We start from the raw sequence: 199,793 nt of genomic DNA, 5'->3' as shown, positions 1-199,793 counted from the left end.
CATGCCGCCAGCGTTCAATCTGAGCCAGGATCAAACTCTTCAGTTCAAACCTGTTACTGTTTTTCGGTCCAGTTAAGGACCGGTCGCTCACTCAACGTACTGACGAATGATCATCCTGTCCGAAGACAGGAAAACCTTCCTTTAATACTAGTGTGAGACTTGATACTTTCGCTTATGCCAGATCCCGAAGAACCTGGCTCGCGTCGCGCATCAAGCGCCCACACTTATCGGCTGTTAATTTTTAAAGATCGATTACGCATTCACTACCGTCACAGCACCAACTTCAACCACCCGGTACCGCTTCGTTCTGCGTCGCTGCATCAGCAGCAGAGAAACGAGATTATGAAGAACTTTCGCTACGCCGTCAACAGGTTTCTTTAACTTTCTCAACCCGCTCACTTCGCGCAAAGCCTTGCCACTGCTGGCTCTCCCGCTCCCCGTGCCCCGCTGTCCGGAGCACGAAAGAGCGAGATTCTAGCGAGCCGGACCGTGCCTTGCAAGCGGTATCTGGAATTTATTTCAAGGCGCCTTTTCTATGCGTCCCGACTCCTCGACAGCCGGTACTTCCGCGTCGGATGCAAGTGCGCGCGCGGCCGAGGCGCCGATCGTCCAATCGTGCAGCACGGTATAGGCAACAGCCAGCAACGTCGGCCCAATGAAAACACCAAGGAAGCCGAAAGCAAACGCACCGCCCAGGATACCCAGCATCACCAGGATCAGCGGCATATCGCTACTCTTGCCGATCAGGATCGGCTTGATGACGTTGTCGGACATGCCAACGACCAACACGCCCCACACAACCAGAAATATTGCCCAACCCGTTGCACCGCCGTGATACAGCCAGACCGCCGCAGGCAACCAGACGACAACCGGGCCACCCGGCACAACTGACAGGAAGAACGTCGCAAGCCCAAGCAGCGCCGGCGCAGGGACGCCCGCAATCCAGCAACCGAAACCGGCAAGAATGCCTTGCACAAGCGCCGTACCGAGAATTCCGTAGACCACGCCCTTCACCGTGCTGCCCGCCAGCGTGAGCAGGTAGTCAGCACGTTCGCCGGCGATGCGCCGCATGCCAGCCCTCAGCCAAGCCGCAGCGCCCTCCCCTCCGGTATAAAAGAAAAACGCAAGCACGATACTCAGCGCCAACAATCCCAGACCGTGCGTAACGGCGATCGCAGCCGCCAGAATCCACTTGCCTGCCGGCGCCGCAAGTGCCCGCATTTGCGCGATCAGTTCAGAGTTGCTACTCGTTACATTCGTCCAAAAGGTCTCGATGTTCGAGCCAACCAGCGGGATTCGCCCAACCCACGAGGGCAGATCCGGCAAGCCAGCCTCAAAGAGCCGCTGCACCAACGCGACGATGTCGTGAACATGCGCGCCGAAAGCAAAGCCCGCATAAACGAACGGGCCAAGCACCACAACCAGAATGATGAGGACGATCAACGTCGCGGCCAGCTTCCGCCGCCCCCCGACTGCCGCAGTGAGCCGCCGGTACAGGCCCCACGAGCTATAACTGAGGATGGCGCCCCACAGCAGCGCGGTCGTAAAAGGCGCAAGCACCAGCAGGGAACCACCCACCAATATGATCAACGCGAACACTGCGGCGAGACGTTCAATCAGTTGGTCCGATTTCACTATGAATCTCCTGTTGTGCCAGGCCAAAGCGACGAATAGGCCTACTTTTGTCAGGCGCCCACTGAAGGCAGTCAGTATAGAAGCCAGTCACGCCCCCCGGGCATGTCTTATATCATCTGGCCAGGACGCCAAGCAACGTGTCTGACGACGCCCGCAACAGGCTTCTTGCTGATGCGGAAATGTCCCGATCCATCCGGCATAGTCAGCCAAATAATATGGCGGCATAGAAAAGACTAGAATATAAGGTTCTGTGCTCTCCCAATTTTCGGATTTATGCGCTCGCGAATCGCCAAACGTCTCCCCCCCGATGCCGACAAGCTTGTCGGTCTTTCGCTCGCGCTTTTCGCGTCGGGCAGCCGCACCGAGGACCGCTTCTGGGAAGCGAAGCTCGACGCGCTGCTGGCCAAGATCGTCCGCAACGCCAACCAGACAACGCTGGACGCCGCGCTCGATCATCTGCAGCAAAATCATCCTGATGCATATGGCGCACTCGCCGACATGGCGGAAACGCACAGCGAGTCGTTCATCATCGACCATGAAGGCGTTCCTTATGAAGCGCTGCTGATTGCCGCGCCGGTGCTGGCCTGGACACGCTACATGATTCCTTCCGGCCCGCTTAAAGCGGACGCGGCCGACGCGCTGCGGGCACACCTGCAGGCGCACGTGCTCGCGGCCAATACGCGTGTCGCCATGGTGCCGTTCCTTTACAGCATCGATCAACTGCCGCGTCACCACGTCGAAACCTGGCGTATTGCCCAGCAACTTGCTCAGGCAGCAATGGCCGGCGGCAACGTCAAACTCAATTTTGGCGAACTGCCGGAAACGTCGCCAATCCTGGCCGACCCGCGCTTTCTGCTAGCTGTAGTCGCGGCGCCAGTAGGCGAGCCGTCGTTTCGCTGGCAGGAAGAAGAGAACGGCAGCCGGATCGAGCGCGGCCAATGCCTCGAACAATGGGCAACACAAGGCGGCGCTAATCTGTCGCTGGTGCTGCCCGGATGTGAGTTCGAGTGTCTGCTGCCGGATGCCTACTATTCAGCCTGCCGCGACGCCGACGAAAGCGTGCGCCCTCATACGGTACGTACCGCCGTGCGTTATCTGTTCGACACGATCGGTACGGCGCCACAGGAATTGCGCGCGGTTGTCGCGGGCTTCGGCGAACGCCGTATCGACGAATACCGCGTCGGCTTCACGCGCCGAGGCAGCAACGATGTGATCTACGGAGTCGTGTGGCCACTTTACGGCCGCGAGAACGGCGAGCCCGGCATCGACGAAGAACCGCAAGAGACGGCTGCGTCAGACGACCCGCTCGAAGAAATCGTCGCATTGCTCAAGGAAACCGGCGTGACAGACGTGCGCCGCCACGCGGGCCGCTTCGAGCCGGAATATTGCGATGACTGCGGTGTCCCGCTCTACGCGGACCCGCTCGGCGAAATCGTCCACGCCGAAATGCCGGAAGACGCAGAGCCCGCGCAACCGCATTTCCACTGACCCAACTGGTGTCGGCGTCATTGCGCCGCACCTTCGACATTACGAAGCCCCGCCACTCGCGGGGCTTTTTTACGTCATTCCTCCTATGCCTTTTGGACAGGCCGTCAAATCGAAGGGAATTTGTCATCATAGTGCCGGTGGCGCATCGTCCTGCTCCCGGCACCCTCGCCGGCCCGCACGCATCGCGCCACCTCGCCCGATTCATCTGGAGACATGGCATGCGATTCTCAATACTCAACTCAGACGCGGAACGACGCGATGGACTCAAAGCACTGCTGCGGCAAATCGACCGGCTGGCGCGCTTTAACGAAGCACAGGATTGGCGTCAGATTGAACGTACGCTCAAGCGCCTGCGGCCCGACCTGCTCGTGATCGACTGGCAGGACTGGATGTCGGTTGACGATACCCGTCACCTGCTCAGCCATTACCCGGACCTGCGCATTGCAGTGCTGACCGACGAGGCCTCTCCAACTGCCGTGCGAGATCTAATGGACGAAGGTGTGCTCGGCGTAGTTCCGCGCGAAACCGACCCGTGCCTGATCGTGCGCGCTTTCGAGATGGTTCTTCTGGGCGGTCACTACGTGCCGCCGGGTGCGTTGGCCCTCAACCCTCCGCTACCGCCGGATATCGCCATCCGGCCGTTCGACGAGAAGAGTCCGCCACCGCGCCGGACCAAACTTTCCGGAGGCCTGTCGCCCCGCCAGGAGCAGATCATGCGTTGCGTCCACATGGGTAGCACCAACAAGATGATCGCGCGCACGCTCGGCATCAGTGAAGGCACCGTCAAGATCCATTTGACCAGCATTTTCCAGCAACTCGGAGCACCTAATCGCGCCGCCGCGGTCGCGCTCTACAACGGCTGGCTGTCGGCCCATTTGCAAGTACTGCGCAACGATGGCGAAAGCACGGCTCGTCCGGTAATGGGGCAAGCCGGCGTGGTCCCATTGCGGCGCCGCACACTGCGGCGCTTCCAGTATCCGTTGCCCGCGAACGACACGGCCGACACGCTGCCAATGGCAGCTGAGCCAGGCACGCCTTACGACGAGGCGCCCGTTGGGCCGACGGCAGAATCGGTTGCACAAGGTTCGGCATAACGTCAGCCGGCGCTCGCACCAGAATCGGAATGCACCCCTTCTGGCAGCGTTCGCGCCGGCTGGCATGGAATCCGCTCACACCTTTTCTCGTCCAACGAGTAATATGAGATACATGGGTTTCCTCTACACACCGCTTCCGTTCTGGGTCGCTGTCGGTGGCTGGATCGCCACTGCGATAGTGGTCGCGCTCGCGCTGTGGAAAAATCCTTTCAAACGACTTCAGGACGGCACACTCCAGCATGTCTGGCTCGCGATCATCGTCGCGGTGTCGGTGCTGTGGGCAAGCAATGCGTGGCTCGACGACGGCACCGTCATGCATCTGCTCGGCGCCACACTGGTCGTCACGTTATTCGACTGGGCGCTGGCGCTGATCGCCATGGCGATAGTCACCGGTCTCGCCGCCGTCGTCTTCGACGCCCCGTGGCAAGGCATCGCGCTAACTTTCCTCGTGTTCGGTGCGCTGCCTGTCGGCATCTCGACCTTGATCCAGCGCGCCAGCATCGCCTGGCTGCCGCGTAACCTCTTCATGTTTATCTTCGGCCAAGGTTTTGTCTCACCCGCCATTGCCGTGTCGCTCACGGCGGCCGCGGCACTCGGTGTTCACATCGCGCTCGCCGACGGTTCGATGACCGTAGTGCCAGCCGGCTACGCGTTCAGCGTGCTTCTGCTAGCCTCCGGCGAGGCCTGGTTCACGGGCATGTCGACAGCACTGATCGCGGTCTACCGCCCCGCGTGGGTTACCACATATGATGTGCGTCGATACCGATTGGGCGGGCCACGCACCTGACACGGGCGCGGCATCGAGCACGTATCTGCGGCAATCCGTCATCTCGGCACATACAGCGCCTGAGTCCACGCACCACGACAGGACAAAATATTTGTGTCAGGATTGAACTCATCCCTCCCGCCGGGCATCTTACGTGCCTCATGTCTCATTAGCGTCTAACGAACTAGATGGATCGCACCAACGTACCGCGCCGATTGCTGCGGCTGGTCGGCCGGTTAGCAACATTTGCAGCGGGTCTCTCGCTCATTTGCACTGCTCCCGCATACGCCGATCAACTCGAACAGCACAACGATCTCGTCAACAAATTTGTCAATGACATGCATGCAGACCCGCTCGTCGCGGACTGTGCTGCTCACGGCAATTTTGTTGCAAGTACATCAACCGCCTTCGACCATGTCGAATTTCCACCCAGCTCATTCGACAGCGCGCATGCGTCGGTCACGCCCTGGAACGATTCATTCGACGAGGGCAAGCAGCGCGTCAAGGTGGACAACATCGTTACCGTCGAAGGCCTCGGAATCCGTCAGAGCGGCGACGGGGACCCAGCCGATCTCAAGTTCCGCTGCGGCTACGTAGGCCCCCAGATGCTGGCGTTCAGCTGGAACGATCCGGTGCCACCGGCCCGCGCGCATAGCTCCGGCTCTGCGGGATCGCGAACGTCCTCAGGCAAGCACAAGAGCGTGACGAGCAAGCACTCCGCGAGCGGTAAAACTACGAAGAAAGCGACCGGAAAATCCTCGACGGCTAGCTCGGGAAAATCTTCGCGAGCGACTTCCAGCAAGTCTTCGAGCAAATCGACCGCGAAGAAGTCCACGGCGAAACAGACTCAATAACGGGCTTGATCCGCGGCCATTTCAACTGACCCGCGCCGCCGCGGGTCATGCGGCGCCTCCAGAAGCAAACGGGGCACACACTTCAGAGTGTGTGCCCCGTTTTTATATACAACGACAGGTCAGGCAAACGTCTCCACGTGCCGCAAAATCGCTTGCAGCATGGCGGCGCCCAGCGACGCACTACGTTCGCCGTTCCAACCCACCCGCTCGTCCGGCAGATTGGCGTTGTCCTTGAACGGCATCTCCAAGGTCAACGACAAACAACCGAATTCGTTACCGATGTACTTGGAAGCCAGCTTGAGCGCGTCCTCACGATACTTGCTCGCGGCGTAGCCGTACTTGTCCTGAAAATCCGGACTCGCATGCTTGAATGCTTCGATGAAGGCTTTCTGCTCCTCGGCCTGCCGCTCGGTGAAACCCGGCAGCATTTCGGAGCCGGCCACAAACACATACGGCAGCGCCTCGTCGCCGTGGATATCGAAAAAGAGGTCACAACCGGTTGCGTGAATCGCATCACGCACCACCAGCACCTCCGGACTACGCACGGCGTCCGGCTCCATCCATTCGCGGTTCAGGTTCGCGCCCGTCGCATTGGTGCGCAGGTTGCCGTGCACGCTGCCGTCCGGATTCATGTTCGGCACGATGTAGAACACCGCGTGATCGTAGAGCTTGCGCGCCACTGGATCGCCTGCCCAATCGCCCCAACCCGCGAGACGCTTGATGAGACCTTCAATAAACCATTCGGCCATCGTCTCGCCAGGATGCTGGCGCGCGATCAGCCAGATTTTCTTTTTGGGCGTATCGCCCGTTTGCGGTGTGCCCAGCGTCAGCAGAGACATCGGCCGGCCTTCCACGGTCCTGCCCAGCTCCGTCAGCGAGGCCTGCGGCATCTGCTGGACCGCGCCGAGAAACTCCGAGTGACGTTCTTCGCTATACGGCTCGAAATACGCGTAGTAGATGCGGTCGAAATCCGGCGTGTGGTCGATCGTCAACACACGGCCGTCGTAGGAAGTCGGCACGCGGAACCAGTTCACCCGGTCATAGCTTGCCACCGCCTGGTAGTCGCGCCAGCCTTCGGCAAACGCGCACGCCGCGGCATTTTCGAAGGTCATCACGCAGCGCTCGCCGGCCGCGCCGGACAGACGGAAATAAAACCACTGTGCGAATTCGGCGTGACTGTCGGACCGCACGCGCAGACGGATATTGCCCGCGTCTTCGCATGCCAGCACTTCGATCGCACCCGCGTCGAAGTTGCTCGTAATCGATAACGTCATGATGTTCTTCCCTGCTTGTGTGCGCCGCAATCGCTTAATCAGCGATACGGCGACGGAATACGAAAGTGGAATCGTTCGAGGCCTCGGCGTTGAACGTGTACCCTTCGGAGTCGAAGTCTTTCAACTGCTCGGGCTTGTCGAGACGGTTTTCGACCGCGTAGCGCGCCATCAGACCGCGTGCGCGCTTTGCGTGGAAACTGATGATCTTGTAGCGGCCGCCCTTCCAGTCTTCGAACACCGGCGTGACAATCGGCGCTTCCAGAAGCTGGGGCTTGACCGACTTGAAGTACTCACCGGAAGCACAGTTGACCAGCACGCGCGACGCGGCAGCTTTCTTCTTCAGTTGCACGTTCAAAGCCTGCGTGATCCGTTCGCCCCAGAACGCGTACAGATCCTTGCCGCGCGTATTGGCAAACCGCGTGCCCATTTCCAGCCGGTACGGTTGCAGCAAATCAAGCGGGCGCAGCAATCCGTACAGGCCGGAAAGCACGCGTACGTGATTCTGCGCGTAGTCCAGATCGGCCGACGACAACGTCCTGGCGTTGAAACCTTCATACACATCGCCGTTGAACGCGAGCACCGCCTGCTTGGCGTTGTGCGTGCCAAAGCTGGGCGACCATTCTGCGTAACGCTGAAAATTGAGGTGCGCGAGCTGATCGGAAATGCTCATCAACGAGCCGATTTGCTGCGGCGACAAAAGGCGCAGTCCGCCGATCAATTCGGCCGCATCGTCGACGAAATCGGGGATCGTGTGCTTTTTGACATGCGGAGGGGTTTCGTAGTCGAGCGATTTCGCCGGCGACAGAACGATTATCATAGAGGCCTTGCAGGCACGCCGTGCCTGGCGGTCAAAGACGAAAGCCAGATTGTAACGAATGCCCGGTTCCCATGCCTCACACGGCGCTTTGCGCGTCGTCCTCGATTCCAATGTCTGGATCGATATTCTCGTGTTCGACGATCCGCACACGCGGCCCATCCGTGCCGCGCTCGAAAGTGGCGCGCTCGCCGCGCTGATCGATGCACGCTGCCTCGCCGAACTCACCTACGTGCTCGACTATCCGCAATTCGTGCATCGCAATGTCGACAAGGCGGCGGCGCTTGCCGTCGTCACACGCCTCGCGCAGTTGGTCGAACCCGCCGCACCCGCGGAAGATGCCAGGCCGTTGCCCAAATGCAAAGACCGCGACGACCAGAAATTCCTCGAACTCGCGCACGCCGCGCAGGCCGATTGGCTGGTATCGAAAGACCGCGCGGTATTGAAACTCGCCAAGCGGATTGCGCGCGATTTCGGTTTCCAGATTGCACAACCGGCGCCGTTCGTCAGCTCCTGGATGGCAGACGGGCCAGCGCCCGCATGACCCTGGCCGGATGGCCGGCATCGGGACGACCGCGCGCACGTTGCGCCGCGATTCCCTACAATCAGGCTTCGTCCTTTTGAACGACGCCCCCTGTCAATTCGCCAACTCACTCGACCACGCTCCGGACAGCGCCATGAATGCACCGCACGACACGCCCATGAGTCCCTCGTTTCCGTCTCGCCTGCCGGACGTCGGCACGACAATTTTCACCGTAATGAGCGCGCTCGCCGCCGAAAAAGGCGCGGTGAACCTCGGCCAGGGCTTTCCCGACTTTGGCTGCGATCCCCGCATTGTCGACGCGGTCACGAACGCAATGCGTGACGGCCACAACCAATACCCGCCGATGGCGGGCGCAGCGCCACTGCGTCAGGCGATTTCGGACAAGATCGCGAACCTGTACGGCCGCCGCTACGACGCCGCCAGCGAGATCACCGTGACGGCGGGCGCCACGCAGGCGCTGCTGACCGCGATTCTCTGCACCGTGCATCCGGGCGACGAGGTGATCGTGGTGGAGCCGACCTACGACAGCTATCTGCCGTCGATCGAACTGGCCGGCGGCAAACCGGTATTCGTCACGCTCGAGGCGCCCGACTACGCAATCCCGTTCGACAAGCTCGCCGCCGCGATCACGCCAAAAACGCGGCTCCTGCTGATCAACACGCCGCACAATCCGACCGGTACGGTCTGGCGTGCTGAAGACATGCGCAAGCTCGAAGAAATCGTGCGCGGTACCAACGTGCTGATCCTGTCGGACGAAGTGTACGAACACATGGTGTACGACGGCGCACCGCACGAAAGCGTCGCGCGCTATCCGGAACTGGCGCAGCGCAGTTTCGTGGTGTCGAGCTTCGGCAAGACCTATCACGTCACCGGCTGGAAAGTCGGCTATGTAGCCGCGCCCGCCGCGCTCACAGCCGAATTCCGCAAAGTGCACCAGTTCAACGTCTTCACGGTCAACACGCCGATGCAGGTCGGTCTCGCGGAATATATGAACGATCCGGCCCCGTATCTGGATCTGCCCGCGTTCTATCAGAAGAAACGCGACTTCTTCCGCGCCGGTCTCGCACATTCACGCTTCAAGCTGCTGCCTTGCACGGGCACGTACTTTCAGTGCGTCGATTATTCGGCGATCAGCGACTTGCCCGAAGCCGAATTCGCACAATGGCTGACCGGCGAGATCGGAGTCGCGGCGATTCCGGTGTCGGCGTTCTATCACGAGGCCCATGAATCGGGCGTGGTGCGCTTCTGCTTCGCCAAGCAGGAAGCCACACTCGCCATGGCGCTCGAACGGCTGGCGCGGCTCTAGGACGCCCCGCGCGATGCTGCGAACGAACCCACGTTCCTCGCCATCGCGCGCAGCGGCCCACGCGTGCGCGGCACGCCCGGGTTCATTTCACCCGCGACCGCAAAGCCGCCACGCCTCAGGCCGGACGCGAGGCCGCGATATACGCCTTACGGTCGTCTGTCACGCGCTGCGCGGCCGGCCGGGCGTTAATCGCCTTCACATAGCTTTTCCAGTCCACGCCGGCGTCGAGCAGGAAGTCGCGGCCGTAGATGGTCTGCGTCGCCATGCCGACGAGCGGCAAGCTCACAAAACCTGCCATGTCGGCGACACTGAAATGCTCGCCGCGCAAATACGGCCCGAATTTAGCGATCCGCTTGAAGCCGGCGATGTGATGCGCGAGCAGCTTCTCGACACGCGCCTTGGTCGCGTCAGTCACGGTGCCACCGAAGAACGCTTCTTTGTAGAGATTGCGCGCGGTCAGTTCGAGATGCACATCCACGAACATGATCAACTCGCGCTCCTTGGCCGCTTCCCACGGATCAGTGGAGAAAATTGCCTTGTCGGGAAAGCGCGCGGCCAGATACTCGACTATGGCTTGCGATTCGCAAAGATCGCCGTGTTCGGTCTGGATGTAAGGCACCTTGCCGAGCGGCGAATGCTCAAGCAGCGCCTCTGCCTGGCTCGGCAGCACCAACACTTCCTCGAACGGAATGCCGTGTTCGAGAAGCACGAACTTCACCTTGTTGTAATAGTTAGAGAGCGCGAAACCGCACAGCTTGATCATCGGGTGTCTCCTTTCTTCGGGTTGTTTGAGACCGCTCGTCAACATCAAAGCAGCGGCCTTCGATCAATCATCCAGTAAATTGCACGATCGTGCTATTCTAAAATAACCATGGAGTCGACCATCACAATGACCTCTCGTCATTTCAGTATCGAGACTATCGGCATTGTCGGAACCGGTGCAATGGGCCGTGGCATTGCCCAGATTGCCGCACTGGCGGGCCTCACCGTGCGTCTTTACGACACGAATCCCGCCGCGATCGGCGCCGCGCGCGACTACCTTGCCGAGACTTTCGCCAAACTGACCGCCAAAGGCAAGCTCGATCAGGCCCGTTCGCTCGCCGCGCTAGCAAACGTGAGCGGTGCGCAGGTGATTGGCGATCTGGCCGATTGCGATCTGGTCGTCGAGGCGATCGTCGAAAAGCTCGATGTGAAGCAGGCCCTCTTTCGCGAGCTCGAGACGGTGGTGAGCGGCCGTTGCGTGCTGGCGTCGAATACCTCGTCGTTGTCAATTACGGCCATAGCGGCAGGCTGCACGAATCCGTCGCGGGTGGCCGGTTATCACTTCTTCAATCCGGTTCCGTTGATGAAGATCGTCGAAGTAATCGACGGCCTGCGCAGCGATCCCGCCGTCGGCGATGCGCTGATGGATCTCACGCGACGCATGGGCCACACGCCGGTGCGCGCGAAGGACATGCCCGGCTTCATTGTCAATCACGCGGGTCGCGGCATGAACACCGAGGGCCTGCGCATAGCGGGTGAAGGCGTTGCGAGCTTCGCCGACATCGACCGCATCATGCGCGAACAGGCAGGTTTTCGCCTCGGGCCGTTCGAACTGCTGGACCTGACCGCGCTCGACGTATCGCATCCGGTGATGGAATCGATCTATCACCAGTTCTATGAAGAACCGCGCTTCACCCCCTCGCCGATCACAGGCACGCGGCTCGCGGGCGGACTGATCGGCCGCAAGACCGGCGAAGGCTTTTACCGCTATGAAGACGGCAAGCAGCAAGTGCCCGCGGAAGCGTCCGCGCCGACCGAACTGCCGCAAAGCGTGTGGGTCAGCAAGCGCTATCCGCAAGCGCATGAGGCCGTCGTGCAACTCATCGTCAAGACCGGCGTCAAGCTCGACGATGGCGCTACACCCGCAGCGGATTCGCTGATCGTCGTAACGCCGTTCGGTCATGACGCGACCACGGCCGCCGTCGACGAAGCACTCGATGCAACGCGCGTCGTCGCCATCGACACCCTATTCCCGCTGGCCGCCGCACAGCGCCGCACGCTGATGACGACGCCCGCCACCAGCCGCGCAGCACGCGAGACCGCGCACGCACTATTTGCCGCCGACGGCATTCCCGTCACCGTGATCCGCGACTCGACCGGCTTCGTCGCGCAACGCGTCGTGGCGACCATCGTCAACATCGGCTGCGACATTGCGCAAAAACAGATCGCGACGCCGGACGATATCGACCTCGCCGTGACGCTAGGCCTCGGTTACCCGCGCGGGCCGCTCGCACTCGGCGATGCACTCGGCGCGAAAACGATCCTCACCATCTTGCGCAATATCTTCAGCGTGCTCGGCGAGCCGCGCTATCGTCCTTCGCCCTGGCTTGCACGGCGCGCACAACTTGGCCTGTCGCTAACGCAACGCGACGCTGCCGACACTCAAACGGAGACCCAACAATGAGCGCCGAACTGCTGACCTCGCGCCCGACCGAAAGCGAATCGACGCTGGTCCTCACGCTGTCGAACCCCGGCGCACGCAATGCGCTGCATCCGGACATGTACGCCGCGGGCATCGAAGCGCTCGAGTCGGTGGAACGCGATCCTTCCATTCGCGCGGTCGTGATTACCGGCGCGGACAATTTCTTTTGTGCCGGCGGCAATCTGAATCGCTTGCTGGAAAACCGCGCGAAAGATCCTTCGGTGCAGGCGGAAAGTATCGATCTGCTCGGCGAATGGATTTCGGCGCTGCGTCTTTCGTCGAAACCGGTGATCGCGGCCGTTGATGGCGCCGCTGCCGGCGCGGGGTTTTCGCTAGCGCTTGCGTGCGATCTGATCGTCGCCGCGGAAGACGCCAAATTCGTCATGTCGTATGCGCGCGTGGGCCTCACGCCGGATGGTGGCGGTTCATGGTTTCTCGCACAAGCATTACCGCGTCAACTGGCGACCGAGGTGCTGATCGAAGGCAAACCGATCGGCGCCACGCGCCTGCACGATCTCGGCGTCGTCAACAAACTGGCGAGGACCGGCGCAGTGCGCGACACCGCGGTCGCCTGGGCTGACGAGCTCGGCAAGATTTCGCCGAATTCGGTAGCGCGCATCAAGGGGCTCATCAGCGCGGCCGGTGCTCAGCCGCTCGCTGAACATCTGGTTGCCGAACGCGACGGCTTCGTCGCATCCCTGCATCATCGTGACGGGCTCGAAGGGATTTCCGCGTTCCTCGAAAAACGCGCTCCAATCTACAAGTGAACATAAGTGAACGAAGGGACGATGCCTGACTACCAACTCCCCAAGCGCCGCCGCATCTTCCTGATGCGTCACGGCGACGTGACCTACTTCGACGACTCCGGCCGCGCGATCGACCCAGAAACCGTGCCATTGAACGCGAACGGCCGCGAGCAGGCGAGCGCGGCAGGCCGCGTGTTTGCCGGGCAGCAGATCCGGTTCGATCGGGTCATCGTGAGCGGTTTGCCGCGCACGGTCGAGACCGCGCAACGTGTGCTGGCCGAAACTGGCCAGCAGATCGACCTCGACATCGAACCTGCGTGGCAGGAAATTCGCGGTGGCAAACTCAGCAACATTCCGCCACAGGATATCGAAGCAGCATTTCTAGGCGTGTTCGACGGGATCGTGCCGGAAAGCACTCGCTTTCTCGACGGCGAAACCATTGGCGCGTTGTTCGACCGCGTGTTGCCGGCGGTGGCGGCGTTGCGCGAGGACACGTCGTGGGACACCGTGCTGCTGGTGCTGCATGGCGGCGTGAATCGCGCAATTCTGTCACACGCACTCACCGCCGGCGGCCGTACTTTCTTCGGTCATCTGGCGCAGGCCACCGGTTGCATCAATGCGCTCGACGTCGGCGCCGAGCCGCGCGACTGGGTGCTGCGCACGATCAACTATTCACCGCCGTCGCCGCTCTATCGCGACGTTCGCAATACCACGATGGAAATGCTCTACGCACAATTCATTCAATACACGCGTAGCTGAACCCGAACTGGAGGAGACAGATGGTGCAAGCCACACAGACCGGCGAACCAGAACACAAACCGGATTACTCGGCCTTCGAGGGCACGCGCCCGGTCAACGAGCGGCAACGCTTCGACAACGAGGCGCTCGCTGCATGGCTAGCGCAGCATGTCGACGGATTTTCCGGACCGCTCACGTTGGAGCAATTCGCCGGCGGCCAGTCAAATCCCACCTTCAAACTCGTCACGCCGTCGCGCTCGTATGTGATGCGTGCCAAGCCTGGGCCAGCCGCTAAGTTGCTGCCCTCGGCGCACGCCGTGGAACGCGAATACCGCGTCATGCACGCGCTTGCCGACACCGACGTGCCGGTCGCGACCATGCTCGCCTTGTGCGAGGACGAAAGCGTGATCGGCCGGGCGTTCTACGTGATGGAGTTCGTCGAAGGCCGCGTGTTGTGGGACCAGTCCCTGCCCGGCATGACACCCGCGGAGCGCGCGGCGATTTACGACGAAATGAATCGCGTGATCGCCGCGCTGCATAGCGTCGACGTCACGGCAATCGGTCTTGCCGACTACGGCAAACCGGGCAACTACTTCGCACGCCAGATCGGCCGCTGGAGCAAGCAGTACGTCGCATCCGAAACGGAACCGATCGACGCCATGCAGCGCCTGATCGAATGGCTGCCGCAGCATATGCCGGCGGAAACGAATGATCGCGCCTCGGTGGTGCATGGCGACTATCGGCTCGACAATCTGATCTTCCATCCCACCGAACCGCGCGTACTGGCCGTACTCGACTGGGAACTGTCGACGCTCGGGGACCCGCTCGCCGACTTCGCGTACCACTGCATGGCGTGGCACGTCGATCCGGCGCAGTTTCGCGGCATTGCGGGCCTCGATTGGGCAGCACTCGGCATTCCCGACGAAGCGCAGTACGTCGAGCGCTATTGCAAGCGCACGGGCTTCGCGATCCACGGCGACTGGAATTTCTATCTGGCGTACAACATGTTCCGCATCGCCGCGATCCTTCAAGGGATCATGAAACGCGTGGTCGACGGTACGGCAGCCAGTGCCCAGGCGCTCGATGCCGGCCGTCGCGCGAAGCCGATGGCCGAGCTCGCCTGGCGCTACGCACAGAAGGTACGTTAAGCAGATCGGCGCACCAGCAAGGTTGCGCTCCCGAACCAACGTCATTCGTCATCCGCGAGGTCATACATGAATTTCGACTACACCCCGAAGGTTCAGGCGCTGCGCGAGAAACTGCTCGGCTTCTTCGACGAGCACATCTATCCGAACGAGCAGGCGTTTTACGCCGAGATTGCACGTAATCGTCAGAACGGCAATGCATGGCTGCCGACCGAGCTGATCGAGCAACTGAAAACGAAGGCGCGCGACGCCGGCTTGTGGAACCTGTTCCTGCCCGAATCGGTACGCGGGGCCGGTCTGACGAATCTTGAGTACGCGCCGCTATGCGAGATCATGGGCCGTGTGCCCTGGGCGCCGGAAGTGTTCAACTGCAACGCGCCCGACACCGGCAACATGGAAACGATCGAGCGCTACGGCAGCGACGACAACAAGCGCGAGTGGCTCGAACCGCTGCTGCAAGGACACATCCGTTCGGCGTTCCTGATGACCGAGCCGGAGGTGGCGTCGTCGGACGCGACCAATATCCAGACGAGCATCGTGCGCGATGGCGACTCCTACGTGATCAACGGCCACAAGTGGTGGTCGTCCGGTGCGGGGGATCCGCGCTGCAAGATCTACATCGTGATGGGCAAGACCGACCCTGAGGCGCCGCGCCATGCGCAGCAGTCGATGATTCTGGTCCCCGCCGATGCGACCGGCATCACCGTGCATCGCCCTCTTACCGTGTTCGGCTACGACGACGCGCCGCACGGCCACATGGAAATCACGCTCGACAATGTGCGCGTGCCGGCCACCAACATGCTGCTCGGCGAAGGACGTGGCTTCGAAATCGCTCAAGGGCGTCTCGGACCGGGACGCATCCACCACTGCATGCGTTTGATCGGCCTCGCCGAGCGCGCGCTCGAACTCATGGCGAAACGCTCGATGCAACGCGTCGCTTTCGGCAAGCCGGTTGCAGCACAAGGCGTCACACAGGAACGCCTCGCCGAAGCGCGTTGCATGATCGAACAGGCGCGTCTGCTGACGCTGAAGACCGCGTACATGATGGACACGGTCGGCAACAAGGGCGCGCGCGGCGAGATTGCCATGATCAAGGTGGTCGCGCCGAATATGGCATGCCAGGTGATCGACTGGGCGATCCAGGCGCACGGCGGCGGCGGCGTCAGCGACGATTTCCCGTTGGCGTATGCGTATGCATCCGCGCGGACGCTACGCTTCGCCGACGGCCCCGACGAAGTGCACCGCAACGCGATCGCCAAGCTCGAACTGGCGCGCTATATGGATGCGGGTGCCGCGGCTCGTGTAGCAACGCCGATTACACGGGTTTGAGTGTTCGATCGTTTGAGAGGGTGTTCGAGGTTGGCTTCGCGGCGGCTGATCGCGCCGCGAAGTCGAGCCTTGGCTCCTGGCGGCGCGGCGAGCAGCATTGCTCGATCTGTGCTCTAATTTTTGTCAATTGCGGCGCCCATTGCGGCGCCGCTTTCACGAAACGAAGGAGCCAGGATGATCGACGTCTATAGCTGGGCAACCCCGAACGGCCATAAGGTTCACATCATGCTCGAGGAAACGGGCCTCGCGTACACGGTGCACGGCATCGATATCGGTGCGGGCGACCAGTTCAACCCCGAATTTCTTGCCATCAGCCCGAACAACAAGATTCCCGCAATCGTCGATTCGGAAGGTCCTAAAGACGCTGGTGGCAAGCCGTTCGCACTGTTTGAATCGGGCGCGATTCTGATTTACCTCGCGGAGAAAACCGGCAAGTTTCTGCCGACCGATCCGGCCGCGCGCTATGCGACGCTGCAATGGCTGATGTTTCAGATGGGTGGCCTCGGCCCGATGCTCGGGCAAACACATCATTTCCGCATTTATGCCCCGGAATCGCTCGAGTATGCGATCAACCGCTACACGAACGAAGCGCGGCGTCTGTACGGCGTGATGAACACGCAACTCGGCAAGACGCAATATCTGGCCGGCACCGACTACACGATCGCCGACATCGCCGCATTTCCGTGGACGCGCTCGTGGCAGAACCAGGGTATCGAACTGGATACGTTTCCGAATGTGAAGCGATGGCACGAAGAAATTGCCGCACGCCCGGCAGTGATACGTGGCGTCGAAGTGCTGGCGTCGGCCCGCAAGCCGCTCATGGACGACAAAGCTAAAGAGATGCTGTTCGGTGCAACGCAGTACGCCAAGCGGTAGCCGTGCCGTCGATCCGTCGCATTGGCGCACGTTTACGTCGACAAGTCCGGCAACCGCGGCTTTGCCATCCATAGAAGCGTCGACATAAAAAAGCGCGAGACGGCATCGCTGCCGCTCGCGCTTTTTTCCAACCAGTCAGCTATGAACGCTTAGAAGTAGTGCCGCGTGATGAACTCGGCGACACATACCGGTCGCTCACTGCCCTGCCGCTCCAGCGTCACGTTCCATTCAACCTGCACACCGGCGTTGTCGACCTCGGTGACGGATTCCACCGCAAACCGCGCGCGCAACTGCGAACCGACCGGCACCGGAGACGTGAACCGCACGCGATTCAATCCGTAGTTGACGCCCATGCGCTGCTCGAGCGCCACTGTCTTGCCGAGCAATGCCGGAATCAACGACAGCGTCATGAACCCATGCGCGACCGGACCACCGAACGGCGACTCGCGCCGCGCCCGCTCGGGGTCGACGTGAATCCATTGATGATCGCCAGTGGCTTCGGCGAAACGATCGACGCTTGCCTGATCGACCGTCAGCCACGCGCTAACGAGTGGTTCGGCGCCAACCAGCGCACGCAACGCCCCTGCATCGCCAAAGGTTGCGGCGACTGCCGCATCGCCCGTCATGACACGGCTCCGGGATTGCGCAGTCCGAACATTCCCTTGGAGCGCACCGTGATCACCGTTTCGCCATGCTGATTGATGCCTTGCCACTCCGTCGAAACGAGGCCGCGATCCGGCTTACTCGCCGAAACGCGCTTGTCGAGTACAGCGTTCATCATCGTGATCGTGTCGCCGACGCGCACCGGCTTCAACCAGCGAATCTCGTCGATACCGGGTGAGCCCATCGACGTGGAACCCGCGAGCGCGTTGCGCACCAGCATGCCCATCATGACCGAACAGGTGTGCCATCCGCTTGCAACCAATCCGCGAAACGGCGACTCTGCGGCTGCAGCTTCGTCCAGGTGAAACGGTTGCGGATCGAACTTCTCCGCGAACTCGACAATCTCTTCACGCGTGAACGTATGCTTGCCGATTTCGGTAGTCGTGCCGACTACCATGTCCTCGAAACTCCGACCCATCGTCAAACCTCCTATCCGCTTCGACCGGCTGATCAGGCTTCGGCGGTGACAAAGCCGGGCAGCGCGGCGAACCGCGCGAGATGGTGATCAACATCACCCAACGTGGTTTCGATGATAGCAAGACGTTTGAACAGATGCGCCGCGGCGACTTCGTTCGTGACGCCCATGCCGCCGTGCAATTGGACCGCCTGCTGACCGACAAAACGAGCGGCCTGACCGACGCGCACCTTCGCTGCGGAGACCGCACGGCGACGTTCGTCGGCGTCTACGCTCGTGTAACGCATAGCCGCCAGATAAGTGATCGAACGCGCCTGCTCGGCATGAATCAACATCTCGACCATGCGATGCTGTAACGCCTGAAAACGCGCGATCGGCTGACCGAACTGCTGGCGCGTTTTGGTGTACTCCGCCGTTGCATGGTTCAGTGCGTCGAGTGCGCCGACCGCTTCCGCACAGAGCAATAGCGTGCCGTAGTCTGCGATGTGCTCAAGCGCCGCGGCACCTGCGTGTTTGCCGGCGAGCCGGCGTGCCGGCGTGCCATCGAACCTCAGTGTCGCGGCACGCTGGCCGTCGATTGTGCGGTAGTCGGTGACCTTGACGCCGGCTGCATCGCGGGCGACGACAAAGAGCGCGATCTCGCCGTTCAGCCGAGCCGGCACGATCCAGTAGTCGGCTTGCGCGCCGTGCAGCACAACCGATTTCGTGCCGGTCAACGTCTGCTGATCGCCCTGACCGTTCACAGCGGTCTCGACCTCGAACAGGTCGTAGCGCGCATGCGGCTCGTGAAATGCCACGGCGAGCTTGATCTCGCCCTGCGCCGCGCGTTCGAGCAGCGCTGCGTCTTCGCCGTGCGCGGTGCCCGCGAGCCGTAGCGCTTCGACACCCACCGCGGTCGCCCAGTACGGCTCGATCACCAAAGCTCGGCCGAGCTCCTGCATGACAACCAGCATGTCGATCGGGCTGCCGTTGAAGCCGCCCTGCGCTTCCGGCACCGGCAATGCGGTCAGACCCAATTCGGTAAAGGCTGCCCAGTGCCCATCCGACACACCGGTTTCCGATTGCACGATCGCCTGGCGCGCTTCGAACCCATAGCTCTTGTCCAGATAGCGGCGCAGTGCGTCAGCAAATTGCTGTTGTTCGTCGTTGAAAGTGAAGTCCATGCGCCGCTCCTCAAAGTCCCAGAATCATCTGCGCGATGATGTTCTTTTGAATTTCGTTCGAGCCGCCGTAAATCGACGTCTTGCGGAAGTTGAAGTAGTACGCGGCCAGCGGCGCGGCGTTATCGTCACCGGCGAGGCTATGTTCGCGTTCGCCTTCGAGGAATGGCACGTCGAACGGTGCGGCGAGCGGTCCAATTGCTTCGACCATCAGTTCGGTCAGCGCCTGCTGCACTTCCGTGCCCTTGATCTTGAGCATGGAGGCTTCCGGTCCCGGCCCGCGTCCCCCCGTTTCATTAGCGACGACGCGTTGCACGGTGACTTCGAGCGCCATCAGCTCGATCTCAAGGTTCGCGACTTTCGCGGCGAACACCGGATCTTGCAGCAACGGTTTGCCGTTCTTCTTCTGCTCCAGCGCGAGGCGCTTCAGGAATACGAGTTCGCGCTTCGATTGCCCGACCCGGGCAATACCGGTGCGCTCGTGCCCTAGCAGGTACTTCGCGTAGGTCCAGCCACGATTCTCTTCGCCGACCAGATTGTCGAGCGGCACTTTCACGTCTTCGAAAAAGACTTCGTTGACTTCGTGATCTTCGTCGAGCGTGATGATCGGGCGCACGGTGATACCGGGCGTTTTCATGTCGATCAGCAGGAACGAGATGCCCTCCTGCTTTTTCGCGCCGCTGTCGGTGCGCACGAGGCAGAACATCATGTCGGCGTACTGGCCCAGCGTGGTCCAGGTTTTCTGACCGTTGACCACATAGTGATCGCCAACGCGCTCGGCACGCGTGCGCAGCGAGGCCAGGTCGGAACCGGAACCCGGCTCGGAGTAACCCTGACACCACCAGTCCGTGCCGTCGAGAATGCGCGGCAGATAGTGGCGCTTCTGCGCCTCATTGCCGTACTTCATCAGCACGGGCGCGACCATCGAGACGCCGAACGGCAGCACGGACGGCGCGCCGATACGCGCACACTCTTCGTCCCAGATATGCCGTTGGGTCGCGTCCCAGCCTGGACCGCCGTATTCTTTCGGCCACGCGACAACCGACCAGCCGCGCGTGCCGAGCAGCTTGTGCCAGCTTGCGAAGTCTTCGCGGCCCAGACGCTTGTGGTTGAGAACTTTATCGCTCAGCTCGCGAGGCAGATTCGCTTCGAGCCAGGCACGGATGTCGGCGCGGAACGCGTCGTCAGCGGGGGAATAGTCTAGATTCATGCGTAGTGTCTCCTGGCCGCAACCGCCCGCTGCCAGTGAGCCACTGCGCTATTGCAGCGGTTCCTTCAAGGCAGCCGGGACCGGCAGCGGCATCACTTCGATGCCTTCTTCGACCAAGGCTTTCGCGTCTTCCGGTGTCGTAACACCGCGAATATTGCGTGCGGGCGCTTCGTTGTAGTGAATGCGCCGTGCTTCCTCAGCGAAGCGGTCGCCCACGTTCTCAGTCTTTTCCAGTACCTCGCGCAATGCGCGCATCACGCGTGCCTGCATGTCCCCCTCGCCTGCAGGGACTTTCGTGTCAGTCGCGCCCGACAAATTCAGGCGGGGCGCCGACGGCAAACGGCTCACTTCGTTCGCACCGCAAATCGGGCATTCAACAAGCTTGCGGGACTGCTGCGACTCGAAGTCATCAGCCGAAGCGAACCAGCCTTCGAACCGATGGCCATGCGGACACTGTAAATCGAGGACCTTCATGTGGAATCAGGGCTTGCGTGCCAGTTTAGCGCAAAATGGAAATTTGTGAACGGTCGTTCGTAAATTTTTACGGACGGCGCGTTGACGCCAGGCGTCGCTGAGAAATCGAACGCGGTGGGCGATTTTAACGCTTTGCGCACCGAGCTGCCGAAGGTGGCTCAGCCGGCGAGCGGCACACCGAAAACCCGCAGATAAAAGGCGCACTGATCGCATGGCGCTCATGGGTTCGTGCTTGCCGCCGCGCGCCTCTCAAGCCACAAGGAATTCGAGTCGGCGGTTAAGCCGCGGCTCGAGTTGGAGCGCCTCTTTGGCGAGGTTGATCTGCTTGGCCGATTTCGCGACATCGAATACATCCGCCTTGATGTCATACCCCCCGCGCGCGGTCAGCCAGCCAAGGATGTCCGACAGATGCCATACCGACGCGCTGCCCTCGTGAACCGGCGGCGGAAAGTCGATTGCGTGGCTAAGCATCAGCTTACGCATATTTTGCCGTGACACGCCCGCGACCTCCGCGACATCTGTGAGGCCGACGAAATCCGGCCCCGCCTCGACAAGGCGCGCGGACGGCACTGCCTGCTTGATATCTTTGAGTGCGCTGACAAGCGCCTCGAATGCCGACGCGCCTTCGCGAGCAAAAACCAGTGCAATGCGCCCCGGTTGCCCCACGCCGATAGTTGCGTCGTCGCATCCGGCTTCGCCCAGGCGCTCGACGATCTCGTCAAGATCGCAATCTTCTTCTGCGAGCCGGTACTTCAAGGTGAACACATATTCCATAAGCTACTCCTGCCTTGATTCAGCCTCGGGCTTTTTGCCCGTTCGAACACTTTTACTACCGGCGCGTCGTGCAGTTGTCCACGATGCGCCTGAGGTGCTTTGCGTGATTGCCGGGGTTCTTCGGCGTACTCCACACACTCGAAATACAAAACTCGCCACAACGACATTCCGCGTCGTTGTACGGACAGAACATCTTTCCCCAAGCGTGACCTTTGCCACCGCCCTGAATTCGCCAGCCGTTTCTTTCCGCGTAAGCCAGTGCGGCCTCGACCTCTTTTTTGGAATGGACTCCACGAACCATCTATACCCTCCAATTTAGTGCGTGCGCGATGGGTTGTCAAGTGACAACCCATCGCGCACGCGACCGCAATAGAATCCATTTCATACCATTCGTCATTCGAATCAAGTGCGATAACAAACTCCATTGCCAGGTGTCGATACTAGAGCGGCAACTGCTGTGGGGCGAGACTGTCGGATGGCATAGGACAGGAAGCTGTTTTTCAGACACGATGCAACGCATTGAGTCGATTTCGTGCCCACAATGGCAAAGCCCCTGCCGGTCATAGACCAACAGGGGCTTTTGGAAATTCTCCAGTCGGCGCGCGACTCGCGCCCGTTCTGCGTTCCGAACTGAGCGCGCTATTGCGGCTCGGCCATCGGCCAGACACCTGACAAGACCTTCTCCAGCCAGAACGTGCCGATGATGGTTTTCACGTCCGTCACCTTACCCGTGCGTACCCATTCCAACATATCGGTGACGCTGGCGGTGAAGAGTTCGAGAAATTCGCCGTCGTCGAGTTTCCGCTCGCCGGCAGTCAGCCCACGCGCCAGGTAAATATCGATGAATTCGGTCGAGTAGGAAATGATGGGATGAATGCGCGTCAAATAAACATATTCGCGCGCCGTATAGCCGGTCTCTTCCTGCAGCTCACGCTTCGCGCAGGCCAGCGCACCTTCGTTCGGATCGAGTTTGCCCGCCGGATACTCGACCATGACCTTGCCCATCGGATAGCGGTACTGGCTTTCCAGCAACACGCGACCGTCGTCGAACAACGGAATCACCATCACGGCGCCCGGATGCTGAACGTACTCGCGCGTGGCCTGCTTACCGTCGGGCAAGCGGACCGTATCGCACTTGAGCGTCAGGAACGGCCCTTGGTGGATCGTTTTGCTCTCGAGACAGGTCTCGGTGAGCGTGTCGTCGTGATCGGGAAGTTCAGCCATATGCGACCTCAGGACAGCTTGGTGCGCGACGGCGAGACGCCGTCAGCGACGTTTGACGAGATACTGGAAGGTAAAGCCGGGGAACGCGAACACGATAAACAACGCGAACGTGATCGCGTAGAACTGCCACCCCTGTTCGAAGCGATTACCCGCGCGTGCTTCCAGCAGAAAACCGAGCGCGCCGACCGCGAAGTACAGCACGATCAATTCGGCAATCCGGATCCAGGCGCTCTTCTTCGCCGCTTTCAACGGCACCGCGGCGAAGAGACGCTGATTCAGGAATGGCAGGTTGGCGCCGACCAGCGCCAACAACACGATAAACCAACCCGCTGCCGACATCAGAGCAGCAGCGTGTGCTGGATAGCCTGCAGGCAGGCCTTCAACAGCGGATCCGGCACGATACCGAGCACCAGCACGGCAACACCATTGAGTGCAAGCAAAGCACGCGTGCTGGTGTCAGCGACGATCGGCGACTTGTCTTGCGGTTCGTCGAAGTACATCAGCTTAACGATACGCAGGTAGTAGAACGCACCGAACAGCGACGTGATCACAGCCAACACGGTCAGCCACGTCAAACCAGCGTTCATCGTAGCCTGCAGCACAGCGAGCTTGGCGTAGAAGCCGACCGCAGGCGGGATGCCGGCGAGCGAGAACATCATCACCATCATCACGAACGCGAACACCGGACTACGTTGGTTCAGGCCCTTGAAGTCGTCGAGCGTATCAGCTTCGAAATCGCGGCGCGCCAGCAGCATGATGACCCCGAAGGTGCCCAGCGTCGTGATCAGGTAGACGATGCTGTAGAACATGGCCGAGCCGTACGCGTTAGCCGCGCCGGTCGTCTTCTGATCCACCACGCCTGCCAGCAGGCCCAGCAGCACGAAGCCCATGTTCGAGATCGCCGAGTACGCGAGCATGCGCTTGACGTTGCGTTGCACGATACCGGTGATGTTGCCGACGATCATCGACAGCGCAGCCAGGATCACCAGCATTTGCTGCCATTCGACCGCGAGCGGCAGCAGACCCATCACGAGGAAGCGCAGACCCCACGCGAACGCCGCGACCTTCGGACCACCGCCGACCATCAGCGTCATCGCCGTCGGTGCGCCTTGATAAACGTCCGGCACCCACATATGGAACGGTACCGCGCCCATCTTGAACGCCACACCGGCCACGATGAAAATCACGCCGAACAGCAGCACGCTAGGATCGTAGTGGCTCGTGCCGATTGCCTTGAACACTTCGTTCAGGTCGAGCGAGCCGGTCGCGCCGTACAGCATCGAGATGCCGTACAGCAGGAAACCCGAAGCCATCGCACCGAGCACGTAGTACTTCATTGCCGCTTCGTTCGACTGGGCGGCTTCACGACGCAGCGCGATCGCCGCATACAGCGACAGCGACATCAGTTCCAGACCGAGGTACAGCGTCAGGAAGTTGTTGCCGGAGATCATCACCAGTTGACCGAGCAGCGAGAACATACCCAGCAGGAAGAAATCACCGCGGAACAGATCGCGATCTTCGAGGTACTTGCGCGAATAAACGATCGACACGGCATAGCCGAGCGTCACCACCGCTTTCATCACGTTGGCGAACGAATCCACCACATACATGTGCCCGAAGAAATAATGCACTTGCGGGTCGAAAGCGTTCAGCGCGAACCAGACGCCGGCGATCAGCGTCGAGAACAGTGCGATGAAATACGTGGTGCGGCGACCGGCCTGGCCGACGAACGTATCGTTGAGCCACGCGACGACAACGGCGAGCATCAACAGCGCGTCGGGCAACAGGGCAGTCATAGGGGCGTTTTGCATGATCTTTAAATTCCTCCGCTCTGCATTACTGTGGCAACGGCAGTTTGGACTGCGCGACGTGGGAGAGGAGGTTTTCCACGGATACGTGCATCACATCGGTAAAGGGCTTCGGATACAGGCCCATGAACAGCGTCAGTGCGGCGAGCACTGCCAGCATGAAAAATTCGCGACGGTTGATGTCGACGAGGCTCTTCACGTGATCGTTGGCAACCGCGCCGAAGTACACGCGCTTGTACATCCACAACGTGTAGGCCGCACCGAGAATCAGCGTGACAGCCGCACCGCCCGCGATCCAGAAGTTGTACTGGACAGCAGCCAGAATCACCATGAATTCGCCGACGAAACCGGAAGTACCCGGCAAGCCGCAATTGGCCATCGAGAACAGCATGACCAGCGCCGCGAACTTCGGCATCGTGTTGACGACACCGCCGTAGTCGGCGATCTGGCGCGAGTGCATCCGGTCGTACAACACACCGATACACAGGAACATTGCGCCCGACACAAAACCGTGCGAGATCATCTGCACGATTGCGCCTTCAACGCCGAGCTGGTTGAAGATGAAGAAACCGAGCGTCACGAAACCCATGTGCGCAATCGACGAATACGCGACCAGCTTCTTCATGTCGGCCTGCACCATCGCGACCAGACCGATGTAGATCACCGCGATCAGCGACAGCGTGACGACGACCGGTGCGAGGAAGTGGCTTGCGTCCGGCGCGATCGGCAGCGAGAAGCGCACGAAACCGTAGGCGCCCAGCTTCAGCATGATCGCGGCCAGCACGACCGAACCACCGGTCGGCGCTTCCACGTGGGCGTCAGGCAACCACGTGTGAACCGGCCACATCGGCACCTTCACGGCGAAGGCCATGAAGAACGCTATAAATAACAATATCTGCGGGGTCATGCCGATCTGCGCGTTCTGCCAGGTAGCCAGATCGAACGTGCCAGTCTGGATGTACAGGTACAGCAGCGCGACCAGCATCAGCAGCGAACCCATCAGCGTGTACAGGAAGAACTTGAACGCCGCGTACACGCGGTTCGCCCCACCCCACACGCCGATGATGATGTACATCGGAATCAGCGTCGCTTCGAAGAACACGTAGAACAGCATGCCGTCCGCTGCACTGAACACGCCGACCATGATGCCGGACAGGATCAGGAACGAAGCGAGGTACTGGGCCACGTTCTTCGTGATCACTTCCCAAGCGGAGATCACGACGATCACCGTAATCAATGCGGTCAACACGACGAACCACATCGAGATGCCGTCGACACCCAGGTGATACGTGATGTTGAAGCGCTCGATCCAGTTCGCCTTTTCGACGAACTGCAGATCGGCGGTGCTCGAATCAAAACCGGTAATCAGCGGGATCGTCACGATGAAGCTGACGACCGAGCCAATCAGCGCAACCCAACGCGCCGGAGCCGGGTTCCGGTCGGAACCAATGGCCAGAACCAGAAGACCTACGAGGATCGGTAACCAGATCGCGATACTGAGAATCGGATAAGCGTGCATTAGTGTCCCTCGCCTTATTTGCCGCCGAGCGTTACAAACAGGGTCAGGAGCCCCAACATGCCGATAATCATGGCGAACGCGTAGTGGTAGATGTAGCCGGATTGGAGGAAGCGGATCACGCCGGCAAACCAGCCGATAAAGCGTGCGCTGCCGTTGACGATACCGTCGATGACCACGACGTCGCCTTCCTTCCAGAGACCACGGCCAATTGCCACGGCGCCCCGCGCGAACACGACTTCGTTGATCTTGTCCATGTAGTACTTGTTGTCGAGCAGCGTGTAGATCGGACCGAACGCGCGCTTGATGACAGCCGGCAGATCAGGACGAACCAGGTACAGGAACCACGCCGTCACCACACCCGCGAGCGCCAGCCAGACCGGCAGACCCGAGACGGAATGCAGACCCATCGACGCCCAACCCTGGAATTCTTCAGCCATCTCATGCAGCGCCGGATGGTTTTCGCCGATGAAGATCACCTTGTCGAACGCCACGCCGTGCTGGAAGAAATCACCGAACAGCATCGGGCCGACACCGATCGCGCCGATCACCACCGACGGAATCGCGAGCAGCACCAGCGGTAACCAAACCACCCACGGCGTTTCGTGCGGCTCGTGTGCGTGGTCGTCGTGACCGTGGCCGTGTGCGTCATGGCCGTGCCCGTCATGCGCATGCGCGGCGGCTTCGATGCCCATCGGCGATTCCGGATGTTTCGGATCGCGGAAGCGCTCCTTGCCGTGGAACACCAGGAAATACATACGGAACGAATACAGCGCGGTGACGAACACGCTCGCCACGACCGCGAAGTATGCGAAACCCGACCCCGGCAGATGCGACAGCTTCACCGCGTCGATGATCGAGTCTTTCGAGTAGAAACCCGCGAAGAACGGCGTACCGATCAGTGCCAGCGAACCGACCAGCGATGTGATCCAGGTGATCGGCATGTACTTGCGCAGGCCGCCCATGTTGCGGATGTCCTGATCGTGGTGCATGCCGATAATCACGGAACCCGCGCCGAGGAACAGCAGCGCCTTGAAGAACGCGTGCGTCATCAGGTGGAAGATGGCGACCGAGTAAGCCGATGCACCGAGTGCGACCGTCATGTAACCGAGCTGCGACAGCGTCGAGTAAGCCACCACGCGCTTGATGTCGTTCTGGACGATCCCGAGGAAGCCCATGAACAGCGCCGTGATCGCGCCGATCACCATCACGAAAGACAGCGCCGTATCCGACAGTTCGAACAGCGGCGACATGCGTGCGACCATGAAGATACCGGCCGTCACCATGGTTGCCGCGTGAATCAGTGCGGAGATCGGGGTCGGACCTTCCATCGAATCCGGCAGCCAGACGTGCAGTGGGAACTGCGCCGACTTACCCATCGCGCCGATGAAGAGGCAGATGCAGGCGACCGTCAGCAGACCCCAGTCCGTGCCCGGGAAGCTCAAAGCCGCGAGTTCGGTGCGCTTCGCAAACACGTCGCCGTAGTTCATCGAACCGGCGAACGCGAACAGCAAGCCGATGCCGAGCAGGAACCCGAAGTCGCCGATGCGGTTCACGATGAACGCCTTCATGTTCGCGTAGATCGCGCTCTCACGGGTGAAGTAAAAGCCGATCAGCAGATACGACACCAGACCCACCGCTTCCCAGCCGAAGAACAGCTGCAGGAAGTTGTTGCTCATCACGAGCATCAGCATCGAGAACGTGAACAGCGCGATGTACGAGAAGAAGCGCTGGTAGCCGTCGTCGTCGGCCATGTAGCCGATCGTGTAGATGTGCACCATGAGCGACACGAAGGTCACCACGCACATCATCATCGCCGTCAGCGAGTCGACCAGGAAGCCAACCTCGAACGTCGTCTTGCCAATTTTCATCCATTCGTAGACCGTCGCGTTGAAGCTTGCGCCGTCCATCACCTGGAAGAAGACAATGGCCGAAAGGACGAACGAGATCGCGACGCCGAGAATCGTGACCGAGTGCGCACCGGCTCGCCCTACCGCTTTCCCAAACAGCCCCGCAATCAGGGAGCCGGCCAGCGGTGCCAGCGGGATCGCCAGCAGCAGGTTTTCATTGAGTGTCGTTGACATAACCGCTTTACCTGAAATTAACCTTTGAGCTGATCGAGGTCCTCGACATTGATCGTGTCGAGGCTACGGAACAGGGTCACCAGAATTGCGAGGCCGATCGCTGCTTCAGCTGCTGCAACCGTCAGCACGAAGAAGACGAAGATCTGGCCATGCACGTCGCCGAGGTAATGCGAGAACGCGACGAAATTGGTGTTCACCGCCAGCAGCATCAGTTCGATCGCCATCAGGATGATGATGACGTTGCGACGGTTCAGGAAAATACCGACGACGCTGATCGCAAACAGGATGGCGCCGAGGACAAGGTAATGAGCAAGGGTCAACATGATTTTTATCTCCTGTCCGCTCAGCTGTTTTTAGCGGGTGCCGAGTCGGCCGCCGCTGCTGCCGCTGCGGCGGCTTCTTCCGCCGCGACAGTTGCCGCGGTCTTTTCAGACGCCATCTTCACGATGCGCACACGGTCCTGAGCACGCACTTTGACCTGCTCACTGACGTTCTGGCGCTTGCTATCTTTCTTGTGACTCGTGGTCAGCGCGATCGCCGCGATGATCGCCACCAGCAGCACAAGGCCGGCGACTTCGAACGCGAAGATGTAGTCGGTGTAGATGATCTTGCCGATCACGCGGGTGTTCGACCAGCCGGCCATGCCGTTCGCCGCAGCCGTGGTGTCGCGCAGCGCCGTGGCAGTCGCACCGTAGCCGTGCCACAGGATCAGCGCGGTCTCGATCACGATGATCGCGCCCACCAGCGTGGCCATCGGCACGAAGCGTTTGAAGTCTTTGCGCAGCACGTCGATATTGATGTCCAGCATCATCACGACGAACAGGAACAGCACCATCACCGCGCCGACATACACCAGCACCAGCAGAATCGCGAGGAACTCGGCCTCCAGCAGCATCCAGATCGCGGCTGCGTTGAAGAACGCCAGCACCAGAAACAGTGCGGACGAAACCGGGTTGCGCGAGGTGATCACCTTCAGCCCTGAAACCACCAGGAGTAGCGCGAAGATGTAGAACAGTACGGTCGTGAATTCCATGATTACCGGTTCATCGTTAGGCCATCGTCAGGCATTGTTCTTTGGCACGTGTGGCGGGGAAAAGCGGCCGGAACCGCCAGAAAACCGCACAGGTGCGCCGTGCCGCGGCGTTCAGGCCGCGGCGCTCGGCCCGACAACAGGCCGTATTACTTCTGCATTTACTGCTTCAACTGAAGCGCTTCAACGATACGGTGCGTCAGCCGCCTTGTTCGCAGCGATCTCCGCTTCGTAGCGATCGCCCACGGCCAGCAGCATGTCCTTCGTGAAATACAGGTCGCCGCGCTTTTCGCCGTGATATTCGAGAATGTGCGTCTCGACGATCGAATCGACCGGGCAGCTCTCTTCGCAGAAACCGCAGAAGATGCACTTGGTCAGGTCGATGTCGTAACGCGTCGTGCGGCGTGTGTTGTCCGCACGGGTTTCCGATTCGATCGTAATGGCGAGTGCCGGGCACACCGCTTCGCACAGCTTGCAGGCGATGCAGCGCTCTTCACCGTTTTCATAGCGGCGCAGCGCATGCAAGCCACGGAAACGCGGCGAGATCGGGGTCTTCTCTTCCGGGAACTGCACCGTGATCTTGCGCTGGAACGTATAACGTCCGGTCAGCGCAAGGCCTTTGAGCAGCTCCGTCAGGAAGAAGGTCTTGAAAAAGTTTTGGATTGCGGTCATGGGTTCATCCGCCCTTTATTTCCAGATATTCAACGGCGACATGATCCAGAAGCCGACCACGATGAGCCACACCACGCAAACCGGAATGAAAATTTTCCAGCCCAGACGCATGATCTGGTCATAGCGATAGCGCGGGAACGTGGCACGCGCCCAGATGAATACCGACAACAGGAAGAAAACCTTCAGCACCAGCCAGAAGATACCCGGGATAAACGACAGGAAGCCGAACGGTGCGCTCCAGCCGCCGAGGAACAGTGTTGCAGCCAATGCCGAGATCACGATCATGTTGATGTACTCGGCGAGGAAGAACAGCGCGAACGCCATCCCCGAGTAATCGATCATGTGGCCCGCGACGATTTCCGACTCACCTTCCACCACGTCGAACGGGTGACGGTTCGTTTCGGCGATGCCCGAGATGAAGTACACGACGAACATCGGCAGGAGCGGCAGCCAGTTCCACGACAGGAAGTTCAAGCCGCAGCCGGCGAAGATGCCGCGCTCCTGCGACGTCACGATGTCCGACAGATTCAGGCTGCCCGAAGTCATCAGCACGACGACGAGGGCGAAGCCCATTGAAATTTCGTACGAGACCATTTGAGCGGCCGCGCGCATCGCACCGAGGAACGCGTACTTCGAGTTCGACGCCCAGCCGGCCAGAATCACGCCGTACACGCCGACTGACGAAATCGCGATCGCGTACAGGAGACCCGCGTTGATGTCGCCGAGCACCGCGCCAGCCTGAAACGGAATCACCGCCCAGACCGCGAAGGCCGGCACCACCACCATGATCGGCGCGATCATGTAGATCCAGCGGCTTGCCTGAGCCGGCTGAATCACTTCTTTCAGCAACAGCTTCAGCACGTCGGCGATCGGTTGCAGCAAACCTGCGGGGCCGACGCGGTTCGGGCCGAGACGCACGTGCATCCAGCCGATCAGCTTACGCTCCCACAGAATCAGGTAAGCCACGCACAGCAGGATCACGACGGCCACCACCAGGATGCGCACCAGTGCCCACACCGTGGGCCATGCCACACCGAGAAGCTGGGTGCCGCCCGAGTTGATCGTATCGAACAAGCTCATTTACGCCTTCTCCACCAGCAGTTCACCGAACAGGCTGCCCAGCGCTGCACCGGCAGGCGTAGCCGCCGATACGCGGACGACCGTCTCCGCAAGATTCGCGTCGCGCACAGCCGGCAACTGCACCGACTGCTCGCCCTGGCGCACGCGCACTGCGTCGCCTTCCTTCAAACCCAGTTTGTCGAACAGCGCGGCCGGCAGACCGACCGAGTTCGCTGCGCGCGCCGCTGCCGTCAGGTGCAGCGACTCAGCGCGACGCACCAGCGCGTCGGCGTGGTAAATCGGCACGTCGGCGATACGCTCGAATTTGCCTTCCGCTGCCTTTGCGGCCTTGCCACGTGCAACCGCGACATCCGTCTTGTTCGACAGGCGCGACTTGATCTCGCCGTCGCCGAGGGCCGCTGTACGCACTTCTTCCGAGGTGTCGAATTCGAAACCCGGCACGCCCAGCAGGCTGCCCAACACACGCAAGACCTTCCATGCCGGACGCGTGTCGCCGAGCGGGCGCACGACGCCGTTGAACGTCTGCACGGTACCTTCGGCATTGACGAACGTGCCGGCCGTTTCCGTGAACGGTGCGATCGGCAGCAGGACGTCAGCGTATTCAGCGCCCATCTGGAAAGGCGACATCACGACAACCATTTCAGCCTGCTTCAGCGCGGCCAAAGCCTGCGCCGGATTGGCCGTGTCGAATTCCGGCTCGACGTTCAGCAGCACATAACCCTTGCGCGGCTGCTCGAACACTTCGCGAGCGTTCAAACCGCCCTCACCCGGCAATGCGTTCACGAGATGCGCGCCGACCGTGTTGGCGCCTTCCGTGAGGAAACCCAGCGTGGCGCCGGTCGCTTCTGCGATCCATTGCGCCGCGGCGTGAATCCCGGCGAAGTCCGGATGACGGACCGCACCATTGCCGAGCAACACCACACGGTGTTCGCCGGTGACGAGCGACTTCGCTAGCTGTTTGTCGGTGTCCGTCGGCTGCGTGCCGGCGAAGGCCTCCGGCAGTGCCGCGCCGTTTGCTTCCGACACCGCGCCGGCGATGCCGGCCAGTGCGTCGAGCCATGCCGACGGTGCCGCAACCACGCGCCGCGCTTGCGGAATCAGCGCGTCGTCGTTAGTGGCTTGCACGAGCGTGAGCTTCGTACCGCTCTTGGCGGCTTGACGCAGACGCGCGGCGAACAGCGGATGATCGCGGCGCAGATCCGAACCGATCACGAGCGCCGAATCCACGTTCGACAGATCGGCGATAGTCGTGCCGAGCCAAGGTGCACCGTTGACCGGTGCGGAGAAATCCGCCTGACGCAGACGGAAGTCGACGTTAGGCGTACCGACCGCCTGGGCCAACTGCTTCAACAGGAACAGTTCTTCGACGGTGCTGTGGGCGCTGCCAAGCGCAGCCAGCGCGTTCGCGCCATGGTCGCCCTTGATGCCCTTCAGACCCTTGACCACATATTCCAGCGCGGATTGCCAGTCGGTCTCGACCCACTTGCCGCCTTGCTTGAGCATCGGCTGCGTGAGACGTTCCGGGCTATTCAGACCTTCGTACGAGAAGCGGTCCTTGTCCGAAATCCAGCATTCGTTGATGGATTCGTTTTCGAACGGCAGAACACGCATCACGCGATTGTTCTTCACTTGCACCACAAGGTTCGCGCCGACGGAATCATGCGGGCTCACCGACTTGCGGCGCGACAGTTCCCACGTGCGGGCGCTGTAGCGGAACGGCTTGCTGGTCAGCGCGCCGACCGGGCACAGATCGATCATGTTGCCCGACAGTTCGGAGTCGACCGTCTTGCCGACGAACGACGTGATCTCCGAATGCTCGCCGCGGCCCAGCATGCCGAGTTCCATCACGCCGGCGACTTCCTGGCCGAAGCGGACGCAACGCGTGCAGTGGATGCAACGCGACATTTCTTCCATCGAGATCAGCGGGCCGACGTTCTTGTGGAACACCACGCGCTTTTCTTCGCTATAACGCGACGACGACTTGCCGTAGCCCACGGCCAGATCCTGCAACTGACACTCGCCGCCCTGATCGCAGATCGGGCAATCCAGCGGGTGGTTGATCAGCAGGAATTCCATCACGGCTTGCTGGCCCTTCACCGCCTTCTCGGACTTCGTGCGCACGATCATGCCCGCCGACACCGGCGTGGCGCATGCGGGCACGGCCTTCGGCATCTTTTCGACATCGACCAGACACATCCGGCAGTTGGCCGCAATCGACAGCTTCTTGTGATAGCAGAAGTGAGGAATGTACGTGTCGACCTGTTGCGCAGCCTGGATCACCATGCTGCCTTCAGGCACCTCTACTTTCTTGCCGTCTATTTCAAGTTCAACCATGATGGTCAATCTTCCTTAACCTGTTACCGCTCAATCGTTCGCCCTGTTCATCGCCCGTTTCAGGCGATGAATCCCGCGGATGATATGTTCTGGTGCGCTATTCAGCGTACTCAGGCAGCCACTGTTTCCGACGCCGCTGCCGCACCGGCGTGACCGCCGACGAGGCAATGCTTGTGCGCCACGTGATATTCGAATTCGTCCCAGTAGTGCTTGAGCATGCCGCGAACCGGCATGGCCGCTGCATCGCCGAGCGCGCAAATCGTGCGGCCCATGATGTTTTCAGCAACCGAATTCAGCAGATCCAGATCTTCCGGACGGCCGAGCCCGTGTTCGATACGATGCACGACGCGATACAGCCAGCCAGTGCCTTCGCGGCACGGCGTGCACTGACCGCACGACTCTTCGTAATAGAAATACGACAGACGCAACAGCGAACGCACCATGCAACGCGTTTCGTCCATCACGATGACCGCGCCGGAACCGAGCATCGAGCCAGCCTTGGCGATCGCGTCGTAGTCCATGTCGGTCTGCATCATCATTTCGCCGGGAATCACCGGTGCTGACGAGCCGCCGGGAATCACTGCCTTGATCTTCTTGCCGCCGCGCATACCGCCAGCCAGCTCCATCAGCGTCGCGAACGGTGTGCCGAGGGGAATTTCATAGTTACCCGGACGCTCAACGTCGCCTGCAACCGAGAAAATCTTCGTGCCGCCGTTGTTCGGCTTGCCGATTTCGAGGTAATTCTGCGGACCAATCGCGAGCAGGAACGGCACTGCAGCGAACGTCTCGGTGTTGTTGATCGTGGTCGGCTTGCCATAGACGCCGAAGCTCGCCGGGAACGGCGGCTTGAAACGCGGCTGGCCTTTCTTGCCTTCGAGCGATTCGAGCAGCGCGGTTTCTTCGCCGCAAATGTAGGCGCCGTAGCCGTGGTGCGCATGCAGCTCGAACGAGAAGCCCGAACCCATGATGTTGTCGCCGAGGAACCCGGCGCGACGGGCTTCTTCCAACGCTTCTTCAAAGCGCTTGTAGACTTCCCAGATTTCGCCGTGGATATAGTTGTAGCCGACCGTGATGCCCATCGCGTATGCGCCGATGGCCATGCCTTCAATCAGCGAATGCGGATTGAAACGCAGGATGTCGCGGTCTTTGAACGTACCCGGTTCGCCTTCGTCCGAATTGCAGACGAGGTATTTCTGCCCCGGAAACTGACGCGGCATGAAGCTCCACTTCAGGCCGGTCGGGAAGCCCGCACCGCCGCGGCCGCGCAGACCCGACGCCTTGACGTCGGCGATCACCTGCTCGGGCGGAATCTTTTCTTCCAGAATCCGGCGCAGCTGGGCGTAACCGCCGCGCGCCACATAGTCTTCGAGATGCCAGTTGTCGCCGTTCAGGCCGGCGAGAATCAGCGGTTTGATGTGACGATCGTGTAAAGACGTCATTTCGAAAGTTCCTCGAGCAGCTGGTCGATCTTCGCGCGGCTCATGAAGCTGCACATGCGATGGTTGTTCACCAGCATCACCGGTGCATCGCCGCACGAGCCCATGCACTCACCTTCTTTCAAGGTGAACTTGCCGTCAGCCGTGGTTTCGCCGAAGTCGATGCCGAGCTTCTGCTTCAGATATTCAGAGGCGCTGTCGGAGCCGCCGTCCGGGCCAAGCTGGCACGGCAGGTTCGTGCAGAGCGTGATCTTGTACTTGCCGACCGGCGAGGTCTCGTACATCGTGTAGAAGGTAGCCACCTCCTGCACGGCGACCGCCGGCATGCCGAGATAGTCCGCGACGAACTGCATGAGTTCGGGCGACAGCCAGCCATGCTCTTCCTGAGCAGTAGCCAGCGCCGACATCACGGCGGACTGTTTCTGATCGGCGGGATACTTCGCGATCGCACGATCGATTTCTTTCAGGCCTTCAGCTGAGATCATTTTCAGACACGACTCTTTCAATTCCTACCGAACGAAAACCCGTCGCGCGTTGCATGTTGCGACAGACCCGGCGTTCCTTTGCTTGACGCGCGCTTCGGTGCAATCTGAAGACGCGCGCCGATGAATACGTCCTAGCGATCGACTTCGCCGAACACGATGTCCTGCGTACCGATGATCGTCACGGCGTCGGCGATCATGTGACCGCGCGCCATTTCATCGAGCGTGGACAGGTGCGCATAGCCCGGCGCCCGAATCTTCAGGCGATACGGCTTGTTCGCACCGTCCGAGATCAGGTAGATACCGAACTCGCCCTTCGGATGTTCGACCGCGGCGTATGCCTCGCCTTCCGGCACATGGAAGCCTTCCGTGAAAAGCTTGAAGTGGTGAATCAGATCTTCCATGTTCGACTTCATACCGACCCGCGACGGCGGCGCAACCTTGTGATTGTCGACCATCACCGGACCCGGATTCTTACGCAACCACTCAATGCACTGTTTCACAATGCGCGTGGACTGCCGCATTTCTTCGACGCGAACCAGATATCGGTCATAACAGTCGCCATTAACGCCGACCGGAATGTCGAAATCCATCTTGTCGTAAACTTCGTACGGCTGCTTCTTGCGCAAATCCCACTCGATACCCGAGCCGCGCAACATCGCGCCGGTCATCCCGAGGTTCAGCGCGCGCTCCGGGGTAACCACGCCGATACCGACCAGACGTTGCTTCCAGATCCGGTTGTCGGTGAGCAGCGTTTCGTATTCGTCGACGCACTTCGGGAAGCGCGTGAAGAAATCGTCGATGAAGTCGAGCAGCGAACCCTGGCGGTTCTCATTCATCTTCGACAATGCCTTCGCATTGCGAATCTTCGACGCCTTGTATTGCGGCATTGCGTCAGGCAGATCCCGGTACACGCCACCCGGACGATAGTAAGCCGCGTGCATCCGTGCGCCGGACACCGCTTCGTACACGTCCATCAGGTCTTCGCGTTCGCGGAACGCGTACAGGAACACCGCCATCGCGCCGACGTCGAGCGCGTGTGCGCCAATCCACATCAGGTGATTCAGCACTCGCGTGACTTCGTCGAACATCACGCGGATGTACTGCGCGCGAATCGGCACTTCGATGCCGAGCAGCTTTTCGATCGCCATCACGTAGCCGTGCTCGTTGACCATCATCGACACGTAGTCGAGACGGTCCATATACGGCACGGACTGGATGAAGGTTTTGGTTTCCGCGAGCTTTTCGGTCGCGCGATGCAGCAGACCGATGTGCGGATCGGCGCGCTGGATGACTTCGCCGTCGAGTTCGAGCACGAGGCGCAGCACACCGTGCGCAGCCGGATGCTGAGGGCCGAAGTTGAGCGTGTAGTTCTTGATCTCTGCCATGGCGTTCTCTTAGTGTTTCAGACCGCCATAGCGATCCTCGCGGATCACGCGCGGCGTGATTTCCCGCGGCTCGATCGTCACAGGCTGATAGACGACGCGCTTCTCTTCCGGGTCGTAACGCATTTCGACGTAGCCGGAAACAGGGAAATCTTTACGGAACGGGTGACCAATGAAACCGTAGTCGGTCAGGATGCGGCGCAGGTCCGGGTGACCCTCGAAGACGATGCCGTACAGGTCGAATGCTTCGCGCTCGTACCAGTTGGCCGAACTCCAGATATCGACGACTGACGCGACGATCGGCACTTCGTCGTCCGGCGCGAACACACGCAGACGCAGACGCCAGTTGTTCTGCACCGACAACAAATGCAGAACGGCTGCGAAACGCGGACCGTCATATGCGCCATCGCCGTAGGTTTGATAGTCGACTCCGCACAGATCCATCAACTGCTCGAAACCGAGCGTGCGGTCGTCGCGCAGACGCGTTGCCACATTGATGTAGTCGCTCGCCTTCACGACGATCGTCAACTCACCGATTGCCTCGGTGGTGCTCAACAGGAGGCCGCCAAAGGCCGCCTCGAGGTTCGCTTTCAGGGTCTCGAGTTTGCTTGCCATATTGTGGGGGAGGCGTTGGCCTTATTGACGGGCGATTGTGTTGGTGCGACGGATCTTGGCCTGCAACTGGATCACGCCGTACACCAGCGCTTCCGCCGTAGGCGGGCAACCCGGCACGTAGACGTCGACCGGCACAATCCGATCGCAGCCGCGCACGACCGAATAGGAATAGTGGTAGTAGCCGCCGCCGTTCGCGCACGAGCCCATCGAAATGACCCAGCGCGGCTCGGCCATCTGATCGTAGACCTTGCGCAGAGCCGGCGCCATCTTGTTGCACAGCGTGCCGGCGACGATCATCACGTCCGACTGACGCGGACTCGGACGAAACACCACGCCGAAACGGTCAAGGTCATAACGGGCAGCGCCCGCATGCATCATCTCGACCGCGCAGCACGCGAGACCGAACGTCATCGGCCACAACGAGCCAGTGCGCGTCCAGTTGATCAGTTTGTCTGCCGTAGTGGTGACAAACCCTTCCTTCAAGACCCCTTCGATACTCATTTGCTTTCCACTCCAGACGGGGTGGCAAGCCATGGCCACCCTCGCAAACCGGCGATTAATCCATCATTCCCAGTCGAGGCCGCCCTTCTTCCAGATATAGGCGAAGCCCAACAGGAATTCGAGCAGGAAAATCATCATTGCCATGAAGCCGGGCCAGCCGATGTCGCGCAGGGCCACACCCCACGGGAACAGGAACGCGGTTTCAAGGTCGAAAATGATGAAGAGAATGGCGACGAGGTAGTAACGCACATCGAACTTCATGCGCGCATCTTCGAATGCTTCGAAGCCGCACTCGTATGGTGCGTTTTTCTCGGTATCGGGCTTGTTGGGACCGAGGATCTTGCCGATGCTGACCAGTGCTACGCCTAAACCGGTGCCCACAATGAGGAACAACAAGACGGGGAAATAGGCTGCGAGGTTCAAGACTATCCTCTATCGGTTGGTTCTGAATGCCGCCAAGAGCATAGCACTCCTGACGCGAAATCACTTCGACAATGCACATGCCGCAAGCCCAACGCAAGCCGCGCGTTAGAAGTGAAAATGCCAGCCGAAGCGAAGCAAGCGGCTGGCATTTAGATAACATTTGGTGCCGACGGCGAGACTCGAACTCGCACAGCTTTCGCCACTACCCCCTCAAGATAGCGTGTCTACCAATTTCACCACGTCGGCACTAATTGCAATCCGGGAAAACAACTTATAAAACCCGCGAATCGCTTCAAGACTTAGATTGTAACTGGTCTAAACAGATTGTTCAACGCACAAAAGCACTTTGAACGAAAAATTTATTTCGGCACATCCGTAGCCGGGACGGATGCGGCCGACGCCGGCAATACTGCCGAGCCGCCAGCCGGTGCGGCCGCAGCGGAGGCCGCGACCGGTGCTGTCACAGCCGCGCCCAGCAAGCCTGCGGACGGTTTTGCGCGATACGCGCCGAGGTATGTCAGCGTCAATGTCGTTACAAAAAACACGGCTGCGAGGACGGCCGTGGTACGCGACAAAAAGTTGGCTGAACCGGTCGCGCCGAACAGGCTGCCCGATGCGCCACTACCGAAAGCAGCGCCCATATCGGCGCCTTTGCCGTGTTGCAGCAAGACAAGGCCGATGACCCCGAGTGCCGACAACAGCTGAACGACGATAATCAATGTTTTCAAATACAGCATCACACTCACCTGAGTCTTTATTTAACCGCGCCACACAAAGTGTGCCGCGCGGGATTGGGTCATCCTCGCCGAGGCGCCCTGCTTAACCGGCGACGCTTGTCGCAGCCGCCGCTTTGCAGATCGCCAGGAAATCCTGGTCTTTCAACGACGCGCCGCCGATCAGGCCACCGTCGATATCCGGCTGGCGGAACAATTCTTCCGCGTTCTCCGGCTTCACACTGCCGCCGTACAGCACCGGCACATCCGCCACCACCGCGCCCTTTGCCGCCAGGCGCGAACGCAGGAACGCATGCACAGCCTGCGCCTGTTCCGACGTAGCGCTCTTGCCGGTGCCGATCGCCCAGACCGGCTCATACGCGACAACGATGCGCGCCGCATCCGCCACCGACAGCTTCGCCAGCACTTCATCCAGTTGCGCGCCGACCACCTGCTCCGTGGAACCTGCTTCGCGCTCTTCGAGCGTTTCGCCGACACACACGATCGGGGTCAAACCCGCTTCCAGCGCACGCTGCGCCTTCACTGCAACCAACTCCGCGCTTTCACGATGGTAAGCGCGGCGCTCCGAGTGCCCGACGATCGCAAGCGTGGCGCCGAAATCCACCACCATCGGCGCGGCCACTTCGCCGGTATAGGCGCCATGCGTGAACGCGGAGACGTCTTGCACGCCCCACACGACCTTGCTGCCTTCCAGCAACGATTGAGTCTGCGCGAGATAAGGGCACGGCACACAAACGCCGACGCGCACATCGGCCGGCAATTCGCCCGCGCCTTGCGCCACGGCCTGCAACAGCGTTGCGTTCTCGGCGAGGCGCCCGTGCATCTTCCAGTTACCGACTACCAGCTTGGCTCGTTGTTTCGACATCGTCTCGTCGTCTCACATCTTGTATTGGCGGCGGACTTCGTTTGCGCTTACAGCCCGCCTTCGGATTCATGCGGCGTGCGCAAAACGCGCAATTTTACTGCGTGGGGGGGATCGGGTCAAACTGACCTGTCAAGCTGACCGCGTCAAGCGTCCTGACCCCAAGTCAGCACGATCTTGCCGACATGCGTGCTGCTTTCCATCAACTCGTGCGCTTCAGCGGCCCGGGCGGCCGGAAATACACGGTGCACCACCGGCTTGATTCGGCCATCCTCGAGGTGCGGCCACACACGCTCTTTCAATTGCGCGGCGATCTTCGCCTTGAACTCGATTGGCCGCGGACGCAACGTCGAACCCGTCACCGTCAAACGGCGGCGCAGCACTTCGTTCAGATTCAACTCCGCTTTCGCGCCGCCCAGCAAGGCGATCAGCACGATGCGGCCACCGTCGGCCAGCGCGGTCAGTTCACGAGGCACATAGCTGCCCGCCACCATGTCGAGAATCACGTCGGCACCGCGATCGTTCGTCAGCGACTTGATGACCTCGACGAAATCCTCAGTCCTGTAGTTGATCGCACGCTCCGCGCCGAGCGCTTCGCACGCGCGGCACTTTTCGTCCGATCCGGCCGTCGCGAACACGCGAAAACCCAGCGCATGTGCGATCTGGATCGCTGTCACGCCGATCCCGCTCGAGCCGCCCTGCACCAGCAGCGTCTCGTTCGGCGCACCTTCGCCCTTGCCGAGTTGCGCACGGTCGAACACATTGCTCCACACCGTGAAGAATGTTTCCGGCAGCGAAGCCGCCTCCACATCCGACAAGCCGGCGGGCACCGGCAAGCACTGCAACAGCGGCGCGGTCGCATATTCCGCGTAACCACCGCCTGCAAGCAACGCACACACGCGGTCGCCCACTTTCAGACCGAACGGATTGTTCTTCTCGTCGACGGTGCCGCCGACGATCTCACCCGCCACCTCCAGCCCCGGGAGGTCCGAAGCACCCGGCGGCGGCGCGTACCCCCCTTTGCGCTGGAAGACGTCCGGACGGTTGATACCCGATGCCGCCACCTTGATCAGCACCTCGCCCGCTTTTGGCTGAGGCATGGGCCGCTCGGCCAGCTTGAGGACTTCCGGCGCACCGAATTCGGTGATTTCGATCGCTTTCATCTGCGTCAGCTCCAAGATTGGATTGCGTTGCCCACCAGCGGAAATCGTCTGAACCTCGACGAAACGCTTCATGCAAACAGAGTACCTGTTTGCGCCGGTTTGCACCTGGTTGCAACGCGATCCACCCTGCACCCTTCATGAAAAACGGCCGGCACGCATTCGCGCTGCCGGCCGTCGTTCTGCTACCGCATTACTGCTGCGGCGTCGGTTCGCCTTGCGGCGCGCCGTTCGGGGCGTCGTTCAGCAACGCCTTGGCCGACAAACGCACGCGGCCCTTTTCGTCCGTCTGGATGACCTTGACCTTCACTTGCTGGCCATCCTTCAGGTAGTCGTTGATGTCCTTGATACGCTCGTTGGCGATCTCGGAGATGTGCAGCAGACCGTCCTTGCCCGGCAGGATGTTCACGATCGCGCCGAAATCGAGCAGCTTGAGCACGGTGCCTTCGTAGACCTGGCCCACTTCGACTTCCAGCGTGATGTTCTCGATACGCTTCTTCGCTTCGGCCATCCCTTCGCTGCTCGTGCTGGCGATGGTGACGACACCGTCGTCCGAAATATCGATCGTCGTGCCCGTTTCTTCGGTCAGCGCGCGGATCACCGAACCACCCTTGCCGATCACGTCGCGGATCTTTTCCGGATTGATCTTGATGGTGATCATGCGCGGTGCGTAGTCCGACAGCACCGTGTTCGCGCCCGACACAGCCGAGGTCATCTTGCCGAGGATGTGCATACGGCCTTCCTTCGCTTGCGCGAGGGCGACCTGCATGATTTCCTTCGTGATGCCCTGGATCTTGATGTCCATCTGGAGCGCGGTCACGCCTTGCTCGGTACCCGCCACCTTGAAGTCCATGTCGCCGAGGTGATCTTCGTCGCCGAGGATGTCGGTCAGCACGGCAAACTTGTTGCCTTCCAGGATCAGGCCCATCGCGATGCCGGCGACGTGCGCCTTCATCGGTACGCCGGCGTCCATCAGTGCGAGGCAGCCACCGCACACCGAAGCCATCGACGACGAACCGTTCGATTCGGTGATTTCCGACACGACGCGAATCGAGTAGCCGAATTCGTCGGCGCTCGGCAGGCACGCAGCCAGCGCGCGCTTGGCCAGACGGCCGTGACCGATTTCACGGCGCTTCGGCGAACCGACGCGGCCCGTTTCGCCGGTCGCGAACGGAGGCATGTTGTAGTGGAGCATGAAGCGTTCGCGGTACTCGCCTTCGAGCGCGTCGATGTTCTGCTCGTCGCCCTTGGTGCCCAGCGTTGCGACCACCATGGCTTGCGTTTCGCCGCGCGTGAACAAGGCTGAGCCGTGCGTACGCGGCAGCACGCCGGTACGGATTTCGATCGGGCGCACGGTGCGCGTGTCGCGGCCGTCAATACGCGGTTCGCCGTTCAGGATCTGCGTACGGACGATCTTCGCTTCGATGTCGAACAGCACGTTGCCGACTGTTGCCTTGTCGGCCGCCACCGCGCCGCCTGCCGCTGCGTCTTGTTCCAGCTTGGCCGACGTCGCTGCGTAGACTTCCTTCAGCTTGGCCGAACGTGCCTGCTTGTCGCGAATCTGGTAAGCGGCGAGCAGATCGGCTTGCGCCAGTTCCGTCACACGTGCGATCAGCGGCTCGTTCTTCGCTGCCGGTTGCCAGTCCCATTCCGGCTTGCCGCCTTCGCGGACCAGCTCATGGATCGCGTCGATCGCGATCTGCATTTGCTCGTGACCGAACACCACACCGCCGAGCATCACTTCTTCGCTCAGTTGCTGCGCTTCCGATTCCACCATCAGCACCGCGCGTTCCGTACCGGCGACGATCAGGTCGAGCGCCGATTCCTTCATTTGCGGACGCGTCGGGTTCAACACGTATTCGTTGTTGATGTAGGCCACGCGTGCTGCGCCGACCGGGCCGTTGAACGGCAGGCCGGACACGGCGAGCGCCGCCGACGCGCCGATCAGCGCGGGAATGTCAGCGGGGATTTCCGGGTTCAGCGACAGGACGTGAATCACGACCTGGACTTCGTTGTAGAAGCCTTCCGGGAACAGCGGGCGCAGCGGACGGTCGATCAGGCGCGAGATCAGCGTTTCGCCTTCCGACGGACGGCCTTCACGGCGGAAGAAACCACCGGGGATCTTGCCCGCAGCGTAGGTTTTTTCGAGGTAATCGACGGTCAGCGGGAAGAAGTCCTGGCCCGGCTTGGCGGTCTTGGCGCCGACCACGGTAGCCAGCACAACCGTGTCTTCAACGTCGACGAGCACCGCACCGCTTGCCTGACGAGCGATTTCGCCCGTTTCGAGACGGACGTTGTGTTGTCCCCACTTAAATTCTTTAACGATCTTATTGAACATAGTCATTGCTTTTCCTCATCGTTATGCCGCGCGATCCAGAAGCGGCGCGGCAACGCCAGGACCGGCGCCACATGGGAAGAGTAGTGTTATGCCATTCCAGAGAAGCACGCCCCACGTTATGTGCGCGCGAACCGCTGGAATGACACAAAGCTCTGCCCCTGGGGCCCGGCCGTCTTTCTCTTTTTTGCTGCTTTTTTGCTGCTTTTTTGCTACTTTTTTTACTGCTGTTTTCCTGCTAGCCGCCGCATGAACCGTCACGCTACCGCAGCCGGCAGGCGGTGCACATCACATGAAGCGCACCGTGCAAAAACAAAATGCCTGTATCAGTGGAACTGACACAGGCATCTTGCTGAACGACTGGCCGATTACTTACGCAGACCCAGCTTCTCGATCAGTGCGCGGTAACGATCCGCGTCCTTACCCTTCAGGTAGTCGAGCAGCTTACGACGGCGGCTCACCATGCGCAGCAGACCGCGGCGGCTGTGGTGATCCTTCGTGTGTGCCTTGAAGTGAACGGTCAGTTCGTTGATGCGGGTCGTGAGCAGCGCGACCTGAACTTCGGGGGAGCCGGTGTCGTTAGCTGCGCGTGCGAATTGCGCAACGACTTCGGACTTCTTGCTTGTTTCAACTGCGGACATGTCGATTTCCTTGAGAACTAGACAGGCGGTCACGGAAGAAAGGCCGTGCCGTGGGTTACCCGTGAGTGCCTTCGCATTACTTCGCATTAGTTGCAAACTAGAAACATGCGATATGCCTCACAACGGGACGCGTATTGTAGCACAGCCCAATCCGGCCGAGAACCCTGCTGTACCGGGCGGAACCGTGCGCGGCTCAGGGCTGGCTCGAACCGGTTTTACGGCCGTTTCATCTTGCACACGGTCGTCGGCACGGTGCGCTCGGGCGGCAATGCCAGCACCGTGCGGAAACCGTAGCCAGAACCTTCGTTGTCGAACTTGACGCCAGGCGTGCCGGCCTTGTCCATCTCCATTACGTAAAGGGGCTGGATTAGCTGATGGTCCCCGGCCCGCATCCACGAGGCGTGAAAGCCGTTGTCGAACTTGATCCCCTCCATAGCCCGGGCGACAGCAGCCGGGTCGGCACTGCCGGCGCGATTCATCGCCGCGGCGAGGGTTTCGATCATCAACGGCATGCGCAGCACCGGGTAGTCGTCCTGGGCCGCGGGGAAACGGGCGCGAAAGGCTGCATACCACGCGTCGGAGGCCGCACCGCCGGCGTTCGGGTGCCAGTCTGCTACCGCGATCACGTGCTTGACGCCGGCATCGCCCAACGCGGCCGGCGCGCCAAGACTATTGCCGTAGAACGTGTAGAACCGGGTGTCCAGCCCCTGCTCCCGCGCCGCTTTGACGAGCAGTGTCAGATCGTTGCCCCAGTTGCCGGTGATAACCGCGTCCGCGCCGCTCGCGCGGATCTTCGCGATGTACGGTGCGAAGTCCTTCACGCGGCCGATCGGATGAAATTCGTCACCGACGACCGTGATATCCGGCCGCTTCGCGGCCAGCGTCGAACGAGCGAGGCTGCTGACATCGTGGCCGAAGCTGTAGTCCTGGTTCAGCAGATAGACTTTCTTCACCGCCTTGTCGCGCTGAATCACGTCAGCCAGTGCATCCATGCGCATGCCCGCGTGCGCGTCGAAGCGGAAGTGCCAGAAACTGCAATTGGCGTTGGTCAGGGCGGGATCGTCGGCGGAATAGTTGAGAAACAACTCGCGGTTGCCCGGCTCGCGGCTGTTCTGTTTATCGATCGCGCCGATCAACGCGGCCGCCACGGCCGAACTGTTGCCCTGCATGACGTACCCGATATGCCGGTCCGCGGCAGCGCGCAGTTGCACCAACGCCTCTTCAGTACTGCCCTTGCTGTCAAGCACGACCAGTTCGAGCGGATGTGCGCCGTCGGCGAGCTTCACGCCGCCTTGCGCGTTCACCTGTTCGACGCCGAATCGCAGATTGCGCTCCACCGCCGCGCCCGCGTTCGCGAATGGGCCGGACATGCCTTCGATCAGCGCCAGCTGGATCGGCGTACCCGTGGGCTGATTGGCGGACTTGCTTGCAGGACCAGACGCCGCGTCTGCCGCGACGTGAACCGCCGCGGCCATCGAAATCGCCCCCAGCGCGACGACTGCCGCTGCCGCCGCCCGTTGCCACTTTGCCATTGTCATTGCCCCGCTTGATCCATCGAAGCGCGGATCATAGGGCGTTCCAGACGGAATAAGCAAGCCGGCGGATTCGTTACCGTGCATCGAGAGATGCCTCGCACGAAGCGCAAATCTTTTGTGGCCGCCCGTGTCAAAATAAAGCGTCTCGATGATAAAAACCGCTACTCAAATGCCATCGGAGGAATTCATGTTCAACCGCCACCTATCCACGGCGGCCTCGATCGAAGCGCCGCCCGCAGCACGCCTGCGCCGCGCCGCGCTCGCCTGCCTGAGCGCGCTCACACTCACGGTGACGCTCGCCGGCTGCGTGCAGCCCTGGCAGCAATACAGCCAAGGCGCGGACGAATCGACCATCGTCGCCCGGCTCGGCGCGCCGCGTGAAACCTACGACCTGCCCAACGGTGGCAAGCGGCTGATGTGGCCGACCCAGCCGATGGGCGAAACCACCACGGCCGCCGACATCGACGCATCCGGCAAGATCGTCACCGTGCGCCAGGTGCTTCAGCCCAACGAGTTCTACCGGGCGGAAATCGGCAAGTGGACGAAGAGCGACGTGCTGGTGAACTTCGGCCGCCCTGTCGAAACGTCGTACTTCCCATTGATGAAGCGCGAGGTCTGGACGTATCGCTACCTGGAAGACAACGTCTGGTACATGATGTACAGCTTTTATTTCGACGATCAGGGCATTGTGCGGCTCACGCAGAAAACGCCTGATCCGCTGCATGATCCGGATCGCCGCAGTCTGTTCTGAGCGTCTGCTCGAACCCATAGCGCATCGATCTGCGAAGCCGCCTCTTCAGGCGGCTTTTTTTTATTTATTACGCATGCCGGCGAATTTTATTTCGCGCACAGCGATTTATTTTTTGATAGAAAGCTTTTCGTAAGCATTGATTCGACGTTGCCCGCATTCGATGCGCTGTCCGCGCACCGCCGGGATTCAGCTACGAATCGAGTCGCCCTACTTACGGAACCGCTATCGATGAACCGTCCGAAACGCCTGCTGGTCGCCAACGTCGCATGGGCGCACGAAACCGCCGCGCGCAACCCCGAATTTTTCCGCGATCTGGTGCGCGGCCAGAATCCGCATGTGCTGTGGGTCGGCTGCTCGGACAGCCGTGTGCCCGCCGAAACCATCACGCATTGCGAGCCAGGCGATCTGTTCGTTCACCGCAACATCGCGAACCTCTTTCATCCCGACGACGACAACTCCGCGAGCGTCCTCGAATACGCGGTGCGGGTGCTAAAGGTGGGGCACGTGATTGTCTGCGGCCACTATGGCTGCGGCGGTGTGCGCGCCGCGCTGCTGCCGCCGGAACCGACGCTGCCGCACGTGAATCGCCGGATCGCGCCTTTATGCGCGCTAGCAAAGGCGCATGGCAACGAGCTCGATAGCCATGCGAGCGAGCGTGAGCGTGTCGATCGTCTCGCGGAATTGAACGTGCTCGAACAGGTGCGCCTGTTACGCGCAAGTCCGATCGTGCAGGGCGCCGACCCCGCACCGCTCGTTCACGGCTGGATCTTTGCGCTCGAAGACGGCCGCATCAAGGTACTCACATCCGGCTACGAAACCGACGACGCCATGACCTGCACGACAGCCGCTCATAGCGCCGCCTAGGGCGTAGCTTCTATCGGGAACCGGTCGCGGTCCGGTCTTCTTGCGCACACGCAACTCCTAACACTACTGCTTCGACTCCATGAACCTTCGAGCTTTTCTTTCCACGTTTCAGCGCGATCTGTTTGCCGGCACGGTCGTGTTTCTGGTGGCGTTGCCGCTGTGTCTTGGCATCGCTAACGCATCGGGCGTCGAGCCGTTTGCCGGGCTTGTGTCGGGCATCGTCGGCGGTCTCGTCGTGGCTGTGCTGAGCGGCTCGCGCCTGAGCGTCAGCGGGCCGGCGGCGGGCCTCGTCGTTATCGTCGTCGACGGGATCGCGCAACTCGGCAGTTTCTCCGCGTTCCTGCTGGCCGTGCTGCTGTCCGGCGCGATTCAGTTCGGCTTCGGCATGCTGAAGGCCGGCAGATTTGCGGCCTATGTGCCTTCGCCAGTGATCAAAGGCATGCTTGCGGCAATCGGCGTGCTGTTGATCGTCAAACAATTCCCGCTTGCACTTGGGCTGGTCGCCTCGCGGGCATCGGCCGGGTCGCAAGCAGCCGCCCAGGTGGCCGGCAGCGTAACCACTCCGTTCGGCTCGATATCGCTTGCGGCCTGCGTGATTACGCTGCTCTCGCTGGCGATTCTGGTGGGCTGGGAAACGCGTGCGTTGCGCCGCTTTATGCTCGTGCGCCTCGTACCCGCGCCGCTCGCCGTGGTTCTGCTGGGGATCGGCGCGACGCTGCTGCTCAGCTTGCTCGCCCCGTCGTTCGCTCCGCCTGCCGAGCATCGCGTCGCGCTGCCGTCGCTCGAATCATTCGCCGCATTGCAACTCGCCCTCGAAGGGGCCGACTTCGGCCCGCATTTCGCGCAATTGGTCAATCCCGATGTCTGGCGCGTAGCCATCACACTGGCGATTGTCGCAAGTCTCGAAACGCTGTTGAGCCTCGAAGCAGTCGAACAGATCGACCCCGCGCGACGCTCAGCGCCACCGGATCGCGAACTGAAGGCGCAGGGCGTGGGCAATCTGATCGCCGGCGCGATCGGTGGCCTGCCGATCACCTCGGTCATTGTGCGCAGTTCCGCCAATGTCCACGCGGGCGCGCAGAGCCGGCTCTCCGCGATCATTCATGGCGTGTTGCTGCTGATGAGCGTGTTCGCGCTCACCCGTGTCATCAACCTGATTCCGCTTGCCTGCCTCGCGGCCATTCTTATCTTCACCGGCGTGAAGCTCGCCAAGCCCTCGTTGTTCGTTGCGCTCGCCAGGCAAGGCTTCGCGCCGTTTGCGCCGTTCATCGTCACGCTGGCCGGCGTGCTCGCCACCGATCTGCTCGTCGGCATCGTGCTCGGCATTCTGTGCAGCGTGTTGCTCGCACTGTATGCGAACCTGCGCAGCCCGATCGTGCTTGCGCAACATGGCGATCACTATCTGCTGTCCTTTCGCAAGGACGTGTCGTTTCTCGGCAAGGTGCCGCTCAAGCACTATCTGCAGCAGATTCCCGACGGCGCGACCTTGATCGTCGACGCAACCCGCGCCGACTTTGTCGATCACGATGTGCGCGAACTGCTGGACGCGTTTGTCGCCAATGCGCCGCGCCGTGAGATCGCGGTTGAAGTGCGGCATCAAGTGCAGGCACAGGCCCGTGCGGCGCGCGGGTGGTCGTTGCGGCGTGCGGCGACGAAATAGCCAGGGCGAGTGCCGCGCATAAGCTGTGTGTGGCCAATGCCGGAGAACCTGTGCACATGAAAGGCACAGGGCGCGTAAAAGCTAGCGGCCGCGAAGCCCGAAGCCTCGATGCTGGGGCACTTATCAGTGCCGCGCTACAAACAAAAAGGAAGCGCCGCAAAAAACACGAAGCCCCGTACCCTTCACGGCACGGGGCTTCGAGACATACGGTCAGCGGGCCCGCCAGCAGCGCCCTGCCTCCGTCACTCCGAGCGCTGCGGATTCAACTTATCGAAGTTCGAATGCAGCTTGTTCAGCGCCGAAATATAGGCCTTCGCGGAAGCCGCGACGATATCCGGATCGGTGCCCACGCCGTTCACGATGCGCCCACTCCTCGACAGTCGCACGGTCACTTCGCCTTGCGCCTGCGTACCGGTTGTGATGGCGTTCACCGAATACAGCAGCAATTCCGAACCGCTCCCCACTTCCGTTTCAATCGCATTGAGCGTGGCGTCCACCGGACCGTTGCCGCGTGCTTCCCCGGTCACTTCCTTGCCTTCGACCGAGAACACGATCTTCGCGTGCGGCTGCTCGCCGGTTTCCGAATGCTGCGACAGCGACAGGAACTTGTAGTGCTCCTTCTCCTGCGCCTCAGCCGATTCCTCAGTAACGATTGCGATGATGTCTTCGTCGAAGATTTCCGACTTGCGATCGGCCAGTTCCTTGAAGCGCGCGAACGCGGTATTCAACTCGCCTTCGCTATCGAGCGCGATACCCAGCTCCTGCAAACGCTGCTTGAACGCATTACGGCCCGACAGCTTGCCAAGCACGATCTTGTTCGCGCTCCAGCCCACATCTTCCGCGCGCATGATTTCGTACGTGTCGCGCGCTTTCAGCACGCCGTCCTGGTGAATACCGGACGCGTGCGCGAACGCGTTCGCGCCGACCACCGCCTTGTTCGGCTGCACGACAAAACCGGTGATCTGCGACACCAGCTTCGAAGCCGGCACGATCTGCGTTGTATCGAGCCCGACATCGAGGCCGAAGTAATCCTTGCGGGTCTTCACCGCCATCACGATTTCTTCGAGCGACGTATTACCCGCGCGCTCACCGAGACCGTTGATCGTGCACTCCACCTGACGCGCGCCGCCAATCTGCACGCCGGCCAGCGAGTTCGCCACGGCCATGCCGAGGTCGTTATGGCAGTGCACCGAGAACACGGCCTTGTGCGAGTTCGGAATACGCTCACGCAGCGTTTTGACGAGCTGGCCGTACAACTCCGGCACGCCGTAGCCGACCGTATCTGCGATGTTGATGGTCGTTGCGCCTTCGGCGATCACCGCTTCCAGCACACGGCACAGGAAATCCAAGTCCGAGCGGCTGCCGTCTTCCGGCGAAAACTCGACGTCGTCCGTGAATTTGCGGGCGAAACGCACCGCCAGCTTCGCCTGTTCGAACACCTGATCCGGTGTCATGCGCAGCTTCTTTTCCATATGCAGCGGCGACGTTGCGATGAACGTGTGGATGCGGAAATGATCGGCCGGCTTGAGTGCGTCAGCAGCGCGTTGAATGTCTTTGTCGTTGGCACGGGCCAGCGAGCAGATCGTGCTGTCCTTGATCAGGCCGGCGATCGTGTGGATCGAATCGAAGTCGCCATTCGAGCTGGCCGCGAAGCCCGCTTCGATCACGTCCACCTTCATCCGTTCGAGTTGCTTCGCGATACGGATTTTTTCTTCTTTCGTCATCGACGCGCCGGGCGATTGTTCGCCGTCGCGCAACGTGGTGTCGAATATGATCAGTTTGTCGGCCATGTCGGGTCTCCTGGGGAGTCGTTCAATTGCGGGGATCGGATATTGGAATTCGGGTGTTTGCGCCACCGCTGGCGACGCTAAACCATAGACGAGGCAGACGGAGGGCGGAAACGGCAGCGATCAGCGCGGTAGACGCGCCAGCACTAGCGCGCCGAGCGGCGCACCGCCTTGTTGAGGTTCGTGTTACTCAATCGGGAGCGTGAACGCATTCATCGAACGACTATAGCGGCATTCCCGCCATCGTGCAATTGGCGTCAGACCTGCCTGCCGCGCGCCACGGGACGGGCTTAAGAACGAAAAACGGCAGCCTGGGAAGGCTGCCGTTTTCTCACGCCACGTCCGTCCACCGAAAGTGCGCTTTACCTGTCCCGCTCCACTGACCGAGCTGGATTCGCCCTGCCCCGCACGGCCTGATAGCCCCAGAACACATAGCCCGACAGACCGTACAGCACGAACAGGCCGAACAGCATCAGCGGCGGATCGGACGACACCAGCACGAACGCCACCACCACCAGCAGAATCACGCCGAACGGCACGCGGTGCCGCACGTCGAGCGCCTTGCCGCTGTAGAACGGCGCGTTCGACACCATCGTCACACCAGCGTAGATGGTCAGCACGAAGGCGACCCACGGCAGCCACACCAGCTTGAGCGGCACGCGGTTATCGGTGGCGAGCCACACGAAACCGGCGATCAGCGCCGCGGCCGCCGGGCTCGGCATGCCCTGGAAGAAACGCTTGTCGACCACGCCGATGTTCGTGTTGAAGCGGGCAAGACGCAACGCCGCCCCCGAACAATAGACGAACGCCGCGAGCCAGCCCCAGCGGCCGAGATCCTTCAGAATCCACTCGTACATCACCAGCGCCGGCGCCACACCGAACGACACCATGTCCGAGAGGCTGTCGAACTGTTCGCCGAACGCGCTTTGCGTATGCGTCATACGGGCGACCCGGCCGTCCATGCCGTCCAGCACCATCGCCACGAAAATCGCGATCGCCGCGACCTCGAAGCGCACGTTCATCGCCTGCACCACCGCGAAGAAGCCACAGAAGAGCGCTGCGGTGGTGAACGCGTTCGGCAGCAGATAAATGCCGCGTTTTCTCAGGAACTGCTGACGCTGCGCGCGCCGGCTGTCGACTGCCACCGACTCCGCCACGATCGGCTTGTTACGGCGGAACGGACGCGGGAGCTGCCCGCTGTTGCGGGGTCGACGCGGTTTGAATGCGGCCATTCGGAAAACCTCCTTGGTGCCGCTTTATAGTTCAGCGAGGATCGTGGACGACGCGGAAACCTTCTCGCCGATCGACACACGCGGACGGCTGCCCACCGGCAGATACACGTCGACACGCGAGCCAAACCGGATAAATCCGTAGCGCTGGCCACGCGTGAGCGGCTCGCCCGCCCGTACGTAGCAAAGAATACGCCGTGCAATCAGACCGGCGATCTGCACCGAGGTCACCGTCTGGCCGCCGGCCATCTCGATCACCACCGCGTTGCGCTCGTTTTCGAGCGAAGCCTTATCCACAGCGGCGTTCAGATACGCACCCGGGAAATATTCGACCTTGGAGATCGCGCCATCCACCGGCGAGCGTTGCGAGTGGACATTGAAAACGTTCATGAACACGCTGATCTTCAGCGCTTCACGGTTGGCATACGGATCATGCGCTGTCTCGACCGCGACGATACGGCCGTCGGCCGGACACAGTACGGCGTTCGCCTGAGTCGGAATCGGGCGTGCCGGATCGCGGAAAAACTGCACGACGAAGATCAGGATCAGCCAGAACAGCCATGCAAAGCCGAATCCCGCGAAGGCATGAACCAGTAATGCAATGACGGCCGCGATGGCGATGAACGGCCAGCCTTCTCGCGCGATAATCGGATGAGGGTAATTCATGGATGGCTTCTGTATTTTTGTAAAACCGTAGGATAGCAAAAGCCGCCCAGGGTTCAGCACCCTTGGACGGCTTTTTGCATTACCGGCTGCTGCGACGATGCGCCGCGCCGGTCAGAGGCGGTAAGGCTGGCCTCTTAGTTCTTCGACTGGTCGACCAGCTTGTTCGCAGCGATCCACGGCATCATCGAACGCAGTTTGGCACCGACCGTTTCGATCTGGTGCTCGGCCGTCAGACGGCGGCGCGATTGCAGCGTCGGTGCGCCGGCCTTGTTTTCGATGATGAAGCTCTTTGCGTACTCGCCGGTCTGAATGTCCGTCAGCACAGCCTTCATCGCCTTCTTCGTTTCAGCCGTCACGATACGCGGACCCGTCACGTATTCGCCATATTCGGCGTTGTTCGAGATCGAGTAGTTCATGTTCGCGATGCCGCCTTCGTAGATCAGGTCGACGATCAGCTTCAGTTCGTGCAAGCACTCGAAATACGCCATTTCCGGCGCGTAGCCTGCTTCCACCAGCGTTTCGAAGCCTGCCTTGATCAGGTCGACCGTACCACCGCACAGCACGGCTTGTTCGCCGAACAGGTCGGTTTCCGTTTCTTCGCGGAAGTTCGTTTCGATGATGCCGGCACGGCCGCCGCCGTTCGCTGCTGCATACGACAAGGCGATGTCACGAGCTGCGCCCGACTTGTCTTGCGCAACGGCGATCAGGTGGGGCACGCCGCCACCTTGCGAGTACGTACCGCGAACCGTGTGGCCCGGGGCCTTCGGCGCGATCATGATCACGTCCAGATCCGCGCGCGGGATCACTTGACCGTAGTGCACGTTGAAACCGTGTGCGAAGGCGAGCGCAGCGCCTTGCTTGATGTTGGCGTGCACTTCCTTAGCGTAGACGTCAGCGATCTGCTCGTCCGGCAGCAACATCATGACGACGTCTGCGCCCTTGACGGCTTCCGCCACTTCCTTGACTTGCAGGCCGGCGTTCTCAGCCTTGCTCCACGATGCGCCGCCCTTGCGCAGACCGACCGTCACCTTCACGCCGCTTTCGCTCAGGTTCAGCGCGTGAGCATGGCCTTGCGAACCATAGCCGATGATGGTGACTTGCTTGCCCTTGATGAGGGAGAGGTCGGCGTCCTTGTCGTAGAAAACTTTCATGTCGGTTCCTTGGCTAAATTCGGTGAAATCAGTGAAATACAAATACTGCGAATGGTGTGTTGCTTGGCCGGGTTCTTGAAGGCACTGCCCGGCTTCGATCGAGACGGTTGCTAACTGCAACCCAGCGCGCGCGTCAAACCTTCAGAATGCGCTCGCCGCGGCCGATGCCCGAACTGCCCGTACGGACGGTTTCGAGAATCGCAGTCGCGTCGATCCCTTCGATGAAGGCATCGAGCTTGTCGCTCGCGCCCGTCAGTTCGATCGTGTAGGTCTTTTCGGTGACGTCGATGATCCGGCCGCGGAAAATATCCGACATCCGTTTCATCTCCTCACGTTCCTTGCCGACCGCCCTCACCTTGATCAACATCAGCTCGCGTTCGATGTGGGCGCCCTCGGTAAGGTCGACCACTTTCACCACCTCGATCAGGCGGTTCAGATGCTTCGTGATCTGTTCGATCACGTCGTCCGAGCCAATGGAGACGATGGTCATGCGCGACAGCGAACGGTCTTCGGTCGGAGCCACCGTCAAGGTTTCAATGTTGTAGCCGCGTGCGGAGAACAGACCCACCACGCGTGATAACGCGCCCGGTTCGTTTTCCAGCAGGACAGAAATAATGTGTCTCATGTTTCGCTTCTTCCAGATGTTTTGTCGATGTATGCGAGCGGGTCCGCGCCGCTTCGTCCGCCTTCGCCCTTTGTGGAGGCGCGCATGACGAAGCCGGCGCTGCGTTTAACTCAACGCGCCGTCGTTATAGATCTTCCGAACCCATGAGCATCTCTGTGATGCCCTTGCCGGCCTGGACCATCGGCCAGACGTTTTCGGTCGGATCGGTCTGGAAATCGAGAAACACCGTGCGATCTTTCAGGCGCAGCGCTTCCTTCAGCGCCGGTTCCACATCGGCCGTGCGTTCGATACGCATGCCGACGTGGCCGTACGCTTCGGCGAGCTTCACGAAATCCGGCAGCGCATCCATGTACGAATGCGAATAGCGCTTGCTGTATTCGATCTGCTGCCACTGGCGCACCATGCCCAGATAGCGGTTGTTCAGCGAAATGATCTTCACCGGAGTCTCGTACTGCTTGCAGGTCGAGAGTTCCTGGATACACATCTGGATCGAGCCTTCGCCCGTGATACAGAGCACGTCATCGTCCGGGTGCGCCATCTTCACGCCCATCGCCGCCGGCAGGCCGAAGCCCATCGTGCCGAGACCACCGGAATTGATCCAGCGGCGCGGCTTGTTGAAGCGATAGAACTGCGCCGCCCACATCTGGTGCTGGCCGACGTCGGAACACACGAAGGCATTGCCGTCGGTCAGTTCCCACGCCTTTTCCACCACGTATTGCGGCTTGATGATGTCGCTCTGGCGGTCGAACTTCAGGCAGTCTTTGGCGCGCCAGGCTTCGATGTCCTTCCACCAGTCGGCGAGCGCTGCGGTGTCGGGACCATGCTCGGCCGTTTGCAGCTGCTCGATCAGTTCCTTCAGCACTTCCTTCACGTCGCCGACAATTGGAATGTCGACCTTGACGCGCTTGGAGATGGAGGAAGGATCGATGTCGATATGGATGATCTTGCGCGGACGCGACGCGAAGTGCGCCGGGTCGCCGATCACACGGTCGTCGAAACGCGCGCCGATCGCGATCAGCACGTCGCAGTGCTGCATCGCCATGTTGGCTTCGTACGTGCCGTGCATGCCGAGCATGCCGAGGAATTTCTTGTCGCTCGCGCGGTAGCCGCCCAGGCCCATCAACGTATTGGTGACGGGATAGCCAAGCAGATCGGCAAACTGGTTCAGCTCACGCGATGCATCCGCGAGGATGATGCCGCCGCCGGTGTAGATGTACGGACGCTTGGCCGACAGCAACAAGGCCACGGCCTTGCGAATCTGGCCGGAGTGACCTTTCGTGACCGGGTTGTACGAGCGCAGCGAAACGGTCTTGAGCGGTTCGTACTGGCACGGCGTCTTCGACACGTCTTTCGGAATGTCGATCAGCACCGGGCCGGGACGGCCGGTACGGGCGATGTAGAAAGCTTTCTTGACGGTAGCGGCGAGGTCGCGCACGTCCTTCACGAGGAAGTTGTGCTTCACGCAGGGACGCGTGATGCCGACCGTATCGCACTCCTGGAACGCATCCTGACCGATCGCAGCAGTCGGCACCTGGCCGCTGATGATCACCATCGGGATCGAATCCATATAGGCCGTGGCGATACCGGTCACCGCATTGGTCACGCCGGGGCCGGAGGTCACGAGGCACACACCCACTTTGCCGGTGGAACGCGCATAGGCGTCGGCGGCGTGGACTGCGGCTTGTTCGTGGCGCACGAGGACGTGCTGGAATTTGTCCTGCTTGTACAGCTCGTCGTAAATGTAGAGTACCGAGCCGCCGGGATAGCCCCAGACAAACTCGACGTCTTCGTCGGCCAGTGCCTTCATGAGCACGGTGGCGCCGATAGAGTCAGCTTCGGGATGGGGGGTCGTATCCGACGTGGAGAATTCCGCGCTGGGCATATTCATTTATTCACCTTTCGAATTTTCGGCAAAAAATTGATCGGGTGCTCTCTGCCGGGCTTGTGGCTCGGGTTCAAGCGGCGCGTCCAGTTGACAGGTGAGCTTCTTGGGCCACACCTCAATTGAGACAAGTCACTTATGTTGCGAACCAGCGAAGATATCTGCAGATGTCCGCGCGGTCAAGCAAATATTGCCATGGCGCCCAGCCCCTGAATCTCGCCGGCCACCCAAAAGTGACCGAAACATTGTTATATAGATGCAAGATAGGCCGGGTTTCGCCCCAGCGACGCGAAAGTTTGTTAGCATCCGCGAGTTTTACGACATTTCTCGACCGACTACGCGCACGCACGCTGCGCCGACCCCCAAACGGATGGCATCAGACAAGGAACTCGCCGATTTTCTGGCGGGCGTCGAAAGGCGCGCATTCAAGCAGACGGTCTACGCCGTGCGGGACGACGACGCCTCGCTCGATATCGTGCAGGACGCGATGATCAAGCTCGCCGAAAAATATGGCGACCGTCCTCCCGCCGAACTTCCGCTCCTATTTCAGCGTATTCTCCAGAATGCGATGCACGACTATTTCCGTCGTGCCAAAGTGCGCAACACTTGGGTTAGTCTGTTTTCTTCGCTCGGCAACGCCGATGACGACGAATTCGACCCCCTCGAAACGTTCGAGGCACAACAAGGTTCAGCGGGCTCTGAGAGCAACGAACAGAAACTCGAACGCGAACAAGTCTTACAGTTAATCGACGACGAGATCCAAAAGTTACCTGCACGTCAACGGGAGGCGTTTCTCATGCGTTATTGGGAAGATATGGATGTCGCCGAGACTGCCGCCGCGATGGGCTGCTCCGAAGGCAGTGTGAAAACGCACTGCTCGCGGGCCACCCACACGCTGGCGCAAGCGCTCAAGGCTAAAGGAATTACGCTATGAGCTCCCTAGAAACCAAAGAACTCGAGTTCGCCCGCCAGGTGCGCCGCGCGCTCGACGAAAACGCCGCCAGCATACCGCCCGCCACCGTCGACCGGCTCGCCGTGGCGCGCCGCGCCGCGCTTGCTCGCAAGAAGCCCGAAACCGTGAGCGCGTCAGTGTTCGTGCCCGCTTTTGCCGGTGCCGGCATGCCGGCCGGTATGCCGCAAGTCGAGATGCCGCAGCGCCGCCGTTCGCCGCTGCGCCGCTTTGCGCTCGCCTGGCCGCTCGTCGCGCTGGTCGTCAGCCTCGTGGGCATCGCCTACTGGGAAGACCAGCAACGCACGGCCGAACTCGCCGATATCGATGCCGCCATGCTAAGCGACGACCTGCCGCTCAATGCGTATCTCGACCACGGCTTCAACGCGTACCTATCGCGCGCCCACTGAGCGGGAGATCCTTCGGGTGAGTTACAAGCGCGGCTTGGCCGTTGTTTTCGGATGCGCGATCGCGGCCCTGGTGTCGTTTGCCGCGACGTATCCGCGCTTTTATCCGAACTCGCCGACCGCCAGCGCGCCTGCCGCAGGCGGCAACGCGACCGCCAAGGCGCCGGCGCCCACCCTCACCGTCGATCTGTCGGGCCTGTCCAGTAGCAATAGCCCAATGGCATGGTCGCGTCTGAGCCCGGCCGAGCACGTTGCGCTCGCGCCTTTCGCAAGCCTATGGGATTCCTTCAGCGACGAACGCAAGCGGAAATGGATCAAAATCGCGTCGCGTTATCCGAAGTTATCGCCTGATGCGCAAAAGCGCCTGCATGACCGAATGGCCGAATGGGTGCGTATGACCCCCGACCAGCGGCGCGTGGCACGCGAAAACTACCAGGTGTCGAAGGAATTGCCGCGCGAGGCCCGTCAGAATGCGTGGAAGGCTTATCAGCAATTGCCGGAAGAGCAGAAGGAACGGCTCGCCGCGAGCGAGCGTAAGCGGCGGCCGAGCGTAGTGAGCGCGCCGCCGTCCGGCAAGACCGAGATCAAGGGCCTGGACCGTCTGGTCAATGCCCGGGAGCACGGCGCGAGCAGTGCCGCAGCGGCCAGTGCCGCATCTTTGCCGAGCCCGGCCGTCGCGCCCGCGATTCCGGCTGCTGGCAGCTTCGTGCCTGCCACCCCGGTGCCGGTTTCGCCGTCCGAGGCGCCGTCGATTTTCAACGGCTCCTGAGCGCAGCCCGACCGTGTCCCAGCCACTCGCCACCTCGACACTGCCTGCCGATCCATCGGACACCACACCCACCGTCCGCCGGCGCCTCGCCGCGCTGCTCTACGAAGCCGTGATCCTGTTCGGCGTCGTGTTCATCGCGGGCTATCTGTTCAGCACGTTGACGCAGCAGCGCAACGGCCTCACCCATCACAACCTGCTCGCAGCGTGGATCGGCCTCGTGGTCGGTCTCTATTTCGTCTGGTTCTGGACCCACAGCGGCCAGACGCTGCCGATGAAAACGTGGCGCCTGCGCGTCGTCGGCGCCAACGGCGCGCCGCTGTCCACGGGCCGCGCGATCGTTCGTTACGTATTGGCCTGGCTGTGGTTTTTGCCACCGCTCGCGCTGCATCCGTTGCTCGGCCTCGCCGTGCCGCAGACGCTGGTGGTCGCCGCAATCTGGTTCGTGCTGTGGGCCGCCACGGGCCGCTTCGATCCGCAGCGTCAATTCCTCCACGACCGTCTCGCCGGTACGCGCGTCATTAGCGTCACGCGCTGAGCGAACTGGCCGCGCTGCAATTCACGCCACCGCGCCCGCGCTCCGCTCACGCCTGACTGCGGTTAGCTCTCGCCACCGCCCTTCTCCGCAGCCCGCCGCTCCTCAGCGCCGCCTCCCGGTTTCGACACAGTAATAAGAACTTCTCGTGACTGTCACGGCACGGTCACGCGCGACTGGCGCAATACGGGCACCGCAACTCGACGCGTGAGCCATGGACCCCAAAACGTCCGCGACTTCCCTGTTCCGCCAGACCGGCCCGAGCGTCGACCCTGTCGCGTTCCGCCCGGAACCCAACCCTAGCCACGGCATGCCGTTGCCTGTGCCGTCGCTGCCACTCGACGCGAACGCCGGCCATCACGACGATGAGCACGCCGAACCGCATCGCTATCGCACCATCTGGCTATCCGACATCCATCTCGGCTCCAGCGGTTGTCAGGCGCCGTATCTGCTCGACTTCCTGAGGCACAACGAGTCGGAATACCTGTACCTCGTGGGCGACATCATCGACGGCTGGCAGTTGAAAAAAGGCTGGTACTGGCCGCAGGCGCACAACGACGTCGTGCAGAAGGTGTTGCGCAAAGCGCGCAAAGGCACCCAGGTCATCTACGTCCCGGGCAATCACGACGAAGCCGCGCGTCAGTTCTGCGACCTCGCGTTCGGCGACATCCACGTACGCGGCGAAGCGTTCCACACGACGCTCGCCGGCAAGCGCCTATGGATCGTGCACGGCGATCTGTTCGACGGCGTGATCCAGCATGCGAAGTGGCTCGCCTATCTCGGCGACACGCTCTACACGATGATCCTGATCCTGAATCGCTGGTTCAACCGGATCCGCAGCCGGCTCGGCTTTCCGTACTGGTCGCTGTCGCAATACCTGAAGCACCAGGTGAAGAACGCGGTGAACTTCATCTCGTCGTTCGAGCGCGTGATGACGGACGAAGCGCGCCGCCGCGGTTGCGACGGCGTAGTCTGCGGGCACATTCACAAAGCAGAAATCCGCGACATCGACGGCGTGCTGTATTGCAACGACGGCGATTGGGTCGAAAGCCTGTCGGCACTCGTCGAGACGTATGAAGGCGAACTCAAGGTGATCTACTGGACCGTGATGCGCGCACCGGAAGTCGGCGTGCAAAAGGCCCGGGCGACCGCGTAGTCCCTCTCCACTTCTATTGGGCCGAAACCGATGAAGATCATGATCGTCACCGACGCATGGGAACCGCAGGTCAATGGCGTCGTGCGCACGCTGAAAAACACCACGCGCGAGCTCACCGCCCTCGGCCACCACGTCGACTTGCTGACGCCGCTCGAGTTCAAGACGATTCCCTGCCCGACCTATCCTGAGATTCGCCTGTCGCTGCTGCCGGGCCGCAAGCTGCGTCAGCGCATTGACGATTTCGCGCCCGACGCGCTGCACATCGCTACCGAAGGTCCGCTCGGCATGGCCGCGCGGGCGTATGCGATCAAGCACAAGCTGCCGTTCACGACCGCTTATCACACGCGCTTTCCCGAATACGTGCAGGCACGTTTCGGTATTCCGCTCGCGCTCACCTACAAGTTTCTGCACTGGTTCCACAAAGCGTCGCTGGCCGTGATGGCGCCCACGCCGGTGGTCAAGGCCGACCTCGAAAAATTCGGCTTCACCAACGTGGTGCTGTGGACCCGCGGCGTCGATCTCGACATCTTTCACCAGATGGACTCGAAGGTCCTCAACACCGCGCGGCCGATCTTTCTGTACGTGGGGCGCGTAGCGGTCGAAAAGAACGTCGAGGCGTTTCTCAAGCTCGACCTGCCCGGCTCGAAGTGGGTCGCGGGCGAAGGCCCGGCACTCGCCGAATTGAAGTCGCGCTATCCGCAAGCGAATTACCTGGGTGTGCTGACGCAAGCCGAATTGGCCAAGGTCTACGCCGCCGCCGACGTATTCGTCTTCCCGAGCCGCACCGATACCTTCGGGCTCGTGCTGCTCGAAGCGCTGGCCTGCGGCACGCCGGTCGCGGCGTATCCGGTGACCGGCCCGATCGACGTGCTCGGCGACGGCGGCGCGGGCGCCATGCATGAGGACTTGCGCGAGGCCTGCCTCGAAGCGCTGAAAATCGAACGCAGCCATGCACGCGCGTGGGCTGAACGCTTCTCGTGGGCGGCGGCGTCCGAGCAGTTCGCGGCCCATCTGAAACCGCTGCCGCGCACCTCGTACAGCGAGGAAAGCGCCGCCGCGTGACGCGACGCGCCGAGCCGCTTATGCGAACCCGAAACTCCACTGCGGCACGCGCTTCGAACGGCGCGTTGCGCGCTGTCGATGCCGGCGCCGACCCCGTCGGCGTCGAGCCGTTCGACGACGTGAGCGAGCACGGCACGCCGGATCATGTCCATCACGCGAATGGTTTTCACGGCGTGAGTGGCATGAGTGGCGTGAGCGGCGCGAGCCTCGAAAGCCCCGGGAACGAGCCGCACAACGAACCGCTCAGCCCCGACGATCCGCTCGCCCCGCTCCCCTTCAATCCGTACAAAGGTAATCGCGGCGTGACCCGGGCGTGGCACGCGATGAAAAATTCGCTTGCCGGGTTTCGTGTGGCAATCCGCGAGGAAAGCGCGTTTCGTCAGGAACTCACGCTCGCCGCGATCCTGATTCCGTGCGGCGTGCTGGTGCCGGTCGATCCCGTGTCGCGCGTATTGCTGCTCGGCTCGGTACTGCTGGTGCTGATCGTGGAATTGCTGAACTCGAGCCTCGAGGCGGCCATCGACAGGATTTCGCTCGAGCGCCATGAGCTGTCGCGCCGTGCCAAGGATCTTGGCAGCGCGGCGGTCATGGTCGCGCTCGGCATGTGTCTGATGACGTGGGGACTGATCGTCGGGCCGCTCGTCGTGCGTTGGGTCAAAGCGTGGCTGGGAGCGTGAGGACGAACCCCGCCCGCGCACCCTGTCGGGCGCCCCAAAAAATGAAAACCCTGAGTATCCGCTTGGTATAAGAACGGTCGGTTTATAATCGTTCGATAGTCTCGCAGGCCTGTCGCGCAGCGGCAGGTTTGAGGGGCGCTCAATATACCAACCGCGTCCGGGTGGATCACGCTAGAGCGGCACGCCGCCACGCGCCCAGCCCGGCGTAACCAGGGCCGGACGACATGGAAGCCAAACCTCCCCGCCGCACCCGCGAACGGATTCTCGAACTGTCGTTGAAACTGTTCAACGAAATCGGCGAGCCGAACGTCACCACGACGACGATCGCCGAGGAAATGGAAATCAGTCCAGGCAACCTGTACTACCACTTCCGCAACAAAGACGACATCATCAACAGCATCTTCAGCCAGTTCGAGCAGGAGATCGAAAAGCGTCTGCGTTTCCCCGACGACCACCGCGCGACGATCGACGAGATGTGGTCGTATCTGCAGTACATGGTCGATTTCATGTGGCGGTATCGCTTTCTGTATCGCGACCTGAACGATCTGCTGGCGCGTAACCGCACACTGGAGACACATTTCAAGCAGATCATCAGCCATAAGGTGCGCTTTGCGAGCCAGTTCTGCGAGCAACTCGTGGCGGACGGTGAAATGGTCGCGACGCCCGAAGAACTGCACGTGATCGCCACCAACGTCGGCGTGATCGGCACTTACTGGCTGTCGTACCAGTTCGTGATGAACCCGCGTAAATACAACGAGCAGGAAACGATTCGCGTGGAACTGCATCAGGTGAGCGTGCAGATCGTGTCGCTGATGGCGCCTTATCTGCGCGGCCGCTCGCGGCAGATTTTCGACGACCTCGTCTCAGGCAAGCTGCCCAAGCGCGAGTTCTACGACTACCTGCCGCCTAAGGAAGGCGCCGCGCCCCGCAACGAACCGAAGGACGTTTGAGCATGAAGTCGGTGTGTGTGTATTGCGGCTCCTCCGACGGAGCCAGACCGCTGTACGCCGATGCCGCGCGCGCCTTCGGCCGCGCGCTGGTGCAGGCCGATCTCGCGCTGGTCTATGGCGGCGGCAAGGTCGGCCTGATGGGCGTGATCGCCGACACGGTGATGGCCGAAGGCGGCCGCGCGATCGGCGTGATTCCCGAATTGCTGGTCAACAAGGAAGTCGGCCATAACGGCTTGACCGAGTTGCATGTGGTGCCCGACATGCATCATCGCAAGAAGATGATGGCCGACCTGTCCGACGCGTTCGTCGCGATGCCGGGCGGCGCGGGCACGCTCGAAGAGCTGTTCGAGGTCTATACGTGGGCGCAACTCGGCTATCACCAGAAGCCTGTGGCACTGCTGAATATCGACGGCTTCTACGATCCGTTGATCGCGCTGCTCAAGCACACGGTGGAAGAAGGCTTCATGCGGCAGACCTATTTCGACATCCTGCAAAGGGATGCCGATCCCGTCGCGCTGATCGACAAGCTGCAACGCTATCGGCCGCCTGTCAGCGACAAGTGGGCCGTCAAACGCGACGCCGTTTGAGCGCCGCCGGCTGCGCCTGTTCGACCCGCTGAACGAACACCGGCCGCACACTCCCGCGGCCCCACCCGAACCATGAGGTTGCGATGACGAAAACCGTTCTGATCACCGGTGGCAGCCGCGGCATTGGCCGCGCAACCGCGCGCTTGCTGGGCGCGCGCGGCTGGTCGGTCGGCGTGAACTACGTGCGCAATCTCGCAGCCGCGCAGGAAACCGTTGCCGAAGTGGAGCGCGCCGGTGGCCACGCGTTGCCGATTGCCGGCGACGTCGCCAGCGAAGCCGACGTGATCGCGATGTTCGACGCGCTCCAGCAGAAGTTCGGCCGGCTCGATGCACTCGTCAACAATGCCGGAATCGTCGCGCCGTCGAGCCAGCTTGCGGATATGGACCTCGCGCGTCTGAAGCGCATGTTCGACGTAAACGTGCTCGGCGCCTACCTGTGCGCGCGCGAAGCCGCGCGCCGGATGTCGACAACCCGCGGCGGCGCGGGGGGCGTGATCGTGAACATCTCGTCGGCGGCTTCGCGTTTGGGTTCGCCGAACGAATACGTCGACTATGCCGGCTCGAAAGGCGCCGTCGACACCATGACGGTCGGCCTCGCGAAGGAACTCGGCCCACAGGGTGTGCGCGTGAACGCGGTGCGTCCCGGCCTCATCGATACTGAAATCCACGCCAGCGGCGGCAAGCCTGAGCGCGCCGCCCAGCTCGGCGCGTCCACGCCGCTGGGCCGCCCCGGCAGCGCCGGCGAAGTCGCCGAGTCGATCGTCTGGTTATTGAGCGATGCCGCCTCATACGTCACAGGCGCGCTGCTCGACGTCACAGGCGGACGCTGAGCGCCCCTTCTCCTGTTTGCGCGGCCAGCGGTTTCCCGCGGGCGCCTTCTCCATCCCAACGCCCCATTCCCGTCAAATTGACGAGGAATCGACTCAATCCGTTCGGGCGACCGCAATATTCCCCGCTTTTTCCGTAATCGACCGTAATAAACCGGGACTACAATCTCAGCGTTCCCATGCAACCGCATGCGACGCACAGCAAAAACATAAGCCCGCGGCCCACGTCGTCGCGCAGGGCGACCAGAGATTCTCATGTACGAAAACCCATCCGCGCCCTGGCCCACGGGGAACGTCGCGGTAGCGACGCCAGCGCCGGCCTGTCCAGCCGATAGTGCGGCCGCCACGCGCCCGGGCTCGGCACGCGCTGCAGAATCCGGCGCGGCCCTGCCAGACGCCCACGCTGCCGCAGCCGAAGGCTCGGCGCCCGCAAGGCCTGCCGGCCCTGCCGCCCCTTCGGAGCCCACCGCTCAGGCACCCGCTTCGCGTGGCGCCCGGCACTTGCGCGCCCTCGCGGCTTCCCGCCCGCTAAGGTGGCTCGTCGCGCTGGCCATCCTGTGTGCGTGGCTCCTGCCCGGCACCTTGGGCCATGACCCATGGAAGCAGGACGAGACCTACACGTTCGGCATCATCCAGCACATGCTCGATACCGGCGATCTGGTCATACCGACCAACGCCGGTCAGCCATTTGTGGAGAAGCCGCCGATCTACGACTGGTTCGCCGCCGGGCTCGCGTGGATGTTCGGCCGCTATCTGCCTTTACATGACGCCGCACGCCTCGCGAGCGCGCTCTTCGCCGGCCTGACCGTTTACTACACGGCGCGCGTCGCCCGCCGCGCGGTGAGCGCGTCGAGCTGGTTCGATATCCGCGTGATCGGCACGTTGGCGCTGTACGCGAGCACGCTCGTCGTCATCAAGCACGTGCACGACATGATGACCGACGTCGCGCTGATGGCCGGCGCCGCGCTCGGTTTCTGCGGACTGTTCGAACTGGTGCTGGTGCATCTGCGCGACGAAGCGCGCCTCCTGCCGGTCGACGCACGCCGTCGGCGCCACGCGATTCTGAGCGGCGCGGCGATGTTCGGCGCGGGCGTGGGCGTATCGTTGCTGGCCAAGGGCCTGTTCGTGCCGCTCGTGTTCGGCGCGACCACTGTTGCAGTACTGGTGCTATATCCCGCCTGCCGCACTCGCAGCTTCGCAGGAGCACTCGGCATCGCCGCGCTGGTCTGTTCGCCCTTCGCGCTGATCTGGCCGATCTGTTTCTATCTGCGCTCCGAAACGCTCTTCAAGGTCTGGCTGTGGGACAACAACATCGGCCGATTCCTCGGTTTTTCGGTAGCGGAACTCGGCTCTGAAAACGAAAACCGTCTGTTCGTGCTGCGCACCGTGCTCAGTGTGGGCTTCCCCATGGTGCCGCTTGCGCTGGCCGCACTCGCCAGCGGAGCGTGGCGCCGCTGGCGCGATCCGCGCGTGGCTCTGCCGGTGATTTTCGCGGGCACGGGTTTCGCCGTCCTGCAAACGTCGGCAACGGTTCGCGAACTGTACATTCTGCCGTTCATTGCCCCGCTCGCCCTGGTGGCAATGCAATGCATCGAAAAACTGCCACGGCGTCTGCACGCAAGCTGGGACATGGCGAGCCGCGTGCTGTTCGGCAGCGTTGCCGCGCTCGCGTGGATCATCTGGTCGATCATGAGCGGGCCGGCCAACACGCATGCGTCGCTGCACCGGCTCGGCCGCTGGTTGCCGCTCGACTGGGTGTTGCCCGTCAAGCCTGGGCTGATCGCGGCCGCCGTGCTGATGACGCTTGGCTGGCTGTGGCTGCTGCCCATTTTCAAGTTCACCGGAAAATGGCGCGGCGCGCTGAGCTGGTGCGCCGGCGCAATTCTCGCGTGGGGACTGGTGAGTACGCTGTTGCTGCCGTGGCTCGACTACGCGAAGAGTTACCGCTCGGTGTTCGAAAATCTCGTCGCCAGCATGAAAATGGAGTGGAACGACGGTGATTGCATGGCCAGCACGGACCTCGGCGAATCCGAAGCGCCGATGCTGTACTACTACACCGGCATCGAGCATCGACCGACCGCGAACACCGCCACGACCGAGTGCACATGGCTGATCGAAGAGACCCGCCGCGACAATGCAGGCGCTCCGGGAGGCGATTGGCGGCTGTTCTGGACAGGCGCGCGTCCGGGCGACAACAACGAGCTGTTGCGAGTCTTCGTGCGAACGCCGTCGACGCCCGCGCACGGCAAGTAGCACGTCACGGCACATGGTGCCTGACCTGCGCTTGCGCGTTGCCCTAACGCCTAGAACGACGAACCGCGTTCTTTCAGGAAAGCCGTTTCTTCATCGGTCGACTTGCGCCCCAGCAGCGCATTGCGATGTGGAAAGCGTCCGAACCGCTCCACGATTCTGGCGTGCCTGAGCGCGGATGAGTAGTAGGACGCACCGCCTGGTTCGGCCTTCAGCTGTTTGAACAGGCGCAACGATTCGTGCTGGCTGGCAAGCGTTTCGTCGTGTTCGAACGGCAGATACGCGAACGCGCGGTGATGCGCGCCCGGCAATGCGCGATCGGCACCGCTTGCGATCATCCGTTGCGCGATGCGCAGCGCCTGATGATCGGCCGCGAAGGCGCGCGGTGTATTCCGGTAGCAATTGCGCGAAAACTGATCCAGCACAATGATCAGCGCCAACGCGCCGAGCGGTGTTTCTGTCCAGCTGTCGAGTAACCCTTCGCGCGCCGCGTCGATCAGTGCCCCGAAGCGTTCCAGCAGCATCGCATCGAAGGCTTGATCGCGGGAGAACCAGAGCTTGCGGGCCTGGCCGAAGATGGGTGTATCCGGAGCGCCAAACCAGCAGTCGAGGACTGCGCGCGCCTCGGCCGCTTCCGGCCCCGCGGCCCCATCAACCATTGCGGTTGCGCATCCAGTCCGCGGTCTCGAAGAACGACGTCAGCAATCGTTCCCTCAACGGCTCGGAAAGCCCGACGTCTTCCATCGCCCAGGCCATGCAGCGAAGCCACTGATCCCGCTCGCTGGACGCAATCGGAAACGGCATGTGCCTCGCCCGCAGCCTGGGATGGCCGAACCGGCTGATGTAATGATCGGGTCCCCCCATCCACCCGCACAAAAACCAGAAGAACTTGTCGCGCGAGCCATCGAGCGATTCCGGATGCAACGCCCGGATTCCGGCGAATTCCGGTTCGAGATCCATCAGGTCATAAAACCGGTCGACCAGTTCGCGCACGCGCGCTTCACCGCCCACCAGTTCGAAGGCCGTCGGCTCTGCGGCGGACACTTCGTCGTTAAGATCGCTCATAGCCAATCACAAAAACCAGAAGAGAAAAATCACGCGTCCCGCAGCGATTGCAACGCGGGCCGCGCCAGTACATGCCGCAAGCTGAGCCAGCCGCCCACGCCCGCGCAGGCAATCCCGGCCGCGATACCCGCGGGCAACAGCCACGGATCGAAGCTCAGATAAAACTCGAACACGCGCGTTGCCAGCACCCAGCCAATCACTTGCGCACCGATCGCCGCCATCAATCCCGCCAGCGCTCCCACCGCCACAAACTCGGCAATCTGCACCGCCCGCACCTGGCGATGCGACGCACCCAGCGCGCGCAGCAGCGCGGATTCTCGCATACGCTCGTCACGCGTGCCGGCCAGCGCCGCGTAGAGCACCAGCACGCCGGCCGCGAGCGTGAATGCGAACAGGAACTGCACCGCGCCGATCACCTGCTGCAGGACACGCTGCACCTGCGCCAGAATCGGACCGGTGTCGATTGCCGTGAGGTTCGGATAGGTGGCGATCAGCCCGTCGATGGTCGACTGTTTTTCCGGCGGCAAATGGAAACTGGTAATGAACGTCGCCGGGAAATCCTGCAAGGCGGCCGGCGGCATCAGCACGAAAAAGTTGACCTTGAACGAGCCCCAGTCGAGCTTGCGCACACTCGTCACCGGCGCGTCGACCTGCAATCCCGTCACGTCGAAGCGCAGCGTATCGCCAGGCTTCACGTTGATCAGCTTCGCCAGCCCCTGCTCGATTGAAATCTGCGGCGTCTTCGTGTCGCCATACCATGTGCCGGCAGAGAGACGGTTGTCGTCGGGCAGCTCGGTTGTGTACGACAGATTGAATTCGCGGTCGACGAGACGCCTCGCATCCTCGCCCTTGAACGAATCCGGATTGACCGGCTTGCCGTTGATCGCAATCAGCCGGCCGCGCACCATCGGCGCGAGCACCGTGCCGGGCACGCCGTGCGTGCCCAGATACTGCGTGACGACTTCGCGCTGATCGGGCTGGATGTCGATGATGAATTCGTTCGGCGCATCGGGCGGCGTCGATTTGCGCCAGCCGGCCACGAGATCGTTGCGTGTCATTGCAATCAGCAACAGACACATCAGACCGATGCCGAGCGCGGTGATCTGCAACGCGCTTGCGCCGCTGCGCCGCTCCAGCGACGCCAGCGCGTAACGCCAGCCGATTCCCGCATTCACGCGCTCGCTGCGCACGGCGCGCGACGCGCCCCACAACGCCAGCCGCGCGATGCACGCGAACACCAGCATGCCGCCGGCAAAGCCGCCCGCGACGATGCCGCCGAGCTTCAACTCGCCGGCTGCGACGATCAGGAGCGCGGCGAACAACACGATGCCGAGCGCATAGGCGGCCCACGCGGTGCGCCCCGCTTCGCCCCATTCGCGACGCAGCACGCGCACCGGCGGCACACGCGTCAACGGCAACAGAGGCGGCAACGCGAAACCGAGCAACAGCACGAGACCGGCCGCGATGCCTTCGAGCGCCGGCCAGACGGTTGGGTACGGCAAAGCGACATCGATCAGACTGCCGAGCCACGTCAGCAACGCCAGATGACCCAGGTAGCCGAGCGCCACGCCGAGCGCGCCGCCGATCAAACCCAGCCCGATGAATTCAAGCGTGAACAGCGCGCGCAGCGTGGTCTGGCTGACCCCAAGGCAGCGCATCGCCGCGCAGCCGTCCAGATGCCGGCGCATATACCGATGCGCGGCCATTGCGATCGCCACCGCCGCGAGCAACGCGGTAAGCAGCGAGACGAGTGTGAGGAAGTGACTCGCGCGGTCGAGCGTCTGGCGCACCTGCGGCTGGCCGTCCTGCAACGACTCGAGCGCGACGCCGCGCATCTTGCCGCCGTCCACCTTGTCATGCGCGAATTGCGCGAAGCGCGCCACCGATTCATCCGGGCCCGCCACCAGCAACCGGTACGTCACGCGGCTGCCGAAGGTAATGAGGCCGGTCGACTGGACATCGTCGGCACGCAACATCAGGCGCGGCGAAAAATTGACGAACGAAAAACCACGATCGAGTTCACGGGTGATGACCGCGCCGATCGTGAAGTTGCGCGACCCGACCTTCACGGCGTCGCCGACGTGCAGCTTCAATGCGTCGAGGAGCGCCTGATCGACCCATGCCGTACCCGGCGCCGGAATCGAATCGGTGGGATGGTCCGCCGCGCCCGGCGCCGCAGCGATCCGCAATGCGCCACGCAGCGGATAACCCGGCGACACCGCCTTGATGGCGGCCAGCCGCGAGACCGGCTGCGCTCCGGTCGAATTGATCATGCTGGGGAAGATCGCTGTGCTGGCGGTATTCAGACCGAGCGCGCCCGCTTGCTGCGCGAATTGCGGATCGACCGGATGATCGGCGCGCACGATGAAATCGGCGGCGATCATGCGCCGCGCATCACGTTCGAGCCCTTGATGCAGGCGATCAGCCAGAAAGCCGACACTCGACAACGCCGCGACGGCCAGCACCAGCGCCAGCAGCAGCATTGTCAGTTCGCCCGCGCGCCAGTCGCGCGCCGTCATACGAATGGACTGGCGCAGCACATCCGCGCCGCCCAACCGGCGCGTTGGCTGTGAAGCCGCCCGCGCCGTCACACCTCTTACCGTATCGCTCAATCGTGCCGACTCCTGGCAAACCGCGACACCATGTGCGTCGCCATCCCGCGAAAACCGCCCTGCACCCCGCGCCACAGCCGTGGCAACGCCCAGCCGGCCAGCACCAGGAAGCCCACCATCAATACCAGGAACACAAGCGGCACGAACAGCGCGAGGAGCATGCCGCCGAACACGAGACCGTCTTCAGCGGTCGAGGTCACGACATTCGACACCGGTTCCGGCGACAGATTGATCAGCGCGCGTGTGCCCGCTTTCGCCAGATGCGCGGTGCCCGCCAGCGTACCGCCCGCGAGTGCCGCGACCGTCAGCAGCGCGGGATCGGCATGGCCGAGCGCGCCGGCCGCCAATACCGCGCCGGCGGGAATGCGAATAAAGGTATGGACCGCGTCCCATAGGGAATCGAACGCGGGAATTTTGTCGGCGAGAAATTCGGTGACCGTCAACACGCCGGCGACACCGATTACCCACGGCGAGGACAGAGCGGACAGCGTATCGGGGAGATGAATCAAGCCAAGGCGCGCGAACACGCCGGCCAGCAGGACTGTCAGATAGAGGCGCAGACCGCTGCCCCATGAGAGGCCCGCAGCGAGCGAAAGTGATTCAAGCATGGCCGCCTCCAGGCGCGCTGTGCGTGCCGGGCGCTTCGACGGGCAAAGGAAAGGGAAGCGCCGCACCGAAGTCGTCAGACCCGCGCCAAGCCGGCCGCGCCAAATGGGCCGCGGACAATTTCAGGTTGGATTCAGTCTCATTATAGCCACGTTAATTCGCAGAACGCAGAGCGGCGAATAAATGGCGGGCTTTAATGGCGGATGGTTAGCGCCCGATTCGAGCGCATGCGGACACGATAATCTGACTGGACAACACGGGCTCAATGCCCCGACGACAGCTTCAACCCGATCAATCCGATCACGATCAGCGCCGCGCTCGCCACCCGCGCGGCCGTCAGTGCCTCGCCCATCATGACAATGCCGAAGATAAAGGCGCCGACCGCGCCGATCCCCGTCCACACGGCGTAGGCCGTGCCGAGCGGCAACTGGCGCATCGCCATCGCGAGCAGGATAAAGCTGCCGAGCGCAGTCACCAAAGTGAATACGGACGGCCAGAGCCGGGTGAAGCCTTCGGAGGTTTTGAGACCGGCCGCCCATGCGACTTCAAGCAAACCGGCAATCAGCAGAAGAATCCAGGACATGAGACAGCTCCATGGTCAGATGGGGCCGTCCCCGTTTGTAGCAGTGCGCAAGGTCGTCCTTACGAACTGTAATTATACCAAAATAGCGCGCCGCCTTGCTGCGGCGACCCGCCGCAAGGGCGCGGCGGACGCCTCGGGCAGGCTCAAACCGCGCCCACCAGCCGGTATCCGACGCCCGTTTCCGTGACGATATGTTCCGGCTGCGCCGGATCGCGCTCCAGTTTCCCGCGCAGATGCGCCATGTAGATACGCAGATAGTGATGGCTCTCCACATGCGACGGCCCCCACACGTCGCGCAGCAATTGCCGGTGCGTCAGCACGCGGCCCGCGTGGCGCACGAGGGTTGCAAGCAGACGGTATTCGATCGGCGTGAGATGGACAGCGGCGCCGTCGCGGCTCACCTGACGCAAGGCCAGATCGACCGTCACCGCGCCGAAGCGCACCAGCGGCGATTCGTTCGCGCCGCCCTGATTGCGACGCCGCATATGCGCGCGGATCCGCGCCAGCAATTCGGAGACGCCAAATGGCTTGGTGAGGTAATCGTCCGCGCCGGCATCGAGTGCGGCAACTTTCTCGGTTTCCTGGGTGCGCGCCGACAGCACGATGACCGGCAATTCACTCCAGCCACGCAGTTCGCGAATCACGTCGAGACCGTCGGTGTCGGGCAGGCCGAGATCGACGATGACGAGATCGGGCTTGCGCGTCGCGGCCTCGACGAGACCTTGCTTGCCGGTCTCGGCGTCGTGCACGACGATGCCCTCGCCTTCCAGCGCCGTTCGCACGAAGCGGCGAATCTGCTTTTCGTCTTCAATCAGAACGACGGTGATGCTCGGGTCACTCATGGGTCGGTTTGGAAAGCGGGTTAGGAGTTGAATCGAGGTCGGGCAAAGCGTCGGCGCCTTCGTCTTCCAGGGCATCCGGGGCTTCGGGCGGCGTTTCCACCGGCAGCGTGAACCAGAAGCGCGCGCCTTCGACGCGGCCGTCCGCGGCCACCCGATTGAGCGCGCCGATTGTACCGCCGTGCGCTTCCACGATCGCGCGGCAGATTGCAAGGCCGAGGCCGATGCCCGGTTTGGCCGACTCCTTCTCGCCACGCGTGAATTTCTCGAACACACGCGCTTCCATGCCGGCTGGCAGACCCGGCCCGTTATCGTCGACCGCGACGCGTACGAAGGACTTGCCATCCGCGTCGAGACGTTGCGCGCCGATCGTCAACGGCGTATCCGGCGGTGTGTACTTGGCGGCGTTTTCAAACAGATTCGAGAAGAGCCGCTCCATCAGCACGGCATCGAGGTGCAGCAGCGGCAAATCCGCGGGCAGCTTCACCTGCACCGGATGATTCGCCAGCACGCGTTTGCATGCCCGCAGTGCGGCGCCCACCGTTTCTTCGAGAAGCGTCCACTGCTGGTTCAGTTGCAGGCTTCCTGCCTGCAAGCGCGCCATGTCGAGCAGATTGGTGACGATGCCCGTCATGCGCAGCGCTTCTTCGTGGATCGCTTCGACCAGATCGTCGCCCGGTTGCGCACCGGGATGCGCTTCACGCGATTGCGCGAGCATCGACGAAAAGCCGACGATCGTTGTCAACGGCGTGCGCAGATCGTGCGAAATTGCCGACAGCAACGAATTGCGCAAACGCTCCGATTCCATACTGACAAGCGCATCGCGCGCAATGTCGACATAGTGCACGCGCTCCAGCGCCAGCGCAATTTGCGCGGCGAAGGCGTCGAGCATGCGTTGCTGCTCGGGTACGTCCAGTTCGCGCTCGTCGCGCATCACGACCGCTAGCACGCCGCGCGTACGCATCGGCGCCTTGAGCGGCAGGTACAGCGCGGCCGCGGCCGGCAGCGTATCGGTGCCGTGCCCGGCCGGCTTCTGCTGATCGTAGACCCATTGACCGACGTCGATATCGAGCATCTCGCCTTCGAGCGTGATCGTCGCGTCAGGGTCTTCGATCTTCTGCTTCACCTGATCGACGCTGTCCGGCAACAGGATCGCCACGCGCGCGCCGAACACTTCGCTCACATGCCGGCTGCCGATGCCGACGATCTGCTCGGTGGCGAGCGCCGCCGCCAGCTCGCGCGCCATGGCGTACATCGCGCCGGTGCGCTGCTCGCGGCGCCGCGCCACGCTCGCCTCGCGGCGCAGGCTCGAGGTGAGATGGCTGATGACGAGCGAGGTCAGCAGCATGCCGAAGAAGGTCAGCACATACTGCGTATCGGACACCGACAGCGACATGCGCGGCGGCACGAAGAAAAAATCGAACGCCGCCACGCTCATGAACGACAGCACGACGCCCGGCCCACGCCCCAGCTTCACGGCCGTGAAGATCACGCCGAGCAGGTACAGCATGACGAGGTTGGTCAGATCGATATGATCGATCAACTGGCTTGAAAGCAGTGTAATGGCCGCGCAAATCGCCAGCGCGAAACCATAGGCACGCGGCGGTGAGCGGCGTTCGCGCGCCGCGCTCAGCGCCTCGCGCCACGCGTTCGCGGTCGTGTTAAGAAAGCGGCGTTGCTCACCGCCGTCACGTTCCGACGACGCGCGAATCAGCGTGAGATCGAGATCGCCCGCGCGTTCGGCAATCTGTTCGCCGAGCGGCCGGCGCAGCCGGCGCTTGAGACCGGTGCGCGCCGAAGCGCCGGCCACCAGCTTGGAAACGTTGCGAGCCTGCGCGTAGCCGATCAGCGCGGCAACCGCATCGGTGCTCGCCAGCGTCGCGGTTTCGGCGCCGAGTTCGGCGGCGAGCTTCAAGGCGTTCAGCGTGCGTTCGCGGCGCGCGTCGGGCAAGCGCTGCAGCGCGGGCGTCTCCACATAGACGGCGATCCAGTCGGCCTTCAGGCTGGCGGCGAGACGTGCCGCCGCGCGCACCAGCATCGGCGCTTCGGGGCCCGGGCCTACGCACACCAATAAGCGCTCACGTGCCTGCCAGATCCGCTCGATCGAACGATCGGCGCGATATTCCCGCATCTGCGCATCGACTCGGTCCGCGGTGCGGCGCAATGCGAGCTCGCGCAGCGCGATCAGATTGCCCTTGCGAAAGAAGTTGCGCACCGCTCGCTCGGCCTGCTGCGGCAAATACACCTTGCCGTCACGCATCCGGTCGAGCAGTTCTTCGGCGGGCAGGTCAACCAGCGTGACTTCGTCGGCGCGATCGAACACGCGGTCGGGCACCGTCTCCCAGACGCGGATGCCGGTGATCTGGCCGACCACGTCGTTCAGGCTTTCGAGGTGCTGGACGTTGACCGTGGTGTAGACGTCAATACCCGCGTCGAGCAGTTCGTAGACGTCCTGCCAGCGCTTCAGATGCCGCGCGCCCTGCACGTTCGAATGCGCGAGTTCGTCGACGAGAATCAATTGCGGCTTGCGGGCGAGCGCGGCGTCGAGATCGAACTCGCCAAGCTTGCGGCCGCGATACTCGATCACCGCGAGCGGCAGTACGTCGAGGCCTTCGAGCAGCGCAGCGGTTTCGCTGCGGCCATGCGTTTCGGCGATGCCGACCATCACGTCCGCGCCTTCATCGGCACGGCGCCGCGCGGCCTGCAACATCGCATAGGTCTTGCCGACGCCCGCCGACGCGCCGAAAAAAATCTTAAGCCGGCCCCGCTGACGCTTTTCTTCGTCGCGTTGCAGCTTGTCGAGCAGTTCGTCAGGATCGGGGCGGTTCATGCTCAATGGTTTTCATAGTAAGGCGAGCGACAGTGCCTGCATGGTGGCACGGCAGTGGCAAGCTCGCAAATGGCAAGGGCGGCCCGCCGGCCGCGCAGCGACACAGGGCACAACAGCGGCCGCGAACAAATGGCGAAGGCGGCACCGCATGGTCGCCGCCTCCTCGAACCGCAGTCATCAACGACGCTTTTCAGCGCTTAACCGTGTTTCATCTCATCCAGTGCCAGATTCAGTTGCAGCACGTTCACGCGCGGCTCACCGAGAATGCCGAACTGGCGGCCACTCGTATAGCGATCGACCAGCGCCTGCACATCGTTCGCGGCGAGCTTGCGCGCTTTAGCGACACGTTCGATCTGATACGCGGCGGCCGCCGGGCTGATCTCGGGATCGAGACCGCTGCCCGAGGACGTCACCAGATCGACCGGTACCGGCTGCGACATATCCGTGCCGGCAGCCTTCAACGCGTCGATGCGGCCTTTGATTTCGTCGGTCAGCGCCGGGTTGGTCGGGCCGAGGTTCGAACCGCCCGAGTTGGTCGCGTTATACGGCATCGGGCTGGTGGCCGACAGACGGCCCCAAAAGTACTGCGGCGCATCGAACTGCTGGCCGATCAGCTTCGAGCCGACCACCTTGCCGTTCTGCTCGATCATGCTGCCGTTGGCCTGGTTGTTGAAGGCTGCCTGACCGACCGCGGTCATCACGGCGGGATAAGCAAGTCCGGTGACGGCGGCCAGTACCGTGAAGATCACGATCAGCGGACGGAACAGATTTTTCATGACAGGTAACTCCTTTTAAGCTGCCGCTTCTCAAACCCAGCCGAACGCGGCCAGCACCATATCGATCAGCTTGATGCCGATGAACGGCACGATGATCCCGCCCAGACCGTAGACCAGCAGATTGCGGCGCAGCAGGATCGCCGCGCCCAGCGCCCGGTACTTCACGCCCTTGAGCGCCAGCGGAATCAGTAGCACGATGATCAGCGCGTTGAAAATCACCGCCGACATGATGGCGGAAGCCGGCGTGGCCAGATGCATCACGTTCAGCGCGTTCAGTGCCGGATAGGTGGTCGCGAACGCGGCCGGAATAATCGCGAAGTACTTGGCGACGTCGTTCGCAATGGAGAACGTGGTGAGCGAGCCGCGCGTCATCAGCATCTGCTTGCCGATCTCGACGATCTCGATCAGTTTGGTCGGATTCGAATCGAGGTCGACCATGTTGCCGGCTTCTTTCGCCGCCTGGGTGCCGGTGTTCATCGCCACCGCGACGTCGGCCTGGGCGAGCGCCGGGGCGTCGTTGGTACCGTCGCCGGTCATTGCGACCAGGCGCCCTTCGGCCTGGTGTGCGCGGATCGTGGCGAGCTTCGCTTCCGGCGTGGCTTCGGCGAGGAAATCGTCGACGCCTGCCTCGGCTGCAATCGCCGCTGCCGTCAGCCGGTTGTCGCCGGTCACCATGATGGTCTTGATACCCATCTTGCGCAGTTCGGCAAAACGTTCCTTGATGCCGCCCTTCACCACGTCCTTCAGCTCGATCACGCCGAGCACGCGTGCGCCCTGCTCGCCTTTCTCGGCGACCACCAGCGGCGTGCTGCCGCGACGTGCGACTTCAGCCACTGCGGTGCTGACTTCGTTCGGGAAACGGCCGCCATTGGCTTCGACGTACTTCTTCACTGCATCGGCCGCGCCCTTGCGGATTTCACGGCCAGGCAGATCCACACCGCTCATCCGCGTTTGCGCCGTGAAGGCGAGGAATTCCGCCTTCAGAGAAGCCATGTCGCGTTGACGGATATTGAAGCGCTGCTTGGCCAGCACGACAATGCTGCGGCCTTCCGGCGTTTCGTCGGCGAGCGACGAAAGCTGGGCGGCATCCGCCAGCGCTTCTTCGGTCAAGCCCGGTGCCGGCACGAACTGCGATGCCTGGCGATTGCCGAGCGTAATCGTGCCGGTCTTGTCGAGCAACAGCACGTCGACGTCGCCGGCAGCTTCCACCGCACGGCCCGAGGTAGCGATCACGTTCGCTTGCATCATGCGGCTCATACCGGCCACACCGATCGCCGACAACAGCCCGCCGATGGTGGTCGGAATCAGACACACCAGCAGCGCGACCAGTGCGGTAATCGTGACCACGTGACCGGCTTTTGCCGCTTCGACCGAAAACATCGAGAACGGCAGCAGCGTGGCGGTAGCCAGCAACATCACGATAGTCAGCGCGACCAGCAGAATCGTCAGTGCGATTTCGTTCGGCGTCTTCTGACGCTTGGCGCCTTCGACCATCGCGATCATGCGGTCGAGGAAAGCTTCGCCCGGATTGGCCGTGACGCGCACGACGATCCAGTCCGACAGCACGCGCGTGCCGCCCGTCACCGACGAAAAGTCGCCGCCCGACTCGCGGATCACCGGCGCGGATTCGCCCGTGATCGCCGATTCGTCGACCGACGCAACACCGTCGATCACTTCACCGTCGGCCGGGATCACGTCGCCCGTTTCGACCAGCACAACATCGCCTTTACGCAGATCGGACGCCGTCAGAATGCGGATCGGCGACTTCGGATGCGGCTCGTTGAGCTTCTTGGCCATCACGTCTTTCTTCGCACTGCGCAGCGACGCTGCCTGGGCCTTGGAACGGCCTTCGGCGAGCGCTTCCGCGAAGTTCGCGAACAGCACCGTGAACCACAGCCACAAGGTGACCGCGAGAATGAAGCCCGCGGGCGCCTCGGCCTGACCGCCGAGCGCGGCGATCCACAGAATGGTCGTCAGAATACTGCCGACGTACACGCAGAACATCACCGGATTGCGGAACTGCGTGCGCGGCGTGAGCTTCTTGAAGGAGTCCACGATCGCCGGGCGCACCAGCGCCGGGTCGAACATGGACCTGGTTGCATTATGTTCAGTCATTGAATCCTCGAATTTCCCGTTTGCGCCTGTTCACTCGTTAGTCGCTCGTGTCATTTCAACGGGCCGCCCTAGTGGGCGCCCATCATCATCAGATGTTCGACACCAGGTCCGAGCGCGAGCGCGGGCACATAAGTCAGCGCGCCAACCAGCAGCACCGTGCCGAGCAGCAGCACGACGAACAGCGGGCCATGAGTCGGCAGCGTGCCGCCAGTTACACCGATGCGCTTCTTGGAGGCGAGCGAGCCCGCAATCGCCAGCACCGGGATAATCGTGCCGAAGCGGCCGAACCACATCGCGATTGCCGTCAGCCAGTTGTAGAACGGCGTGCTCACCGTCAGACCGGCAAACGCGCTACCGTTGTTATTCGCGGCTGAGCTGAACGCGTAGAGGATTTCGGAGAAGCCGTGTGCGCCAGGGTTAGCGATACCCGCTTTGCCCGCGTCGGTCAGCACCGCGATCGACGTGCCCACCAGCACCAGCAGCGGCGTGAGCAGCACCACGATCGACACCATCTTCATCTCGTACGCTTCGATCTTCTTGCCGACATATTCAGGCGTACGGCCGATCATCAGGCCTGCCACGAACACCGCCAGCAATGCGAACACCAGCATGCCGTACATACCGGAACCCACGCCGCCGAAGATCACTTCGCCGAGTTGCATCAGCAGCATCGGATAGAGGCCGCCGATCGGCGTCAGCGAGTCGTGCGTGTTGGCCACCGCGCCGCACGAAGCCGCTGTGGTCGCCACCGTGAAGATGCCCGACTGCGCGATACCGAAGCGCGTTTCCTTGCCTTCCGCATTACCGCCCGACTGCAGCGCACTCGCCGATTGATCGACGTGCAACGCGGCGATTGCCGGGTTACCACCCTGCTCCGCGCTGATCTCGCCGAACACGCACACCGCGAACGCAATCGTCATCGCGGCGAGGACAGCAACGCCCTGCTTGCGGTCGCCGATCATGCGGCCGAACACCAGCGCCAAGGCTGCAGGAATGATCAGGATCGAGAAGATCTGCAGGAAGTTCGAGAACGGCGTCGGGTTTTCATACGGATGCGCCGAGTTGCCGTTAAAGAAGCCGCCACCGTTAGTGCCAAGCATCTTGATCGCTTCCTGCGACGCGACCGGGCCCATCGCAATGGTCTGCGTCTTCACCGGCGTATCGACGGTGACCGCATTGCCCTTCGCATCCTTCACCGGGTTGCCCTGCGCATCGAGCTTCGGTGCGGCATAGGTCGTGGTTTGCAGCGTCGGCACGTCCTGATACGACTTGAAGTTCTGGATCACGCCCTGGCTCATCAGGATCGCAGCGATGATTGCCGCCATCGGCAGCAATACATACAGCGTCACACGCGTGAGATCGACCCAGAAGTTGCCGATGGTTTGCGCGGTGTGACGAGCGAAACCACGAATCAGCGCGATCACCACGACAATGCCGGTCGCGGCGGAGAAGAAGTTCTGCACGGTCAGGCCGAGCATCTGCACCAGATAGCCGACGGTTTGCTCAGGCGTGTAATCCTGCCAGTTCGTGTTGGTCACGAAGCTGACCGCCGTATTGAAGGCGCCGTCGACCGTCATCGGGCCGAACTGCTGCGGATTGCCCGGCAACCAGCCTTGCATGCGCAACAGCACGTAAAGGAACAGCGCGCCGAGCGCGTTGAACGCGATCGTGGCAATGGCGTAGTGCTTCCAGCCCATTTCCGTCGACGGATCGACGCCCGCGATGCGATACAGCAAACGTTCGAGCGGGCCGCCGAAGCGGACCACGCGAGACGTGCCGTCCATCACGTTGGTCAAATAGCGGGACATCGGCACCGCGGCTGCCAGCAGCACGACGATGAAAAGGCCCGCTTGCAGGACATTGTTCGAGTTCATTCAATGTCCTCCGCGCGCAACAGCGCATAGACCAGGTACATAAACAGCAGCGCGGTAGCCCCGCCCGACAACCAGAGGATCCAGTTCATGAGCGAGCTCCCTGGCCACGCCGGAACTGCATCAACTTCTCGCAGCCGGCAATCAACGCAAAGGTCAGCGCGAAAAACAGCACCATCCCCCCGACATACAGCACATCCATTTTTATTCCCCATTCACGGACTTTGGATAGGTGGAACGTTATGCCGATCCACGTAAAGGGCTGGTCAAAGGTTCGGGATGGGGTGTAAAAAACGCGTAAACGGAAAAGGCCGTTCCATCGTGAGAGGGAACGGCCTTGTGCCAATGGGGCTGGGGTTTGCGGGTTTTCGCGCCGGCCTCGCCGCCACGCACCGTCAACAGCATGGCGCTACGGTGTTTACACCCGCACGATGCGCCGTACTGCGCTCATGGCATAAGCGTCTATGGGAGCAAGACCGTCGACCCCGTGGTGCGACGCCCTTCAAGATCCGCGTGCGCTTTGCCGACGTCCGCCAGCGCATAACGCTGATTGATACTCGTCTTCACCTTGCCCGACACCAGCACGTCGAACAGCTCCGAGGACATCGCCTCGTAGTCGCCGCGTTTGGCGATATAGGTAAAGAGCGTCGGGCGCGTAAAGAACAGCGAACCGCGTCCGGCGAATTCCGACGAATCGAGCGGCGGCAACGGTCCCGACGCATTGCCGAAGCTCACGAACATGCCGAGCGGCGCGAGACAGTCGAGCGAGCCCGTAAACGTGTCTTTACCGATCGAGTCGTACACCACCGGCACGCCCGCACCGTTGGTGATCTCGCGCACGCGCTTGGTGAAGTTCTCGCGCGTATAAACGATCGCATGGTCGCAGCCGTGCGCCTTGGCGATCTCGGCTTTCTCATCGGAACCGACCGTGCCGATCACCGTTGCGCCGAGCGCCTTCGCCCATTGGCAAACCAGCAGGCCGACGCCGCCGGCCGCGGCCTGGATCAGGATCGTGTCGCCCGCTTTCACCGGATACGTGCGGCGCAGCAGATATTGCGCGGTCAACCCTTGCAGCATGACGGACGCGGCCTGCTCGTCGGTCAATGCGTCGGGCACCTTGACGACTTGCGCCGCCGACAGCACTCGCTCCTGGGTGTACGCGCCAGGCGGACGCGCCACGTACGCCACGCGATCGCCCACTTTGAGACCGGTCACGCCTGTGCCGACCTCGGTGACTTCACCCGCCGCTTCCATACCGAGGCCACCCGGCAGCGGCAACGGGTATAGGCCCGTGCGGAAATACACGTCGATATAGTTCAGGCCGACCGCGGTCTGCCTGATACGAATCTCGCCCGCACCCGGCTCGCCCACTTCGACGTCGACCCATTTCATCACCTCCGGACCACCGGTTTTATCGAATCGGATTGCTTTGACCATCATGTCTCCCTGGTTCGTGGTTTCGTTCGATTGTGAAGCACCACTGCATCCGGCCTAGACCTGCTGCGCGAAGCGCAAGGTCAGCACGTCGAGAATCATTCGCGCGGTCGAAATGTTAGTGGCGCACGGAATGTTGTGAACGTCGCAGGCACGCACCAGCGCGTTGATATCCGGCTCGTGCGGTTGCGGCGTCATCGGATCGCGCAAAAAGATCACCATGTCCACCCGCCCTTCCGCGAGTTGCGCGCCGATCTGCAGGTCGCCGCCATGCGGGCCCGACAGCATGCGTTCGACCGTGAGGCCATACGTGTCGCCGATCCGCGTGCCGGTCGTGCCGGTCGCGACGATCTCGCAGCGCCTGAGCGTATCGACGTATTCGCCGGCCAGTTTGACGATGTCGTCTTTCTTGTGATCGTGCGCGATCAGCGCAATGCGGGTGCTCATGACGTAAGACTCCTGAAACCGTTGTGAATGTCGTTGTTGTAGTAAGGGTGACGCCGGCGCTTCAATACGTGCCCGTTCAGAACGTGCCGGGATAAGCGCCGCCGTCGACCAGCCAGTTCTGGCCGGTGATGTAGCCGGCATGCACGCTGCACAGGAACGCACAGGCGCGGCCGAATTCATCGCGAGTGCCGAAGCGGCCCGCGGGGATCGACTTCATGCGCTGCTTGCGCGCGTCGTCGATGGAAATGTTTTGCGCCTTGGCTTGCGCCGTGAAGGTGGTGGCAATGCGATCGGTGTCGAACAGGCCCGGCAGCAGGTTGTTGATCGTGACGCCCGTAGCCGCCACCTTGCTGCGCGCAAGTCCCGCCACGAAGCCGGTCAGCCCGGAGCGCGCACCGTTGGACAGGCCGAGCACGTCGATCGGCGCCTTGACCGCCGAACTCGTAATGTTGACGATGCGCCCATAACCGCGCTCGCTCATGCCGTCGACGGTCGCGCGGATCAACTCGATCGGCGTGAGCATGTTGCTCTCCAGAGCGCGAATCCAGTCTTCCTGCGTGAAATTCCGGAAGTCGCCCGGCGGCGGGCCGCCCGCGTTGTTGACCAGAATGTCCGGCTGCGGACAGGCGGCGAGCGCTGCGGCGCGCCCTTCCGGCGTGGTGATGTCGCACGCCACCGTCTTCACGTCGACGCCGTATTGCTTGCGGATCTCGGCGGCGGTCGCCTCAAGTGTCTCGGCCGTGCGCGCAACGATGGTCAGATTGACGCCTTCGGCCGCCAACGCTTCCGCGCAGCCGCGCCCCAAGCCCTTGCTGGCCGCGCAAACCAGCGCGGCGCGTCCTGCGATTCCCATGTCCATGTGCGTCTCCTCCCGGGTAGTCGTGGCGCGGGGGGACCCCGCGGTTGCCCAATCGTTGCAAAGTTCCCCCGATTCTAGAAGAATCGGTGCCGGACTGCGCCAGGCTACTGCAATCTCCGGTATCTTCCGGCGCCACTCTTTCGGTAAACTTGCGTCGTGGCGTGTCCGCCGGCCGGTTTCAGGCCGTGCGGAGCGCCGACCCGATCCCTCTAGCCGCCGCTTGCGCCCCCGCCATGACCCAGGACAGCCGTTTTCCCAATCTTTTCATCCTCGATCACCCGCTGATCCAGCACAAGCTGTCGCATATGCGCGACCGGGACACCTCGACCCGCACGTTCCGCGAACTGCTGCGCGAGATCACGCTGCTGATGGGCTACGAGATCACCCGCAACCTGCCCATGACCACGCGCCGCATCACCACGCCGCTGGTCGACATCGACGCGCCGGTGATTGCCGGCAAGAAACTGGCGATCGTGCCGGTGCTGCGTGCCGGCATCGGCATGTCGGACGGCCTGCTGGAACTGGTGCCGTCGGCGCGCGTCGGCCACATCGGCGTGTATCGCGCCGAGGACCATCGCCCGGTCGAGTACCTGGTGCGCCTGCCGGATCTGGAAGACCGCGTGTTCATTTTGTGCGATCCGATGGTCGCGACCGGTTACTCGGCCGTGCACGCGGTAGATGTGCTCAAGCGCCGCAACGTGAGCGGCGAGAACATCCTGTTCCTCGCGCTGGTGGCCGCCCCGGAAGGCGTGCAGGTGTTCCAGGACGCGCATCCGGACGTCAAACTGTACGTGGCGTCACTCGATTCGCATCTGAACGAGCACGCCTACATCGTGCCGGGTCTCGGCGACGCCGGCGACCGCCTGTTCGGCACGAAAAACTGATAGCGGACTGAGAAAACCGGCGGCGGCCCGCGCAAAACGCCACCGCCGCCCAATTTTCGTGCAGTTTCCGGCGACGCTCCCCTCTGCCGCGCCCGCGCGGCGTGATAAAATTCGAATCCGCTCAAAGAGCGACTCAACTTGCACTGCCACCCGGCGCATCGCGCCTTTGCGCGGAGTTTGCCGGGCCTGGCGCGGTTGGGGCGCCACTGTGCCGCCCGCTGACCGCACTGCCCCGCCCCCATCCGCGCTGTCGACCTTCGGTCCCGCTAGCCGGGTCTGGCCGGGCGTGATCAGGCTGAGGCAGGTCTGACACCGGGCGGTCCGGCGCCGAGCGGTTTGACATCAAGGCGCAAAGTCGCAATCAGCAGCGCCGCGCGCCCGACATCGCAACGACAATTGCACTATGCGTGCGCCCCACTGGCGCGCGCGACGGAGAAAAGTATGGCGGGTCATTCGAAATGGGCCAACATCAAGCATAAGAAAGCAGCGGCAGACGCCAAGCGCGGCAAGGTCTGGACGCGGCTCATCAAGGAAATTCAGGTCGCGGCCCGCATGGGTGGCGGCGACATCGACTCGAACCCGCGTCTGCGGCTCGCCGTCGAAAAGGCGTACGACGCCAACATGCCGAAAGATAACGTCAACCGTGCGATCCAGCGCGGTGTGGGCGGTGTCGACGGTGCAAACTACGAAGAAATCCGCTACGAAGGCTACGGCATCGGCGGCGCGGCGGTGATCGTGGACACGATGACCGACAACCGCACCCGTACGGTGGCGGACGTGCGTCACGCGTTCTCGAAGAATGGCGGCAACATGGGCACGGACGGCTCGGTGTCGTTCATGTTCGATCACGTCGGCCAGTTCCTGTTCGCGCCCGGCACGCCGGAAGACAAGCTGATGGAAGCCGCACTCGAAGCCGGTGCCGACGACGTCGTCACGAACGAAGACGGCAGTGTCGAAGTGCTGTGCCCGCCGAACGATTTCCCGAAGGTGAAGGCCGCGCTTGAAGCTGCGGGCTTCAAGGCCGAACTCGCCGAGGTGACGATGAAACCTCAGACGGAAGTCGAATTCACGGGCGACGACGCCGTGAAAATGCAGAAGCTGCTCGACGCGCTGGAAAATCTGGACGACGTGCAGGAAGTCTATACAAACGCCGCGATCGCCGACGAATGAGCGTGCCCCGGCGGTGTCTTGTGCGTGGATTGGCATCGAGCCACGCCCGCGCCGCCTAGCCCTCGCGTTGCTGCTGAGCGGGCGTTGGCTGGTGTCGTTCCACACCGCCTCCACTCGGGTTCGCTATGTGCCCTGCGCCGCCACCTGGCTGCGGGCCCATTGCAAACCTTGCTGTTATTCCACGGCTGAGCGTGCTGCTTCAGCCGTTTATGGTTTTTAAGTCTCGGGGATTCACATGAAGTTACTCGTCGTCGGTTCCGGCGGTCGCGAACATGCGCTCGCATGGAAGCTCGCGCAATCGCCGCGGGTCCAACTCGTCTACGTTGCTCCCGGCAATGGCGGTACCGCCCAGGACGAGCGTCTGCGCAACATCGACATCACCGATCCGGCCGAGCTGGCCGATTTCGTCGAGAAAGAACAGATCGCCTTCACGCTGGTCGGGCCGGAAGGGCCGCTCGCCGCGGGCATCGTCAATCTGTTCCGCTCGCGCGGGCTGAAGATTTTCGGGCCGAGCAAGGAAGCCGCGCAGCTCGAAAGCTCGAAAGATTTTGCCAAGGCGTTCATGAAGCGCCATGCGATCCCGACCGCCGAATACGAAACCTTCGCCGACGTCGCCGCCGCGCATGCGTATCTGGACGCCAAGGGCGCGCCGATCGTGATCAAGGCCGATGGCCTCGCCGCCGGCAAGGGCGTCGTGGTGGCGCTAACGCTGGAAGAAGCGCACGCCGCAGTCGACATGATGCTGTCGGACAACAAGCTGGGCGATGCCGGCGCGCGTGTCGTGATCGAGGAATTCCTCGCCGGCGAAGAAGCCAGCTTCATCGTGATGGTGGACGGCAAGCACGTGCTGGCGCTCGCGTCGAGCCAGGACCACAAGCGTCTGCTCGACGAGGACCAGGGTCCGAACACCGGCGGTATGGGCGCCTACTCGCCCGCGCCGATCGTCACGCCGCAACTGCACGCCCGCGTGATGCGCGAAATCATCCAGCCGACCGTGCGTGGCATGGAGAAAGAAGGCATCCGCTTCACCGGCTTTTTGTACGCCGGCCTGATGATCGACGCGCAAGGCAACCCGAAGACGCTCGAATTCAACTGCCGGATGGGCGACCCGGAGACGCAGCCGATCATGGCGCGCCTGAAAGGCGACTTCTCGAAGGTGGTCGAGCAGGCAATCGCCGGCACGCTCGATACGATCGAACTCGAATGGGACCGCCGTACCGCGCTGGGCGTGGTGCTCGCCGCTTACAACTATCCGGACACGCCGCGCAAGGGTGACCGGATCAGCGATATCCCGGCCGAAACCGTGGATTCGGTCACGTTCCACGCCGGCACTACGCTGACGGACGGCAAGCTGAGCACCTCGGGCGGCCGCGTGTTGTGCGTGGTCGGTCTGGCGGATTCGGTACGCAGCGCGCAATCGGTCGCGTACGAGACGATCAACCAGATCTCGTTCGACGGTATGCAATATCGCCGCGACATCGGCTACCGGGCATTGAACAGGAAGCACGACGTCAAGACCGACGGCAAGCACTAAGCATCACCCCCACTCGCCCGCGTGCGGCGCCAACGGCGCTACACTGCGGGTTTTCGCGGCCGTTGCGGCACTCACCGCACCCTGTGGGCGCGCCCCGGCTGACCGGCATTTCACCCGGCGCGAATAACCGTACTGCCGCGCCTTCGCAGGAACACCCTGACGACGGCCCGGCCGTCACCCTTCACGAAGAACCCGCGGTACGACTAGCGTACCGCCCTCAGCATCTGCATTCATGACCGATTCGAGCTACGACGCACAGGCCGTGCGCAGCTGGCTGCAAGGCCTGCAAACGCATATCGCGGACACGCTCGGCGCGTTCGACGGTAAGCCGTTCGCGACCGACTCGTGGCAGCGCGCCCCCGGCGAAAAGCTGCGCGGCGGCGGCTGCACGCGGATTCTGGAAGGCGGCAATTTCTTCGAACGGGCCGGCGTCGGCTTCTCGGACGTAGCCGGCGACGCCTTGCCGGGTTCGGCGAGCGCCGCGCGCCCGCAATTGGCCGGCCGTGGTTTCGAAGCCATGGGCGTCTCGCTCGTGCTGCACCCGCACAATCCGCACTGCCCGACGGTGCATATGAACGTGCGTCTGCTGATTGCGACCAAGGCCGGCGAAGAGCCCGTGTTCTGGTTCGGCGGCGGCATGGATCTGACGCCGTACTACGGCTACGAAGAAGACGCGCAGCATTTTCATCGTGTGTGCCGCGACGCGTTACAGCCTTACGGTGCGGACCTCTACCCGAGTTTCAAGCGCTGGTGCGACGAGTACTTTTTCCTCAAGCACCGCAATGAACCGCGTGGCATCGGCGGAATTTTCTTCGACGATTTCTCGGCGCCGGGCTTCGATCAATCGTTCGCGATGCTGAAAAGCGTTGGCGAGGGATTCCTCAAAGCGTACCTGCCGATCATCGAAAAGCGCCGCAACATTCCGTACGGCGAAGCCGAGCGTGACTTCCAGGCATACCGGCGCGGCCGCTACGTCGAGTTCAATCTGGTCTTCGACCGTGGCACACTGTTTGGGTTGCAGAGCGGCGGACGCACCGAATCGATTCTGATGTCGATGCCGCCTGTGGTGAAATGGCGCTACGACTGGCAGCCCGAACCCGGCACGCCGGAAGCGCGCCTTTACAGCGATTTTCTCGTGCCGCGCGAGTGGGTGTGAGGCTTTAGGCCCGCACCGCACACCACGTGACCACGACAAAGGATCTTCACCTGAAGCCGAACGCTCATCCTGTCGCCCTGCCTCGCCGGATCGGACTGCTCGGCGGCACTTTCGATCCGATCCACGACGGCCACCTCGCGCTCGCGCGGCGTTTCGCCGACGTGCTGAACCTGACCGAGCTGGTGCTCCTGCCAGCCGGCCAGCCTTGGCAGAAAACGGACGTGTCAGCCGCGCAACACAGGCTGGCGATGACCCGCGCCGCCGCCAGCGCGTTGGTACTGCCGGGCGTGACTGTGCGGGTGGCGACCGACGAGATCGAACACGACGGTCCGACATACACGATCAACACGCTGCAGGTGTGGCGTGAACGCGAAGGCCAGAATGCGTCGATTGCGCTTCTGATCGGCGCGGATCAACTGGTGCATCTCGACACATGGCGCGACTGGCGGCGCCTGTTCGACTTCGCTCACATCTGCGCGGCCACGCGCCCCGGTTTCGACCTCGCGTCGATTCCACCCGTGGTCACCCAGGAAATCGACGCGCGCCGTGCCCGCGCCGACGTTCTGCAAGCGACCCCCTGCGGCCACTTGCTGATCGATACGACGCTTGCGTTCAACGTCTCGGCCACCGACATTCGTGCGCATCTGCGTGAACAGGTGACCCAGCGGCTTGCCCACGTGGGCGGCGAACAGCAAGACCAGGCGGCGAGCCATGTCCCCACTGCGGTGTGGGACTATATTCTTCAACATCATCTGTACCACCGGTAACCCCATGGATATTCGCAAACTGCAACGCGTGATCGTCGACGCTCTCGAAGACGTCAAAGCGCAAGACATCAAGGTGTTCAACACCAGCCACCTGACCGCGCTGTTCGATCGCGTGATCGTCGCCTCCGGCACCTCGAACCGCCAGACCAAGGCGCTCGCTTCGAGCGTGCGCGAGAGCGTCAAGGAAAACGGCGGCGACATCATCAGCACCGAAGGTGAGGACATCGGCGAATGGGTGCTGGTCGATTGCGGCGACGCGATCGTGCACATCCTGCAACCGGCACTGCGCCAGTACTACAACCTCGAAGAAATCTGGGGCGACAAGCCGGTGCGCATCAAGCTGTCGACGCCGAATCCGTTTGGCGGCGCCAGCGCAAGCGAGCCGCTCGACGACGAGGACGAAGAGGACGAAGCGCCGGTTGCCAAAAAGCCCGCACGCAAAACGGCGGCACGCCGCAAGTAAGCACCTGGCTGGCAAACCGCTTAAGCCTGCGCGCAGGTTCTGCGCTTAGGTCAGCGATTGCCATCCGCGATTACGTCCGTCATGAAACTGCACATTCTCGCCGTCGGCCACAAGATGCCGGACTGGATCGCCACCGGCTTCGACGAATACGCGAAGCGCATGCCGCCAGAGCTGCGCATCGAGCTGCGCGAAATCAAACCGGAGCAGCGTTCGTCAGGTCGGCCGGCCGAAAGCGTGATGGCGGCCGAGCGGCAGAAAATCGAAGCCGCGCTGCCGAAGAACGCGCGCATTGTCGCGCTCGATGAGCGCGGCAAGGATTGGACCACGATGCAGCTCGCCGGCGCCCTGCCCGGCTGGCAGCAGGACGGCCGCGACGTGGCGTTTCTGATCGGCGGCGCCGACGGGCTCGATCCCGATCTGAAAGCACGTGCCGATATGCTGTTGCGTGTCTCCAGTCTGACGCTGCCGCACGCCATGGTCCGCGTGCTGCTCGCCGAACAGCTTTACCGCGCGTGGACCATCACGCAAAATCACCCCTATCACCGCGTGTGAGCGAACGAGGCGGCGAGCAGATCGCGTGATTCTGGCCTCGTTGCCTGGCGCCAATTGGCGCGCTGACCAGCACGTTTATCGACGCGCCTATCGATGCGTTTTTCGTCATCTCCTTTGACACGCCGATCGTCGCTTGACTGACAATGCTCATCGCGCGCTTCTCGCGCATTGACGCCACCCGCATCATCGAGACCTGTTCATGCCAACGCCCGCCGCTTCGCCGCATCCATTCGTCTACCTCGCTTCCCAGAGCCCACGCCGCCAGGAACTGCTGCAACAGCTCGGCGTGCGTTTCGAATTGCTTCTGCCGCGTCCCGATGAAGATGCCGAGGCGCTCGAAGCCGAGCTACCCGGCGAGCACGCGCGCGATTATGTGCAGCGCGTGTGCGTCGCCAAGGCGCACGCTGCGCGGGCGCGTCTGGTAGCCGGCGGGCATGCCGCGCGGCCAATCCTGGTTGCCGACACAACCGTCACGATCGACGACGCAATCCTCGGCAAGCCCGTCGACGCCGACGATGCCGTCGCGATGCTCACGCGCCTCGCGGGCCGCGATCACGAAGTGCTGACGGCCGTCGCGGTGGTTGACGCAGAAGGCACGTTGCTGCCTGCCGCGCTATCGGTATCGACCGTGCGTTTTGCTGCACTGCAAGCGGATGCCGTGCGCCGCTATGCCGCTAGCGGCGAGCCGCTCGGCAAAGCAGGCGCGTATGGCGTGCAGGGACGTGCCGCGGAGTTTATCGAGCATATCGATGGGTCCTATTCGGGTATCATGGGTTTGCCGCTTTTTGAAACAGCTGCCCTTCTGCGTGCAGCGCGCATCGACTTCTAAAACAACACCATGAATGAAGAAATCCTGATCAATGTCACGCCGCAGGAAACGCGAGTCGCGCTCGTCCAGCAAGGCGCCGTCCAGGAACTTCACGTCGAACGAACGCTGTCGCGGGGACGCGTCGGCAATGTCTATCTCGGCAAAGTCGTCCGCGTGTTGCCGGGCATGCAATCCGCCTTCATCGACATCGGTCTCGAACGCGCCGCGTTCCTGCACGTAGCGGATATCTGGCATCCGCGCATTGCCGGTGAACCGCAGCATCAGACACCGCATCAGCCGATCGAGAAGATCGTGTTCGAAGGTCAGACGCTGATGGTTCAGGTCGTGAAGGATCCCATCGGCACCAAGGGCGCGAGGCTCTCCACGCAAGTGAGTATCGCCGGGCGCACGCTTGTGTATCTGCCGCAGGAGCCGCACATCGGCATCTCGCAGAAGATCGAAAGCGAAGCCGAACGCGAAGCCGTGCGAGCGCGTTTGACCGCCGTGTTGCCCGCCGACGAAAAAGGCGGCTATATCGTACGCACCATCGCAGAAGACGCGACCAGCGAAGAGTTGGCCTCAGACGTCGCGTATCTGCGCAAGACGTGGGCAACCATCATTTCGCAAGGTCAGCGCATGCCGCCGACCAGCCTGCTGTATCAGGACCTGAATCTCTCGCAACGTGTGCTGCGCGATTTTGTGAATGACGGGACCTCGCGCATTCAGGTCGACTCCCGCGAGACCTATCAGATGCTCGCCGACTTCGCGGCGGAGTTCACGCCGGCGGTGTCGTCGAAGCTGCATCACTACACTGGCGAGCGGCCTCTCTTCGATCTGTACAACATCGAGGCGGAAATCCAGCGCGCGTTGTCACGCCGGGTCGATCTGAAGTCGGGCGGGTATCTGGTGATCGATCAAACCGAAGCGATGACTACGATCGACGTGAACACCGGCGGCTACGTCGGGGCGCGCAACTTCGACGATACGATCTTCAAGACCAACCTCGAAGCCGCGCACACGATCGCGCGGCAACTGCGGCTGCGCAATCTGGGCGGCGTGATCATCATCGACTTCATCGACATGGAAAACGTCGAGCATCGCGATCAGGTACTCGGCGAGTTGAAGAAGGCGCTGTCGCGCGATCGCACACGCGTGACGGTGAATGGTTTCTCGCAGCTTGGGCTCGTGGAGATGACGCGCAAGCGCACGCGCGAATCCTTGGCGCATGTGTTGTGCGAGCCTTGCCCGGTGTGTCAGGGCAAGGGGCAGGTCAAGACGCCGCGTACGGTGTGCTATGACGTGCTGCGCGAGATTCTGCGCGAATCGCGGCAATTCAATCCGCGCGAGTTTCGCGTGGTGGCGTCGCAGCAAGTGATCGATCTGTTTCTTGAGGAAGAGTCACAGCATCTGGCGATGTTGATCGATTTCATCGGCAAGCCGGTGTCGTTGCAGGTGGAGTCGAATTTGAGCCAGGAACAGTACGATATTGTGCTGATGTAGTTGGCTGGGGGATCGGAGTGGCACAGCCCGTTTCGTCGATGTAACAAATGTATGACATCCTAAATTTATTCTCCAAATGAAAACAGCCGCTAAAGCGGCTGTTTGGCCATCCAGGACCGTATTTGTCGCCAGGGGATCTCTCCCGTTCGACGAGCGGCTAACTAAAAACGGTCGCCACGTGCATCGAAAGCTGCGGCACGGCCACTGTCCAAAGACCTCTACCGGCCCTCAATTTCCCCATTGACGCCACCCATACCAGACGCGTATAACCATCCAATTGGATGTTATATGGATGGCGCTCGGATGCTAAACGAACGTCACACGCGACATAAATGGCCAAGCTCAAACTCATGGACACCTCGCGCCCCAAAGGCGGCGAGACCGAAAAAATCACCATCAATCTCGGCCCGGTCGACCTCGGCCAGATCGACTTACTCGTCGAAGAAGGTTTTTACTCGAACCGCACCGATCTGATCCGTACGGCGATCCGCAACCAGCTCGCCGTACACGCGCAGGTCGTCACGGAAACGGTGACGCGGCGTGCGATGGTGCTCGGCTTGCAACATTTCTCAAAGCAGGACCTCGAAGCCGCTCAAGCCGCGAACGAGCGGCTGGACATTCATGTGCTCGGCCTCGCCAGCATCGCAGCCGATGTGCCGCCGGAACTCGCGGCAGCCACCATCGCATCGGTGGTGGTGCTTGGCGCATTTCACGCCTCGCCCGCGGTCAAGGCAGCGCTCGCCGGCCGCATCAGGTAGGCGCGGCCGGCATGGCTGATCCGTGCAGTCCAACACGCGGTCGAGCCCATGAAGCTCGTCGCCTGGCCCAGCCACGCCCAATGCAGGTTAACGCAGCAGCCCACGACCTTGAAAATGAATGAAGATTTCCTGAAGTCGATGAAAGAAGCCTTCCACCTGCTGCGCACAAAAGGGCCGAAGGAAGCGACCGCGGCGGTTCAACGCGCGCTCGCGCGCGGTGCGGCTGAAGCGGGTCATACGCAAACCCCGCAAACGCCGCACACGCCGCAGAACATCAACGAATGGGCACAAGCGTGGACGCAGGCGCAATCACGCACCACCACACCGCACGCCCCTGCCGAGCGTACTTTCGACGCCGACACGCCCGGCACCTTCAGCACTCACACTTTCAGCAACAGCGCGGGCCAACGCCAATACAAGCTCTACGTGCCCGCTGTCTACAACAACGAACCGTTGCCGCTAATCGTGATGCTGCACGGCTGCACGCAAAACGCCGACGACTTCGCGGCCGGCACGCGCATGAACGCAATGGCCGAGCGTCTCGGCTTCATGGTTGTGTATCCGAATCAGTCGCTGGCTGCCAATCATTCGGCGTGCTGGAACTGGTTCAAGCCTACCGACCAGCAGCGCGACCAGGGCGAGCCGTCGTTGATCGCGGGCATCACGCGTGAGGTGATCGCGCGCTATCGCATCGATCCGGCACGCGTCTATGTGGCGGGCCTATCAGCGGGCGGCGCAATGGCGGACGTGATGCTGAAGACTTCGCCTGACCTGTACGCAGCAGCCTGCGTGCATTCCGGCCTCGCCTACGGAAGCGCGAAGGATCTGCCCTCGGCGCTCGCCGCAATGAAGGGCGCCAAAACAAATCGCACCCGCTCGCGCGTCGAACCGCAACGCCCGCTCATTGTGTTTCATGGCGATGCGGACACGACCGTGCATCCCTCGAACGCCACAGCGCTCGTGGCGGGCTTCGATGCCGGCATCACGACAGTCAGCTCGCCGTCGCTTCCAGCAGGTACGGCAGGCACGGCGAACGGCCGGCGTGGTTGCACGGTGCGGCGGCTTGTTGCGGCAAATGGTGTCGAAGCGGAATACTGGTCGATTCATGACGCGGGCCACGCATGGGCGGGCGGCAGTCCGCATGGCTCGTTCACGGACCCGTCCGGCCCCGATGCGGCGGCCGAGATGCTGCGCTTTTTTCTCGCCCATCCGCGTGCTTCAGGCACGCACTGAGCGCGTCAAGCGGTACCCAACGGTTTCAGCAAATTGCGCAATGCCGCGAGGGTGATGGGCCGCGAGAACCAGAATCCTTGTGCCTCGTCGCAACCAAGCGCTTCCAGTTGCGCGGCCTGTTCGGCCGTCTCCACGCCCTCGGCCGTCACGCGCAGCTTCAACGCATGCGCCATGGCAATAATGGCTCCGACCAGCAGCGCGCATTGCGGATCGGTACTCATGCGCATCACAAACGAGCGATCGATTTTTACACGGTTCAGCGGAAAACGCGTGAGATAAGCGAGATTCGAATAGCCGGTGCCGAAGTCATCCACCGCGACTTCAACGCCCAATTCGCGCAACGCATGCAGCGTCTGCAAGGCCTGCTCCGTATCGCCAAGCAGCACGCCCTCGGTGATTTCCACTTCCAGGTACGAGGGGTCAAGCGCGGCGTCTTCGAGCGCCTCGCGGATCGTCTCGAACAGATTGTGCCGCTGGAATTGCTGGGGGGACACGTTCACCGCGATCCGTGGCATGGTACCGGTGAGTCGCAGCAATTTGCCGGCGTCGCGGCACGCGGTACGAATCACCCACTCGCCGATCTGCTCGATCAAACCCGACTCTTCCGCGACCGGCACAAATTCGACCGGACTGATCAACCCACGCTGCGGATGATTCCAGCGCAGCAGCGTCTCCACTTGCGCGATGCGTCCGTTGGCAAGCGTCACCTGCGGTTGATACACGAGATGCAGCTGCTGGCGCTCGAGGGCTTCGCGCAGCATCGCCTCCAGCTCGAAGCGGCGTGCCGCCTGGCCTTCGAGCGCGGTAGAAAAGCGCCGCACCGCATTGCCGTGCACCGCCGAAGCCGCCGACAACGCCACACCCGCGCGGCGCATCAGCGTCGGCGCATCGGCACCATCGGCGGGATAGGCAACGATGCCGATGCTCGCCGTGATATTCAACGCGGTGCCCGCGTAGTCGATCGATTCGGCGATGCGGCTCAGTGCTTCGGCAGCGAAAGAATCCGCCGCCGGGCCGGTTTCGTTGATCAGAAGCGCGAATTGCGTGCCACCGATCGAGGCGATCGTACCGTCGTTGGGAAAGAGACCGCGCAGCCGCTCGCCGACGATCTGTAACACCAGCTCGGCCGCATGCAAACCGAGCGCATCGCGCAGCTTGCGCAAATGATCGAGTTCGGCGATCAGCACCGTAAAGCCCTTGCCACTCCGCTGACAGCGCGCGATCGTGAGTTCGAGGCGTTCGGTGAAAAGCGTCTGATTTGGCAGGCGGGTCACGCCGTCGTGATGCGCGACGTACCACAGGCGCGCCTCGGATTGCGCGTAACGCGTCATGTCGATGGCGGTGCCGACATAGCGTGCCGGCTCCAAGGCTACACCACCGGTATAAGCCGGCCCCGCGGCGAGCGGCGCCAGCGCGAACACCACGCGAATCGGAGTGCCGTTGCGCCGCACATAGGTCCATTCACCCTCATAGCGCGAGCCTACCGCCGAGAGCGGCGGCAATTCGGCGCGCCGCCTCGCGAGTTCTGCCGGATCGTGCAAGGACTCAATGGTGCGCCGGCCGATCAATTCTTCGGCGCTAAACCCGGTCAGCTTTTCGAAAGCAGCGTTGACGGAGTCGAACGTGCCGTCGGCCGTGCAGATGAACATGCCGTACGGCGCCGCAGCAAGCGCGGCGTCGCGCATGCGCGCTTCGGCGTAATAATGGTCTTGCATCGCGCCGGCCTTTGAGTTTCCTGGGTATTGACAGCGAATGAGGAAAGCGAGTGAGCGTTTTTCTTGACGCGTACAGCGCAACCGGCAAAGCAGGCGGATTCGGTCCAATCCGCCGGGTAAGCGGGTATATCAGCGTGCGTATGATAGCGGCTTTCCTGCCCGGAACTGCCGGGCAGGGCGCGCATTCTTCGCGGCAATCGTTTCCCTCGGTGTATTCCCCAGTTCCGGCGGAAGCATGCCCGTCATCGCGCACATCATAAAGCGTTCGCTATTGCCGGGATACCCCGCGCCTCATGACTCAATGCGCACCGGCTTTCGACGCCTTCGCACAGGGCTTCGACGGATTGACGACCGTTATATCCGCCGATATATTTTGCTCGCGATCCTTCAATAAAAGACCACCGCCCCACCGCATGGATCCGCACGAAACAGGGTCCCGCATTTCATGTCCAAGGAAGTCATCGATTCGCACCTGCTCAAGGTGCTGCACACGCTTCTGACCGAATCGAGCGTATCGCGCACGGCAGCATTGCTCGGACAATCGCAGCCAACCGTTAGCGTGGCGCTGCGCAAACTGCGCGACATGACCGGCGACCCGCTGCTGGTGCGCAGCGGCAGCCGGATGGTTCTCACCGCGCATGCGCTCACGCTGGTCGAACCCACGGCACAAGCGCTGAACAATATCGCGGCCATTCTGCATCCCACCACCTCGTTCAATCCGGCCACCACCAGCCAGACCTTTCGGATCGGCTCACCGGACTATCTCGATGCATTCTTCGTCCCCGCCGTGGTCGACACGTTTCATCGCGAAGCGCCCGGCGCAAAGCTCGAGTTCAGGCATCTGATGATGGTGGACGGCGGCTACGAACATGGCCTGGAAAGCGGCTTTCTCGATCTGGTGATCGGCAACTGGCGCACGCCGCCTGAGCATCTGCACTTGCAGCCGTTGTGCAAGGACGAACTGGTGTGCCTGATGCGCAACGGCCACCCCATCAAGCCGGGGCGGCTTAGCAAGGACGTCTACGAAGAAGCGGAACACCTGGCCGTGATGACCTACAACACGACGGCATGGGGCACCGTCGACGTCGAACTCGCCCGCAACGGCCTGGCGCGCACCGTCACCACGACACTGCCCTACTTCGGTATGGCGCCCTACGTACTGGCGCGTTCCAATCTGCTGTTTACCACCACCCGCGCGCTCGCCACGCACTACGCCAGGATGCTGCCGCTGCGTATCGAGCCGATTCCCGGTGAACCGCAAGCGCTCACCTATTATCAACTCTGGCACGACCGCACGCATCGCAGCGTCGCCGCGATCTGGCTGCGCAGGTTGATTGCCAACGTCGCTAAAGATCTGGCTTCCTAACTTTTAGGCAGATAAAAAAACGCCGCAAGCAATGCTTGCGGCGCGAACGCGATCATCGGATGTGTTTCAGGTGACAGGCCCTTTAAAACACCGAGCGATCACAAAGTGAGGTCGGTCAGACGGAAGATTGTTATGGGTCAGCTAGCAGCCAATGGCCCTTCTGTCATGGCCTTGATCAGCGCGGCCTTGCCCTCGACCGCGGCGCCAAGCAAGGCGAAGCCTAATGGACGCTCGCTGTCCGCATGCCGGCATACGGCGCGGGCTGCATGCTGCGCCGCGTCGCCGGCGGTTTCGATCGACCATGCGCCCTCGCCCGCGGGTGTCACGACAACGGCGGGACTCGCGGGCGTCTTCACGGTAATCGGCATCACCGGGAAAGCAACGCGCGTCGGCTGCCCGGCCAGGGTGCGCGCAAGTGCGCGCGCGGCGTGCATGATCGGCAGAACATACGGCTGCACTTTGCCGTCGATGGCGGCACAGTCGCCGAGTGCGTAGATATCCGGCGCGCTGGTGCGGCACCATGCATCGGTTCGAATGCCCTGATCGATTTCAAGACCCGCTGCCGCGGCAAGTGCCGTCCGCGGCGCGAGACCGACCGCCGACACGACCAGATCCGCGTCGATCGGCTCACCTTCGGTGAACGTCAACCGGTAACCGTCCGACAAGCGGTCGATACGACTCACACTGCGGCCAGGATGAAAACGGATGCCGCCATCGTCCAAAGCGCGGGCGAAGATCTCACCCACGTCTCGCGGAAGCAAGCGAGCCAGCGGCGTTGAAGCAGGATCGATCAGACTGACCGCATAACCGGCGGCCGCCAGATCGTTGGCGAACTCGCAGCCGATCAGCCCCGCACCCAGAATCGCCACCGAGCGGCAACGCGTGAGCGCCAACCTGAAACGCGCGTAATCGCCGAGATCGTTGATCGACATCACATCGGCCGCGCCGTCGCCCGCCAGCTTCAGGCGGCGTGGGTCCGCGCCCGTGGCCAGCACCAGCTTGCTATAGCCGAGCAACGCGTTATCGACAACCAGCGTGCGCTCGGCCGGCAAAATGCGCTCCACGCGCTGGTGGACACGAATCCACGCACCCAGTTGCGCCGCCATCGCCATGGCGTCGAAACTCGCCAGTGCTTGCGGCTCTTTCTTCATGGCCAATGCGTTCGACAACATCGGCTTCGAATAGAAGCTGCCGTCATCGCGGCTGATCATCACGATCGGCACGGTGCTGTCGAGCTTGCGCAATTCGCGCGCGACGGTATAACCCGCCATGCCCGTGCCGACGATCACCACCGGCTGTCCTTTGTCCTCACGCTGAGCGGCCGTCATGCGATCACCTGCATTTCAAAATCGTGTTTGCCGGTCGCGCAGTCCGGACACAGCCAGTCGCCCGGCACGTCTTCCCAGCGCGTGCCCGGTGCGATACCCGCTTCCGGCAGACCCAGTGCTTCGTCGTAGCGAAAGCCGCAGATCACGCATTCCCATACTTTCATGGCTTCTCTCCCGAATCACGAATCGCACTGCGAACTAGCGCACATAGGCCTGGCCGAGACCGATTTCGGCCAACGCTCGACGGTAGGCACCCGACGAACGGTCGGCGAGAATCGGCGCCTCCGCCGCGCGGTCGATCGGTAAATCTTCCGGGCGCTGCTGCTCGACGATCGCTCGATCTTCTTCAAACACCTGACGGTTGAATGCGTAGACGTCCTCGAGCGGCAAATCCTTATCGAAGTTGCGCACGATCGGCACGAACAGACGCGTCGTACGCGCGGACACCGGGCTCGCCGCATTCAGGATCGACAGGCGGCCGTTTTCGGGAAAATGCACGGTTAGGCGCGCAAAGAACGGCACATCCACGTCAAAGAAGCGGCGCCACAGATAACCCTCGGGCGCGCGATGCTGCATCGACTTCGGGAAGTTGCTGACCGTGCTCACATACTCCGCATGCATGCCACGTTCGCGCCGCTCGACCGAATACTGCGGCACCACCGGGTTCTCGCGGTCGGCGAAACTGTCGTGGTGAATCCACGCGAAATGCGCGACGTCGATGAAGCCTTCGGTCTGACGTCCCGCCGAAGCATTAATGTCGATCGAGGGCGGCAAGATCTGCTGGAAGTCGGGATCGTCCCAGTTGGGAAACGCGGGCAACGCTTCGGTGCCACCACCCAGCGAGACCCACACGAGGCCATAAGCTTCCTGCGTCGCATACGTGACGAGATGCAATCGATCGGGAATCGGGCCGTCCGTTTGCGACGGAATGTGCTTGCACTTGCCGTCGCTACCGTACGCGAGGCCGTGATACGGGCACACGATATTGCCGTTAGCGACCCACCCCTGGCTGAGCGGCGCGCCGCGATGCGGACAGATATCGCGCGCGCTCACCAGTTGACCGTTCGAGCGGAACACGACCAACGGTTCGTCGAGCAGCGTCACGCTGATGGGTTTGTCGGTCACGTCGGCGGCGAACGCCACCGGATGCCAGTAGCGGCTGAGAATCTCCCAGTCGTGGCTATCGAAGGTGCAATTGCGGGGTAAAGCGGGGGAACGTTGGAATGTCAGCGGCGTGGCGGTGGCAGTAGCGGTGGCGGAACTCATGCGTGTCTCCAAAACCTGTTGGGGGTTCGTCGCGCTCATGTGCTGTCTCCCGAGGGAACTTCCTTCGGGGCGTCTTGAGCGCGTGGAGAGAACGATAGCGGGATGAGGTCCGCCGACCCATCCCCTGAAATGCATCTAGTCTATGTACGAAAAAGCATAGGGTGCCGCCGTACCACCGAATCAGCGCACCTTAAAACGCTACGATGCACGCGGCAGCGCGGCTTCGATAAACACCGCGCAAAGCGCTTCCATGCCCTTCGCGTCTTCTTCGTCGAAGCGCGCAACGACCGGGCTGTCGACATCCCACACGCCGATCAGCGTACCGTCCGGTGCAACGAGCGGCACGACGATTTCCGATTGCGATGCCGAATCGCAGGCGATATGACCGGGGAACTCGTGCACGTCGCGCACCACTTGCGTCTGGCGGGTAAGCGCTGCCGTGCCGCACACGCCTTTGCCGAGCGCGATGCGCACGCAAGCGGGCTTGCCCTGGAACGGCCCGACCACCAGTTCACGGCCGTCGTGGAAGTAGAAACCGGCCCAGTTCAGATCACTTAGGGAATGGAATACGAACGCGGAGAAGTTCGCGGCGTTGGCGATCCAGTCGGTTTCGCCGGCGAGCAGCGCGCGCGCCTGGGCGACCAGTTCTTCGTATTGCGCGGCTTTGGGGAGATGCGAGGCGGAGGAGACTTCGAACATGACGGCGTCCGTAATGAAAGCGGAAAGAGAAACAGCGAGGCGTGCAGTGTAAATCAAGCCGCCGTTTCCTTCACGGCGCCCCCCTGCTGCGCATGCTGCCCTCTTTCCATCCGATCACGTGCGGCCTGATGGCTTGACCCAGACGTTAGCCCTGCGGACAACGCCATGCATCAAGCGTTATTCGACACCGACGATCACGCTCGATGCCTTGAAGATCGCCGTTGCCGCTTTGCCGCTCGCGAGGCCGAGGCGGTCGACGCTTTCATTGGTGATAATCGCGGCAATCTGCGCGCCGCCCGCGCTGATGGTCACTTCCGAATTCACTGCGCCCTTGGTAACAGCCGACACGGTACCGGCGATGCAGTTGCGTGCCGACACCTGGCTCTTCGTCACGTCGACCATCACGATCACCGACGACGCCTTGACCAGTGCAAACGCCTTCTTGCCGGCAGCGAGGCCGAGCGACGTCGCGCTACCGTGCGTGATGATCGCCACGATCTCGAGACCGTCCTGGGTGCGCAACGTGACTTCGTCGTTCACAGCGCCGTGTTTGACTTCGGCGACTTCGCCGGCGAATTGATTGCGTGCGCTGGTTTGCATGATGTTCTCCTGGTGGTGGAGCCTCGTCAAAAACGATTCGAGGCGATGTATCGAGTGTAACGGGACGCCCGGCCCGAGCGGCCACGTGTGAGTGAAGTGCGGTATCGCACAGCCGCTATTGACGATTCGAACTCCAATGAAAACACATAAGCGTTGTGTAAATACACTCATAACGCCGTAGAAGCCCAGCGCAGGCAATTGGCTTCATGCTGCCACCTTCTCGTGAACGAAAAGCGGCGCTCAAACCCGCGAGGCGCCTGTAAGCGTGAGAAACCGCCGCTCGTTCGCTCCACGTCAATGCAGTGGGCATTCGCTGCCTGGCTCGTCGTGCGACACCGTATCATCGAGCCCTTGGACCATCTCTGTCGAACCCTATGCCTGTCGCCGTCCTGTCCCGCCCTGCCGCCTGCTCTGCCGCGCACCTCGCCGCGCACCTCGCCGCCAGGTTGCCGCACGCCCGTCGCGCCGCCAGGTTTTGCGCCGCCCTTGCCGTCGCGGTGACCCTCGCCGCCTGCAGCAATCCGTCGCCGACGCGCGAAGCCCACACGAGTGTCGACACGGTCGCACTGTTCCCGATCGCCAATTACGACCAGAACGTCGACCACTGGCTTGAACCGGACAGCCCCGGCTACGACCAGCCGTTCCTGAGTCCCGCGGATCAGCAGGCGCACTTCAGCGCCCTCTACGCGCGCTATTTCGGCACCGGCACGACGGCGCCGTCGCCATGGAATTCCGCCTACGTGACCCTGCGCGTGTACCGTCAGCAAGGCGCTGACATTGTCGCGCTGCAGCAGCGCCGCATCGGCAAGTTCGACAATACGGGTAAAAGCGGCGCGGCGATCGGCTATGGCGAGAATTTTCGACCACACGACAAGGCGTGGATCGACGCCATCGCGCAAAACATGGCGGTCGGCCAGTTCTCGCAGGAGCCCGTCTACCAGCCCGAACGCCGTGCGATCGCCACCAGCAATCTGATGGTGCGCGAACTGCCGACCATGGACCCATCGTTCTACGATCGCCACCTGGCCGGCGAAGGCTATCCGTTCGACAATCTGCAGATCTCGGCGGTACGCCCCGGCACGCCGCTGTATGTGCTGGGCAGCAGCGCCGACGGTGCGTGGCGCTATGTGCAGACGCCCGACGTGCAAGGCTGGGTGCGCAGTGACGGGCTTGGCATGACCGACGATACCTTCGTCGACGCCTGGCGCGCCGCCACCGCGAAGTCGCTGGGCGCGGTGACGGTCGCTTCGGCGCCACTACGCGACAGCCGCGGCGTGTTCCGCTTCGACGCGCCCGCCGGCACACTGCTGCCGCTCGCTGCGGGCAACGGCGCGCGGCCCTCGACACGGGCAGATAAAACCGCAAGCGCAGACGCCACCTCCTCCCGCAAACTCCTGGTTCCCGCCCGCGACGTGGACGGCAAGGCAATCATCCGCGTCGCCCAACTGAGCGACGCGCAGATCGCCCCGATGCCGCTCGCCGCCACCCCGCGGCATCTGGCGATGCTGATGAAAACGCTGATCGGGCGGCCGTACGGCTGGGGTAATAGCGGCCTCTACAACGACTGTTCTTCGGAACTGCAAAGCATTTTTGCGACGTTCGGCGTGTGGCTGCCGCGCCATTCGTCGACGCAGCTGAGCGCCGGACGCATGATCGATCTGTCCGCGTCGACACCCGCCCAACGGCTCGACTACCTCGCCCAGCATGGCGAACCGTTGCGCACGCTGATCTACATCGGCGGCCATGTAATGCTGTACATCGGCAACACGACCCGCAACGGCGCTGCAGTGCCAGTCGTCTACCAGGACGTATGGGGCTTACGTCCAGCCGACAATAGCCGGCGCGCGGTGATCGGCGGCTCGGTGATCCTGCCTTTGTTCGAACACATCCCGGAAGACGCGACGTTGCAATCGCTCGCGGCGACCCCGACGTTCCAGATCAGCATTCTCGGCGCACCGGGCGGCGCACCGGGGGGCGCAACAGCGGCGCCCTCTACACCGTCAGCGCCCGGCACACCCGCCGCCCCGCCGGACGACGACAATCCGGCCGGTTGAACCTGCACGCCGCACCGCACCGCACGGCCGTGCTTGGAAATATTTTTTCCGGAGTGTCGATTCGAAGGCGGTGCACTCGTCGTATCGTTGAAGGCCTGGCTCACGCAGTCGGTCTTTCAACTCACGAACCTGTTACTTCAAGGAGTCGCCGTCATGTCCAGCCCCGCTGTCAAACCGATCCCGGACGGGATGCACTCGCTGATCCCGTATCTGATTTGCGCCAACGCCGCAGACGCCATCGCGTTCTACACCAAGGCTTTCAACGCCGTCGAGCAATACCGCCTGCCCGGGCCGGGTGGCAAAGTAATGCACGCCTGCCTGAAGATCGGCGACTCCATGCTGATGCTGACCGACGAATGGCCCGACCACAACGCGCTGGGCCCGAATGCGCTGAAAGGCACGCCGGTCACGATTCACCACTACGTCGAGGATGTCGACGCCAGTTTCAACCAGGCCGTCGAGGCCGGCGCGACCGTCGCCATGCCGCTTGCCGACATGTTCTGGGGCGACCGCTACGGCCAGTTGAAGGACCCGTTCGGCCACAGCTGGTCGCTCGCCACGCACAAGCGCGACCTGACCCCGGAACAGATTCAGCAAGGTATGCAGGGTATGGAGTGCGGCCCGACATAAGCCGCGCGCCCATCCAGGACGAGGAGGTCGTATGCAAAAGATTGCGCCATGCCTATGGTTCGACGGTAACGCGGAAGAAGCCGCGCGCTTCTACACGTCGGTGTTTTCGAATTCCCGTATTGCCACCACGATGCATTACACCGACGCCGGCCCTGGGCCGGAAGGCCAGGTGCTGGCCATCACATTCGAACTCGAAGGTCAGGAGTTCATGGCCTTGAACGGCGGCCCGCAATACACCTTCTCGCCGGCTATTTCAATGTTCGTGCACTGCGCGTCGCAACAGGAGATCGACACCTATTGGACGAAACTCTCCGAAGGCGGCGGCAAGCCGTGGCAATGCGGCTGGATTCAGGACAAGTTCGGCGTCTCGTGGCAGATCGTGCCGGACGTACTCGGCGAGATGGTGCGCGATCCTGATACCGCGAAAGCAAGCCGTGTGATGCGAGCCATGATGAAAATGGTCAAACTCGATATCGCGCTGCTCGAACAGGCTTACCGGAGTGGCTGACGCAAACTTTGATAGGATCGGTCTCGACCCATGAATTGACTCATAAACGGCGGGACATGAACGGTGCGCGTCAACCATCAGGCTTTTTTCTGCTCGCTGTTTGCCGCGCGTCTTGCCGATCAGGTCCTGCTTTTCCTCGTGCCGCTCGTCGTATTTCAGACGACACACCAGGTATCGTGGTCAGGTCTCGCGTTCTTTATTGAAACGCTGCCGCGCTACCTGGTCTTTCCCTTCTTCGGCGCCTTGTGCGACCGCATCTCACCGCTACGGCTGATGCGGATCAGTCAGACCGTGCGCGCGCTGGTATGTTTCGGCGGCGTGCTGGCTTATGCGCTGTTTGGCGGCATCGGCTGGCTGATCGCGCTGTCGGCGTTGTGTGGCGTGCTCACGAGCCAAGGGCTGGTTGCACGCGAAGTGATGTTGCCGCAAATCTTCAGCACGCAACAGTTCCAGCGTGTGCTCGCCTACTCGCAGTTGGCCGACCAGTTGGGCTTCGTACTGGGCCCGATGCTGGCCGCAATGCTGCTCAGCGTGTGGCGCTGGGAGTGGGTAGTCGGCGCAACCGGCGCGCTGTTTCTGCTCGCCGATGCAGCGCTGCTGCTGTGGCAACACACCAGCGGCTTCCGCCCCGGTAACCCACCTTCCGCGACACCAGGTCACTGGACCATGCCTCTGCGCATCGCGCTGCGTCATGTGCTGGTGCTACCCGGTCTGAAAAAAGTCGTGCTGCTCGCTGCCGCCGAAAATCTGGTGATCGGCGTGACCCTCGCGACATCCGCCGCGATGGTGACCGGTTTTCATGCGCAATCGAATCGCTACTACGCCGGCCTGCAGACCGCCGGCGCCGTGGCCACCGTGCTGATCCTTTTGACGATCGCACGGAACACCTGGCCTGCGCAGACGCTCGGGCGGGTCGCGTTCATTTCCATCTGTGCCGGTGGCGTGATCGCCGGTGCGAGCGCCGCACCGTGGGGCTATGCGCTCGGCTTCCTGCTGATCGTCGGTTTCGACAAGATGTTCAATGTCTATATTCGCAGCGCACGGCAGAAAATCATTCCGCCCGAGGACTACGGCAAGACGACCGGCGTCGTGATCTTGCTGAACAACATGACGCAACCGCTCGCCGGTTTGCTGGTCGGCGTGTTTTCGGCACGGGCGCAAACCGGCTTGCTGATCGTGATTCTTTCGGTGGCGATGGGCTGCATCGGCGCGGCGGTGTCGATCGGCTCGGCGCTGTCGCGACGCAAGCGCACGCTGGCCATTGGGGAATGAGTCCTGATGTCGCGGCGGAAAGCGCTTAATACTCAATTGCACGATTAGCGAATCGCTCATCAACTATCGAATCAATTGACATAGATTCAATAAATCGAATCGCGCAGGCATTCTCCTTTGTGCCTGCGGCGTTGGCTCTCTCTATTCTTATTGACTGATTAGCATTTTCACCTGTGCGAAAAGTCTCCTTTTTTTCTCAAGCGGTGGCGTCTCCATCCACCTCGGAACAGTTCATCAGAAAAACTCCCACACCATTTTCTGATTTTTCTGCAAGTCATTGCTTAACATATCACTGGTAAGATCTGAATCGGGTCGCGACCAAATACGCAGGCAATACCGCTGCATTATTCACGAACTGTAGGTTACACGGTTCCACGACGTGATCTCAGTTCGAATTAGTATTTCATTTTTGAAAGGTGCGGGATTATGTACTACAGCAATGGAAACTACGAGGCGTTTGCGCGACCAGAGAAACCAGAAAATGTGGACCAGAAATCAGCCTATTTGATTGGCGCAGGCATCGCGTCATTGTCAGCGGCCGCCTTTTTGGTGCGCGATGGCCAGATGAAGGGTGAGAATATTCACATCCTTGAGGAAATGAAGCTTTCGGGCGGTGCTTGCGACGGTATTCGCGACCCACAAAAAGGCTTCATCATTCGCGGTGGCCGCGAAATGGAAAATCATTACGAATGTCTGTGGGACTTGTATCGCTCCATCCCATCGCTTGAGACAGAAGGCATCTCTGTGCTGGACGAGTTTTACCGCCTCAACAAAAAGGACCCTAACGCATCCCTGATGCGGGTCACGGTGAATAGAGGAGAACATGCGGGCCTTGAGGGATTTAACTTCAGTGCGAAGGCTCTCCAGGAGGTCTCAAGTCTGTTCCTTACCCGCGACGAAGCACTGTACGACAAGAAAATTTCCGACGTATTGAGCGAGGAATTTTTCTCATCGAACTTCTGGCTTTACTGGCGGACCATGTTCGCTTTCGAGGAGTGGCACAGCGCCCTCGAGATGAAGTTGTATCTTCAAAGATTTATTCACCACATTGGCGGCCTGTCGGACTTCTCCTCGTTGAAGTTCACAAAGTACAACCAATACGAATCCCTCATTTTGCCGGTTGTGAAATATCTGGAATCGCATGGGGTGAATTTCGTGTACGACACGGTCGTGACGAACGTTGTCTTCGATATTGCAGAAAACAGGAAGGTTGCCACAAAAATACAGTGCCGGCAGAATGGCGACGTCAAGACCATCAACCTCACTGAGAATGACCTGGTGTTTATCACCAATGGCAGCTGCACTGAAAATTCTGCCCTTGGCGATAACGACCATGCGCCTGTACTGAAAAATTCAGCTGGAGGCAGTTGGGATTTGTGGCGAAATATTGCCAAACAAAGCCCTGCTTTCGGAAACCCGGAGAAATTCTGCGCGCACACAAAAGAAACCAATTGGGAGTCGGCAACGGTTACCCTGCTGGACGACAAGATTCCAAAGCGTATCCAGGATATCTGCAAGCGCGATCCGTATAGCGGCAAGGTGGTAACGGGCGGCATCATTACAGTCAAGGATTCAAACTGGCTGATGAGCTATACGATGAATCGCCAGCCGCACTTCAAGGACCAACCGAAGAATCAGTTGGTGGTGTGGCTGTACGGGTTGTTTGGCGATACGCCCGGCAACTACATCAAAAAGCCCATGAAAGAATGCACGGGCACCGAGATCGTAGAGGAATGGTTGTATCACATGGGTGTAGCTGAATCAGAGATCCATGATCTGGCCAAAAATTCGGCCAATTGCATTCCTTGCGTCATGCCGTATGTTACTTCGTTCTTCATGCCGAGAACCAAGGGCGATAGGCCCAAAGTCGTGCCCGACGGCAGTGTGAACTTCGCATTCATCGGCCAGTTTTCCGACACGGCAAGAGATACGGTGTTTACGGTGGAATACTCTGCGAGAACCGCTATGGAAGCAGTTTATACGCTGCTGAACGTCGATCGTGGCGTACCCGAGGTATTCGGATCGTGCTTCGATATTCGCGTATTGCTGCAAGCAGCATCCAAGATGATGGATGGCAGGAAGCTCCCGATCGACCAGAAGATGTTGGGTGCTGTCTCAGGAACAATTGTTGAAGATCTACTGAAGCAGTACAGCATCATCTAGTCTCTCCGGCGGTCCCAAGAAGCCCGTCAAAGTCAGGAAGAGCTTCTTGGGGCGCGACCTGTCCCGGTAGGCGACAATGAGGCACCCGCGCATAGTCGAAATACACCCGGCGCGTCGTTCTCGCGCGTCGCGCGCAGCAGGCGCGCGAAACCGTCGGGTGAACGATCGATCTCGACGCCCTGATACAAATGCCATCAGGCCATTCATACCCAATAAAAAATAAAAAATATTCGCCTTCATTAGAAAAAATTACCTGAATTAAGTATTTTCCCGAGTGCGCATGCAGAAACAATTTCCCAATTTCTTTATCTTCCCGCCTCACGCAACACCGCCTGCAGCCGGCATTCTGAATTAATTACTCAACGCAAGAATTTGTATTACGAAGAAAGTCTGGTGTAGACTGAATTCCATCAAACGCGACACCCCTTGCATAACGCAATTACGCTGCTTTGGAATACCCATTGAATTGATCCACTATCCGGCCAGCGCAATTTCCAACTGTGCACGCAATTGGAAAATCAGCGTTTTGTCCGCTTGCGAGGTCTCGTGATGAAACAAAAATTGCTGTCGTCCAGCCTCATCGTCACCTTGATGTTCGGCTTGCCGCTACAACTCGCACGCGCGGCCACGTATTCGAACGGCACCGCCGTCGCCACCTTCAACGTCACGCTTACGTTGAACGCCAACTGCTCGATCAGCGCGAACCCGCTGAACTTCGGCAGCAACGGCGTGCTCGGCACGGCGATCAACCAGCAAACCACCGTCGCCGTGACCTGCACCAACACCACGCCGTACAACGTCGGGCTCGACGCCGGCACGGTCACCGGCTCCACAGTGGTGAGCCGCTTGATGGCCGGCACGGCCACCGGCAATACCGCCACCACAGTCGGGTTCCAGCTGTATCAGGACGCCGGCCACACCACCCCTTGGGGCAATACGCAGGGCACCAACACGGCAAGCGGCACCGGTACGGGCTCGGCACAATCGATTGTCGTGTACGGCCAGGTGCCGGCGCAGACAACCCCAAAACCTGACACCTATCAGACCACCATTACAGCGACGGTCTACTTTTGACGCGGTATGCCAGTACGCGGTACGCAAGTACGCGGTACGCAAGTACGTGGTGTGCAAACACGCGCGTTGCGAGCGCCAAGGGCCTGCCTCGCCGGCTACTGGTGGCAAGCGCATTCGCGTGGTGTCTGACGGCACAGCTCGCGCAAGCCGCGACGCTGCAAATCTCGCCGGTGATGGTCGATATGTCCGCGGACGCCAATGCGACCGGTATCACGCTGAAGAACCCCGGCGAGAAACCGCTATTCGGCCAGGTGCGCGTGTTCCGCTGGGATCAGGCAAGCGGCGAAGACACGCTCACGCCCACCCAGGACCTGGTGGCAAGCCCACCGCTGATCCAGATCGCCGCGCATGCCGATCAGTTGGTGCGGCTGGTGCGCGCGACGCCTCAGCCGTCGGCCGCCGAGCAGGGCTATCGCGTGCTGATCGACGAGTTGCCCGAACCTGATGCCACGCCCACCAGCGGCGTGACGATTCGCCTGCGCTACTCGGTGCCGGTGTTCGTCGAACCGCCCGTCGACATCGGCCAGCCGAAGCTATCCTGGCATCTGTCCCGTGGCGCGCAAAGCTGGATGTTGCAAGTCGACAACGCGGGCAAAAAGCGCGCACAGATCGCCGCCGTGCAATTGATCGATAAGGCAGGCAACGTCTACGTGATCAACAAAGGACTGCTTGGCTACGCGCTGGCCGGCCGTGAACGACACTGGCCGGTCACGCTGCCGGACAACGCCGCCCGGAACGGTCCGCTGAAGGTGCGCGCCGCGGTCAACTCGTTGCCGGCTGAGGCGACGGTGAGTGTCGAATAGGCACACGAGGACATAAGGATCAACACACGTGCTGACGATAGGCACCCAAGCCCGGCCTTGATAGCACCTGGACTACTGGGAATGGACACGATGCACCGCCACGCAATCGATGAGAATGACACGACGGCGAAAACGTCATGGATGGAGACGGCATGCCTCCGCGGTCGCGGCAACGGTGTACTTGCTGAGCGTGACTCAGATGGACGCGCAGGCGGTCGCGCAGACGCTTCCTGTGGCCAGCGCCCAGCCCATTGCGGCGAAGGCCGCGCCGGACGCCGCGACGGCCCGTGATCTGTATCTGGAAGTCATGCTCAACGGCCAGCGCACCTCGTTGATCGCGCATTTTCGCGACGTCGGCGGCCGGCTCAGCGCCACCGCGAAGGATCTGAGCGAAGTCGGCATCGCCACCGACAAACTCGGTGCCGCCGACACCGCTTCGATCGAACTCGACCAGATTCCGGGTCTGCACTACCAATACGACACCTCGCGCCAGACCATCGACCTGCAGGTGCCCGACGCGATCCGCAAGCCGTACACGTTCGACACGCGTGAATTGGCGCAAACGCCGAATGCCACCGCGTCGCGCGGCTTTCTGATCAACTACGACGCGTTCGCGCAAACGGACACCAATGCGCAGTTCGCATTGTGGAGCGAGGAGCGCTACTTCGACCCGGCCGGCGTACTGAGCAACACCGGTATCGCGTACCTGTACCGCGATCTGCATCGCTACGTACGCTACGACACCTCGTGGAGCACCTCGAACCCGGCCACGCTCAGCACCACGCAGTTTGGCGACACCATTTCGTCTTCACTCGACTGGAGCCGTTCGATCCGCATCGGCGGCTTCCAGTGGCGCAGCAACTTTGCGCTGCGCCCCGACCTCGTGACGTTCCCGGTGCCGGCGCTCTCGGGCACGGCCGTGGTGCCGTCGGCGGTGGATCTGTACATCAACAACGTGCGGCAATTCAGCGGCAATGTGCCGAGCGGGCCGTTCATCGTCAATAACGTGCCGGGCATCACCGGCGCGGGCGAAGCCACCGTCATCACGCACGACGCGCTCGGCCGCACCATATCGACGTCGCTGCCGCTGTACGTCGACACCCGAATGCTGGCAGCAGGCCTGTCGAGCTATTCGTTCGAAGCGGGGTTTCTGCGCCGCGCGTACGGCATCGATTCGTTCTCCTACGATCCACGCCCCGCGGTCAGCGCCACCGCGCGGCGCGGCGTGAGCGACGCGCTGACGCTCGAAGGCCATGCGGAAGCCACCGGCGGCCTCGTCAACGCGGAGGCCGGTGCGCTGGTGCGCATGGGCATGGCCGGCGTGATCAACGGCTCGTTGTCCGCGAGCGCCGGCAAGCTGACGGGCACCCAGGTCGGTCTCGGCTATCAGCTGATCGAACCGCACTTCTCGATCGATGCCCAGACGCTGCGCGCCTACGGCAACTACGGCGACCTCGCCGCGCGCGACGGCACGCCGGTGCCCACCGCCACCGACCGCGTGACGCTGGCGTTGCCCTTCTTCAGCCGCCAGACCGTGTCGCTCAGCTATATCGGCTACCGTTTTCCGGGCATTCCCGCGTCGCGGATCGGTTCACTGTCGTACACGCTGAACTTCGGCAATCTGGCCTCGCTCACGCTCAGCACGTACAAGGACTTTTTGCAGCACAACACCAACGGAGTATTCCTGACCGTGAGCGTCGGCCTCGGCAACAACACCGCGATCAACGCGAGTGTCGGCCGTCAGAACGGCCAGTCCACCTACAACCTCAATGCGCAGCGGCCACCCGACTATGCCGGCGGCTGGGGCTGGGGGGTGCAGGCGGGCGGCTCGGGCGCGGTGCCGTACCGCCAGGCGCAGGCGCAATATCTCGGCAACTACGGTGAGGTGACCGCGCTTGCGCAAGACATCGACCGGCATGCGAACGCCTCGCTCGACGTGACCGGCGCGATCGTGCTGATGGACCACAGCATCCAGCCGGCGCGGCGTATCGACGACGGCTTCGCGCTGGTGTCCACCGACGGCGTCGCGGGCGTGCCGGTGCTGCACGAAAATCGCGTGATCGGCACGACCGACCACAACGGCCATCTGCTGATACCGGACCTGAACGCGTACCAGCACAACCAGGTCGCGATCGACAGCATGAATCTGCCCGCCGACTCGCGTATCGCCACGACCTCCATGGATCTGGTGCCGGAATCGCGCACGGGCATTCTGGCGAACTTCCGGGTGTCGCGCTACAGCGCGGCCTCACTGATCCTGCGCGGCGCCGACGGCAAGCTGCTGCCGCCGGGCACGCGCGTGCATCACGTCGAAAGCGGCGGCGATACGATCGTCGGCTACGACGGTCTGACCTTCATCGAGAATTTGCAGCGCGAGAACCATCTCGAGATCGACACCGGCGCCGCGCATTGCAGCGTCGAATTCACGTATCAGCGCCCCGCTGACGGCTCGTTGCCGACACTTGGACCATTGACCTGCCGAAGCACCGCGACGGGCACAGCGGGGACGCAATGAGACGGCCCCTAAGGCTCCTGCTGCTTCTGGTGTTATGCGCGCTGCTCGGCGCGCTGCCGCAGCGTGCGAGTGCACAGACCTGTACCGCAAGCGCCTCGGCGCTCAGCTTCGGCAACATCAGTCCGATCGCACTGAGCGCCGTGTCCGCGACCGGCACCGCCACCATTTCGTGCACATGGCCGGTGATTACGCTAACGCCGAGCGTGCAGGTTTGCCTGAATCAGGGCGGCGCGACGCCGCGCTACCTGGGCAGTGGCAGCAACCAGTTGCTGTACGGGCTCTATCAGGACGCCGCACACTCGATCCCGTGGGGATCGATCGCGCTGGGCACTACGCCCATTTCGGTGATCCTCAATAAACCATTGGTCGGCAATACTGCGACGGCGTCGGTGAATTTCTACGGACAGGTCACGGCCAATCAGGCGACGGTGCCGACCGCCGGCAACGCCAGCACTGTCTACTCGCAGACCTTAAGCCAGACTTCGCTGACGTATGGATTCTTTCTGCTCGTCTCGCCAGGTTGCGCCGCGCTGACGACGAGCGCCGGGAGCTTCGGCTTTACGGCCAACGCGACGGTGGTGAACGACTGCCTGATCAGCGCGACGAATGTCGCCTTCACCGCAAGCGGCGTGTTGAGTTCGGCGTTGAACGCGAAGGGTTCGATCACAGCACGCTGCACCAATGGCGACGCTTACCGGATTGCGCTGAACGGTGGTTCGAGCGGAAATGTAGCGGCGCGCCAGATGCAGCGCTCGGGCGGCGGAGGGACGGTGAATTACCAGCTTTATACCGATGCTGGCCACGCGAGCGTGTGGGGAGACGGCACGGCGGGCACAACGATGCCGACAGGCACAGGCACGGGCAATGCGGTATCGATCACGGTGTATGGCGTGGTACCGTCCCAGACGACGCCGACACCCGGCAACTACAGCGACGCGATTACCGCGACGATCAGCTTCTGATTTTTTGGCTTTGTACTTGTCGGCCGAGGGATCGCGCGAGTGCTGGATGATTTCTAGAAGTTGATCATCCAGACCGTTTGCTGGGCATCGTGGGTAGCGAGAAATTCCACCGGTTGCACGTGATCGCGGCCGGTTTCGCCCGGCGCGGCGGGGTCGAGTGCAACCTGGGATATCTGGAACGGCGCCCCGTGCAGGCAGGCAACCGCCGGTTGATTAGCAACGGTGATCGCCGCGTCCACCGACTGGATGACACAGGTTTCCTGCACGGTCAAGCTTACCGGGATCGAGGCAAGCCCCGCTGGCCATGCCTTTGAGGCTGGCGATGCCAGCAGGATTGCCACTAACGTGGCGGCTATGTTGCGGGGCATCATGATGGTCCGGGATCGGCTCCCGGCACGGGTGGCGATACCGGTCTTTTCGGCAATTCATGCAGGAAACTTTAGGTCTTTATTGGCAAAAAACCTATATCGCCTCACAGACAACATCGAACTTCATTAACTGTGTCGCCCCAAACGCATTGCTGATAGCGACATCGGCGGCATCTCTCCCACGCGCCATCAAAACTCGCCCCGTCCGAGGCACGTTATTCCGAGGATCGAATGTCTGCCAGCACCCGCCGACATACGCCTCGAACCACGCGGCAAAATCCATGGTCGCGTACGGCGATGGCGTGCCGACATCGCTGATATATCCCGTGCAATACCGCGCCGGTATATTCATTGCCCGGCACAGCGTCACGGCCAGATGCGCGAAATCCCGGCATACGCCCTTCCTCTCCTGCCACGCCTGCCAGGCGGTCTTGGTCGGCCGCGCGAAATCGTAGCCAAACACAATGTGTTCGTGCACGTAGTTGCAAATCGCATCCACTCGCACGCGACCGAGCGGCATCTTGCCGAACGTCTGCCACGCAAATTCGGATAGCAAATCCGTTTCGCAATAACGGCTGCCCAGCAGAAATACCAGCGAATCATCAGGCAACGCCTCCACGGCATGCTGCTCTGTAAACGGCGGCCGCCTCTCCGGCTCTGACGACACCTCGAGCACCGCACTCGTCGACAACGCAAACCGTCCCTGCGGCGCCACGACACGGCTGCATAAATTGCCAAAGCCGTCGCGATACTGCCTGATCGGCACCAGCGGATCGACTGCCAGCAAATCCGCACTCAGCACGTCCTTCGCGTGCGAAAAGTGCGTGTTCAACATCAACATCATCGGCGTCGGTTGCACGCACTCATAGACCAGCTCGTAGCCAACGCGCAATTTCATCACGACACCCTCTTTCCGTTGAAACGTTCAATTGACGCGCCCGGCGAATAGATCTGCAGCCATGCATGCTTCGCACCGCCGCCACCCTGCACAGGAATGAAGCGGCGCGCCCACTCGTCCACGTCGCTGTCCGGATACTGGCGGCTGCGCGCGTTCACGAGATCGGACGCTTCCTCGTTGGTGTACGCGAACGGCCAGTTCACCGCGTACGGTTCGAGCGCGTAGTCGGGCATGGGCGTGTCGAAGTGTTCGAGCGTCGCTTCGCTGTCGAAGCGCAATTCGCTCGCCTTGCCCGCGAAACTCGCGACCGCCACCGAGTTGTCGAACACGTCGTGCAGCCAGTGCCGCCGCGACGGCGTCGGCGTCGGTGTAATCACCAACTGGTTCGTGACGAGACGCAAGTCGTGGCTGGCGCGCGGGCGGAACATCATCCTGTGATCGCCGAACCGCACGGGTTCCGAGTAGCGGTAGACGCTGACGTGACGCACCGTGAAACGCTTTGGCTCAGTCATCTGACAGGCCGATGGATGCAACTGGGTTCGTCCTGAGCATCACGTTCACGCTGGTAAAACCCGCTGCCGCAGCAGGCGTTGCGCGCCCGGCACGGTTTGATCCTGAACGAGCCACGGCCAAGGTTCGGCGTGGTGGGATGCTGTCATCGACAAGCTTTCGATTTCAGCATACACCCGCCATATTGGTTGTAATCACTCATTTGACGGCAGCGCCGCTGCGTGCGCAAGTTATCAACAGAATCTGTTCGCAAATCTGGCTAAAACCGTCCCCATATGGAGTGATGCCCTGTCACACATGGCCTTGCGGGCGGCGCGTAGGGAAAATTCCGCCCCCTGCGCTCCCGCAACCCTCCATTCCCGCGCTTTTCCCCAGGCTGCGGCGCGGGGAAACCACCGTTCCCCCACAGAAGAGCTGACCTACATAATTGAGATAGTTCAGTGTGGATTGCCGATAGATATAATCCGCCGTTTCAGCAATCCAACGAAGAGCCTTCATGCGAGTCGCCGTCATTAGCGCCTACTATAAAGAGCCGCTTCACATCTTAAGAAGATGTCACGAAAGCGTTTTTGCGCAAGCAGGCAACGTGACCCATTTCATGGTCGCCGATGGATTCCCTGCCTCCGACGTTGATAGCTGGGCAGGTGTGGTTCACATCAAGATTCCCAATCACGCCGACTACGGAGATACACCTCGCGGTGTAGGTGCCGCGTGCGCGGCCGCGAATGGATTTGACGCGATCTGTTTTCTTGACGCCGACAACTGGTATGAGCCAAACCATGTCGAAACGATGCGCATGATCGTCGAGGAAACGGGTGCGCAGGTAGTCACGGCGGCTAGAAAAATTCTCACTGTCGACGGCCGTATGCTCGGCATCTGTAAAGAATCGAACAGCGTCGATTTCAACGACACCAACTGTTATTTCCTCACGCGCCCGACCTTTCCCGCATGCGCGGCGTGGCTATTCAAGGACGCGCGCGAAAGCATCAGCGGCGACAGGATATTCTGGAACGCCGTGCAAGCCGGTGGCTACGTGCGGTTCCACTCAATCGAGCCAACCGTCAACTACGTGAGCACGCTCGCATTTCACTATGAGATGTTCGGAGAAATTCCGCCCGACGACTCAAAGGTCATTGCAAAACTGCCGGGCCACCAGCATTTTCAGATGTTTAGTTACGCCCAATGTAAGGCGAAGGGCGGAGAAAGCGGCCGGTAGTGGTGGTCGTGTGCACACCGAATCATCTGTTGCACCGTGCGCGCTTCGCCTCGGCGACAGGGCACGAGACGCGATCACCAGAACGCCCCGTCTGATACGGTAGTTGCGCGTGTGCGCCGTCAAAGCATCGGCTCCGCCGCGGAGGCGCGCCGAAGAAAACAACGACTAGTGAAAAACAGCGGCCTTGAACTCACCGACGGTTTCTGAACGACCGCGGCGGCTCGCTCAGCGCCACCGGAAGAATAACTGCTGCGTCACAAGCGCCGAATGCACGTGGCACGGATTCGAGATACACCGCTGTTTTCGTCGGTAGTGCCGCTTCAGCTATTCTGGGAAATTGCCAGGTATCCGGCAGGCACGGGTCTGCGTGCCGCCGGACGGTCGTGATAGGGGACAGTTGCACTTCGCCATCGAACATCAGCGGCGCCGCTTCCGCTCCCCTCGGAGGGCCATAACCAAACGTCGATCGGATGGCACTTCTCCCCTGGTAGTTACTCTTCCGACGACTAATCGATTGGGTCCGGCGTAACGGTCATGTATTGCTTGATTTCAGGCTGACCCAGCGCGATTGCATTGAGCATTGCGACTCCGAGCCGACGCGCGAACTCATCATCAAGCCTGAAATCGAAGTCGTCTAACAGAATCGGCACTGTGAACTTTCCAGCCAGAAGCGGGGCCAGCTTGGTAGGTTCAACTAACTGCACATTCAACCGCTGACTGTCTTGGTCGTAGTTCAGAACCACGGAGCGCGGTGGATCAATCGCCATCAATACCCTCTCCATTGTTCGGCTCGTCGATTGGGTGCTGCGTAACGTTCATGTGTTGCTTGATGTCAGGTCGACCTGCTGCAATCACGTTGAGCACAGCGACTCCAAGCTGTCGCGCCAATTCGTCATCAAACTTGAACTCGTCACCGTCCAAAAAAAACGGCACCTCCATAATTCCGGCCACGAGCGGAGCCAGCCTGGCCGAATCCACAGCTTGCATGATCAGCTGCTGAGGATCTTCGGCGTAAGTCAGAACCACGAAATACGGCGGATGATTAACCATCAATAACCTCTGCACTTTTGATAATCTTCGAATGCCTGTTGTTTGCACAGCGCGATACCTTGCGCGCCGCCCCTATGGAAAGCAATCGCATTGCACATTTCGATTTGAGCGTCATGCTGCGCGAAGCATTCGCTCTGGAGATTTCTGGCGGCGCGCGGCCCGCGCCGCCCGACGGTCGTGATACGAGGACAGTTCGCGTTTTTTCCACGGGCTTCATTAGGCCCGTTCCTGTCCCCTGGTGCTATGACCAAACGTAAATCGATAATGCCACTCAACCTCTGGCTAATTGCTCCTCTGACGACTAGTCGATTGGCTGCTGCGTGACGTTCATGTATTGCTCGATGTTAGGCTGGCCAAGCGCAATCAAATTGAGCATTGCGACTCCAAGCCGTCGCGCGAATTCGTCATCAAGCTTGAAATCGTATTCGTCCAACAAGATCGGCATTTCGAGTTTTCGGGCCACGATCGTGGCCAACTTGGCCGGATCAACTGCTTGCACAATCAACTGTTGGCAATCTTCGACATAGGTCACAATTATGGAATAAGGCGTATGCTTAACCATCAATATCCTCTGCACTGGTTGTAATTTCGGAATGCATTTTGTTTGCACAGCGCGACGCCACGCGCGCCGCCCCTATGGAAAGCAATCGCATTGCACATTTCGATTTGAGCGTCATGCTGCGTACGGCACTCGCTCTGGAGATTTACGGCGGCGCGGCCCGCGCCGCCCGACGGTGTCAATATGAGGACAGTTCGCACTTTCCCCGTGGGCTACACGAGAGTCTTTCGCGCCCCTTCCGTGCAATGACCAAACGTCAGTCAGTCATACCACCTAACCGCTGGTAAATTACTCTTCCAACGGTCTATCGACAGGTCGTTGTGTCACGCTCATGTATTGTTTGATGTTCGGCTGACCAAGCGCAATCAGATTCAACATGGTAGCTCCAAGCCCTTGCGCGAATTCGTCATCAAGCCTGAAATCGAATTCGTCTAGCAGAATCGGCACTTCGAATTGTCCGGCTATGAGCGGAGCAAACCTGATTCGATCAATAGCTTGCACGGCAAACTCTTGACGATCCTCGAAGTAGGTCAGAACCACGGAATACGGCGGATGATTAGTCACCAATAACCTCTGCACTTTTGATAATCTTCGAATGCCTGCTGTTTGCACAGCGCGATGCGTCGCGCGGCCCGCGCCGCCCGACGATCGTGACAGGGGACGGTTGCATTTCGCTACCGAACATCAGCGGCGCCGCTTCCGTCCCCCCTCGGAGGGCCGTAACCAAACGTCGATCAGATAACACTTACCCCCGGTTGCTACTCTTCTGACGACTTGTCGATCGGTCCTTCCGTGAACGTCATGTACTGTTTGATGTCAGGCTGCCCCAGCGCAATCGTATTCAGCATCCCGACTCCAAGCTGTCGCGCAAATTCATCGTCCAGTTTGAAATCTTGTTCATCAGCCATCACCACGCCCATTCTCCCTGCAACGAGCGGGGCAAGCCTAGTTGGATCAATGGTATGCACTATTAGCTGCTGCAGATCTTCGTTGTAGGTCAGAACCACAGAATACGGCGGATGTTTAGCCATCAGAGCCCCTACACTCTTAATAAATTTGGAATACCGTCTGCTTAAACGGTGGGGCTTCTCGCTCGCTGCCCGCCCGAAAATCGATCGCATTGCACATTTCGATTAGAGCGTCATACTGCGCGAAGCATTCGCTCTAGAGATTTCCGACGGCGCGCGGCCCGCGCCGCCGAACGGCGTTGATAAGAGGACGGTTTGCACTTTTCCCACCGGCCTCATCGGGCTGGTTCCTGTCCCGCGGCACCATGACCAAAAGGTCGGTCGGTCATGGCGCTCAACATCCGATTAATTACTCTTCTGACGACTAGTCAATTGGGTCCTCGGTAACGCTCATGTATTTCCTGATGTCCGGTTGCCCCAGTGCAATCAGACTAAGCATCGCGGCGCCAAGCCGTCGCGCGAACGCGTCGTCAAGCCTGAAATTGTGCTCGTCCAGCAGGATCGGCGCCTCGAGCGTCCCGGCCACGACCGGGGCCAATCTGACTCGATCAATAGCTTGCACGGCAAACTCTTGACGATCCTCGAAGTAGGTCAGAACCACGGAATACGGCGGATGCTTAGCCATCAATACCCTCTGCACTCTTGATAGATTTTGAACGCCCTCTGTTTACACAGCGAAACTGCCCGCGCGCCGCCCATGTGCGGAGCTATTGTATTGCACATAGTCATGTGAGCATCATACTGCGCGAAGCATTCGGCTTCGTGACCCTCTCTGCCACCGCACTTAACCATTCCGCCGCCACCGCTCGCGGCTCCGAAGAGCGCGCCGTAAAGCATTGACCTCTTCGCGGAGCCAGTCAGATCCGGCACAAGGGCAGGATAAGGAACCTGCGACTGATCGCTCAGCAGCAACTCAGTTGTCTCGCCCCACTTCGGAAGTGTATCGCTCAGTTCACTACCAAACAGCTTCCCCGTGAACGTGGCTTTCCACGCCATGTAGCATTCAACGCAGAGTCCTGGTATGAAGGCATCGGCGTCAGACTGAAGTCCGGTGAGGTTAGCGGGTGGCGAAACCGGCTCATTACCCAGCTCCCAGTTGGTGAGCCACACCCCAAGTTCAGCATCGCTGATCGGCTTCCACCAGGCGCCGTTCGTTGACACTTGCGCCGTACGCGAGGACACCGTGCCGTTCGCGGCATAACGATAGTCGACGCTTAGTACGCGGGCGAGTCCGCCATTAGCAATACCTGCCGGTTCGTCATACTTGAAATTAGACACGCGACCGCGCCCGTCGTAAGCGATGCTCGCCTTGCCGCTATTGCCCGCTATCTGTGTTGCACGGTTCGCGGCGTTACGCTCAAGCGTTCGCATCGCCCAACCTGACACGGCATCCTGCGTCGTTGCGATGTTGCCCTTTGCGTCATACGCGTAGGTCCAGTCTTCAATCTTCTTACCGTCCTGAACGACAGTGGCTGACAGAAGGCGACCCACATCGTCGTAGCGTGCGCCGACTGTCATTTGATTGCCCGTCCCGACCGCTTGCAGTCCCTGTTCGCCTGTCAGGTCAGTAGTTTCGCGCTCCGCATAGCCCGTGACGTTGCCTCGCGAGTCATAAACGAACGCGCGGACTTTGCCCGGTGTGGCAACCAGATGCGGACGCAGTGAGCTGTCGTCGTTGTACTCAATCGTCGTTACTGTCTTCTTCCCCGAAACGGTCGCAACGGCCTTCGTTGGCCGGTTGGCGCTGTCCCACGTGTACTGGGTATTCCCATCAGGGGTCTCTCTCTGTTTCAGATTCCCCGCTGCATCCCACGTGCGCGATACCGTGCCGCCTGGTGTAGCAATTGAACGAGGGCGCCGCGTATCCAGCACATCAAACGTGTACGTGCTCCTGCCAGCCATGTCGCTGAGCGTCGTAAAGCCGGGACCGTAACTGATTGACACGTTACGCGTCGTGTCGGGATGGGAGACCGAGATTGCACGTCCGCTGGAATCGTAGGTCCACGTTGCAACCCGCGACCCGGATTCGTCCTTTACCCCTGTCAAGGCGTTTGGAAAGCGGGCGTCCTCGTACAAATACTGACGAACGTAGCCATAGGGTGCAGTTACCGAAGCAAGATTGCCCTTTCCGTCGTAAGCGTAGTCAGTGGGCATTCCCAAAGGATCGACCAGAGTAACGATACGGTCGTTACTGTCGTATTCCACACGGATTGACGTCGAGGTTTCCGGTATTACGTTATCGGCTGGCCATTGGGCGATAACTGACAACCGCTGTCTGCCGTCATAGAAAACCTTGCGGATAACACCCGTGCGGGTTGTTTCGGAATAGAACTTGCCAGTGGTATCCGAGTAGGCTTCCGTCGTACCAAACAGTTCGTCCTTCAGGTAGAAGTATCCGTCGCCAGCTTTCGTCAGCGAGAGCCAGCGATTTCCTGGCACAACCCACGCTCCGCCAATCCATTTGAACATCAGAGCTTGCTGGTCACCCCGATAAGCGACAATGTGCGGCACGCTCGCCTTGGCCCCAAGCAGATCGAGCCTACGCTGCCAGTTGTTGACCCAGTTACGACCCATTACCGTCTGCGTGGTGTCATAGGGTGTCGAGAGATATGTGCGTTTAAAGACGAGTGGCAGTGTGTCGCCGCTTGCATAGTCGGCCTCGGAAAGCGTGACAATGCCCTTTGCCGGCAACACCGGGTCCGCTACCGGGCAGGAGTCGTCGGATTGAGGCGGAACCGGTACGCCGCCGCAATAGTCCGCTATCCAATCCTTGGCATTAGGACAGTTGTAGTAATTCATTGCGTTAAACGGATCGTCCGGGCCCGTCGACATAGGCGAAGTTCCTGCGACCTGGATAGCGCAGGTCGGAGTGCCGGGGATTCCAAGGGATTTCTGATACGTCTGCATGCATTGCATGTAATCGGCCGCATTGGCGCCGAACGCGGCCATGAGCAGCATGAATGCGGCAAGCAGGTGTGCCGCCATACGTGCTGGACTCTTATTAAGTTTCTTGTTTTTCATAGTCCTCCTTATTGGTTTTACTTGTTTGAATCCCAAGCACTTTATAAGGAGCATTCCACCTCGGCTATCCGACAATTCCTAAAACTACATTTCCCTTATGCCGGTACCAAACGTCGCCGTCACTCCCCTACGTAATCCGTAGGGAATTACGCAAGAGCCCGTCAGTCACCAACGCGTCGCAATGAAAGACCCAGAACGTCAGACGCTGAATAGCCGTACGTGAATGTGATTGGACGCTGGCACCCAGATCAGGGCCCGTTGGAAGGAAAGAGACGGGGCGCGTAACACGCCGCACGAAAGGGAGATGAGTAGCGCAGGAAAGCGCTACGAGAAGAATCGCAGTACAAAGTGCGATTTCAAAATATCAAACACATGAAGAACGGGCTAAACCTCACTGGCGAACCACCCGAACGGCGGCGACAAAGTTATCCCCAGTTTTTGTTGGCAAATCTGTGCATAACTATCCGGCAAAATCGGCAAGCTCTTGATACGTCTGCTGTTTTTTCCGCTACGTCGAAGTTGGGCAAGCGAGGCACCGCCTGCGTCAAGCACATCAATCACGCACCACGCCCGCACCATGCCCGCCCCCCGCTTCCTGCGAAGCCGTCGCGCCACGCTCTTCCTCACGCCATTGCTGCCGCGAACGCACCATTCTGCGCACGGCGAGGCGCGCCATCTTCACCCAACCCGACGGACGCGGGTCGGCAAGCATGCTGAGCGCGCGCGCGTAGTCGAGCGTTAGGCCGGGCGTCCACGCCATCGTCGCTGCGCGTTTGCGCAGTTGCGCGGCCACCCACAATTCCGGCGTCGTAATCACGCGCAAAAACGGCCGCCAGCCACCGAGGCCGCCCCATACGCGCGCCGACGCGCCCTCGATCGCCGCTTCCAGCGCACGCGATACGGTGCTCGAACAATTGCGGTGCGTCAGGTTGTAGGTCGTATCCTGACGATAGGCGTCCCAGAAGCGGCGCAGGCGCACCGGATCGTAATTGCGAATGCGCACCTGAACCGTCGACGGACACCATGCTTTCGATTCGGTCGGGTAATTGGGCTGGAACACACCGGGCACGTCGTTCTCGCGCGTCGCGCGCAGCAGCCGCGCGAAGTCGTCGGGCGAACGATCGATCTCGACGCCCGGATACAGGCTGATATAGATGCCCTCAGGCGATTCGAGCGCGGCATGGCCGGTCGAAATCACGCCATTACGATCCACCGCCGCGATGTAGCGATCGACGATCAACTGCCGCCGCGCCTCGCCTTTAGACGAGCCCACCGGCGTCCACACGTGAACGGTCAACGCGTCTTCATCGGCGGCGGGCGGCCCGTCCCATTCGACCACGCTCAACCGACCGCCAGCGACAGCACTCGCGGCAGAGTTGGCGGCATCAGCACTTGCATCATTCGAAGCCACCGCGGGATTCGACGCGAGACGCCGCACACGCGTACTCAGCAAAATCATGTTCCAGCCGCCGAACATCAGGCCGAGGCCGAGACAGTACGGCACGGTGCCCACGTAGTGCGTCGGATACGGCTGATAGAAGAAAATCGCCAGCGCGATTTCAACGCCCCCGCCGATCATCGCGAGACGCCACGTGCGATAGCGAACGACCTTCGCGGAGACGATCTGCAGCAGACCGTCGGCCAGAAAGAGCGTGCCGAAGATCATCGACAGAATGAAGTGGCCGTGATGATGGCCGGCAAGAATCAGCGCCGCCGCGACGCAGAACGCGAGGCCCTTCACATAGCGCAGCGTGCGCTGCCCGCCCATGCCGGTCCAGGCGACGGCCAGCGTCGCGAGCCCTTCGAGCAGCAGCAATATCGCAAACGGCGTGATTGGGAAAAAGAGCGCGCTATCGAGTGCGTCGATGAACACCACCACGCCGAGCACCAGACTCACCCAGCCGATCAACTGCAACGAACGCCAGCGCGTGCGCAGGTAATCGACACCCAGCAGGATCATAACCAGTCGAACCATCGTGAGGCCTCCGTGATCGATGCGCCGTCCTGATCGCAATCTTAACCACTTTCGCGGCGCCGGCGAAGCAGGGGCCGGTGTAACGGTGGTCCGCGCGCGGCGACGTCTTCACGCAGCGCCGCTTCGCGAATGCATGGTGCATCGACACCGCACGATCGCAGCGAGATGCTCTGACGTGCTGATGACGCTCATGCCGATGCGCCTTCCGCGGACGTGCGCCGCTTTGGCGAACGTCACGCAGGAAAACACACCTCAGGCAGCCGCGGCTTGCGGCATCGCTGCGCCCTGCTCGCCGCCCAACGCGTCGAGCAGATCGCACAGCATGCGGTCGAGTTCGGCGGTCATCAGCGTGACGTCGGAGTCGAAGCGTTCGTCGTCGTTCTGTGCGGTGGGATCGCTCGCTTCCTTGAGGACGTCGAGCGGCGCGATGCGCTTGATCGTCAGCGAGGGCGTCAGCACGAACGACACGCGATCGTTCCACGTCATCGCGAGCCGCATGCATTGCTTGCCCGCTTCGATATGACGGCGCATATCTTCGGCATCCAAAGTATGTCCAACGTAGCGCACGGTCGCGTTGCCTTCCGACGGTGAACGCAACTCGGTGTCCTGGTCGAGCGTGAAGCCCGCGGGACCTTCACCGGAAAGCAGCCATTCTGTCATCGCCGCAACCGGCGATTGCGTGACGCGCACGGTGCCGAGCGGCAGTTGATCGATCGACTTCACCAGCAGGCCGCGCACTTCGTCGGCGATCGCCTGCGAGCCCGCATCGATCACAAGCCAGCCGTTTCGGGTATCGATCCACACGCGCGTGTCGCGGCGAATGCTGAAGGCGCGCGGCAGCAGTTCGTCGGTCACCTGCTCCTTGAGTTCGCGCATCTGCTTGCGGCCGGGTTTGAAGCCCTGCTGCTCTTCGAGTTCGAGCGCGCGTGCCTTGGTCACTTGCGTGACGACCGAAGCCGGCAGCAATTTCTTTTCGGCACGAAACACCAGCAGCATCTGGCCATTGAGCGAATACACCAGCGAGTCGTTGTCGCGCGGCGACGCCCAGCCGTGGCTTTGCATCTCGACGCTGTTGCCGGGCGCGAACGCGTGCGGCGCGAGCCATTTCTCCATTTGTTCAGGGGTGACGGACCACGGAGCGGGAAGACGGTGCAACTGAAGGTTTTTGAACCACATGGGCAAGGTCGAGTACGGGCAAAGCGCGTCATTCTATATGACGCGGCCAGGATGGCGCTGTCAGGCGCGTGCCTGCACGCTACGCGCCGCAGCGGCGGCGCCGCCAACGGAATTCTCAAAATGAATCTTTAAATCCGTTAAGCGGCGACTCGATTATCAAATTCTGCAATCAGCCAGAAAATGCGCTTCATCAAATCGACTTCGCTGGATCGTGTCATGTCGAAGCACGGCGACATCGTCGAAAGCCGGTACCTCGAAGACGATCAGACGCAGCTCCAACAGCACGACGCGAGCGAGCCATAGCGACATAGTGGTTTAGCCGCATTGGTTCTGGGCCCGCTTTGAGTTCAAATCATCTAGACTTTTTGGGAGGCACACGACATAGACGGAGGCGGCCATGGCCGATGAAACCGCACCTTGGCAGACGGTGGAATACGAGGGTTTTGAAATTCACGTGGCGCCCTTCCTGAAAAGCCCGCCCGACGAAACGAACCCGCCAGTCGTGCCGGACAACCGCTACACGTATGTCGGTTACGTGTGCCACCCAGGCGCCGATCCAGCCATTCCCGGGCACACGGTCCCGTTTCATCCGGACGGCGAAGAAAGCTTTGCCGGTAAGGATGAAGCGCTCTACGAGGGGGTGCATGTGGGGCGCAGCATTGTCGATGGCACGCATCCGGATTTGACGGTGCTGCCGCTGGTGACGGGCGGCGTGTAACGCGCGGGCTTCAGCGCGCGAGGCCACGGCTATGTTTGCGCCGCCACCCATTGCGAAAGACAGCGCGTAGGCGCCCGGCGAGCGCCTACACCTGCCTCAGCTGAACGCGCGCTTGATGCGCGACTTGAGCAGCGCGCGCCGCAAGCGGCCGGTCCGCTCGGGTTCGCTGACCGCCTGGCCGCCTTCCACGGCCGTGCCGCGCCGCAGAAAATAACGATCGAAGGTGGCTTGCGTCATGCCCCACTTGTTCAGGAACTGGCGGCGCCCATCGTTCTTGACGACCTTGCCGGTGCTCTTCTGCTGGAAGTGATAAACCAGACTGTCGCCGACGCCGAGGAACACCCGGCAACCGGCGTCCCACAGCTTCATCGAAAAGTCGTTGTCGCTGCTCATGCCGGGGCTCAATTCGCTGCTATAGCCGCCGACCTTGTGCCACCAGTCGCGATGCACGAGCGTAGGCGGCCAGGTGGCGCCACGCCAGTCGGCGCGCACGAGTTTCGGCGTGGCGGCGACCAGGTCGTCGGCGCGGAAATTTTCCACGTCGCGGCCGAAATTCTGCACGACGACACACGGATTGCCGGAGTCGACCGGTTCGATCATCGTGCCGGACAGCATGAACAGATTGTCGGCCGGCATCTGTAGGAGACGCCTGACGAGCGCGTCGTCCCAGCCGGGGCAGCAGTACATGTCGTCGTTCATGTAGACGATGTAGTCCTGCGTCGCGCGCGCCGCCGCGATATTGACCGCGTGACAGATACCGATGTTGCCGGGCGACGCGGTGTATTCGAGACCTTCGTCGCGCACCCAGGCCAGGGTGCCGTCCGAGCCGTCGTTCACGTGCACGATGATCTGATGCGCATGCGTGGAATGACGCCGCAGACTCTCGATCACGAGCCGCAGGTAAGGCAGGTTGTTCCAGGTCGGGATGATGATTGAGAACATCGATTCGGTCCGTTGAGCTTGGCGTCGGAGAAGCGCTGGCGGCGCGAGTGCCTGCGGGCGCCCTCGAAACCTGGCGCCGCACAGGGGGTCCAAACAGCACCGCCTGTTAGTTTCGCCGGGGATTGTACCGCCACCGCCTGTTCATACGACAAACGCACCGGTTCGGGAGCCACGGTGGCCGCCTTTGCAAGACGTTCCGTACAAGGCAACGCCGATTGCCGTATCTCGCCGAAGAGCGAACTTACCGTTGTACTCCGGCAAGCATTTTGCAAGGGAGCGCGCGGTTATAATCGCGATCGCTCTACCGTCTTAAAAAAATGCCCCAAGGGTCCGGCCATAGCAACTCCGCCACCGGAACGGTAGTGTTCTTACATATTGTTGCCCTATGATTTTTGCTCCCAGTCTGGTCTGGCTCACCACAGCCCTGCTGTTTTTCGCGCCCGCGGTTAACCTCGTGTGGCGCGGCGGCACGGGCTACTGCTTCTTCGCAATTGTCGCGTTGGCGCTCGGCGCCGCCGTGGCTAACCGGCGCATGCCCGGCTATTTCTCCGGCCTGCGCACCTACCGCTGGTTCACGATCGGCATGCTGGCTTTCGTCGTCGCAATCGTCGTCCAGCAAGCCCTGTTCGGTTATTGGCTGCCGCGTCAGCTCGACGCCTTGTCACGCTTCGTGCTTGCCCTCCCGGTCTTTCTGCTGCTACGGCAACTGCCGTCCCGGCACCTGCGCGTGATCGGTTGGGGGTGTGCCGCCGGCGCACTGGCGGTGGGCGCCTGGGCGCTTCTCGATCAGCCCGCCGGCGGCTGGACGGATGCGAATCGTCTGAATAATTCTTATACGAATGCGATTCCGTTCGGCGACACCGCGTTGCTGCTCGGCTTCCTGTCGGTTTTCACTTTAGGCTGGGACACGCCGCGTGACTGGCGCGCGCTGGGGCTTCGGCTGCTGGCCCTGGTGGGCGGCGGTTACGCGTCGTATCTGTCGGGCAGCCGTGGCGGCTGGCTGGCCGTGCCCGTGTTCGTCGTACTGCTCGGCATGCAGTATCAGTGGTACGCGCACAGGAAGCGTCTCCTGATTGCGACCCTGGTGATCGTGATCGGTGCGGGGTCGCTGCTGTCGACCGAGCGGATTCAGAAGCGTCTCGGCGAAGTGACGAACGATTTTTCAATGCTGCATCAGGGCGAAGACTACACGTCCGTGGGCCTGCGCCTGCAGTTGTGGAAAGCATCGCAGCTGATCTTTACGCATCATCCGGTGTACGGCATCGGCAAGGGGCGTCTGGTGGACGAGCTGGGGCTGCTGGCCAAGCGTGGTGAAGTGAAAACCGAGATCGTCAACGAGCGCGCCCATAGCGACTTTTTCTCGACCCTCGCCGAGATGGGCGTAATCGGCGTAATGTGCCTGCTGCTGTTCTACTTCGGCATCTCGGTGTACTTCTGGCGTCACAGGCTGTCCAACGATCCGGCGATTCGCGGGGCATCCTATGCGGGCCTGGCCGTCGCCACCAGCACGGTGATTTTCGGACTGACCATCGACGTCCTCGTGCCGATCATGGTCACGGTGCTGCTCGCGCTGCTGGTCGCTACGTTTCTGGCAGTGATCGATGCGCGCAAGCGCGAATTGGCTACGGCGCAACCGGCTCAGCGCGTGAATATCTCGTAGAGCGCGGCGACATGAGCATCGACGCTCGGGTCGTAGACCAGGCTGCGCAACGGCTCGGCGATGCGCGCGTCGCCGCCCTGTACACGCTCCAATGCAGCCTGAATGGCACGCTCGAAACTCCCCGCCGACTTCCGGGAAAACTCGATCTTCGCCGCACCGGTGACCGCCTCCGCCGAGCCGACGTTGTCGGCGATCACAAGCGGCGTGCCGCACATCACCGACTCGACACCCACCAGACCGAACGGTTCGTACGCCGACGCGACCACGGTGAAATCGGCCGCGGCGAATAATTTTTCGATTTCTTTGCAGTAGCCGACATAGCGAATCGTGTCGCTGGTTTTCGGCACCGGGCGGCCGGCCACCACCAGGCAAACCGGCAGCGCGGTCTGGGCAAAAAACGCTTCCAGCAAGGGATAGCCTTTTCGTTCGTGGCTGGTGGACGAAAACAGAAAGATCACGCGGTCTTCGGGCAGATCGAACTGGCGGCGCACCGCCGCTCGTTCAGCGTCGTTCAGCGGCTGGAAGCGTGCTGTGTCCACGGGCGGATAAAGCACGTCGATACGGTCGGCCTGCACGCCGTAAAAGCGTTGCAACTCGCGGCTCATCAATTGCGAATGCGCGACGATGGAACGCGCCCGCGAATAGACGCGCCGCTCCATGTCGATCTGCCATTCGTCGCTGCGGCGCGCGGCGCGGCCGGCGGCCTCGAGCGAACCCGGATGGGTTCCGCCGCACAAGGCCACGTCGGCGTGCGTGGAGTGATTGATCGAGAAGACACAGGCCGGACGGTGCCGTTTCAGCCGTTGCTTGAGGCGCCAGTCGAATGCCAGATTGCGCAACTTGCGCGGCGCCCAGCGGACATTGAGCGGTTGAGCGTCGATCCATGCCGCCTCAGGCAGCGAGCGATCGACCTCGCGGGCGAACAGCGTGGGACGCAGGCCCATCCGATGCAGGCCGGCAATCACGTCACGCGTATAGCGTTCGGCACCACCGCTGTTTTTCAGCGCCTGGGCGGTCAGGGCGATATCGGTGACAGGACGCCGGGTCGGGTCGGACAAGGAGCGGTTCTCTGTGAAGCGAGCGCGCGGCGAAAGAGCACGCGATCGCGTTTTCGGGACAGCGGCAATTGTAAAGGATGGGCTTGGGGGCACGACATGAAGCAGCCCTCCCGTCACCGATTAGAATCTAGCCCAACCGTGCTCCACCTTTTTCCACGACCTGTCGGTTGCCGCAGAAAGTGAAAACTCTGCCGGACATGTGAAAATTTGCTGCCACATATAGCGGAAAAAAACGGCCGTTCCTAAAAAAACGAACCCCTGGCGGGAATGGGCTAGAATTTCTCAGCCGTTTGGAAGCTGATAGACAGCGGCGAATATCCATTAAAAACCGGCCATGTCGAAAGTCTCCATCGTTGTACCCTGCTTTAACCAGGAAGCGTTCATCGCAGAAGCCCTCGAATCTGTCTTGCGCCAGTCCTATAGCGACTGGGAATGCATCATCGTGAATGACGGGTCTACTGACGGCTCTGAGGCCATCATCGAGCGGTACGCCAAGAAGGAGCGCAGGTTCCTCTCCCTCGCCAAGGAAAACGGCGGCGTCGCGGCGGCACGAAACTTCGGCTTCGCGCGGGCAAGTGGCGCGCTTTTCGTGCCGCTCGATGGCGACGACAAGCTGCACCCTGATTTTCTGCAACGCGCCGTCGGGTGCTTCACCGCGCATCCGGATACCGATCTTGTCCACACAAAGACAAAGCGCTTTGGCGAAAGCCGCAAGGTGTGGCGTTTGCCTGAATACAGCTATGAAAAGCTGCTTTGGCAAAACATGATTGTCAATACAACAATGTATCGGCGCGAAGCGTTTCTGCACGCCGGCGGGTATTCGTCGGAAATGGTCTACGGCTTTGAGGACTGGGAGTTCTACGTGCGCCTCTTGAGCCCGCAATCCAAGGTCCGCTTTATCGATGCCCCGCTGTACCTCTATCGCATCAAGAAAAGCTCACGATCAACCGAACTGGTTCAATTGGGCAAGGTCGAGGAGTCGCATCGCCTCATCTACGAGCGCAACCGTCCGCTCTATGAGCAGTACACCGCGAACCCGATCAGTGTTTTCGGGAAACGCATGAAGGACTTCGCGCCATCGTACACGGCGCGCTACAAGCGACAGGCCCGCTATGTGCACGCGGCGTACGGGGCCGTCATTGCGGGCCTGCTTGGGGTCGGCATTCTGCTCGTGCGGTAGTCCGAATGCCCGGGCCTGCACGCGCACGGGTGTGACGGCTGCGACTGCCACGGCGCTCTCACCCCACGAGTTTTCACGTTCTGCGGCATGACTGGCGAACCTTTTCACTTTTTGCGTCACGCCGGCCCGGTGACTGTCACAGTGCTGGTGAAAAAGTCCCTTCAGATCAATCGCTCTCTTTTCAAGACTTATGGCGCGTGACATGACCGATAGCCCGTCGACCAACCTTGCCTCCGCAACGCCGGACACTGACCGCCCGCTGGTTTCGATCCTGCTGATCGCCTACAACCAGGAAAAGCAGATCGCCGACGCAATACGCAGCGCCCTCGCACAAACCTACTCCCCGCTCGAAATCATCATCTCGGACGACGCCTCCAGCGACGCCACGTTCGCCGCGATCGAAAGTGCGATCGCCGGCTACCGCGGGCCGCACAGGGTGATCGCGCGCCGCAACGCGGCCAATCAGGGCATCAGCGCACACCTGTCGCAACTCGCGCAGATGGCTCAGGGAGAACTGCTTTTCGTTGCCGCGGGCGATGACATGTCCGCGTCGACCCGCTGCGAGCGGGTGGTCGACTTCTGGCTCGCGCACGATCGCGGCCCCGACCTGATCGCCACCGACCTTGCGGACATGGACGAGGCCGGCAATGTTCACGAGCGGATGACGCCAACCGAACTCGACACCTATCGCAGTTTCGACGACTGGCTCGCCGGCCGCCCGTGGCTCATCGGCGCCGCGCACACCTGGTCGCGACGGCTGTTCGAGCGCTTCGGCCCCATGCTGCCAGGCGCCGCCGCGGAAGATCAGATCATGGTGCTGCGCGCGATCCTGTCAGGCGGGGCCGCGAGTCTGCGCGAGCCATTGGTGCGCTATCGGCGCGGCGGGCTGTCTCGCAAACGCCGCTATGGATCGGTGGATGAATTGATTGCGCGAATGCGCCAAAGTAATCGCTACGGGCTGGCGGAGCTCGCGCAGTTGCAGCGCGACGCCGAGATCGGGGGGGTGGGCGAGCGCATGCGCACGGCGATGGCGCCCAAGCTCGCGCGCGAACAATTCATTCACGCGATGTTCGAGGCCGGCGGTCTTGGAGCACGTATCGGGTTGCTTGCACGCAGCCCCAAAGTGAAGGCTGGGTTGCGCATCCGCATTTTTTTGTACGCCACGTGTCCGGCAGTCTACGCGCCGGGCATCTGGCTCAAACGTATCGTGCGGAAAAGCGGCCGCTGAAAACTGCTGGGCGCGAGGCGCGCCATGTCGCGCGCCGCCGGCGCTGACGGCGCTGACGGCGACCGAAGGGCCGAACGGCTGGTACGCCCCGATGCCGAAGCCAAGTAGAGGCTTGCACAAGCACCGCATCACCTTCATCGCCCGCTAGACGGGCAGATCCAGCCCCGAGATCGTACAAAGTGGGCCGAATCCGGCTCGATCAACCCGGATTCGCGAAAATCAAGTCGAATCGGGTCGATTCTGACCGGGTCAAGGCTGATCAGGCTGCGTCTTGCTGGAACTGGATACGATGCAGATGCGCGTACAGTCCGCCTTGCGCCAGCAGCTCGCGATGGCTTCCGCGCTCGACGATATGCCCTGCGTCCATCACCAGAATCCGGTCGGCGCGTTCGATGGTCGACAAACGGTGCGCGATCACGAGCGTGGTCCGGCCCTTCATCAAGGTTTCCAGCGCCGCCTGCACGTGTCGTTCGGATTCGGAGTCCAGCGCCGAGGTGGCCTCGTCGAGGATCAGGATCGGCGCGTCCTTGTAGATCGCGCGCGCGATTGCCAGACGCTGGCGTTGACCGCCCGACAGCATCATGCCGTTGTCGCCGACCAGAGTATCGATGCCATTTGGCATCGCCTCAACGGTGTCCCACAGGTTCGCCGCGCGCAGTGCGGCCTTGACCTTGTCCGGATCGGCCGTCTGCCCATAAGCGACGTTGTTGGCCACCGTGTCGTTGAACAGCACCACGTCCTGGCTCACCATCGCGATCTGGCTGCGCAGCGCGTGCAGGTTGTATTCCGGCAGCGCGACGCCGTCGACCAGAATCTCGCCGCCGGTTGGATCGAAAAAGCGCGGCAGCAAATTCACCAGCGTGGTCTTGCCGCTGCCCGACGGACCCGCCAGCGCGACCATTTCGCCCGGCGCCACCTTGAACGAGACGTGGTCGAGCGTGTGGCGGTTGTGCGTGGCGTTGCTGCCGTAGGTGAACGATACGTCGCGGAATTCCACTTCACCGCGGGCGCGTTCGAGCGCCTTGCCGCCGCCCTCCGGTTCAGACGGCTCGTCGATCAGCCCGAAAATCAGTTCGCACGCCGTCATCCCGCGTTGCAGCGGCTGGTTCACGTCCATCAGGTGCTTCAGCGGCGAGATGATCAGCAGCATCGACGTGACGAACGCCACAAAGCCGCCGACGGTGGTCTGATCCGACGACGATTGCATCACGGCGATCGTAATCACCACGGCGAGCGCGATTGACGCCAGGAACTGAGTCAAAGGTTGCGCGAGGCCGCCGGAGACAATCATGCGCATGGAGTAACCACGCAGACGCTTGCTCATTGCGGTGAAGCGGTCCGTCTCGTACTGCTCGCCGTTGTGTACCTTGACGACCTTGTAGCCACCCACCGTCTCTTCGACGATGTACGACAGTTCGTTGGTCAACAGCTGATGCTCGCGGTTCAGGCGCCGCAAACGACGGTTGATCTTGCCGACCAGCCAGCCGATCCCCGGCAGCAGCACCGCGACGATCAGCGTCAGGCGCCAGTTCAGATAGAACAGGTAGCCGAGCAGGAAGACAACGGTCAGCGAATCGCGCACCAACGTGACCATCACGCTCAACAGCACGTTGAGAATCTGGTTCACCTCGAAAACGATCGCGTTGATCACCGTGCTCGCGGTTTCACGCTGGAAAAAAGCCACGCTCGAGTGGATCATGCGGTCGAACATTTTCAGGCGAAGATCGAGCAGGATCTTGTTCGATACGTAGGCGAGCAGATAGCCGGACGCGTATTGCGAGACGCCGCGAATCAACGCCAGACCGATGACCGCAGCCGGCACGAACCACTTGGCGTTGTCGCTGGCATGCGCGCCGAAGCCCTTGTCCAGCAGCGGCTTGAGCAAGGCGGGAATCGCTGCGTCCGTGCTGGCGCTCACGGCCATGGCGACGATCGCGCCGACCACCACCCACAGCAGCGGCTTGATATAAGGCCACAAACGTCGAAAGACGACGGCAGGCGACGATGCCTCGCCTGAACCGATGGGTTTGCTTAACGTTGGCTTCGCGCTCAAGGAATCCTCTGAGAATGCGGGACAGCATCCACGCAGCGGGCAGGATGCCTGACGGGTGGAATATCAAAAATCAGCATTGTAAACGGTTGGGGATAACGGCCGGGGGTTATGGATCGGGCACATCGGACGGCGCTGTGTATACTTGCGCGACCCGTTCCGTCACCCTGCGCCCTCCACGCACTTCAGGTATGCAAGAAACCACTCTCGGCGTCGCCATCATCACCAAAAACGCGGCGGCGCGACTGGCCGAATGCCTGCGGGCCGTGGCCTTCGCCGATCAGATCGTCGTGATCGACGGCGGCAGCACCGACGGCACCGCCGACATCGCCCGGGCGCACGGTGCACGCGTACTCGAGCAAACCGACTGGCCAGGCTTCGGCCCGCAAAAAAACCGCGCCCTGGACACGCTCACCACCAGTTGGATTCTCTCGCTCGACGCCGACGAGATTGTCTCGCCGGAACTGGCGGAGTCGATCCGCGCAACGCTGGCCGCGCCCACCGCCGATGTCTACGCGGTGGACCGGTTGTCGAGCTTTTGCGGTCACTGGATTCATCACAGCGGCTGGTATCCGGACTGGATTCCACGCCTGTTCAAACGCGGCACAGCGCGTTTCTCCGACGACCTCGTGCACGAGCGCCTGGTGTTCGACACGTCGTCGCAGCGACTGACCGGCAAGCTGATGCACTACTCCTACGAAGACTTCGAGGGCGTATTGCGCAAGCTCGACGCGTATTCGACAGCGGGTGCGCAGCAACGTCATGCGGCAGGTAAGCGCGGCAGTTTCGGCAAGGCGCTGGGGCGCGGTGCCTGGGCCTTCGTGCGGACCTACGTGCTACGGCGGGGATTTCTCGACGGCCGCGCGGGCTTCATGATCGCGGTGTTCAACGCCGAGACGGTGTATTACCGGTTTTTGAAGCTGGCGCGGATGGGGGAGAAGACGCGGCGCTAGTGGCGAGCGCTCGTTGACGGTTTGCCCACGCGCGCCGCGCGGGCAAACCAGCCATCAATAAACGATTTCGATCGAGCTTCCGGCAAACTCACCGCGCAATGCCGCGAGCAGTTCGTCAGTCGGCTTGACGCGCCACGCGTCGCCCAGACGCATTTCGCCTTGCGCATTTTCGCTGCGATAGACCACTTGCACGGCGAGGCCATTCGGGATCTGCACCGCCTGGCGCTGACCACCGCCGCCATAGCCACCGCCGTTGCGGCCACCACCGCCTCCATTGCCCCCCCGTGAAGCCGCCGCCGGCGCCGGTGCAGCTAGTGGCTCGTCCTTACCCGCGCTATGCGCTTCGAGCACGCGCCGCAATGCCGACGCGTCCGCATTGCCGTTCATCTGCACCTTGACAGCTTCTGCATAACGGCAGCGGGCGCGCCCCAGATCCATCACCGTATCGACCGTGAAGCGGATGCCGCCCGTGAACGCGTCGTTACGCGCCGAGCCTTGCACGACCAGCAGTTCGTCTTCCTTGAACAGCTGCTTATGCGCTTCGAAGGTCTCGTTGAAGACGGTCACTTCGCACTGGCCGGTGCCGTCGTCGAGGAGCGCGATCAGCATCTTGCCGCGCTGGGTCATCTGCGTGCGCAGCGACGCGATCACACCCGCGACCAGCTTGTCGCGCCCTTCCTTCAGTTCGCCGATCTTCTGGCGCACGAAACGGCGCACTTCGTTCTTATAGGCATCGAACAGATGGCCCGACAGGTAGAAGCCTAGCGCGCCCTTCTCTTCCTGCAGCTTCTTCTTTTCCGGCCATTCGGGCTCGTCGACCAGTTCGTGACCTTGAGACGGCGCATCGCCCATATCGAACAGGCCTGCCTGCATCGCGTTGGCGCTTGCCTGCTCGGCGGCTTCCATTGCCAGCGAGACGGAGGCGATCAGCTGTGCGCGATTCGCGTGCAGCGTGTCGAACGCACCGGCGCGGATCAATGCTTCCACCGTGCGGCGATTGACGATCCGGCGGTCGACCCGGTTGCAGAAGTCGAAGATGTCGATGAACGGACCTTCTTCGCGAGCACGCAGGATTTCTTCGATCGCGTTCTGGCCGCTGCCCTTGATGGCGCCCAGACCGTAGCGGATCGTTTTCGACCGCTTGCCGTCTGCTTCCGCAACCGGTTCGAAACGGTACGCCGACAGATTGACGTCCGGCGGCAGCACGGCCATCTTGTTCGTGAGGCAGTCTTCGAACAGGATCTTGACCTTGTCCGTGTCGTCCATGGCGAGCGACATATTCGCCGCCATGAATTCCGCCGGATGGTGCGCCTTCAGCCAGGCCGTGTAGTACGCAAGCAGCGCATACGCCGCAGCGTGCGACTTGTTGAAGCCGTAGCCGGCGAACTTCTCCATCAAGTCGAAGATTTCGTCCGCTTTCTCGCCGGTCAGCCCGTTTTTCGAGGCGCCCTGGCGGAACAGCTCGCGGTGCTCGGCCATTTCCTCGGCCTTCTTCTTACCCATCGCGCGGCGCAGCAAGTCGGCGCCGCCGAGCGAGTATCCGCCGATGATCTGCGCCATCTGCATCACCTGCTCCTGATAGACCATGATGCCGTAGGTCTCTTTCAGAACAGGTTCGACGCGCGGATCCGGATACTCCACCACTTCGCGGCCGTGCTTACGCGCGCAAAAGCTTGGGATCAGGTCCATCGGGCCCGGACGGTACAACGCGACCAGCGCGATGATGTCCTCGAAGCGGTCAGGCTGCGCGTCTTTCAGCATGCCTTGCATGCCGCGGCTTTCCAACTGGAACACGGCGACCGTGTTCGCTTTCTTCAGGATCGAGAACGACGCCGCGTCGTCGAGCGGCACCTGCGCGAGCGACCAGTCTTGCTTCGACGGATCGAGGCGGCGAATATAGCGCTCGGCCCAATCCAGAATCGTCAGCGTGGTGAGGCCCAAAAAGTCGAACTTCACGAGGCCGACGGCTTCAACGTCGTCCTTGTCGTACTGGCTCACGACGCCGCTTTCGTCGCCTTGCGTATAGAGCGGGCAGAAATCGGTCAGCTTGCCGGGCGCGATCAGCACGCCGCCGGCATGCATACCGACGTTACGCGTGAGGCCTTCCACGCGTTGTGCGAGTTCGAGCAGCTGATGCACTTCGTCTTCGTTGTCGAAGCGCTCCTGCAGCAGCGGCTCTTCCTTCATCGCGTCGGCGATGGTGACGTGTTTGCCCGGCTTGAACGGAATCAGCTTGGCGATGCCGTCCGTGAACATGTAGCCGAGATCGAGCACGCGGCCGATATCGCGCACCGCTGCCTTCGCTGCCATCGTGCCGAAGGTGGCGATCTGCGACACCGCGTCCGCGCCGTATTTCTCCTTCACGTACTGAATCACACGGTCGCGGCCGTGCTGGCAGAAGTCGATGTCGAAGTCGGGCATCGAGACCCGCTCCGGATTCAGGAACCGTTCGAACAGCAGGTTGTAGCGCAACGGATCGAGGTCGGTCACGCCCAGCGCATAGGCGACCAGCGAACCTGCACCCGAACCCCGGCCTGGACCGACGGGCACGCCGTTGTTCTTGGCCCAGTTGATAAAGTCCGCAACGATCAGGAAGTAGCCTGGAAAGCCCATCTTGATGATCGTGCCGCACTCGAATTCGAGGCGCTGGTAGTACGTTTCGCGCTGCGACTCGCGCTCGGCCGTATCCGGGTACAACTGTTCGAGACGCTTTTCGAGGCCTTCTTTTGACAATTGCACGAGGTAGTCGTCGAGCGACATGCCGTCGGGCGTCGGAAAGAGCGGCAGCTTCGGCTTGCCGAGTTCGAGCGTCAGATTGCAGCGCCTGGCGATTTCGACACTATTGGCGAGCGCCGACGGAATGTCCGCGAACAGCCCCGCCATCTCTTCTTGCGTGCGGAAATACTGCTCGGACGTAAAGCGCTTCGAGCGGCGCGGATTCGCCAGGATGTCGCCTTCGGAAATGCACACGCGCGCTTCGTGCGCGGTGAAATCGTCCGGCGTCATGAACTGCATGGGATGGGTGGCCACCACCGGCAATTTCAGCGACGCGGCGAGCGCAACCGCCTGCTGCACGTACTGCTCGCCGCCCGGCTGACCGCACCGTTGCAGCTCGATATAGAAGCCACCAGGGAACACCTTTGCCCAATGCAACGCATTACGCTTTGCCGCTTCTTCGTTACCGGCGGCGAGCGCGAGGGCAATGTCGCCCTGTTGCGCCCCCGACAATGCCAGCAGGCCTTCGCCCAGATCGGATTCGAGCCAGCCGGCTTCGACTTCCGCGCGACCGCGATACTGGTTGGTGAGCGATGCCTTGCTGAGCAGCTCGCACAGATTCAGATAGCCGCGCCGGTTTTTGACCAGCAGCAGCAAACGCGAAGGCTTGTCGCGGTCGTCCGGATTGGTGATCCAGACGTCGCAGCCGGCAATGGGTTTGACCCCTTTGCCGCGGGCTTCCTTGTAGAAACGGACGAGGCCGAATGCGTTGCCTAGGTCGGTAAGGGCGAGCGCGCCCTGACCGTCTTTGGCGGCGGCCTTGACGATGTCGTCAAGACGCACGATGCCATCGGCAATCGAGAATTCGGAGTGAACGCGGAGATGAACGAAGCGGGGATCTGACATGGGCGACATTGTAACTCCACCCTTCCGGAGTTTTCAGGCCAAAACCACGCGTTCGCCGTTCGGCTTAGGAGCGAAACGCGGGAGCGCCACGGGAGCACCGCACGCCGATGTTTTGCTGTCGATTTGCGCTGCCGCAACAGACTGGCCATTCGGCCGAGTCGGACGAAACGCCAGCTTGAGGGATAATACGTGTTTCGCCCTATTCGACGTGGCCGCGCCGCATGGAGCCTGATGCGGGCAGTTCAATGCGCCCCATTTTCCACGCTGCCGGGCATTTCTTACCGCTGGACACACATGAGTATCGTCAATCTCGCCGCGTACCATTTCGCGACTATCGAAGACACCGCCGCATGGCGCCCGCTCGTCACTGAGCGCTGCAATGCGCTCGGCCTGCGCGGCACCGTCCTGCTGGCGCCGGAAGGCATCAACCTGTTCGTCGCCGGCACTCGCGAAGCCGCGGACGCGTTCATCGACTACATCCGTCACGACGCGCTGTTCGAAGGCAAGTTCGTGACTCTGCAGTTCAAGGAAAGCCTGTCGGACAAGCAGCCGTTCACACGCATGCTGGTCAAGCTCAAGCGCGAGATCATCACGATGAAGAAGCCGGCGATCCGCCCGGAGCTTGGCCGCGCGCCGTTCGTCGACGCCCCCACGCTGAAAAGCTGGCTTGACCGCGGGCATGACGACGAAGGCCGCCCCGTCGTGATGCTCGACACACGCAATGCATTCGAAGTGGACGTCGGCACGTTTAACGAGGCACTCGACTACCGCATTACGAAATTCAGCGAGTTTCCGGAAGTGATCGAGCAGAACCGCGCCGATCTCGAAGGTAAAACGGTGGTGTCGTTCTGCACCGGCGGGATTCGTTGCGAGAAGGCTGCGATCCACATGAAGGAAGTCGGCATCGAGAACGTGTACCAACTCGAAGGCGGCATCCTGAAGTATTTCGAGGAAGTCGGCGGCGCGCACTATCACGGCGACTGCTTCGTATTCGACTACCGCACGGCGCTCAATCCGCAACTGGAACCCACCGCGACCGCGCAATGCTTCGGCTGCCGCGCGGTGGTGACGCCTGAAGCGCAACAATCGCCGATGTACGTGGCGGGCAAGACGTGTCCGGAATGCCATCCGGACAGCAAGGCGGCGCACGCGGCGTGATACGCATAAGTGCCTTCGCGCGATCGCGGCGGAGGCGCGCAAGACAGCTCGTTTTTGCGCACTAACCCATCCGACCCATGACCTATCGTGGACGCTTCGCGCCGTCGCCTACCGGGCCCTTGCATTTCGGCTCACTGGTGAGCGCGCTCGCAAGCTGGCTGGACGCGCGCGCGCACGGTGGTGCGTGGCTTGTGCGCATTGAGGACATTGACGGACCTCGCACCGTCCCTGGCGCGGCTGAGGACATTCTGTCGACCCTCGAACGTTTCGGCATGCATGCTGACGAGCCGCCCGTCTGGCAAAGCCAACGTATTGCGCGCTATCAGGCAGCGTTCGAGCAATTGAAGGCTGCCGGTCTGCTTTATCCATGCGGCTGCACGCGCAAGGAGATTGCCGACTCGCTGCTGCATGCGCACGCGCGCAACACTACGCTCGCCTACCCCGGCACCTGCCGCAGCGGCTTGCATGGCAAACCGGCGCGCGCATGGCGCCTTCGCGTACCCGAAGGCGATGCAGCGGTGATCACATTCGAAGACCGCTGGCAGGGCAAGCAGACACAGGACCTGGCTACCGAGGTCGGCGACTTCGTCCTGAGGCGTGCCGACGACCAGTGGGCGTACCAACTGGCGGTGGTGGTCGACGATGCGGACGCGGACATTACGCACATTGTGCGAGGTGCGGACTTGATGGATTCAACGGCCCGCCAGATCTATTTGCAGCGTTGCCTGAACGTCCCGACGCCCGTGTATTTGCACGTACCGGTGGTCACGAACGATCAGGGCGAAAAGCTCAGCAAACAGAATGGCGCAACTGCGCTGGACAACGACAAGCCTCTTGAGGTGCTGAGCGCAGCCGCGCGACACCTCGGACTTGAGATGGACGGCAACGAACGCGCGACGCTAACCGATTTCTACGCCACCGCAACAGCAGCATGGGCAAAGCGCATGGGCGTGCAAACGCAACGCAGCAAGCGAAAAGAAGGACAGGTTTGAAGAGGTACCGCCATGGCGCGCGCAGCGCCGCCGGAAGAATGACGGCCTTGTCGCCAGAGCTGAATGTGCGAGAACACAGATTCCAGATGCACCACTACCGCGGCTGCGCGGGGGACCCGCTTAAAAATTAGCGGTGTGAGCCGCTTTCTTTTGCCTACTTTTCTTTGCGGCAGGCAAAGAAAAGTAGGTGCCGCCCCGCACAGGGGCAACGCTAATAGACCACTAAGAAAACAAGGAAAGGCCAACACCGCAGGCATACAGACAACAAGCGCCGCAGCCAGCAACCCCATAGGGCAAAAAACCCAAAAACTCAAATACTCAAGACGACGAAGAAGACTTCCTGGGCATCCCAAACCCACCCAGCAATGCGGCCAACGGCTGCTTGGAAGCCGACTTCTGCGGCGCAGCGGAAGCCGCCGCCTCCTCAACTTTCCGAACAGAAGCCGCCGACGGCTCATAAGGCTTGAGAAAGAAATCATCCACAGGCTGCACGCGATGATGATGCGGCCGATCGAACGAACCCGAGGACGACGCCCCCGGACGCCGGCGACCACCCCGCTCGTCGCGGCCCTCTGCACGGCCATCCACACGCTCACGCCGCGGCGGACGCTCTTCATGGTGATGCCGCACCGGCGCATCCACGGTCAGGTGTTGCACATCCAAAGGCCGCTTGATCAGCTTCTCGATATCGGCAAGCTGCTTACGCTCATTCGGGCTGCACAGCGACAAAGCATCACCCGACGCGCCAGCACGCCCAGTGCGCCCAATCCGGTGCACATAATCTTCCGCATTGAACGGCAGATCGAAATTGATCACGGCCGGCAACTCGGCAATATCCAAACCGCGCGCAGCGACGTCCGTCGCCACCAAAGCCTCGATCTCGCCACGCTTGAACGCATCCAAAGCCTGCATCCGCTCATTCTGCGTCCGGTCACCGTGAATCGCCGTGGCGACCACGCCGTCGCGCTCCAGGCTGCGCGCCAACCGGCTCGCGCCGATCTTGCTGTTACAGAACACGATCACCTGCTTGAGGCTGCGGTCGCGAATCAATTTAACAACGGCGCCCGTCTTGTCGCCCTCGGCGACCTCATAAACGATCTGCGTCACATTGGTCGCGGTCGAATTGCTGCGCGCAACTTCGATCGTCTGCGGGTCACGCAGATACGTAGCGGCCAGTTTCTTGATTTCGCCCGAAAACGTGGCCGAAAACAGCAGCGTCTGGCGCTCTTTCGGCAGCAGGTTCAGGATGCGCTGCAAATCCGGCAGGAAGCCCATGTCGAGCATCCGGTCGGCTTCGTCGAGCACAAGAATCTGCACCTGGCCGAGATTGGCGGTTTTCTGCTGCACGTGATCGAGCAGACGGCCCGGCGTGGCGATCAGAATTTCGACGCCGCGGCGCAGTTGCTCGGATTGCGGATTCATGTCGACACCGCCGAACACCACGGCGCTGCGCAGCGCCGTGTGCTTCGCATACGACTGCACGTTCGCCGCCACCTGGTCGGCCAGTTCGCGAGTCGGCGTGAGGATCAGCGCGCGCACCGGATGGCGGGCGGGCGAGGCGCTCGTGCTGGCCTGCGGCAGCAGACGCTGGATGATCGGCAGCGAAAAACTCGCGGTCTTGCCCGTGCCGGTTTGCGCCGCGCCCATCATGTCACGGCCGGCCAGCACGACAGGAATCGCCTGCTCCTGGATCGGCGTAGGGATGGTGTAGCCCGATTCTTTGACGGCTTTCAGGATGTCGGGCGCGAGACCGAATTGATCAAAAGTCGCAGTGCTGGGCGTGACGGCTGTGTCGGACATGGTGGCTTTCGCTAAAAATGCGCTTGGCGCGGTGCGCGCGGCAGCGGTCGGAACCGCAGAGGGCATCAGGATGAAGGCGGAGCCACGGCGTTCCGCACGGGACCCGTCAGTAATACGGGAAATAATGCGGCCGGCTCCGGCCGGCGGAAACACCCGCCGGAAAGGCCGGTATTGTAGCACTTCAGCAAAAACACTCATGGCGCATCTGCCGGCTTTCTGCTTACGACGGCGAAAGCCGGCCGGCTCGCCCGGTACGCGGGAGTCGGCAAATCGCCGCGAAGCGCCGTGGCGCTCCGCTGGCAGCGTAGTTCGAACACGCGACAGTTGCGTGACAACGGAGTCCGACGTCCCCGGCCGTCACCACGTCTCGCGCATCACCATCAAACGCATCTCGGTCATGTCCTCGATCGCGTAGCGCACGCCTTCCCGCCCCAGCCCGGAATCTTTCACGCCGCCATACGGCATGTTGTCGACCCGGAACGACGGCACGTCGTTGATCACCACGCCGCCCACCTCGAGCACATCCCACGCGCGGTGCGCATGAGCGAGCGAATCGGTGAACACGCCGGCTTGCAGGCCGAAGTCGCTGTCGTTGACGGTCGCAAGCGCGGCGTCGAAATCGTCGAAGCGCTCAAGAATCGCCACTGGCCCGAAGGCTTCCTTGCGATACAGATCGGTGTCGCGCTTCACGCCTTCTAGCAGCGTGGCCTCGAACATCGCGCCCTCGACCTTGCCGCCCGCGACGATCTTCGCGCCCGCCTGCACCGCGCTGTCCATCCAGCCGGCGAGGCGTCTAGACTCCGATTCGGAAATCATCGGCCCAACAAAGGTCTTTTCGTCCTTCGGATCGCCCATCACGAGCGACTTCGTCTTCGCGATCAGCTTTTCGCGCAGCGCGTCGTAGACCTTCGCATGCACCAGAATCCGCTGCACGCCGATGCAACTCTGTCCCGACTGATAGAACGCGCCGAACGCAAGCCGGTCGACCACGTAGTCGAGCTTTCCGCCCTGATCACCGTCGACGATCGCCGCCGCGTTGCCGCCCAGCTCCAGAATCACCTTCTTCTTGCCGGCCTTTTTCTTGAGCTCCCAGCCCACCGCGGGCGAGCCGGTGAAGGAAAGCAGCTTGAAACGCTCGTCGGTGGTGAACAGATCGGCGCCGTCGCGATGCGCAGGAAGAATCGAGAACGCGCCTTTCGGCAAGTCGGTCTCCGCCAGAATCTCACCCATGATGAGCGCGCCGACCGGCGTGCGGCTCGCCGGCTTCAGCACGAACGGCACGCCCGCCGCAATCGCCGGCGCGACCTTGTGCGCGGTCAGGTTCAGCGGAAAATTGAACGGCGAGATAAACGAGCACGGGCCGATCGGCACACGCTTCACATAGCCGTGATAGCCCTTCGCGCGTGGCGAAATCTCCAGATTGATGATCTCGCCGTCGATGCGTACCGACTCTTCAGCCGCCACCTTGAACGTATCGATCAGTCGCGTGACCTCGCCTTTCGAGTCGTTGATCGGCTTGCCAGCCTCGATGCACAGCGCAAGCGCCAGTTCGTCGTAACGCTCGCGGAACCGCTTCACGCAATGTTCGAGCACGGCCTGACGCTTGAACGGCGGGAACGCGCGCATTGCAGACATCGCTTCGACGGCGTAGCCGATCGCTTTGTCGATCGCCGCCGCGTCCGCCATCGCCACGCGAGTCGCCACTTCACCGCTGAATTTATCCGTGACTTCGAGATCGGTGTTGGCGGCCACCGCAACGTTGGCGAGGTAGTACGGGTAAGTCTTGTTCAACATGACGCGCTCTCCTTGATCCAATGCCTGACATCAGCCATGCAGCCTGCAAGGGCGATGCCCCATTGCCGCTCATGGCGCTCATGGCTGTTCCGCCCATCAACGTTGCGCTCAGAGTTGCGCGGAGAGCCGCTTGATCTCGCGATTCAGCACGCGCTCGTTATCCGAGTAGTCGATGGGCAGATCGATCACATGCACACCCGGCGTCGCAAAGCATTCGCGCAGCAGCGGCGCGAATTCCGCGGCCGACTCAATGCGATGCCCCTTCGCGCCATAGCTCTCTGCATACGCGACGAAATCCGGGTTGCTCAGCGTCATGCCGTAGTCCGGGAAGTTCATGTTTTCCTGCTTCCAGCGGATCATGCCGAACGCGTCGTCGCGCAAAATGAGGACCACCAGATCGAGCTTCAGACGCACCGCCGTTTCCAGTTCCTGCGAATTCATCATGAAGCCGCCGTCGCCGCACACCGCCATGACCTTGCGGTCCGGGTGGACGATTTTGGTCGCGATCGCCGACGGCAAGCCGGCGCCCATCGACGCCAACGCGTTATCGAGCAGCAGCGAATTCGGTTCGTGCGCGCGGTAGTAACGTGCGAACCAGATCTTGTACATGCCATTGTCCAGACACACGATGCCGTCTACCGGCGTGGTCTCGTAGACGTCGTTCACGATCCTCACCGGGTACATCGGGAAACGGTCGTCGTGCTGGCCTTTGACCAGATGCGCCTCGAAGTGCTGCTTGATCTCCTTGAAGCGCGTGAAATCCCAATGCTCCTGCCGCTCCTTGAGACTCTCCTTGAGCTGCCACACCGCGTTGGCGATGTCGCCGACCACTTCGATCTGCGGGAAATACACCGTATCGACTTCCGCGCCGAGAAAGTTGACGTGAATCACCGTCTTCTCGCCGGCATCGCCGCTGCGCATGAAGAACGGCGGCTTCTCGATCACGTCATGGCCGACATTGATGATGCAGTCCGCGTGGTCGATCGCGCGGTGCACGAAGTCGCCGTCGGACAAGGTTGCGTTGCCGAGCCACATCGGGTGCGATTCGTCGATCACACCCTTGCCCATCTGCGTCGTGAAAAACGGAATGCCGATCTGGTCGACGAATTCGCGCAACATCCTGGTGGTGGTCTTGCGGTTGCCGCCCGCGCCGATCATCAGCAAGGGATGCTTCGCGTTCGTAATCGCCTCGACCGCACGCGCCACGGCCTTTTCTTCGGCGACGGGACGGCGGCTAAAGCTCTTTGGAATCGGGTGGCCGTCGCCCTCTTCGTGCGCGACGTCTTCAGGCAATTCGAGGTGCGTGGCGCCGGGCCGTTCTTCTTCCGCCTGACGGACCGCCTCGCGCACCGCGGCCGGAATGTTGCCGATCGATACGATCTGCCGCGTGTACTTGGTGAGCGGCTCCATCATCCGCACTACGTCGACGATCTGAAAATGCCCCTGCTTGCTGGTCTTGATCGGCTTCTGACCGGTCACCATCAGCATCGGCATCCCGCCCAACTGCGCGTACGCCGCAGCGGTCACAAAGTTGGTCGCACCCGGCCCCAGGGTGGCCAGACACACACCGGTGCGGCCGGTGAGGCGTCCATACGTGGCGGCCATGAAACCGGCCGCCTGTTCGTGACGCGTCAGAATCAGGCGAATTTTCGAGTGGCGCAGCGATTCGAGCAGATCGAGATTTTCTTCACCGGGGATGCCGAATACGTACTCGACACCTTCGGCTTCCAACGATTTGACGAACAGGTCCGATGCTTTCATGGAGGGTCTCGCTTGATGAAACGGACACGGGCCATGAGCCCGCCCGTTGAGGTCCGGTATCGGACGATCGAAGGCGACGACAAAGACGGCCAGCACGACGCGTGCGGCGCGCGGCACGGCGTACCGGTACAGCGGACGCCACGCCGGACAGCTTACTACTGGAACGGAAAGGATGCGCGCAGGCGGGCAGCGCCGCAAGGCAGAGGCAAAAGTAAGGTGAGGCAGGCGGCGTGTCTGAAGAAAACCGCCGCATCATGCTCAGCGATTGATCGTGATGCAGTCGGACAGCATCGGCGGGGCGTTTTCGCCGTCTGTGGCGTTGTACAGGTCGGCGCGCGGACCTTTGGTCCACCAGGTGTAGCTGCCAGCCTGATATTTCGCACCGGAGGCCGATATCGTGTTGACGAACAGCAGTTGCCGCCCGTCGACCGGCACGAGCGCGAAACTTTGCCCGTTTGCCGTGTTCCAGTAAGTCACTTGCAGAATCTTGCCGGTCGCGCAGGTGTATTTGTGCGTCTGGCGATTCCGGGCCTGAATCTCGGCCAGGTTCAATGGCGCAGCCCATGCGTGACCGCACAGCGCCGCAAGACCCGCTGCCGTCGTGACTGCAACAAGCCATTTCTTCATCGCATGCCTCGATCGTTGTTGCACATCAAGCACGGGCGGCGTGCCCGGCGCCCCGGTCAGGCCCAACCGCCGGAGTGGCGACTGGGATTACAGCTTTGGCGCTTCCGGCATGCTCATGAACGGACCGTGAGCCGCCGCGGCTTTACGCTTATGGATCGATCACATCGGCGCAGGCGTCGGTCGGCGCGGCGGCGATGTGCCCGACCAGCGGCACGATCTTCAAACCGGCCGACGCAACCCGGCACGGCGCGGCAGCGAGGCCGCACCCTGTCATCCCGGCACACAGCGCGAGCATCACCCCCAGTGCGCCGAGACGGCCGAACCTTCCAGACCGCATGTTCTTGCGGGACGCCACGGCCATACGCACCTCTACTTCAACGAACTTCAATGAGTCGGGTTTCGCGCACGGCGAGATTGCGCGGCGCGCGAGTACTTCACTGCGCGTCGATACGCTGCAGCACCACGAGGCAGCGTGCTTCGATGCGGGTTACTTCGTGGAAACCGGCCGCACCGCCGCCGCGGCCTGCTTCGCGCGCGAGCGGGCTTCGTCGATCGTCTCGCCCGTGGCCAGCGCTACGCCCATACGGCGCTTGACGAAACTCTCCGGCTTGCCGAACAGACGCAGATCCGCGTTCGGCACGGCCAATGCCGCCGCGACACCTTCGAAAGCGATGGCCGCCTCGTCCAGACCGCCGTAAATCACCGCCGACGCGCCCGGGGCCCGAAGCGACGTATCCACCGGCAAGCCGAGGATCGCGCGCGCATGCAACTCGAACTCCGAGAAGCGTTGCGAGCACAGCGTGACCAGACCCGTGTCGTGCGGACGCGGGCTGACTTCCGAAAACCATACGTCATCGCCGCGCACGAAAAGTTCCACGCCGAACAGGCCCCGGCCACCCAATGCCGCCGTCACCTTGTGCGCCACTTCGCGTGAACGCTCCAGCGCGAGCGGGCTCATCGGCTGCGGCTGCCACGATTCGACGTAGTCGCCCGCCACCTGCACGTGGCCGATCGGGTCGCAGAAATACGTGCCGACTTCACCGCTCGCCGGATCAATCGCGCGCACCGTCAGCTGGGTGATTTCATATTCGAAGTCGATAAAGCCTTCGACAATCACTCGGCCGTGATTCACGCGACCGCCCGCCATTGCATATTGCCAGGCAGTCTCGGCATCCGCGTCGCTCTTCAACACCGACTGCCCTTTGCCCGATGACGACATCACCGGCTTCACCACGCATGGATAGCCGACCTTGGCGATGCCCGCGCGGAGTTCCTCGAGCGAATCGGCGAACGCGTACGGCGAGGTCGGCAAACCGAGTTCTTCAGCGGCCAGACGGCGGATGCCTTCGCGGTTCATAGTGAGTTGCGTGGCGCGCGCGGTCGGAATCACTTCGGCCAGGCCGTCGGTTTCGATGGCGGCGAGCGCGTCCGTTGCGATTGCTTCGATCTCGGGGACGATCAGGTGCGGGCGTTCCTGTTCGACCAGCGCGCGCAAGGCGGCGCGGTCGGTCATGTCGATCACGTGCGAACGATGCGCGACCTGATGACCCGGTGCATTCGGATAACGGTCGACGGCGATCACTTCGACGCCCAGCCGTTGCAGCGCGATGATCACCTCCTTGCCGAGTTCGCCGGCGCCGAGCAGCATGACGCGCGTGGCGGACTCAGAAAGGGGCGTGCCGATCCGTTGGCCGATCTGCATGGGGTCTCCAGAAAAAAGTCGGATGAGGGTGGGATTGGGTAGAGCACGATGTTAACATGCGCACCCCGATGCACACCCCGACCCGCACCGTTGCGCTCGCGTGCGGCGAGCTTAGTGCGTTACCCTTACGCCTTCGCCAGTTTGAAGAGGAACGACGCCATGCTCCAAAGCTCCTCCGCGCGACGTGTTGCGCGCTTCATCCCCTATGCGCGCACCGCCATCGCCGCGTTGAGCGTCGCCGCGCTATGCAGCGCGTGCGCCATGCCGAAGCATCCGGACTCGGAAGCCGCGCCGCCCGATCCGTTCAATCCGGCCGCCACCCAGTTGCTCGACGACACCAGTTGGGTGCTTAGCGGCTGGAAACAGGCCGACGGCACGGCACGCGCGATTCCGTCCGCCGATCAGGGCGCGCCGATCACGCTCGTGCTCTCCACCGACAAAGGCCAGCGTCACGCCAGCGGCTTTTCCGGCTGCAATCGCTACATGGGTTCGTATGCGCTGAAAGACGGCAAGCTGAGCTTCGGCACGCTGGGCGGCACACGCATGGCGTGCGCGACGCCGGGCGGACAAATCGAAGGTTCGTATCTCAACGCGCTGACGCACATCGACCGCACCGGCGTGCAGATGCGCGCGCCGCAGCAGATGCAACTCGTGCTCGATAACGGCGACACGCTCACGTTCGACAGCAGCGCCAAATGATCTGTACGCGGGCCAATAACCGGATGCGCCGCCGCAAGCGATCCTGTCCGCATGGCGCGCGCGGGCCTCGGTAGCGGCCGTTGTTTTTCACCGACGGCAGGTCGCGTGCCGGCCTGCTTTCCCATTTGACGCAAGCATATTTGCGTTTGTCTTCGAAGCATCGGGCTTCGCCGGTTAAACTCGATGGGTTGCGTTTTTGCGCGTCCGTCATTCGTTGATGTCTAGCATGCACACGGTAGTTTTCGGCTGGTTCGGCGGGTCAGCCGTCTGGTTTATTCCCCTTTTGTGGCGTCTCGTGAAGTCGGCGCTGCCAGGCGGCGCAGGTTTGCGCGGCCCCGGCACGATCCGCCTTTGGCTCGGCTTCGTCTGCGTGATGCTCGCGAGCTGCACGCTGGAGGCGTCGCTGATCGGCGCAGCCGGCGTGAACAGCTTCGGCCATGCGCTGGCGGCGGGCTTCGGTCATCTGCTCGGGCACATCGGCACGCCGCTCGCGGCGCTTGCCCTGCTCGTGATCAGCCTGCCCTGGCTGATCGACTTCCGCTGGCGCGACGTCGCCGCCTGGGCCGACGGTGCGTTCGGCCTCGGCCTGTCACGCGGCCTCGCCAAACGCGACGAGGAAGCACGCCGCCATCGCAGCGTCGACGACGGTTTGCCGTCGCATGGATCGCCGTCCACCCATACTATGGCGCCTAAAAGCAACGGACGTTATGCGCGCCCAGCCGTCTGGCAGCCGCCGGCGCGTGGCCGCGGCGCAGCGGCGGCTGCCGGCGCGGCGGGTGCGGCGGCGGCGAGAGAAGCAGCGGCGCGCGGCGCCGGGGCGAACTGGCGTGCCGGCGCAGTGAAGACGCGCAGCCAGGCCACGCAGGCGGAGCCGGTGCTACGTGCGTCAGCCGCAACGCCGCCGCGGCAAGCGCCGATGCCGGCGCAGACGCCGCCACAGACACAGACACGCTCGCTGAACGCGGACCGGGCGGAATGGATGCCGGCCGAGCCGGTCGCGCCGGCCGGATGGCTGCGTGAGCCAGCTACGGCGCCACGCGCGCCCGCATCGCCAGCCGGTTCGACGGCGGCGCCGGGAACGACTGCAACGCCGGTTCGCGGTCATGCATCGCAAGTTGGCCGGCGCTCGACTGGCGAGCAACGTCCGGTGGGATCGTCGGCGACCGGCGTGGGCGTGACGGGTGGAACCGGTCTCGCTGGCGCAGTCGCCGTACCCGCTGCTTTGGCACAAGCGGCGCATGCGGCGCACGCCACAGCGGCGATGCGGATGACGCCAGGTTCGACAGCCGGTTCAATGACGAATGCTTCGGCCGGCCCAGGCCGCCCGTCGACGACCCAAGTCGCAGCCACAGGAATAGCTCGAGAAAATCGCTCCGCGGTGGCACCGCAGCCGTTCTCACCCGCTTCGCGCGTGAACACCACGCCGGCACAGTCAACACGGCGTCCGGCTTCGTTCGGTGCGCCGGCGCCCAGCTATACCCGGCCGATGGCCACGACGGAAAAGGCCACACCGCCGGCCAGCGTCCAGGAGACGCTTCGGAGCATCGCGGAAAATGCCGCGCGCTGGACCGACATCGCGGGCGTCAGCCTCGCGCGCAGCAGTAGCTCGGAAATCACGATGGTCACGACGACTCCGTTGGATTCCGAGCCATCGGACGTGGCTTCGTCGCATCAAAGCGAAGTTGAAATGGCTGCGGCGCCGGGCGTCAGTGCGCATTGGGTGGACGTAGCTGAGGCCGCGCCGACCCTCGCGCCGGTGCAGCCGCAAGTAGAAACACCGCGAATCGAAGCCGCGTTCGAGGCGCCAGTCGAGGCGCCGGTCGAGGAAGACTCCGAGCCTGTCGTGCATTGGCCGATTGAGCCGCCGATCATCCAGACAACGGTGGCGGCGACGGCCGTACCGGCGGAGGCATTGGTTTCGGCGTCGGTTTCGGCTCCGGTTTCGGCTCAAGCTCCGGTTTCGGCTCCGACACCGGCAGAGGCATCAGTGGAGTTGGAGGCGAAGGCACACGCAGAAGCATCTGTGCAAACAGAGACATCCGCACTGGCGGAGGCATCGGCACACGCACAAATAGACGCACCTGCCACGCAGCATGCAGCACCGGTGCCCACCCCCACACCGTTTCAAATCTTCGCGGCCCAGTTGCAGGCGAGCGAAGCGCAAACGGACGTGCCACCTTTTGTCGAAGACGAACCTGCACAAGCGCATACCGCGACGCCAGCACCGATTGCCGCAGTCGTCATCGATAAACCGCTGATGCCTTGGGAAACAACAATCGATGTTGTCGCCCCGCTGCGCGCCGCGGTGCCGACGGACGTGCCGCATGCGGTCAGCACCGGCGCTCCGAGCGACGCAGTGCCGGCGAATCACGCCGTGCCGCCATGGCACGTGCCGAACGCGAGCGAAGCGCCCGCGCCAGTCGAACAAGAAACAGCACACACCCCTGCCCTATCGGATGGTTCGAACCTATCCGACGATTCGAACGCGTCATCCGCCTTTGACGGATCGGCCGTCGCCGCCGCAGTCCAGCCGCAAAGCGCCGCATCGCCTGCGTCGAATGTGGTTCGCTTCCCTGGCTTTGCGGTTCAACCCGCACCAGCGGCCTCTGCCACCATCGTCGACGAAGCCATCAACGGGCCGGGTGACGCGCCGAGCGCCCCGACAGCACCGGGCTTCGCCACCACCCAAACTGCGGGGTCTACAACCCACTTCGCAACCGAACCCTCAACCGAATCCGCTGAGCCTCCCGAACCCGCAGTCCAGCGCACGCCGCCGCGCGGCAACAGCCCGGCCAACGGCTTCGAATTCCGCGCGCCCGCGGCATCGATGGTCGAACTGCCAACGCTCGACCTGCTCGCGGCCGCCGATACCGACGTCGAACCCGTCTCCGAAGAAAAGCTCATCGAAACCGGCCTGCTGATCGAGCAGCGTCTGCAGGAATTCAAGGTACCGGTGACGGTGGTCGGTCACTCGGCCGGGCCCGTCATCACGCGCTTCGAAGTCGAGCCGGCGCTCGGCGTGCGCGGCAGTCAGATCGTCGGGCTGATGAAGGATTTGTCGCGCGGCCTCGGCCTCACCTCGATCCGCGTGGTCGAGACGATTCCCGGCAAGACCTGCATGGGTCTCGAGTTGCCGAATGCCAAGCGGCAGACGATCCGCCTGTCCGAAATCATCGAAGCAAGCGTCTACCAGAACTCGCATTCGCAGTTGACGCTCGCGATGGGCAAGGACATCACCGGCCATCCGGTGGTCGCCGATCTGGCAAAGGCGCCGCACATGCTGGTTGCGGGCACCACCGGTTCGGGCAAGTCCGTGGCGATCAACGCCATGATCTGCTCGCTGCTCTTCAAGGCGACGCCCGAAGAAGTGCGGCTCATCATGATCGACCCGAAGATGCTGGAACTGTCGGTGTACGAAGGCATTCCGCATCTGCTCGCGCCGGTCGTCACCGATATGAAGCTGGCGGCCAACGCGCTGAACTGGTGTGTCGGCGAAATGGAAAAGCGTTATCGGCTCATGTCCGCGGTCGGCGTGCGCAACCTGGCCGGCTTCAACCAGAAGATCCGCGATACCGAAGCCAAGGGCAAGAAGCTCGGCAACCCCTTCTCGCTGACGCCGGAAGCCCCCGAGCCGCTCGCGCCGCTGCCGCTGATCGTCGTCGTGATCGACGAACTGGCCGACCTGATGATGGTCGCGGGCAAGAAGATCGAAGAACTGATCGCGCGTCTCGCGCAGAAGGCGCGCGCCGCCGGCATTCACCTGATTCTGGCGACGCAGCGTCCGTCGGTGGACGTGATTACGGGTCTCATCAAGGCGAACATTCCGACGCGCGTGGCGTTCCAGGTGTCGTCGAAAATCGACTCGCGCACGATTCTCGATCAGATGGGCGCCGAATCGCTGCTCGGCCAGGGCGACATGCTGTTCCTGCCGCCGGGCACGGGCTACCCGCAGCGCGTGCACGGCGCATTTGTTGCCGACGAGGAAGTGCATCGGATCGTCGAGTATCTGAAGCAGTTCGGCGAACCGCAATACGAAGAAGGCATTCTCGACGGCCCGGCCACCGAAGGCGCATCGCCCGATCTGTTCGGCGACACGCCGGATGCCGAAGCCGATCCGCTTTACGACGAAGCCGTGGCCTTCGTGGTGCGCACGCGTCGCGCGTCGATCTCGTCGGTGCAGCGGCAATTGCGCATCGGGTATAACCGCGCCGCGCGTCTCGTCGAGCAGATGGAAACGGCGGGTCTGGTGTCGGCGATGGGCATCAACGGCAGCCGTGAAGTGCTCGCGCCGGGACCGGCGGAGTGATTCTGTATAGAAACGTTCTACGGCGTGCTAGTCAATGAGTTTGAAATCCGGGGTCGGTCGCACAATGTCACGGGCTAAAGTTGCGCGGGCAAATTCATTGACTTCCGGTACTCCAGAGAAAGCCGCAACCTCCTTGGAATCGTGACCATATGTCATCCAGTCGCCGGACTAAGGCAAAACCACGTAGCCCAGTGATAAATGCCAGCGCATCGGCAGGACTCCCGCCCGGATCAGCGTGCAACTCTCATTTCACTTCAACCTTATTCTAATTGTCTTGATGCAGTTGAATTCGGCGGTAGGGCCACCGACTATTGAGGGTGTTCGCACTGTATTGGCGGCGCCGTCTTTTCTAGGGATATCGGGTTAGATTCACCTAGTCAGGATTCTCGTAGAAGGCAAATGACTCTCGTGCGAACGTCACGAGGTCTGCCGGCCTGGGTAGTGCGCCCGTGCCGCAGTCCCGATCGGTATACATGAACCAATCACCCACAATGTCGTTGAAAAGGCGCGACAACCGCGCCTTTTAGTTTGTCGACGACAGCTTGTATCCATAGCTCTAGTCAACTATCTGAAAATTTGCACCCGGATAGAGGAAGAAAGGATAGTTCCCGTGACTGAACTTGAGAACATCCGAAGGTCCGGTTAGGGCGCTCATTTCCTTGCTCCAATTCCCGTACACGAACCAGCTCCCATTGATCGGCAAAATCGCATAGCGTTGTGCGTTGCTCGCCAACGCATCTGCCAAGCTGTCGCCCGGGTCAGCATTTAAAAATGCAAAATAGTCGTCGACGCTGTGCTCTGGGCCGACGAAGAAAGCCGGATATTTTTTGAAATGGTGATGGAAATAGGTGAACGGATCCGACCGGAGGGCAAGTACGGCGAAAGTATCTGCGCCCTCGAACGCCAGGAGCGCACGGATAAAGAAGAAAAACGTCGGGGTAGAGATATCGATCGAGTCAAAATAAAGCGTCGGTTCGGTCCGCGCGGAGTCGGTCAGAGTCTGGACCGCAGCATTCGCGCGATCCCATAGCGGCAAGAAATCTTCCAGATTGTTCAGAAAGTTGTCTTTTTGTCGATTAATCATTTCCCACCCAAGCGAATTTTTACTGTAGCTTTGCCGCCATTCACGGTGTAACCCGCAGTAATGGACCCTTCGTTCGAGTCGTTACGTACCGTGTACTGACGCTCGCCTTTGGTGAAAATATCAGCCCTCCCATCTTTGCTAAGCGTTTGTACCCAGCGGTCTTAACCGTGTCTCCATTAGCACTGGATACTCAATATTCGGCGTTGGGAACACCGAATATTGAGAGTGCACGCACTGCATTGCGGACACTGTCTTCTAAAAATAACGAGGCACGTTCACCTAGCCAGGATTCTCATAGAAGGCGAATGACTCTCGTGCGAACGTCATGAGGTCCGCCGGTCCGGATAGCACCCCCGTGCCCCAGTCCCAACCCCGATCGGCATACATGAACCAATCGCCCACAATCGGTAACACAACGTACTGCTCCGAATAGAAGCCAATCGCGTCAGCCGCACTATTTCCGGGGTCCATCATCAGGATTTCAAAAAAAGCGTCGTCGTTATGGCATGTTTGAACAATGAATCCTGGATACTTGCCAAAATGAAAATGAAAGTAGTCGAACGGATCCGGGTTCAGTACGATCACCGCGAATTCACCGGTCCCATTGAACGCCGCGAGACTGCGAATGAGATCACGGAACCTTTCCGTGCCAATGTTAGACGAGTCAAAGTGCAGCAATTCCGTAGCCGGAATTCCTGGCACTTTTTGCATACACGAGCGCGCTCGCTGCCAAAGCGATGTGAACGTCTCGTGGTCGTGAATGAAATCAATGTTGGTCATTTCGACAACCTAATTTTAACGGTCGCATCCTTCGAACCAAGAGGAAAGTAGTCAGCCGTGGGATTTCCGTGATTCGAATTCTCCCGGATACCATAACGATTTCCGTTCTTCGTGAAGATATCCATCTTGCCGTCCGTAGTGAGCGTCTGCACCCAACCATTTTCACGCAAGTTCGCCTCGAACTCCGCCTTGCCAACGTCAGTTTCGATATTTTTCGTGCTTCGTCCTACTGTGATATCAACATATTCCGACGTAATCCGCCCCGGCGGAATCCCATCCACCTCCGTCTCAGCCGCAGGCTTGCACATCTGCTTGATACGGTCCCAGTTCTCCGCGGCTTTTCTTGCGCCCTGACCGATGCCGAATTTAACAGCCGGATTGTTGATTAGTCGCCAGACAAGCACGATTCCCCGTGCCGCGCCATCGATCAGTCCCGCCGAGAAATGGCAGCCACCGCAGACAGTCGAGGCGGAAAACAAAGGAGCACCGGAAAGCTGTCGCGCGCCCTGACGGTTTGCCGGCGGCGCTATGGGCGAATCCCCATAGTTGTAGTTATCAATCCACTGATTGATTTCCTCATCGCTAACCGGGATATCCGTGCCGTTGTTCAGGTCTAGCAGACTACCGTTTCTGGCAACCGTGCCCGTACGTGACACGACCTGACCATCGGGCGAATACGTGAATCTGACTTTCAAAATGCGCCGGATACCTCCGTTCGCAGGGCTTGCGTACTCCTGGAATTTGAAGAGGTCGACGCGTCCGCGCTGGTCATAGCGCATGAAATAGTCGCCGGTCGGGTTGTAGCCGTACTCGATCCGGTGAGCGGCATCGCGCGAAATCGCCTCGCTGGCGACGTATTGCTCCACGGGATAGATGGAAAACACATTCCCGGTCGCGTCGCGCGTCACGACCCATTGAGCGACGACCTTGCCGTCGGCGAGTTGCTGGGCGAACGAGAGCCGGTTCGTCGCGTCGTACGTCATGCCGTAGGCCATCGTGACGGCGCCTTCAGGCTTCGGCGCATCGAAGCCCTGGATTCCGGTTGCGTCGCTAGTCGGCGTCTCCGCGATGCCCGCCGTGTTTCCGCGCGCGTCGTAGACGAACGACTGGATCAGGTCCGGCGACGCGATCATCGCCGGACGCAGGCTCGTCGCATCGGCATAGCGAATCGTCGAGATCGAAGTCCCCGAGGCGTTCCTGACGGTCGCCCTGATCGGACGCCCTGTTTCGTCGTAGCTGTATTCCGACGTTCCGCCGCTTGCGTCGGTATCCTTGAGCAGATTGCCCGATGCATCCCACGCGCTACTGGCGTTGCCTGCCGCCGACATGCTGGTCGTCGGACGCAACACGCCGCCAATCGACGACATGTTTAACGTAGTGGTGCGGCGGCTGCCGGTGATAACCGTTGAGCCGGCGTTATAGGCAAACTGCACATTGCGGGTAGAGTCTGGATGGTCGACCGCTACTGCCCGACCTCGCGAGTCATAAGTCCACGTCGCGACACGCGTGCCGACTTCATTGATTTCTCCCGTCAGCGCATTCCTGAATCGGGAATCTTCATAGGCGTAGCGGTGTGTGTAACCATCCGGCCACGTCACGGAAACGAGATTGCCATTCGCGTCGTAACCGTACTGCGTCATTCGCCCCAAAGGATCATTCAGGCGCGACAGTCGACGCCTGTCGTCGTAGTCGAGTCGAAGCGTAATGTCCTTGTTCGCGTCCGTGCCCGCAGCATGCTGGGTGATCGCTGTTAGCAGACCCGATGCATCGTAGGTTGCCGTGCGGATAAAGCGGGTCTTCGTCTCCTCCGACAGCAGGACGCCTTGCGCCGAGTACGACTCGACTGTCTCCGTCTGGAGGTCCGTAAGCGTCCAGCCGGACGCGTTCTGCGCGAGCGCGAGACCGGTAAAGCCAGCCGTGCGCCAGGTGCCCGCCAACCCGTTGAACGTGACAGGTTCACCATTCGCGCGATACGCCACAACCTTTGATGAACCGCCGCTGTTCGCATTCGCGAGATCCAGACTGCGCTGCCAGCTATGGAACCAGACCGGCCCCATCGAGATCGCATTCTTCGCAAGTGGTTTCGAGCGATAGGTGCGCGTGAACGACATCGGAATATCGTCGCCACTGACAAAATCCGCTTCAGTCAGTGTGACCGCGCCATTGCCGGGATAGACCGGATCGGCTACCGGACAGCTTTGTTCGGGCTCATCCGTCGCTGGGATTGAACACCATTGGTCGATCAGGGCGATGTCGTTGATGCACGCGTAGTTCCCCATGCCACCGGGTGTATTGCTGACCACGTCGAGGCGGCAGGACTTCGTACCCGGTGTTGCGCCCGACTTTGAGTACAGCGTGAAGCAGTCTGTCGCGTTCGCGCCAAACGCCACGAGTAGCAGTGCGAATGCGGCGAGGAAGCGGCACAGCATGCTGGCCGCGTCTCCTTTCAATTTCCGTGATTTCATTTTTCTCCCTTAGTTATTCGTTTCGCCGATAAAGGCGAAGGCATTTTTAAGGAGAGTGAAATTCTTTTAAATCCGACAATTCCGAAAAATCTGATTGCGTCGGTGTCGGTCTGCGACTCTTATCAGGGCCGACGAAAGAGCGTCACATTGATCGAGGTCCACGACCGCTCGTTGCGAGGCGTTAAAAAGTCCTGCTTGACCGATTTATCAAAGCCACAGAAACGAGCGTGGATCGATGAGAAAAAGGCGCAAATTGCTTCGCGCCTTTTTTCTTTGGGGTGCCAAGTACACGCCGCGCTACTGCGACTACTGGATGGTTACGGGTTGTGCGTCAATATCGGCCAGCGGCGCGATTTTCAAGCCCGCCACCTGACTGACTGACTCGGCAGTCTCTTCTGTGCTTACCGCATGCGCTTTTGCTGCATTGGCGAGCAGACTCGCAGCATGCCTCGCCGTGATGCGGCTGTCCGGTACGCCTTTAGCATCGAGCGCAATGACCTGATATAGCTCGCGATCACGCGTCAGGTCACTTGCATAACCTTCGGCTGTCTCTACCAATAGTTCCAGCAGTGCGCGTTGGCTTTGGCGCTCATCGCGTGTCATGGCGGGGCATCGACAGATTGTGCTTGCCAGACTAACCAGCCGATTCAGTTGGTCTAATTGCTGATCGCATAAATGGAAAGTTGAAAGCGCGAGTTTCTCGTACTGAAGTGCGTCGACGGGTGAACGCAATGCGGTTTGCGACTGTTTGGTATTTTTCGTCATGGTGCGATTTCCGGTTCGTTCCTGAATCGCCCGACACTTGCTAACAGATAGGGTGAGCGGGCACGTAGACGGGTTAGCAGACCGGGCGTAAGACCAAAACCGGCGAGCCTTGCGGCTCCCCCTCCACGGCCCGCCCATAGAAGGCGCGCACGTTTGAGCACCACCCACTTTCGCGGGCAGTGCGGTCCTACGCACCAGGCTGCTAAACCTGTGCCGTTTTGTCTAACGGCGGGAACAATTTACCCCACCTATTTTTCGAGACGATCAACCTGGCAAGCTAAACGCGCGGATTATAACTAATCTTTACATTCCCCCCGACACAGTCCTAAAAGGTCACCGCATCGGGAGCGCACAGATTCAAATCGCACGCCCAACCCTCCCCTCACGATGGCGACACCAGCTTGAAGTCCACCGGTGAATCGATCTCGATACGCTTCGGATTCGCTTCGAGCAATCCGCTCTGCTGATCGCGCTTAAACACATACACCGTGCCGCTATTCTGGTTGCCGACAATCAGCCAGTTGCCCGTCGGGTCAATCGCGAATTCGCGCGGCGACTTGCCGAGGCTCGGCTGATGCCCGATCTTCTTCAGATGACCGGTGCCCGGATCGACCGAGAAAATCACGATCTCGTTGGCATCGCCGCGATTGGTGGCGTACAGGAAGCGCCCGTCCGGCGACAGGTGAATGGCCGCGGCGCCTACCGCGCCCTTGAAGCCCGGCTCGGTCAGCGAAATCGTCTGCACCTGCGTGAGCTTGCCGTCGGCGTAGTTGAAAGTGCTGACCGTAGCGGCCAGTTCACTCGTCAGATACGCATGCTTGCCGTCCGCGCCGAACACCAGGTGACGCGGGCCCGTGCCCGCTTTCTCCTGGGTGTAGCGCGAGTCGGTCGGGCCGAACAGGCCGCGGCTTCCGTCCGGCGTGTAGCGGTACGAGTACAGCTTGTCTGCGCCCAGGTCCTGCGCGAACAGATAGTGGCCGTCCGGCGAGAACACGGTGGAGTGAACGTGCGAGTTGTCCTGACGTCCCTTCACCGGACCGCCGCCTTCGTGGTGTACCGTGAGCACCGACACGCCCACCTGGCCGTCCGCCTGCAACGGGAACACCGCGAAGCTGCCGCCCGGATCGGCCGCCACCGAGTAGTTCGCGGTCAGCAGATATTTGCCGTCCGGCGACAGGCTCAGGTAGCACGGGTCATTGCCGTCCGACGAGACCTTGTTGAGAAAGCTCAGCCGGCCGCTCGCGGCGTCGAAGCGGAACGCGCTGATGCCGCCGCGTTGCGTGGCCGGGCCGTTGTCGCCGGGCAATTCGTTGACCGCATAGACAAAGCGCCGGTCACGGCTCACCACCAGGTACGACGGGTTGACTGTCTGCGCGACCGACACGCGGGTCGCTTCACCCGTCTTCGTGTCGAAGCGATAGACGTACAGGCCCTCGCTCTTGCCACCGGTGTATGTGCCGACCAGCATGTCATAGACGCCGTCGGCGGGAGCCGGGCCGGAATCTTGCGCAAACGCATGCGAAGCAACAATCGAGACCATGAGCACGAAACCTTTTATTATCGAGCGGGCGGAGCAGAGAGGAGCCGGCCGGCCGCCGCGCCATGAGGTGGATTGAGCGGATTGAGCAGACGGCAAAGGAAAGCTTGAAACGGTACGCACGGCGGCCCGGTGACGACGAAGCATATGACCTCCTCTACATCGGTTGTCTGATTGATTCGGTTGTAACGGTGTCTCTGGTCTGCCGCGCAATCGGTCGAATAGTTTTATCGAGGCAAGTATAAAAGCGTTGCGTCGGGTCATGCAGCGAATCCGGCCGGGCCGCGAATGGCCGGGCCGCGATCGGCTGGGCCTCGCGCCGGGGCACAGCCGACCGAGCTGCCACCAGTTGGCCGGCAAACCAATGCATGCGCAGCAATTGTCCCGCCTGGCGGGAGTGTTCTTTCAGTTGTGTTTCACCTATCTCACACTACGGAGTCTTCATGAACGTCACACTCAGCCTGGGCCCGCTGGTTTCGTTGATCGCCGGCATTCTGATTCTCGTCATGCCGCGCCTGTTGAACTACATCGTCGCGCTCTATCTGATCATCATCGGCATCATTGGGATCTTCGGCGTGGGAGCGTCGCACTTCTAAGCGACGGCGCTCAGCAAGATGAGCAGGAAGGGACGCGCGGCCGGGCGCAGTGCCGGCCCGGCAACGTTTCGCACGAATGGGGTGCCGTGATGGGCAATGGCACGCGGACTGATGACGGCAGTGGCAGCGCAGCAATCGGCACGGCGAAGCAGTACGCGCGCGATAGATCCGCGCCGGGTGCCGTGTGCCCGATGCAAGAAAGCCGCGTGGCGCGAATCCGTGCAGCAGACAGTCAGCCGTTCGAAAGCTGGTCGAGTCGCAAACGCCCCTGCAGCGACAATCCGCCGACGGCATAATGACCGTCACCTTCCTGATGACGCCGGAAGCAGGCCCGTTCGATCAGAAACGCCGCCGCGGTCAGCATTCCGTTGCGGCTCAGGCCCAACCGGCCATGTTCGAGCGGCAACATCGAATCGTCAGGCAATTCGCTGGCGGCTGAGAGAATCGTGATGCAATCGGATTTCGACGGGTTCAGCATTGCTTGGGTCCTCGAAAACGGCGTCTGCATACGCCATGGGCAAGGCCGGTGCATGATCCGGAGAACTCCGCGCATCGGCATGAAAAATGATTGTAGGCAGTGATTTGACAATTACCAACTCGCGTTTCGCCGCATTGCGCGCTGAACCAAAACGCATCGCGCGAGTCCGGTAAAAACAACGACCCCTGGCGCGGCGGCCCTCGCCTCGCGTCAAACCGACACCCTCCTCCATGCCCGCACTCATCGAAGACTACGCGCTCATCGGCGACGGCCACACGGCCGCGCTCGTCTCCCGGGAAGGCTCAGTCGACTGGCATTGCTGGCCCCGTTTCGACTCCGGCGCCTGCTTCGCCGCCCTGCTCGGCACGCCCGACAACGGCCGCTGGTTAATTTCACCGGTCTCCGATACGCCGCCCACGATCACGCGCCGTTATCGCGGCGAAACGCTCATCCTCGAAACCGATTTCGAAACTCCTGAAGGCGCGGTCACGCTGATCGACTTCATGCCGCCGGGCAACGGCTGGTCGGAGATGGTGCGGATCGTGGTCGGCAAACGCGGCACGGTGCGCATGCGGATGGAACTGGTGTTGCGCTTCGACTACGGCTTTTCGATTCCGTGGGTCGATCGCCTGACGCACGACAGCGGCATCAAGGCGATCGTCGGCCCCGATACCGCGATACTGCGCACGCCGGTCGACTTGCGCGGCGAAAACATGAAGACCGTCGCGGAATTCAGCGTGAGCGAAGGCGAGCGCGTGCCGTTTTCGCTGGCCTATGCGGCCTCGCACCTGCGCATTCCGCCGGCCCGCGATCCGCACACGTCGCTCGCCCGCACCGAGAACCATTGGCTCGAATGGTCGGCACGCAGCACCGTCGAAGGCAAATGGGCCGCGCAGATCCGCCGTTCGCTGATTACGCTGAAGGCGCTCGCGTACGAACCGACCGGCGGAATCGTTGCCGCGCCCACCACGTCTCTTCCGGAACAGTTGGGCGGTTCGCGCAACTGGGACTACCGCTACTGCTGGCTGCGCGACGCCACCATCACGCTGCTCGCGATGATGCGCGGCGGCTACTACGACGAAGCCCGCGCGTGGCGCAGCTGGCTCGGCCGCGTCATGGCCGGCGCGCCCGATCAGTTGCAGATCATGTACGGGATCGCCGGCGAGCGACGTCTGCCCGAGTTCGAAATCGACTGGCTGCCGGGCTATCAGGATGCCAAACCCGTGCGGATCGGCAACAACGCGGTCGGACAGCGCCAGCTCGACGTTTACGGCGAAGTGATGAACGCGCTGCATCTTGCGCGCGTCGGCGGTCTGCAGGCGGACGATACCGCGTGGAACGTGCAGCGCGCGTTGCTCCGCCACCTGGACACAATCTGGCAGGAGCCGGACGAAGGCATCTGGGAAACGCGCGGCGGCCGCCAGCACTTCACCTTCTCGAAGGTGATGGCGTGGGTCGCCTACGACCGCGCCATCCGGTCCGCCGAAATGTTCAAGCTGGAAGGCCCGCTCGATGAGTGGCGCGCAACCCGCGCGACAATCCACGCGGAAGTTTGCGCTAAGGCATGGAATCCGGCGCTCAACGCGTTCTCCCAGTCCTACGGCAGCGCCCAGCTCGATGCGAGCGTGCTGCTGATGCCGCTGGTCGGCTTCCTCCCGCCGGCGGATCCGCGCGTGAAGGGCACGGTGGAGGCGATTGAAAAGGACCTGATGCACGACGGCTTCGTGATGCGCTACCGCACCACCGAATACGACGACGGCCTGCCGCCCGGCGAAGGCACCTTCCTTGCGTGCTCGTTCTGGATGGTGGACAACCTGGCATTGCAGGGCCGCATCGACGAAGCCGTCGCCATGTACGAACGGTTACTCGACCTCTGCAATGACGTCGGCCTGCTCGCGGAAGAATACGATCCGGGCGCGAAGCGCCTGGTCGGCAACTTCCCGCAGGCGTTTTCGCACGTGGCGCTGGTGCACACCGGTTTGAACCTGATGAAGCACGAGCAGGCAATGGCTCAGGCGACCGGGCAGCCGCCGCATAACGGCACCGCGGCAGAAGAACTTGATGGTGCGGCAACCCCCGATAGCGGCGTGGCAACATCGCCGGTACCATGAATAAATGACAGTTTGCGGGCGATCCGCGCGCAAAATGCTGCATTGCACAAGTACGCTTTGTTCAGTATCATCGAGCAGACTGTTGGCCGAAAATCAATGTGCCCACAACCACCAATACGGCCTGCCGCAACGCCATACGCGTGTTTGCCAAGCCCCATGCGAACCGCTTAAAACGGAGCACCCATGCTCTACCAACTGCACGAATTCCAGCGGGCGATGTTGAGCCCCCTCACCGCCTGGGCCCAGGCCGCATCGAAATCGTTTGCGAATCCTGCTAGCCCATTGGCCTACGTGCCCGGTGCCACACGCCTCTCAGCCGGTTACGAACTGCTTTACCGGCTTGGCAAAGATTACGAAAAGCCCGAGTTCAACCTTCATCAGATTGTCAAAGACGGTCACAACATTCCGATCATCGAACAAACGATCATCGAGAAGCCGTTTTGCCGCCTGATGCGCTTCAAGCGTTTCGCCGACGACAGCGACGCTGTCACCCAATTGAAAGATGAGCCGGTCGTGCTGGTGTGCGCGCCGTTGTCAGGCCACCACGCCACGCTGCTGCGCGATACCGTGCGCACGTTGCTGCAAGACCACAAGGTCTACCTGACCGACTGGATCGACGCACGCATGGTGCCGCTCGAAGAAGGCGAGTTTCATCTCGACGATTACGTCGCCTACATTCAGGAATTCATCCGCCACATCGGCGCGAAGAATCTGCACGTGATTTCGGTGTGTCAGCCCACTGTCCCGGTGCTCGCCGCCATTTCGCTGCTGGCGAGCCGCGGCGAAGACACGCCGCGCACCATGACCATGATGGGCGGCCCGATCGACGCGCGTAAGAGCCCGACATCGGTCAACTCGCTCGCCACGCAGCACTCGTATGAATGGTTCGAGAACAACGTGATCTTCACGGTACCGCCGAACTATCCGGGCGTGGGCCGTAAGGTTTACCCGGGCTTCCTGCAACACACCGGTTTCGTCGCGATGAACCCGGAACGGCACGCGGCCTCCCACTGGGACTTCTACCAGAGCCTGTTGCGCGGCGACGAAGACGACGCGGAAGCCCATCGCCGCTTCTACGACGAGTACAACGCCGTGCTCGACATGGACGCGGATTATTACCTCGACACGATCCGCGTGGTATTCCAGGAATTCAGTCTGGCCGAAGGTACGTGGGACGTCGCGGGCGAACGGGTGCGCCCGCAGGACATCAAGAAGACCGCGCTTTTCACGATTGAAGGCGAGCTGGACGATATCTCCGGCGACGGTCAGACGTTCGCCGCGCAGGAGTTGTGCAGCGGCATTCCGGAGCAGAACAAGCGTCACTTCACCGCGGAAAAATGCGGCCACTACGGCATTTTCTCGGGCCGCCGCTGGCGCACCATCATCTATCCGCAACTGCGCGACTTCATCCTCGAGCACAACACGGCGCCGAAGGTAGCGAAGGAAAAAGTCGAAGCCTGAGCACCGCACGCACGTCAACAACGGCCTCTTCTTCAGAGGCCGTTGTCGTTTCTGATGACGCTTCGTTAGCGCCTCTTTAACGCCACTTACGCCGTTTGTGCGCAGCCGCGCTGCCGCTTACTTACGCAACAGATACGCAAGCAGCAACTCCGTGTTCATCTGAATGAGTTCGCTGCGTTCGCTCGCACCACTGAAATCGCGACCCAGTGTCGCTTCGAGCGTGAAGCGGTTCGACACGATGTAATAACCCATGCCGGACAGCGTCACGTAAAAGCGCAGTGGATCGACGTTGGTGCGAAACAGCCCCGCGCGCTGACCCCGCTCGAGAATGCCGCCAAGCGTGGCAACGATCGGCGAAATCATTTCGCGGATGCGCGTCGACTTCTGCATGTAGCGTGCCTCATGCAGATTCTCGTTATTGACGAGACGCAGCAACTCCGGATGATCGCGGTAGTAATCCCAAACAAAATGCGCGAGACGTGTCACCGCCTCGACCGGCGCGACGCCATTCAGTTCGAGCGTTCGTTCCGCTTCATTGAGCGCGCTGAATGCGTGCTCGAGCACGGCAGTGAAAAGCTGCTCCTTGCTACCGAAGTAGTAATAGAGCATGCGTTCATTCGTCTCCGCTCGGCGGGCGATCTGATCGACGCGCGCGCCGAACAACCCTCCATTTGCAAACTCTTCGGCCGCCGCAAGCAGAATGCGGCGCCGCGTGCCTTCAGGATCTCTTTTGATTTTCGGCTGATTCATGGTGGCATCGTCTTCGTGAGCCGCGTTATCCGGATCGCGCCGCCGGCCTCTCCTCGGGCCTTGTACCGACAGCACTGAACGGGCTGGTTGGGGGAACACCCTTATGCGGTCTTTCGAAAAAGCGCTTCGATTATGGCACATGGATTGCGGATGGCAATTGGGGAAATCGGCGATAATGTGCTATTTAGTTCAAGCTACGCGGCTGCAAGGCAAGCACCGGCAAGCACCAACGTTGTGACCGTGATCAACTCCAAAACACTCGCAGACCGCATCGAGGATCTGCTTCCCCAAACGCAATGCACCAAGTGCGGCTTTCCGGCGTGCCGTCCGTATGCCGAGGCCATTGCCAAAGGCGAGGCCGACTACAACCAGTGCCCGCCAGGTGGCGCTGAAGGCGTCGCCCGTCTTGCTGCACTGCTCGGCAAACCGGTGATTCCGCTCAATTCCGCCAACGGCGTCGAACGGCCGCGTTCGCTGGCGGTTATCGACGAACAGGTTTGCATCGGCTGCACGTTGTGCATGCAGGCCTGTCCGGTCGATGCAATAGTTGGCGCACCGAAACAGATGCATACGGTGATCGCCGAGCTCTGTACCGGTTGCGACCTCTGCGTGCCGCCCTGCCCGGTCGATTGCATCGCGATGCCACAGGTCACCGGTGAGGCAACCGGCTGGGATGCATGGAGCCAGGACCAGGCAAACGCCGCGCGCGAGCGCCACAACCGGCGTGAAGCCCGTCTCGCGCGCGAACGCGAAGCAGCCGAAGCGCGTGCTGCAGCGCGGCGAGCGGTCAGCAGCACGCCCGCCATTCAAGCAACGGAAACCGGCGCCACGGCAACGCCCATAGCGCCCGCGACGAATGACGCCGAAGCGAAAAAACGCGCGATCATCCAGGCCGCGCTCGAGCGGGCGCGCCAGAAGAAAGAAGAGTTGGCCGCCAAGGGCCAGGGTCCGCAAAATACCGAACGCGTCAGCGCCGACGTGCAGGCGCAGATCGACGCCGCCGAAGCACGCCGCCGCCGTCTCGGACTCGGCGCGGACAACACCGCGGGTAACACCGATACTCCGCCAACGAAGCGCTAACTTTTAACTCTACACCGCGCATGAACGCGAACAAACGCCGCGCCATCTACGAGACGCTTCAGAGCCTCAACCCGCATCCCACAACCGAGCTCGAATACACCACACCGTTCGAACTGCTGATTGCCGTGCTCCTGTCGGCACAGGCCACCGACGTCTCGGTGAACAAGGCGATGCGCAAGATGTTCCCGGTCGCGAACACGCCGCAGAAGGTGTTCGATCTCGGCGAAGAAGGGGTAGCCGGCTATATCAGGACCATTGGCCTGTATCGCACCAAGGCGAAGAATGTGATCGCAACCTGCCGCATTCTGCTCGACCAGTACGGCGGCGAAGTGCCGGAGGATCGTGAAGCGCTCGAAAGCTTGCCGGGGGTCGGCCGTAAAACGGCGAACGTGATCCTGAACACGGCGTTTGGCCACCCCACCATCGCCGTCGATACGCACATCTTTCGGGTTGCGAATCGAACCGGGCTCGCGCCGGGCAAAGACGTGCGCACGGTTGAGGCGGCCCTGGAGAAATTCACGCCCGCCGAGTTCAGGCAGGATGCTCACCACTGGCTGATTCTGCACGGCCGCTACGTATGCAAAGCGCGTCGGCCGGAATGCTGGCATTGCGTGATCGAGCCACTGTGCGAATTCCGGCCCAAAACGCCGCCGCCGGATCTTTGAAGACGGCACGCCGCCAGCACGCCGCGGCGGCCCGGCGTAAAATGACGCCCTCCGCGCAAGCCCCAAGCGCCCCACACCAACCGCCCCGCTCCCACGATGTTCAATCCCAGCCGCGATGAAGTCCGCCAATTTTTCACCCACACCTGGCGCAAACAGCGTCAAGGCGAGATTCTGACGCCGCTCGAAGCGATCGCCGCCGACTGGATCATCGAGCATCCGGAATATCACGCCGATCTAACCAGCACGGAAGCCGCCCAGGCTCAGGACTACTCGCCCGAACGCGGCCAGACCAATCCGTTCCTGCATCTGTCGATGCATCTGGCCATCACCGAACAGTTGTCGATCGACCAGCCGCCGGGCATCCGCGCGGCGCACGAACGGCTCGCCGCCCGTCTCGGCTCGACCCACGAGGCGCAGCACGCGATCATGGACTGCCTCGGCGAAACCATCTGGGAAGCACAGCGCACCGGCACCCCGCCGGACACCGACGCCTACTTGCAGCGCATCGAGCAACGCGCCACGCGCGACTGAAGGACGGGTCAAAGCAAGTCGGGAGCTCAAGGGTTTTAAAGGCGCCTTGGGTGCCGAACGGGTGCCAAGCGGGTGCCAGACGGGTGACAAACACCCCGCCACGAGCGCGCCTGAGTTTCTCCGAACCGCCGCGCCATCCATCCGCCGCACCGCGCGAATCACAGCGCCCAAAGCAAAACACCCCGCCGTTCGGCGGGGTGTCGTTCAATCTGCAAGCCATGCAAAAACAGCGCGACGCTGTTACTTCTTCTGCACCAGACCGCCGTCCAGCGATTCGATGTAGGCCGCGATGTCTTTCATATCGCTTGGCGACAGGCTTTGCACCTGCGCCTGCATGATCGCGTTATTGCGACCGAGGTGCGGGTTGCCGTTGCCCATCTGGTACTGGCGCAACGCCCAGAAGACGTAGTCGGAATGCTGACCTGCGAGCTTCGGATACTCCGGGCTCACCGGATTGTTCAGGTTGACGCCGTGACAAGCCGCGCAGTTGTGGGTGCCGGCCAGCACCTTGCCGTTGCCGGCGTCAGCGGCGTGCGCGACGTTCGCTGCAACCAGACCGATGACTGCCGCCGACGCGCATGCAGCCTTGAACACCGTGTGGAGTGCCTGTTGGGGCTTATTCATGAATTCTCCTATCCCGCGAATATATATAGCCGAGTGACCGGACGGATGACCGCAGCCGATCACTTGTCGGGATTGCTCTTCGAAGAGGAATTTTGCGCCGCGTAGTAGGCAGCGATGTCGGCGATGTCCTGATCCGACAGCGACGTGGTGATCGCGCGCATCGTTTCGAAATGGCGGTCGCCCTTCTTGTAGGCGTGCATGGCGTTCTCGAGGTACGCCTGATTCTGGCCGCCGAGCATCGGCACGCGGTAGACCTCAGGGTAAGCCGTGCGGTATTCAGGGATGCCGTGGCAGCCAATACACATCGCGACCTTGCCTTGGCCCGCCTTCGCGTTGCCGACGACATCCGCTGCCTGCGCACTGGCCGTATAGCCCGCGAGCACCGACAGCGCTGCGATCACGACGTGTTTGCCGACGAATTTATTCATAGCATGTAACCTGGCTTGAGGGGAAACGGGCGCCCGAAAAGGCAACGGCCCGCGCCGTTATTCTTATAGGGTAGCCACGCAGGCCAAAAAAATCGGGCTAATTGTACCGCGACGCCGCGCCGAACGTCCACCGCGCGGGGCCAGCGGCGCATCCGGCCGCCGCAAAGCCACGGCGAGCGCCATTATTGCTCCGCCGCGCCTGTTCCGCATGGCTTTGTGCCGAGCGCCGCGATCCGGCCGGTCTTGCCCGGCGTGCCCGCCCACCGGGCACGCCAGGCATGTACGGGCCGCTCGCGAGCCCCGGGAATGGTACTCGCTTCGGCATCCGACACCGCGGGTGAAACCATACGCGAGCCTGTTTCAGCGCAACAGGCCTTCTGACTTATACTGGGTTTTTTCCCAAAAAAGAGCATCTCGCCATGCGTTTTGAAGGCTCATCGCAGTACGTCGCCACCGACGACCTCAAGCTCGCGGTCAACGCCGCGATGACGCTGAAGCGCCCCTTGCTGATCAAGGGCGAACCCGGCACTGGCAAAACGATGCTCGCCGAAGAGGTCGCCGCCGCGCTCGGCATGCCGCTGCTGCAATGGCATATCAAGTCCACCACCAAGGCCCAGCAGGGCCTGTACGAGTACGATGCGGTGTCGCGCCTGCGCGATTCGCAACTCGGCGACGAGCGCGTCAAGGACATCCGCAACTACATCGTCAAGGGCGTGTTGTGGCAAGCGTTCGAGTCGGACGAGCAAACGGTGCTTCTGATCGACGAGATCGACAAGGCCGACATCGAATTTCCGAACGATCTGCTGCGCGAACTCGACCGCATGGAGTTCTACGTGTACGAGACCCACGAGCTGATCCGCGCGAAACAGCGCCCGCTCGTGATCATCACGTCGAACAACGAGAAGGAGCTGCCCGACGCGTTCTTGCGCCGCTGCTTTTTCCACTACATCAAATTCCCCGATCCGGTGACGATGCAGCAGATCGTCGAGGTGCACTATCCGGGCATCAAGAAGGAACTGCTCGCCGCGGCCATGCAGAGCTTCTTCGAATTGCGCAACGTCGCCGGTCTGAAGAAGAAGCCGTCCACGTCGGAACTGCTCGACTGGCTGAAGCTGCTGCTCGCCGAAGATATTCCGCCCGAAGCGCTACGCTCGTCCGACCAGAAGCAGATCATCCCGCCGCTGCACGGCGCGCTCCTGAAGAACGAACAGGACGTGAGCCTGTTCGAGCGGTTGATTTTCATGAACCGCAACAATCGTTAACACCCCGGCTGACGGCCCGCGTGAATCCCGGCGCAAGCCGGATTAGCCGCATTGAAGGCAGCCGGGCCGGAAACCGGATCGACCCGTCGTTGGCGAGTTCGCAACGCCCGAAAGCGGCCGCCGCAGAGGAAACAGCATGCTGATCGATTTTTTTTATTCGCTGCGCGCCGCCAAACTGCCGGTGTCGGTGAAGGAATACCTGACGCTGCTCGAGGCGCTGAAAGCCAATGTGATCGCGCCGTCGCTCGACGATTTCTACTATCTCGCGCGCATCACGCTGGTCAAGGACGAGCAGTATTTCGACAAGTTCGACCAGGCGTTCGGCGCGTATTTCAACGGCGTCGCGAAGGCCTCGGAGCTCGCTTTCGATGTCCCGCTCGACTGGCTGAAGAAGAAACTGCAACGCGATCTGTCGCCGGAAGAAAAAGCGCAGATCGAGGCGATGGGCGGCCTCGACAAGCTGATGGAGCGCCTGAAGGAACTGTTCGACGAACAGAAGGAGCGCCACGAAGGCGGCAACAAATGGATCGGCACGGGCGGCACCTCGCCGTTCGGCAACGGCGGCTATAACCCCGAGGGCGTACGCATCGGCGGCGACGCGGCGGGCAATCGCACGGCGGTGAAGGTGTGGGAAGCGCGCGCCTATCGCGACTACGACGACCAGGTCGAAATCGGCACCCGCAACATCAAGGTCGCGCTGCGCCGCCTGCGTCGTTTCGCCCGCGAGGGCGCCGCCGAAGAGCTCGATCTGCCCGACACGATCCGCAGCACAGCCGCGAATGCCGGCTGGCTCGACCTGAAGATGGTGCCGGAGCGGCACAACAAGGTCAAAGTGCTGATGCTGCTCGACGTGGGCGGCTCGATGGACGATCACATCAAACGCACCGAAGAGCTCTTTTCCGCCGCCAAGGCCGAGTTCAAGCATCTCGAGTTCTACTACTTCCACAACTGTGTGTACGACTTCCTGTGGAAGAACAATCGGCGCCGTCACGCCGAGCGCATGCCGACGTGGGACCTGCTGCACAAGTTCACGCCGGATTACAAGCTGATCTTCGTCGGCGACGCGACGATGAGCCCCTATGAAGTGCTGCAACCGGGCGGCTCGGTCGAATACAACAACGCCGAAGCCGGCGCCGTGTGGCTGCGCCGCCTCGCCGATCATTTCCCGCACTATGCGTGGCTCAATCCGGAGCCGGAAGGTTTGTGGGCGTACCGGCAGTCGGTCAGCGCGATCCGGGAAGTGCTCGGCCACCGCATGTATCCGCTCACCCTCGCCGGACTCGAAACGGCGATGCGCATGCTGAGCAAATAATCAGATCGCGTTTTCACTCCCGTTTTCACACCAACTATAAGAAAGCTGCTGCATGAATCCGTCTTCCTCGCCCGATTTGTCCCCTGCCGACGCACCCGCCGGGCGGCTCAGACCGTTTGCCGATACATCGTTGTCCGCCCTCGTCGCCGGCTTCGTCGCGATGATGACGGGCTATACCAGCTCGCTCGTGCTGATGTTCCAGGCCGGTCAGGCCGCGCATCTCACGGATGCGCAGATTTCCTCCTGGATCTGGGCGCTGTCGATCGGCATGGCCCTCTGCACGATCGGCCTCTCGCTACGCTTTCGCGCGCCGATCGTGATTGCATGGTCGACGCCCGGCGCGGCACTTCTGGTGTCGTCGCTGCCGCATGTGGCCTACCCTGAGGCGATCGGCGCGTTCATCGTCTGCGCGGTGTTGCTGACCGTGGTCGGTCTGACCGGCTGGTTCGATACGCTGATGAAGAAAATCCCGGCCGGCATCGCCTCCGCTTTGCTGGCGGGCATTCTGTTCGAGATCGGTATCGAGATCTTCCGCGCCGCGCAATTCCAGACCGCGCTCGTGCTGACGATGTTCTTCACCTATCTGATCGTCAAACGCCTCGCGCCGCGTTATGCGATCGTGACGACGCTGATCGTCGGCACGGCCGCCGCCGGTGTGCTCGGGCTGCTCGACTTCAGCCGCTTTCATGTCGCGCTCGCGCATCCGGTGTTCACGATGCCGGCGTTTTCGGTCGCGGCGAGCATTAGCATCGGCATTCCGCTTTTTGTCGTCGCGATGGCCTCGCAGAACGTGCCGGGCATCGCTGTGCTGCGCGCGGACGGCTACACCACGCCTTCCGCACCGCTGATTTCGACGACCGGTATCGCCTCGCTGCTGCTCGCGCCGTTCGGCTCACACGGCATTAATCTTGCGGCGATTACGGCGGCGATCTGTACCGGCCCCGAGGCGCACGAAAACCGCGACAAGCGTTACACCGCAGCGGTCTGGTGCGGCATTTTCTATCTGATCGCCGGGATTTTCGGCGCGACCATCGCCGCGCTGTTCGCTGCGTTGCCGAAGGCGCTGGTAGTCTCCGTCGCGGCGCTGGCGCTGTTCGGCTCGATCATGAGCGGCCTCGCCAACGCGATGCAGGACATGAAGCAGCGCGAGGCGGCACTGGTGACGTTCATGGTGACGGCCTCGGGCCTGACGCTATTGTCGATCGGCTCGGCGTTCTGGGGACTGGTGGCGGGTGTGCTGACGCAACTGGTGCTGAACGCCCGGCGCGCCTGAATCCGCCATAGAATAGAAGCATCCGGCAGCGCTTTCCGTCAGAATTCCCCGGCAACATGACGGGCAAACGCTGCAGCGTGACCCGCGGCCACCGGCACTGTTTTGTTTTTTTTGTCCGGTGGCGACCTCATTTCTCCTGAACCACGGCGCACGCGCGCCATGAAGGCTCGAACATGACAACCGCACTCGATCAACTCAAGCAATACACCACCGTCGTGGCCGATACCGGCGACTTCCAGCAGCTTGCCCAGTACAAGCCGCAGGACGCGACCACCAATCCGTCGCTGATTCTGAAGGCCGTCCAGAAAGACGACTACAAGCCGCTGCTCGAAAAGACCGTGAAAGCCCACGCGTCGAAGCCCGTTGGTGCGATCATCGACCAGTTGCTGATCGCCTTCGGCACCGAAATTCTCAAGATCATCCCGGGTCGCGTGTCGACCGAAGTGGATGCGCGCCTGTCGTTCGACACCGAAGCGTCGATCGCCAAGGGCCGCGAGCTGATCGCCCTGTACAAAGATCACGGCATCGGCCGGGAACGTGTGCTGATCAAGCTGGCCTCCACGTGGGAAGGCGTCCGCGCGGCCGAAGTGCTGCAAAAGGAAGGCATCCACTGCAACATGACGCTGCTGTTCTCGCTCGCGCAGGCCGCCGCCTGTGCCGAAGCGGGTGCGCAACTGATCTCGCCGTTCGTCGGCCGCATCTACGACTGGTACAAGAAGAACGCCGGCAGCGCCTGGGACGAAGTGAAAGACGGCGGCGCCAACGATCCTGGCGTCAAATCGGTGCGCCGCATTTACGCGTACTACAAGAAGTTCGGCTACAAGACCGAGGTGATGGGCGCGAGCTTCCGCACCCCGGGTCAGATTCTGGAACTGGCCGGCTGCGATCTGCTGACCATCAGCCCGGACCTGCTGCAAAAGCTGCAGGAGAGCACCGAAACGGTCGAGCGCAAGTTGTCGCCCGACCTCGCCTCGGGTGCGGACATCGAACGCGTGCCGGTCGACGAATCGTCGTTCCGTTTCCTCGTCAACGACGAAGCCATGGCCACCGAAAAGCTCGCTGAAGGCATCCGCGCGTTCGCGGCAGACGCCGTCAAGCTGGAAAAACTGATCGAAGCGCTGCGTTAAGTTTCGCCTTCGCCGCTGAAATACGCGGTCGCACGTGGGCACACGCATGTGCCCCATGTGCCCACGCATGTGCCCAACTACGCGGCCCTGAGCCTTCCGGTTCAGGGCCGCGCGCCGTTTACGGCCGCACGTCCGATGCGACCCCGCGCCGCGGCCCCTTGCATCATAAAGTCACAATTGCTGCCCCACCGGACGACTACAATCTTCTGCACGCCTGTTCCCTCGCCGCCATGTGTCGATGGAGCGCGGCGCCGCAAATCCTATTCCAGGAGACGACCATGTACGTTCAGCCTTATGTATTTTTCAACGGCCGCTGTGAAGAAGCCCTGAAGTATTACGGCGAGAATCTCGGCGCCGAAGTGTTGCTCATGATGCGCTACAAGGACGCGCCGCCGGACCCGCAGAATTCGCCGCGCCCTGGTCTGGAAGAAAAGATCATGCACGCCACAGTCAAGATCGGCTCGACCAACTGGATGGCTTCTGACGGCCACTGCGACCCCCAGGCCACGTTCAGCGGCTTCAGCCTCTCGCTGACGGCCGACGACGCCGCATCGGCAGAAAAGTATTTCAATGCGCTCGCCGATGGCGGACAGGTCATGATGCCGTTTCAGGCCACCTTCTGGAGCAAAGGCTTCGGCATGGTGACGGACCGCTTCGGTCTCGCCTGGATGGTGACGGTGCCGGAAGAGTAAGCCCGGCATCCGTAGCCGGTCCGGTTGCCGCAGTCGGGGCAGCGGCAGCGGCTGGCTGGCCGGCCAGCCGGAAATGATCGCGCCGCACTGAGCGTTCCGCTCTAAGCCTTCAGCAAAGTGCGCGAATGCCGCTCGATGTTCCAGTTCGGCTCGGTCTCCAGCAGTAAGGCACGCAACCGGTCCACCTGTTCAGCAAGCCGCTGCCCGAGCCAATACGGTCCTTGCAAGTCGGGCGGCAATTCAAGCGCTACGTCGCGATGCGGCTCTGCAAGCGGCAACGCGGCCGGAATGCGGACGTGCGTCGCGCGGCCAAAGCGCAGGCCGCGCGCCATCGCCAGCAGAATGCCGCGCACGGCGCGCACCTCGGCGCCGCACTGCCGCGCATACGCCTCGCGCGCCGCGGTGTCGGCGCGCACTAGCGGACCGGTCGCGAGCAATTCCAGCGAACTGAGCACCGATCGATGCAGCCGCTGGATCTCTTCGAGCCTGGACTGCGGCACATCGATCTCCTTCGCCACCGAAGGCATCAACGAGCGCAACTGAATCAGCCGCTTGTTGATCGCGAGAAAGCGTTTGACCTGCTCTTCCTCGCTGATCGTCTCCCCGTCCAGCAAACGGGTGTAGATCTGCGCGCAGGCGCGCAGATTGGCGGCGAGCCCGTAGCGCCATGAATAGGTCGCGTGCAGCGGCAAAGCGAACGAAAACGCCAGCGCGATCACGATGCCGATCAGCACATTCAGCGTGCGCCACAGGCCGACGTCGATCTGATTGTCGCCATGGCCCGCGACGATACACATCGTGATCGCCGTCAGCAGGCCGATATACCCCGACGAACCGATAGCGAACCAGGCGCAGATTGCCGCGACGATCGACATCAGGATATAGGTGAGCGGCAGCGAGCCAAACAGATTCTGCTGCAGGATCAGCAGGAGCCCGATCGTCGCACCAAGCAGCGTCCCCGCCGCCCGGTCGGCGGCCTTCTTGCGGATATTGCCGTGATGCTGCAAGCCGCCGATCACCACCAGCAAGGTCACCGACGACCAGATGCCGTGAGGAATGTTGATACCGGTGGTCGCGAGAATCGACACCAGCATCGCGACGCCGACGCGCAGGCTATGCAGCATCTTCGCGTGGCGATAGCGGTAGTACGGCGACGTGATCGTGCGCACCATGCGGCTAACGACCGAGCGGCGGGCGATCACGTGGGGGGAATCGGCAGAAGCCATGGCTCGCGCGATGGGCGCTTTTGAGGACAGTTCCGCTATCGTGCCCTGGAGTGCCCCGGAAAGACAAACGCCCGCAAACTTTTGTCTGCGGGCGTTGCTTTTTCAGGCAGAACGGAACGGCTGACTTAGCCTTCGACTACATCCAGATAGTCTTCCGGACGGGTCCGGTCCTCGGCGCGCTTCATGCCGAATATCCGCACAAGAAGGCTCACCACCACCGCAACCACCAGGTTGACGATCAGCGACCACACCGCCGCATAGCCGGGGATCGCCATGCCGAACAGATGGATCGTGAAGATCGAACCCGCCAGCTTCAGCGAAATCGCCATCCACGTACCGGTTGCGATGCCGACCGCCCAGCCGATCAGGAGACCGCGGTAATCGAGCATACGCGTGTAGAGACCCAGCACAATGGCCGGCAGCGTCTGGATGATCCAGATACCACCCAGCAGTTGTAGCTGAATCGCGTACGTGAGCGGCAAACCGAGAATGAACGCGACCGCGCCGACCTTGACGATCAGCGACACCAGCTTCGCAACGTTGGTCTCCTGCTCATTCGACATATTGCGGTTCACGAACTCCTTGTGGATGTTGCGCGTGTACAGGTTCGCTGCCGCAATCGACATGATCGCCGCCGGCACCAGCGCGCCGATACCGATGGCCGCGAAGGCCACGCCGACGAACCACGACGGGAAGAAGTGCAGGAACAGCGCCGGCACGGCGAAGTTCGGGCCGAACGCCTTGAAGTACGGCGCGAATTCCGGCATGTCCTTCACGCCCGAGGCCAGAGCCATGAAGCCGAGCAGCGCGAGCAGGCCGAGCACCAGCGAGTAAGCCGGCAGCATCGCCATGTTGCGGCGGATCGTGTTACCCGACTTCGACGACAGCACCGCGGTAATCGAGTGCGGGTACAGGAACAGTGCGAGCGCCGAGCCGACCGCAAGCGTTGCGTACGCGCTGTAGCCGTTCAGGCTCGACACGTCCGGCGCTTTGAGCAGCAGCTTGGCCGGCGGCACCATGCTGAAGATATGCCCGAAGCCACCCAGTTGCGGCGGAATCACGATAATCGCGGCAAAGATCACGACATAGATCAGCACGTCCTTGACGACCGCGATCATGGCCGGCGCGCGCAGGCCCGACGTGTACGTGTACGCCGCCAGGATCGCGAACGCGATGATCAGCGGCAGATCGCCAACGAAGCCCTTGGTGTCGAATCCCAACGCGCCGATCACCACTTCGATACCGACCAGTTGCAGCGCGATGTACGGCATCGTCGCGACAATACCGGTCACGGCAATCGCCAGCGCCAGCATGCGGCTGCCATAGCGAGCCGAGACGAAGTCGGCCGAAGTCACGTAGCCTTGACGTTTGGCGATGCTCCACAGTTTCGGGAACACCACGAACGCGAACGGATAGATCAGGATCGTGTACGGCAGCGCGAAGAAGCCGGTTGCGCCCGCACCGAACACCAGCGCCGGCACGGCGATGAACGTGTAGGCGGTGTACAGGTCGCCGCCCAGCAGGAACCACGTGACGACAGTGCCGAAGCGCCGGCCGCCGAGGCCCCACTCTTCCAGATGGGCCAGGTCGCCCTTGCGCCAGTGGGCCGCGATAAAGCCAAGAATGGTGACGCCGATGAAAAACAGGACGAAGACGAAAGTTGCGGTGGCGTTCATTATTGTGCGCCCCCCTTCGAGCTGCCCGGGTTGCCCGATGCGCGGGTCTTGGTCTTGAAGTACACGAGCGCCGTGATGATCGCGCTGATCAGCACCCAGAGGAGCTGATACCAGTAGAAGAACGGAAAATCGAACAGCTGCGGTTCGACCTTGTTATATGACGGCACCCAGATCATTGCGATCCAGGGCAACAGCAGCAACCAGAGCCAGTGCTTGCTGGCTTTGTTCGCGTCGGCGTCGTGAGCCATGACGTCTCCTCTTCCCTATTATTGAAATGTTGGCCCGTGTTTTGACGGGTGGTGGATCCTTCGTCGCAGGTAGGCCACGGGGTCCCCGAAAGCTTCGAAAGAGTATAGGAGCGTTTACCGTCCGGTCAAGCAGGGACGACCCGAGGCGCAACAGCGGCCTGGAGCCTCGTGGGACGGGGCTTTGACGCGGATGGGATACGGCTTGAGCGCATGGCTGGACGCTCGGAACGGCAGCGGGCATGAGGCCAGGTGGCCTATGCCGGGCTCGCGCGCGCCCCCCTCGGCGGAACGCGGGCGGGCTGCGCGATGCGCGATAGGTTGCGGCATTGACGACCGTCGCGTGGGCGCAACGGCGGCGGCGTGTTCAGGCTTGCCGCATGCCGCAGCCGAGCCGGCTTGCCCGGCCCGACTGCTTCACTCGTCAGATCGAGAACGAGCCGCCGTTCTGTCCGGTTGATTCCTGCAACCCCTTGATCCACTTGCGCGCCGGCAAGCCGAGTTCCGCTTCGATCAGCTTCGCGCGCGCTTGCAGCGCTGTGAACGGCACATCGAGCGCCGGCCCCGAGAACGCGATTGCAATGCGGTTGCCGTCATGCACTTCGGGCAGCGCGACTACGCGGCCGTCGAACGCTTCGTTCAGACGCTTCATGTTGCGCACGAAGCTCGGATGGTCACCGAACAGGTTGATCGTGACCACGCCCGCGTCGGTCAGACACGCGCGCACCGCACGGTAAAAACCGACGCTGTCGAGCACCGGGCCACGCGCGGTGGCATCGTAGACGTCGATCTGCAGCGCGCCGATCGAGCCATGGTTGACGCGGTCGTTGACGAAGTCCCAGGCGTCCATTTCGTGCACGGTCAGACGCGCGTCGTCGTGCGGCAGTTCGAACATCGTGCGCGCGGCCACGACCACGGCCGGGTTCACTTCGACCGCGTCGACTTTCGCGCGCTTCAGGAAGCGGTGTGCAAACTTGGTCAGCGCGGCAGCGCCGAGACCGAGCTGGACGATGCGCTTAGGGGTTTCGATGAACAGCAGCCAGGCCATCATCTGCTGCGCGTATTCGAGTTCGATGTGATCCGGCTTGCGCAGACGCATTGCGCCTTGCACCCATTCCGTGCCGAAGTGCAGGAAGCGCACGCCGCCCTCTTCCGAGAACGTGACCGGTGCGAAACGCGGTTTGCGCGGCGCTTCGATTTGCGGCGCGTCATGCAGGTCGTCGTCGTGCAGCGCGCGCTTTTTATTGCGCACTACTTTCTGTTTGTTCGGCGTGTGGTCGCCGCCATCAGCGTTTTTGTTGCGGAAAGCACGTGCTTCAGCCGAGGCGCGCTTGATCAATTTCGTCATGTAAGGATGTCGCGCCAGAGACGCAATTTTTGGTCGAACGAGAGCATAGCATTCGCCGGACTCGACGAAGGCAATACGAGGGTGGCGTAGCCGGCTTCACCGATCACCGGCGCAAAGCGGCCCGCCGTCTTGCCGTTGAAGCAGACTTTGGCAAGCTTCGGCGCGTGGGCACGCAACGAAGCGAAATCGTTGGGACTGGCGTTGCGGATCGCGGCGTCGAGACTGCCCTCGCGCTCGCAGGCGGCGAGCACGTCCCACACGCCGATGCCGTGCGATAGCAAGCGCGTTAGACGCTCTTCATAAGAGAGTTCGGGAAGCGGTTCGTCGAGCACCGTGCCGAGCAAACGCCAGAATTGATTGCGCGGATGCGCGTAATACTGCGTCGCCACAAGCGACGCCTCGCCCGGAAAGCTGCCGAGAACCAGCGTATGCGTATCCGCCGCGACAACAGGAGGAAAGCCGCGCAGCATCAGCGTTTCACCTGACTGTCTGATGCCGGCGCATGCCCGGATTCACGCGACGCCCGCCCGGGAATGTGTTCCTGCTCGGCGCGCGACGCACCATGAGCACGCGACGCCGTATGTTCGAGCGGCCGGCCATGCTCCCGCCCATGAGGACGCTGCGGCGCGTGCGCGAATGCCGGGGGCGCGGACGGTGCGGAGGGTGTACTTGCCGAAGACGCGAGATGCACCCATAGCGCGGGCAACATGCATTCAGTCACCATTAGCGGCGCACCGTGACGCTCGAACACCGAGCGGCGAGCAACCAGCGCGTGCGGTGGCCTGCTATCGATTTCACGCAGCGCCAGCCGGTACAGCGGATGACGGGCGGTCAGCGTGCGACTCACCAGCGACGAACGCGCGACGCTGCTATCGCTGTAAAGCAACTCGGCGAGCGGCCGGGTGCGCAGCCGGCGCGTGGCCTGCCATACACCGACGCTCGCCGCGAGCGGCGCGACACTGTGCGCCGCGACAAACGGCACGCCGTCAACCGACAACACCACTTCCCGAACCCACACCGGCGCACGCGGCACGAGCCCGAGCGCGGCGTACTCGTCGGCCCATGGCAGCGCGACGGCTTCGCGCGTCACGCGCACCGCGACTTCGCCGAGCGCGCGCAAATGCGCGGTCAGCGATCCGCCGCGGGTCAACCAGTCTTTCTGGGCGGCGCTAAAGCCGGGCAAGGGCGCGACGCGCCAGTGGGCGTCAGCGGCATCGAAACGGATAGGCATGGTGTCGGATTATAACGGCGACGCCGTCAGAGGATTGCCGCCCCCTTACTCGCCTGCCTTCAGGAAATTCGATTGACCGCCTTTCGGAGGCTGACCCGTGGCAATCAGATGCCGAATTCAGAGTGTTCCGATTCTCCTTCGCCCGCAACACGCGATACAACCTCCGTGCATTACAAAAGTCGACGGTTCGCCTCCGATCGAGGAGGCGTGCCATGTAATCGAGTTCCGAAGGAGAAAGAGGAAACATGAGAACAATCCTGGGCGTCACTGCGTGCGCGATGTCTGTCCTGCTGGTGGCAGGCTGCGCGGCGCCGCTGAATCGCGATAAAGAAACATCGTTGAACAAGGCCGTCGGCATCGAGGTGACGCCAGTCGCCAACGGCGTCTCAGTCAAGCTGCCCGAAGCCGCGCTGTTCGAGTTCGGCAAATCCGAAGTGCGCGGCGACGCAACGGCAGTCATCAATCGTTCCGCCGTTCTGCTCAAGCGCAGTAAGAAGCCTGTGCTGGTCGAGGGTTACACCGACAATGTCGGCACGCTCGACTATAACCAGCAGCTTTCCGAAGCACGCGCCACCGCGGTAGGTTATGCGCTCGTGGCACGCGGCGTGGCGATGGAGCGGATCCGGACGAAGGGCAACGCGTACAACAACCCTGTCGCCAGCAACGATACGGTCGAAGGGCGCGCGCTGAACCGGCGCACGGAAATCGTCGTGCGCGGCGAAACGATGGACACGCTGATGGGAAAGCAGTAAAGAGTAGGCGCTAACTATCCTGTCGCCAGCAATCTCAGGCGACCAATCGGGCGCTCCCAGCGCCCGATTTCAGACCGCCACGTAGTCGCGCAACGCGATCTGCACGTCGGCAAGCACCGAATCCCATCGACCCAGCTCCCGCTGCCTGAACAGGCGCACTGACGGGTACCACGGGCTATCGTCGCGATCGGCCATCCAGCGCCAATCCGTGCAGGTGGGCAACAGGACCCAGACGGGGCGGCCGGCGGCACCTGCCAGATGAGCGACCGATGTGTCGACGGTAATCACCAGATCGAGCGATTGAAGAATGGCGAGGGTATCGGAAAAATTGCCGATCTCCGAGCCCAGTCGCTGCATGTCGATAGGCGCCGGCAACGCGGCGGTTTCAGCTTCTGCTTGCCCCATTTGCAACGAGACCCACTTCACCCCAGGTTGCTCAAGGATGGGCAACAAGCGGCTTAACGCAACCGAGCGATAACGGTCGAGTCCATACGCCGAATTGCCTGCCCATACGAGCCCCACGCGCTTTTTCCGCGTGGAATGCGTATCGAGGCTATCGCCGGCGTCGATACGCTGCTGCCAGAAACGCACCAACGCCTGCTCCGCTGCCAGATATGGCATCGCGACAGGAAGCATCGGCAAGCTCAGCTTCATATGCTCCGGCATCCTGAGCATTCGACACCAGAAGTCGTACGGTCCAGGCGGCGGTTCGGCCCATGCCGCGTGAACACCGCTTGCGCCGCGCGCCAACTCGGTCAGGGGAGCGCTGACCCACACGTCGACTGAGGCACCCTGCCGATTCAGCCACGTAGCCAGCCGAAGAAACTGGATCTGATCGCCAAGCCCTTGCTCGCCAATGAGCAGAAACCTCCGGCCTGCCACCGGTTCGCCTTGCCACTCAGGAAAATTGGGGCGAACCAGATCGTGGTTTTCCGGCAGTGCTTCATGCCAGCGATATTGTTTCCAGCCTTGTTCGAAATCGCCGAAGCGCAACTGCGCGGCCGCCAGATTGAATTGAATCGGCGCGTTGTCGGGCAGCAGCCGGGCAGCTTCGGCGGCGTGCAATCGCATTTGAGAGAATTCGCCCAGCATGTTGCACACGTACGATGCATTGTGATGCAGCCCGGCGCGCTCTGAGTCGATAGCCAGCGCCTCGGCGACTACGCTGGCGGCATCCTGAAAACGATGCACGGTGTTCAGTGCAAAGACCACTTGTTCAAGCGCGGCGGCATCGGCGGAAAAGCGTGTGCGCAGTTGAGCCAGCACCGGGTCGATCTGTGGGTCGCGCCCGGCTTTCCACAACGCTGCGATCAGTTCGAGCCCATCGTGCAAGTGCAACGATTCGAACGCCCACACGCGCACCCAAAGATCCGCGGCCTCGGCAAACCGTTCGCATTCCGTGCTGATTCGGGCCAGGGCGCGCACGGCGTGTTGTAATCCCGGATCGAGTTCGAGAGCCTTTTCGTAGTGCATTCGTGCCTCAACCAGGCGGCCAGAGAGCTTCAGACAATCGGCAAGATTCCGATGCAGGTTCGCCGTGCCGCCGCTCAGATCGAGCGCGCGATGGTAGAACGCTTCAGCCGCCACACGCTCATTCCGGAGCGCCGCAAGCAATCCACGATGCTCCCAGATGTCCGCACGTTCGGGCGCAGCCGTCAATGCCTCGTCCAGATACTGCTGCGACAGTTCGACCTGATTCTCGCGAAAACAGGCGAGCCCCATGCGGTGAAGAGCGTGAACATGCCGTGGTTGTTGTTCCAGTGCGCGTTCGTAGTCGAGCATCGCTTCATGCGTCCGCCCGGCGGAGAAATGGGCATCCGCGCTTGCAACCAGGGCGTTGACCGCCGCTGCGCTACGGGAAAGGTCCGACGGGCCGGTCAAGTTGTGAATCGACATTTCTTAAAGCCCGTTTCCATCCGATAGCGACGGTGTTTTCTGCGGAGCCGGCTCGCGGGAACGCGTCATCGCCTGCAACCTTGCGGCCACCCGCTCGACCGCAGGCCCCCACGCTCCCGGCCCCGGCTGCCTGAACAGTTCGACCGAGTCGTACCAGGGTTGCGTCTCCTCATTGCCCCAACACCAGTGCGATACGTGATCGAGCATCGCCAGCACCGGGCGCCCCAGCGCGCCTCCGAGATGCAATGGTGCGCTGTCGATGGTCACCACGGCATCCAGCGTGCTCACGTGCGCGGCCACGTCGTCGAAACCCGCCTGGTAGTGCGCGGTCAGATCGCGGACGCGATAACCCTGTGCGCTAAAAGCCTCCACATCGGCGTGACGACCAGGCGTCAGCGGATGGAACACCACATTGGGAAGCGCGAGAATCGGCGCCAGCGCCGCAAGCGGAATCGACCGCTTCGCGTCGCGACGATGCGTCGGGCTGCCCGACCACACGAGGCCGACATGCAATCGCGCCGCCTCTGCGTCACACCCGCTTATCCGTTCGCGCCATGCAGCGACCCGGCTTGCATCGGCACGCAAGTAGGCCGCACCACGCACGTGCTCAGGCAGCAAGCCAAGCACCGACGGCACGCTCATGATCGGCAAACCAAAGTGCGGCTTGCCGAGCGGTCCATCCTCGATGGACACGCAATCCGCGTAAAAGTGCGCAAACAGCGGCCGTAACGCCCGGCGCACCGCGAGCACCAAGCGCCCGCCCTCGTCCCGTACGCGCGCCGCCAGCTCGGGCACGAAGCGCACCATCTGGATATCGTCGCCGTTACCCTGTTCGCTGTGCACGATCAGGGTCTTGCCGGCCAGCGGCTCGCCCTGCCAGCACGGACACAACCGCTCCATCATTCTCACGACGTTGTTCGGCTCGCGGTCCTCGCGCGTCAGACGCGCCGCGAAATGCGGCCATGCGTTCGGCCAGTCGCCGCGCCGCAACTTCAGATCGCCCAGATCGACGGCCGCCTGTGACGTGGAGGGGTCGAGCGTGAGGGCTGCGTGCAGCGCCGTTTCAGCGTCCGCAAAACGCGCCTGCTCGGCGAGATACATACCGATCGCGGCCAGCACGTGGACATTGCCGGGCGCGGCGGCATCGGCAGCGCGCATGGTCGCCTCTGCCGCGGCTGCGTCGTTGCATTGCCATTGCGCGTGGCTCAACTGCCAGGCCATCTCGGCGTCGGCCGGATTGCGTGCGAGCCTCTCGCGGCAAACACGCTCGACCGTGTGCCAATCGCGTACTTCCCGAAACGCCAGCACGAGCTGCAACGGCAACTCGGGATGGATCGCTGGGTCGAGCGCGTACGCCCGCAATAAAGCTGCGCGGCGCTCGGCCGGCGCGCTCTCATCCGGCAGCGCTGTCAGCGAGATCGCCAGCCACCACGGCGCCCGGGCGTCCTGCGGCGCGTGTTGCTCGTAAGCACGCAACATATGCGCCGCTGCCGAATGAGCACCACAGTGGTCGAGCAACCAGACGATCCACTCGACCGTTGCAGCCGAAGGCTCCACGGTTACCGCCAGTTCGCTGTTGCGCTGCGCCGCCTCGGCGCGGCCGAGTGCGTCGGCGAACAGTGCCACGCGCGCATGACGCGCGCCGTTCCCCACCGCCTGCGCTTGCGATGCACTGTGGTACGCCGCCTCAAAACGTCCTGCGCTCGCGCACAGATCAGCGTGCAATTGCGGCGTGACACCCTCTGCAACGAATTCGAGCGCTCGTTGCTCGGCGGCGTCGAAACCCTGTTCGCGCAAGATCGACCACAGCAGACGCACGGGACCGACGAGTTTTAGCATGGTGGAATCGGACATAAGAACGCAGAGAAGTTGCGGCACGCGGAAACGCGCAATCGCAGAAATAGGACTCGGTACATAAACGGCTTAACGATTGCAAATAATCCTTTACGCATCCGAATTTCGAGCGCACCAGCATAAGACAAATGCACGTTTTTTCATCTCACAAATCAATCTCGATATAGTGTTGTTGAACATATTTGCTTAGTTACCCATAATTATTTTCCGGACGATTTTTAGCAACGCTCTAAATGGTCCGGATCAACAACAAACGAAAAGGAGTAGCGATTGAATACTACGAACTCGAAAGAAACGTCTGACCGCATTGCACATCTGGCCGCAGTCGTTTTACGACGCCCAGGTGCCCTGTATCAGGAGAAGGAACTCGCGGGTTCCGCGCTGGCGCAGCACCACACGTCGAAACAGACCAGCACGGCAATCGGCAGTCTCGCGGCGAAAGTGCTGGCCGATCACCATTCCTGCATCGAGGCCAAGGAACTGGCCGGCTCCGTGCTATCGCAAGTGCGTCATTTGCATGGGCAAGCGCCCGCACACTAAACGCTCACCGATACCCAGCCATGTCCCTGCGCAACACCTTCGCCGGGCAGCGGACGACAAAGTAAAGGCACAGGGCAAAAAAAATGCGCTGCCGAGGCAGCGCATTTTTCAATCACAAGCGTCAAGGCGACGCCGGTCAAAGCTCAACTCGATACGCGAAAACTCAACCCGCGCGCGCCAGCAACAACGCGTTGGTACGCTTCACGAAGCTCGCCGGATCTTCCAGCGCGCCACCTTCAGCAAGCAGCGCCTGATCGAACAGCAAATGGCACCAGTCGTCGAAACTCGCACTATCCGCGTGCAAGCCCTTGACCAGCGCATGCTCGGGGTTCACTTCGAGAATCGGGTGGAACGACGGCGCGTCCTGGCCAGCGGCCTTCAGCATACGTTGCAGATAGCCGCTCATTTCGCCGTCGTCAGCCACGAGGCAAGACGGCGAATCGGTCAGGCGGAACGTCAGGCGGACGTCCTTGGCCTTGTCCTTCAGCGCTTCCTTCATCTTCTCGACGAGCGGCTTGAACTCTTCGCCGACCTTCTCCTGCGCCTGTTTTTCTTCGTCGTTCAACGCGCCAAGGTCGAGATCGCCGCGCGCAACGCTTTGCAGCGGCTTGCCGTCGAATTCGTTCAGGAACGACAGCATCCATTCATCGACGCGATCGGTCAGCAGCAGCACTTCCACGCCCTTCTTGCGGAACACCTCAAGATGCGGGCTGTGGGTCGCGGCTTGCCAGGTGTCGGCGGTCACGTAGTAGATCTTCGATTGCTCGGGCTTCATGCGCGCGACGTAGTCGGCGAGCGACACGGTCTGCTCCGGCGATTCCGTATGGGTCGACGCAAAACGCACCAGCTTCGCAATACGCTCGCGATTGGCGAAGTCTTCGCCGATGCCTTCCTTCAGCACCTGACCGAATTCCTTCCAAAAGCCGGCGTACTTTTCCTTTTCGGCATCGTTCTCCGAATTGGCCAGTTCTTCGAGCATCGACAGCGAACGCTTGGTTACGCCTTCGCGGATTGCCTTCACATCACGGCTTTCCTGCAGGATTTCGCGCGACACGTTCAACGGCAGATCCGCCGAATCGACCACACCCTTCACGAACCGCAGGTACCCCGGCAGCAATTGTTCAGCGTCGTCCATGATGAACACGCGCTTCACGTACAGCTTCAGGCCCGCGCGATGATCGCGGTTGAACATGTCGAACGGGGCATGCGTCGGCACGTACAGCAGTTGCGTGTATTCGCTGCGGCCTTCGACGCGGTTATGCGTCCACGTCAGCGGATCCTGGTGATCGTGCGAGAGGTGCTGGTAGAACTGTTTGTACTGTTCTTCTGTGATGTCGTTCTTCGAACGGGTCCACAGCGCGCTTGCCTGGTTGACGGTCTCGTCCTCGTCCTTCGTGACCATCTCGCTCTTTTCAGCGTCCCACTCTTCCTTCGCCATCAGGATGGGCAGCGCGACGTGATCGGAATACTTCTGGATGATCGACTTCAGACGATGCGACGACAGCAGTTCATCTTCATCGGCGCGCAGATGCAGCGTGATCGTCGTGCCGCGCGCGGCACGTTCGATTTGCTCCACTGCAAAATCACCCTCGCCCGCGCTTTCCCAGCGCACGCCTTCCGAGGCCGGCAGACCGGCGCGGCGCGTCTCGACCGTGATCTTGTCCGCGACGATAAAGCCCGAATAAAAACCCACGCCGAACTGGCCAATCAGCGCCGCGTCTTTCTGCTGGTCGCCGGAGAGCTTGCCGAAGAATTCCTTGGTGCCCGAGCGCGCGATCGTGCCGAGATTGGCAATCGCTTCGTCGCGGCTCATGCCGATGCCGTTGTCGTCGAGCGTGATGGTGCGCGCGGCCTTGTCGTACGAGACGCGAATCCGCAGATTCGGATCGTTTTCGTACAACGCGCTGTTTTCGATCGCCTCGAAGCGCAGCTTGTCGGCCGCGTCGGACGCATTCGAAATCAGCTCGCGCAGAAAGATTTCCTTGTTGCTGTACAGCGAATGGATCATCAGGTGCAGAAGTTGTTTAACTTCTGCCTGAAAGCTCATGGTTTCTTGTGCCATGGTCGGACTTCCTCTCTGTTACGAATGACGAATGGGGTTATACATTGCCCGCGTAATTTGGGGCAAGGCGGCGCGGTTTCAAGAGGCGCGCCGCGCGACGCTGTCGAGATACCGGCACAGGAACGTCGAGAGTTCAGGATCGCCGCAGTTGGCGATATTGAAGCGCATCCACGTGGTGGGTGATTGCTGCGGCGAAAACAGGCTCCCGGGCGTCAGCAGGAAGCCCTCTTCGTGGCCTGCGGCCGCGAGCGCGCTCGCATCGACGCCGGTATCGGCCCACAGGAACATGCCTGCCGTGGGCGTCAGGAATAGCTTCATGCCGGTCTTCTCGAGCATCCGCACGGATTTTTCGCGCACACCGTCGAGACGCGCACGCAGCCGCTCGACATGCCGGCGATAGTGGCCCTCGGTGAGAATCTTGTAGAGCACGCGCTCGTTCAGTTCGGGGCTCGTCATGCCGACCAGCATTTTCTGATCGCTGACGGCTCTCGCCACCTCCGGCGCGCAGGCGATAAAACCCACGCGCAGATTGGGCGCGAGCGTCTTCGAAAAGCTGCTTAGATAGATCACGCGCTTTAACTGGTCGAGGCTCGCGAGCCGTGTGCCGGCATAGCTCGGCGGGCACAGATCGCCGTAAATATCGTCTTCGACGACGATGAAGTCGTACGCTTCGGCAAGCCGCAGGATTCGGAACGCCTGCGCGGCCGTGAGCGACGTGCCGGTGGGATTCTGCAGCACCGAATTGATCACCAGCATTTTCGGCCGCCACGTCTCTACCAGCGACTCGAGCGCGTCAAGGTCCGGCCCATCCGGCGTGTACGGCATGCCGACCAGCCGCGCGCCTTGCGACGCGAAGCGCCCGAACATCTGAAACCAGGCCGGATCGCCGACGATCACCGCGTCGCCCGGCTTCACGTAAATCCGCGAAATCAGGTCGATGGCCTGGGTAATACCGGAGACCATCACGATCTGATCCGGTGAAGCGCCGATTTCCAGCTCCTCCAGCCGCGTCTGCAACTGCTGCCGCAGCGGCAAAAAGCCCTGCGGCGTGCCGATGCCGAGCATCTGCGCACCGCTTTGCCGGCCGAGCGTGCGCAGCGCGTTGGTGATCAGGTCGCCGTCGAGCCAGCGCGCGGGCAGGTAGCCCAGACCCGGGCTGCGCTCGGGGCGCGCGCCCGTATGCAGCATGTTGCGCAGCAACCAGACGACGTCGATCGTGGCCGGCGCGGGTGCCGCTGCGGCAATGGTGCGGATCTCAGCCGTCGGCGCGCTGCCCAATCGCTCGCGCACATAGAAACCCGAACCGCGCCGCGACTCCAGGTAGCCCTGCGCCACCAGCCGCTCGTACGCCTCGACTACGGTGAAACGCGACACGCCCTTATCCAGCGCCAGTTTGCGGATCGACGGCATGCGCATGCCGGGACGGAACACGCGCTCCTCAATGCGGCGGCACGCCCACTGGACGAGCTGCTCCACCAGCGTCAGCGACGCCGTATCGTGAGGTGTGGGAATCTGGGCAAGCGGGACGGACATAACGGGCTCCAACTGTACCGAACGGTATCGAATCGATTGTACCGTTACTGTGCCGGTCCTCGCCGTTACATTTAAGACTACATTTAAGATAAGCAACGGATGACGAAGCGGCTCAGGGCGGCATGCACCGCACGCTAGCAATCTTGGGAAAGACCAGCCCGAACCTCATCCGCCTGGCCCGCCGACCCGGCAAACGGTTATGCTTACGACCCCGGCCACGCTGCCGCCGCATCCGGCGCGCGTTCCGGCTTACCGCAGAAACCGTTTCCCGATCCGCCATGACTGCCCACTTGCTCAGCCTCGATCACCTCGTGATTTCCGCCCGTACCCTCGACGAGGGCACGCAGTATGTCGCCGAGACCCTCGGCGTCGCACCGGCCGGCGGCGGCGCGCATCCGCTGATGCGCACCCACAATCGCCTGCTGAACCTGTGGGGCGGCGTGTATCTGGAGGTGATCGCGATCGACCCGCAGGCTGCGGAACCTGTGGATGGCGCCGTGCCCCGCACCCGCCTGTTCGCCCTCGACGATCCGGCGACGCAAGCGCGGCTCGAAAAAGGGCCGTACCTGTCGCACTGGGTCGCCCGAGTCGACCGCCCGAAGCAGCTCGCTGCATGGCAGGCGCAGTATCCGCAGCGCATTGCGCCGATCGTGCCGATGACGCGCGGCGATTTCAGCTGGGGTCTGTCGGTGCCGGACGACGGCGCGTTCCCCGCGTGGCAAGGCGCGGGCGACGGCGTGCTGCCGTCGCTGATCCAGTGGGACACGGCGCAGCATCCGTCGACGGCGTTGCCGGAAACGGACATCGCACTGAAAGCTTTGAAAGCAGTCCACCCGCAAGCCGACGCGATTGCCGCGCAATTGCATTGGCTGGGCGCTGCGCACCTGATCTCACTCGAGCCCACGGAAGACGCCGCGGCGCTCGTCGCCGAGTTTGAAACACCCGAGGGTCTACGGACCCTTAAATAAGCAGCGCGCGCGGGTTACCAACTCGCGCGATAATTGAAGTTTTGACCGCTTCCAGAGATACCAGCAGAGGAGACCATGAACCAAAGCGACTTGAAAGCCCCCACGTGGCAACTGTCCGAACGCGCACGCAAGCTCACGAGCTCGGCGATTCGCGAGATCCTGAAGGTCACGGAACGGCCCGAAGTCATTTCGTTCGCGGGCGGCCTGCCCTCGCCGGCAACCTTCCCGGCCGAACGCATGCGCGAAGCATCCGACCGCATTCTGCGCGACGCGCCCGCCGCGGCGTTGCAATACAGTGCGACTGAAGGCTACCTGCCGCTGCGTGAATGGATCGCGCAACGCTATTCGGTGAACGGCGCACAGATTCGTCCTTCGCAGGTGCTGATCACGACCGGCTCGCAGCAAGCGCTCGACCTGCTCGGAAAAGTGCTGGTGTGCCCGGACAGCCCCGTGCTGGTCGAAACGCCGACCTACCTAGGCGCGCTGCAATCGTTCTCGATGTACGAGCCGCGCTACGTGCAGGTGCCGACCGACGAGCAAGGCCTGATTCCCGAAGCGCTCACGCCCGAGCTGACGGCCGGCGCGCGCCTTTTGTACGCACAACCGAACTTCCAGAATCCGACGGGCCGCCGCCTGCCGGTCGAACGCCGCCGCGCATTGGCCGCGTTTGCGAAGACCGCGCCGTTCCCGGTGATCGAAGACGATCCCTACGGCGCGCTCGACTACGCGGGTGAACCGCTGCCCACCATGCTCTCGATGGCGCCGGATCAGATCGTCCATCTCGGCTCGTTCTCGAAAGTGCTGGCGCCGGGCCTGCGGGTCGGCTACATCATTGCGCCCGAAGAGTTGATCTTCAAGCTCGTGCAGGCCAAGCAAGCCACCGATCTGCACACGCCGAGCTTCACGCAACGCATCGTGTACGAAGTGGTCAAGGACGGCTTCCTCGACACGCACGTGCCCACCATTCGCGAACTGTATCGCGATCAATGCGCGGCGATGCTCGCCTCGCTCGAACGCTATATGCCCGAAGGTGTGAGCTGGAACCGTCCGGAAGGCGGCATGTTCGTGTGGGTGAATCTGCCCGCGCAGATCGACAGCATGAAGCTGCTCGAAGAAGCCGTGGCGCAGAATGTGGCATTCGTGCCGGGCGGCCCGTTCTTCGCGAGCGAAGCCCAGCACAACACCCTGCGCCTCTCGTTCGTCACGGTGCCGCCTGCCAAGATCGACGAAGGCGTGTCGCGTCTCGCGGCACTGATCCGCGCGAAGGTCTAAGCGACCCCGGCCGCCGCGCCGGGTTACCGATTTCCACTACTGATCGAGGACACACCATGGCTCAAACAAATGTGTATGACAAGCTTAAGGAACTGGGCATCGAACTGCCGAGCGCAGGCGCGCCCGCAGCCGCCTATGTGATGAGCGCGCAAAGCGGCAACACGGTGTACCTGTCCGGCCACATCGCCAAGAAGGACGGCAAGGTGTGGGCCGGCAAGCTCGGCGCCACGCTCACCACCGAAGAAGGCAAGGCCGCCGCACGCTCGATCGCGATCGACCTGCTCGCGACGCTGCACGCGCATGTGGGCGATCTGAATCGCGTCACGCGCATCGTCAAGCTGATGAGCCTCGTCAATTCGACGCTCGAGTTTACCGAACAGCATCTGGTCACGAACGGCGCATCCGAGCTGGTCGCGGACGTGTTCGGCGAGCGCGGCAAGCATGCGCGCTCGGCGTTCGGCGTGGCGCAGATTCCGCTCGGCGCATGCGTCGAGATCGAGATGATCGCCGAAGTCGAATAACGCACGCCAACAGGATAGCCCGCCGGGTTCACCCAGCGGGCTATCCTTAGCGCACTGAACGCGTCGCAAGGTGTCTGCCACCTGCGACGCGTTTTGCATTAGTGGCGAGGTAGATCGTTCGCTTGCCACCAGCTAGAATCCGCGAACCCTACCCTTCTGCCGGATTCGCCGGTTCGCGCCCAATGCCCGCCAACTTCGTTCGTTTTAAACAGGTCGACGTGTTCACGTCGGTGCCGTTCAAAGGCAATCCGCTTGCTGTCGTGTTCGACGCCGATGCGCTCGATGCGGATCAGATGCAGGCGATCGCGCACTGGACCAATCTGTCCGAAACCACCTTCCTGCTGAAGCCGACCGACCCGGCCGCCGACTATCGCGTGCGTATCTTCACGACGCATGGCGAATTGCCGTTCGCCGGTCATCCGACACTCGGCACCGCGCATGCATTGCTCGAAAGCGGCTATCAGCCGAAGCAGGCCGGCAAGCTGGTGCAGCAATGCGGCGTGGGGCTCGTCAACTTGCAAGCGCTCACTGAATCCGGACCGGCCGGTAACGCACAAGGCGGATGGGCTTTCGCCGCGCCGCCCGCGCGCGTCACGGCGCTTCCCCAGGATCAGTATGCGGCGCTGACTACGGCTTTGCGTAGTGACGCAATTGATTTCAGTGCGGCGCCCTGCGCGGTCGACAACGGTGCGCCATGGCTCGTCGTGCGCGTCAATTCAGCGCGCGACTGTCTCGCGCTCGAACCCGACGCCGCTGCGCTCGCCGACATCGTGCATTCGATGAACACCCACGGTCTCGCCGTCTACGGACCGCACGGCGCCGGCGGCCCGGCCACCTTCGAAGTGCGCTGCCTGATGGCAGGCGGCCGCTTCGGCTTCGGCGAAGATCCGGTGACGGGCAGTGCGAATGCCGCGCTCGCGGGCCTCCTGAGCGCCCAGCAATTACGCCCGGGCTCACACTACACGGCCCGCCAGGGCACCATCCTGGGTCGCGCAGGCGACGTTTCGGTGCACTACGACGACGCGGCCGGCAAGACGTGGATCGGCGGCCCATCGGTGACGATCGTCGACGGCACGTTCCGGTTGCCATGAACGACGCGGCGCTCGATTGCATGCCGGCAACGACCGGCCTGCCGCTGAATGCCGCCCGTATCTCGCCGCTTCGGGCCGCGTTCGGGCCGCGATCGGGCACACACGCCGCACCGCTTGCACGATTAATGCGCCACGCATGACGAGAGGCCTGGCACACCTGAATTCCGGATCCCGATGAAATATTCGAAAACGACTGCCAGGCTGCGGCCCCATGGCTGGCCGCGCCGGCTGCGAATTCAGCCGGCCGGAACGGTCTGTGGCGCCCGCGTATACCCGATGCGCGGCCCCTTCCTTAATCCAGTGGCATTAAGTAATATCGAAACGTACCCGATGACCTGCGGATGGTCAGGCACGACGCCACGCTCCGTTCTCCTGCGCAGCAGTCCCGGCACCTTGGTCACCATGCAGCCACTCATGAAATTAGCGCAGTCGATGCTCGCGCAGTTGCAACTGGCCGGCACCAGGGAACGGGCCGCCCGATGAGCCAGTCCCGCTTCTCCGACCAGCGCGAAGCCAAACCCCGCCGCGATCCTGCCGTGTCGCGCCGCCGTGCCTTGCTCGCGATTCCCGCGCTCGGCGTGCTGGTCCTGATCCTGCTTTGGACCGTGATCTTCGCGCGTCTGTCGGTTGAGAAAGAAGCCACGAATCGTGAAGCAATGGCCTCCGCTGCGATTCTCTCCGCGGCGCTGGAACAGCACACGGTCAAGGCGATTCACCAGGTCGACCAGATCACCCGTTTCGTCAAATACGAATTCGAGAAAACGCCGAATCATTTCGATCTGGCCAGCACAGTCGAAAAGGGCGTGGTGCAAAGCGAGACGCTGGTGCAGGTGTCGCTGATCGACGAGCACGGGACGCTGATCGCCAACACGGCCGAGCTCAATCCCAAACACATCGACCTGTCGGACCGCGAACACTTCAAGGTCCACGAACACGAAAACGACGACCAGTTGTATATCAGCAAGCCGGTGCTCGGCCGCATATCCGGCCACTGGACCTTGCAGATGACGCGGCGTCTGAATCATCCCGACGGCTCGTTCGCAGGTGTCGTGGTGGTCTCCGAGGACCCAAGCTATTTCACCAGTGATTTCTACAACAATGCGGCCATCGGCCGCGAAGGCGTGATCGCGGTGATCTCCGACAACGGCACGGTATTGGCGCGCCGCACGGGCAGCACCGATACCGCGAGCGGCTCATTCTCGGCAAGCGGCTCGTATCCGACCTCGGAGCATGTGTCGGGCACCTACGTCGATTCGATCGACAACGTCACGCGCATCGTCTCGTACCGGCATATCGACGGCTATCCGCTCGGCGTGCTGGTGGGCCTGTCGCAAGCTGAAGAATTCGCCGACTACAACCACACGCGCAACGTCTATCTGTTGATGGCCGGCTTCATCTCGCTCGCGATGTTGAGCTTCTTCGCTGTGGCCACCGGGTTGATCGGCAAGCTGCTCGGGCGCGAGCGCGAGATGACGCATCTGGTCGAGTACGATCTGCTGACCGGTTTGCGCAACCGCTATGCCACGCTGCAAACGCTGCGGCACGACGTGGCACAGCCCGCCAATCTCGGGCGCCTCGCAATCCTCTTCATCGACCTCGACAACTTCAAGACTGTCAATGACACGCTGGGCCACAACGCCGGCGACATCGTGTTGCAAATGACGGCCTCGCGCCTCGCCACCGCGGTTGGCGATGGCGGCACATTGAGCCGCATCGGCGGCGACGAGTTCGTCGTCGTCATCAAGGGCGACGACGTCGAAAAGCGCGCCGTCACGCTCGCCGAAGCAGCGGCCGAAGCGTTCGCCACGCCCTTCGAAGTGCGCGGCAGTTCATTCGTATTGCATGCGAGCATCGGCATCGCGCTCTACTCGGTCGCCAACGAGAGCGAAATCGACCTGCTGAAAAAAGCCGACCTCGCGATGTACAGCGCGAAGGACGCGGGCAAGAACTGCTACCAGTTCTATTCGCCGCAGTTGTCGCACCGCGCGGACCATTTGATGAAGTGGGAACAGCAATTGCGCGTCGCGCTCGCCGAAGGCCAGCTGTTTCTCGCCTATCAGCCGAAGATCGATCTGACGCGCCGCTGCATCGCCGGTTTTGAAGCGCTGGTGCGCTGGAACCATCCGGAGCACGGATTGATTCCGGCCAACGAATTCATCCCGGTCGCGGAATCGACCGGCCTGATCGTGCCGATCGGCGACTTCGTGATCGAAACCGCGTGCCGCCAGCTGGCGGTGTGGCAGCAACAGGGTTACGACACGCTATCGCTCGCGGTGAACATCTCCGCGGTGCAGTTCTGGCGTGGCGATCTGTACGAAACCATCTCGCACGCGATCGAGGAAAGCGGCATCTCCGCGCGCCGCCTCGAACTCGAAATCACCGAGACGGCGATGATGGAATACCCCGAACTCGTTTCGGAGAAGATCTTCGCGTTGAAGCGCCTCGGCGTGCGCATCGCGCTCGACGACTTCGGCACGGGCTATTCGTCGCTCTCCTACCTGAACCGCTTCTCGGTCGACACACTGAAGGTGGACCGTTCGTTCGTCCAGGCGATACCCGGCGACCGCAGCGTCTGCGTGATGGTCACCGCCATCGTCAACCTCGCGCGCTCGCTCGGGCTCACGGTGGTGGTCGAAGGCACCGAGACCGAAGAGCAGATTGCGTGGCTCGCCGCGCTCGGCCATATCGAGGCGCAGGGTTTCCTGTTCTCGCGTCCGGTGCCGGTCGACGCGATTCCAGCACTGCTCGAACGCTTCGGCGTATGCGGCATGAAGAGCCACCGCACCGAGCATGAAACCGACAGCACCAGCAGCTTGTCCAGCACGAGCACCAATAGCTGAGTGAGTTCCGGTGGTGCGGCGCGTGTCGCACACAAATGCGCATACAGCCTCTAAACGCCTATGCGGCACCCCCGTGCTTATCCAACCGCAGCCACGCAAAACCAGCTACATTCACGCTGTACTGCGTTACAGCGCGATGCCGGCAGCCGGCCGCGAAGCACACACAACGATGATCCAAAGGGCGGGCCGCCCGCACGCCGGCGCCCGCAGCGCCATGCAGACGATCACAAGCCAGAATGCCGCCAGACGAGGGAAACGGGAACCGCTATGGACGCTGTTCCGGGTGGTGTTCGGCCTGTCGGCGCTGTCGTGGGGCGGCCTCGCGCTGATGGCGCAACTTGAAAACCACTACGTGGAACGCGAAGGACGGCTCTCGCGCGTGGCCTTTTCCGATCTGATCGCGCTCGCCTGGATGGTGCCCGGCCCGGTGGGCTGCAATGTCGCCGTGCAACTCGGGCATGCGCTGCGTGGACGCGCCGGCGCCTGGGTGGCGGGCGTCGCAAGCGTGCTGCCCTTTTTCGTGCTGATGACGCTGTTCGCGATCTTCTATCGCACGCCGCTCGTGCGCGCCGCCGCCTCTCAAACTGTGATCAATCATTTCAGCGTGGTGCTGGCCACGCTGATCGCGATCACCTGGTACAAACAAACACGCGCACTGGTGCGCGGCAAGCTCGAATGGACCGCGGCAGTGCTCGGGTGCGTGGCGCTCTTCTATGCGCGCAGTCCGGCGGCCTACGTGGTGATGCTTGGCACGGCTTTCGGCGCCGGCTGGCTGGTCAGTCCGGATCGAAACTCGCGCGTCGTCGTGTCGATCGGTCGCGGCGACTGGCACATGCTGGCCGCACTGTGCGTGCTGCTGGCGATATTCGCACTGCCGTTGCCGCATCGCTATGAGCTGGCGCTGCTATGGCCGCGGCTGGCCGGCGCGGGCATGACGTTATTTGGTGGTGGCTTCTCGGCATTGCCGGTACTCAAGACGCTGTTCGTCACGCCGGCGATCGGTGTGTCGGATAACGACTTCACCCTGGCATTTTCGCTATCGCCGTTGTCGCCCGGACCGCTGTTGAACGTGGTGCCGTTCTTCGGCTATCTGGTGGACGGTTGGGTGGGCGCGCTGATTGCGACGCTCGCGCTTTTTGTGCCGTCGGGCTGCCTGGTCGTGCTGGCGCAGCGGCATCTGCATCAGTTGAAGGTCAATCCGCGCTTCGAGCACGGCATGCGGATCCTGCGCGCGGTCACCACCGCGTTTCTGGCCGTGGCGGTACTACGCATCGCGGGGCATGTGCCTTTCCAACCGGTCTACCTGGTGACGGCGCTGTTCTCCGGCATGTGCTTCGCGAAACTCAAGACGCCGGTGTATGTGGTGTACGGGACCGTGGCGATTGTGTGCGGGCTGTGGCTTGCCTACGGCGCGATGCCTTAGGCAAGCCCCCTGGATTCACAGGGCTGTCAGAACCCGCGCGACAGCACCGCCACACCGATCGTCACCACGCCCAGCACGATATTCACCAGCACCAGACGCCGGATCGTGCCGACCGCCTGCGCGCCGTCCGGCCACTTCTGCGCCTGCACCGCACGGCGAATGCGCGGGAATACGGCGAAGCGGATGTGCCCAAAGATCAGCATCATCACGATGCCGAGGCCGGCCATGGCATGCAACGGCCAGGTGGCGTGACCGCCGCCGAACTGCATCAGCAGAAAGCCACCGGTGAGAAGAATCACCAGCACGGCTGCGGCGACCCAGTTGAAGAAGCGACCGAACACCGATTCCCACAAAGGCAAACGCAGTTGCGGCGAAAGATCGGCAATGGCCGGGCGCAGACAGAAATGCGCAAACACCATTCCACCCACCCATACCGCGACCGCGAGCAGATGCAAAAAGAGTGCGAGTTCGATAGCTTTGTTCATGTTGTTTTCCTCTCCCGACGACGCCACACCGCTTATGACGAGTGATATTAGTAGCGGCTATTGAGCGCATTCGACCGCGCGCTATGCGTGCAGTTCCATGTACTGGCTGCGTCTTGACATTCTTTGTAGTTGTTATTGCAACGCGCCCAATGCCGCGACGGCGTTGCACCCCGGATTTTTTGCTACGCGCGGCGCGTGCTTTGAAGCACGCGCCGCGTTCATGCTGAGCCCAACTCTACTTCTATCACTATTACGCAGCGAGCACCGGACGCATACCGTCGAGCTTCATCTTGCTCTCAGGCGCACGCCCCTTGCGAGCCCGCTTGCCGATGTGCGGCGTGAGTGTGGCGCCGCTCAGCTTCTCTTCGTCGACACGGCCGCCGCGACGCGTACCGATCAGCATCACGCCCGCTTTGCTGATGGACAGTGCCTGCAGCAGCGTTTCGTTATCGTCGAGCGCCATCAGCGTGACGCCGCGTCCACCGCCCGAGAGCGTCTTCATTTCGTCGAGGCCGAACACCAGCAGGCGACCACCCGAAGACAGACACGCGATGTGCGTCGCGTCCGGCAGCATCGGCATCGGCGCGAGCGGCGCAGCGCCCGCGTCGATCGTCATGAACGACTTGCCGGCCTTCACGCGGCTCACCATATCGCCGACCTTAGCCATGAAGCCGAAGCCGTTGCTCGACGCGAGCAGCAACGCCTGATCCGCGGAAGCCGCGTAGTAATGCATCAGATGGCTGCCCGATTCGAGTTCGATCAACGACGTGACCGGCACGCCATCGCCCCGCCCGCCCGGCAGCATTGCAACCGCTACCGAATAGACGCGGCCATTGCTGCCCCACGCGACCAGCGTATCCGGCGTGCGGCACTGGAACGCTGCGTAGAGTCCGTCGCCGGCCTTGAACGTGAAGCCCGCCACATCCAGGCCGTGGCCCTTCAGCGCGCGTACCCAGCCCTTCTGCGACACCACCACCGTCACCGGTTCGTCGACCACGCGTGCTTCGAACGTGGCGCGCTTTTCCTGCTGGATCAGCGTGCGGCGCTCGTCGCCGTATTGCTTCGCGTCGCCTTCGATTTCCTTGATGAGCAGACGCTTCATCGCGGATTCGCTGCCAAGCAGTTCTTCGAGCTTGGCCTTCTCGTCGCGCAGTTCGGCCAGTTCCTTCTCGATCTTGATCTTCTCGAGCCGCGCCAACTGGCGCAAACGGATTTCGAGAATGTCTTCGGTCTGCCGGTCCGACAAACCGAACGCGGCCATCAGCGCAGCCTTCGGTTCGTCCGATTCGCGGATGATGCGGATGACTTCGTCGATATTCAGGAAGACGATCATCCGGCCTTCGAGAATATGAATCCGGTCGTCGACCTTGCTCAAGCGATGCCGCGTGCGGCGCGTGACCGTTGCAAAGCGGAACGCGATCCACTCGTGGATGATTTCGCTCAGGCCCTTCTGACGCGGCCGGCCATCGCCGCCCACCATCACCATATTGAGCGACGCGTTCGATTCGAGGCTCGTATGTGCGAGCAACGTGTTGACGAAATCGGTCTGGTCGATGCGGCTCGACTTCGGCTCGAATACGAGACGCACCGGCGCATCCCTGCCCGACTCGTCGCGCACCGCGTCGAGCAGCGCGAGCATGGTCTGCTTGGTCTGCAGCTGTTCGGGCGTGAGCGCCTTCTTGCCGAGCTTGATCTTCGGGTTGGTCTGCTCTTCGATTTCTTCGAGCACCTTCTGCGCGGCCGTATTCGGCGGCAGCTCGGTGATCACGAGTTGCCACTGGCCGCGCGCGAGCTCTTCGATCTTCCAGCGAGCGCGCACTTTCAGGCTGCCGCGGCCGCTTTCGTAGGCCGCCGAAATCTCCGCGTCGCTCGAAATGATCTGGCCGCCGCCCGGGAAGTCCGGCCCGACGACGTGTTGCATCAACTCGGCGTGCTCGATCTTCGGATTGCGGATCATTGCGACGGCTGCTGCCGCCACTTCGCGCAGGTTGTGCGACGGGATTTCCGTGGCAAGGCCCACGGCAATGCCGGATGCGCCGTTCAGCAGCACGAAGGGTAAACGTGCGGGCAACAGCTTCGGTTCTTCGAACTCCCCGTCGTAGTTCTTCATGAAGTCGACCGTGCCCTGGTCAATCTCATCGAGCAACAGCTTCGCGATCGGTGTCAGGCGCGCTTCGGTGTACCGCATCGCCGCTGCGCCGTCGCCGTCGCGCGAACCGAAATTGCCCTGGCCGTCGATCAGCGGATAGCGCATCGAAAAGTCTTGCGCGAGACGCACCAACGCGTCGTACGCCGACTGGTCGCCGTGCGGGTGGTACTTACCCAGCACGTCGCCGACCACGCGCGCCGACTTGACGGGCTTGGCGTTGTCGCCGAGCCCCATGTCGTTCATGGCGAACAGGATGCGGCGCTGCACCGGCTTCTGGCCGTCGCATACGTCGGGCAGCGCGCGGCCCTTGACCACGCTCACTGCGTAGTCGAGGTACTGGCGTTCCGCGTAATTGCCGAGCGTCAGGAAGTCGCCCTCGGGGGGAGGCGGCTCGGTGAAAAGGTCGAGAGTGTTATCGTCGTCCATCTAGATTCCGTATCCGTGTTTGGCGTGAAGTTTTCGTGCGAATCGTGAGCGCTTTAAAAGACGCTCAGATATCCGCTTCCACTTCGTTGCCCTTTTCTTCCAGCCAGCTGCGCCGCGACGCCGCTTCGCCCTTACCCATCAGCATCGTCATGCGCGCCACCGTGGCGTCATAGTCGAGCGCGCCGAGCGCCACCGGCGTCAGGCGCCGCGTGTCGGGGTTCATCGTGGTGTCCCACAACTGCTCCGCGCTCATTTCGCCCAGGCCTTTGAAGCGGCTGATGGACCATTGCGTCTCGCGTACGCCGTCTTTGCGCAGCTTGTCGAGGATCGCTTCGAGCTCGCCTTCGTCGAGCGCGTAGAGCTTCTGCGCCGGCTTCTTGCCGCGTGCGGGCGCATCGACCCGGAATAGCGGCGGACGCGCCACGCACACATGTCCACGCTCGATCAGCTGCGGGAAATGTTTGAAAAACAGCGTGAGCAGCAACACCTGGATGTGCGAACCGTCGACGTCAGCGTCCGACAGAATGCAGATCTTGCCGTAGCGCAGATTCGACAGATCGACCTTGTCGTCCGGGCTATGCGGATCGACCCCGATCGCCACCGAAATGTCGTGCACTTCGTTGTTGGCGAACAGGCGGTCGCGCTCGGTTTCCCATGTGTTCAGCACCTTGCCGCGCAGCGGCAGGATCGCCTGGTATTCCTTGTCGCGGCCCATCTTCGCCGAGCCGCCTGCCGAGTCGCCCTCGACGAGGAACAGTTCGTTCCGGCCAATTTCCGTGGATTCGCAATCGGTCAGCTTGCCGGGCAGCACCGCCACGCCCGAGCTCTTGCGCTTCTCGACTTTTTGTCCTGCACGCGTACGTGCCTGCGCCTGTTTGATGACGAGGTCGGCGAGCTTCTTGCCGAGCTCGACGTGCTGATTCAGCCACAGCTCCAGCGCCGGACGCGAGAACGACGAAACCAGCTTCACCGCATCGCGGCTATTCAGGCGCTCCTTGATCTGCCCTTGGAATTGCGGAT

Annotated in this window: 181 protein-coding genes and 1 tRNA gene (1 of these 182 running past the window's edge); 77 read left to right on the top strand and 105 right to left on the bottom strand. The window is 61.8% G+C overall.

Features of this window, described 5'->3' with window-relative positions; translation table 11 throughout:
* Window positions 1-519: 519 nt before the first annotated feature.
* Entirely contained in the window at window positions 520-1,635 is a 1,116-nt protein-coding gene (locus KHO23_RS04460) for an AI-2E family transporter (RefSeq protein WP_211609797.1), read from the bottom strand.
* A gap of 273 nt (window positions 1,636-1,908) precedes the next feature.
* Between KHO23_RS04460 and KHO23_RS04455 the strand changes: the two genes are divergently transcribed.
* The 4 genes from KHO23_RS04455 to KHO23_RS04440 all read left to right on the top strand — a co-directional run bounded on the left by KHO23_RS04455 (window position 1,909) and on the right by KHO23_RS04440 (window position 5,837).
* Entirely contained in the window at window positions 1,909-3,123 is a 1,215-nt protein-coding gene (locus KHO23_RS04455) for a DUF2863 family protein (protein ID WP_211609796.1), read from the top strand.
* Window positions 3,124-3,341: 218 nt separating this feature from the next.
* The gene (locus KHO23_RS04450) at window positions 3,342-4,217 is read left to right on the top strand and encodes a response regulator transcription factor (protein WP_211609795.1); all 876 of its coding nucleotides are present in this window, start codon (window positions 3,342-3,344) and stop codon (window positions 4,215-4,217) included.
* 112 nt (window positions 4,218-4,329) lie between these two features.
* Complete coding sequence (locus KHO23_RS04445) at window positions 4,330-5,004, top strand: energy-coupling factor ABC transporter permease (RefSeq protein WP_211609842.1); 675 nt, start codon at window positions 4,330-4,332, stop codon at window positions 5,002-5,004.
* A 167-nt stretch (window positions 5,005-5,171) separates the two neighbouring features.
* Window positions 5,172-5,837 carry a BspC domain-containing protein gene (locus KHO23_RS04440; RefSeq protein ID WP_211609794.1) on the top strand — a complete coding sequence of 222 codons (666 nt, stop codon included), beginning with the start codon at window positions 5,172-5,174 and terminating at the stop codon, window positions 5,835-5,837.
* A gap of 119 nt (window positions 5,838-5,956) precedes the next feature.
* Here KHO23_RS04440 and KHO23_RS04435 read toward each other — a convergent pair whose 3' ends face one another.
* Both KHO23_RS04435 and yaaA read right to left on the bottom strand, forming a co-directional pair.
* Window positions 5,957-7,111, bottom strand: coding sequence for a M14 family metallopeptidase (locus KHO23_RS04435; protein WP_211609793.1), 1,155 nt, complete (start codon window positions 7,109-7,111; stop codon window positions 5,957-5,959).
* Between the two features lie 34 nt (window positions 7,112-7,145).
* Window positions 7,146-7,928, bottom strand: a complete 783-nt coding sequence (gene yaaA / locus KHO23_RS04430; protein WP_211609792.1) for a peroxide stress protein YaaA — start codon at window positions 7,926-7,928, stop codon at window positions 7,146-7,148.
* Between the two features lie 58 nt (window positions 7,929-7,986).
* Here yaaA and KHO23_RS04425 point away from each other — a divergent pair, with 58 nt between their 5' ends.
* Entirely contained in the window at window positions 7,987-8,469 is a 483-nt protein-coding gene (locus KHO23_RS04425; RefSeq protein WP_211609791.1) for a putative toxin-antitoxin system toxin component, PIN family, read from the top strand.
* A gap of 133 nt (window positions 8,470-8,602) precedes the next feature.
* Entirely contained in the window at window positions 8,603-9,775 is a 1,173-nt protein-coding gene (locus tag KHO23_RS04420; protein WP_211609790.1) for a pyridoxal phosphate-dependent aminotransferase, read from the top strand.
* Window positions 9,776-9,890: 115 nt separating this feature from the next.
* Here KHO23_RS04420 and KHO23_RS04415 read toward each other — a convergent pair whose 3' ends face one another.
* A complete protein-coding gene (locus KHO23_RS04415) occupies window positions 9,891-10,538 on the bottom strand; it encodes a glutathione S-transferase family protein (protein WP_211609789.1) in 648 nt (215 codons plus the stop codon).
* Window positions 10,539-10,664: 126 nt separating this feature from the next.
* Between KHO23_RS04415 and KHO23_RS04410 the strand changes: the two genes are divergently transcribed.
* From KHO23_RS04410 to KHO23_RS04385, 6 genes are all read left to right on the top strand, one after another.
* Window positions 10,665-12,221 carry a 3-hydroxyacyl-CoA dehydrogenase gene (locus KHO23_RS04410; RefSeq protein ID WP_211609788.1) on the top strand — a complete coding sequence of 519 codons (1,557 nt, stop codon included), beginning with the start codon at window positions 10,665-10,667 and terminating at the stop codon, window positions 12,219-12,221.
* The gene (locus KHO23_RS04405) at window positions 12,218-13,006 is read left to right on the top strand and encodes an oxepin-CoA hydrolase, alternative type (RefSeq protein ID WP_211609787.1); all 789 of its coding nucleotides are present in this window, start codon (window positions 12,218-12,220) and stop codon (window positions 13,004-13,006) included. Before KHO23_RS04410 ends, KHO23_RS04405 begins: the two co-directional genes overlap by 4 nt.
* Window positions 13,007-13,027: 21 nt before the next feature.
* On the top strand, window positions 13,028-13,744 hold the full coding sequence (locus KHO23_RS04400; protein ID WP_211609786.1) for a histidine phosphatase family protein: 717 nt from the start codon (window positions 13,028-13,030) through the stop codon (window positions 13,742-13,744).
* 20 nt (window positions 13,745-13,764) lie between these two features.
* Window positions 13,765-14,871: a phosphotransferase gene (locus KHO23_RS04395; RefSeq protein ID WP_211609785.1), complete on the top strand. Its 1,107-nt coding sequence runs from the start codon at window positions 13,765-13,767 to the stop codon at window positions 14,869-14,871.
* Window positions 14,872-14,937: 66 nt separating this feature from the next.
* A complete protein-coding gene (locus tag KHO23_RS04390) occupies window positions 14,938-16,197 on the top strand; it encodes an acyl-CoA dehydrogenase family protein (RefSeq protein WP_211609784.1) in 1,260 nt (419 codons plus the stop codon).
* A gap of 174 nt (window positions 16,198-16,371) precedes the next feature.
* Window positions 16,372-17,073: a glutathione binding-like protein gene (locus KHO23_RS04385; RefSeq protein ID WP_211609783.1), complete on the top strand. Its 702-nt coding sequence runs from the start codon at window positions 16,372-16,374 to the stop codon at window positions 17,071-17,073.
* A gap of 149 nt (window positions 17,074-17,222) precedes the next feature.
* Here the strand turns inward: KHO23_RS04385 and KHO23_RS04380 are convergent, their stop codons facing one another.
* The 30 genes from KHO23_RS04380 to KHO23_RS04240 all read right to left on the bottom strand — a co-directional run bounded on the left by KHO23_RS04380 (window position 17,223) and on the right by KHO23_RS04240 (window position 45,629).
* On the bottom strand, window positions 17,223-17,699 hold the full coding sequence (locus tag KHO23_RS04380) for a MaoC family dehydratase (RefSeq protein ID WP_211609782.1): 477 nt from the start codon (window positions 17,697-17,699) through the stop codon (window positions 17,223-17,225).
* The gene (locus KHO23_RS04375; protein ID WP_211609781.1) at window positions 17,696-18,154 is read right to left on the bottom strand and encodes a MaoC family dehydratase; all 459 of its coding nucleotides are present in this window, start codon (window positions 18,152-18,154) and stop codon (window positions 17,696-17,698) included. The genes KHO23_RS04380 and KHO23_RS04375 overlap by 4 nt, the downstream gene beginning before the upstream one ends.
* Before the next feature lie 32 nt (window positions 18,155-18,186).
* On the bottom strand, window positions 18,187-19,314 hold the full coding sequence (locus tag KHO23_RS04370; RefSeq protein WP_211609780.1) for an acyl-CoA dehydrogenase family protein: 1,128 nt from the start codon (window positions 19,312-19,314) through the stop codon (window positions 18,187-18,189).
* 10 nt (window positions 19,315-19,324) lie between these two features.
* Window positions 19,325-20,521, bottom strand: a complete 1,197-nt coding sequence (locus tag KHO23_RS04365; protein ID WP_211609779.1) for an acyl-CoA dehydrogenase family protein — start codon at window positions 20,519-20,521, stop codon at window positions 19,325-19,327.
* A 48-nt stretch (window positions 20,522-20,569) separates the two neighbouring features.
* Window positions 20,570-20,995, bottom strand: coding sequence for a DUF1178 family protein (locus KHO23_RS04360; protein ID WP_211609778.1), 426 nt, complete (start codon window positions 20,993-20,995; stop codon window positions 20,570-20,572).
* Window positions 20,996-21,244: 249 nt separating this feature from the next.
* Window positions 21,245-21,769, bottom strand: coding sequence for a helix-turn-helix transcriptional regulator (locus KHO23_RS04355; protein ID WP_120298131.1), 525 nt, complete (start codon window positions 21,767-21,769; stop codon window positions 21,245-21,247).
* Window positions 21,770-21,824: 55 nt separating this feature from the next.
* The gene (locus tag KHO23_RS34950; RefSeq protein WP_236066711.1) at window positions 21,825-22,070 is read right to left on the bottom strand and encodes a hypothetical protein; all 246 of its coding nucleotides are present in this window, start codon (window positions 22,068-22,070) and stop codon (window positions 21,825-21,827) included.
* A gap of 338 nt (window positions 22,071-22,408) precedes the next feature.
* Window positions 22,409-22,993 (bottom strand): NUDIX domain-containing protein, encoded by a 585-nt coding sequence (locus tag KHO23_RS04350; RefSeq protein ID WP_211609777.1) that lies wholly within the window; start codon window positions 22,991-22,993, stop codon window positions 22,409-22,411.
* Between the two features lie 42 nt (window positions 22,994-23,035).
* Entirely contained in the window at window positions 23,036-23,332 is a 297-nt protein-coding gene (locus KHO23_RS04345) for a DUF2818 family protein (protein ID WP_211609776.1), read from the bottom strand.
* A complete protein-coding gene (gene nuoN, locus KHO23_RS04340) occupies window positions 23,332-24,804 on the bottom strand; it encodes an NADH-quinone oxidoreductase subunit NuoN (protein WP_211609775.1) in 1,473 nt (490 codons plus the stop codon). Before nuoN ends, KHO23_RS04345 begins: the two co-directional genes overlap by 1 nt.
* A gap of 25 nt (window positions 24,805-24,829) precedes the next feature.
* On the bottom strand, window positions 24,830-26,320 hold the full coding sequence (locus tag KHO23_RS04335; protein WP_211609774.1) for an NADH-quinone oxidoreductase subunit M: 1,491 nt from the start codon (window positions 26,318-26,320) through the stop codon (window positions 24,830-24,832).
* Between the two features lie 14 nt (window positions 26,321-26,334).
* Window positions 26,335-28,401, bottom strand: coding sequence for an NADH-quinone oxidoreductase subunit L (gene nuoL, locus KHO23_RS04330; protein WP_211609773.1), 2,067 nt, complete (start codon window positions 28,399-28,401; stop codon window positions 26,335-26,337).
* 17 nt (window positions 28,402-28,418) lie between these two features.
* Window positions 28,419-28,724, bottom strand: coding sequence for an NADH-quinone oxidoreductase subunit NuoK (gene nuoK, locus KHO23_RS04325; protein ID WP_013339863.1), 306 nt, complete (start codon window positions 28,722-28,724; stop codon window positions 28,419-28,421).
* 20 nt (window positions 28,725-28,744) lie between these two features.
* The gene (locus KHO23_RS04320; RefSeq protein WP_211609772.1) at window positions 28,745-29,434 is read right to left on the bottom strand and encodes an NADH-quinone oxidoreductase subunit J; all 690 of its coding nucleotides are present in this window, start codon (window positions 29,432-29,434) and stop codon (window positions 28,745-28,747) included.
* A gap of 180 nt (window positions 29,435-29,614) precedes the next feature.
* Entirely contained in the window at window positions 29,615-30,103 is a 489-nt protein-coding gene (gene nuoI, locus KHO23_RS04315; RefSeq protein ID WP_012401389.1) for an NADH-quinone oxidoreductase subunit NuoI, read from the bottom strand.
* A gap of 15 nt (window positions 30,104-30,118) precedes the next feature.
* On the bottom strand, window positions 30,119-31,183 hold the full coding sequence (gene nuoH / locus KHO23_RS04310) for an NADH-quinone oxidoreductase subunit NuoH (protein ID WP_211609771.1): 1,065 nt from the start codon (window positions 31,181-31,183) through the stop codon (window positions 30,119-30,121).
* The gene (nuoG, locus tag KHO23_RS04305) at window positions 31,184-33,517 is read right to left on the bottom strand and encodes an NADH-quinone oxidoreductase subunit NuoG (RefSeq protein ID WP_211609770.1); all 2,334 of its coding nucleotides are present in this window, start codon (window positions 33,515-33,517) and stop codon (window positions 31,184-31,186) included.
* A 110-nt stretch (window positions 33,518-33,627) separates the two neighbouring features.
* On the bottom strand, window positions 33,628-34,956 hold the full coding sequence (nuoF, locus tag KHO23_RS04300) for an NADH-quinone oxidoreductase subunit NuoF (protein WP_211609769.1): 1,329 nt from the start codon (window positions 34,954-34,956) through the stop codon (window positions 33,628-33,630).
* Window positions 34,953-35,438, bottom strand: a complete 486-nt coding sequence (nuoE, locus tag KHO23_RS04295) for an NADH-quinone oxidoreductase subunit NuoE (RefSeq protein ID WP_211609768.1) — start codon at window positions 35,436-35,438, stop codon at window positions 34,953-34,955. The genes nuoF and nuoE overlap by 4 nt, the downstream gene beginning before the upstream one ends.
* A gap of 131 nt (window positions 35,439-35,569) precedes the next feature.
* Window positions 35,570-36,823, bottom strand: a complete 1,254-nt coding sequence (locus tag KHO23_RS04290) for an NADH-quinone oxidoreductase subunit D (protein ID WP_211609767.1) — start codon at window positions 36,821-36,823, stop codon at window positions 35,570-35,572.
* A gap of 9 nt (window positions 36,824-36,832) precedes the next feature.
* The gene (locus tag KHO23_RS04285; RefSeq protein ID WP_211609766.1) at window positions 36,833-37,435 is read right to left on the bottom strand and encodes an NADH-quinone oxidoreductase subunit C; all 603 of its coding nucleotides are present in this window, start codon (window positions 37,433-37,435) and stop codon (window positions 36,833-36,835) included.
* Between the two features lie 21 nt (window positions 37,436-37,456).
* Entirely contained in the window at window positions 37,457-37,936 is a 480-nt protein-coding gene (locus KHO23_RS04280; protein WP_006052903.1) for a NuoB/complex I 20 kDa subunit family protein, read from the bottom strand.
* Between the two features lie 63 nt (window positions 37,937-37,999).
* Window positions 38,000-38,359 carry an NADH-quinone oxidoreductase subunit A gene (locus tag KHO23_RS04275; RefSeq protein ID WP_007175615.1) on the bottom strand — a complete coding sequence of 120 codons (360 nt, stop codon included), beginning with the start codon at window positions 38,357-38,359 and terminating at the stop codon, window positions 38,000-38,002.
* A 161-nt stretch (window positions 38,360-38,520) separates the two neighbouring features.
* Window positions 38,521-38,605, bottom strand: a tRNA-Leu gene (locus KHO23_RS04270).
* Window positions 38,606-38,718: 113 nt separating this feature from the next.
* Complete coding sequence (gene secG, locus KHO23_RS04265; protein WP_054034962.1) at window positions 38,719-39,096, bottom strand: preprotein translocase subunit SecG; 378 nt, start codon at window positions 39,094-39,096, stop codon at window positions 38,719-38,721.
* An 82-nt stretch (window positions 39,097-39,178) separates the two neighbouring features.
* Entirely contained in the window at window positions 39,179-39,958 is a 780-nt protein-coding gene (gene tpiA, locus KHO23_RS04260) for a triose-phosphate isomerase (RefSeq protein WP_211609765.1), read from the bottom strand.
* Window positions 39,959-40,101: 143 nt separating this feature from the next.
* On the bottom strand, window positions 40,102-41,118 hold the full coding sequence (locus tag KHO23_RS04255) for an NAD(P)H-quinone oxidoreductase (protein ID WP_211609764.1): 1,017 nt from the start codon (window positions 41,116-41,118) through the stop codon (window positions 40,102-40,104).
* A 190-nt stretch (window positions 41,119-41,308) separates the two neighbouring features.
* Window positions 41,309-43,459 (bottom strand): polyribonucleotide nucleotidyltransferase, encoded by a 2,151-nt coding sequence (pnp, locus tag KHO23_RS04250; protein WP_211609763.1) that lies wholly within the window; start codon window positions 43,457-43,459, stop codon window positions 41,309-41,311.
* 359 nt (window positions 43,460-43,818) lie between these two features.
* A complete protein-coding gene (gene rpsO / locus KHO23_RS04245; protein WP_011487489.1) occupies window positions 43,819-44,091 on the bottom strand; it encodes a 30S ribosomal protein S15 in 273 nt (90 codons plus the stop codon).
* A gap of 215 nt (window positions 44,092-44,306) precedes the next feature.
* On the bottom strand, window positions 44,307-45,629 hold the full coding sequence (locus KHO23_RS04240) for a branched-chain amino acid ABC transporter substrate-binding protein (RefSeq protein ID WP_211609762.1): 1,323 nt from the start codon (window positions 45,627-45,629) through the stop codon (window positions 44,307-44,309).
* A 184-nt stretch (window positions 45,630-45,813) separates the two neighbouring features.
* Here KHO23_RS04240 and KHO23_RS04235 point away from each other — a divergent pair, with 184 nt between their 5' ends.
* From KHO23_RS04235 to KHO23_RS04225, 3 genes are all read left to right on the top strand, one after another.
* On the top strand, window positions 45,814-46,377 hold the full coding sequence (locus tag KHO23_RS04235) for a hypothetical protein (protein WP_120298421.1): 564 nt from the start codon (window positions 45,814-45,816) through the stop codon (window positions 46,375-46,377).
* Between the two features lie 228 nt (window positions 46,378-46,605).
* Window positions 46,606-47,241 carry a carbonic anhydrase gene (locus KHO23_RS04230; RefSeq protein ID WP_211609761.1) on the top strand — a complete coding sequence of 212 codons (636 nt, stop codon included), beginning with the start codon at window positions 46,606-46,608 and terminating at the stop codon, window positions 47,239-47,241.
* Between the two features lie 79 nt (window positions 47,242-47,320).
* Window positions 47,321-48,901 (top strand): SulP family inorganic anion transporter, encoded by a 1,581-nt coding sequence (locus KHO23_RS04225; RefSeq protein ID WP_211609760.1) that lies wholly within the window; start codon window positions 47,321-47,323, stop codon window positions 48,899-48,901.
* 242 nt (window positions 48,902-49,143) lie between these two features.
* Here the strand turns inward: KHO23_RS04225 and KHO23_RS04220 are convergent, their stop codons facing one another.
* The 6 genes from KHO23_RS04220 to KHO23_RS04195 all read right to left on the bottom strand — a co-directional run bounded on the left by KHO23_RS04220 (window position 49,144) and on the right by KHO23_RS04195 (window position 56,247).
* Window positions 49,144-50,691 carry a 2-isopropylmalate synthase gene (locus tag KHO23_RS04220; protein WP_211609759.1) on the bottom strand — a complete coding sequence of 516 codons (1,548 nt, stop codon included), beginning with the start codon at window positions 50,689-50,691 and terminating at the stop codon, window positions 49,144-49,146.
* 359 nt (window positions 50,692-51,050) lie between these two features.
* A complete protein-coding gene (gene pssA / locus KHO23_RS04215; RefSeq protein ID WP_211609758.1) occupies window positions 51,051-51,920 on the bottom strand; it encodes a CDP-diacylglycerol--serine O-phosphatidyltransferase in 870 nt (289 codons plus the stop codon).
* Window positions 51,921-51,944: 24 nt separating this feature from the next.
* On the bottom strand, window positions 51,945-52,583 hold the full coding sequence (locus KHO23_RS04210) for a phosphatidylserine decarboxylase (RefSeq protein ID WP_211609757.1): 639 nt from the start codon (window positions 52,581-52,583) through the stop codon (window positions 51,945-51,947).
* Window positions 52,584-52,717: 134 nt separating this feature from the next.
* Window positions 52,718-53,734, bottom strand: a complete 1,017-nt coding sequence (ilvC, locus tag KHO23_RS04205; RefSeq protein ID WP_211609756.1) for a ketol-acid reductoisomerase — start codon at window positions 53,732-53,734, stop codon at window positions 52,718-52,720.
* 133 nt (window positions 53,735-53,867) lie between these two features.
* Window positions 53,868-54,359 (bottom strand): acetolactate synthase small subunit, encoded by a 492-nt coding sequence (gene ilvN / locus KHO23_RS04200; protein ID WP_011487482.1) that lies wholly within the window; start codon window positions 54,357-54,359, stop codon window positions 53,868-53,870.
* Window positions 54,360-54,483: 124 nt separating this feature from the next.
* Window positions 54,484-56,247, bottom strand: a complete 1,764-nt coding sequence (locus KHO23_RS04195; protein ID WP_211609755.1) for an acetolactate synthase 3 catalytic subunit — start codon at window positions 56,245-56,247, stop codon at window positions 54,484-54,486.
* A 364-nt stretch (window positions 56,248-56,611) separates the two neighbouring features.
* Here KHO23_RS04195 and KHO23_RS04190 point away from each other — a divergent pair, with 364 nt between their 5' ends.
* The 11 genes from KHO23_RS04190 to KHO23_RS04140 all read left to right on the top strand — a co-directional run bounded on the left by KHO23_RS04190 (window position 56,612) and on the right by KHO23_RS04140 (window position 66,410).
* Complete coding sequence (locus tag KHO23_RS04190; RefSeq protein WP_063495282.1) at window positions 56,612-57,175, top strand: RNA polymerase sigma factor; 564 nt, start codon at window positions 56,612-56,614, stop codon at window positions 57,173-57,175.
* Window positions 57,172-57,600 carry a DUF3619 family protein gene (locus KHO23_RS04185; protein ID WP_211609754.1) on the top strand — a complete coding sequence of 143 codons (429 nt, stop codon included), beginning with the start codon at window positions 57,172-57,174 and terminating at the stop codon, window positions 57,598-57,600. Before KHO23_RS04190 ends, KHO23_RS04185 begins: the two co-directional genes overlap by 4 nt.
* 16 nt (window positions 57,601-57,616) lie before the next feature.
* Window positions 57,617-58,366 (top strand): DUF3106 domain-containing protein, encoded by a 750-nt coding sequence (locus tag KHO23_RS04180; RefSeq protein WP_211609753.1) that lies wholly within the window; start codon window positions 57,617-57,619, stop codon window positions 58,364-58,366.
* Window positions 58,367-58,379: 13 nt separating this feature from the next.
* Entirely contained in the window at window positions 58,380-58,901 is a 522-nt protein-coding gene (locus KHO23_RS04175) for an RDD family protein (RefSeq protein ID WP_211609752.1), read from the top strand.
* A gap of 211 nt (window positions 58,902-59,112) precedes the next feature.
* Window positions 59,113-60,054 (top strand): UDP-2,3-diacylglucosamine diphosphatase, encoded by a 942-nt coding sequence (locus KHO23_RS04170; protein ID WP_211609751.1) that lies wholly within the window; start codon window positions 59,113-59,115, stop codon window positions 60,052-60,054.
* A 30-nt stretch (window positions 60,055-60,084) separates the two neighbouring features.
* On the top strand, window positions 60,085-61,116 hold the full coding sequence (locus tag KHO23_RS04165) for a glycosyltransferase family 4 protein (protein WP_211609750.1): 1,032 nt from the start codon (window positions 60,085-60,087) through the stop codon (window positions 61,114-61,116).
* Window positions 61,117-61,136: 20 nt separating this feature from the next.
* A complete protein-coding gene (locus KHO23_RS04160) occupies window positions 61,137-61,793 on the top strand; it encodes a diacylglycerol kinase (protein WP_211609749.1) in 657 nt (218 codons plus the stop codon).
* A gap of 224 nt (window positions 61,794-62,017) precedes the next feature.
* A complete protein-coding gene (locus KHO23_RS04155) occupies window positions 62,018-62,743 on the top strand; it encodes a TetR/AcrR family transcriptional regulator (RefSeq protein ID WP_211609748.1) in 726 nt (241 codons plus the stop codon).
* Window positions 62,744-62,745: 2 nt separating this feature from the next.
* Complete coding sequence (locus KHO23_RS04150) at window positions 62,746-63,330, top strand: LOG family protein (RefSeq protein WP_211609747.1); 585 nt, start codon at window positions 62,746-62,748, stop codon at window positions 63,328-63,330.
* 83 nt (window positions 63,331-63,413) lie between these two features.
* Window positions 63,414-64,160, top strand: a complete 747-nt coding sequence (locus KHO23_RS04145) for an SDR family oxidoreductase (protein WP_211609746.1) — start codon at window positions 63,414-63,416, stop codon at window positions 64,158-64,160.
* A gap of 252 nt (window positions 64,161-64,412) precedes the next feature.
* The gene (locus KHO23_RS04140) at window positions 64,413-66,410 is read left to right on the top strand and encodes an ArnT family glycosyltransferase (protein WP_211609745.1); all 1,998 of its coding nucleotides are present in this window, start codon (window positions 64,413-64,415) and stop codon (window positions 66,408-66,410) included.
* Window positions 66,411-66,460: 50 nt separating this feature from the next.
* Here KHO23_RS04140 and KHO23_RS04135 read toward each other — a convergent pair whose 3' ends face one another.
* From KHO23_RS04135 to KHO23_RS04065, 15 genes are all read right to left on the bottom strand, one after another.
* Window positions 66,461-67,066 (bottom strand): DUF924 family protein, encoded by a 606-nt coding sequence (locus KHO23_RS04135; RefSeq protein ID WP_211609744.1) that lies wholly within the window; start codon window positions 67,064-67,066, stop codon window positions 66,461-66,463.
* On the bottom strand, window positions 67,059-67,472 hold the full coding sequence (locus KHO23_RS04130) for a group II truncated hemoglobin (RefSeq protein WP_211609743.1): 414 nt from the start codon (window positions 67,470-67,472) through the stop codon (window positions 67,059-67,061). Before KHO23_RS04130 ends, KHO23_RS04135 begins: the two co-directional genes overlap by 8 nt.
* A 29-nt stretch (window positions 67,473-67,501) precedes the next feature.
* Entirely contained in the window at window positions 67,502-70,084 is a 2,583-nt protein-coding gene (locus KHO23_RS04125; RefSeq protein ID WP_407946030.1) for an ABC transporter permease, read from the bottom strand.
* On the bottom strand, window positions 70,081-70,692 hold the full coding sequence (locus KHO23_RS04120) for a DUF4126 domain-containing protein (protein ID WP_211609742.1): 612 nt from the start codon (window positions 70,690-70,692) through the stop codon (window positions 70,081-70,083). Before KHO23_RS04120 ends, KHO23_RS04125 begins: the two co-directional genes overlap by 4 nt.
* A gap of 260 nt (window positions 70,693-70,952) precedes the next feature.
* The gene (gene sugE / locus KHO23_RS04115; RefSeq protein WP_211609741.1) at window positions 70,953-71,273 is read right to left on the bottom strand and encodes a quaternary ammonium compound efflux SMR transporter SugE; all 321 of its coding nucleotides are present in this window, start codon (window positions 71,271-71,273) and stop codon (window positions 70,953-70,955) included.
* 143 nt (window positions 71,274-71,416) lie between these two features.
* On the bottom strand, window positions 71,417-72,115 hold the full coding sequence (kdpE, locus tag KHO23_RS04110; protein ID WP_120298170.1) for a two-component system response regulator KdpE: 699 nt from the start codon (window positions 72,113-72,115) through the stop codon (window positions 71,417-71,419).
* On the bottom strand, window positions 72,108-74,942 hold the full coding sequence (locus KHO23_RS04105) for a DUF4118 domain-containing protein (RefSeq protein ID WP_211609740.1): 2,835 nt from the start codon (window positions 74,940-74,942) through the stop codon (window positions 72,108-72,110). The genes kdpE and KHO23_RS04105 overlap by 8 nt, the downstream gene beginning before the upstream one ends.
* A 197-nt stretch (window positions 74,943-75,139) precedes the next feature.
* Complete coding sequence (gene kdpC, locus KHO23_RS04100; protein WP_211609739.1) at window positions 75,140-75,718, bottom strand: potassium-transporting ATPase subunit KdpC; 579 nt, start codon at window positions 75,716-75,718, stop codon at window positions 75,140-75,142.
* Between the two features lie 30 nt (window positions 75,719-75,748).
* The gene (kdpB, locus tag KHO23_RS04095) at window positions 75,749-77,833 is read right to left on the bottom strand and encodes a potassium-transporting ATPase subunit KdpB (RefSeq protein ID WP_211609738.1); all 2,085 of its coding nucleotides are present in this window, start codon (window positions 77,831-77,833) and stop codon (window positions 75,749-75,751) included.
* A 68-nt stretch (window positions 77,834-77,901) separates the two neighbouring features.
* The gene (gene kdpA, locus KHO23_RS04090) at window positions 77,902-79,707 is read right to left on the bottom strand and encodes a potassium-transporting ATPase subunit KdpA (protein WP_211609737.1); all 1,806 of its coding nucleotides are present in this window, start codon (window positions 79,705-79,707) and stop codon (window positions 77,902-77,904) included.
* Window positions 79,704-79,796 (bottom strand): K(+)-transporting ATPase subunit F, encoded by a 93-nt coding sequence (gene kdpF, locus KHO23_RS04085; protein WP_211609736.1) that lies wholly within the window; start codon window positions 79,794-79,796, stop codon window positions 79,704-79,706. Before kdpF ends, kdpA begins: the two co-directional genes overlap by 4 nt.
* Window positions 79,793-79,906, bottom strand: a complete 114-nt coding sequence (locus tag KHO23_RS04080; protein WP_054035137.1) for a hypothetical protein — start codon at window positions 79,904-79,906, stop codon at window positions 79,793-79,795. Before KHO23_RS04080 ends, kdpF begins: the two co-directional genes overlap by 4 nt.
* 260 nt (window positions 79,907-80,166) lie before the next feature.
* Window positions 80,167-81,141, bottom strand: a complete 975-nt coding sequence (locus tag KHO23_RS04075) for a quinone oxidoreductase family protein (RefSeq protein ID WP_211609840.1) — start codon at window positions 81,139-81,141, stop codon at window positions 80,167-80,169.
* A 54-nt stretch (window positions 81,142-81,195) separates the two neighbouring features.
* Window positions 81,196-81,585 carry a methylglyoxal synthase gene (locus KHO23_RS04070; RefSeq protein WP_211609735.1) on the bottom strand — a complete coding sequence of 130 codons (390 nt, stop codon included), beginning with the start codon at window positions 81,583-81,585 and terminating at the stop codon, window positions 81,196-81,198.
* A 76-nt stretch (window positions 81,586-81,661) separates the two neighbouring features.
* Entirely contained in the window at window positions 81,662-82,444 is a 783-nt protein-coding gene (locus KHO23_RS04065; protein ID WP_211609734.1) for an SDR family oxidoreductase, read from the bottom strand.
* A 233-nt stretch (window positions 82,445-82,677) separates the two neighbouring features.
* On the opposite strand from KHO23_RS04065, the gene upp reads away from it, so the two are divergent.
* The 11 genes from upp to KHO23_RS04010 all read left to right on the top strand — a co-directional run bounded on the left by upp (window position 82,678) and on the right by KHO23_RS04010 (window position 93,269).
* Complete coding sequence (gene upp, locus KHO23_RS04060; protein WP_211609733.1) at window positions 82,678-83,328, top strand: uracil phosphoribosyltransferase; 651 nt, start codon at window positions 82,678-82,680, stop codon at window positions 83,326-83,328.
* 441 nt (window positions 83,329-83,769) lie between these two features.
* The gene (locus KHO23_RS04055) at window positions 83,770-84,498 is read left to right on the top strand and encodes a YebC/PmpR family DNA-binding transcriptional regulator (protein WP_211609732.1); all 729 of its coding nucleotides are present in this window, start codon (window positions 83,770-83,772) and stop codon (window positions 84,496-84,498) included.
* A gap of 235 nt (window positions 84,499-84,733) precedes the next feature.
* The gene (gene purD / locus KHO23_RS04050; protein WP_211609731.1) at window positions 84,734-86,032 is read left to right on the top strand and encodes a phosphoribosylamine--glycine ligase; all 1,299 of its coding nucleotides are present in this window, start codon (window positions 84,734-84,736) and stop codon (window positions 86,030-86,032) included.
* A gap of 232 nt (window positions 86,033-86,264) precedes the next feature.
* On the top strand, window positions 86,265-87,188 hold the full coding sequence (gene hemF / locus KHO23_RS04045; RefSeq protein WP_211609730.1) for an oxygen-dependent coproporphyrinogen oxidase: 924 nt from the start codon (window positions 86,265-86,267) through the stop codon (window positions 87,186-87,188).
* A gap of 26 nt (window positions 87,189-87,214) precedes the next feature.
* A complete protein-coding gene (locus KHO23_RS04040; RefSeq protein WP_211609729.1) occupies window positions 87,215-87,955 on the top strand; it encodes a nicotinate-nucleotide adenylyltransferase in 741 nt (246 codons plus the stop codon).
* Between the two features lie 4 nt (window positions 87,956-87,959).
* Window positions 87,960-88,418 (top strand): ribosome silencing factor, encoded by a 459-nt coding sequence (gene rsfS, locus KHO23_RS04035; RefSeq protein WP_211609728.1) that lies wholly within the window; start codon window positions 87,960-87,962, stop codon window positions 88,416-88,418.
* Between the two features lie 81 nt (window positions 88,419-88,499).
* Complete coding sequence (gene rlmH / locus KHO23_RS04030; protein WP_093639533.1) at window positions 88,500-88,970, top strand: 23S rRNA (pseudouridine(1915)-N(3))-methyltransferase RlmH; 471 nt, start codon at window positions 88,500-88,502, stop codon at window positions 88,968-88,970.
* Window positions 88,971-89,169: 199 nt separating this feature from the next.
* Window positions 89,170-89,799: a Maf family protein gene (locus KHO23_RS04025; protein ID WP_211609727.1), complete on the top strand. Its 630-nt coding sequence runs from the start codon at window positions 89,170-89,172 to the stop codon at window positions 89,797-89,799.
* Between the two features lie 9 nt (window positions 89,800-89,808).
* Window positions 89,809-91,278 carry a ribonuclease G gene (rng, locus tag KHO23_RS04020; protein WP_211609726.1) on the top strand — a complete coding sequence of 490 codons (1,470 nt, stop codon included), beginning with the start codon at window positions 89,809-89,811 and terminating at the stop codon, window positions 91,276-91,278.
* Between the two features lie 332 nt (window positions 91,279-91,610).
* Window positions 91,611-92,036, top strand: coding sequence for a CopG family transcriptional regulator (locus tag KHO23_RS04015; protein WP_211609725.1), 426 nt, complete (start codon window positions 91,611-91,613; stop codon window positions 92,034-92,036).
* A 108-nt stretch (window positions 92,037-92,144) separates the two neighbouring features.
* Window positions 92,145-93,269, top strand: coding sequence for an extracellular catalytic domain type 1 short-chain-length polyhydroxyalkanoate depolymerase (locus KHO23_RS04010; RefSeq protein WP_211609724.1), 1,125 nt, complete (start codon window positions 92,145-92,147; stop codon window positions 93,267-93,269).
* Window positions 93,270-93,274: 5 nt separating this feature from the next.
* On the opposite strand, the gene KHO23_RS04005 is transcribed toward KHO23_RS04010, so the two are convergent.
* Complete coding sequence (locus tag KHO23_RS04005; protein WP_211609723.1) at window positions 93,275-94,984, bottom strand: putative bifunctional diguanylate cyclase/phosphodiesterase; 1,710 nt, start codon at window positions 94,982-94,984, stop codon at window positions 93,275-93,277.
* Between the two features lie 445 nt (window positions 94,985-95,429).
* Between KHO23_RS04005 and KHO23_RS04000 the strand changes: the two genes are divergently transcribed.
* A complete protein-coding gene (locus KHO23_RS04000) occupies window positions 95,430-96,350 on the top strand; it encodes a LysR family transcriptional regulator (protein WP_211609722.1) in 921 nt (306 codons plus the stop codon).
* 137 nt (window positions 96,351-96,487) lie between these two features.
* On the opposite strand, the gene KHO23_RS03995 is transcribed toward KHO23_RS04000, so the two are convergent.
* The 5 genes from KHO23_RS03995 to KHO23_RS03975 form a co-directional block, all read right to left on the bottom strand.
* Window positions 96,488-97,678 (bottom strand): NAD(P)/FAD-dependent oxidoreductase, encoded by a 1,191-nt coding sequence (locus tag KHO23_RS03995; RefSeq protein WP_211609721.1) that lies wholly within the window; start codon window positions 97,676-97,678, stop codon window positions 96,488-96,490.
* Window positions 97,675-97,842, bottom strand: coding sequence for a rubredoxin (locus KHO23_RS03990; RefSeq protein ID WP_211609720.1), 168 nt, complete (start codon window positions 97,840-97,842; stop codon window positions 97,675-97,677). The genes KHO23_RS03995 and KHO23_RS03990 overlap by 4 nt, the downstream gene beginning before the upstream one ends.
* A gap of 34 nt (window positions 97,843-97,876) precedes the next feature.
* Window positions 97,877-98,944 carry an aromatic ring-hydroxylating dioxygenase subunit alpha gene (locus tag KHO23_RS03985; RefSeq protein ID WP_211609719.1) on the bottom strand — a complete coding sequence of 356 codons (1,068 nt, stop codon included), beginning with the start codon at window positions 98,942-98,944 and terminating at the stop codon, window positions 97,877-97,879.
* A gap of 198 nt (window positions 98,945-99,142) precedes the next feature.
* Window positions 99,143-99,643 (bottom strand): GAF domain-containing protein, encoded by a 501-nt coding sequence (locus KHO23_RS03980; RefSeq protein WP_211609718.1) that lies wholly within the window; start codon window positions 99,641-99,643, stop codon window positions 99,143-99,145.
* 177 nt (window positions 99,644-99,820) lie between these two features.
* Window positions 99,821-100,243, bottom strand: a complete 423-nt coding sequence (locus tag KHO23_RS03975; protein WP_120345723.1) for a TOBE domain-containing protein — start codon at window positions 100,241-100,243, stop codon at window positions 99,821-99,823.
* 374 nt (window positions 100,244-100,617) lie between these two features.
* Between KHO23_RS03975 and KHO23_RS03970 the strand changes: the two genes are divergently transcribed.
* From KHO23_RS03970 to KHO23_RS03930, 9 genes are all read left to right on the top strand, one after another.
* Window positions 100,618-102,297 carry an SH3 domain-containing C40 family peptidase gene (locus KHO23_RS03970; RefSeq protein ID WP_211609717.1) on the top strand — a complete coding sequence of 560 codons (1,680 nt, stop codon included), beginning with the start codon at window positions 100,618-100,620 and terminating at the stop codon, window positions 102,295-102,297.
* Between the two features lie 153 nt (window positions 102,298-102,450).
* Window positions 102,451-102,927 (top strand): VOC family protein, encoded by a 477-nt coding sequence (locus tag KHO23_RS03965; protein ID WP_211609716.1) that lies wholly within the window; start codon window positions 102,451-102,453, stop codon window positions 102,925-102,927.
* 31 nt (window positions 102,928-102,958) lie between these two features.
* Entirely contained in the window at window positions 102,959-103,435 is a 477-nt protein-coding gene (locus tag KHO23_RS03960; protein WP_211609715.1) for a VOC family protein, read from the top strand.
* Between the two features lie 63 nt (window positions 103,436-103,498).
* On the top strand, window positions 103,499-104,707 hold the full coding sequence (locus tag KHO23_RS03955) for an MFS transporter (RefSeq protein ID WP_211609714.1): 1,209 nt from the start codon (window positions 103,499-103,501) through the stop codon (window positions 104,705-104,707).
* A gap of 426 nt (window positions 104,708-105,133) precedes the next feature.
* Window positions 105,134-106,870, top strand: a complete 1,737-nt coding sequence (locus KHO23_RS03950) for an oleate hydratase (RefSeq protein WP_211609713.1) — start codon at window positions 105,134-105,136, stop codon at window positions 106,868-106,870.
* A 591-nt stretch (window positions 106,871-107,461) separates the two neighbouring features.
* Entirely contained in the window at window positions 107,462-107,944 is a 483-nt protein-coding gene (locus tag KHO23_RS03945; protein WP_211609839.1) for a Csu type fimbrial protein, read from the top strand.
* Between the two features lie 98 nt (window positions 107,945-108,042).
* Complete coding sequence (locus KHO23_RS03940; RefSeq protein ID WP_407946034.1) at window positions 108,043-108,747, top strand: fimbrial biogenesis chaperone; 705 nt, start codon at window positions 108,043-108,045, stop codon at window positions 108,745-108,747.
* Between the two features lie 199 nt (window positions 108,748-108,946).
* Window positions 108,947-111,262, top strand: coding sequence for a fimbria/pilus outer membrane usher protein (locus KHO23_RS03935; RefSeq protein ID WP_236066721.1), 2,316 nt, complete (start codon window positions 108,947-108,949; stop codon window positions 111,260-111,262).
* Window positions 111,259-112,224, top strand: a complete 966-nt coding sequence (locus KHO23_RS03930; RefSeq protein ID WP_211609711.1) for a Csu type fimbrial protein — start codon at window positions 111,259-111,261, stop codon at window positions 112,222-112,224. Before KHO23_RS03935 ends, KHO23_RS03930 begins: the two co-directional genes overlap by 4 nt.
* A 53-nt stretch (window positions 112,225-112,277) precedes the next feature.
* Here KHO23_RS03930 and KHO23_RS03925 read toward each other — a convergent pair whose 3' ends face one another.
* From KHO23_RS03925 to KHO23_RS03915, 3 genes are all read right to left on the bottom strand, one after another.
* Window positions 112,278-112,595 (bottom strand): Csu type fimbrial protein, encoded by a 318-nt coding sequence (locus tag KHO23_RS03925; protein ID WP_211609710.1) that lies wholly within the window; start codon window positions 112,593-112,595, stop codon window positions 112,278-112,280.
* Window positions 112,596-112,686: 91 nt separating this feature from the next.
* On the bottom strand, window positions 112,687-113,490 hold the full coding sequence (locus tag KHO23_RS03920) for a transglutaminase-like domain-containing protein (RefSeq protein WP_211609709.1): 804 nt from the start codon (window positions 113,488-113,490) through the stop codon (window positions 112,687-112,689).
* Window positions 113,490-114,002, bottom strand: a complete 513-nt coding sequence (locus KHO23_RS03915) for a transglutaminase N-terminal domain-containing protein (protein WP_236066709.1) — start codon at window positions 114,000-114,002, stop codon at window positions 113,490-113,492. Before KHO23_RS03915 ends, KHO23_RS03920 begins: the two co-directional genes overlap by 1 nt.
* Window positions 114,003-114,496: 494 nt before the next feature.
* Here KHO23_RS03915 and KHO23_RS03910 point away from each other — a divergent pair, with 494 nt between their 5' ends.
* A complete protein-coding gene (locus KHO23_RS03910) occupies window positions 114,497-115,216 on the top strand; it encodes a glycosyltransferase family A protein (RefSeq protein WP_211609708.1) in 720 nt (239 codons plus the stop codon).
* A gap of 506 nt (window positions 115,217-115,722) precedes the next feature.
* Here KHO23_RS03910 and KHO23_RS03905 read toward each other — a convergent pair.
* The 9 genes from KHO23_RS03905 to KHO23_RS03865 all read right to left on the bottom strand — a co-directional run bounded on the left by KHO23_RS03905 (window position 115,723) and on the right by KHO23_RS03865 (window position 123,965).
* Complete coding sequence (locus KHO23_RS03905) at window positions 115,723-115,983, bottom strand: hypothetical protein (RefSeq protein ID WP_211609707.1); 261 nt, start codon at window positions 115,981-115,983, stop codon at window positions 115,723-115,725.
* Window positions 115,973-116,266: a hypothetical protein gene (locus KHO23_RS03900; protein ID WP_211609706.1), complete on the bottom strand. Its 294-nt coding sequence runs from the start codon at window positions 116,264-116,266 to the stop codon at window positions 115,973-115,975. The genes KHO23_RS03905 and KHO23_RS03900 overlap by 11 nt, the downstream gene beginning before the upstream one ends.
* A gap of 301 nt (window positions 116,267-116,567) precedes the next feature.
* Window positions 116,568-116,828, bottom strand: a complete 261-nt coding sequence (locus KHO23_RS03895; protein WP_211609705.1) for a hypothetical protein — start codon at window positions 116,826-116,828, stop codon at window positions 116,568-116,570.
* 285 nt (window positions 116,829-117,113) lie between these two features.
* Window positions 117,114-117,389 (bottom strand): hypothetical protein, encoded by a 276-nt coding sequence (locus KHO23_RS03890; protein WP_211609704.1) that lies wholly within the window; start codon window positions 117,387-117,389, stop codon window positions 117,114-117,116.
* Window positions 117,390-117,583: 194 nt separating this feature from the next.
* Entirely contained in the window at window positions 117,584-117,856 is a 273-nt protein-coding gene (locus tag KHO23_RS03885; protein ID WP_201075057.1) for a hypothetical protein, read from the bottom strand.
* Window positions 117,857-118,157: 301 nt separating this feature from the next.
* Window positions 118,158-118,418 (bottom strand): hypothetical protein, encoded by a 261-nt coding sequence (locus KHO23_RS03880; protein WP_211609703.1) that lies wholly within the window; start codon window positions 118,416-118,418, stop codon window positions 118,158-118,160.
* On the bottom strand, window positions 118,418-120,814 hold the full coding sequence (locus KHO23_RS03875) for a DUF6531 domain-containing protein (protein WP_211609702.1): 2,397 nt from the start codon (window positions 120,812-120,814) through the stop codon (window positions 118,418-118,420). Before KHO23_RS03875 ends, KHO23_RS03880 begins: the two co-directional genes overlap by 1 nt.
* 553 nt (window positions 120,815-121,367) lie before the next feature.
* On the bottom strand, window positions 121,368-122,789 hold the full coding sequence (locus tag KHO23_RS03870) for an HdeD family acid-resistance protein (protein ID WP_211609701.1): 1,422 nt from the start codon (window positions 122,787-122,789) through the stop codon (window positions 121,368-121,370).
* Window positions 122,790-123,041: 252 nt separating this feature from the next.
* On the bottom strand, window positions 123,042-123,965 hold the full coding sequence (locus tag KHO23_RS03865; protein WP_211609700.1) for a recombination-associated protein RdgC: 924 nt from the start codon (window positions 123,963-123,965) through the stop codon (window positions 123,042-123,044).
* Window positions 123,966-124,145: 180 nt separating this feature from the next.
* Between KHO23_RS03865 and KHO23_RS35355 the strand changes: the two genes are divergently transcribed.
* Both KHO23_RS35355 and KHO23_RS03860 read left to right on the top strand, forming a co-directional pair.
* Window positions 124,146-124,268: a hypothetical protein gene (locus KHO23_RS35355; RefSeq protein WP_268963867.1), complete on the top strand. Its 123-nt coding sequence runs from the start codon at window positions 124,146-124,148 to the stop codon at window positions 124,266-124,268.
* 94 nt (window positions 124,269-124,362) lie between these two features.
* A complete protein-coding gene (locus KHO23_RS03860; protein WP_211609699.1) occupies window positions 124,363-124,683 on the top strand; it encodes a hypothetical protein in 321 nt (106 codons plus the stop codon).
* 96 nt (window positions 124,684-124,779) lie between these two features.
* Here the strand turns inward: KHO23_RS03860 and KHO23_RS03855 are convergent, their stop codons facing one another.
* Entirely contained in the window at window positions 124,780-125,625 is an 846-nt protein-coding gene (locus KHO23_RS03855) for a glycosyltransferase family 2 protein (RefSeq protein WP_211609698.1), read from the bottom strand.
* Window positions 125,626-126,010: 385 nt separating this feature from the next.
* On the opposite strand from KHO23_RS03855, the gene KHO23_RS03850 reads away from it, so the two are divergent.
* Complete coding sequence (locus KHO23_RS03850) at window positions 126,011-127,285, top strand: O-antigen ligase family protein (RefSeq protein ID WP_211609697.1); 1,275 nt, start codon at window positions 126,011-126,013, stop codon at window positions 127,283-127,285.
* Here the strand turns inward: KHO23_RS03850 and KHO23_RS03845 are convergent.
* Complete coding sequence (locus KHO23_RS03845; protein ID WP_211609696.1) at window positions 127,264-128,343, bottom strand: glycosyltransferase family 4 protein; 1,080 nt, start codon at window positions 128,341-128,343, stop codon at window positions 127,264-127,266. The genes KHO23_RS03850 and KHO23_RS03845 overlap by 22 nt on opposite strands.
* Window positions 128,344-128,677: 334 nt before the next feature.
* Here KHO23_RS03845 and KHO23_RS03840 point away from each other — a divergent pair, with 334 nt between their 5' ends.
* Window positions 128,678-129,523 (top strand): glycosyltransferase family 2 protein, encoded by an 846-nt coding sequence (locus KHO23_RS03840; protein ID WP_211609695.1) that lies wholly within the window; start codon window positions 128,678-128,680, stop codon window positions 129,521-129,523.
* 202 nt (window positions 129,524-129,725) lie between these two features.
* Window positions 129,726-130,751, top strand: coding sequence for a glycosyltransferase (locus tag KHO23_RS03835; protein ID WP_211609694.1), 1,026 nt, complete (start codon window positions 129,726-129,728; stop codon window positions 130,749-130,751).
* A gap of 259 nt (window positions 130,752-131,010) precedes the next feature.
* Here KHO23_RS03835 and msbA read toward each other — a convergent pair whose 3' ends face one another.
* A complete protein-coding gene (msbA, locus tag KHO23_RS03830) occupies window positions 131,011-132,804 on the bottom strand; it encodes a lipid A export permease/ATP-binding protein MsbA (RefSeq protein WP_211609693.1) in 1,794 nt (597 codons plus the stop codon).
* Between the two features lie 188 nt (window positions 132,805-132,992).
* On the opposite strand from msbA, the gene KHO23_RS03825 reads away from it, so the two are divergent.
* Window positions 132,993-133,754, top strand: coding sequence for a glycosyltransferase family 2 protein (locus tag KHO23_RS03825; RefSeq protein ID WP_211609692.1), 762 nt, complete (start codon window positions 132,993-132,995; stop codon window positions 133,752-133,754).
* A gap of 54 nt (window positions 133,755-133,808) precedes the next feature.
* Here the strand turns inward: KHO23_RS03825 and dnaE are convergent, their stop codons facing one another.
* Window positions 133,809-137,384 (bottom strand): DNA polymerase III subunit alpha, encoded by a 3,576-nt coding sequence (gene dnaE, locus KHO23_RS03820; protein WP_211609691.1) that lies wholly within the window; start codon window positions 137,382-137,384, stop codon window positions 133,809-133,811.
* Between the two features lie 285 nt (window positions 137,385-137,669).
* On the opposite strand from dnaE, the gene KHO23_RS03815 reads away from it, so the two are divergent.
* A complete protein-coding gene (locus KHO23_RS03815) occupies window positions 137,670-138,533 on the top strand; it encodes a sulfurtransferase (protein ID WP_211609690.1) in 864 nt (287 codons plus the stop codon).
* Window positions 138,534-138,610: 77 nt separating this feature from the next.
* Window positions 138,611-139,525 carry a tRNA glutamyl-Q(34) synthetase GluQRS gene (gene gluQRS / locus KHO23_RS03810; protein WP_211609689.1) on the top strand — a complete coding sequence of 305 codons (915 nt, stop codon included), beginning with the start codon at window positions 138,611-138,613 and terminating at the stop codon, window positions 139,523-139,525.
* A 318-nt stretch (window positions 139,526-139,843) separates the two neighbouring features.
* Here the strand turns inward: gluQRS and KHO23_RS03805 are convergent, their stop codons facing one another.
* The 6 genes from KHO23_RS03805 to purT form a co-directional block, all read right to left on the bottom strand.
* Entirely contained in the window at window positions 139,844-141,325 is a 1,482-nt protein-coding gene (locus KHO23_RS03805) for a DEAD/DEAH box helicase (RefSeq protein WP_211609688.1), read from the bottom strand.
* Window positions 141,326-141,682: 357 nt separating this feature from the next.
* A complete protein-coding gene (locus KHO23_RS03800; protein ID WP_211609687.1) occupies window positions 141,683-143,119 on the bottom strand; it encodes an aldehyde dehydrogenase family protein in 1,437 nt (478 codons plus the stop codon).
* Window positions 143,120-143,227: 108 nt separating this feature from the next.
* Entirely contained in the window at window positions 143,228-144,880 is a 1,653-nt protein-coding gene (locus KHO23_RS03795) for an acetolactate synthase large subunit (protein ID WP_211609686.1), read from the bottom strand.
* 258 nt (window positions 144,881-145,138) lie between these two features.
* Window positions 145,139-145,507, bottom strand: a complete 369-nt coding sequence (locus KHO23_RS03790; RefSeq protein ID WP_211609685.1) for an MliC family protein — start codon at window positions 145,505-145,507, stop codon at window positions 145,139-145,141.
* Between the two features lie 148 nt (window positions 145,508-145,655).
* Window positions 145,656-145,868 carry a DUF6726 family protein gene (locus KHO23_RS03785; protein ID WP_236066708.1) on the bottom strand — a complete coding sequence of 71 codons (213 nt, stop codon included), beginning with the start codon at window positions 145,866-145,868 and terminating at the stop codon, window positions 145,656-145,658.
* 126 nt (window positions 145,869-145,994) lie between these two features.
* On the bottom strand, window positions 145,995-147,209 hold the full coding sequence (purT, locus tag KHO23_RS03780; RefSeq protein WP_211609684.1) for a formate-dependent phosphoribosylglycinamide formyltransferase: 1,215 nt from the start codon (window positions 147,207-147,209) through the stop codon (window positions 145,995-145,997).
* A gap of 159 nt (window positions 147,210-147,368) precedes the next feature.
* On the opposite strand from purT, the gene KHO23_RS03775 reads away from it, so the two are divergent.
* The gene (locus KHO23_RS03775) at window positions 147,369-147,908 is read left to right on the top strand and encodes an META domain-containing protein (protein ID WP_211609683.1); all 540 of its coding nucleotides are present in this window, start codon (window positions 147,369-147,371) and stop codon (window positions 147,906-147,908) included.
* A gap of 226 nt (window positions 147,909-148,134) precedes the next feature.
* Window positions 148,135-152,214, top strand: a complete 4,080-nt coding sequence (locus tag KHO23_RS03770) for a DNA translocase FtsK (RefSeq protein WP_211609682.1) — start codon at window positions 148,135-148,137, stop codon at window positions 152,212-152,214.
* A gap of 556 nt (window positions 152,215-152,770) precedes the next feature.
* On the opposite strand, the gene KHO23_RS03765 is transcribed toward KHO23_RS03770, so the two are convergent.
* From KHO23_RS03765 to KHO23_RS03745, 5 genes are all read right to left on the bottom strand, one after another.
* Entirely contained in the window at window positions 152,771-153,298 is a 528-nt protein-coding gene (locus KHO23_RS03765; protein ID WP_211609681.1) for a hypothetical protein, read from the bottom strand.
* A 279-nt stretch (window positions 153,299-153,577) separates the two neighbouring features.
* Window positions 153,578-154,078, bottom strand: coding sequence for a hypothetical protein (locus KHO23_RS03760; protein WP_211609680.1), 501 nt, complete (start codon window positions 154,076-154,078; stop codon window positions 153,578-153,580).
* Window positions 154,075-156,543, bottom strand: coding sequence for a DUF6531 domain-containing protein (locus KHO23_RS03755; RefSeq protein WP_211609679.1), 2,469 nt, complete (start codon window positions 156,541-156,543; stop codon window positions 154,075-154,077). Before KHO23_RS03755 ends, KHO23_RS03760 begins: the two co-directional genes overlap by 4 nt.
* Window positions 156,544-156,849: 306 nt before the next feature.
* Entirely contained in the window at window positions 156,850-157,308 is a 459-nt protein-coding gene (locus KHO23_RS03750) for a hypothetical protein (protein WP_211609678.1), read from the bottom strand.
* Window positions 157,309-157,690: 382 nt separating this feature from the next.
* Window positions 157,691-158,848, bottom strand: a complete 1,158-nt coding sequence (locus tag KHO23_RS03745; RefSeq protein ID WP_407946029.1) for a lactonase family protein — start codon at window positions 158,846-158,848, stop codon at window positions 157,691-157,693.
* Window positions 158,849-159,288: 440 nt separating this feature from the next.
* On the opposite strand from KHO23_RS03745, the gene KHO23_RS03740 reads away from it, so the two are divergent.
* A complete protein-coding gene (locus KHO23_RS03740) occupies window positions 159,289-159,441 on the top strand; it encodes a DUF3096 domain-containing protein (protein WP_073429502.1) in 153 nt (50 codons plus the stop codon).
* Between the two features lie 232 nt (window positions 159,442-159,673).
* Here KHO23_RS03740 and KHO23_RS03735 read toward each other — a convergent pair whose 3' ends face one another.
* On the bottom strand, window positions 159,674-159,919 hold the full coding sequence (locus tag KHO23_RS03735; protein WP_211609676.1) for a hypothetical protein: 246 nt from the start codon (window positions 159,917-159,919) through the stop codon (window positions 159,674-159,676).
* A gap of 230 nt (window positions 159,920-160,149) precedes the next feature.
* Here KHO23_RS03735 and KHO23_RS03730 point away from each other — a divergent pair, with 230 nt between their 5' ends.
* Both KHO23_RS03730 and KHO23_RS03725 read left to right on the top strand, forming a co-directional pair.
* Window positions 160,150-162,030, top strand: a complete 1,881-nt coding sequence (locus KHO23_RS03730) for a glycoside hydrolase family 15 protein (protein WP_211609675.1) — start codon at window positions 160,150-160,152, stop codon at window positions 162,028-162,030.
* A gap of 183 nt (window positions 162,031-162,213) precedes the next feature.
* The gene (locus KHO23_RS03725; RefSeq protein ID WP_211609674.1) at window positions 162,214-163,491 is read left to right on the top strand and encodes a polyhydroxyalkanoate depolymerase; all 1,278 of its coding nucleotides are present in this window, start codon (window positions 162,214-162,216) and stop codon (window positions 163,489-163,491) included.
* Window positions 163,492-163,608: 117 nt separating this feature from the next.
* On the opposite strand, the gene KHO23_RS03720 is transcribed toward KHO23_RS03725, so the two are convergent.
* Window positions 163,609-164,241 (bottom strand): TetR/AcrR family transcriptional regulator, encoded by a 633-nt coding sequence (locus KHO23_RS03720; protein ID WP_211609673.1) that lies wholly within the window; start codon window positions 164,239-164,241, stop codon window positions 163,609-163,611.
* A gap of 234 nt (window positions 164,242-164,475) precedes the next feature.
* Here KHO23_RS03720 and rsxB point away from each other — a divergent pair, with 234 nt between their 5' ends.
* The 3 genes from rsxB to KHO23_RS03705 all read left to right on the top strand — a co-directional run bounded on the left by rsxB (window position 164,476) and on the right by KHO23_RS03705 (window position 166,517).
* The gene (rsxB, locus tag KHO23_RS03715) at window positions 164,476-165,321 is read left to right on the top strand and encodes an electron transport complex subunit RsxB (RefSeq protein WP_236066707.1); all 846 of its coding nucleotides are present in this window, start codon (window positions 164,476-164,478) and stop codon (window positions 165,319-165,321) included.
* A gap of 20 nt (window positions 165,322-165,341) precedes the next feature.
* A complete protein-coding gene (gene nth / locus KHO23_RS03710) occupies window positions 165,342-165,986 on the top strand; it encodes an endonuclease III (protein WP_211609671.1) in 645 nt (214 codons plus the stop codon).
* Window positions 165,987-166,082: 96 nt separating this feature from the next.
* A complete protein-coding gene (locus tag KHO23_RS03705; protein ID WP_211609670.1) occupies window positions 166,083-166,517 on the top strand; it encodes a DUF1841 family protein in 435 nt (144 codons plus the stop codon).
* Window positions 166,518-166,757: 240 nt separating this feature from the next.
* Here the strand turns inward: KHO23_RS03705 and KHO23_RS03700 are convergent, their stop codons facing one another.
* Window positions 166,758-167,141, bottom strand: a complete 384-nt coding sequence (locus tag KHO23_RS03700) for a c-type cytochrome (RefSeq protein ID WP_211609669.1) — start codon at window positions 167,139-167,141, stop codon at window positions 166,758-166,760.
* A 59-nt stretch (window positions 167,142-167,200) separates the two neighbouring features.
* On the bottom strand, window positions 167,201-167,569 hold the full coding sequence (locus tag KHO23_RS03695) for a c-type cytochrome (protein ID WP_211609668.1): 369 nt from the start codon (window positions 167,567-167,569) through the stop codon (window positions 167,201-167,203).
* A gap of 419 nt (window positions 167,570-167,988) precedes the next feature.
* Here KHO23_RS03695 and KHO23_RS03690 point away from each other — a divergent pair, with 419 nt between their 5' ends.
* The 5 genes from KHO23_RS03690 to KHO23_RS03670 all read left to right on the top strand — a co-directional run bounded on the left by KHO23_RS03690 (window position 167,989) and on the right by KHO23_RS03670 (window position 173,235).
* Window positions 167,989-168,831 (top strand): AAA family ATPase, encoded by an 843-nt coding sequence (locus KHO23_RS03690; protein ID WP_012432267.1) that lies wholly within the window; start codon window positions 167,989-167,991, stop codon window positions 168,829-168,831.
* A 136-nt stretch (window positions 168,832-168,967) separates the two neighbouring features.
* Window positions 168,968-170,143 carry a vWA domain-containing protein gene (locus tag KHO23_RS03685; protein ID WP_211609667.1) on the top strand — a complete coding sequence of 392 codons (1,176 nt, stop codon included), beginning with the start codon at window positions 168,968-168,970 and terminating at the stop codon, window positions 170,141-170,143.
* Between the two features lie 52 nt (window positions 170,144-170,195).
* Window positions 170,196-171,416: a benzoate/H(+) symporter BenE family transporter gene (locus KHO23_RS03680; protein WP_211609666.1), complete on the top strand. Its 1,221-nt coding sequence runs from the start codon at window positions 170,196-170,198 to the stop codon at window positions 171,414-171,416.
* Between the two features lie 173 nt (window positions 171,417-171,589).
* On the top strand, window positions 171,590-172,543 hold the full coding sequence (tal, locus tag KHO23_RS03675; RefSeq protein WP_211609665.1) for a transaldolase: 954 nt from the start codon (window positions 171,590-171,592) through the stop codon (window positions 172,541-172,543).
* A gap of 278 nt (window positions 172,544-172,821) precedes the next feature.
* Complete coding sequence (locus KHO23_RS03670) at window positions 172,822-173,235, top strand: VOC family protein (RefSeq protein WP_211609664.1); 414 nt, start codon at window positions 172,822-172,824, stop codon at window positions 173,233-173,235.
* A gap of 101 nt (window positions 173,236-173,336) precedes the next feature.
* Here KHO23_RS03670 and KHO23_RS03665 read toward each other — a convergent pair whose 3' ends face one another.
* From KHO23_RS03665 to KHO23_RS03640, 6 genes are all read right to left on the bottom strand, one after another.
* Window positions 173,337-174,461, bottom strand: coding sequence for an FUSC family protein (locus KHO23_RS03665; protein ID WP_211609663.1), 1,125 nt, complete (start codon window positions 174,459-174,461; stop codon window positions 173,337-173,339).
* Window positions 174,462-174,586: 125 nt separating this feature from the next.
* Complete coding sequence (mctP, locus tag KHO23_RS03660) at window positions 174,587-176,137, bottom strand: monocarboxylate uptake permease MctP (protein ID WP_211609662.1); 1,551 nt, start codon at window positions 176,135-176,137, stop codon at window positions 174,587-174,589.
* The gene (locus tag KHO23_RS03655) at window positions 176,137-176,385 is read right to left on the bottom strand and encodes a DUF3311 domain-containing protein (protein ID WP_211609661.1); all 249 of its coding nucleotides are present in this window, start codon (window positions 176,383-176,385) and stop codon (window positions 176,137-176,139) included. The genes mctP and KHO23_RS03655 overlap by 1 nt, the downstream gene beginning before the upstream one ends.
* Window positions 176,386-176,806: 421 nt before the next feature.
* The gene (locus KHO23_RS03650) at window positions 176,807-177,730 is read right to left on the bottom strand and encodes a class I SAM-dependent methyltransferase (RefSeq protein ID WP_211609660.1); all 924 of its coding nucleotides are present in this window, start codon (window positions 177,728-177,730) and stop codon (window positions 176,807-176,809) included.
* Window positions 177,727-178,200, bottom strand: a complete 474-nt coding sequence (locus KHO23_RS03645) for a DNA-deoxyinosine glycosylase (RefSeq protein ID WP_211609659.1) — start codon at window positions 178,198-178,200, stop codon at window positions 177,727-177,729. The genes KHO23_RS03650 and KHO23_RS03645 overlap by 4 nt, the downstream gene beginning before the upstream one ends.
* The gene (locus KHO23_RS03640; protein WP_211609658.1) at window positions 178,200-178,961 is read right to left on the bottom strand and encodes a chorismate--pyruvate lyase family protein; all 762 of its coding nucleotides are present in this window, start codon (window positions 178,959-178,961) and stop codon (window positions 178,200-178,202) included. The genes KHO23_RS03645 and KHO23_RS03640 overlap by 1 nt, the downstream gene beginning before the upstream one ends.
* 245 nt (window positions 178,962-179,206) lie before the next feature.
* Here KHO23_RS03640 and KHO23_RS03635 point away from each other — a divergent pair, with 245 nt between their 5' ends.
* On the top strand, window positions 179,207-179,713 hold the full coding sequence (locus tag KHO23_RS03635; protein ID WP_211609657.1) for an OmpA family protein: 507 nt from the start codon (window positions 179,207-179,209) through the stop codon (window positions 179,711-179,713).
* 69 nt (window positions 179,714-179,782) lie between these two features.
* Here KHO23_RS03635 and KHO23_RS03630 read toward each other — a convergent pair whose 3' ends face one another.
* Window positions 179,783-181,495: a tetratricopeptide repeat-containing glycosyltransferase family protein gene (locus tag KHO23_RS03630; protein WP_236066720.1), complete on the bottom strand. Its 1,713-nt coding sequence runs from the start codon at window positions 181,493-181,495 to the stop codon at window positions 179,783-179,785.
* Window positions 181,496-181,612: 117 nt separating this feature from the next.
* Window positions 181,613-183,463: a glycosyltransferase family protein gene (locus tag KHO23_RS03625; RefSeq protein WP_211609656.1), complete on the bottom strand. Its 1,851-nt coding sequence runs from the start codon at window positions 183,461-183,463 to the stop codon at window positions 181,613-181,615.
* Between the two features lie 270 nt (window positions 183,464-183,733).
* Between KHO23_RS03625 and KHO23_RS03620 the strand changes: the two genes are divergently transcribed.
* Complete coding sequence (locus tag KHO23_RS03620; RefSeq protein ID WP_120347728.1) at window positions 183,734-184,003, top strand: hypothetical protein; 270 nt, start codon at window positions 183,734-183,736, stop codon at window positions 184,001-184,003.
* A 163-nt stretch (window positions 184,004-184,166) separates the two neighbouring features.
* Here KHO23_RS03620 and htpG read toward each other — a convergent pair whose 3' ends face one another.
* Complete coding sequence (htpG, locus tag KHO23_RS03615) at window positions 184,167-186,065, bottom strand: molecular chaperone HtpG (protein ID WP_211609655.1); 1,899 nt, start codon at window positions 186,063-186,065, stop codon at window positions 184,167-184,169.
* Between the two features lie 78 nt (window positions 186,066-186,143).
* Window positions 186,144-187,598, bottom strand: a complete 1,455-nt coding sequence (locus tag KHO23_RS03610) for an aminotransferase-like domain-containing protein (RefSeq protein ID WP_211609654.1) — start codon at window positions 187,596-187,598, stop codon at window positions 186,144-186,146.
* A 278-nt stretch (window positions 187,599-187,876) separates the two neighbouring features.
* On the opposite strand from KHO23_RS03610, the gene KHO23_RS03605 reads away from it, so the two are divergent.
* From KHO23_RS03605 to KHO23_RS03580, 6 genes are all read left to right on the top strand, one after another.
* Window positions 187,877-188,566 carry a VOC family protein gene (locus KHO23_RS03605; RefSeq protein WP_211609653.1) on the top strand — a complete coding sequence of 230 codons (690 nt, stop codon included), beginning with the start codon at window positions 187,877-187,879 and terminating at the stop codon, window positions 188,564-188,566.
* A gap of 75 nt (window positions 188,567-188,641) precedes the next feature.
* The gene (locus KHO23_RS03600) at window positions 188,642-189,838 is read left to right on the top strand and encodes an aminotransferase-like domain-containing protein (RefSeq protein WP_211609652.1); all 1,197 of its coding nucleotides are present in this window, start codon (window positions 188,642-188,644) and stop codon (window positions 189,836-189,838) included.
* A 56-nt stretch (window positions 189,839-189,894) separates the two neighbouring features.
* Window positions 189,895-190,359 carry a RidA family protein gene (locus KHO23_RS03595; RefSeq protein WP_172168551.1) on the top strand — a complete coding sequence of 155 codons (465 nt, stop codon included), beginning with the start codon at window positions 189,895-189,897 and terminating at the stop codon, window positions 190,357-190,359.
* Window positions 190,360-190,541: 182 nt separating this feature from the next.
* Window positions 190,542-191,450 (top strand): PhzF family phenazine biosynthesis protein, encoded by a 909-nt coding sequence (locus KHO23_RS03590; protein ID WP_211609651.1) that lies wholly within the window; start codon window positions 190,542-190,544, stop codon window positions 191,448-191,450.
* A 479-nt stretch (window positions 191,451-191,929) separates the two neighbouring features.
* Window positions 191,930-194,290: a bifunctional diguanylate cyclase/phosphodiesterase gene (locus KHO23_RS03585; RefSeq protein ID WP_211609650.1), complete on the top strand. Its 2,361-nt coding sequence runs from the start codon at window positions 191,930-191,932 to the stop codon at window positions 194,288-194,290.
* 214 nt (window positions 194,291-194,504) lie between these two features.
* Window positions 194,505-195,713 carry a chromate transporter gene (locus KHO23_RS03580; RefSeq protein ID WP_211609649.1) on the top strand — a complete coding sequence of 403 codons (1,209 nt, stop codon included), beginning with the start codon at window positions 194,505-194,507 and terminating at the stop codon, window positions 195,711-195,713.
* A gap of 26 nt (window positions 195,714-195,739) precedes the next feature.
* Here KHO23_RS03580 and KHO23_RS03575 read toward each other — a convergent pair whose 3' ends face one another.
* The 3 genes from KHO23_RS03575 to KHO23_RS03565 form a co-directional block, all read right to left on the bottom strand.
* Window positions 195,740-196,198, bottom strand: a complete 459-nt coding sequence (locus KHO23_RS03575; protein ID WP_169486642.1) for a CopD family protein — start codon at window positions 196,196-196,198, stop codon at window positions 195,740-195,742.
* Between the two features lie 250 nt (window positions 196,199-196,448).
* Complete coding sequence (parC, locus tag KHO23_RS03570) at window positions 196,449-198,773, bottom strand: DNA topoisomerase IV subunit A (protein WP_211609648.1); 2,325 nt, start codon at window positions 198,771-198,773, stop codon at window positions 196,449-196,451.
* 64 nt (window positions 198,774-198,837) lie between these two features.
* Window positions 198,838-199,793, bottom strand: the 3' end of a protein-coding gene (locus KHO23_RS03565; RefSeq protein WP_211609647.1) for a DNA topoisomerase IV subunit B. The gene runs 1,030 nt beyond the window's last position; only the last 956 of its 1,986 coding nucleotides appear in the window; the start codon falls outside the window, past its right edge; the stop codon is at window positions 198,838-198,840.

The sequence above is a fragment of the Paraburkholderia haematera genome, from assembly GCF_905220975.1.
In the GTDB taxonomy this organism is placed as follows: domain Bacteria; phylum Pseudomonadota; class Gammaproteobacteria; order Burkholderiales; family Burkholderiaceae; genus Paraburkholderia; species Paraburkholderia haematera.
The sequence above is the reverse complement of the archived record's forward strand: the minus strand, read 5'-3'. Positions and strand labels throughout refer to the sequence as shown.

What these genes read in the sequence shown, in the direction of transcription:
- KHO23_RS04365 (WP_211609779.1), bottom strand. Translation starts at nt 20,521, where the DNA reads ATGAATCTAGACTATTCCCCCGCTGACGACGCGTTCCGCGCCGACATC.
- KHO23_RS03765 (WP_211609681.1), bottom strand. Translation starts at nt 153,298, where the DNA reads ATGATTAATCGACAAAAAGACAACTTTCTGAACAATCTGGAAGATTTC.
- KHO23_RS04025 (WP_211609727.1), top strand. Translation starts at nt 89,170, where the DNA reads ATGCCAACGCCCGCCGCTTCGCCGCATCCATTCGTCTACCTCGCTTCC.
- purT (WP_211609684.1), bottom strand. Translation starts at nt 147,209, where the DNA reads ATGCAGATCGGCCAACGGATCGGCACGCCCCTTTCTGAGTCCGCCACG.
- KHO23_RS04350 (WP_211609777.1), bottom strand. Translation starts at nt 22,993, where the DNA reads ATGGCTGAACTTCCCGATCACGACGACACGCTCACCGAGACCTGTCTC.
- KHO23_RS04255 (WP_211609764.1), bottom strand. Translation starts at nt 41,118, where the DNA reads ATGAAAGCGATCGAAATCACCGAATTCGGTGCGCCGGAAGTCCTCAAG.
- pnp (WP_211609763.1), bottom strand. Translation starts at nt 43,459, where the DNA reads ATGACTATGTTCAATAAGATCGTTAAAGAATTTAAGTGGGGACAACAC.
- KHO23_RS03740 (WP_073429502.1), top strand. Translation starts at nt 159,289, where the DNA reads ATGAACGTCACACTCAGCCTGGGCCCGCTGGTTTCGTTGATCGCCGGC.
- nth (WP_211609671.1), top strand. Translation starts at nt 165,342, where the DNA reads ATGAACGCGAACAAACGCCGCGCCATCTACGAGACGCTTCAGAGCCTC.
- nuoL (WP_211609773.1), bottom strand. Translation starts at nt 28,401, where the DNA reads ATGTCAACGACACTCAATGAAAACCTGCTGCTGGCGATCCCGCTGGCA.
- gluQRS (WP_211609689.1), top strand. Translation starts at nt 138,611, where the DNA reads ATGACCTATCGTGGACGCTTCGCGCCGTCGCCTACCGGGCCCTTGCAT.
- ilvN (WP_011487482.1), bottom strand. Translation starts at nt 54,359, where the DNA reads ATGAGACACATTATTTCTGTCCTGCTGGAAAACGAACCGGGCGCGTTA.
- htpG (WP_211609655.1), bottom strand. Translation starts at nt 186,065, where the DNA reads ATGGCACAAGAAACCATGAGCTTTCAGGCAGAAGTTAAACAACTTCTG.
- KHO23_RS03815 (WP_211609690.1), top strand. Translation starts at nt 137,670, where the DNA reads ATGAGTATCGTCAATCTCGCCGCGTACCATTTCGCGACTATCGAAGAC.
- KHO23_RS04410 (WP_211609788.1), top strand. Translation starts at nt 10,665, where the DNA reads ATGACCTCTCGTCATTTCAGTATCGAGACTATCGGCATTGTCGGAACC.
- KHO23_RS03875 (WP_211609702.1), bottom strand. Translation starts at nt 120,814, where the DNA reads ATGAAAAACAAGAAACTTAATAAGAGTCCAGCACGTATGGCGGCACAC.
- KHO23_RS03735 (WP_211609676.1), bottom strand. Translation starts at nt 159,919, where the DNA reads ATGCTGAACCCGTCGAAATCCGATTGCATCACGATTCTCTCAGCCGCC.
- KHO23_RS03625 (WP_211609656.1), bottom strand. Translation starts at nt 183,463, where the DNA reads ATGTCCGATTCCACCATGCTAAAACTCGTCGGTCCCGTGCGTCTGCTG.
- KHO23_RS03605 (WP_211609653.1), top strand. Translation starts at nt 187,877, where the DNA reads ATGACTGCCCACTTGCTCAGCCTCGATCACCTCGTGATTTCCGCCCGT.
- KHO23_RS03835 (WP_211609694.1), top strand. Translation starts at nt 129,726, where the DNA reads ATGACCGATAGCCCGTCGACCAACCTTGCCTCCGCAACGCCGGACACT.
- KHO23_RS03600 (WP_211609652.1), top strand. Translation starts at nt 188,642, where the DNA reads ATGAACCAAAGCGACTTGAAAGCCCCCACGTGGCAACTGTCCGAACGC.
- KHO23_RS04210 (WP_211609757.1), bottom strand. Translation starts at nt 52,583, where the DNA reads ATGAATTACCCTCATCCGATTATCGCGCGAGAAGGCTGGCCGTTCATC.
- KHO23_RS03860 (WP_211609699.1), top strand. Translation starts at nt 124,363, where the DNA reads ATGGCCGATGAAACCGCACCTTGGCAGACGGTGGAATACGAGGGTTTT.
- nuoK (WP_013339863.1), bottom strand. Translation starts at nt 28,724, where the DNA reads ATGTTGACCCTTGCTCATTACCTTGTCCTCGGCGCCATCCTGTTTGCG.
- KHO23_RS03745 (WP_407946029.1), bottom strand. Translation starts at nt 158,848, where the DNA reads ATGGTCTCGATTGTTGCTTCGCATGCGTTTGCGCAAGATTCCGGCCCG.
- KHO23_RS03895 (WP_211609705.1), bottom strand. Translation starts at nt 116,828, where the DNA reads ATGGTTAAGCATACGCCTTATTCCATAATTGTGACCTATGTCGAAGAT.
- KHO23_RS34950 (WP_236066711.1), bottom strand. Translation starts at nt 22,070, where the DNA reads ATGGTTCGTGGAGTCCATTCCAAAAAAGAGGTCGAGGCCGCACTGGCT.
- KHO23_RS03865 (WP_211609700.1), bottom strand. Translation starts at nt 123,965, where the DNA reads ATGTGGTTCAAAAACCTTCAGTTGCACCGTCTTCCCGCTCCGTGGTCC.
- KHO23_RS04415 (WP_211609789.1), bottom strand. Translation starts at nt 10,538, where the DNA reads ATGATCAAGCTGTGCGGTTTCGCGCTCTCTAACTATTACAACAAGGTG.
- KHO23_RS03985 (WP_211609719.1), bottom strand. Translation starts at nt 98,944, where the DNA reads ATGAGTTCCGCCACCGCTACTGCCACCGCCACGCCGCTGACATTCCAA.
- KHO23_RS03945 (WP_211609839.1), top strand. Translation starts at nt 107,462, where the DNA reads ATGTTCGGCTTGCCGCTACAACTCGCACGCGCGGCCACGTATTCGAAC.
- KHO23_RS03795 (WP_211609686.1), bottom strand. Translation starts at nt 144,880, where the DNA reads ATGAAAGCATCGGACCTGTTCGTCAAATCGTTGGAAGCCGAAGGTGTC.
- KHO23_RS03725 (WP_211609674.1), top strand. Translation starts at nt 162,214, where the DNA reads ATGCTCTACCAACTGCACGAATTCCAGCGGGCGATGTTGAGCCCCCTC.
- KHO23_RS04170 (WP_211609751.1), top strand. Translation starts at nt 59,113, where the DNA reads ATGGACCCCAAAACGTCCGCGACTTCCCTGTTCCGCCAGACCGGCCCG.
- KHO23_RS04065 (WP_211609734.1), bottom strand. Translation starts at nt 82,444, where the DNA reads ATGGACATGGGAATCGCAGGACGCGCCGCGCTGGTTTGCGCGGCCAGC.
- KHO23_RS03585 (WP_211609650.1), top strand. Translation starts at nt 191,930, where the DNA reads ATGAGCCAGTCCCGCTTCTCCGACCAGCGCGAAGCCAAACCCCGCCGC.
- KHO23_RS03770 (WP_211609682.1), top strand. Translation starts at nt 148,135, where the DNA reads ATGCACACGGTAGTTTTCGGCTGGTTCGGCGGGTCAGCCGTCTGGTTT.
- KHO23_RS04015 (WP_211609725.1), top strand. Translation starts at nt 91,611, where the DNA reads ATGGCCAAGCTCAAACTCATGGACACCTCGCGCCCCAAAGGCGGCGAG.
- dnaE (WP_211609691.1), bottom strand. Translation starts at nt 137,384, where the DNA reads ATGTCGCCCATGTCAGATCCCCGCTTCGTTCATCTCCGCGTTCACTCC.
- nuoG (WP_211609770.1), bottom strand. Translation starts at nt 33,517, where the DNA reads ATGGTTGAACTTGAAATAGACGGCAAGAAAGTAGAGGTGCCTGAAGGC.
- KHO23_RS03825 (WP_211609692.1), top strand. Translation starts at nt 132,993, where the DNA reads ATGCAAGAAACCACTCTCGGCGTCGCCATCATCACCAAAAACGCGGCG.
- KHO23_RS04070 (WP_211609735.1), bottom strand. Translation starts at nt 81,585, where the DNA reads ATGAGCACCCGCATTGCGCTGATCGCGCACGATCACAAGAAAGACGAC.
- kdpC (WP_211609739.1), bottom strand. Translation starts at nt 75,718, where the DNA reads ATGAAAAATCTGTTCCGTCCGCTGATCGTGATCTTCACGGTACTGGCC.
- KHO23_RS03965 (WP_211609716.1), top strand. Translation starts at nt 102,451, where the DNA reads ATGTCCAGCCCCGCTGTCAAACCGATCCCGGACGGGATGCACTCGCTG.
- KHO23_RS03925 (WP_211609710.1), bottom strand. Translation starts at nt 112,595, where the DNA reads ATGATGCCCCGCAACATAGCCGCCACGTTAGTGGCAATCCTGCTGGCA.
- KHO23_RS03790 (WP_211609685.1), bottom strand. Translation starts at nt 145,507, where the DNA reads ATGAAGAAATGGCTTGTTGCAGTCACGACGGCAGCGGGTCTTGCGGCG.
- purD (WP_211609731.1), top strand. Translation starts at nt 84,734, where the DNA reads ATGAAGTTACTCGTCGTCGGTTCCGGCGGTCGCGAACATGCGCTCGCA.
- KHO23_RS04400 (WP_211609786.1), top strand. Translation starts at nt 13,028, where the DNA reads ATGCCTGACTACCAACTCCCCAAGCGCCGCCGCATCTTCCTGATGCGT.
- KHO23_RS04225 (WP_211609760.1), top strand. Translation starts at nt 47,321, where the DNA reads ATGAACCTTCGAGCTTTTCTTTCCACGTTTCAGCGCGATCTGTTTGCC.
- KHO23_RS04290 (WP_211609767.1), bottom strand. Translation starts at nt 36,823, where the DNA reads ATGGCAGAGATCAAGAACTACACGCTCAACTTCGGCCCTCAGCATCCG.
- KHO23_RS03990 (WP_211609720.1), bottom strand. Translation starts at nt 97,842, where the DNA reads ATGAAAGTATGGGAATGCGTGATCTGCGGCTTTCGCTACGACGAAGCA.
- KHO23_RS03885 (WP_201075057.1), bottom strand. Translation starts at nt 117,856, where the DNA reads ATGGCTAAACATCCGCCGTATTCTGTGGTTCTGACCTACAACGAAGAT.
- KHO23_RS03690 (WP_012432267.1), top strand. Translation starts at nt 167,989, where the DNA reads ATGCGTTTTGAAGGCTCATCGCAGTACGTCGCCACCGACGACCTCAAG.
- KHO23_RS04390 (WP_211609784.1), top strand. Translation starts at nt 14,938, where the DNA reads ATGAATTTCGACTACACCCCGAAGGTTCAGGCGCTGCGCGAGAAACTG.
- kdpE (WP_120298170.1), bottom strand. Translation starts at nt 72,115, where the DNA reads ATGAGTGACCCGAGCATCACCGTCGTTCTGATTGAAGACGAAAAGCAG.
- tal (WP_211609665.1), top strand. Translation starts at nt 171,590, where the DNA reads ATGACAACCGCACTCGATCAACTCAAGCAATACACCACCGTCGTGGCC.
- KHO23_RS04450 (WP_211609795.1), top strand. Translation starts at nt 3,342, where the DNA reads ATGCGATTCTCAATACTCAACTCAGACGCGGAACGACGCGATGGACTC.
- KHO23_RS04055 (WP_211609732.1), top strand. Translation starts at nt 83,770, where the DNA reads ATGGCGGGTCATTCGAAATGGGCCAACATCAAGCATAAGAAAGCAGCG.
- rpsO (WP_011487489.1), bottom strand. Translation starts at nt 44,091, where the DNA reads ATGTCCGCAGTTGAAACAAGCAAGAAGTCCGAAGTCGTTGCGCAATTC.
- KHO23_RS04440 (WP_211609794.1), top strand. Translation starts at nt 5,172, where the DNA reads ATGGATCGCACCAACGTACCGCGCCGATTGCTGCGGCTGGTCGGCCGG.
- KHO23_RS04105 (WP_211609740.1), bottom strand. Translation starts at nt 74,942, where the DNA reads ATGAACCGCCCCGATCCTGACGAACTGCTCGACAAGCTGCAACGCGAC.
- kdpB (WP_211609738.1), bottom strand. Translation starts at nt 77,833, where the DNA reads ATGACTGAACATAATGCAACCAGGTCCATGTTCGACCCGGCGCTGGTG.
- nuoE (WP_211609768.1), bottom strand. Translation starts at nt 35,438, where the DNA reads ATGATCTCAGCTGAAGGCCTGAAAGAAATCGATCGTGCGATCGCGAAG.
- KHO23_RS03595 (WP_172168551.1), top strand. Translation starts at nt 189,895, where the DNA reads ATGGCTCAAACAAATGTGTATGACAAGCTTAAGGAACTGGGCATCGAA.
- KHO23_RS03665 (WP_211609663.1), bottom strand. Translation starts at nt 174,461, where the DNA reads ATGGCTTCTGCCGATTCCCCCCACGTGATCGCCCGCCGCTCGGTCGTT.
- KHO23_RS04385 (WP_211609783.1), top strand. Translation starts at nt 16,372, where the DNA reads ATGATCGACGTCTATAGCTGGGCAACCCCGAACGGCCATAAGGTTCAC.
- KHO23_RS04195 (WP_211609755.1), bottom strand. Translation starts at nt 56,247, where the DNA reads ATGAATATGCCCAGCGCGGAATTCTCCACGTCGGATACGACCCCCCAT.
- KHO23_RS04285 (WP_211609766.1), bottom strand. Translation starts at nt 37,435, where the DNA reads ATGGCAAGCAAACTCGAGACCCTGAAAGCGAACCTCGAGGCGGCCTTT.
- KHO23_RS04230 (WP_211609761.1), top strand. Translation starts at nt 46,606, where the DNA reads ATGAACCGTCCGAAACGCCTGCTGGTCGCCAACGTCGCATGGGCGCAC.
- KHO23_RS04435 (WP_211609793.1), bottom strand. Translation starts at nt 7,111, where the DNA reads ATGACGTTATCGATTACGAGCAACTTCGACGCGGGTGCGATCGAAGTG.
- KHO23_RS04345 (WP_211609776.1), bottom strand. Translation starts at nt 23,332, where the DNA reads ATGTCGGCAGCGGGTTGGTTTATCGTGTTGTTGGCGCTGGTCGGCGCC.
- KHO23_RS03980 (WP_211609718.1), bottom strand. Translation starts at nt 99,643, where the DNA reads ATGTTCGAAGTCTCCTCCGCCTCGCATCTCCCCAAAGCCGCGCAATAC.
- KHO23_RS04075 (WP_211609840.1), bottom strand. Translation starts at nt 81,141, where the DNA reads ATGGTCAAAGCAATCCGATTCGATAAAACCGGTGGTCCGGAGGTGATG.
- KHO23_RS03850 (WP_211609697.1), top strand. Translation starts at nt 126,011, where the DNA reads ATGATTTTTGCTCCCAGTCTGGTCTGGCTCACCACAGCCCTGCTGTTT.
- KHO23_RS03760 (WP_211609680.1), bottom strand. Translation starts at nt 154,078, where the DNA reads ATGACCAACATTGATTTCATTCACGACCACGAGACGTTCACATCGCTT.
- kdpF (WP_211609736.1), bottom strand. Translation starts at nt 79,796, where the DNA reads ATGAACTGGATCCTCTGGTTGTCGGGCGGGGCTACCGCGCTGCTGTTT.
- secG (WP_054034962.1), bottom strand. Translation starts at nt 39,096, where the DNA reads ATGCTGTATTTGAAAACATTGATTATCGTCGTTCAGCTGTTGTCGGCA.
- KHO23_RS03580 (WP_211609649.1), top strand. Translation starts at nt 194,505, where the DNA reads ATGCAGACGATCACAAGCCAGAATGCCGCCAGACGAGGGAAACGGGAA.
- KHO23_RS03935 (WP_236066721.1), top strand. Translation starts at nt 108,947, where the DNA reads ATGGACGCGCAGGCGGTCGCGCAGACGCTTCCTGTGGCCAGCGCCCAG.
- KHO23_RS03915 (WP_236066709.1), bottom strand. Translation starts at nt 114,002, where the DNA reads ATGACTGAGCCAAAGCGTTTCACGGTGCGTCACGTCAGCGTCTACCGC.
- KHO23_RS04360 (WP_211609778.1), bottom strand. Translation starts at nt 20,995, where the DNA reads ATGAAGGTCCTCGATTTACAGTGTCCGCATGGCCATCGGTTCGAAGGC.
- KHO23_RS03910 (WP_211609708.1), top strand. Translation starts at nt 114,497, where the DNA reads ATGCGAGTCGCCGTCATTAGCGCCTACTATAAAGAGCCGCTTCACATC.
- KHO23_RS03640 (WP_211609658.1), bottom strand. Translation starts at nt 178,961, where the DNA reads ATGCCTATCCGTTTCGATGCCGCTGACGCCCACTGGCGCGTCGCGCCC.
- KHO23_RS03870 (WP_211609701.1), bottom strand. Translation starts at nt 122,789, where the DNA reads ATGGTTCGACTGGTTATGATCCTGCTGGGTGTCGATTACCTGCGCACG.
- ilvC (WP_211609756.1), bottom strand. Translation starts at nt 53,734, where the DNA reads ATGAAAGTTTTCTACGACAAGGACGCCGACCTCTCCCTCATCAAGGGC.
- rsfS (WP_211609728.1), top strand. Translation starts at nt 87,960, where the DNA reads ATGGATATTCGCAAACTGCAACGCGTGATCGTCGACGCTCTCGAAGAC.
- KHO23_RS03650 (WP_211609660.1), bottom strand. Translation starts at nt 177,730, where the DNA reads ATGACGAAATTGATCAAGCGCGCCTCGGCTGAAGCACGTGCTTTCCGC.
- rng (WP_211609726.1), top strand. Translation starts at nt 89,809, where the DNA reads ATGAATGAAGAAATCCTGATCAATGTCACGCCGCAGGAAACGCGAGTC.
- KHO23_RS04335 (WP_211609774.1), bottom strand. Translation starts at nt 26,320, where the DNA reads ATGCACGCTTATCCGATTCTCAGTATCGCGATCTGGTTACCGATCCTC.
- KHO23_RS03695 (WP_211609668.1), bottom strand. Translation starts at nt 167,569, where the DNA reads ATGAATAAATTCGTCGGCAAACACGTCGTGATCGCAGCGCTGTCGGTG.
- KHO23_RS04380 (WP_211609782.1), bottom strand. Translation starts at nt 17,699, where the DNA reads ATGACGGGCGATGCGGCAGTCGCCGCAACCTTTGGCGATGCAGGGGCG.
- KHO23_RS03995 (WP_211609721.1), bottom strand. Translation starts at nt 97,678, where the DNA reads ATGACGGCCGCTCAGCGTGAGGACAAAGGACAGCCGGTGGTGATCGTC.
- KHO23_RS03880 (WP_211609703.1), bottom strand. Translation starts at nt 118,418, where the DNA reads ATGGCTAAGCATCCGCCGTATTCCGTGGTTCTGACCTACTTCGAGGAT.
- KHO23_RS03670 (WP_211609664.1), top strand. Translation starts at nt 172,822, where the DNA reads ATGTACGTTCAGCCTTATGTATTTTTCAACGGCCGCTGTGAAGAAGCC.
- KHO23_RS04240 (WP_211609762.1), bottom strand. Translation starts at nt 45,629, where the DNA reads ATGACAATGGCAAAGTGGCAACGGGCGGCGGCAGCGGCAGTCGTCGCG.
- KHO23_RS04185 (WP_211609754.1), top strand. Translation starts at nt 57,172, where the DNA reads ATGAGCTCCCTAGAAACCAAAGAACTCGAGTTCGCCCGCCAGGTGCGC.
- KHO23_RS03755 (WP_211609679.1), bottom strand. Translation starts at nt 156,543, where the DNA reads ATGAAATCACGGAAATTGAAAGGAGACGCGGCCAGCATGCTGTGCCGC.
- KHO23_RS04375 (WP_211609781.1), bottom strand. Translation starts at nt 18,154, where the DNA reads ATGGGTCGGAGTTTCGAGGACATGGTAGTCGGCACGACTACCGAAATC.
- KHO23_RS35355 (WP_268963867.1), top strand. Translation starts at nt 124,146, where the DNA reads ATGCGCTTCATCAAATCGACTTCGCTGGATCGTGTCATGTCGAAGCAC.
- KHO23_RS04370 (WP_211609780.1), bottom strand. Translation starts at nt 19,314, where the DNA reads ATGGACTTCACTTTCAACGACGAACAACAGCAATTTGCTGACGCACTG.
- KHO23_RS04235 (WP_120298421.1), top strand. Translation starts at nt 45,814, where the DNA reads ATGTTCAACCGCCACCTATCCACGGCGGCCTCGATCGAAGCGCCGCCC.
- nuoH (WP_211609771.1), bottom strand. Translation starts at nt 31,183, where the DNA reads ATGAGCTTGTTCGATACGATCAACTCGGGCGGCACCCAGCTTCTCGGT.
- KHO23_RS04280 (WP_006052903.1), bottom strand. Translation starts at nt 37,936, where the DNA reads ATGAGTATCGAAGGGGTCTTGAAGGAAGGGTTTGTCACCACTACGGCA.
- nuoI (WP_012401389.1), bottom strand. Translation starts at nt 30,103, where the DNA reads ATGACCGCAATCCAAAACTTTTTCAAGACCTTCTTCCTGACGGAGCTG.
- hemF (WP_211609730.1), top strand. Translation starts at nt 86,265, where the DNA reads ATGACCGATTCGAGCTACGACGCACAGGCCGTGCGCAGCTGGCTGCAA.
- KHO23_RS04005 (WP_211609723.1), bottom strand. Translation starts at nt 94,984, where the DNA reads ATGCAAGACCATTATTACGCCGAAGCGCGCATGCGCGACGCCGCGCTT.
- upp (WP_211609733.1), top strand. Translation starts at nt 82,678, where the DNA reads ATGACCCAGGACAGCCGTTTTCCCAATCTTTTCATCCTCGATCACCCG.
- KHO23_RS04165 (WP_211609750.1), top strand. Translation starts at nt 60,085, where the DNA reads ATGAAGATCATGATCGTCACCGACGCATGGGAACCGCAGGTCAATGGC.
- KHO23_RS03750 (WP_211609678.1), bottom strand. Translation starts at nt 157,308, where the DNA reads ATGACGAAAAATACCAAACAGTCGCAAACCGCATTGCGTTCACCCGTC.
- KHO23_RS04190 (WP_063495282.1), top strand. Translation starts at nt 56,612, where the DNA reads ATGGCATCAGACAAGGAACTCGCCGATTTTCTGGCGGGCGTCGAAAGG.
- KHO23_RS04320 (WP_211609772.1), bottom strand. Translation starts at nt 29,434, where the DNA reads ATGGAATTCACGACCGTACTGTTCTACATCTTCGCGCTACTCCTGGTG.
- KHO23_RS03900 (WP_211609706.1), bottom strand. Translation starts at nt 116,266, where the DNA reads ATGGTTAATCATCCGCCGTATTTCGTGGTTCTGACTTACGCCGAAGAT.
- KHO23_RS03630 (WP_236066720.1), bottom strand. Translation starts at nt 181,495, where the DNA reads ATGCTCGACTACGAACGCGCACTGGAACAACAACCACGGCATGTTCAC.
- KHO23_RS03930 (WP_211609711.1), top strand. Translation starts at nt 111,259, where the DNA reads ATGAGACGGCCCCTAAGGCTCCTGCTGCTTCTGGTGTTATGCGCGCTG.
- KHO23_RS03635 (WP_211609657.1), top strand. Translation starts at nt 179,207, where the DNA reads ATGAGAACAATCCTGGGCGTCACTGCGTGCGCGATGTCTGTCCTGCTG.
- KHO23_RS03700 (WP_211609669.1), bottom strand. Translation starts at nt 167,141, where the DNA reads ATGAATAAGCCCCAACAGGCACTCCACACGGTGTTCAAGGCTGCATGC.
- KHO23_RS03720 (WP_211609673.1), bottom strand. Translation starts at nt 164,241, where the DNA reads ATGAATCAGCCGAAAATCAAAAGAGATCCTGAAGGCACGCGGCGCCGC.
- KHO23_RS04405 (WP_211609787.1), top strand. Translation starts at nt 12,218, where the DNA reads ATGAGCGCCGAACTGCTGACCTCGCGCCCGACCGAAAGCGAATCGACG.
- KHO23_RS03610 (WP_211609654.1), bottom strand. Translation starts at nt 187,598, where the DNA reads ATGTCCGTCCCGCTTGCCCAGATTCCCACACCTCACGATACGGCGTCG.
- KHO23_RS03975 (WP_120345723.1), bottom strand. Translation starts at nt 100,243, where the DNA reads ATGCAAACCAGCGCACGCAATCAATTCGCCGGCGAAGTCGCCGAAGTC.
- KHO23_RS04080 (WP_054035137.1), bottom strand. Translation starts at nt 79,906, where the DNA reads ATGGATGTGCTGTATGTCGGGGGGATGGTGCTGTTTTTCGCGCTGACC.
- nuoN (WP_211609775.1), bottom strand. Translation starts at nt 24,804, where the DNA reads ATGCAAAACGCCCCTATGACTGCCCTGTTGCCCGACGCGCTGTTGATG.
- KHO23_RS04140 (WP_211609745.1), top strand. Translation starts at nt 64,413, where the DNA reads ATGTACGAAAACCCATCCGCGCCCTGGCCCACGGGGAACGTCGCGGTA.
- KHO23_RS04155 (WP_211609748.1), top strand. Translation starts at nt 62,018, where the DNA reads ATGGAAGCCAAACCTCCCCGCCGCACCCGCGAACGGATTCTCGAACTG.
- KHO23_RS04220 (WP_211609759.1), bottom strand. Translation starts at nt 50,691, where the DNA reads ATGGCCGACAAACTGATCATATTCGACACCACGTTGCGCGACGGCGAA.
- KHO23_RS04000 (WP_211609722.1), top strand. Translation starts at nt 95,430, where the DNA reads ATGTCCAAGGAAGTCATCGATTCGCACCTGCTCAAGGTGCTGCACACG.
- KHO23_RS03920 (WP_211609709.1), bottom strand. Translation starts at nt 113,490, where the DNA reads ATGAAATTGCGCGTTGGCTACGAGCTGGTCTATGAGTGCGTGCAACCG.
- kdpA (WP_211609737.1), bottom strand. Translation starts at nt 79,707, where the DNA reads ATGAACTCGAACAATGTCCTGCAAGCGGGCCTTTTCATCGTCGTGCTG.
- KHO23_RS04135 (WP_211609744.1), bottom strand. Translation starts at nt 67,066, where the DNA reads ATGGTTGATGGGGCCGCGGGGCCGGAAGCGGCCGAGGCGCGCGCAGTC.
- KHO23_RS03970 (WP_211609717.1), top strand. Translation starts at nt 100,618, where the DNA reads ATGCCTGTCGCCGTCCTGTCCCGCCCTGCCGCCTGCTCTGCCGCGCAC.
- KHO23_RS04150 (WP_211609747.1), top strand. Translation starts at nt 62,746, where the DNA reads ATGAAGTCGGTGTGTGTGTATTGCGGCTCCTCCGACGGAGCCAGACCG.
- KHO23_RS04455 (WP_211609796.1), top strand. Translation starts at nt 1,909, where the DNA reads ATGCGCTCGCGAATCGCCAAACGTCTCCCCCCCGATGCCGACAAGCTT.
- KHO23_RS03575 (WP_169486642.1), bottom strand. Translation starts at nt 196,198, where the DNA reads ATGAACAAAGCTATCGAACTCGCACTCTTTTTGCATCTGCTCGCGGTC.
- KHO23_RS04445 (WP_211609842.1), top strand. Translation starts at nt 4,330, where the DNA reads ATGGGTTTCCTCTACACACCGCTTCCGTTCTGGGTCGCTGTCGGTGGC.
- KHO23_RS04160 (WP_211609749.1), top strand. Translation starts at nt 61,137, where the DNA reads ATGCGAACCCGAAACTCCACTGCGGCACGCGCTTCGAACGGCGCGTTG.
- mctP (WP_211609662.1), bottom strand. Translation starts at nt 176,137, where the DNA reads ATGAACGCCACCGCAACTTTCGTCTTCGTCCTGTTTTTCATCGGCGTC.
- KHO23_RS04145 (WP_211609746.1), top strand. Translation starts at nt 63,414, where the DNA reads ATGACGAAAACCGTTCTGATCACCGGTGGCAGCCGCGGCATTGGCCGC.
- KHO23_RS03905 (WP_211609707.1), bottom strand. Translation starts at nt 115,983, where the DNA reads ATGGCGATTGATCCACCGCGCTCCGTGGTTCTGAACTACGACCAAGAC.
- rlmH (WP_093639533.1), top strand. Translation starts at nt 88,500, where the DNA reads ATGAAACTGCACATTCTCGCCGTCGGCCACAAGATGCCGGACTGGATC.
- KHO23_RS03840 (WP_211609695.1), top strand. Translation starts at nt 128,678, where the DNA reads ATGTCGAAAGTCTCCATCGTTGTACCCTGCTTTAACCAGGAAGCGTTC.
- KHO23_RS03805 (WP_211609688.1), bottom strand. Translation starts at nt 141,325, where the DNA reads ATGTCCGACACAGCCGTCACGCCCAGCACTGCGACTTTTGATCAATTC.
- nuoF (WP_211609769.1), bottom strand. Translation starts at nt 34,956, where the DNA reads ATGACGTCTTTACACGATCGTCACATCAAACCGCTGATTCTCGCCGGC.
- pssA (WP_211609758.1), bottom strand. Translation starts at nt 51,920, where the DNA reads ATGGCCGCATTCAAACCGCGTCGACCCCGCAACAGCGGGCAGCTCCCG.
- KHO23_RS03685 (WP_211609667.1), top strand. Translation starts at nt 168,968, where the DNA reads ATGCTGATCGATTTTTTTTATTCGCTGCGCGCCGCCAAACTGCCGGTG.
- KHO23_RS03855 (WP_211609698.1), bottom strand. Translation starts at nt 125,625, where the DNA reads ATGTTCTCAATCATCATCCCGACCTGGAACAACCTGCCTTACCTGCGG.
- KHO23_RS03800 (WP_211609687.1), bottom strand. Translation starts at nt 143,119, where the DNA reads ATGTTGAACAAGACTTACCCGTACTACCTCGCCAACGTTGCGGTGGCC.
- KHO23_RS04395 (WP_211609785.1), top strand. Translation starts at nt 13,765, where the DNA reads ATGGTGCAAGCCACACAGACCGGCGAACCAGAACACAAACCGGATTAC.
- KHO23_RS03645 (WP_211609659.1), bottom strand. Translation starts at nt 178,200, where the DNA reads ATGCTGCGCGGCTTTCCTCCTGTTGTCGCGGCGGATACGCATACGCTG.
- KHO23_RS03705 (WP_211609670.1), top strand. Translation starts at nt 166,083, where the DNA reads ATGTTCAATCCCAGCCGCGATGAAGTCCGCCAATTTTTCACCCACACC.
- tpiA (WP_211609765.1), bottom strand. Translation starts at nt 39,958, where the DNA reads ATGTCGAAACAACGAGCCAAGCTGGTAGTCGGTAACTGGAAGATGCAC.
- sugE (WP_211609741.1), bottom strand. Translation starts at nt 71,273, where the DNA reads ATGTCCTGGATTCTTCTGCTGATTGCCGGTTTGCTTGAAGTCGCATGG.
- parC (WP_211609648.1), bottom strand. Translation starts at nt 198,773, where the DNA reads ATGGACGACGATAACACTCTCGACCTTTTCACCGAGCCGCCTCCCCCC.
- KHO23_RS03730 (WP_211609675.1), top strand. Translation starts at nt 160,150, where the DNA reads ATGCCCGCACTCATCGAAGACTACGCGCTCATCGGCGACGGCCACACG.
- KHO23_RS04425 (WP_211609791.1), top strand. Translation starts at nt 7,987, where the DNA reads ATGCCCGGTTCCCATGCCTCACACGGCGCTTTGCGCGTCGTCCTCGAT.
- KHO23_RS04355 (WP_120298131.1), bottom strand. Translation starts at nt 21,769, where the DNA reads ATGGAATATGTGTTCACCTTGAAGTACCGGCTCGCAGAAGAAGATTGC.
- KHO23_RS03960 (WP_211609715.1), top strand. Translation starts at nt 102,959, where the DNA reads ATGCAAAAGATTGCGCCATGCCTATGGTTCGACGGTAACGCGGAAGAA.
- KHO23_RS03785 (WP_236066708.1), bottom strand. Translation starts at nt 145,868, where the DNA reads ATGGCCGTGGCGTCCCGCAAGAACATGCGGTCTGGAAGGTTCGGCCGT.
- KHO23_RS04130 (WP_211609743.1), bottom strand. Translation starts at nt 67,472, where the DNA reads ATGAGCGATCTTAACGACGAAGTGTCCGCCGCAGAGCCGACGGCCTTC.
- KHO23_RS03775 (WP_211609683.1), top strand. Translation starts at nt 147,369, where the DNA reads ATGCTCCAAAGCTCCTCCGCGCGACGTGTTGCGCGCTTCATCCCCTAT.
- KHO23_RS03590 (WP_211609651.1), top strand. Translation starts at nt 190,542, where the DNA reads ATGCCCGCCAACTTCGTTCGTTTTAAACAGGTCGACGTGTTCACGTCG.
- KHO23_RS03680 (WP_211609666.1), top strand. Translation starts at nt 170,196, where the DNA reads ATGAATCCGTCTTCCTCGCCCGATTTGTCCCCTGCCGACGCACCCGCC.
- KHO23_RS03655 (WP_211609661.1), bottom strand. Translation starts at nt 176,385, where the DNA reads ATGGCTCACGACGCCGACGCGAACAAAGCCAGCAAGCACTGGCTCTGG.
- KHO23_RS04420 (WP_211609790.1), top strand. Translation starts at nt 8,603, where the DNA reads ATGAATGCACCGCACGACACGCCCATGAGTCCCTCGTTTCCGTCTCGC.
- yaaA (WP_211609792.1), bottom strand. Translation starts at nt 7,928, where the DNA reads ATGATAATCGTTCTGTCGCCGGCGAAATCGCTCGACTACGAAACCCCT.
- KHO23_RS03950 (WP_211609713.1), top strand. Translation starts at nt 105,134, where the DNA reads ATGTACTACAGCAATGGAAACTACGAGGCGTTTGCGCGACCAGAGAAA.
- KHO23_RS04120 (WP_211609742.1), bottom strand. Translation starts at nt 70,692, where the DNA reads ATGCTTGAATCACTTTCGCTCGCTGCGGGCCTCTCATGGGGCAGCGGT.